Origin of the sequence: Mesorhizobium sp. M0938 (assembly GCF_040319125.1) — a bacterium.
GTDB classification, from domain to species: domain Bacteria; phylum Pseudomonadota; class Alphaproteobacteria; order Rhizobiales; family Rhizobiaceae; genus Mesorhizobium; species Mesorhizobium robiniae.
The window spans coordinates 229216-453228 of the sequence record NZ_JAMYNS010000001.1 but is presented as its reverse complement, the minus strand read 5'-3'; the positions used below and the strand labels follow the sequence as shown (position 1 = coordinate 453228).

The window sequence follows — 224013 nt, the reverse complement described above, 5'->3', positions numbered from 1 at the left end:
CCAGATAGGCACTACCATGCCGCCTGTATCGCCGTTCGCTTAGGGGCAAATGTTTTTTCTCGGTAAAGAACATCATTTCTGCCGTCAAGCCCGAACGCGTCTCGTCCGAGACCGCGCTAAAGGCGACCGTTCAGTCGCCGTAGGGCACCCAGACGTTCTTGATCTCCACGGCGCGGCGCAGGAAGGCATTGCCGGCGGCCTCGACCGACGTCCAGTCGAGGCTGCGGCCGTGACCGGTCCAGACGCGCTTGAGATTGCCGATCGAGTCAGCTTCGGCCTTGGCGCAGGTCTCGGCATCGGCGAACACCCAGAGCCCGTCGACATCGTCATGTTTGGCCAGCACGCTGGCAAGCTCGGCGCTGCGGCCGGTGACGATGTTGATGGCGCCGGCCGGAACGTCGGAATATTCGATGACCTGATAGAGATCCGTGGCAAGCAGCGGATATTTTTCGGAAGGCACCGCGACCACGGTGTTGCCCATGGCAAGCGCCGGCGCCAGCAGCGAGATCAGGCCGAGCAGGGGCGCACTGTCGGATGCCACGATGCCGACGACGCCGACCGGCTCGTGTAGCGCTAACGTGACGGCGCGGGCCGGCGGCTGATGCACGCGGCCCTCGAACTTGTCGGCTAGGCCGGCATAGAGAAACAGCCGCTCGATCGACAGCTCGACCTCTTCGCGCGCTGCCTTGGCGGTGGCGCCGGTCAGCTCTGTGATGCGCGCGGCAAACCCGTCGGCACGGCCTGACAGATTTTCGGCCAGATAATAAAGCACCTGGCTGCGGTTGTAGGCGGTCGCCTCCGGCCAGCCCTTGCAGGCGCGTGCAGCCGAGACGGCGTCGCGGATATCCTTGCGGCTGCCGAGACCGACCTCGCCGGCAAGCTTGCCCTTGGCGGTGGCCACAGCGATCGAATAATTGCCGTCCGGCCTGACCTGCTTGCCGCCAATGAACAGCTTTGCCGTGCGGTCGATGGCGTCGCTTTCAGTCTGCTCGATCGGCTGGACTGAGGCCATTGCCGCCTTGATGACGGGGCCGAACGGCAGTTTTGCCGAGAGATATTCGAACATGCCCTCGCGCCCGCCTTCGCGGCCAAAACCGCTTTCGCGGTAGCCACCAAAGCCGCAGGCGGCATCGAACATGTTGGTGCCGTTGATCCAGACCACGCCGGCCTTCAATTGCGGTGCGACGTGCAGCGCAAGATTGACGTTCTCGCTCCACACCGAGGCGGCCAGCCCGTAGCGCGTGTTGTTGGCGAGCTCGACCGCTTCCTCGGTGTTGCGGAAGGTCATGGTCGCCAGCACCGGCCCGAACACCTCCTCCTGCGCCAAGATATTAGCCGGCGAAACGCCTGTCGCCAGCGTCGGCAAATGGTAATAGCCGGAAGACGGCAGCGCCACATCAGGTTGCCAGCAGACGGCGCCCTGCTTGGCGCCTTCGGCGACCAGACCCTTGACCCGATCGAGCTGGGTCGAGTCGACCAGCGGCCCGATATCGGTGTTCTTGTCGAGTGGACTACCGACGCGCAACCGGCTCATCCGCGTCTTGACCTTGGCGATGAAGGCGTCGGCGATGCCTTCCTGCACCAAAAGGCGCGAGCCGGCACAGCAGACCTGGCCCTGGTTGAACCAGATGCCGTCGACCAGTCCTTCGACGGCGCTGTCGAGATCGGCGTCCTCGAACACGACGAAGGCCGACTTGCCGCCAAGTTCCAGCGATAGTTTTTTGCCCGATCCGGCAGTGGCCTTGCGGATGATCTTGCCGACTTCCGAAGAGCCGGTGAAGGCGATCTTCTGGATGTCGGGATGATTGACGATTGCCGCGCCGGCCTCCGGCCCGCCCTGGACGATGTTGACGACGCCCTTCGGCACGCCCGATCGTTCGCAGATCCCGGCGAACAGGATAGCGGTGAGCGGCGTGAACTCGGCCGGTTTCAGCACTACGGTGCAGCCCGCGGCGAGCGCCGGCGCGATCTTCCAGGCCAGCATCAGCAGCGGGAAGTTCCACGGGATGATCTGGCCGACGACGCCGACGCCCTTTTGGCCGGGGAAATCCCTGTCCAGCGCCTGCGCCCAGCCGGCATGGTGGATGAAATGGCGGATGGCCAGCGGCACGTCGATGTCGCGGCTTTCGCGGATCGGCTTGCCGTTGTCGATTGTCTCAAGCACCGCGAACAGGCGCTGGTGGCGCTGCATGGCACGGCCGATGGCGTAGAGCACTTTGGCTCGGCTGTAACCTGATCTGGCGCTCCATTTCGGCAACGCCTTGGTGGCGGCCGAAACCGCCGCGTCGATATCCGCAGCACTCGCATCCGAGACCTTGGCCAGCAATTTTCCCGAAGACGGGTCGCTGGTGTCGAAAGTCTTGCCGCCTGCTGCTGCCTTCCAGTCGCCGCCGATGAACAACGCTTTGCCGAAATCGCGTCCTGCGAGCCACACATCGGCCTCGTTGCGGGCCTCCGGCGCTGCGCCGTATTCCATGGCGTGATAGCGTTCGAGAATGTTCATGGAGCACTCCTCTTCAGCGAGGCAGGCGATCCTTCGCGCCCCCCTCTGTCCTGCCGGACATCTCCCCCACGAGGGGGGAGATCGGCCTTCACCTCTGTCAGCTGCCATTCTGCGATGTCGGCGATTGGCGAAATCGCCGATGACAGCCAATCTCCCCACAAGTGGGGGAGATGTCCGGCAGGACAGAGGGGGGCGCGAAGGAACTCCACGTTCAAGGCCTCACGCGCCTCAAGCCATCGCGTGGCGATGATTGGCGGAATAGTGGCCCGTGAGATGATGTTCGAGCTGGCGCTCGATGTCGGTCAGCAGGCTCGACGCGCCGAAACGGAACAAATCCGGCTCCAGCCATGGCCGCCCAAGCTCTTCCTTCATCAGCACCAGCCAGTCGAGCGAAGCCTTGGCGGTCGAAATGCCACCGGCCGGCTTGAAGCCGATGAGATAGCCGGTCTCCTCGAAATAGGCGCGGATGGCGCGCACCATGGCAAGGCCGACGGGCAATGTCGCGTTGACGCTTTCCTTGCCCGTCGAGGTCTTGATGAAGTCCGCGCCGGCCATCATAGCCACCATCGACGCCAGCATGACGTTGCGCAGCGTGGCGAGATCGCCGGTGCCGAGGATGACCTTGAGATGCGCCTCGCCGCAGGCGGCGCGCATCGAAACGATCTCGTTATAGAGTTCCTGCCATCTCGCTGCTAATACCAGGCCGCGCGGAATGACGACGTCGATCTCGTCGGCGCCGTCGCTCACCGAGGCTTCGATCTCCTGCAGACGCGTCGAAAGCGGGGTGAGGCCATGCGGGAAAGCGGTGGATACGGCGGCGACATGGATGCCGGTGCCGCGCAGCGCATCGACGGCAGTGGCAACGAAGGGGTGATAGACGCAGACCGCCGCCGGGCGGATCTTTTCACCAGTAATGCCGAGCCCTTCGGCGATGTCGCGGCGGAACGGATTGACCGCCTTGGCGCAGAGTCGGCGCACGCGCTCTTCAGTGTCGTTCGAGTTCAGTGTGGTCAGGTCCATGCAGGCGACGGCGCGCAGCAGCCAGGCTGCCTGGTTATCGGCCTTGATCGAGCGTCGCTTGGTCAGGCTGGCGACACGCCGCTCCAGCGCCGAACGGTTGACGCTGCGCATCGATTCCATGAAGCCGAGATCGAGCTTCATGCCGGGATTGCGGGCAATACCGTGCGCATGCGGCGCCGCCGCGTTGGCGGCGGTGCGCGCCGGCAGCGGCGTGATCTTGGAAGGTCCGAGATCGGCTTCGCGGATTGTGCTGCTCATCTCCTGCCCTTTCATTCGACGACTTGTGCCGAAGATAGACCGTGAAGCAGTGCTTCACGAGTCCTTCAGGCGGTCATAGCGGAAAAAGGCTGCGAAAGCAGCTGATTTTGACCGCATGGTCAAAATCATGATTTGAATGCGGCGAACGCTGACTGCGGGCGCCTAGCCGACGAAGGCGCGCTCGACGACGAAACTCGACGGATGGCTCAGCGAGCCTTCGTGGAAGCCGAGGCTTTCGGCCAGTTCCTTGACGTCCTTGAGCATATGCATCGAGCCGCAGATCATGATGCGGTCGGTCTCCGGGTCGAGCTTGTCGATGCCGAGATCAGTATAGAATTTGCCCGAGCCGATCAGGGCGGTGATGCGGCCCATGCGCTCGGAGGTTTCGCGCGTCGTCGAATTGTAGAGGGTGACGCGTCCACCGGTCAGCTCGCCGATCAGCGGATCGTTCTCCAGCGCCGCCACCAGCTCCTGGCCGTAGGTGAGTTCGGCAATGTCGCGGCAGGTGTGGGTCAGGATCACCTGCTCGAACTTCTCATAGGTATCGGGATCGCGCAGCAGGCTGGCGAAGGGCGCGATGCCGGTGCCGGTCGAGATCATGAACAGGCGCTTGGCCGGGGTCAGCGCGTCGACCACCAGCGTGCCGGTCGACTTCTGCCGCATGATGACGGTGTCGCCGATCTGGATTTTCTGCAGCTGCGAGGTCAGCGGGCCGTCAGGCACCTTGATCGAGAAGAATTCCAACTCGTCGTCCCAAGCAGGGCTGGCGATCGAATAGGCGCGGTACACCGGCTTCTCGGCGTTGGGCAGGCCGATCATGACGAACTCGCCGGAGCGGAAACGTAGCGACTGCGGCCGGGTGATGCGGAACGAGAACAGCCGGTCGGTATAGTGCTTCACCGAGACGACGGTCTCGGCATAGACATTGGCCGGTATAGGAAACTGCAGCGGCCGGGCACCGGCGGTGTTGAGCGCGGATGTGGTGTTCATCAAACCTAACCTTCTGGCCCAACCCGAAGTGCTGACGCCAAACCTTCTCCTGCGCGCCCGAACCGATCAGGTTCCGGCGTGCCGTTTGCACACTGCGAAGCGGTAAGCTCTTGTGTCCGGAATTTATTAGTATACAAATGATATTTGCGTCAAGACGCTGGCGTAAAACGCCTTTCCAAACTGAGACATGTAAGCAGTCCTGGCATTTCGGGTTTCGGCAATGAAAGAGAATTTTTCGGCGCGGGCGCAGGATTCCCTGGGCAGCGTCGTCGCCGGTATCGATGTCGGCGGAACCTTTACCGACCTGCTTCTGATCGACGGCCGAGACGGTGGCCGGGTGCATATCGCCAAGACCCCGACCACTATCGACAACCAGGCCTTCGGCGTCGTTTCGGCGCTTGGCGCCACCGGCTTTCCCATCGACGGCATCGACCTCATCGTGCATGGCACGACGACCACCACCAACGCGGTGCTGGAACGCCGGCTGGCCAAAACCGGCATGATCACCACGCGCGGCTTTCGCGATGTCATCGAGCTTGGCCGGCGGACACGGCCGCAAGCCTATGGCATGACGGGCAGCTTCGCCCCGATCATTCCACGCAATTTGCGGCTCGAAGTATCGGAGCGCGTCGAAGCCTCGGGCGCGGTGCGCATTCCACTCGACGAAGCCGAGATGCGCGCGGCGGTTTCGCAGTTGATCGCCGCCGGCTGTGAATCCCTCGTCATCCATTTCCTGCATTCCTACGCCAATCCGGGGCATGAGCGGCGCGCCGCCGAAATCGCTGCCGAGCTTTGGCCGAACGGCTACATCACGACGGGCCACGCGCTGCTGTCGGAAGCGCGCGAGTTCGAGCGCGGCGTCACCGCCTCGGTCAACGCCTCGGTGCAGCCGATCCTCGAACGCTATGTCGAGCGGCTGCGCAAGGAACTGGCGGCCAAGGGTTACGCCCGCGACTTCCTGATCATGAACGGCAATGGCGGCATGATCTCGGCGCGCTTCGTCACACGTGAGTCGGCCAAGACCGTCATGTCCGGTCCCGCCTCCGGCGTCATCGCCGCGGCCTATACGGGAAAACGCGCCGGCTTCGAAAACCTGGTCACCTACGACATGGGCGGCACCTCGACCGACGTGGCGCTGATCCGCAATGCCGAGCCGGCCGTGTCGAACGAAATCGAGATCGAATATGCGATGCCGATCCATGTACCGATGGTGGCGGTGCATACGGTCGGCGCCGGCGGTGGCTCGATCGCCCGCGTCGATGCGGCGGGCCTGATCCAGATCGGCCCGGAAAGCGCCGGCGCCATTCCCGGCCCGATCTGCTACGGGCGCGGCGGCGGCGAGCCGACCATCACCGATGCCAATCTGGTGCTCGGCCGGCTGGCGCCGAAAAAGCTGCTCGCAGTCGAAAATCCGGTCACCGTAGAACACGTCACCCGAATATTTGAGGACAGGATCGGCCGCCCCACTGGCCTGTCCGGCGTCGAGGCGGCGGGCGCCGTGCTGCGGCTGGGCAATATGAAGATGGCCGGCGCCATCCGCATGGTCTCGGTGTCGCGCGGCCACGACCCGCGCGATTTCGCGCTGTTCGCCTTCGGCGGCGCCGGGCCGCTGCATGCGACGGCACTGGCACGCGAACTCGGCCTGCCAAAAGTACTGGTGCCGGCGCGGCCCGGCATCACCAATGCGCTCGGCTGCGTCGTCGCCGATCTCAGGCACGATTTCGTCAACACGGTCAATCAGCCGGTGGCGGGTCTCGATGAAGCCCAGCTACACGCCGTATTGGAACGGCACCGAAACGAAGGCGAGGAGTTGATCGGCAAGGAAGCGGTGAAGCCGGAGACGATCCGCGTCACCCATTCCGCCGACATGCAGTTCGTCGGCCAAACCCACATCATCAACGTCCCGCTGCCGGCCTCTTCTGTTACACGTGAAATGCTGCAGCAGCTGTTCGAAAAGGCCTACTTTGCCCGCTTCAAGGTCGAGCTGCCGGAAATCCGCGCCAATCTGGTCAACCTCAACACCTCTGTGACCGGCGTGCGGCCGGCGATCGATCTGTCCCGGCTGATCGACCCGGCTGGCCGCGCCAAGACGCTCGATGAGGCACGGCGCGAGATCCGGCCAGTGTGGTACGCCGGTACGTGGCACGACACGCCGGTCTACATCAGGGAAAAACTGCCGCTCGATGCCATCATCGAAGGCCCGGCGATCCTCGAACAGATGGATGCCACCACGGTACTCGAGCCCGGCGATCGGGCGCGCTCGGACGCCGACGGCAACATCATCATCGACATCGGTGAGGCCTGAGATGGCAAAGCTCGACGCCATCACGCTCTCGGTCATCCAGGCGGCGCTGCAGCAGGTCTGCGACGAGATGGACCTGACCTTTTCACGTGCTGCCTTCTCGCCTGTCATTGCCGAGGCCAACGACCGCTCCGACGGCATCTATTCGGCTGTCGACGGATCGCTGATCGCACAAGGTAGCCAGGGCCTGCCGGTGTTCGTCGGCGTCATGCAGTATTCGACCAGGACGGTGATCGAGTTGATCGCCGACGGTCGCTGCCTGCCGCCGGAGCCCGGTGACATCTACGTCGTCAACGATCCCTATCTCGGCGGCACCCATCTGATGGACGTGCGCTTCGCCATGCCGGTCTACCGGGACGGAAAGATCTTCTGCTGGCTGTCGAACACCGGCCACTGGCCCGACATCGGCGGCTCGGTGCCGGGCGGTTTTTCCGCGTCGGCAACGGCAGTCGAGCAGGAAGGCTTGCGGCTACCGCCGGTCAAATTGTTCAAGAAGGGCGTGCTCGATCGCGAGATCTACGCCATCATTTGCTCGAACATCAGGGTTGCCGACCAGCGCATCGGCGATATCAGGGCGCAGGCGGCAGCACTGCTGATCGGGCAGGACCGGCTCGACGGAATCCTGGATCGTTACGGTGACGAAACGGTTGTCGAAGCGATCGCCGAGCTGCGCCGTCGCGCCGCCGAACAGATGCGCGCAAACATCGCGGCCATCCCCGATGACGTCTACCGCTCCAAGGCCTTCGTCGATTCCGACGGGGTGGTGAACGAGCCGCTGACAATCGCGCTTGCTGTGGAGAAACAGGGCGACACGCTGAGCTTCGATTTCTCAGGTTCGTCAAAGCCTTGCGCCGGGCCGATGAACAGCGTGCTGGCGACGACCTTGTCCTCGGTCTATCTCGCCATGCGCCATATTTTTCCCGACGTGCCGATCAGCGCCGGCGCCTTCGAGCCGCTTCACGTAAAGCGGCCGGAAGGGACCTTCCTCGACGCAAAATATCCGCGACCGGTGTCGGGCTGCGCGGCCGAGGTTTCACAGCGCATCGCCGAGGCGGTGTTCGCGGCCATGGTGCAGGCGCTGCCGGACAAGGTGACGGCGGCTCCGGCCGGCTCCAGCGGCAATTTCGCGCTCGGCGGCAACGATCCGGCCCGCGGCCGCGACTACGTCATGTACCAGATCTCCGGCGGCGGCTATGGCGGCAATGCCGATCACGACGGCCTGACCAATGGCTGCTCGACCATCGGCATCTCCAAGTCGCCGCCGGTCGAGATCATGGAGCAGGCCTTCCCGGTGCTCTACCGGCATTATGCCTTGCGCGAAGGCTCGGGCGGCGCCGGCAAGCATCGCGGCGGCTTTGGCCTCGCCTATGAGGTCGAGATCCTGCGCGGCGATGCCCGCGCCTCCTTCGTCATGGATCATGGCCGCTTCGGCCCGCAAGGCGCACTCGGCGGCAAGGACGGCGCAGTCAACACGGTGACCGTGTTCCGCGACGGCGAGGAACATGTGCCTGCGCATCTCTCCAAGGAGCAGGACATCGCGCTGAAGGCCGGCGACCGTGTGCGCGTCGGCACGCCGGGTGGCGGCGGCTATGGCGATCCCTTACAGCGCGACCCGGAACTGGTCGCTCAGGACGTCAGGCTAGGGTACTATACAGCCGAGCAAGCCAGGGACATGTTCGGTGAACGCACTTGATGCAAAAGACAAATTCAAATGCCGTGTCTGCGGCCTCGATCAATCCCCTGATATGCCGTGGGGCGAGAACGGCAGAGAGCCCAGTCACGACATATGTTCCTGCTGTGGGGTAGAGTTCGGCTACGAAGACGACGGCCTCGAAAACTGTCTGTCGGTTCGCCGAAACTGGATAGAAGTTCGGCGATGCAAATGGTTCTCACCGAAGGACCGGCCACTCGATTGGGATATGCCCGCCCAGATCAGAGGCATTCCGCTCGCCTATAAAGGCGCAGAGGACGAGCAACTGATCCAACGATATCTGCAAGCTGAAGAGCTGCCTCTGCAAGGCTTGGCGGCCCTGATCGCGGTGGAGAAGCCGAGCAGCTAGCACTCCTTAGCGCCGTGATCGCCGCAGGGCATGTCGTTTCCGTCTCCGCCGGGGTGCACAAAGATGCGTGCTGGCCAAACTGACTTCTGCATTTCGTCGTGCTTGCGTCGGCCTGGCGAATTGCCTGTGACACCCGCGGGCCCAGGGAACCGTTCTGATGGAGCGCAGCAGGGGACATTCGCACCTCGGAATCGAGGCGTCTCGGTCGATAGAAGGCGAGCAATGGGCCCAATAACTGCAGTCATTCACACAAAGCTTCCGTAGGAGCCCGCATTTATTGCGGTCCCCGATTGCAAAAGACGTCAGTTTGCCGTAGCTATTGAACACACACCTTGCAGTGGACCGCAGCTTGTATCGAAAGCTGTCAAACCCACCAGATGTAGCCCTCGGCGACGACAACAGATACGCAAGCGGTTTTTTTAGGCGCAGTTATCGATGAATCCGACAGCAGTTGCGCGATCTCTCGAACACTCGATCGCCAAGCCGATTGCGGCTGTGATCACTATATGCACCCGTCGAAAAATGGCGCAAGCGCCCCTCGCGGCGACGGCAGTTTCTTTGCCCGTGGGTTCACAAGAGGTAATTCAAACTGCCTGGAACGCGAAGCTGCGGGCACTGCCAATCGCGGCCTCCGCAGGCGCTCTCTACGCTGGTCGAGGGTTTGGACTCGCGACCCAAGCCGCAACGATGGCCGAGGCCAAGCTTTACGTCCTTTCTGCCGGGTTGGGCCTAGTGGATACGAACCGGCAGGTCCCACTCTATGGGCTCACTGTGTCCGGAGGGCAGGCTGAATCCGTCGCGGCCCGGGTATCAAATGAGTTCGATGCCGCCGCCTGGTTTTCCAGCCTGATGTCAGGTGCGTATTCGGATCAATGGATCGATGTGTTCGGCCAAGGTTCTGAGCGAGTGCTCATCGCGCTTACCCGTCCGTATGCCGAGATGGTAGGCAAGAGCTTGAGTGAACTCGGACCTCAAACATTGGCGCGGCTGCGAATCTTCGGCGCATCTCTTGCATCGGCCTTGCCAGCTACACTCCACCCATCGGTTGCTCCCTACGACAGTCGTTTGGACACTATCTTCCCGGGTACCCGGACCGACTTTTCTCAACGGGCCCTGCTCCACTTTGTTCGTTTGGTGGCGACCAAACGCGACGCATACGACCGAGATGCCGACTACGCAGCCGTAGAGGCTGCCATCGGAGGAGTGGCGGCACCCGACCGCCCACGCCGTCCACGCCGCAATGACTTGGAAATTGTCCAGCTAATTCTGGCGCGCCTTCAGACGGAATCAGGCATTGCGCGAATCCTCCGCGCACTTCGCGATGAAGAGGGTGTTGCATGCGAGCAAGCGCGGTTTAGCCGTCTTTACCGCCTCGCCATCGAGCAAAGGGAAGTCGCATGACGCGTCCGCGAAAGGCCAAGGAAGCAATGCTCGCTGTTCGTGCCGTCCGCACCGAACAGGCCGACAAAGCGGTCTATGCTTTCTTTGTTGCTGGTGCCGACCTCCTCAAGTTTGCTGAGATTAGCCGCGTTCACCGGGACGGCGAAGGGTCTTTGCAGGGATTTCAGCGCAAAGGCATTAAGAGCCACGTCCAGGCGATCACGGAGTTTCTTGATCAGGGGCCTGTGCTCTTCCCGAACGCGATTATTCTCGCGCTCTCGCCGCACGCGCGTTTTACCCAGGCTAGGGGCGAAAAGCCCAGCGGCGACGTAAGATCCTGCGAGGCGGGAACATTGCGCATCCCGCTTCCAAGCGACGGCCCAAAGGCGGCTTGGATTGTCGATGGCCAACAGCGTTCGATTGCCCTATCTCAGGCTCGGAACAAGAGCTTTCCTGTTCCCGTCGTCGCCTTTGTGTCGGAGGAGTTATCCGTCCATCGCGAACAGTTCATCTTGGTCAACAAGGCAAAACCGCTCGACCCGCGGCTGATCAACGAATTGCTTCCAGAGGTAGACACCGCTTTTCCGCGGGATTTATCGTCTCGGAAAATCCCGAGCGAACTCGTCAATCTCCTCCAAACTTCATCCGATTCTCCATTCCAAGGCCTTATCAAGCGGGTCTCTGAAGATTCCACGACCGCCGTTGTTACTGACTCGGCGTTGATCAAGGCCATCCGCAACAGCATCAATAGCGCTCTTGGCTCTCTCGCTCCGTATAAGGCGACAGCAGAGTGTCCCGCCGACGTCGATGCAATGTACCGCATACTTGTGGCCTACTGGACGGCCGTGCGTCACGTCTTTCCCGAGGCGTGGGGTCGCCCACCGACCGAAAGCCGGCTTATGCACTCAGCCGGCATCGAGGCGATGAGTCTTTTGATGGATCGCATGATGTCGCGTGCTGCTCCTGGTACGGACCTGCTGCTCCACGCGACCGAGTCGCTGTCGCGTGTCGCTCCATATTGTAGGTGGACCTACGGCAGGTGGGCCGAGTTGCAGCGCGATTGGAATGAGATTCAGAATGTCGGGCGCGACATCAAACTCTTGTCGGGGCATTTAGCCCGCCTGGATCACATGCACGCCTTCGCCAAGGTGGCGTGATGCGGTTCGTTTTCGCAGATAGCGTCGATACGATCGACCCCGAGTATGACTTCGTCGCGGATCGCAATGGCGCCGGCCGATCAGTTCATCGCGACGACCAGTACCCTCACGAATTCCTCGAGCATGCACCGTACGACGGAATCTTGGTTTCCCGCGGCATCGTGGGCGACGCGCGGCAGCCAGGCAAATATTCGGAAGCACAGTTGATGCGCTTTCGTCGCGAGGGCGCACGACGCTTTCTCCGCTATCCGCTCGATCGATTTCCGGGAAGCCTGATGATGGGCGACTGCGGCGCCTTCACCTACCGGAATCTCTCGGAGCCACCTTATAGCGCCGACGACACAGCAGAATTCTATGCCGATGGCGGCTTCACACACGGCTGTTCGCCCGATCACCTTATCTTTGACTTTGACGACCCGGGTTTGAAGCGAACCTTGGAGGACGTGCCAGAGGATGTGCGTCGTCGCTACGAAATCACTCTTCAGAATGCGACCGAGTTCTACAAATCCGCCGCAAGCGTAGGCTCGGGCTTCACTCCGATGGGCGTAATCCAGGGATGGTCGGCTGAGAGTATGGCGCAGGCCGCAGGCCGCCTAGCCAGCATGGGATACGACTATTTAGCCATCGGCGGCACTGTGCCGTTGAGGATCGACCAGATTCGCCGGGTCCTAGAAGCGCTGCGTGAGACTCTCCCTGATCGAGTTCGGCTGCATCTTCTCGGATTCGGGAAAATCGAAGAGCTTGCTGTACTGGAGCAATACCGCGTAACCAGTTTCGACACGACGTCACCGCTCTTGCGCGCCTTCAAGGATGCCCGGAAGAATTACTGGGTGCGGACGCCTGACGGCGATCTTTCTTACTACACCGCAATTCGTATTCCGCAGGCCACTCAGAACAACAAACTCAAGCATAAAGCGCTCGAAGGCAGCCTCAACCAGGAAGATGCAAGGCGCCTCGAGGACGCCGCGCTTCTCGGCGTGCGCGCCTATGCCGAGGGAGGCGCGACCCTGGACCAAAGCCTTGATGCCGTGATGGAGTATTGGGCCGCCTTGAACTGGCACGATGAGGCGTCACCAAGTCGTCGTGCCGATGCCGCAAACCGACAGCGCAAGGTCTACGCCCACACCCTTGGGGACCGTCCCTGGGAGCGATGTAGCTGCCGAGTTTGTCGGGAGAGCGGCGTGGAGGCTGTGATCTTCCGTACGTCAAATCGCAACAAGCGACGCGGCATCCATAACCTCCATGTCTTTCACACCCACCTCAGCGAATTTCGGCAGGAGAGCCTATGAGCAACAACCATATTCTTCGGTTTGACGCGCTCGCGCCGGTTCAAAGCCAAAAGCTGACGGTTTTTACGTTTATTGCAAATGCCACTGAAGTGGCGCGCATCGCTCGAATCGAGCGGGCGGGGCGCGATGACGGCGGGGCGCTCCAGGGTTTCCAGAGGCCACAAATCGCAGGCCATATTCGCGAAATCCGAGATTATCTTGAAAAGCCGAACTCGATTTTACCCAACGCCATCGTGGTGGCGTTCATGGGTCACGCTCGGCTAGAGCCAGCAGCAAACCCGGAAAGTCGACTCTGCCAACTAGTGATCGATACGTCCAACGGACCGCCGGGTTGGATCGTCGACGGGCAACAACGCTTTACGGCACTTTCGGAACTGCGAAGCCGTGACTTTGAGGTGCTCGTGTCGGGTTTTCTCTGCGAGACCGAGGAGGAACTGCAAAAGCAGTTCATCCTCGTGAATAACACGCGCCCGCTACCGAAGGCCTTGGTCTACGAACTGCTCCCCAAGGTAGGAGATCTGCCGCACCGCATGTCGAGCCGGTCGCAAGCGGCTCTTGCCACCGAGGCTCTTAACTATCGCAAGGGCTCGTCGCTGAGGGGACTAATCAAGCAGCAAACCAATCCAAAGGGGGTCATCCGGGACACAGTGCTGCAGCGCGTTATTATGAACTCGTTGAGTGACGGAGCGCTGCGGCTTTACGCCGGCGAAGACAAGCTCTTGCTTGATCATGGCGTCACAATGATGAGCGAGTTCTATCATGCAGTTCAACACGTCTTCACAGAAGACTGGGCCGGCAAGACGCCCAAAACCTCCCGGTTGGTTCATGGCACAGGCATTGTCGCTCTCGGATATGTCATGGACTTTCTCAACAGCGTTACAGGTGCCTCTACGCGTGACGAATTCGCCAGTGGCTTGCGACTGCTGAAGGGAAAGACCGCTTGGAGCGAGGGCGAGTGGGAGTTCGGAGCCGAGCGCCGACGTTGGAACGGGCTCCAGAACGTTCCAACCGATGTCCGCCAACTATCGTTTCACCTAGTCCAGGTTATCAAGCGGCGCCTGGCCGAATCCGCAAGGGCAGCCTGAAAGCAATGAGTTACGCAGTAAAAGAAATGTTCTATTCGCTGCAGGGCGAAGGTCGTCACACTGGGCGGCCGGCCGTTTTCTGCCGTTTTGCGGGTTGTAACCTATGGAGTGGCCGGGAGCGCGACCGAGCGAAAGCCGCCTGCAATTTTTGTGACACCGATTTTGTTGGCGTCAATGGCATTGGCGGTGGACGGTTCAACGATGCGTCTTCTTTGGCAATCGGAATTGAGAATATGTGGGGCGGTGGAGCGTCCAGACGATTCGTCGTTCTCACAGGCGGTGAACCGCTTCTGCAGGTGGGGGATGAGCTTGTGTCGGCACTCCATGATCGCGGGTTCGAAATTGCCTTAGAGACTAATGGCACGCTGGCGGCCCCCAACAAGATTGATTGGATTACCGTTAGCCCCAAGGGGGCGACAACCTTGGCGCAAACTTCGGGGAATGAGCTGAAACTGGTGTTTCCGCAAGCCGGTCTAGATCCCGAGGCCTTTGAGAAACTCGCGTTTGACCACTTCCTCCTGCAGCCACTCGACGGCCCCCAACTCGAGGCAAATACAGCGGCGGCGATAGCTTATTGTCTGCAACATCCACACTGGCGTCTGTCTCTGCAGACCCATAAATTCATGGGGATTCGATAATGTACGAACTCAGCAAGGAGTTTCGGTTCGATGCAGCGCACACACTTCACCGCACCATCGACGTCGAGCCGAGCCGTAGGATTCATGGCCATTCCTACCGCGCAGAAGTAGTAGTTCGCGGTCGCCCTGACCCAGAGAGCGGCATGGTCATCGATCTAGGGCTGCTCGATCAAGCCCTCGAAGAGGCTCGCGACGGTCTCGATCACCGTTTCCTAGATGAGATAAATGATCTTGGACCCGCCACGATGGAAAACCTTTCGTCGTGGATCTGGCGGAAAGTTGCGCCAATCTGTCCGAACTTATGGCGCGTAACCGTAAGACGCGATAGCGACACCGGGGCTTGTAGTTTCTATGGCACGGACGCTCAATGATGTCCGATTCTACCGCACTCGTACTCTTTTCGGGCGGTCAAGATTCCGCAACATGTCTGGCTTGGGCCCTAGATCGGTTCGAGCGCGTGGAGACTATTGGTTTTGATTATCGGCAGCGCCATCGCGCCGAGTTGGACGCTCGCGGCGCTTTCCGAGCTGGCTTGGAGCGTGATTTTCCGAAATGGGCCGCCAAGCTCGGGGAGGATCGGGTGCTGGATCTATCCGTGCTGGGCGAGATCAGCGAAACTGCTTTGACCCGTGAAGTTGAAATCGCAACGACCGAATCCGGGTTGCCGAACACGTTCGTGCCCGGGCGGAACATTATCTTCCTCACGTTTGCGGCTGCTGTCGCCTACCGTCGAGGTCTCAAGCATGTTGTGACCGGCGTTTGTGAAACAGACTTTTCTGGCTATCCGGACTGCCGTGATGACACAGTGAAAGCACTCCAGGTCGCACTCAACCTTGGCATGGAGCGCCGTTTCGTTCTTGAGACGCCGCTCATGTGGATAGACAAGGCACAGACATGGGCACTTGCCGAGCGACTGGGGGGAGCGGCTCTCGTTGATTTGATCCGGGAGCGCACTTTGACTTGCTATCAGGGGGACATCGAGACAACCCACGAATGGGGTCGCGGATGCGGAGTCTGCCCAGCTTGCGAACTTCGAGCGAACGGTTTCACACGCTGGAAGACGCCGTAAGAGTTCTCCCAGTTCCCATCGGCAACATGTTGTGCATCTTTCCCGGCGAAGGTAGCATTCCAGTTGCTTAGTGTTTAACGTCCCCAGCGTTCTTTGGATCAACTTGCTGATTCACTTGAACGCCCTTTTCGGAGCCAATTAAGCCTCTCGCGCTCGAGGCTCCCCCGCTTGTACCGGGACCCGGAGTGGGCCTAGGTGAGGTACGAGGGGCTTTTGTGTCGGATTCGAAGTTATCGCCTGGTATGTTTGTCAGCCTTCCGGGACGGCGGGGTACCGGCAGGCTGCTTGCCATCGAGGGAGAACAGTGCCGAGTCGCCCTGTTCCACTCCATTGACGAGATCGAAGAGTGCTGTTTCGACAGGTCCGATTTAGGCCGCGCCTATTTGGGACCGCAGACCCGTGTCTATGTGCAAACTCCCAAGGGCTGGGCAATCGGCAGGGTAGTCGACTACGATCCCTCCGGTATGCCGTGGGTGGAGTACACGGTTCGCTTTCCGAATAATCACCTTGGTGACTTCAAGGAAAATCGCCTTCAGGTACGGGTGTTCGAACCACACGCCGACCCTAGCGACGTGCTCGCCCGCGGTGGCGGCGAGAGTCAGTTTCTGCATGATCGACGTTGGGCCGCTTTGGAGAGTTCGGTGGCTTTGAGGGGGGCTAGCAAAGGTCTCACGGCCTTCTTATCCAGCAGAATTGAACTGGTCCCGCACCAATTTGCAGCCGTCCGTCGCGTGCTCACCGATTCCGTCCAGCGCTATCTGTTGGCCGACGAGGTCGGTATGGGAAAGACGATCGAAGCGGGGGTTATCGCTCGCCAATGCCTAATCGATGATCCCGATCGATGCATTCGCGTGCTCGCACCATCGCCCCTGGTCAGCCAGTGGCGAACTGAACTAGAGGATCGCTGTGGCCTCGGCGAGTTCCCCGGACGCGTCGAGTACCTTGCCTTCAGCCAACTCGATGAGGCCAGGCTGCCCGCAGACCTCTTGATCGTGGATGAAGCTCACAGCCTCTTGGCGGATGAAGCGCTGAATCGGGCGTTGCGCCGCCAAGCCCACGCCACGCCGCGGCTGCTCCTTCTGACAGCGACCCCTGTCCTTGGCGATCCAATGCGACTCCTCGACCTTCTTCACCTCCTCGATCCAGAGACCTACGGACCCGAGGACGTATCCAAGCTGGAGATGCGACTGCAGATCGGCCGCGATCTTGGGCGGCTGCTCATGAGCCTGTCCGATGACGCCCCGGTGCTGATGGTAAGGCGCGCGGCCATCGAAATCGGGAGCCGCATCCCTGAGGACGAACTTGTTGGAGGGCTGAAGGACTTGATTGTGGCGGGTGGGGAAGAGGCTACCGCGGCCACCGCGGATTTACGCCAGCATCTGGCTGACACGTATCGCGTGCACCAACGTCTAGTGCGCGCCCGACGCAGCGATGCGGTACTCTATTTTCGCCCGCGCGGACAACTGGTGGATGGCCGACGGGAACACGTCCTAGAAGAGGTAGACGAAGACCTTCGCTGGCCTGACATATTGGCAGCGATCGAAGACTGGCGGGAGGACGTCGGTGCCGAACTGGATCCCGACAACTGTGCCGCTGGGCGCGCTGAAGCGGCCAGACATCTCTTCAAGCAAGTGGAGGCTATCGGTTTCAATCTGGACGCGGCTGCTGCTGACGTAACGTTGCCAGCCGCCGTGGCGGCCATCGCGGGTCGGTATCCTGGGACCCGCAATGCGGCGGCGGTAGCTTCGGATAGTCTGGTGACCTTGCGCCGGCGCCTGCACAGCCAAGGCGAACGCCATCCCAAGATTGTCGCCTTCGCGTCGCGTCCGGAGACCGTGGCCGCGTTCGCTTTTGCTTTGGCTGAACGGGGCGAGAGTGCACTAACCTTCACGGAGGCCTCCACCAATTCCGACATAGACGCAGCCATCGCGCGCTTCCGCACGGACTCAAACATCTCGGTACTGATTTGCGATCGCGCCGGAGAGGAAGGTCTCAATCTCAACTTCGCCGACGCCCTGCTGCATTTGGATCTTCCCTTCTCGGTGATCCGAATGGAGCAGCGGATTGGCCGGTTGGATCGATTCGGCCGCACTAAACCAATGGTTCGGCAGAGAATCCTTCTTCCCAGCGATGACGATGCAAGCCCATGGGCGGCGTGGCAGGAACTATTGACCAAAGGGTTCGGGATCTACGAGCGGTCCACGAGCGACGTTCAATTTATCCTGGACGGACTTGAGACGGAAATTGCGCAAGCTTTCCTCGAAGGCGGCGCAACCGGCCTTCGCGAAATGATCGAGCCGGTTCGGAACAGGTTGCAGGAAGCGCGGCAGCTTGCAGATGAACAGTACGCCTTGGATGCGGTGGCGCTGGCGGATGACGCTGGGAAAGTGATTGAGGCCATCGAGGACGCGGAGGCCGATGAGAAGATGCTCGAACTCGCGGCGGAGGGGTGGCTGTTGAAGGGATTGCAATTGAAGCGGTTGCGTCTGGAGAATGAGGCGGATCCGTTCCGGTACGACTGGGTGAAAGAGACCCTTCTGCCTAGGGAACCGTGGGAGCGCGAGTTCGGGCTCGAGCGGGAGCGCCCGCTCACTTGGCGGCGGCGTGTCGCCTCCCGGCGAGGTGCGGCTCTTTTAAGGCCGGGGGCTCGCGTTATCGACGCCATGGAACGGGCTCTCAGGTGGGATGATCGCGGTTCAGCGTTTGCTACATGGCGCGTCGATCCCAGTCTGGAAGGCAGCGACATCGCCTGGAGTGGCTTCCGCCTTTGCTTTGTTGTCGAGGCCCAAATCAGCAAGGATCTTGAGGTATTCCGTTCTGCTGACGTGGACGGACTTTCCCGCCGAGCACAGTCGTTCCTCTCGCCATGGACGATGCAATTCCACCTCGATCCGAAAGGGCTGGCAGCCCCACCGCATTTGCTGGATATCCTCAAACGCCCCTATGTGCGGGAGCAGGCGTCAAACGGGACGCGCGACATCAACCTGTCGAGCCGCTCCGACATTTTTGCCCGTATCGTTGAGCCCTCTGTATTTGCCGCCACCTGTGTCGAGATTCGCGAATACGCCGACGCTATATTGCGGAAGCAGGCCGACTATCTGGCCCAAACCTCTGAGGCAGTGCGTCTTGCAGAGCAGGATTTTCGGCGCCGGGCCCGTCGCCAGGACAGCCAAGGGATCGCGGAAGCGAGGGCGGTTGTCGAGGCGGTTCGTGCTCCTAGGGTGCGCCTGGATTCGATCGGTTTCTTTGTGCTTTCAAGCCGAACTCCGTCACGGGCTGGGCTGGCATGACCCTAAGGGGAGCACGGGCTTTTGCCGCCCTAGGACGCCTGCTCAGCGGGGAAGCGCAAGAGCCGTGGGTGTCACCCGACAACCCATCCTTTGATCGTCTGCGGCGAGCCATGCTGCATCCTGCAGGCCGCTCCCCTCTCGACCTCGCGCTGCTCCTGCGGCAGGCGCTGAGCCACGAGACGGCCCAACGCGAAGGACCATCCGCGAGTTGCACCCTAGGAGAAGAATCTCCTCTGCTCGACTTTACGGACTGGAATGTCGTCGGTCTTCGCGCTCATCCTTTGCCGCGAGGTCTACAAATAAACCTCACGCCCTGGCGCCCCGCTTGGCTAGGATCTACGCCGACCGAGGGGGTTGATCGCTATGCGGCGGCCGAGCAGCCAAAGAATTTCGGTGAAGACGCTCGGACGGAGGGAGATCCGTTTCTTGCGGCTCTCGGCCACGATACCTACCAAAGCGTGGGGCAACGCGCAGCCGTCCGCGCGGCGCTCTCGACCCCTCCGGGTGCTACTTTGGCTGTGGGTTTGGCCACGGGCGAGGGTAAGAGCTTAATCTTTCAGCTGGCTGAGCGAATTGGCTTCACTGGGCAACAAGACCAGCGCGAGCCGGGGCTTGTCCTTGTCGTCACACCAACAGTGGCATTGGCCATTGATCAGGAGAATTCCGCAGTTGAAAGGGGCTTTGTCGCTCCTATTGCCTATCGCGGGGGCGAGGCTTTGAGCAATGCGATCCTAGTCGCCCGCATAGATGAGGATAGTCAAGGCCTTTGCGTCGCCTCGCCGGAAGCGGTCTGCGGTCCCTTGCGGCGATCGCTGCATCGTGCTGCCGAGCGTGGCAGGCTTCGCGCCATCGTCATCGATGAAGCCCACCTGGTAGATGGATGGGGCACTGGCTTCCGAACAGAATTTCAAACTCTTGGTGGAATTCGTCAGGAGCTCGTCGACGCCTCTCCGCCGAAAAATAGGGCTAGGACGATTCTGCTATCGGCCACCCTGACACCGGCAACGATCGCAATGCTGAAAACGTTGTTCGCTGGCGCGAGCCCATTTGCGGAGGTCGCAGCGATCCGACTGCGGTCGGAGCCTGATTACTGGGTGGCTCAGTCAACGACCGATCTTGATCGGCAGTCCCGCGTCCTCGAAGCCCTGCACCATGTTCCTCGCCCAGCGATTCTGTACGCCACACGTGTGGTCGATGCAAAGGCATGGTTCACGCTGCTGCATGCGGCAGGCTTCCGTAGCCTTAGGATGGTGCATGGCGAGACCCCAAACCGAGAGCGCGAGAAGATTCTGGGCGATTGGCGTGAAGGGAAAGTTGACTTGGTGGTAGCGACCTCCGCCTTTGGGCTTGGGATCGACTACCGCCATGTTCGGTCTGTGTTGCACGCCTGCGTGCCAGAGACGCTGGACCGCTTTTATCAAGAAGTGGGTCGGGGTGGGCGTGATGGACGAACATGTTTGTCCCTCGTCATGCCCGCCTACGGGGACGGTGCGATCGCCGAACACATCAACCAGAAACTCGTAATCGGATTGCCCCGCGGGCGGCAGCGCTGGCGATCCATGTTTGAGCAAAGCCGCACGGCAGATGGGGTGGATGAATACGTCGTCCCCTTGGACGTCGCCCCGAGTAACGAGCCTGATGACATCGATATGCGCGGCGAGCGAAACAGTGACTGGAACGCCCGCGTACTCACCCTAATGGCGCGTTCGAACCTCATCCAATTGATGGGCTCTGACGAACCTCCAGAAGGAAAGAAGGGTTCCTATGAACGGATCCGTATTCTTGAGTTTGATCATTTGCGTGAAGACGCCTGGGTGGATCGCGTCGAACCCGTCCGTCGCGATCTCGCCGCTGCCAGCCAGACCAGCCTTTCACTAATGCATCAGTTTCTGACTGACGCTGCATGTCCCGCAACCTTGTTTCGACGTCTCTACGAGGCAGGTCCAGAAGCGCATTCCTGTAGCCGCTGCCGGCTTTGCCGGGTAGACAAGAGCTGGCAGGCGCCCGAACGTCCTCGGCTGGAACCAGCATCCCCATGGCCTTCAAGAGGCCTCGGTTCTGGCCGGCTAGCCAGCCTGCTCGACCAAGCTAATAGGCTGCTTGTCTTCTATGATTCTCAGGCAATAAACCTTAGGTTTCGTAGACGCTTTGGTGAAATTCTGGAGAGCTTGGTCGCAGAGGGGGTACATAACCTAGTGATCGTCGGAAAAATCCCCCTTCTGGCCAAAGAAGCGCAGGATGTTTGCCGCGACCGGCCGGTGTTTGTAGCGCACGTCGAGCGCATAACTCAGCGCCGACTTCCGACGGGTCCTGAGCTTGTGCTGCTTGCCGAGGGAGCGCAGTTGGAAGCGCTCGATCTCGCGCCATGCCGGGTCGGGGCGGAGCGGATCGTCGTAGCACCTCTCACGCTTACAGATCCGAGCCGATCTGGCGTACCGCTTCAAGCCACTAACGCGGGTCGGTCGCTTGCTTATGACGTTTTCCATGCGAGGCTAAGAGCGTGAGTATCATCGGTAGCATGGAAGCGACGCCGAGCAGGGTCCGCCTCTTGGTGTCCGTACTGAGCGAGCGAACCTCAGGTGAAACGCCAGAACGATTGCTGGCCTTTTGTTCACCCAAGCCACTCTGGCGCAACGTTGCTGAACCAACGGTCATCTTTCGACAGACGCTGAAGGCTGCAAAGGACTTGCGCCTGATTGAAGAAGACGGAGACAAGCTGCGCCTAACCTCCTCTCTGTCGTCTCGTCGCGAGTTTACAGAAGCCACATTCCTGGCGTCCTTAGAGGCCGTTCTGCTTTCAGTTTCGGCTCCTGACGACGACGGCGAGGCGGCGTTCGCGAGAGCTATAGCTTGGTTCCTGATGCAATCAGTAAAGCTTCCTCTGCAATTCGGCGTCACTAAGAAGGATGACATCCAGAAACAGTTAGGTGACGAGGGGGATGTCTATGACCTAACGAATAAGGATCGTTGGAATGCGTTTACCTATTGGTGCCGCTACCTCGGGTTTGGAGAGGCCCTGGCGGCGCGCTCCATGGTCCCAGATCCCACCGTAGCGCTGCGCCGGTTGCTCCCAAGAGTCTTCTCCAAGGGGCAGGAGGCGCCGATCGGAACCTTCCTGCAATCTTTGGCTAGCGTGTCGCCGGTCTTCGAGGAAGGCAGGGTCCGCAGCGAAGTCGAAGGCCGCTGTCGTCCCGCGTTCGCCCGCCAACCCCAACGGCTGTCGCAATCCACGAGTTTCGCGCTCATAAGGCTTGAGCAACTGGGTCTGATCCACCTAGACGCTCGTGCTGACGCGCAGGCCATGGTGATGGATTTCGGCGCAGATGCACCGCGTCGGCTCAGTCGGGTGATTTATAAGGGCGAGCGCGCGTGAAGAATTATCTCTGTTGGAGCCCGACGGGTGTCACCGCGGTCGTTAACACCGAGGCCGAAGCAGTGTCGCCCGCGACATTCCGCGCTGTACACAGCGATTGTACATTGCAGGTTTCGCCCCCCATGGGAACAGCGTTCCAGGACCTCGCCCCAAGCCATTTTACCGGGATGTCTCAAGAGGATCTGCTGCGCGAATTCCTTCGACCGGAGGTCAACTATTCGAGACTTGCCGTATATGGCCGTAGTGGATCGGGAAAGTCCCACCTGATCCACTGGTTGAAACTGAACATTCCGAAGTCAGAAGACCGCCTCGTCTTGGTGATCCCAAAGGCCGGTACCAGCCTGCGTTCGATAATTGAGATGATCATCGAGCAACTCGTCCCCGAAAGGCAGACCAGCTTTCGGGAGGTGCTGGAAAGAACTGGTGATGCGACCGCGACACGTGCGGGCCAAAAGGAAAGACTTTTAAACGAGATCGCGTACGCAATTGGTGAAAAGGTACCCTTGCCCGCTTCGCCCGACCTCGATCTAGAACGGGAGCTTATCAAGGTACTTCCGTATCTCTTTCAGGATGTTTATTTTCGCCAGAAGCATTTCTTGCAGGATGGGAATATCATTTCTGAGTTGGTCGATCACGTCTTCGCCGCGCCGACCGCATACCGTCCCGTCGACGAACGGCGTCGGTTCACCGCTGACGATCTTCCGGTCGATCCACGAGACTTTGGTCAGGCGGCCAAACTCGCTCAGCAAGCCCTTCACTACCTCTACGGAGTGCCAGAAGCCCTGCAGATGGCTGTGGCTATCATCAATGACTGCCTCAATTCGGCAATCATGCGGACTCTCAGTTTCTCTGGCGACCGCCTGATAGGACTGATGGCCGATCTGCGCCGGCAACTCTTCGTCGAGGGCCGCGAACTAGTTCTCCTGATCGAGGATTTTGCAAGGCTCCAAGGTCTCGATCGTGCGCTGCTACAGGCGATGATCGAACAGGGGGATTCCGAAAACAGACTTTGCCGGCTTCGGTGGGCGATTGCGGTAACGACGGGCTTTTTCGAACAAGTTGTCGAGACCGTGTATACGCGAATGAGCTTCTTGGTCGATATGGACAAATCCGTTGGCCGGCAGACGTCCGGCCGGATGGATCGTTCCTCTCTTGCGGCGTTCGCGGGCCCGTATCTCAACGCCGTTCGCCTTGGTTTAGGGCGCCTAGAGGAATGGGACTCGTTTGGATCGGCGAGCCCGCTTCCAAACGCCTGCGAGGAGTGCTCATTTATGTCGTCCTGCCATGATGCCTTCGGCGCCACGACGATCGGCCATGGCCTCTATCCCTTCACATCCACAGCGCTGTGGAACATGACTGAGCGAGCTGATGAGCGGATGCAGGAGGCTTTCAATCCGCGCGCCCTGCAAACCAATGTGCTGGTTAAAGTGCTCGACAATCACGGGCCATCCCTTGCAAGCGGCCACTTCCCACCCAGTGCGCTGTTGGACGAACTGGGGGGGTTTCGAGGTCTTTCGGCGACGACGCGAGATACGCTCCGAAGGCGAATGCCCGGTGAAGAAGGGCGTCTTGGCGCTTTGTTGGAGCTTTGGGACGGATCAGGAGCGATTCTGAATCTTCCGCCAGGTATTCGGGACGCCTTCAGCGCTCCTGAAATCCCTGATGCGGCAGAGAGAGAAGAGCAGAGGGAAACTGCGGAGGAGCCGGGACCTCAGAAGGACCAACCGGCTCCCGACATGCGTACACGAGACGAGCGTGAGATCGAAGCGTGGGCAACCGGGGACACGCTGAAGAACGCTGCTGATAAGTTGCGACCGCTCTTGTTCGACGCAATCGCCGACTCTATCGATTGGGATGGGCTTGGACTAGAGCGCAGCACCTTCTGTGGCGCCGACAGCCCTCGCCCATTCCGACGGCGGTCGGTCGTTTTCACGCGCCAAAGTACAGCCGCGATAAACTCCCTGGTCTCGGTCGAAATTCCGGGCGCGAATGCAAGCGCGGCCGAATTCGACCGCACAGCACTTGCACTGCAAGGCCTGCTGCGAGCCCAGAGAGACGGCACTTGGGATTTTCAAGGCGGATCGCAGGCACTCGCGGCCTTCCTTCAATGTCTGTCCACATGGCGCGATGATGTCGTTGGCCAAGTCCGTAATTTGACTGCTGCTACGGCCGATTGGTCCCATGCGATGGCCGCAGCAGAATTGCTTGCAGTCGCTGCGGCATTGAACGGCAAAATCAAGGCGGACGCCGAGCTGACGTCGGACGTCGCTGCACTCTTCACGGCCGAGTGGCCGGAGGAAATTCAGGCCGTGAGTGATGATTTGCGACGAGTCTACGGCACCCTTTACACCGGCCGCACCGGGCTCATTGAGGTTCTGCGGGCCTTTTGTTCCGGGAGCAAGGGTGGCGAAGTAGGCACTCTTGTGGATCCCGCTGTTCCTATCGCAGCGCTCAAGCGGGTGCGGGCTGAGGGATGGCGCCTCACGCTCAAGCCGCCCTCGGACATAAACTTCGACCTCCTTCGCAAGGCGGCAGATCTCTACCGGAAGACTGCAGCGGCGTTGGAACCGGCGGCGAACGTCGAGCAAGCCGACCGATTGTCCTGGCTCAGCGAGGTGGAGGCCGCCTTTGGGCCGGAAACAAAGAAACTAACGATTGTGACGACTCTCGCAGATGTTAGGACGAGCTTAGTTGGAACGGGTTTGGCCGGTCGATCGGCAGGCAAGTTGGAGGAGGCCCTCGGGCGGTTCGACAGCGTTCAGTTTGATGATGCTGTGTCAGCTTCGCGCATGCTGCGGGACGCTCCGGACGCAGTTGGAATGATTTGCGCGTTTGCCCGCGGGCGGCGTGGTGCGGTCATTGCCGCGAGAGAACTGATCGCAGCCACGCAGGCGTTTTTGGATCAATCCGAAACCATCCTACGGGAGCAGGCGGACCAACAGTCGGCCCAAGAGCAGGCCGTGGCGACGGACATTCAGAGGATCGAAACGTCCCTAGACGCGATCAGCAACCAACTGCGCATGTTCGAGGTCGAGCATGCTACTTGATCGCGCTCTTGCCCTGAAAGCTGCGTTGGCCGAGCACCAAGATTTGAAAGCGGCGAGCAATCAAGCGCAGGTTTTCGCGACCCGCGCTGCGCAGTTGTCGGCCCCTGCGACGGCGCTTTCGAATGCATGTGCATCCCGGGCGGGCCTCAAAGCCCAGAACGTCGTTGTCCATGCCCACCTTCCTCTACCAGGCCTCCGACGTCGCGCAGAGGAACTCCTGGCGACCTTCCGCGCAGATCGGGCGGCTTTGGGCAATGCGGACGAGAGTATCCGGTTTGAATTCCTGCCGGCTGTGAAGAAGGTGGCCGAGGAGATCGACCGCCTAGCGCTCTCTGCTTGGACGGAGACAGTCGATGAACAAGCAGATCTTCCAAGCGAAGACGTCCTTCGCGCACTTGAAGCCATCCCCAACTATCACGGCCACGTCCAGCGTATTCGAACCGTGGCCGAGCGTGTGAACATCCTGCGCAGTCGCGTCCCGGATCCAGAACAGGTGGCCGGCAAACTCGCGGAGTTGACGGCCGCACGCTCAGCAAAAGACGCTGAACTCGGAACCATGACGGGCGACGGTCTGCCTGCGAAAGTGCTTCGCTTTCTGCGCGCCGCCGGACAACAAGGGGCGGCCCTCTCCGACTTCACAGAGGAGGTGGCAACCTGGCTTGAGGACCGCAAGCTGAGCGATGCCTTCCGCATCGTATCCAGAAGGACCACCTGAGCATGGAGGACGAAATCCTTGAGGCGTTCGAGAGCTTCGAACTGCGCTCGCTTCGTTGGGGATTCGCAGACGGGTCGTTCTCGGAAACCGAAGCGCTCGAGATCATAACCAATACGCTTCAGACGCGAGCCGATCCTGAGGTAACGCTTGATGCCCTAGTCCGCGGCCGGTTGTTGGTCGAGGTCTGGGCGCCCGGGGACCAACGGCGCTTAAGGTCCCGCTTTGCAGAAACGGTCCGCCTCCTCAGCCGCCTGCGCCAAATTTTTCCGAGCACGCCGTGGACCAATGCGCCCCGGCTTGTGTCTGACTTTCGCGTCGACATCCGACGACGCAGTTATCCAAGTCGCGACTTGCCTGCAAGTGAAGTCTTTTGGCGGATCGCCGGCAACACGGCTACGCCTCTTCGAACACAGATCTGGAAAGCTCTTAGCGGAGCAGACTTGTTGCTGGCCGATTTTCAAGAGGAAGCGGCGCAGCGCCTGCTGCATAGTTCCGGAGATCTCGGCCTGATTGTTACAGCCGGCACCGGGTCTGGCAAAACAATGGCCTTCTACCTTCCTGCCCTCACGCGAATCGCTGAATTGGTGCGGGTCAATGAGAACTGGACCAAAGCTCTAGCGGTTTATCCGCGCACCGAACTACTTAAGGACCAATTTGCCGAGACGTACCGGACGGCTCGACGGCTTGATGGTGTCCAGGTCGCGCCGAGACGTCCGATCAGGATCGGCGCCTATTTTAGTTCCACACCCGGCTATCCGGATCCGGCCGACGTGAAGAGCCGGGGCTGGACGCGCCGTGGTGGGTCTTTCGTTTGCCCGTGGCTGCCATGCACGGTCTGTGGGGGAGATCTGATCTGGGCCGAAGCCGATCTTGCGGCCCGACGCGAGCGGTTGACGTGCGTAAATCCACGGTGCGCCAGCGAGATCGATGAAAACAAAATAGTGCTCACCCGGCAGCGGTTGCGACGAGAACCGCCCGATCTCCTCTTCACGACTACGGAGATGTTGAACCAGCGGCTATCTGACCTGGATGCCCGTCGGATGTTCGGCGTCGGCCAACCCAGCGACCGACGGCCGTTGTTTGCTCTGTTGGATGAAGTCCACACTTACACTGGAACGGCCGGAGCCCAGGCGGCTCTCACACTCAGGCGATGGCGCCATGCCGTCAACGCGCCCGTCACCTTCGTAGGCCTCTCAGCGACGCTGCGCCAGGCGACGCAGTTTTTCGCCGATCTCGTTGGTCTTGATCCAAGTCTCGTGGAGGAGGCTTCGCCAACGACCTTCGTTAAGGAAGGGGCAGAATACCAAGTATTGCTGCGCAGCGATCCGGCGTCGCGAAGTTCCGTACTCTCCACCTCGATCCAGTCGGCCATGCTCCTGTCACGCATGCTAGACCCGCTTGAGAACGGCCGCTCAGGCGGCCGCTTCGGCAGCCGCCTGTTTGCGTTCACAGACAACCTCGACGTGATCAACCGATTGTTTGACAATCTCCGGGACGCCGAAGGTCTGGATATATTCGGTAGACCGCGGGGTGGCACGCAACCCCTAGCGGCGCTAAGGCGGCCCTTACCGGGTGAGGCGGACTTCGCACGACGCGAGTTAGATGGACAAAACTGGCGGGTAAGCGAGGACATCGGTCGGAGGCTGGATCAACCGTTGCTGGTGGGTCGAACGACGTCCGAAGATGCAGGCGTGCTCGGAAATGCCGATGTTGTGGTGGCCACGGCGTCTTTGGAGGTCGGGTACAATGATGCGCGAGTGGGCGCAGTGCTGCAACATAAGGCGCCGAAGGACGCGGCGTCCTTCCTCCAGCGCCGCGGTCGCGCTGGGCGAAGTAGAGGTATGCGCCCATTAACCGTCACGGTGCTGAGCGATTACGGACGGGATCGGGTCGCGTTTCAAGCCTACGAACATCTTTTTGATCCCGTCCTTCCCGCCCAACCACTGCCCGTTCAGAACGAATATGTGCTTCGGATGCAGGCAACCTATGCGCTATTCGATTGGATAGCGGATCAGGCCGGTCAACAGGGACGCGGCTGGGCATGGGATGTCCTGAGCCGGCCGCAGGGTGACAGAGCGAGCGCAAGCGATGCCTTGCGCGAAGTCGCCAAACAAAAACTTCTCGACCTCAGTCGTGGCGAGCCCACGGCAATCGCTAGCCTAACGCAACACCTTCGCCGCGCTCTGAAGATTGACCAACCCACGGTCGAGACTCTCCTATGGCAGCCGCCCCGATCACTGCTGCTAGATGCCATCCCTACTCTGTCCCGGCGGCTCCATCGAAACTGGCGGCTCGCACACCCGCCACGCGACGGGATGCTCGATCTCCATACGGAGTGGCATCCGCTGCCCGATTTCGTGGCCCGCAACCTATTTAGCGATCTTAACCTCCCAGAAGTAACAGTCGTACTGCCCCCGGCCACGGTACAGTTAGACGAAAAGCAGCGGGGGATGCCCATTGCCGCTGCCCTCGCCCAGTTGGCGCCGGGCCGCGTGACCCGCCGCTTCGCCGTTGAACGGGGCGGGCTCCACCATTGGTCGCCCCTTGATCCGGACATCGACGACCAGGCCCTTTTAATCAGTCAGTATGCGGAACTCTCCGAATATATTGGGGACTTTGTGACCCCGGAGGGGGCGTTTCACGTGTACCGTCCGTGGCGGGTTCGGCTGCAAGCGCCAGCCCGGCATATAGCGGGGCCGACGTCCAACGGTTCGTTTGTTTGGCGTTCTGAATTTGTGCCGCAGGGCGACCCACTCTGCATCGAGCTAGGCCCGCGCAGTCCTTGGCGGAGGCACGTTTCCAAAATCTCTTTCTACCTGCACCGACACCGGAGCAATATCGGCGTTCGTCGCTTTGCCCCGGGCGGTGAAGCCATCCTACGCAGACAGAGCGGCGACCGACGCATTAGGTATCGCTTTGTCGACGACGAGGGCGCGACCGCGGCGATCGGCTTTGAAATTGAGGTCGACGCGCTCAGCCTTCAGCTGAACCTTGATCTGGTTCTACAAAAGGCGGCCTTGACACTGCCGACGGACACACTCGCCGGTTGCCGGTCCGCCTATTTCCGGCACCTGATCCTGCACGACCCGGAAATGCCCAGCGACGTGGACCCGTTTCAGCGCGAATGGCTGCATCAAATCCTGCTCTCTGCTGCACTTGTGGACTCGGTAGATCAGAACGTCGGCCTCTCCGCTGCTGCGGTATCCATCTTGGACCAACCTGACGCGGTGGACCGCCTGCGCTTGGCTATGGCCGTTATCTTCCAGAATCAGGCCGTCAGTGATCTTGACGGCGAAGATGGCGGCCCGGACGACGCTCCCACTACCCATGCTGACGGCCACCTCAGCGGCCAAGAACAGGCGTTGACCGACGTCATGAACCGGGACGAGGTCCTGCAGCGCCTTCGAACTCTCTCCGAGCAGGCGAGCGAACCCGAGCCCCGCGCCTTTCGGGCTTGGATGGTCGACACGGTGGTCGCGACGCTGACGGAAGCTGTCCTCCAAGCGTGCGCTGCTATGGCACCGCGACACATTTCCGCCGACTCGCTTGTAGCGGACACCGAACATGCTACGTCGCCGACGATCTGGATCAGTGAAACCACGCTAGGTGGCGCGGGTGTGCTGCAGGCCATAGCCGAGCGAGCCGCTGAAGAGCCGCGGCTGCTTGCTCGAGCAATGGAAGGGGCGCTAGCCCCGACCGACCTCGAAGTCGCCGCGAACGGCCTCGAAGCCTTCGTGGAACTGGTGCACACCGATCGAGACGTGCGTGCAGCGGTCGCGCTGCTTCGTAGTGCTTCCGGCCACACCGAGAGGGAAGGATTGCGCGCCCGCCTCTACCAGTTGCTCGCTACGCGCGGGCTTGACGTTGGCCATGCCCTCAGTGTTTCGCTGAATGCACGACTTCTGACGCCCATGAATGGACCGGAACTTGATGGCTTGCTACATGGCCTGTTGGCGCGCTGGAGGGATCTTGAGACGCGGATCGGCGTCGCGGTGGGCGTTCGCGAGATTGCCCATGTCTTTGGCGTGGATCCGAATGTCCGGGCGCGGTTGCGCATTGTGGTCGGGTCTGCCCACGAACTGGATCACGCCGAGGCAACGCAACTTCTCGCAAACGTGCTCTGGCCACGCGGTGTGGAGACCAGCCAACGGGCGCTTCAGTCCTACAGTCCATACGCCGCGCGACGACACGCTGACCCCCGACTTGCGCGAGCGCTCCTTGAGCGGTCCGGGCGGCGAGTATCCCTGGTCGATGTGGAATGGCGAGCCCGTCTCGGAGAGGCGCTAGCTGAGGAAGGGTCGGCGGAACTGTTCGCACCGGCGGCGGCCGCCGCTGCTTTCCGAACCGCGCTCCTGGAGGTACTTCTGGACCCTGTCGACGTCGGGTTTCTGCAATTTTTCCCTCGGGTGGAACGTGTCGAAAGCCATCCCGCCGGATGGGTCGCCACCCTGGTCGTGCAGGAGCAGGTATGACCGCTTCAAGGGATCTCACAGGCCCAGGTCAGACGCGGGCTATCCGAGACCTTCTCCAGTCTCTGTTCGCCATCGAATTGTTGTCACCTAGCCGCAGACTTTGGCTCGGTTTCGGCTGGATCACAGACATCGATATCCTCGACAATGAAGCTCGACAATTCTCCGCGCTGCAGCCGGATTGGCCCGCTGCTGCCATTCGCTTGTCGGCTGTGATCGAGGCCCTGGCCAACAAAGGCTGCGAGGTGATCGTGCTCACCCGGGATCATCCGCACAACGTGAGCTTTGTGGACAAGATGCGAGCGCTAGGAAGCGCCAATGGCGGCGCTGTGCGGGTTCTCGTCACGCCCGATTTTCACGAGAAGGGCATACTGGGCGACGGCTATGTCTTGTCTGGATCCATGAATCTTACATGGAGCGGCATCACCGTAAACGACGAGCACGTTCTGCTTCGGCGGGATCCCGCCGCAGTGGCCGAGCGGCGGATCCAGCTTGAGGAGAAGTGGGGGCACGGCCGATGATTGGCGCTGCCGCATCCGAGGCCGAAAGCGTCTTAGCGGCATTTCGGGCTTTTGCTCCAAGCCCGCTTTCCGATCGGCACACAGCTTTGGAGGCTACGGCTAAGGATGCAGCGTTTCCCGGCGCCATACTCGCTTGGCCTCGTGGGAACAAGGTCACGATCTACTACGCCGTCGCTAACACGGCAGCGGAGTGGAGGCGTCTGCGTCCGCTTCTTCTGTCGTTCGTGGGGCCAACGCTTACCAACTTTGGGGGTCTCCCTTACCACCCAGAGGTTTACCAGCCTCACGAGAGGATTCTTGTGGATGCGGGCCTCGCAGCCGTTGCTAGGCTGGTGCCGTCGCCGGAAACGGCGGACAGCGCCGAGCGTGCGCTTGGCCGTCTCGTCGCGATGGTCGCGCGGACACCACCGAGTAACGAGCCCATTCCGGAACCTACCAGCCGACTGCTGGCGAGAATCCGAGACCACCTCAATGCGCTTGCAATCGACGACGCCTTCGCTGTTCTTCAGAGGTGCCGTTCGGAGCACCGTCTCGACGCGCTCAATCTGCGCTTTTTGGAAATTGAGATCCGGGCGGCCGCGCGCGATTGGTCCGCCATAGCCGGCATGCCAGCGTTTGAGTCCCTTGTACAGGCACGGCGTCCGGCGGCTGTGACCGCTGCCCTGTTGGAAAGCCTTTATTGGACGACATTTCGCGACCAAGCCTATGACATCGGTATTTATGCTGCTGCTGTACGACCGATGGCCCGCGATCTCATTCGTCTGCCGGCTTCGCCATTACTCGAGGAGGGCGCTTGGCGGCTCTACGCTATGGAGGCCTTGGCCACCGATCCCTCTGGCCTCCTCGCACAGGCCGCATTGGCTTCCGGCGCGGACCTTGGCGAGTTGGCGACCGTGCTGGTGCCCGGGTTGGTGGAGTCAACCGTCGTCCATGTGCACACCGAGAACGCTGAGCCGGCTGTTTTGGCCGCGCAGGCGGTTGCCGAAGCTGACCTCACCGGCAGTCTTTCGGCGTACGACCAAGCGAATGCGCTGCTGCAGGCGCTGCCAGAACCTGACCGCGAGAGCCTTCTTCGTTCCTACGTTGTTCGCCATGCGCTGTCTAACCTAGATCAGGAATTCGGCCAGGATGATCTGCCGACAAATTGGCCACATTGGCTCAGCGCGATTGCGCGACCCGCATTCACAAGCGCCGCAACCATCGCTCGCCGAGGTTCCGAAGAGTGGAGCACGGTTGACGAGTTGGGGGATCCAGCAACGGCATCTGGTTTGGCGGACTGCCTTCGGGGCGCATCGGACGAGCCTCCTGCGCTCGATCGCCTCCTGGAAGCGCTGCCGCATTTTGTGGCCTGGCTTCAGAAAGATCCGGAGTTCCCCCGCGTCTCTGGCCATGTCGTCTATGAAGCAGCCCTGGAGCGTATCATGTTGAGCGGGCGATTTGCCCCGTTGATGCTGGACTCTGCCGGGGTTCTGGCTCGAGCGCTACTATCGGGGGGCCTCCTGGCGACCGACTATCGTCGCCTCCTTCTTGACCTACTTGAGTATTCGGGAGAGAGCGCCGGACTTCGCTCAACCTACTGGCTGATCGATCTTGTCGAAGAGACGATCGCCGCCCCCGCGCCGGATCAAGCCGCGAGAGAGCAATTCTGGCAAGGAGCTGTCTCGCGGCTAATCCCGATTGCCCATCAACTTTCGCCCCTCCAGAGACGCAGTCTAATTGGGGTGGCCAATGCGCTGGGCTGGCCCGCGACCCTCCCCACAGAGTTGGTCAATGCCAGTGCGGACGCTGCGAATGAGACGAAACTCGCAGCCAGCCTAGCAGGCAAGTTGATCGGGATTTACACGCTCACCGAGTCTGCCGGCGCCCAATCCGCGGCAATTCTCATGGAACTTGAGGCCACCCTACAAGTCCGGGTTAACAGCGAGCACGGTGGCAGCCCCAGCTTGCGCGCCCTCGCGGAGAACGCCGACCTCTTTGTCATCGTCGCGGGTTCTGCGACCCATGCCGCAACAGATTTCATTCGCGCTAGGCGAGGGGGGCGGCCCGTCGTCTACGCTGCCGGGCGCGGAGCCGCGAGCATTCTGCGCGCTGTTGAGGAGTGGGTGCGGGAAGTCGGATAGCGGCAGACACGCACCGCCTCCCGGAAGGCCGGCCCGCCATAGCTGCGATTATTGCGGTGGTAGCCGGCTCGACACCGGCGGCTGCTGTCGTCGCCAGGATAGCGGGTGTGGTAACCACAAGGTAGCGCGGACGTCGTGCAACATGAGCCACGTGCTAAGCCTGAGGGCGAAGATGGCCAGCAGTAGTCCGGCCTGTGACCACCGGCCCGCTACAGTAGGGACGCCATGACGTGCCAGCCCATAAATCAGCCTTCGTTGCAGGCGTCTTGGTATTTCCCAAAGGCTGGAATCATGCCTCACCGTGCGGAAAGCACCACACCTCCATTGGAAGAGTTACGCTTGAGCGAGGTTAGACTGAAGTAACGATAATTACTCCGGGACCTGCGGCCCGGGCCTGCATCCCACCGAGAGACATGCCGCCCAGCAAGGCCAGGGCGAGACCAATCACCTGCATCGTTTTCATTTGCGATCTCCTTCGATCGTTGGTTCGAACACTTTGAAGGCCGGCCAGAAGGCGCGCTCGTGGTATGCTTTGGCAACCGGCCCCAATTCAATCGCCCACTGCGCGGTGTGGTAACGAGCGCTCCAAAGCCCCAGCTCGACCATGCTAGGCACCCAATAGTCGCGCAAATCCTGATTCTTTGCATAGCCGAACCGTTTGGCTACTTTGGCAAGCGGTTCAGGCGCGCGGTTCGCCACCGACAGTCCGTACTGCTCGAAATAGATACCCATCGCCTTATAGCTCAGGGCCTTGTCGAGAAAGTTCTCCCGGCAAAGGAGCGCAGCGTCATTTCTCAGCCGCTCCAGATTATTGCGGAGACCGTTCTCGAAGCCGCGCGCAATCAGCTGAAAAAGTCGGGAAATGCGGTGGCCATTCGGGCCGAGAGGTCCGAGCGCATCATGTGGCCACCACTGTCCGGCCTCAAGGCTATTATCTGCATCGTAACGGTGGTCGTTACGCAGCAGCCAATCCCTGGTGGCGTCCGCATGGAACACGACCTTCTTGCGAATTTCCCGTTTCTTGAAATGCTTGGTGGCCGCTTCAACCCGTCGCAGAATTTCCGCCAAGGGAGGTGGGCCCTTGCGCCCGCCGGCTGCGCCGCCCTGATCCGAGTCTTTTAGCACGGGACTTTTCTCCCAAAGATTCTCCTGAACGATGTAAGCAGCCTGACTCCTGAGCGCCAGTGGGTGAGGGGAAGACAGGTACCCTCAGGGGACCCCCCGTTGCACAGCCCGGGTAGGGGGCCGATGACCACGCCGTGTTGAAACGGGGCTGCCTTCAAACGTCTCCAGTGCAACACCGCAATGCGCTTCCATTGGCATGCCCGCGATGGTCGCGGCGCCGAGTGCCCGTTGCGGCAAGGAGAAGAATGTTATGACCAAGTATCTCGCACTTTTGATGGCGGCCTCCACAGCGCTCACCGCCATCTCCCAGCCAGCCTCGGCTAACTGGTTCGAGAAGGCCTTGCACGATGCGGGCAACGCCGTCGAGAAAGGCCTGCACGACACCGGCAACGCCGTCGAGAAGGGCCTGCACGACACCGGCAATGCGGTCGAGAAAGGCCTGCACGACACCGGTCACGCCCTGGAAAAGGCGGGACAGGATGTCGGTAAGTTCGTGGAGGAACATCCATGGGAGACTGTGGCCGTCATCACCTTCGTCGTCGGTGGCGGGTATCTCCTCGTCTACCAAGGCTATACCCTCAATATCGCCGTCGGCGAACAGGTTGTCGCTACCCTGACCAGCACCGAGCTCGGCTTGGGCTCGGTTGCCACGGGGGTGGGAACTGCCGTCGTCACCGCCAGCCAGCCGCCGTCCGCCGTCGAAGATGCGGGCGCGGACAGCGGGCAGCAGGCACCGAAGATCGATACCCCGGCCGGCAACAACGACGTGCGTTCTGTGGTCGAATTGCCGTCTCTCAACACGCCCCCTCCGGCATTGCCTAAAAACGCCTCGGATATCCGCAAACTCAACTTCGCCAGGGAAGTGGTGCTCTGGACACGGGACAGCCAGCCGATCGAGCTTTTCAACCCGGACGACTATGGCAACAGTATTTCGCCGATGGAGAAGGCCCTCCTCGAGGCACATATTAGTCTTGAGACTGTGCCCGACTCCGCCGCCGACGCCGCCGCCAAACAGCAGGCCGAAGACCGCCGCAACTTCATTCGCGACAAGGCGAAAGAGGTTGGGGTCGATCTGATGACGGGCAAGGTCCCGGACCCGAAGGACATTGCTAAGGACGTGCTGTTAGAGGTCCTGACACCAACCACCCTCGGGGACGGCCAGAGTGCCGCGCGGGAGTATTTGAAGCTGAAGGTCGATGACGAACTGCGCAAGTACGCTGAAAAGCGTGACCCCTGCATGAGGAAAGCCTTTGCGCCCGAATGCATCAAGCTTCCTGCCGGCGACGGCCCGGTCATTCACGCGGCGCCCTAAATCCACATTTTCGTGGGGCCCGGACCGTTTGTTCGGGTCCCTTTCTGTTTGGCCCAACCTCCACGATAATTTGCTCCGACAAATCGTTAGTGTAGCGGGGTAGCGAGCTGGATAAGGTCCTGGGAGATGATGGTGGCACCATCCCACGTTCGACCCTTCTTCGCCGGCGCTTGCACTTAGCAAAGAGGCGATTCCTCGCACGTCCGCGGCGCGGCCAGTTTGAGAGCCTCGTCGATATGAAGATAGCCTTGAGTGACGCCCCTTGCAGCGTGGCCGTACGTCGCGCCAGATTGATGAAGCGTGCCCGCAACGACGAACGCCGCCGCTCTAACGAAGAACGGCGTATAAACCGCAGTCCTGCGCGCGTCCGCAACAGCGGACGATCGTCGCGCGCCGGATGAAGGAAATTCGCCCCCACCGCGGGCGGTAAGCGGGACAGCCGTAGGAGCGTCAGCATAGCGCCGGCCGTAGGACGGGACGCGGGACCGACTGTCCCCGTCCGCGATGGTCCGCATGCCCCGTCAGGGGATGGAAACCGCCCAGCCGAGACCGCCTGCGGGCTCGGTGTTACGACAGTCCGACCGGGCCGCTAGGTCGGGATGCCGACGGAGACGTGGTCTTGAGCGAACGGTCGGCGAAGCTCCATCTCAGCAGACCTGGGTGCGGCGGGTTCAGGATACTGGCAACGCAAAGACTCGAGCGCGAGACGGCAAGCTGTGGCAGTTCGGCTTTCCTTCATCCAGTTCGACGTCTGGCATCTGTCCGCCGATCAGAGGACATCATGGTCTGTGGCATCGTCTGTGGCATCGCGAAAAATCATCCTATCGCCGCCGAATCCGACCGAAAGTGCGCTTGTTTTCGGTGAGTTTTTGGTGAGTCTTTTGAATACGCACATCCTATAAATCCGCCTAAGCGATTGATTTTATTGGCGCACCCGACAGGATTCGAACCTGTGACCTCTGCCTTCGGAGGGCAGCGCTCTATCCAGCTGAGCTACGGGTGCTTTCAGGATCGGTGATCCGGAAAACGAACCAGCCGGTGAACCGGCCAGCCACGGCTTCTTAGCGGAAGCAGGCGCGGGCTTCAACGGGCAAGTGGCCGGCGGCAGGGCTGCGAACTCGGAATAACGCACTTTTCGGATTCCACGGAGGTCCACGATCTGGAGCCTGACCCTCGAAGGTGCGAGAAGGCGGCAAACCTGCGGTTTTATCGGACCGGTGAAGAATGGCGGCGAAGCCTGAAACGAAAAACCCGCCTCGGCGGGTGATTGGCGCAAATCAGCACCATGAATTAATTCCTAGCATAACTGCCGTCACCTGTCAAGTTGAAACCAACCGCGCCGTTCACGAGTTCGCCCTCCCATCACCCCCGAACCACCCTCACTGCTCCTGCGCATACAGCAGCCTTGTCGTCATGTTCGACGCCGGCGACAGGTTGCGCTGGATCAGTGCTTCGACGTGGTCGTTGCGCTGGCGCGCGCTGTCGGCGCCCATCACCACGAGAATCAGCCGGCGGCCGTCGGCATCGTAGGAAGTGACGATGTTGAAGCCTGAGGCTCTGATATAGCCCGTTTTGATGCCGTTGACGCCGCGGACGCGGCCGAGCATGTCGTTGTGGCCGCGCACCAGCCTGCCCCGGAACATGAAGTCGGTTTCGGAGAAATAGTGGAAATGCTGCGGGAAGCGGGCGCGCAGCGCCATGCCGAGCACCGCCATGTCGCGCGCCGTCGTCTGCTGGACGCCGTCCGGCAGACCCGACGCGTTGCGGAAGACGGTGCTGCGCATGCCGATCTGGCGCGCTTTGGCGGTCATCATCGCGGCGAACGCGTCTTCGCTGCCGCCGAGATATTCGGCGACGGCGACCGCCACGTCATTGGCCGATTTGACGGTGATCGCCCGGATCGCAGATTCGACATCGATCGCCTCGCCGCGCCTAAAGCGCAGCTTGGTTGGCGGCTGCCTGGCGGCATTGTCCGAGACCGGGATCAGCGTCGTCTTGTTGACGCGGCCGGAATCCAGCGCCTCGAACAGAAGGTAGAGCGTCATCATCTTGGTCAGCGACGCGGGATAGCGCGGCGCCGTCGAGTTCACCTCGAACAGCGTCTTGCCGCTGCTGCCGTCGATGACGATCGCCGCATATTTCTGCGGCGCCGCAGGCACCGCCAGCATGGCCTCCGGCGGCGTCGTCGCGCAGCCGGCGACGAGCACCAGCAGCGCAAACGCCGCGACAAATCTTTGGATGAGCGGAAAGAGGCGCGGTTTGGACAAGATGGGTCTGTTCTGAAAGTAGACTGTTGCTGAAACGAGTGGGAAACTAGCGTAACTGAAAAGCGCCGTCCATTTGGTTAATGCCGGTCTTCAAGGTAATCGCTTCAGGGTTGAGTTCCCCCTGCTCCGGGCGTTTGCGCTGCCCCTCACCTGCCTGCCGGCTTCCTCTCCCCGTATAGTGACGGGGAGAGGGGCGCTGTCATCGACGGTTTCGCCAATCACCAGCGTTCGCAAGAGGGCGCGGCATTGCGGCCAGCCTCCTTCTCCCCGTCACTATACGGGGAGAAGTGCCCGGCAGGGCGATGAGGGGCGGTGCCAGCTTCGACAATTGGTCGTCTCCATCACGGGTTGCGCGCTATCATTTTCCTGAAGCGATTGCCCTGTGTCGGTCTTGCCAGGATTGTCGCATGACCGCCTGCGGGCGCGTAATCGCCCGTTTCCTGTCCTGATCTTCCCCCTGGGTCGCGCTCCGGCTAGAAAGGGCGCGGCATTGGGGTATTGGGGGGATTGCATGGCGGGCGGTATCGGCATGGGCGGCGCTGCGCCGTCGCTTATCAGGGCATCTCTTGGCCGCACCGGCAGATGGGCCACCGGGGTGGCCTTTGTCGGCGGCTTCATTTCCGACATCCTCACGCCGCTGGCGCCGTTCGCCGCGTATATCGCGCTGGTCGCCGCGATCGCCGCGGTTATCGTCGCCATCGCGATCGTGCTGCGGCTGGTGCTGGCGGCCAAGGCGCTGCCGGCGCTGGTCTTCGCAAGCACCGCGGCGGCGGTCGCCGGCGGCGTCTTTGCCGTTCAAAAGCAGACGAATTCCCAGAACGGGCTGGTCGCCGGCCTGGTGCCGGCGGTGGCCGAGCTGCAGCGCTCGATGGGCATCGTCTCGGCCAAGGTGGCGAAGATCGAGCAGACCGTCACCGAGACGCAGAAGACGGTCGAGACGGTCAAGCAATCGACCGATAAGGTTTTGCAAAAGACCGACGAGATCGCCTCGGTCCAGCAACAGCAGATCGAGCAGGGGGCTCAGACGCAAAAGACCGTCGAAGCGGTCAAGCAGACAACCGACACGCTGGCCGACACCGTGGCCGCCGGGCAGCAACAGCAGCAGGCTCAGGCCGAAAAGCTGCAGGCGACGACCGAGCAGATCGCCGTCTCGATCGACACCATCGCCAAGGGCTTTGCCGCACTTGCCGCACAGGGTGGGGCGATCGCCGAGCCCAAGCGGCCGGACGAGTTTTATCACAATGCCCGCGTCTACGAACTGTCGGGCGACATGCTCAATGCCCGGCGCTCCTACCTCGCCTTCGCCGGCTTCGATGTCGACGCCATCGATCCCTACACGCGCTTCGCCACGCTGCTCCGGGTGCAGGACGGCAAGGCGGGTGCCCGCGAGGTGTTCGGCGCACTGGCCGACAAGGGCAAGGCGCTGTCGATCAAGCTTGTCCATGCCTTGCAGTTCGAAGATGCCCAGCGTCTCGAAAAGCTCAAAGCGTTTATCTCAGCCAATGCCGATTTCGCGCCGGCCTATTTCCTGTTGTCGCAGGAGTTTTCGGAAGATCGTCTCGGCTTTCAGGCGCTGTCCGACAAGCGCAGCGAGGCGACGGCGCTGACCAAATTCATGTCCTATGAGAAGGATGGCGGGCTGCTCAAATATTTCGTCGACCAGACCCAACTCGCCGATTGGCTGGACCGCAGCCGCAGCCGGCTGGCAGCGGTTGGCGACGTGCTCGATGCCAAGCGCTTTGCCCCGACGCTGACGCCGATGCGCTCGAACCAGGGCTGGTCGATGACCATTTCCATTCCCGAACCGGCGACCGGCATTTCATGGCGCATGGGCGACAGCGGTCCGTTCACCGAGACCGGCTTCCTGGCGCTCAACGATCAGACCACCGGCAAGCCGATGCCCAATCCGAGCTTCGAACTGCCCGACAGCACCGCGGCCGGCAGCATCGCGATCAAATATCTCGATGTCAGCGGCCGCGAGACCGGCCCGTTCGACATCCGCTTCGATCCCGAGGCGGCACTTCAGCAAGGCAACAAGCAGGTCCTCGACCAGTTCTGGACATCGTGGATCGCCTTCGACGCCAGCGGCAACCGCGGCCTGGTCTATTTCACCCAAATGCTGTCCTACCGCTGCGCCATCAAAGCGGTGCATTACGGCCTGAACGGTGCTGCGCTCGACAAAGCGATCGAGATGCCGCCCTGCGACCCCAAGGACCCCTACGCCATCCCTTACGAGTACCAGCCCTATTTCAAGGTCGCCGACAGCGTGAAGTCGATGTCGGTCCAGGTTACCTACACCGACGGCACCCAGTCGCCGGTGCGGGAGTACATCAGGCAGTAAGGCGATCTGCTGCGCCGATGCCAGTGCTGCCTGATGTGAAATGCCGGCCACGCGGCTTGCGCAACCGGCACATGCAGGTTTTGCTGGCGCCGACAGAATCACGAGGTGCGCCATGGAAACGCTCACGATCAAGGCAAAAGGCATTTCGGTGACGGTCGATCTCACCGTCGGCCATCTCGCCGACATGGCAGTCGATGTCGACGGGCGCCGGCTAAAACCGCTGCATCGCGCGCCGTGGATCGACGAGCCGCGCGAGACGCTGCCACAGGACCTGCCCGCCGGCACCGTTCGCCTGTCCGGCGATTTCCTCTGCGCGCCGTTTTCGCGCAGCGATGTCGAGGAAGCACCCCTGCATGGCTGGCCGGCCAACAGCCCGTGGGACGTCATCGCCTCCGAGGCCACTGCTGATGGCTGGCGCGCTGTTTTCAGGTTGCGGCACTTGGTCATGGGCGCGACGGTCGACAAGATACTCACTCTGCGCGACGACCATCCCTTTCTCTACCAGGAGCATGTTTTTTCCGGCGGTTCCGGCGCGATTTCGGTCGCCCATCATCCGATGACGGTGATGAAGGACGGCGGCAGGCTCGCCTTTTCGCCGAAGCGGTTTGCTGCCACGCCGGACGACTCGCTCGAGCCCGATCCGGCCCGCGGCCGTTCTCTCCTGGCCTATCCCTCGCGTTCCGCCGACCTGACGCGCTTTCCCACCGCCGGTGGCGGCACGCTCGATTTGACCGACTATCGCATGGACCAGAGCCGGGAGGATTTCGTCACGCTGGTCGAGGCCGACCATGACGGGCCGGGCTGGACCGCGCTGGCGCGACAGGCCGAAGCCGATCTCGTTCTGGTGCTGAAGAACCCGGCCGAACTGCCTGTCACCATGCTGTGGGTCAGCAATGGCGGACGCGACTACGCGCCGTGGAGCGGCCGCCATCGCGGCGTGCTCGGCATCGAGGACGGCCGCACGGCGCTCGGCCATGCCGCCTCGCTGGGCGACAACTGGCTGAAGCGGGAAGGCGTGGCGACCGCCTTTGCCCTCGCCGAAGGCCGCAGCGTCTCGTTCCGCCATGCTATCGGCGCCCTGCCCCTATCCAGCGGTGAGCCGCCGCGCGACGTTGCGACCGCGCAGGGACGGATGCGCCTTACGGCTGCCGATGGTTCGGCGCGGGAAGTCGCCTTCGACAGCGATTTCCTGCGGATTGGGCAAGCCGTGCCTGTCTGATTGGTTTGCCCTGGGCGATCGCTCATTGCCAGCGTTTGCGCTGCCCCTCACCTGCCTGCCGGCATCCTCTCCCCGTATAGTGACGGGGAGAGGGGCGCTCTCATTGATGGTTTCGCCAATCACCAGTGTTGCAGGAAGGGCGCCACCGTAGCGGCCAGCTCTTTCTCCCCGTCACTATACGGGGAGAAATGCCCGGCAGGGCAATGAGGGGCGGCGCCGACCTCGACAATTGGTCGGTCTTCTACACAAGTAGCAAGCGATTACTGCTGAAGCGGCTACCCTGGACAACGCCAATCCGGGGTTTGAAATTTCCGCGAACTATCGCCAAGATGCGGTCGACCAGCCAGAAAGCCACCGATGTCCGAGACCGCTCATCTCGCCGCTACCATCTTCAAGCGCGCCGGCAAGGCGCAGCGTTTCGTCGTTGCCATCGCCGGTCCTCCGGGCGCCGGCAAGTCGACGCTTTCGGCCCGCTTGCATGAACTGCTGCCGGAGGGCGCGGCCGAGGTGGTGCCGATGGACGGCTTCCATTACGACGATGTCGTGCTCGAGCGGCGCGGCCTGCGCGCGCGAAAGGGCGCTCCGGAAACCTTTGACTTTGCCGGCTTCGAAACCCTGCTGAAGCGCATCCGCGCGGGCGAGCCCGACATCGCCATTCCGGTGTTCGACCGCAGCATGGAATTGTCGCGCGCCGCCGCCTCGATCATCGCCGCCGATACCAAGTTCATCCTGGTCGAAGGCAATTATCTCCTGCTCGACGAGGAACCCTGGTCGCGACTGGCGCCGCTGTTCGATTTCTCGATCTTCATCGGCGTGACGCGCGCCGAACTCGAGCGCCGGCTGCTTGAGCGATGGCACGAGCATGGCCGCTCCGACGAGGACGCCCGCGCCTGGATTGCCTCCAACGATATGCCGAATATCGACCGCGTGCTTGCCCGCCGGCGCCCCGCCGATCTGGTGATCGGCGATCAAGCCTGATCCGGGCAGGGCGGCCCCGCCGGAACCTTAGGACTTTCCGGTCGTTGTCTCAGATACGGCAATGATGCTGACATGAGGGAAACGTTCAATGGCTACCATGGCAAGAAAGCCTACGCCCGCCAAGGGCAGGGCGACTCGATCAAAGGCAACTCAATCAAAGACGGGCGCTGGCCCGGCGGTCGCCGCTCGCTCCAAGGATGCGGCAAAGCCTACTTTTGGCAAGGCGACACCGAAGAAAGTGAGCCAGGCCACAGCCAAGTCAACGGCAAAACCCGCCAAGCCGAGGAAATCGGCAAGCGGCGGCAGCTCGATGGCAGACAGCGCCATGCGCACGGTCAAAACGACGGCCAATGTGGCGGCCGGTGCGGTTGTCGCCACCGCCAGGGGCGCCGCATCGCTGGCCGCTTCCGTCATGGGCAAGAGCGGCTCGAAACCCAAACCCAAGGCGAAATAAACCGCCGCTTTGTGCGGCTCGACCGGTTACCGCCAGTCAGCCCCGCGCGGGAATGTCGAGGCCCCTTTGCACCGCCGGCCGGGCAAGGCCGCGTTCCAACCATGGCGCGACATTGGGAAAATCGTCGAAGCCGACAAGGTCCCGCGCCTCGTAGAAGCCGATCAAATTGCGCACCCAGCCCAGCATCGAGATGTCGGCGATGGTGTAGTCGTCGTCCATGATCCAGCTGCGGCCCTTCAGCCGCGTCTCGAGCACGCCGATCAGCCGCCGCGATTCGTCGCGATAGCGCTCCAGCGGCCGCTTGTCGGCGATCTCGCGCCCGGCGAATTTGTGGAAGAAGCCGACCTGGCCGAACATCGGGCCGATCGCCGCCATCTGGAAGAACACCCACTGGATCGTTTCGTAACGCCGCACCGGGTCGGCCGGGATCAGCTTGCCGGTCTTGTCGCTGAGATAGAGCAGTATGGCGCCGGATTCGAACAGCCCGATCGGCCTGCCGCCCGGACCGTTCGGATCGATCATCGCCGGTATCTTGCCGTTGGGGTTCAGTGACAGGAATTCCGGCGTCCAGCTTTCGTTCTTGCCGATGTTCACCGCATGCGCCTCGTATGGCAGGCCGAGTTCCTCCAGCGCGATCGACACCTTCACGCCGTTCGGCGTTGGATACGAATAGAGCTGGATGCGGTCGGGATGGCTGGCCGGCCAGCGCGTGGCGATCGGAAAGGCGGACAGGTCGGTCATCGAAAACTCCTTGGCGGGGATTTTTTGCGCGCAAGCGGGAGGGGCGGATCGCTGAGAATTAAGCGCGACGGATGGCCCGATCAATATGACGGGTGAAAAGTCTCGCCGTGCCCGGGCAACCAGCCGTGAACCACCTGCGGTCAGATCGCCTTGACCGCCAGCACCGCATTGGTGCCGCCGAAGGCGAAGCTGTTGCTCATCGCAACGCGTACGTTGCGCTCGCGCGCCTCGTTCGGCGTGATGTCGAGATCGCAATCGGCATCGGCCTCGCGAAAATTGGCCGTCGGCGGCACGATGCCGTCGCGGATCGCCATGATGCAGGCGATCAACTCCAGGGCGCCCGACGCGCCGAGACAGTGGGCGTGCATCGATTTGGTCGACGAGATGGAAAGCCTGTGGGCATGATCGCCGAAGACGCGCTTGATCGCCGCCGTCTCGATCTGATCGTTGGCCTTGGTGCCGGTGCCATGCGCATTGAGATAATCGATGTCTTCCGGATTGAGGCCGCCGTCGACGAGGCAGAAGCGCATCGCCGCTTCCGGCCCTTCGATGGTCGGCGCGACGATGTCGGAGGCATCGCCGGAAACGCCGACCCCGGCGATTTCAGCGAGAATTGTGGCGCCGCGCGCCACCGCATGCTCATAGGTTTCCAAAACCGCCATGCCGGCGCCTTCGCCGAGCACCAGACCCTGGCGATCGGCCGAAAACGGCCGGCACGTGTCGGGTGCCAGCACCCGCAGCGCCTCCCAGCCTTTCAGGATGCCCCAGACCAGCGGCGCATCGGTGCCGCCGGCGATCATGATATCGGCGCGGCCGAGCCTGATCTGGTCGACCGCCGAGGCGATCGCGTGATTGGACGAAGAGCAGGCCGAGGTGATACCGAAAACCGGTCCACGCAGGCCGAGATTCATGCTGACATGGCCGGCCGCCGCCCCAGGCATGACTTTCGGCACGGTGAAGATGCCGGCGCGGTTCTTGCCTTCGAGCAGGATGGCGCGATAGCTCTCTTCGATTGCTTCCCAGCCGCAGACGCCGACGCCCACGATGGTCCCCATCCTGTAGGTGTTGGCTGCGTGCGAGGTCAGCCCGGCTTGTTGCGCGGCCTCCCGTGCGGCGATCGTCGCCAAAAGGCTGAAGCGGTCCATCGACACGACCTGCTTGCGGTCGATGCCGTGATTGGGAAGCACCTTGATTTCGCAGCCGACCCTGACTTTCAAGTCATACAGTTCCGAATTGACGATCGGACCGATGGCCGAACGGCCGGCGCGCATCTCGCCCCAGATCTCAGGTGCATTCGCGCCGAGCCCGCATATGCCGCCGATGCCGGTAATGACGACGCGCTTGTGCATTCAGTCAGGCTTTTTCGCGATCAGCGCGCGAACCGCCTCGACCATGTCGCCGACGTTCTTCAGGTTGCTCCAGGCATCGACCGTGTTCATCTCGATCTCGATGCCGTACTGTTCCTCGAGGTCGAAGATGATCTCCGTCAGTTCCAGCGAATGGATGCCAAGCGAGGTCAGTTCGGTATTGGTGGTGATTTCTTCGCCACCGGGCTCGGCATGAGCCTTGATCTTCGCGATGATGTCTGTTGCCAGCTGGTCAGCCATTCGGTTCCTTCCCCAACCTTGTCGTTTCTCGACGCCGACTGATCAGCGCCCCTTTTTCCGGATTCAAATCGTCATCGTCGCCTTCTACCCCGTCAGGCGCTGCGTGACAGTACCAAGGTGGCTCCCTCTATAGAAACCGAAACGTTGTCAAGCAACAAGCTATATATCGACAAAGCCGCCGCTGTGCTTAACGTTGGCGCTGTGGATATGATCGAACATGGCCTGACCTCGGCGCTGCCGGCCCAGCGCGTCGCCGGAATGGCGCAGCTTGCCTGCGACAGGACCGACGGCCGCACGCGTCTTCGGCGCCTTTATCAGGATGGTTCCGCCAAGATCCGCATGCCGGCCGTCTCCGCCGATCCGCTCGAAGCCGTCTTGATCAACACGGCCGGCGGGCTGACCGGCGGCGACCGCCTCGGCTGGGAAGTCGATGTCGGCGCCGGCGCCTCCGCCTCCATCACGACCCAGGCCTGCGAGAAGGTCTACCGCGCCGCGTCCGATCGCGCCGAGGTGCGGGTGAAGCTGACTGTCGGCGCGGACGGCCGAATCGCCTGGCTGCCGCAGGAAACGATCGTCTTTGATCGATCGGCCTTTGCTCGCAGGCTCGACCTGGAGCTTGCCGCCGGCGCCGAGGCGCTGGTCCTCGAGGCAACCGTCTTCGGCCGCCTCGCCATGGGCGAACGCGCCGCGCAGGGCAGTTTCCACGACCGCTGGCGCGTCAGCCAGGACGGAGCGCTCGTTCATGCCGAGGATTTCCGCATCGGGCCCGGTATTGCGGCCACTTTGGGCCGCTCAGCGGTGGCCGGCGGCGCCATCGCCCTGGCGACGGTGCTGATGATCTCGCCGCGGGTGGAGGCTTTGCTCGATCCGGCCCGGCACATCATCGGCGACCAGGGCGACGCCAGCGTCTGGAACGTGAAGAAATCTGGCAAGCTTCTTGCGAGGCTGTTCGCCGAGGACGGCTACCAGCTCCGTAAGCGGCTGGTTCCGCTTGTCGAATTGCTTAACGGACGGGCGGGTCTGCCCAAATTATGGTCACTCTGATTCCGGTTACGCCAATCTTGTTTACGCCACCCAAAGGAAACGCATGAATCTGACGCCAAGGGAAAAGGACAAGCTGCTGATCGCCATGGCGGCGATTGTGGCGCGCAAGCGGCTCGAACGCGGCGTCAAGCTCAACCACCCGGAAGCGATCGCGCTGATCAGCGACTTCGTCGTCGAGGGCGCCCGCGACGGCCGCCCGGTCGCCGAGCTGATGGAGGCCGGCGCCCACGTCGTCACCCGCGCGCAGGTGATGGAGGGCATCGCCGAGATGATCCATGACGTGCAGGTCGAAGCGACGTTTCCCGACGGCACCAAGCTGGTGACCGTGCACGAGCCGATAAGGTGAGGCCGATAAGGTGAGGAGAGGAAAATGCTTGAGCTGCGCCCCAATTGCGAATGCTGCGACAAGGACCTGCCGCCCGAGACGACGGATGCACTGATCTGCACCTTCGAATGCACCTTCTGCGCCGATTGCGCGGACAAGGTGCTGGGCGGCGTCTGCCCGAATTGCGGCGGCAATTTCTCGGTGCGGCCGATCCGGCCGGCAGCGATGCTGAAGAAATATCCCGCCTCGACAAAGCGCGTCCTCAAGGCCGAAGGCTGCGGCCCGGCCCGCAATGCCGCGTGACGGCTCGATCCTGACAACGGAAGGCATACAGATGATCCCCGCAACCATCAAACGCACGTCTCTCCCAGCGATCCTGCTTCTCGCCGCCGCAATGCCCGCTTATGCCCATGTCGGCATCGGCACGACCTCGTCCTTGTCAGCCGGCTTCATGCATCCGCTTTCCGGCCTCGACCACATGGCGGTGATGATCGCGGTCGGGTTGTGGGCGGCGCTCAAGGGCGGCAAGGCGGTTGTTGCCTGGCCGCTCGCCTTCGTCGGCGTTATGCTGGCGGGCGGCACGCTCGGCATGCTGCAGGTGCCAGTGCCGTTCGTCGAACCGGGCATATTGGCGTCGGTCGTGGCGTTGGGGCTGCTGGTCGCGCTCGCGGTCGATCTTCCGGTTTCGGCCGGCGTCGCCATCCTCGGCCTGTTCGCGCTGTTCCACGGTCACGCCCATGGCACCGAGGTGCCTGAAAACGCCGGCGGGCTCGAATACATGGCCGGCTTTGCCGCCGCCACCGCGCTGCTCCATGCCGCCGGCCTCGCTGCCGGGCTTGGGCTTGGCGAGCGGTTCCGCGGTCTTGCCCGCGTCGCTGGCGGCGCCTGTGCCGCCGTCGGTGCCGGCCTCGTCTTCGGCGTACTGTGAGGCCGGCGATGATCCCGGGCGAAATCATCACAGCAGGCGGCGAGATCGAACTGAACAAGGGCCAGCCGACCGTCACCATGAAAGTGGCCAACAGCGGTGACCGGCCGATCCAGGTCGGCAGCCACTACCACTTCTTCGAGACCAATGAGGGGCTAAAATTCGATCGCGACAAGGCCCGGGGCATGCGCCTCGACATCGCTGCCGGCACGGCGATGCGCTTCGAGCCCGGCCAGGAGCGCGACGTCACATTGGTACCGCTCGGCGGCAAGCGCGAGGTCTACGGGTTTCAGCAGAAGATCATGGGCGCGCTGTGATATCCACGAGGTCAAGCAGTTTCGGCTCAGCCGGGCGGCTTGGCCGCCGCGTAGATGACGACCTTTCCGGGATCGTCGAATTCCACGGCAAGGACGTCTTCAGTCAGCACGCGTCGAGAGTCGATGGCGTTGAACAGCAATGCGTTCGCCTCGATCTCCTTGCGCAGTTCCGCAATGTCTTCCTGATGTTCCTTGACCTTGGTCTCGATCTCCGGCGGCGGACCGCCTTCCGTGCGCGCGGCATCGGTGAGGAACACGATATCGACCTTGTCGAGCTTGGATGTCTTGCGCACCGCGCCGATGTTTTCACGCGTCCGATCTATCGCCGTGGCGACTTTGCCGGCTTCCACGGTCGTGTTGGTCTCTTCCTGGCCGACCTCCGAGCCGATGATCCTGTTGACGGTATCAGGGCCATCAGGGCCTTCAAGCCCCTGCGCATTCAGCGCGGCATGAGGAACACTCGCCGCGAGAAAGGCAGTTGCGGCAATCATATGCAGCCATCTGGTATCGGGGAAGGTGGTGATCGCCATCGCTCGCTCTCAGAGCCTCTTTCGAGACTCGTTTCTAGGCCAAAAAGTCGAAACGTATTCCGTCCTGCGAAGGTTCCCTCCCCGATGCGGCAGGCCGGCCTTGTGCCGGCCCGCCATAGCGCATCGTCAGCTCGCTTTCTTGGTGATCAAGGTCAGCGCGCCATTCGTGTCCATGCTGGCGGCGATCACTTGCGCCGAGGTCAAACCCTTGGCTTCGAGCGCGGACTTGACCTGGGGCGTCGCGTCAATCGAGCTGCGCAACTTCTGCAGGCCGTCCTCGCCGCGCTTGGCAATCACGTCGTTGACCTTCGTCTGCGTTTCCTTGGGCAGTTCTTCGATGTCGACGACGTTGACGGTCTGAATCGCCGGCGCTTGCGTTTGAGCGCCGGGCGCCGCGGGAGCGGGCGAAGCCGGCGGCTCACTGGGTTGCGGCGCAGGCTGTGGCTGGGCGCTGGCAGCGGTGGCGAGCAGGAGGGTGGCGGCGGCTGCGAGACTTATCGTTTTGCGCATGGATCTTCCTTTCCATCGAGTGGCAAACGGTCGTTTTGGGGTGACCCGGCCACCTCAAACGCTAAATGGGATCGGAAAGTGTCGCCCAGCGGGTCATTGCGTGACCATAGGATGGCGACAATGTGGGGCCGGGCTTCGATAGGCTGTATTTTGGGTCGTATTTCAGGAGCAATTGCCGATGGCTAGAATCACCCGCGCCGCCTATGCCCAGATGTACGGCCCGACCGTCGGCGACAAGGTGCGGCTTGCCGACACCGAGCTGTTCATCGAGGTCGAAAAGGATTTCACCCACCATGGCGAAGAGGTGAAATTCGGCGGCGGCAAGGTCATCCGCGACGGCATGGGCCAAAGCCAGGTGTCCCGCGCCCAGGGCGCAGTCGACACCGTCATCACCAATGCGCTGGTTGTCGATGCGTCAGGCGGCATCTTCAAGGCCGATATCGGCCTCAAGGACGGCCGCATCGCCGCGATCGGCAAGGCCGGCAATCCGGATATGCAAAACGGCGTCACCATCATCATCGGCCCCGGCACCGAGATCATCGCCGGCGAAGGCAAGATCCTCACCGCCGGCGGCTTCGACGCGCATATCCACTTCATTTGCCCGCAGCAGATCGAGGAAGCGTTGATGTCCGGCATCACCACCATGCTCGGCGGCGGCACCGGGCCGGCGCATGGCACGCTGGCGACCACCTGCACGCCGGGGCCGTGGCACATGGCGCGCATGATCCAGTCCTTCGACGCCTTCCCGATGAACATCGGCCTGTCGGGCAAGGGCAACGCGTCCTTGCCGGCTGCGCTTGAAGAAATGGTGCTGGGCGGTGCCTGCTCGCTCAAACTGCACGAGGATTGGGGCACGACGCCTGCGGCGATCGACTGCTGCCTGTCGGTCGCCGACGATTACGACGTGCAGGTGATGATCCACACCGATACGCTGAACGAGTCCGGCTTTGTCGAGAACACGGTCGCGGCGATCAAGGGCCGCACCATCCATGCCTTCCACACCGAAGGTGCCGGCGGCGGCCATGCGCCTGATATCATCAAGGTTTGCGGCCTGCCCAATGTCATTCCGTCCTCCACCAATCCGACTCGGCCCTACACCGTCAACACGCTGGCCGAGCATCTCGACATGCTGATGGTCTGCCATCATCTGTCGCCGTCGATCCCCGAAGACATCGCCTTTGCCGAAAGCCGCATCCGCAAGGAAACCATCGCCGCCGAGGATATTTTGCACGACATTGGCGCCTTCTCGATCATCTCGTCGGACAGCCAGGCCATGGGCCGTGTCGGCGAGGTGGCGATCCGCACCTGGCAGACCGCCGACAAGATGAAGCGCCAGCGCGGTTCGCTGCCGCAGGAAACCGGCGACAACGACAATTTCCGCGTCCGCCGCTACATCGCCAAATACACGATCAACCCGGCCATCGCGCATGGCCTGTCGAACGAGATCGGCTCGGTGGCGGTCGGCAAGCGCGCCGACCTGGTGCTGTGGAACCCGGCCTTCTTCGGCGTCAAGCCCGACATGGTGCTGATCGGTGGCATGATCGCCGCCGCCCCGATGGGCGACCCCAACGCCTCGATCCCGACGCCGCAGCCGATGCACTACCGGCCGATGTTCGGCGCCTATGGCAAGGCGATGACCAATTCGTCGGTAACCTTCGTTTCCAAGGCGGCGCTCGATGCCGGCCTGCGCGGCAGGCTCGGCGTCGACAAGCAGATGGTCGCGGTCGAGAACACCCGCGGCGGCATCGGCAAGCATTCGATGGTGCTCAATGACGCCACCCCGCATGTCGAGGTCGACCCTGAAACCTATGAGGTTCGCGCCGACGGCGAACTACTCACCTGCGAGCCGGCCACGGTGCTGCCGATGGCGCAGAGGTACTTTCTATTCTAACCAATCAACTTCGCCAAAGTTCATGAATTTGGTCAAATGTCTCTGACGGCAAGGTGCGCGCGTTCTGTCGACTGCTCGCCACAAAACTGTGCACGGATTGTCAACCGTCGCGCTGAAAACGTTTCGGAGGATCGGCTGATCGGCTCCATCTTTTGCTTCCAGCTTGGAAATCTGGACCCTTTGGAGCAATATACGCTGGATGAACAAGATTTTTCGAAAACAGCAATTGACGCCCTATGAGGCCGACTATGCTCAGTGGTGCTCCGAACAAGGCGCACTGCTGCGCGAAGGTCGTCTGTCCGACCTCGATCGAGAAAATCTGGCGGAGGAGATCGAGAGTTTGGGGCGTAGTGACAAAAGAGAAATCAGAAGCAGGCTGGGCACCTTGCTACTGCACCTCCTCAAATGGCAATTTCAACCCGAGAAGCGTAAGGCCGGATGGTTGATGACAATCCGCGAGCAGCGATTTCAGATCGAAAACCTGCTCGACGAAAGCCCAAGCCTGAAAGCCTGTCCTGGGCAACAGCTCGGACGAGAATTCAGGATGGCGAGGCTAAAGACGGCGGACGAGACGGGTCTGAACGAGCGTGATTTTCCTGTCGACTGCCCGTATTCGATCAGAGACATTCTCCACCACGATTTTTTCCCGGGCGCTCCATGGTCGTCGGATCAACTTATCCGCGATTAAGCCTTTAGACCGCGACGCTTTGAACAGCCCTATCGCACCGAAGCCTCCTTGGGCGGTTATGAACCAGCAACTCCCCTACGCCCACGACATCTTCCCTCACATCCGCATCATCTTGGGCATGGTGATCGGGCTTGGCGTCACGCGGCTGTTGTCCGGGCTGGCCCGCATTGTCCAGCATCCCGGCCAATACCGGCTCTATCCCGTGCATCTGGCCTGGGTTCTGTCGGTGCTTTTGATGCTGGTGCATTTCTGGTGGTGGGAGTTCGGCCTGTTCCAGATCGAAACCTGGACCTTCGGCAAGTACCTGTTCATCATCTTCTACGCGGTCACGCTGTTTTTGCTCTGTGCGCTGCTGTTTCCGGACTCGATGCTGGACTACACCAGCTACGAGGATTTTTTCTACTCGCGCCGCGCCTGGTTCTTCGGCCTGCTGGCGGCGACTTATCTGCTCGACGTGATCGATACGCTGCTGAAAGGGCCCGAGCATTTCGCTCGCTTCGGCGTGGAATATTTGTTCCGCACTCCGGTGTTCGTTGCGCTTTGCGTCATCGCGATCCTCGTCAGCGACCGTCGCTTCCACATGGCCTTTGTCGCCGCTGCGCTGGTCTATCAGATATCGTTTATCCTGCGGCTCTTCGACACGATCGTTTGACTACAGCGCCGCGCGTCCTTCCGGACGCGCAAAGGACGCTGTAGAAACTTGATTTGGCACATGATCCTTCCCGAAATCGAATTCGATTTCGGAGTCATGCGCTGGTATTGGGTCGATGCCTGGAATGGACTAAGCTTTTACGAGGCAGGTTTTACATGAAGCTCGATATCCGCACCGACTTCACCAAATTCCCGCGTGCCGTCTCGGTGCTCGCCGCCGGCGAAGCGGGAGCGGTCACGCCATATGATCGCGCCGTGCTTGCCCATGACGAGCGGCACCTGCGCCGCCGTGCCATCGAGGTTTCAGGCGGCGACAAGATACTGGTCGACCTGCCCGAGCCGGTTGCTTTGGGCGATCGCGACCGGCTGGTGCTTGAGGATGGCCGCCATGTCGAGATCATCGCCGCGGAGGAGCCGCTCTACGACATCCGCGCCTTGAGCCCGGTTCATCTGACCGAACTCGCCTGGCATATCGGCAATCGCCATCTGGCGGCGGCCATCGAAACGGACCGTGTCCTCATCCTGCGCGACCATGTCATCAAGGCGATGCTGGAAGGGCTGGGCGCCACCGTGCGCGACGTCTCCGAACCGTTCAAGCCGGTGCGCGGCGCCTATTCTGGGCACAGTCACGGTCATGTCCATGCCGAAGCGCATGCACACAGTCACGCTGAGGCGCATTCCCATACACATAGCGAGTCTCATTCCCACAGCCACTCGCACGACCATAACCATGACTGACCAGCCTTCTAACATCGCCTTGTTGCGGCTGATGGCGTGGCTGTCGCCTTCTTTCCCGGTCGGCGGCTTTTCCTACAGCCATGGTCTCGAACAAGCCGTGCATGCCGGGCTGGTCGCTAACAGCAAAGATCTCCCCGCATGGCTGGAGACGCTGGTCGAGCTAGGCTCGGGCTGGAACGACGCGGTGCTGTTCGCCGAGAGCTGGCGGCGCGCCCGCGAGGGCGGCGATCTCGATGAGATCGCCGCCCTCGCCGAGGCATTGGCCGGCTCACGCGAGCGCCACACTGAAACCATCCTGCAAGGGGCGGCCTTCCTGAAGGCGGCCTCGGCCTGGCCTTGCCAGGTGCTGGAACGCCTGCCGGCCGAATGCGCCTATTGCGTCGCCGTCGGCGCGGTGGCCGGCGGCAACGGCATCGCGCTGCAGGACGCGCTTTCTGCCTTCTTGCAGACCTTCTTCTCCAATCTCGTCCAAGCCGCAATCAGGCTCGGCGTCGTCGGCCAGACCGGAGCGACCGCGCTGCTCGCCGGCTTCGAGCCACTGGCCCTGGAAACTGCCGCTCGCGCTTCCCGCTCGACGCTTGACGATCTCGGCGGCTGCGCGTTCGTCTCGGATGTCATGGCGATGAAGCACGAAACCCAGTATTCGCGATTGTTCCGCTCATGATCATTCTCGCCTTCGCGCTCTCGCTCGTCCTGCTGCTGATCACCACGCTGCATGTCTATTGGGGCATTGGCGGCATCTGGCCGGGCAGGGACACTGTCTCCTGCGCCCACGCGGTGGTCGGCTTTCGCGGCGTCGACGAGATGCCGGCGCCCTTCGCCTGTTTTGCCGTTGCCGCTTGCCTCGGCTTGGCAACACTGTGGCCGATGGCGCTCGAGGGTGTTTTTGCCACGCCCTTTCCCAAGGCCGGGCTCGCCGCCACGGCGCTGCTCATCGCGCTGATCTTCCTGGCGCGCGGCGTTGTCGGTTTCACGCCTTGGTGGCGCCGGCTGACGCCGGAACAGCCTTTCGCGCGGCTCGATATCAGCTATTATTCGCCGCTCTGCTTGGTTGTAGGGTTCGGCTTCGCCATTCTTGCCATCACGGAGTTCCCTGCATGACCCAAGCCAACGGTCCTCTTCGCATCGGCATCGGCGGCCCCGTCGGGTCGGGCAAGACGACGCTCACCGAAAAGCTCTGCAAGGCGCTGCGCGAGGAATTCTCGATCGCCGTCGTCACCAACGATATCTACACCAAGGAAGACGCCATGATGCTGGCCAGGCTTCAGGCGCTGCCCGAGGATCGCATTGTCGGTGTCGAAACCGGCGGTTGCCCGCATACGGCCATCCGCGAGGATGCCTCGATCAATCTGCAGGCGATCGCCGAGATGAACAAAAAGTTTCCGGATCTCGACATGATCTTCATCGAATCCGGCGGCGACAATCTCGCCGCTACCTTCTCGCCTGATCTCGCCGATCTGACGCTCTATGTCATCTCGGTGTGCCAGGGCGAGGAGATTCCGCGCAAGGGAGGACCGGCGATCACCCGGTCCGACTTCCTGGTCATCAACAAGAGCGATCTCGCGCCCTATGTGAACGTCAATCTCGATGTCATGGAGGCAGATGCCGCCCGCATGCGCGGCAAGCGGCCGTTCGGCTTCACCGATCTGTCGCGCGGCAAAGGCCTGCAGGAGGTGATCGATTTTATCGTCGAGCATGGCGGGCTCAGGGTCGACGCCGCCAGAAGCACTGCGGCGTAAGCCAACGGCGCTCGCCTGCACCAAACGAAACTGGTTGCGCGCATCTGCGTCGCGCGGCATCCTTGCGTCTTTCACGGAGGTTTTCGATGAGCATCGCCCGCCTGCAGAAAGAACCGCTGACCAACCTGCCCTTCTACGAAGAGCGCGTCGATCTGGCTTGCGCCTTTCGCTGGACGGCGCGGCTCAACATGCACGAGGCGGTGGCCAATCATTTCTCGCTGGCCGTCAACGACGACGGCTCGCAATTCCTGATGAATCCCAACCAGGTGCATTTCTCGCGCATCAAGGCGAGCGATCTGCTGCTGATCGACGCCAACGATCCCGATACGCTCTCCGGCCCAAATGCGCCCGACCCGACGGCGTGGGGCTTGCATGGAGCCATCCATCGTAATGTGCGTCATGCGCGCTGCGTCATGCATGTGCACTCGATCCATGCCACCGTGCTCGCTTCGCTCGCCGATTCGACGCTGCCGCCGATCGACCAGAACTCGGCGGTCTTCTTCAACCGCCACGTCGTCGACGGCCATTATGGTGGGCTCGCCTTCGAGGAGGAGGGCGAACGCTGCTCGCAATTGCTCACCGATCCCAAGGTCAAGGTGATGGTCATGGGCAACCATGGCGTTCTGGTCATCGGCGATACCGTCGCCGACACCTTCAACCGCATGTTCTATTTCGAACGCGCCGCCGAAACCTACATCAAGGCGCTGTGGACAGGCCGGCCGCTGCGGGTCCTTTCGGACGAAATCGCGGAGAAGGCGGCAAAGGAACAGGAAGACTATCCCGGCCAGGCCGAACGGCACCTGTCCGAATTGAAGGCGATCCTCGACGAGCAGGAGCCCGTTTACCGGAACTGACAGTCCCTTCTCCCCGTATAGCGGCAGGGGAACGACGTTCTCATCCCGGCTCGCCAATCATCAGCGTTGCAGGAAGAGCGTCCGGAGTTGCCAGCTCAGAGCCCCAATTCAGCCCGCAATTCGTCTGCGCTGTTGATGTTTATCGCGCCCAGCGGTCCTTCCATGGGCGCTTCCGGCCAGAACATCGTTCTCATTCCCGCCGCCAGCCCTGCCGTGGCGCCGGTCACGCTGTCGTCGACGGCCACGGCATCGGCCGGATCGACCCCGGCCAGCCAGGCGGCACGCAGGAACGGTTCGGCATGTGGCTTGCCTTCGCGCACGTCGTTGCGGCTGACCGTCTTCATGCCGGGATAGAAGAGACCGACCATGCGCAGATTGGCATCGACGATCAGCCGGTCGGAATTGGACACCACCGCTTGCGCCACGCCAAGCGCGCGCAGTTCGTTGTAGATCTCGATCGCGCCGGGACGTGGCTTCAGCGTCTCGGCCATCGGCAGGTAATGGTCGTATTTGCGCACGATCCAGTCGTCGAAAGGCAGGTCGAGGCCGAACTCGTCGCGCAGCATCTCGTAAACCGGCCATGCGGCAATGCCGAGCACGCGCTCATGCAGATTGGCCGGCGCCGCGATGCCGACGCTGTGCAGCGCCGCCACCAGCGCAGCCTCGTGCAACGGCTCGCTGTCGACCAGCGTACCGTCCATGTCCCAGAAAACTGCTTTCGGCGTCATGCAAGAATCCTTTCTCGATCCCCATACGGCGTTTGTGTTCCGAGATAAACCTTCGGGTCGCGGTCAGCGATGCCGGCACGGGTCGAATCGTCTCTCGTCTTGTCAGAAACATGCAAGCAATTGCTCTGATGATAGGCAATTGCGCGCAACCGCGTTCCCTGCAAGACTATACAATCCGTTTCAAACGGTCGACGGGCTGGGAGGCGAGACGTGAATTCCCGACAGGACAGCGGCAGCAACAGGCTGGACGACGCAGCGCGCGCCGGCTGGCTCTATTATGTTGCCGGCAACACGCAGGACCAGATCGCCTCGACGCTCGGCATCTCGCGGCAGACGGCGCAGCGGCTGGTGTCGCTGGCCGTGTCGGAAGGGCTGATCAAGGTGCGTGTCGACCATCCGATCGCCAATTGCCTCGACCTCGCCGCACGGCTGAAATTGCGCTTCGCGCTCGACCTGGTCGAGGTGGCGCCGAGCGACCCAGCTTCCCCTTCCACCATCATCGGCGTCGCCGAAGCGGCGGCCGGGGAGATCGAGCGGCGGCTGCGGTCGCCGACGCCGATCGTCATGGCGATCGGCACCGGCCGCACGCTGAAGGCGGCGATCGAGCAACTGCCGCCGATGGAATGTCCGCAGCACAGGGTCGTGTCGCTGACCGGCAACATCTCGCCGGACGGTTCGGCCGCTTTCTACAACGTCATCTTCACCATGGCCGACAGGGTCAAGGCGCGGTCCTTCCCGATGCCGCTGCCGGTCATCGCCTCCTCGCCGGAGGAGCGCGAGATGCTGCTCAGCCAACCGATGATCCAACCGACGCTGGCACTTGCCGCGGAGGCCGACGTCACCTTCGTCGGCATCGGCGATCTCGGCCCGAAGGCGCCGCTTTATGAGGACGGCTTCATTTCGGAAAGTGAACTAAAAGCGCTGCAGAAGGCGGGCGGCGTCGCCGAAATCGTTGGCTGGGTGTTCGATCGCGAAGGCCGGATGATCGAGGGCATCACCAATGACAGGGTGTCTTCGGCATCGTTGCCATCGCGCGAAAAGTCGCTGGTGATCGCGCTCGCCATGGGCGAGCGGAAACTGCCCGGCATCCTTGCGGCGGTGAATCGGCGGCTGGTCAATGGCCTCATCACCGACGAGCGGACCGCCGCCGCCTTGCTGGCCGGCGCATGACCTCGAACCCTTGGTTCGGATAGGATCATGCGCGAGAGTAGAAATGCAGCGTCCTTAAGGACGCGCGGCGCTGCATCTGATTTTGCGATAAGTCCAGCAAGGCTATTTGCGTCGGCCGTTAGGATCGTTGCCGTCGAGAAAACCCATGTCGCGTTGCAGATGCGGCGGCAGTTCCCTGACGTCGAGATAGGCCCGTTTCCTGGCCGCGTGCTGTGCAAATCCATGTGCCAGCCGTGAAAACCAGCCATAGGCTGGAGTAAGGAACAACTTTTCCTGTACCGTGGTCATGATCGTCAGCCTTCGTTATGTCTAGACGAGAGTGATCGTCGACCTCAAATATCGGCCGTATCGGCCCGTGCTGCCAATCAAACGTCGATCACGGCCCATAAGGAGGGCTTATGCCTGAACTCAAGTCTCGGCAGGTCTCCCAACTCCCTCCGCTTCAGGCGATCCGGGTGTTCGAGGCGGTGGCGCGGCATCTTTCCTTCACCAAGGCCGCCGGCGAGCTCGGCATGACGCAGGCGGCGGCGAGCTACCAGATCAAGCTCCTGGAGGAGCGCGTCGGCGCGCCTTTGTTCCTGCGCCGTCCCAAGCAGATCGTGCTGACCGAGGCGGGACAACGCATGGCGCCCGCGGTCAGCGAGGCGTTCGCCCTGTTGGGTGGAGCCTATGCCGCCGCCCGCAGCGGCGCCGACGGAGTACTTTGCGTCTCGACGCTGCTGACTTTTGCTTCCAACTGGCTGGCGCAGCGCCTCGGCTCGTTCCAGGTCGCGCATCCGTCGCTGGCGGTGCGTCTCGACACATCGAACCGCGTGGTCGATTTCGCCCGCGAGGATATCGATATCGCCATCCGTTCGGGCGGCGGAAACTGGCCGGGCGTGGAGGTCCACAAGCTTTTCAATGCGAACTTCACGCCGATGCTGAGCCCGAAACTCGCCGCGACCATCGGCGGGGTGAAGGAGCCGGCCGATCTGTTGCGCCTGCCGATCCTCGACCCCGGCGACATCTGGTGGCGGGACTGGTTTATCGCTGCCGGCCTGCCGGTCGAGGAACTCGCCAAACGCCCTGGCTCCAGCATGGGTGCCCAGGCTTATGAGGCGAACGCCGCGATTGCCGGGCAGGGCGTGGCGATCGTGACGGCCGCTCTTTTCAAAGCCGAGCTTGCCGACGGCCGGCTGATTCAGCCTTTCGATCTGGTCGGTGACGACGGCCAGGCCTATTGGCTGGTCTATCCCCAGGCGCGGCGCAACGTGCCGAAGATCCGCGCCTTCCGCGATTGGATCCTGGCCGAGATTGCCGGCCAATAGGTCGACAATCCATCCGATCAAGCGGGCGTTGAAATCCGACACTTCGCGCGCGCCGGGCGCCATCCCAACCGTCCTCAAACACTTCCGCAAGCCTCCGGAACCGGATGCCGCAGGAGCCAGCGTGCTGCGCTGCAGCAACGAATCCGGCTTGACATAATTCACGGAGAGTGAGTAATTGCCCATAGCCAAGGCAAATGCTCAGCTTGGTCTATGGGAGGAATTGATGAAATTTCGTACGCTCACCCTGGGTCTGTTGTCGGCCAGCGCATTTGCGTTCGCCGCGCATGCCGAATCCATCACCATCGCCACCGTCAACAATGGCGACATGGTCCGCATGCAGACGCTGACCGACGACTTCACCGCCAAGAACCCCGATATCCAGCTCCAGTGGGTCACGCTCGAGGAGAACGTGCTGCGCGAGCGCGTCACCACCGACATCGCCACCAAGGGTGGCCAGTATGACGTGATGACCATCGGCACCTACGAGGTTCCGATCTGGGCCAAGCAGAGCTGGCTGCTGCCGCTCGACAAGCTCGGCGACGACTATGACGTCAAGGACATTATCCCGGCGATATCAGGCGGCCTGTCGGTCGACGGCAAACTTTATGCCGCACCGTTCTACGGCGAAAGCTCCTTCGTCATGTACCGCAAGGACCTGATGGAGAAGGCCGGGCTGACCATGCCCGACGCGCCGACCTGGGACTTCATCAAGCAAGCCGCCGACAAGATGACCGATCGCGCCAACGGCGTGAACGGCGTCTGCCTGCGCGGCAAGGCCGGCTGGGGCGAGAACATGGCCTTCCTGACCGCCATGTCGAACTCCTTCGGCGCACGCTGGTTCGATGAGAACTGGAAGCCGCAGTTCGACCAGCCCGAATGGAAGAACACGTTGCAGTTCTATGTCGACCTGATGAAGGCCAATGGGCCGGAAGGCGCTTCTTCCAACGGCTTCAACGAAAACCTGGCGCTGTTCCAGCAGGGCAAGTGCGGCATGTGGATCGATGCCACCGTCGCTGCCTCCTTCGTCTCCGACCCGAAGAACTCGACGGTCGCCGACAAGGTCGGCTATGCGCTGGCGCCCGACAATGGCTTGGGCAAGCGCGGCAACTGGCTGTGGGCCTGGTCGCTGGCCATTCCCGCCGGCACGCAGAAGGCTGATGCCGCTCAGAAATTCGTCTCCTGGGCAACCAGCAAGGCCTATGCCGAGCTCGTCGCTTCGAAGGAAGGCTGGGCCAATGTTCCGCCCGGAACGCGCTCTTCGCTCTACGCCAACCCCGAGTACCAGAAGGCGGCGCCCTTCGCCAAGATGACGCTGGACTCGATCAACGCCGCCGATCCGACGCATCCGACCGTCAAGCCGGTGCCCTATGTCGGCGTTCAGTTCGTCGCCATTCCCGAGTTCCAGGGCCTTGGCACCACCGTCGGCCAGCTCTTCTCGGCCGCACTCGCCGGCCAGACGAGCGTCGACGACGCCTTGAAGCAGGCGCAGGACGCTGCCACGGCGACGATGACCGAGGGCGGTTACATCCAGTAAGGCTCCTCCCGGTGCCGGTTGCCCATCATGGCCGGCAGCAGGGCCGCCCGAATCCCAGTTCGGGCGGCCACTTTCACACTCTTGAAAATTGGCTGACCTTTGAAGGGTGACCGTCATGGCTACTCAGCAGACCCGTTCGCTTGCCCGCTTTATGATGGCGCCATCCGTGGTGCTGCTGTTCGTCTGGATGATCGTACCGCTGGCATTCACCCTGTGGTTCTCCTTCCAGCAGTACAACCCGCTCAACCCGATCCGCGACGGGTTCGTCGGCTTCTCGAATTACGCGCTTTTCTATTCAAACCCGGCATTCCTGCAGTCGATCCTCAACACGCTTATCCTCGTGGTCAGCGTGCTTTTGATCACGGTGATCGGCGGCATCCTGCTGGCTCTCCTGCTCGATCAGCCGATATGGGGACAGGGCATCGTCCGCATCCTCGTCATCTCGCCGTTCTTCGTCATGCCGCCGGTGGCCGCACTGGTCTGGAAGAACATGATCATGCATCCGCAATACGGCGTCTTTGCCGATATTGCGCGCTTCTTCGGCGGGCAGCCGATCGACTGGTTCGGGCAGTATCCCATGCTGGCGATCATCATCATCGTCGCCTGGCAGTGGCTGCCGTTTGCGACATTGATCCTTTTGACCTCGCTGCAGTCGCTCGACGGCGAGCAGAAGGAAGCCGCCGAGATGGATGGCGCCGGCTTCATCAGCCGCTTCATCTATCTGACGCTGCCGCACATGTCGCGCGCCATCACGGTCGTCATACTGATCCAGACGATCTTCCTTTTGTCGGTCTATGCCGAGATCCTCGTCACCACCAATGGCGGCCCGGGTTACGCCTCCACCAACCTGCCCTTCCTCGTCTACCAGAAGGCGCTGCTGGAGTTCAAAATCGGCCAGGCATCCGCCGGCGGCATCATCGCCGTCATTCTCGCCAACATCGTCGCCTTCTTCGCCATGCGCGCGGTCGGCAAGAACCTGGACAAATAAGGGAGGAAACAATGGCACGTGCAGTCAGCACCCAGCACAAGACGATCGCGACCGCGGCCGCCTGGATCGTCGCCCTGCTGATCTTCTTCCCAATCCTCTATACGATCATCACGTCATTCAAATCGGAGCAGGAAGCCATCCAGGGCTTCAACCTGTTCCCGTCGGGAACCACCGAGAGCTATACCGCGGTCGAAGCGCAGAACGGCTACTTCAAGTTCTTCCTCAATTCGGTGTTCCTGGCGGTCGGTTCGACCATCCTGGCTTTGCTTGTCGCCATACCGGCGGCATGGTCGATGGCTTTCTCGCCGAGCAAGTGGACCAAGGACATCCTGATGTGGATGCTTTCCACCAAGATGATGCCGGCGGTTGCCGTGCTGTTCCCGATTTACCTGATCTTCCGCGATACCGGATTGCTCGACAGCCGCATCGGACTGATGATCATGCTGATGCTGATCAACCTGCCGATCGTGGTATGGATGCTCTACACCTACTTCCGCGAGATCCCGGGCGAGATCCTGGAGGCGGCGCGCATGGACGGCGCATCGCTCTGGAACGAGATCGTCTACGTGCTGACGCCGATGGCGGTGCCGGGCATCGCCTCGACGATGCTGCTCAACATCATCTTGGCATGGAACGAGGCGTTCTGGACGATCCGGCTGACCACCACCGAGGCAGCGCCCCTAACCGCCTTCATCAGTTCCTTCTCCAGCCCGCAAGGCCTGTTCTGGGCCAAGCTGTCGGCGGCCTCGACGCTGGCGATCGCGCCGATCCTGATCATGGGCTGGTTCAGCCAGAAGCAGCTGGTGCGCGGCCTGACATTTGGCGCCGTGAAGTAGGGACGTTGCTCGAAGCATCTGTCGAAAAACAACCCCTCGGGGAGGAAACCATGGGAAACATCACGCTCAAGAACGTCTCCAAGTCCTTCGGGGCGACGACCATCATCCCGAACATCGACCTGGTGATCGAAGATGGCGAGTTCGTCGTCTTCGTCGGCCCGTCGGGCTGCGGCAAGTCCACCCTGCTGCGGCTGATCGCCGGACTGGAGGATACCAGCGGCGGCACCATCAACATCGATGGCCGTGACGTCACCGGCGAGGCGCCGGCCAAGCGCAAGCTGGCCATGGTGTTCCAGTCCTATGCGCTCTACCCGCATATGACGGTGGCCAAGAATATCGCCTTCCCGCTGAAGATGGCCGGCGAAGATCAGGCGACGATCGACAGGAAGGTGAAGGACGCGGCGCGCGTCTTGAACCTCACCAACTATCTCGAGCGCCGTCCAGGCCAGCTCTCCGGCGGCCAGCGCCAGCGCGTCGCCATCGGCCGCGCCATCGTGCGCCAGCCTTCGGCCTTCCTGTTCGACGAACCTTTGTCCAACCTCGACGCGGCGCTGCGCGGCACCATGCGGCTGGAAATCAGCGAGCTGCATCATCAGCTCAAGACGACGATGGTTTACGTCACCCATGATCAGGTCGAGGCGATGACTATGGCCGACAAGATCGTCGTGCTCAATGCCGGCAATGTCGAGCAGGTCGGCTCGCCGATGGAGCTCTACAAGACGCCGAAGAACCTGTTCGTCGCCGGCTTCATCGGCTCGCCGAAGATGAACCTGATCGAAGGCGCGCCGGCAGCCAAGTACGGCGCCAGGACCGTTGGTATCCGTCCGGAGCACATGAACATCTCGAAGACATCAGGCGACTGGAAGGCCACCGTCGGCGTCGCCGAGCACCTTGGCTCCGACACGTTCTTGCACGTGCAGGCCGACAGCGTCGGCCCGCTGACGGTGCGTGCCGACGGCGAACTGGCCGCCGATCACGGCGACACGATCTATCTGACCCCCGACAAGGCGAAGCTGCACCGTTTCGGCGCCGACGGAAAGGCAATGATGCAATGAGGCTTGAGGGTAAATCGGCGCTGATCACCGGGTCGGCGCGCGGTATCGGCAGGGCGTTCGCTGAAGCCTATGTGCGCGAGGGCGCCACGGTGGCGATTGCCGACATCAACCTCGAAGCGGCCGAAAAGACGGCTTCGGAAATCGGCAGCGCGGCTTATGCCGTGAAACTCGATGTCACCGACCTCGCTTCGATCGAGGCGGCGGTCAAGGCGGTAGAGACAAGGACCGGCGGATTGGACATTTTGATCAACAACGCCGCTCTGTTCGACCTGGCGCCGATCGTCGAGATCACCAAAGCGAGCTACGACCGTCTGTTTTCCGTCAATGTGGCCGGCACGCTGTTCATGCTGCAGGCAGCAAGCCGCTCGATGATCGCGCGCGGCAAGGGTGGCAAGATCATCAACATGGCGAGCCAGGCCGGGCGCCGCGGCGAGGCGCTGGTTGGCGTCTATTGCGCCACCAAGGCCGCCGTCATCTCGCTCACTCAGTCGGCTGGGCTCGACCTGATCAAGCACCGCATCAACGTCAACGCCATTGCGCCGGGCGTCGTCGACGGCGAGCATTGGGATCACGTCGATTCACTGTTCGCCAAATATGAAAACCGGCCGAAGTGCGAGAAGAAGAAGCTGGTCGGCCAAGCGGTCCCCTATGGCCGCATGGGCACCGCGCAAGACCTCACCGGCATGGCGGTGTTCCTGGCCAGCGAAGACGCCGAATATATCGTCGCCCAGACCTACAATGTCGATGGCGGCCAGTGGATGAGTTGAGGGGGCGAAGGCGCTCTTCTCCCCGTTTCCTCCACGGGGAGAAGAGGCACCCCACCCAAGGATAAAAAGCAGATGACCGTGAAACTCTCGTCTTCGATCCTCGCCAAGCTTCCGCCCAAGGTTGCCGGCCCGAAATATGATCGCGCCGCGCTCAAAGCCGGCATCGTGCATTTCGGCGTCGGCAATTTCCACCGCTCGCACCAGGCAGTCTATCTCGACGATCTGTTCAATTCGGGCGTCGGCCACGTGTGGGCGATCGTCGGCGCCGGCGTCTTCGAGGGCGAAAAGCTCGGCCGCGGCAAGCTGCAGGAACAGGACTGGCTGACCACCGTGGTCGAGCAGGACAGCGGCCACATGAGCGCCCGCGTCACCGGTGTCATGATCGACTTCCTGATGCCGGGCGATGCGGCAGCGATCATCGAGCGCATGGCCGATCCTGCTATAAAGATCGTCTCGCTGACCATCACCGAAGGTGGCTACTTCATCGATCCGGCGTCGGGGCTGTTTAATCCGACCCATCCCGACATCGTCGCCGATGCGCAGCCGGGAGCTACGCCGAAAACCGTTTTCGGCATCATCCTGGCTGGGCTGTTGCGCCGACGCGAAGACGGCATCGTGCCGTTCACGATCATGTCCTGCGACAACATCCCCCACAACGGCCATGTCACCGCCGATGGCGTCATTGGTCTCGCCCGCCTGATCGACGAGGATCTGGCAAACTGGGTGAGCGAGGAAGTCGCCTTTCCCAACGGCATGGTCGACCGCATCACGCCGGCCACCACCGACCGTGAGCGCGGCATTCTGTCGAGCGAGTTCGGCCTCGACGACAATTGGCCGGTGTTCTGCGAACCGTTCAAGCAATGGGTCCTGGAAGATCGATTCACCGACGGCCGCCCGCCGCTGGAAAAGGTCGGCGTGCAGTTCGTCAGCGATGTCGCGCCCTACGAACTGATGAAGATCCGCATCCTCAACGGCGGCCATGCGACTATCGCGTATCCGGCCGGGTTGATGGACATCCATTTCGTCCACGAGGCGATGCAGGAGCCGCTGGTGCGCGGCTTTCTCGACAGGCTGGAGCATGACGAGATCATCCCGACCGTGCCGCCGGTGCCCGACACCGTGCTGGAAGATTATTATCAGCTCATCGAGCACCGCTTCTCCAATCCGAAGATCGGCGACACGATTCGCAGGCTCTGTCTCGATGGCTCCAACCGGCAGCCGAAATTCATCATCCCGACCATCGCCGACCGGCTGAAAGCCGGCAAGGGCGTCGCCGGCCTGGCGCTGGAATCGGCGCTCTGGTGCCGCTACTGCTTCGGCACGACCGATAGCGGCGCCGTCATCGAACCCAACGATCCGAGCTGGGACCGGCTGCAGACGACTGCCAAAGCGGCAAAGGACGCGCCTGCCGCCTGGCTTGCCATGGAAGACATCTATGGCGATGTCGGCCGCTCGGCGGCGTTCGCCGAAGCCTTTGCCAATGCGCTCAAGGCACTCTGGGCGGATGGCGCGCGTACGACGCTGACGCGCTACCTCGCCGGCCAGCTCTGAATGGCGCCTGAGCTGGTCATTTTCGACTGCGACGGCGTGCTGGTCGACAGCGAGACGCTGTCTGTCGCGGCGCTGCTTGGAATGATCACGATTGCCGGCGGCACGATCAGCGAGGAGATCGCTTATGAGCATTTCCTCGGCAAGAGCATGAAAAGCGTTCGCGAAATTCTTCTTCGCGACTTCGAGCTTGACATCACCGACCGGCATCTGAGCGAGATGCGTGTTGACCTGATGCGCAAGTTTAGCAAGGAGCTGAAGCCGATCCCCGGCGTCGGGCAGGTTCTGCCGAGCCTTGGCGTGCCATGCTGCGTTGCCTCGTCCGGCACGCTTGAGCGCATCCGCCATGCGCTCGAGGTCACCGGGCTGCTCGGACTGCTCGAGCCGCATCTGTTCAGCGCCGCCATGGTGGCGCGGGGCAAGCCGGCGCCGGACCTCTTTCTCCACGCCGCCGCCGAAATGGGAGCGATCCCGCAGAATTGTCTCGTGGTCGAGGACAGCCCGGCCGGCGTCGAGGCGGCACGGGCCGCGGGCATGCGCGTGCTTGCCTTCACTGGCGGCTCGCATGCCGGCAACCCGGCATTGAAAGCGCGGCTTGCGTCGAGTGAACCGGACTTTATATTCGCCGACATGCTGCAATTGCCCGATCTGATTGCAGGCCTGGGAGCGAGAGCAAGAACACCTTGACGAACAATTTCGTTTGCGCGGTCGATGTCGGTACCGGGAGCGCCCGTGCGGGCATTCTCGACACCGGAGGCACCTTGCTCGGCCGCGCCGAGCATCCGATCGCCATGAACCGGCCGAAGGCCGATCACGCCGAACACGATTCGCAGGATATCTGGTCAGCGGTCTGCATTGCGGTGCAGGCAGCCCGCGAAAAAGCCGGCGTGGCAGTTGAGGACATCGTCGGCATCTCCTTCGACGCCACCTGCTCGCTGGTGGTGCGGAACAGGAATGGCGGCCAGCTCAGCGTCTCGGTGTCAGGTGAAACGCGTTGGGACACCGTCGTTTGGCTCGACCACCGCGCCATTGCCGAGGCCGATGAATGCACCCAAAGCGGCCACGCCGTGCTCGACTATATCGGCGGCGTCATGTCGCCGGAAATGGCGACGCCGAAGCTGATGTGGCTGAAGCGCAACCTGCCCGGAACATGGAATGAAGCCGGCTTTCTATTCGACCTTACTGACTTCCTCACCTGGAAGGCGACCGGGTCGCTCGCCCGTTCGCAATGCACGCTGACCGCCAAATGGACCTATCTGGCGCATAAGGAAACCGGCTGGCAGCGCAGCTTCTTCGAAACGGTAGGCCTTGCCGACCTGTTCGAGCATGGCAATCTGCCGGCCAAGGCCAGCCCGGTCGGGACCGACATCGGCCGGTTGAGCGTGCAAGCGGCGGCCGAGCTTGGCCTTACCGAAAAATGCCGGGTCGGCGCCGGCGTCATCGATGCCTATGCCGGCGCTCTTGGCGTGCTCGGCGGCTTTGCCGGCGACGAAACCAACATCGGCCGGCATCTGGCCCTGATCGCCGGCACGTCGAGCTGCGTCATGGCGATGTCGCCCGATCCGCAGCCCTTTGCCGGCGTCTGGGGTCCCTATTATGGCGCGGCCCTTCCCAGGCTTTGGCTGTCGGAAGGCGGTCAATCGGCCACCGGCGCGCTGCTCGATCACATCATCCGCTGGCATGGTGCAGGTGGAGATCCGGATGCCGCCATGCACGCCAGGATCGCCCGCCGCGTCGCCGAACTGCGCGCCATAGAGGGCGAGAACCTCGCGGCAAGGCTGCATGTGCTGCCGGATTTCCACGGTAACCGCTCGCCGCTTGCCGATCCGCATGCCGTCGGCGTCATCAGCGGGCTGACGCTGGATTCCTCCTTCGACAGCCTGTGCAAGCTCTATTGGCGCACCGCCGTCGCCATCGCGCTTGGCGTGCGCCATGTGCTGGAGGCGCTGAACGAGAACGGCTACCTGATCGACACGCTGCATGTCACCGGCGGCCACACCAAGAACCCGCTGCTGATGGAGCTTTATGCCGACGCCACGGGCTGTACGGTGGTCGAGCCATTGGCCGACGAGGCGGTGCTGCTCGGCACCGGCATGATTGCCGCGACCGCCGCCGGGCTCTTTCCCAATCTCAACACGGCCTGCATCGCCATGCAGCAGGGCGGCAAGACACGAGCGTCGAATCCGGCGGCCGGCCGCTTCGATCGCGATTACCGCGTGTTCTTGGAGATGCACCGGCAGAGGCAGGCGCTGGACGCGATCAGGTAGGCTCGAACAACCTGTAATGCTACCTCTGGTTCCAGCGCCGGATAATAGGTTCGCCGAGGTCGTGCTCATAGCCGAGCACGCTTATGCTGGCGGTGTCCAGAACGAAGAGGGCGCCATCCTGCGGCGGCAGGCCGAGCCAGCGCGCGGCCAGCACCCGCAGGAAATGAGCGCTGGAGAACGCCAGGACATTGCCGTTGACACCACGCAGCTCGTTGACGATCCGGTCCGCCCTTGCGCCGACATCCTCTGCCGCCTCGCCGTCAGGGCAGCCGTCGCGAAAAAGCTGCCAGCCGGGACGCTCGATGAGGATCTGCTTCGTGGTCAGGCCCTCGTAGGCGCCGTAATCCCATTCGGCCAGGTCGGCCTTCTTTACGCCGGCCGAGCCGAAGCCGGCCAGCATACAAGTCTTGAAGGCACGCTGCGACGGGCTCGACCAGACGGCCTGGAACGAAAGCCCCTGCAGCCGCTCGGTGATCCGTCCGGCGGCCGCCTCGCCGGCAGGCGTCAGCGGTATATCGGTCAGGCCGGTATGCTTGCCGGAAGCGCTCCATTCCGTCTCGCCATGCCGAACCAGGTAGATTTCGGGAAACGCGCTCATCTGCATGCCTTTCGATGGAATCTGTACGCCGCCCCCTTGTTGGGATTGGCCACGGCGCAAACCATAGCGGCTTCCATGCTCTCTCCAAATAGGCGGGATTGAGACAACTCGGCCTTTGCTGGCTTAATCCTTGGCTGCGTCAGCCTCTTGCCATCCCTACCAATTTCGTAGACAAGCCGTGCCGTTGATGCGGAATCCGGGCCAACCGGCCACTTTCCGCGTTGAGACGCGGCTTCCGGTGTTTGCCGACGCGCCGCAATCGGATAGGCGAAAAAATGTCTGCGATCGAAGCCGGCGCTCGTGCGCCGGAAAATCTTTGGCGTCAGGAAATCAGGGCGACGCTGGCGCTCGCCTGGCCGATGGTGCTCACCAATCTCGGCCAGACCGCGATGACCGCCACCGATGTCATGATGATGGGGCGGCTGGGTCCGGACACACTGGCCAGCGGCGCGCTCGGCGCCAACCTCTATTTCATGCCGCTGATTTTCGGGCTTGGCCTGATGCTGGCGACCTCGCCGATGATCGCCACGGAACTCGGCCGCCGCCGCCACTCGGTGCGCGACCTGCGCCGCACCGTGCGGCAGGGCCTTTGGCTGGCGATCCTCATCTGCATTCCAATCTGGATCTTTCTCTGGCACGGCGAGGCCGTGTTGCTGGCCATGGGCCAGGAGCCGGCGCTCGCGCACCAGGCCGGCATCTACCTGCGCTGGCTCGAATGGGCGGTCCTGCCCTTCTACGGCTATATCGTCCTGCGCTCGTTCATCTCGGCGCTGGAGCGGCCGGGCTGGGCGCTGGTCATCGTCTTCGTCGCCGTCGCCTGCAATGTCTTCTTCAACTGGGTGCTCATGTTCGGCAATCTCGGCGCCCCTGCGATGGGTATTGCTGGCTCCGGCCTCGCCACGACGCTGTCCAGCACGCTGATGTTCGTCGGCATGGCGGCTGTGGTGATGCTTGAGCCGAAATTTCGCCGCTACCGCCTGTTCGGGCGCTTCTGGCGAGCCGACTGGCCACGCTTCAAGGGGTTGCTGCGGCTCGGCCTGCCGATCGCCGGCCTCCTCGCCTTCGAGGTGACGATCTTCAACGCGGCAGCCCTTCTCATGGGCCTGATCGATGCGGCCTCGCTCGCGGCGCATGCCATCGCCATCCAGATCGCCTCGATCTCCTTCATGGTGCCGCTCGGCCTCAATCAGGCAGCGACGGTTCGCGTCGGGCTCGCCCATGGCGCCGGCAATGCGGAAGGGGTTTCCCGCGCCGGCTGGACCGCCTTTGTCATTGGCGTCTCGTTCATGGCGCTGATGGGGTTGGTGATGATCCTGTGGCCGCAACTGCTGATCAGCGCCTTTATCGACCTTGGCGATCCGGCCAATGCCAGGGTGATCGGGCTTGCCGTGTCGTTCCTTGCCTTTGCCGCGCTGTTCCAGATTTTCGACGGCGCGCAGGCCGTGGCCGCAGGAATGCTGCGCGGCCTGCACGACACCACGGTGCCGATGATCTATGCGGCGATCGGTTATTGGGGCATCGGCCTGCCGCTCGGCGTGCTTCTCGCCTTCTATTCCGGGCTCGACGGCGTCGGCATCTGGATCGGCCTGTCGCTGGGTCTGGCGGTGGTGGCGGTGCTGCTTCTGGCGCGCTGGCTGCGGCGGGACAGGATCGCGCCACCGCTCTCCTTTGCGCATTGATGAAAGCGGCTGCCGGTTCGTCCGACGGCTGTCCAACTTTGTGTGTGCCGACCCTCACGCTTTCGTCGCGAAGGACGGCGTGACGTCTACGGATATTTCGTCTGATTTGCACTTGCGGCCGTTGGATCGCTCTGCAACTCCTCTGGCAATGGCAGACTTGAGCACCGCAAGTGCACCTCGCGGGCGAACAATTTTCGCTGCTTCTGCTGGTGCTCCTTGATGGCTGCTGCGAGCCCTAATCCGTACGGGCCGAGAAAGACGCCGGTCCCCCAACCCGGCTGCTTCTTTTCGCGTACGTCGTAGTCCATAGCCTCCATGCGGGCTTGCTGGCATTCCGGTGACGCCCATTTCTGGTCCTGCTTCGAAAGCGACGCTCCATAGTCGACCGGAGAGGTCGCGCATCCAGCCACTGTCGCCGCCAACGCGACAAACATTGCAATTCTCATCCCGAGCCTTCCCTAGAGCATTGTGGAGAGTACACAGAACTCTTCTTACCGGATCGCTCCGACGAGGCAGCCGGAAACACGGTTATCGCTATCGATCGTTTTCCACAGCGCAGAACCGGCATCCTAGTTTGTAGCCGCACGTCGTTCAAGCGAACGTGCGTATTGCGTCAGCGGGAAGCACATGATGAAGAAAATCAAAGCGACTAGCCCATAGACAGTAAACGGCTCGAAGGTCGCATTGTTGATGGCGTTGGATGTCCTGACCAGTTCCTCGAAACCGATGATTGAGGTCAGCGCGGTCGACTTGACCAGCTGCACCAGGAAACCGACGGTCGGCGCGCGGGTGATCGAAAACGCCTGCGGCAGGATGATCAGCCTGAGTTCCTGCAGATAATGAAGGCCGAGGCTGGCCCCGGCGTCCGATTGGCCGCGCGGCAGCGCATCGACGCCGCTGCGCCAGATTTCGGCGAGATAGGCACTGGCGAAGAAGGTGAGTCCAAGTGCGGCGGCGGTCCACGGTTCGATACGCAAGCCCAGCATCGGCAGGCCAAAGAACATCAGGAAGAGCTGCATGAGCAGCGGCGTTCCCTGGAAAAGCGCGATGTAGCCCGAAGCAATTCGCCGGCTCCACTTGTTCTTGGCGATCCTGAAGAACAGAACGACCATGCCGACCACGCTGCCGCCGACAAAGGCGGCCAGTGACAGAAGCACCGTCCAGCGCGCGGCGAGCAGAAGGTTGCGCACAATATCCCAGAAGGTGAATTCGATCATGACACCCCGGCTCCCAGAGCGCGGCGGCCGCCGCTGACCAGCAGCCGGCGCAGCCCCATCGACAGGACGAGATAGACCATCGTCACCACGAAATAGGTCTCGAAAGCGCGGAAGGTCCGCGCCTGCAGCATGTCGGCCTCGTAGGTCAACTCTCGCACTGCGATCTGCGACACGACGGCGGACTCCAGCATCATAATGACGATCTGGCTGGTCAGCGCCGGAAAGATCACCTTGAGCGCCTGCGGCAGCACAACCTTGACGAAGACCTGGCGCGGCCTGAGCCCGAGCGCCAGTGCTGCTTCCGTCTGCCCGCGCGGCACGGCGTCGAGCCCGGCGCCGACGATCTCGATCGTGTAGGCCGCCATGTTGAGCGTCATCGCCAGCATGGCGGCCAGCACCGGATCGAGCCTTATGCCGATGCTGGGCAGCCCGAAGAAGATGAAGAACAGCTGCACCAGGAACGGTGTATTGCGCATGACCTCGACATAGACGCCGATCGCCCGCTTGAGCAGGACAGGGCCGTTTCGCCGCCCTGCCGCGCCGAGGATGCTGAGGAACGTGCCCGCCAGCGTGGTCACAACGATCAAGAGGATCGTCGTGGCCGCCCCTCGCGCGATCGCGCCTGTTGCATCGGCAAGCCAGCCGAAGTCGAGGCTGTAGCCCACGCGATGTCAATCCTTGAGATTGTCGGGATTGAGCGGCGTCTTGAGCCAGGCCTTCGAGCTTTCGTCCAGCTTGCCGTCGGCCAGCATCTTGGCGACCGCGTCGTTGACGGCCTGCTTCAGGCGGTCCTCGTTCTTGTTGAGGCCGATATGCGAGGGTGAGGTGAGGAGCTGGAACTTCTGCTCCGGCTTCAGCGCCTCCTGGCGCGCGAGCACCTGGGCGCCGACGTCGTTGCCGACGACCATCAGCTGGGTCTGACCCGAGATGAAGGCCTGGATGACGGAATTATAATTGTCGAAACGGCGGATATCGGCCGAGGCGGGTGCCGCCTCGGTAAGCGACGTATCTTCCAGCGTGCCGCGGTTGACGGCGATCGACTTGTCGGCGAGGTCGTCCTTGCCTTCGACCTTGAGCGCAGCCGGGCCGATCACGGCGATATAGTAGGGCGCGTAGGCGGCGGCGAAATCGATCACCTGCTCACGCTCCTTGGAATAGCCGACGCTCATCAGAATATCGACGCGCTTGTCGGTAAGATACGGGATGCGGTTCTGGCCGGTCACGCTGACCAAATTGAGCTTGACCTTGAGCTGGTCGGCGATGAACTGCGCCACGTCGATGTCATAGCCTTTGATGCTCATATCGGCACTGGCCGAGGAGAAGGGCGGAAAGTCGGAGAAAATGCCGACATTGATGGCGCCGGCCTTAGTGATGTCGTCGACCGCGTCGGCATTGGCGGCCTGGGTGGCGATACCAAAACCGGCGAGCATCAGCGCGGCGGCGATGGATGATCTGAGCTTCATGTGAAATGTCATTGTCGTTCCCCTGCTGGAAGCTTGTTTTGTTTAATGCGGCCGCCGGCTCCAGCGCAGCGGTCGCCTTGGATTTGCTGTCGGCTATCTCAGGCTCCCTTGCCTGTTATCGCCGGGCTGAACACCATCAGGCTGAGAATCTCGAACAGCACCTGCGCGCCGGCATGGGCGGTGTTGGTGGTCGCGTCATATTGCGGCGCCACCTCGACGACGTCGCCGCCGACGATGTTGAGGCCCTTCAGGCCGCGCAGCAGTTCAAGCACTTCCCGCGTTGTCAGCCCGCCGACCTCAGGCGTGCCGGTGCCTGGCGCGAAGGCCGGATCGACGCTGTCGATGTCGAAGGACACATAGGTCGGGCCGTCGCCGACTATGCTGCGCGCCTTCTCGATAATGGCAGGGATACCGAGGCCGGTCACCTCTTCTGCATGGACGACGGTCATGCCGGATTCGTAGGTGAACTCCCATAGATATTCGGCCGAGCCGCGGATGCCGATCTGGATTGTGCGGGTCGGGTCGAGCACGCCGTCCAGCACCGCGTTGCGGAACGGCCCGCCGTGATGGAACTTGGTCATGTCGAACAGGCCGCTGGTGTCGCAATGGGCGTCGATATGGATCATGCCGACCCGCGCCCTTTTGCCGACAGCTTTTAGGATCGGATGGCTGATCGAATGATCGCCGCCGACCGAAAGCGGAATGACGCCGGCGTCGACGATCTGGTTGGTACGGCGCTCGATGTCGTCATGGCTGGTTTCCAGCCGGTAGCGGCTCTGGAACGGCACGTCGCCGATGTCGGCGACCTTCAGCTCATGTGTCGGCGCGCATTCCAGCACATGGTTGTAGGGGCCGATGCGTTCGATAGCGCGCAGTGCCCTTGGCCCGAAACGGGAACCCGGCCGGTTGGTGACGCCGAGGTCCATCGGCACACCGATCATCGCCACCTGCAGATCGCCGAAATCCGGATTGTCGGCGGCAATTTCCCGGTACGGCGCGGCGAGGAAGGTCGGGATGCCGGAATAGGGCGCCAGCCGCGTGCCGCTCTTGGAAAAGATCTTGTCGGCGACCTTTCGGAATTTCGGGTCGAACATTTCCCCGCCATGGCTTTCGCCGTATTTGCGGCGCAACGCTTCGAGCTTGCTGCTGTTATAACCCACGTCGGTCCTCCATGGCTGGTGCATTGCGGCCATCAATGACGGTCGCCATCCCGCCGGCTGCTTGCGGATTCAGGTCTTGATACTGTTCCCGGGCAAAGTGTCTTGTAGCCGCATTGAAAAATCAATTGATATTGTTAGGGTCTTCGTTGTGAGGAAATCTCACAGGTTTGAGGCTCTGATGGCCAAGCGTCTGCCACCTTTGAATCCACTGCGGGCCTTCGAGGCGACGGCGCGTCACGCCTCGCTGACCAAGGCGGCGGCTGAGCTGAACGTCACTCATGGCGCCATCAGCCACCAGATCAAGGCGCTCGAACAGTCGCTTGGCGTCAAGCTGTTCGAGCGCGCCGGCCAGCGGGTGAAGCTGACGCCGCACGGCGCCGAATTGCTGCCGGCGGTGTCGACCGCCTTCGACGGCATAGCTGCCGCCACGCAGCGCATGACCCGGCCGGCCAGCACCGGCGCACTCTCAGTGTCCTGCGTGCCGGCGCTGCTTTTGCTGTGGATGATCCCGCGGCTCGGCAGCTTCACCTCGCAATACCCTGATATCAGGCTGACGCTGATCCCGTCCAACGACGCCAAGGACATCCGGGCACCGCATATCGACATCTGCGTGCACTATGGCGACGGCAGCTGGACCGATTGCTGGATGCGCAAATGGTCGGGTCTCGAACTGTTCCCGGTGGTCAGTCCGACGCTGATCAACAACCGTCCGATCCGCACCGTGCGCGATCTCGCCGATCATGTCTTCCTGCATGGCGACGACGGTCGTGAATGGCACACCTGGCTGGCCGCCGCCGACGCGCTGGACCTGGAGCGCGGCCGCCGCCATCATCTCGGCGACGCCCGCATGGCGAGCGAAGCTGCGGTTCATGGCCACGGCGTGGCGCTTGGCGATACGGTGACCGCAAGCGGGCTGCTCGCCAGGGGGCTGCTGGTCGCGCCGTTCAGCCTGTCGGTGCCGGCAGTCGACGATTTCTACGTCGTCTGTCGCAACGAGATGAGGTCGGCGCCGATCGTGCAGCTGTTCATCGACTGGCTGTTTGCCGAAAAGGAGCAGGCCGACGGCCGCGCCGATGCGCCGGTGGCGGGCCGCATCGGTATCCGCAGGAAGCGCCCGGCGCTGCGGGTGGTCGGCACTAAGACCGCATCCTGAGGCTGCAATTGCCGGAGCCGCATACATGCCGCAGGGTTCTCTTTTTGTCGGGCCAGCCCGCAAAGCGGCAGCACTTTCCAAAATTCAATGCTAAGAGGCATTCCGCAGGGAGCAGCGAAGGCGGCATTGAGACATGACTAAGACCGATATAGCGCGGCGCGTCTACAACCACACCTGGAAGCTCGACCCGATCGTCCGCAGCCTGCTCGACACCGATTTCTACAAGCTTTTGATGCTGCAGATGATCTGGGGCATGTATCCCAAGGTCGACACCACCTTCTCGCTGATCAACCGCACCACTTCGGTCTGTCTCGCCGAAGAGATCGACGAGGCGGAACTGCGTGATCAACTCGACCATGCGCGCACTTTGCGTTTCTCCAAGAAGGAGATGATCTGGCTCGGCGGCAATACCTTCTATGGCCGCAAGCAGATTTTCGAACCTGAATTCCTCGCCTGGCTCGAAAATTTCCGACTGCCCGAATACGAGCTTTCCAAGCGCAATGGCCAATACGAGCTGACTTTCAGCGGTCCGTGGATGTACACGACGTTGTGGGAGATCCCGGCGCTCGCCATCATCAACGAGCTGCGCTCGCGCGCGGCCATGCGGGCGTTCGGACCGTTTGCGCTCGACGTGCTCTATGCCCGCGCCAAGGCCAAGATGTGGGCCAAGACCGAGCGGTTGAAAGCGCTGCCCGGTATCCGCATTTCGGATTTCGGCACGCGTCGCCGCCATTCCTTCCTGTGGCAGCGTTGGTGCGTCGAGGCGCTCAAGGAGGGCGTCGGCGAGGCTTTTACCGGCACCTCCAACGTGCTGCTCGCCATGGATAACGACCTCGAAGCGCTCGGCACCAATGCGCATGAATTGCCGATGGTGCTTGCCGCACTCGCCAATTCGGAAAAGGAATTGAAGCAGTCCCCCTATAAGGTGCTGCAGGATTGGCAGCGCTACTATGGCGGCAATCTGCTGATCGTGCTGCCCGATGCTTTCGGCACCGCTTCGTTCCTGCGAGACGCGCCGGACTGGGTCGCCGACTGGACCGGCTTCCGTCCCGACAGCGCCCCGCCGATCGAGGGCGGCGAGAAGATCCTTTCCTGGTGGCGTGAAAAGGGCAAGGACCCGAAGCAGAAGCTGCTCATCTTCTCCGACGGGCTCGAGGTCGAGACCATCGAGGAAACCTACCGCCACTTCCGCGGCAAGGTGCGCATGTCCTTCGGCTGGGGCACCAACCTGACCAATGATTTCGAAGGTTGCGCGCCGACCGAAACCAACCGCCTCGACGCCATCTCGCTGGTCTGCAAGGTCACCGAAGCCAATGGCCGCCCGGCGGTCAAGCTCTCCGACAATCCGGCCAAGGCGACCGGCGACGAGAAAGAGATCGCGCGCTACATCAGGATCTTCGGCGAAAAAGACCGCGTGGAGCAACTGGTCAAGGTGTGAGGGTGAGGGAACTCTTGCACAGTATGAGTTCCTTCGCGCCCCCCTCTGTCCTGCCGGACATCTCCCCCACGAGGGGGGAGATTGGCAGTTCCGCCGCCGGCTCTCCCTCTGCAACTTTGGCGATTGGCGAAAGCGGCAATGACGGCGCAATCTCCCCCCAAGTGGGGGAGATGTCCGGCAGGACAGAGGGGGGCGCCGTAGAGCGCTGCCGCTTGGCGACAGCAATGCTCTTTGCGGCTTCGTTGATCCTCCTGTCATCCACCCCCGCTTTCGCCCATGCCTCCGATCGCGGCCACGTCCTGCTCCTTCCCACCGGCTACTACGTCGCCGGCGGCGCACTGGCCGTCACCGCCAGCTTCCTCGTGCTCGCACTGCTGCCGTCAGACTTTCTCGACCGCTTTTGGCGGCGGCGCCTTCCGCTTTTCGCATTCGGCGACGGCGCACGAACAGTCGTCAGCCTGATATCATTTGCCGGCTTTGCAATTCTCGTTGCGGCCGGCCTGTTCGGCAGCCGCGATCCGCTTTCCAACCCGCTGCCGCTGACGATCTGGACGTTGCTCTGGGTTGGGCTGGTTTTGCTGCAGGGGCTGTTCGGCAATCTCTGGTCATGGCTGAACCCCTGGTACGGGCCTCGGCATGTCATTTCCAGCCTGTTCGGCAAGCGACAGACATGGCGCCCGCCCCCGTGGCTCGGCTGCTGGCCGGCTTTCGTGCTGTTCTTCGTCTTCGCCTGGTTCGAGCTGATCGACCCGGCGCCCGACGATCCGGCGCGGCTCGCCTGGGCCGCCGGCCTCTATTGGTTGTTGAGTTTTGCCGCCATGCTGGTGTTCGGCCATCGCGACTGGAGCCGCAACGGCGAGTTCCTGACCGTGTTCTTCGCCATGATTGCGCGCTTCGCCCTCCTTGAGCGGAACGAAGACGGCCGGCTCAGTCTCTGCTGGCCGGGCGCCAAGCTCAGCAATGTCGCGCCGCTGTCGTCCAGCGGCATTGCTTTCCTGCTGCTTGCGCTGTCATCGGTCTCCTTCGACGGCCTGTCGAAAACCTTCTTCTGGCTCGGCCTGTTCGGCATCAATCCGCTGGAGTTTCCGGGCCGCACGACAGTGACCGGCATCGGCACCTTCGGGCTGGTGCTGACGTTCGTCCTGCTTGCAGCCGCGTTCATCCTTGCAATTGTCCTTGGCCAGCGCCTTGCCGGTAGCCCGCATTCCCTCAGTCAGGCTGCGGGGCTGCTGGTCTGGTCGATCGTGCCGATCGCGCTTGCCTATCATGTCGCACACTATCTGACGGCGCTGCTCGTCGACGGCCAATACGCCATTGCCGCGCTGTCCGACCCGTTTGCTTTGGGCTGGAACCTGTTCGGCACCGCCGACATGCAGATCGAAGCAGGCGTCGTCGCCGGGGCCGGCTCGGCATGGTGGCTGTGGAACGTCCAGGCCGGCGTCATCATCGCCGGCCACATGCTCGCCGTGCTCGTCGCCCATGGCTTCGCCTGGCGACTGCATCCGGTTCCCGCCCGCGCCGCGCTGAGCCAATTTCCACTAACCGTGCTGATGATCGCCTATACGATCTTTGGGCTCTGGTTGCTTGCCACGCCGGCGGCCGGATGACACAAAAGCCCGGCTCGATGCTGTCGATCGATCCTTGGGGAAGCTCGCTTGCCACATCAGGGCTTTGATGATTTAGTTTGTACACATGCAATTTCGGCGCTCTCATCGGGAGCGGCCTGCCTCGCTACAGCCGTTGGTCAAAACTCAAAAAACAAGGGGAACTGCCGTGACTGACAAGAATGGGTTTTTCGATCTCTCCAAGACCGGTTTCAGCCGCCGCACGGCGCTGAAGGGATTGGCCGCGGGCGCCGGACTTGCCGTCGCCCCTGGGTTCGTGCGCTACAGCCAGGCACAAAGCTCGGCGCCGATAAAGATCGGCTTCCAGTCCCACCGCACCGGCATCGGCGCCGCCTATGGCCGCTGGTATGAAAAGACCACCGCCGCGGCGGTCAAGGCGATCAACGATGCCGGCGGCATCAACGGCCGGCCGGTCGAGGTGATCATCGAGGATGACGGCACCGATCCCGGCCGCGGCGCCGAAGTGGTCGGCAAGTTCGCCACCCAGCACAAGACCGACATCGTCTTCGGCACGCTGTTTTCACATGTCGTCATCGGCTCGGCGCCTGCCGCCGGCGAAGCCAAGATGCCGTATTTTGTCGTCAGCGAAGGCCATCACGTCGCCTCGACCAAGCTCAACCGCTACGTCTTCCAGCCCGGCATCACCGACGTGAAGAGCCAGATCCAGTCTATGGCGCCTTGGATCGCGGCGAACGCCGGCAAGAAGGTGACGCAGATCTTTCCCGATTTCGCCTTCGGCTACGACCACCGCGACTACCTGCCGCCGGCACTGAAGGCGCAAGGTGCTGAGGTCATCGCCCAGATCGCCATCCCGCCGACGGAATCGTCCTTCACCAAATATTTTCCGCAGATCCCGGCCGAAACCGAGGTGATCTACCACGTCATGGTCGGCCCTGCGGTGCTCACCTTCGTCAAGGAACTCGGCGAATTCTACGGCTCCAACCGGCCGCAGCTGTTCGGCTTCATCGATTCGCTCGAAGCCACCGACATCAACAGCCCAGGCCTCGAATTCCTCGACGGCAGCCATTTCTGGGAAGGCTCGCCGCGCTACGCGCAGCCTGACGATTCCGCCGCGCAGAAGGCCTATCGCGCCGCTGTCGGCATCGACGACAATGGCGCCGCCGTCGGCGATCCCAAGGACGTCTCCACCGCCGCGCACATGTTCGGCTGCTGGGAAACGCTCTATGTCGTCAAGAAGGCGATGGAGGATGCCGGCTACAAGGGCCCGCAAGACCGCACCAAGCTGGTCGAGGCAACCGAGGCCTTGACTGAGTTCGCCGAGGGCCCCGAGCATCCGCAGGGACCAAAAACCTTCAACGGCAAGATCCATCAGTGTTTTGGTATCCAGAACATCTCCAAGGTCGAAGGTGGCCGGCTGAATGTCGTCCACAAGACCAAGATCGAGGACGGCCTCTACGAGCCGGAAGGGGATTACACGACGCAGGCGCTGTGAGCTTGGTTCTGTAAGCAAGTGCCCTACGGCCTACCCCCCTCTGGCCTGCCGGCCATCTCCCCCTCAAGGGGGGAGATCGGCTGTTGCAACCGCCTTCGCCAATTGTGGAGGTCGGTAGGTGGGCGCTTTCGTAGGAACTGCCAATCTCCCCCCTTGAGGGGGAGATGCCAAGTTTTGACAAAGAGGGCAGGACAGAGGGGGGTGCTTCGCGCATCCGCTGGTGCTTAGCCGATGCATTTCGGACCTCATCTCCTCCTCGCCGCCCTCGAAGGCCTTGTCACCTCCGCCGTGCTGGCGCTGACGGCGCTTGGCCTTTCGCTGGTGTTCGGCGTCATGCGCGTCGTCAATGTCGCCCATGGCGAGTTCTTCATGCTGGGCGCGGTGCTTGCCTGGGCGATCTCTACGGCCATATCAGGCCATCCGGCGCTCGGCTTCGTGACCGCGCTGGTGCTGGCGCCGCTGACCGTCGGCCTGATCGCACTCGTCGCCGAACGGCTGGTGCTGCGCCGGCTGAATTACAATCCGGAAGCCACCATCGTCGCCACCATCGGCATGCTCTACATCATCCAGCAACTGGCGCTGACCTTCTATGGTCCGGAGGCACGGCCGGTGGAGCCGCCCTTCAGCTACCGCATCCTTCTGCCGTGGTTCGGCTATTCCGGCTACAAGCTTTCGATCATCGCCGCATCGGCGCTTTTGCTAGTCGCGACGTGGTTCGTGCTGACACGCACGAAAATCGGCCTCGTCATGCGCGCCACGCAATATGACAGCGAGACGGCGCAGGCCTTCGGCATCCCGGTCGACCGCGTCTATGCCGGCGTCTTCGCGCTCGGCGCCATGCTGGCGGCGGTGGCCGCGGTGCTGATCGTGCCGATCAGCCAGGCGCATTATCTGATGGGGCAGGACCCGCTGCTCCTGTCCTTCATCGTCGTCATCATCGGCGGGCTCGGCTCGCTCCGCGGCACGGTCGTCGCGGCCGTGCTGATCGGCCTGTCGGACGGCATCATCTCGGTGTTCTTCTCGCCGACGCTAGCCAAGATCATCGCCACGCTGCTGGTTGCCATGGTGCTGGTGTTCCGACCGCAAGGCCTGTTCGGGATGGCATCGCGATGAAGGAGGCTTCACCGGCAAAAGCCTACGCGCTGCATCTGGGCGTCATCGTCCTGCTGTTCGCCCTAAGCTTCGTCCTCCCCGAGTATCACCACGGACTGCTCGCCCGCATCATGGTGCTGGCGGTCTTCGCCATGGGCTACAACATGCTGTTCGGTTATGTCGGGCTGCTCAGCCTCGGCCACGCCATGTTCTTTTCGGCCGGGCTCTATGGTGCAGGCCTTGCCGTCATCCATCTCGGCTGGAACGTGCCGGCCGCCTTCGCCGCCGGCCTTGTCTGCGGCGCGGCTCTTGCGCTCATCATCGGTGTGCTGGCGCTGCGCACTTCTGGCGTCGCCTTCATGATCGTCACCATGATGTTCGCGCAGGTGTTCTACCTCATAATCCTCTATCTCGCAGCCTGGACCGGCGGCGATCAGGGCCTGGTGGTGCCGCAGTCGGCGCGTGTGCTTGTCTTGGGCGACACGTCGCTCGGCCTCACCAATCCAACCGTGCGCTATATGAGCGCGCTGGTCCTGTTCTCGATCGTGCTGCTGGTGACGCTCGTTGTCGTCCGCTCGAGGTATGGCCGTGTGCTGGTCGCCATCCGCGAGAACGAGGAGCGGACCAAAATGCTCGGCTACGACACGTTTTCCAACAAGCTCGTCGCGGTTGTCGTCTCCGGCACAATCTGTGCGGCTTCGGGTGCCGCCTACGCGCTGCTGTTCGGTTATGTCGGCTCGACTTTCGCCTCGGTGCAGTATTCCATTCTGCCTCTGCTCTGGGTCCTGCTTGGCGGTGCTGCGACCACGCTCGGTCCGCTGATCGGCACGCTGTTCATGTACTATGTCGTCGACATCACCAGTGGCTATACCTCCGCCTATCTGCTGATCGTCGGCATTGCCCTCATCCTGCTGGTGCTGTTTTTCCCCAAAGGTATTCTCGGCACCATTCGCCAGCGCTGGCTCGGATGGCTGCCATGACGCCGTTGCTGACGACCAAGGGCCTGTCCCGCAATTTCGGCGGCCTGCGCGCCGTCGACGGTGTCGACTTCGCCCTCATGCCGGGCGAGATCCGCGCCGTCATCGGCCCCAACGGCGCCGGCAAGACCACCTTCGTCAGCCTGGTCAGCGGCCGCATCCAGCCGTCCTCGGGCATGATCGTCTTCGACGGCGCCGATATCACCAATCTGCCAGCCTACGCCAGGGTCCGCCTTGGCATCGCCTACACCTTCCAGATCACCAGCGTCTTTGCCAATCTCTCCGCCTATGACAACGTCGCGCTGCCGGTGCAGCGCACGCTGACCGATGGCCGCTCGAAAGGCGCCGTTCATGCCGGCGTCATGGCGGCGCTGGAGCGCACCGGTCTTGCCGACCGCGCCCACATGCCGGCCGGGCAATTGTCCTATGGCCATCAGCGCCTGCTCGAAGTGGCGATGGGGCTGGCGCTGAAACCGCGCCTGCTGATCCTCGACGAGCCGACGCAGGGGCTGGCCGATAGCGAGATCGACAATTTCATCGGGCTGGTGCGCGAGATCGCCAAAAGCGCAACCGTGCTTCTGATCGAACACAACATGCCTGTTGTCATGCAGCTGGCCGACCGCATCACCGTCTTCAATGCCGGCAAGATCCTGGCTGAAGACACGCCCGAGCAGGTCCGCGCCAATGCCGAGGTGCAGGACGCCTATTTGGGGACGACCCATGGCTGAAACACGGTCTGAAGCACTGACCATCTCCGGGCTCGACTGCTTCTACGGCGAGGTCCAGGTGCTCTATGGCCTCGACCTCGTGCTGAACAAGGGCGAGGTGCTTTGCCTGTTCGGCCGCAACGGCGCCGGCAAGACGACGACGCTGAAGGCGATCATGGGCCTCGTTCCCTCACGCGCCGGCTCGATCAGGCTCGAAGGGCGGGAATTGACCGGCCTGCCGGCGCACGACGTGCCGAAGGCCGGCGTCGCCTATGTGCCGCAGGGCCGGCGGCTGTTCGCCGAGATGACGGTGGCGGAAAACATCGAGATCGGCCTGATGGCGCGCGGCAAGGGCAAGACGACGCGCGAAAACGTGCTCGACCTCTTCCCGCTGCTGCGCCAGCGGCTGAGACAACGCTCCGGCACGCTGTCGGGCGGCGAGCAGCAGATGCTGGCCATGGCGCGTGCACTGTGCCTCGAACCGCAGGTGCTGCTGCTCGACGAGCCGACCGAAGGGTTGATGCCGTCGATGATCGCAAAAATCCGCGATACGGTGTCGAAGCTGCGCGACCTTGGTGTCTCGACGATCCTGGTCGAGCAGCGGGTCGATGCCGTGCTGTCCGTCGCCGACCGGGTCTCGTTCATCGAGAACGGCCGCAACCGCGAGACCGTCGATGTCGAGGAATTGCGCGCCGACCCATCGGCGGCGCGCCGTTATGTCGGAGTAGGGTAATCACCCGAAGAACAAAAAGCCGGCAAGCAAAAATATTGGAATCAGCACCGCGCCCGACCACGCCATGTAGCCGAAGAAGCCCGGCATCTTGACGCCGCGATGTCTGGCAATGGCGTAAACCATGAAGTTCGGTGCGTTGCCGATATAGGTGTTGGCGCCCATGAACACCGCGCCGGCCGAGATCGCCGCCAGCGTCGATGCGAAGGTGGTCATCAGATGCTGCGGGTCGCCGCCGGCGAGCTCGAAGAACACCAGATATGTCGGCGCATTGTCGAGGAAGGATGACAGCGCTCCGGTCATCCAGAAATAGGCAAGGTCGTTAGGCTCGCCCGTGGGCGAGCTGACAAGCGAGACCAGCGGCGCCAGCGCGCCGTCGGGGCCGGCCCTGAGAATGGCGATGACCGGCACGATGCAGATGAAGATGCCGGCGAACAGTTTCGCCACTTCGGCGATTGGCTCCCAGTGGAAGTTGTTCGCCTGCCTGTGGCTCTTGTGCGAGACGCCGAGCGAAAGGAAGGCAAGCGCCAGGATGATGGCGTCGCGCACGAGGTTCTGCAATTCAAGGCTCACGCCCTGGACCGAGAAAGCCACGCCCGGCTTCCAGGTCGCGGAAAGCAGGATCGCGCCGATCACCCCGGCCAGCAGCGGGACGTTGGCCAGGCCTCGGATGCGCACCTTCGCATCAGGTGTCGGATCCTTGATCTTCGGCGCACCAGCCTCGCGGCGATGCAGGATGACGTCCAAAGCCAGGAAGACAGCCAGCACCAGGCCGCCGACGAACAGTGTCTCCTGATAGAGATTGGTGGTGGTCCAGAAGAAATCGACGCCGCGCAGGAAGCCGACGAACAGCGGCGGATCGCCGAGCGGCGTCAGCGAGCCGCCAATGTTGGACACCAGGAAAATGAAAAAGATGACGACATGGGCGTTGAACGGCCGGTTATCGTTGGCGCGCAGGATCGGCCGGATCAGGATCATCGAAGCGCCGGTCGTCCCGATGACCGAGGCGAGCATCGCCCCGACCAGCAGCAGTCCGGCATTCACCAGCGGCGTGCCATGGATGTTACCGGCAACGAGGATGCCGCCCGAAATGGTGAACAGCGCGAACAGAAGAACGATGAACGACATGTATTCGGTGAGCAGCGCATGCAGCACCGCCTCCGTGGCCGAAGACATGCCGAACGCCATCGCCAGCGGCGCGACCGCAAGCGCCGCCCAGAAGATGGTGATCTTGCCGTAGTGATGCTCCCAGACGTGGGGGAAGAGCAATGGTCCGGTGGCGATCGACAGGAGCAGGCCGGCAAAGGGCAGCGCCCACCATAGCGACATTGTTTCGCCCGGCAGCTCGTGGGCCTCGGCTGCCAGCGCCAGTCCCGGAAACAGGGTTGCGACTGCCACCACGGCGCCCGCCGTCAAAGCCGCCGCAAAACGCATAAAGCCCCCTCTGGAATTGTGTCGGGTGCGATTGTTCAAGCCAGCGTCACGCCGGCATCGCGCATCCGGTTCAGCATCGTCTCGACGGAGCCGTTGAGATCGATGCCGCGGCAGGCGTCGAGTCGCACTGTTGTGTGGAAGCCCTGCTTGACCGCATCCAGAGCCGAAAAGGCGACACAGAAATCGGTCGCGAGACCAACCAGGGTCAGCGTGTCGATGCCGCGCTCCCTGAGATGGCCGGCAAGACCGGTCGGCGTCGTATGGTCGTTCTCGAAGAAGGCCGAATAGCTGTCGATCTCTGGACGAAAGCCCTTGCGGATCACCAGTTCGGCCTTGGTCCAGGCAAGACCCGAATGGAAATCAGAACCCAGGCTGCCCTGGATGCAGTGGTCGGGCCACAGCGTCTGCGGGCCGTAAGGCATGTCTATCGTTTCGAACGGCTGCTTGCCGGGATGACTGGAGGCAAAGCTCGAATGGCCGGCGGGATGCCAGTCCTGCGTTAGCACGACATGTTCGGTCCGCCGGATCAGGTCGTTGACCAGCGGCACGATTTCGTCGCCGCCGGCCACCGCCAGCGCGCCGCCTGGGCAGAAATCATTCTGCAGATCGATGATAACAAGCGCTTCGTCGGCCATGGAGCCTCCCTCTTGTCTGTCCCGGAGGCATGACCCGAACCGGAAGTCTGCCGAGACGTGGAATCCGTGTTCGAACCCAGGCTCCACCGAAAAATGCCGCTGACGCGGCCGGATGCAGAAACTTGACCAGATGGCTGGCTGCGTCAACCTCTACAGCGCTGCGCGTCTTTTGGACGCGCAAAGGACGCTGTAGCATTTTGAGTTTGCGCATGATCCTTTCTGAAAATCGGTTCCGATTTTCAGGGTCATGCGCGGGCATAACAAATACGTGCCGCCCGCGCCGATGCGGATAGCGGCTTGAAACTCTGGCTTTGACAATTCCTGCCGGCTTGATATCATTTGCATACGAATGAATTTTGACCGGTCCGGATGCCGGTAGGATCCGTCGGGAGCCCCTTTCAGGAGGTCCCTTTTTGGAAGGCAAAGCGTGATCCGTTACGCGAAACCCACCACGGTCGACGAAGCGCTCGCTTTGCTGGGCGAGGCGCCGTGGCGCATCCTTGCCGGCGGCACCGATTTCTACCCGGCACAAAGAGCTAGGCCTTTCCGCGAAAATGTCCTCGACATCAACGGTCTGGCGACGCTGCGCGGTATCGCCCAGAACGAGGAACATTGGGTTATCGGTGCGCGCACGACCTGGACCGATCTTGTTCGTCATCCGCTGCCGGCGGCTTTCGACGCGCTGAAGCAGGCGGCGCGGGAAGTCGGCTCCGTGCAGATACAGAACGTCGCCTCCATCGCCGGCAATCTCTGCAACGCCTCCCCGGCCGCCGACGGCGTGCCGGCACTGCTCGTTCTCGACGCCGAGGTCGAACTGCGCTCGGCAGCGATGGCCCGCCATCTGCCGCTGGAAGAATTCATCGTGGGAAACCGCCGCACGGAGTTGCAGCCGGGCGAAATGGTCACCGCCATCCGCGTGCCGAAAGACGCGGCCACCGGCACGTCGGCTTTCGTAAAACTCGGCGCACGTCGCTATCTCGTCATTTCCATCGCCATGGCCGCGGCCCGCCTGACCATTGAGGACGGCATCGTCGGCAATGCTGCCGTCGCCGTCGGCTCCTGTTCGGCGGTCGCCAAACGTCTCCAGGGCGTCGAAGCAGCCTTGCGCGGCCTCCCGCTCGGCCATTCTCTCGCCGCCGCGATCCAGTCCGCACCGATGGACGAGTTGTCGCCGATCGGCGATGTGCGCGGCAGTGCCGAATACCGGCTGGACGCCGCGCGCGAGATCGTCGCCCGCGCCGTGCTCGGCGCCACGGGTCACACGTCGGACAACGAGGTGGTGGCGGCATGAGCAAAGCTCAGCCTGGCATGACCGAAGCTCGGCCTGGCATGAGCATGGAGCGCGCCGACATCGCCTTCGAGGTCAACGGCGCCGCCGTTTCCGTCTGCGTGCCGCCGGTTCGCCGCCTCTCCTCGGTGCTGCGCGACGAATTGCGCCTGACCGGCACCAAGATCGGCTGCGACGCCGGCGACTGCGGCGCCTGCACGGTGCTTGTCGACGGCGAACCCGTCTGCGCCTGCCTCATGTCTGTGGCGTCTGCCGCTGGCGCTGTGGTGACCACCGTCGAAGGGCTCTGCAACGGCAGATTGTCGGCGCTGCAGGCCTCGTTCCTCGACCATGGGGCGGCGCAATGCGGCATCTGCACACCCGGCCTGCTAATCGCGGCAACCGCGCTGCTGGACCGCAAACCCTGTCCAACCGAGGCTGAAACGCAGGATGCGCTGGGCGGCATCCTCTGCCGCTGCACGGGCTACCGGAAGATCGTCGCGGCGGTGATGGATGCGTCGCGCCATGCCGACGGCCTCGACCATCGCATGCCGCAGTCCGGCCACGCCGTCGGTTCGTCCCCGATCAGGCTCGACGGCCTGCCGAAAGTCACCGGCGGCGAAAAATTCGGCGGGGATTCCTTTCCGGACGACGCGCTGGCGGTGCTGGTGGTCCGCTCGCCGCATTATCACGCTCGCTTCGTCTTCGGCGATCTCGACGCCTGGGTGAAAATCCATCCCGGCATTGTCGGCGTCTTCACCGCTGAGGACATCCCGGGAAAGAACAACTTCGGCGTCATTGCACCTTTCGCCGACCAGCCGGCGTTGGCCGAAGGTTTTTCGCGCTTTCGCGGCGAGGCGGTGGCGCTGGTTGCCGGCGAGCGCGAGGCGATCCTCGACCTCGATCTTTCGGATTTCCCTGTTCGTTGGACCGAGTTGCCGCACCTTTTGCAGTCCTGCGAGGCGCAGGCCAATGGCGCGCAGCTGATCCACGAGAACCGGCCGGCAAACCTGCTCACCCAAGGCTTTGTCGAGCGCGGTGACCCCGACGCCGCCCTTACCGGGGCTGCCTTCACTGTTTCCGGCGCCATAGACACTTCCTATGTCGAGCACGCCTATATCGAACCGGAAGCCGGCTATGCTTACATGGATGGCGACACGCTCGTCGTCGTCGCCTGCACGCAGGCGCCCTACATGGATCGCGACGACGTGGCAAAGGTGCTTGGCCTTGCCGTCGACAAGGTGCGTATCGTGCCGACCGCCACCGGCGGCGGCTTCGGCTCCAAGCTCGACGTTTCGTTGCAGCCGCTGATCGGTCTGGTCGCGATGAAAACCGGGCGGCCGGCGGCACTCGCCTATACCCGCAATGAATCGATGATCTCGACCACCAAGCGTCATCCCGCCGAGATGAAGGCGACGATCGGCGCCGATGCCGATGGCCGCGTCACCGGTATGGTCTTTGCAGGCGATTTCAACACCGGCGCTTACGCAAGCTGGGGACCGACCGTCGCCAACCGCGTGCCGGTGCACGCCTCCGGTCCCTATGCCACGCCGAATTATCGTGCGGAGGGCCGCGCGATCCACACAAATGGGCCGATCTCCGGCGCCTTCCGCGGTTTCGGCGTACCGCAGGCGACGATCATGCAGGAAACACTCTATGACGAGCTGGCGGAAAAGCTTGGGCGGGACAGGCTCGATTTTCGGTTGAAAAACTGTCTTCGTAACGGGTCCGAAACGGTTACTGGTCAGAGATTGGAAGCGGGTGTCGGCATCGCCGACTGTCTCGAAGCATTGCGGCCGCATTGGACGCGCGCGCTTGTCGATGCGGATGTCTTCAATACTGCCAATGACAGCAGGAAACGCGGCGTCGGGGTCGCCTCCTGCTGGTACGGCTGCGGCAACACCTCGCTGCCAAATCCGTCGACCATCAGGGTTGGCATCTCCGGCTCTGGCGATGTCGTCCTGCATCAGGGCGCCGTCGATATCGGGCAGGGCTCGAACACGGTCATTGCCCAGATCTGCGCCGACGCGCTTGGCCTGCCGCTCGAAAAATTCACGCTGAAAAGCGCCGACACCGCGATCACGCCCGATGCCGGCAAGACGTCCGCTTCGCGCCAGACCTTCGTCACCGGCAAGGCCGCCGAAAAGGCCGGCCGAGCCTTGCGCGAAGCAATCTTGCGCTTTGCCAATGTGTCGGAGAAGGCGGCGATCGCTCTGGATGGCACAAGCCTGATCATCCGCGAGGGCGAAGCGACACGGCATATCAATCTGTCCACACCGAAGGCCGACGCCGACGGTTTCGTCTTCCGCGCCGAAGAGAGCTACGACCCGCCGACGCTGCCACTGGACGCCAAGGGCCAAGGCAAGCCCTATGCCGTTTATGGCTACGGCGCGCAGATCGCTGAACTGGAAGTCGACCTCAAGCTCGGCACGGTGAAGCTGATCAAGATCACCGCCGCGCACGATGTCGGCAAGGCGATCAATCCTCTGCTCGCCGAAGGTCAGATCGAGGGCGGCATCGCGCAAGGCATCGGCATGGCGCTGATGGAAGAGTACATCCCCGGCCGCACCGAAAACCTGCACGACTATTTGATCCCGACGATCGGCGACGTGCCGCCGATCGAGACCATCCTGATCGAAGTTCCGGATCCGGAAGGACCCTTTGGCGCCAAGGGTCTGGGCGAGCATGTGCTGATCCCGACTGCGCCAGCGATCCTCAATGCCATCCGCCATGCCACCGGCGTCCTGGTCACCAAAATTCCGGCGACGCCGAGCCGCATCCGTGCCGCGATCCGCGACAAGGAGGCACGCCGATGAGCGAACTCGCCGAACGCTTCGAGACGCATGATCCCGGCGAGAAGCAGGTGGCGGAAAAGATCCGCTGCGATGCCTGCCCGGTCATGTGCTACATATCAGACGGCCGCACCGGCGCCTGCGACCGCTACGGCAATGTCGGCGGCAGGATCGTGCGGATGGACCCGCTCACCATCCTCGACCATGCGGCCGAGACCGGCGCTGCGGTCGTGCCTTTTGTCGCCGAGGGTGAGGCCTGGGACGGCGAATTGGTCAACACCGGCCGCCGCTTCGTCACCGCGATCGGCGCCGGCACCACCTATCCCGACTACAAGCCGGCGCCATTCATCGTCAGCCAGCAGGTCGAAGGCGTCGATCTCGTCACCGTCGTCACCGAGGGCATCTTCTCTTACTGCGGCGTCAAGGTGAAGATCGACACAGACCGTCATATCGGCCCCGAAACGGCAACGGTCCGCGCCGCGGGCGAAGCGATCGGCCATGTGACGACAGGCGAATATGGCTCGCAGATGCTGTCGCTAGGCGGCGTGCACCATTTGACCGGCGGCTCCAAGGCGGAGGGCCGCGCCACCTGCGACGCGCTGCTTGATCTGTGCAACCGCAAGCCGGTCGAACTCACCATCGATGGCGGCGCTGTCGTCATCGTCGAAGCCGGCAAGCCGCCGGTCATCGACGGCAAGCTCGAACATCGCATGCGCGTCGGCTGCGGCTCTGCCACTATCGGCATGTTCGCCACCCAGTGGCGCGGCCTGGTCGACGAGGTAGTGGTGGTCGACGACCACATCACCGGCGTCGTCTCCGAGCATCAGGCCGGCAAGGTGCTGGGCTGGCAGGACACCGGCATAAAAATCGTTGGCCGCCGTTCGACGCCAGGCCGTTATTTCAAAGTGTCGGAGCCCGGCCTCGGCTGGGGCGGCACCAGCATTTCCGATCCGCTGTCGATCCTTGGCGAATGGAACGCGAAAAAGGGCGCGCGGCCTGGCCTGTCGCTGCTTATGGTCTCGACCACCGGCGAGCAGTTCGCCTATTACGAGCTCGACGACGAGTTGAAGCCGGTGCAAAAACCGTTCCCGGAGCGGCTGCAGAAATCCGTCGGTCTGATCGAGGACAATTGCGAGCCGGCGCTGTGCACTGTGCTGTTCGTCGGCGGTGCCGGCGGCTCGCTGCGCGCCGGTGTCACGGAGAACCCGGTCAATCTGACCCGCTCGGTGCAGGGCTTGACGACGTATGTCACAGTGGGCGGCGCGCCGGTCTATGTCTGGCCGGGCGGCGGCATCACGCTGATGGTCGATGTTATCAGCGTGCCGGAAGGTGCCTTCGGCTATGTGCCGACGCCGGCGCTGGTGGCGCCGATCGAGTTCACCCTGCGCCGCGACGACTATGTCAGGCTCGGCGGCTACGAAGCCGAGATCCGCAGCGTCGAGGATGTTCTCGCCAAGGGCGGCGAATATCTCAACCCGCGCCGCGGCACGGGCGCTCCGGCCAGCAATCCGTGGCCGCCGCTGGCGCAGTTGCGGCGTGCAGCGGGCAACGGAGCCGGGTGATGAACGGCCCGCAGGCACATTGGCTTGAGGACGGCAGGCGGCTGCATCTCAATCATGGCCCGATCGACCTGATCCTCGAGGCATTTGGCGATGCGGACGAGTGCCGCGCCGCCTACGGCCAGGCGGTGGCGCGGTTTCAAACGATCCTGCCGGAACTCGTCGACGAACTGCCGGAACTGCGCCGTCCGGCCTGCTTGCGGCCACGTGCTTTTACTGGTCGGACGGCACGCCGCATGGAAGCGGTGGTCGTTCCGCTGGCGGAACAATTCATCACGCCGATGGCTGCCGTCGCCGGTTCGGTAGCCGACGAAATGCTTGATGCGCTGCTGCCCGGGCGCCGGCTCGATCGCGCCTATGTCAATAATGGCGGCGACAGTGCGATCCATCTCGGGGGCGGCCAGTTTATGACCCTCGCCATTGCCGGGACAGGTCACGGGCTGGCGGACCGCATCACGATCCGCGCCGACGACGGGATCCGCGGCGTCGCAACCAGCGGCTGGCGCGGCCGGTCCTTTTCGCTTGGCATCGCCGACGCCGTCACCGTGCTGGCGCGAACGGGTGCTGAAGCCGACGCTGCCGCGACCCTGATCGCCAACGCCATCGACTTGCCCGGTCATCCCGCCATCGAGCGCGTGCCGGCGCGTGCCTTGGCACCCGATAGCGATCTAGGCGATCGTCTGGTCACAATTGCCGTTGGCCCGCTTTCACCTGCTGAAATCGCCACTGCACTGGACAGCGGGCTTGCTGTCGCCGATGGTTTTCGCCGAAATGGCCTGATTGCCGCCGCCGCGCTTTTCCTGGCCGGGCAAAGCCGCGTCAGCGGTTCCATGGCGCTCGTTGCGCCCAATAAAATCCTAGGGAAGGAAGTTGCCTATGCCTGAGGTTTCCGTCGGCGCAAAAGGCGTCAAGGCTTGGGACGAGCTGCTGTGAGCGAGGAAAACCTGCTCAAGCTGGTCGAGGCCGAGGAGCCTGAGGAGAACGACTATCATTTGCAGGAGCAGGTCGGCTTCATCCTGCGCAAGGCGCACCAGCGCCATGTCTCGATCTTCGCCGCGCACATCGCCGACCTGACGCCGCCGCAATTCGCCGCCCTGGCCAAGTTGCACGACGTCGGCGAGACCTCACAGAACCAGCTTGGCAGCCTGATCGCCATGGATGCGGCGACGGTGAAAGGCGTCATCGACCGGCTCAAGGCGCGAGGCCTGGTCGAGCTTTCCAAGCATGAGGTCGACAAGAGGCGCCTGCTGGTCAATCTGACCGCTGAGGGCCGCGATGCGATCGAACGCCTGATCCCGATCGCTCGCGCCATCACGCAGGAGACGCTGGCGCCGCTTTCCGCCAAGGAAGCCGCCATTTTCATGAGGCTTTTGGCCAAGCTGGCCTGAGCGGTGCCGCTTGCCTGTCGAGACGTGAATTTTCCCTGCCGGGCGATGCCCGCCCGGCAGGGAGTTTTAACTCAGAGCCCGTTGTCCTTCAGGATCTGGGCCGCATTCTCCTTGGTGATCTTCTCCGTCGGCAAGGTGATGGTCTTTTCGACCTTCTCGCCGTTCAGGAACTTGATCGCCTGCCGCAGCCCTTCTGCACCCGGCGTCACATAGGTGAAGGTCGCCGTCAGTTCGCCATTGTTGACCAGCGTCACGCCTTCATTGGGCAGGCCGTCGATGCCGATGAACTTGATGTCCTTCTCGCGCCCGACATCCTTGGCGGCAAGATAGGCGCCGTACGCCATCGGGTCGTTGTGACCATAGACGAGGTCGATCTTCTCGTTGTTGCGCAGTGCGGTGGCCATGATGTTGTAGGCCTGGTCCTGTTTCCAGTCGCCCGACTGCTGGTCGAGCAGGTACTTGATGCCCGGCTCCTTGTCGGTGAATTCATGGAAGCCGTCATGGCGGTCATGCGCCGGCTGGGTGCCCATGCCGCCCCAGATCTCGACGACATTGCCTGATGCCTTGCCCTTGCCGCCCAGAAGCTCGACGGCATATTCACCGGCAGCCCGGCCGATCAGCTTGTTGTCGCCGCCGACGAACTGTGTGTAGTCCTGGGTCTCGACATTGCGATCGAGCACGAAGACCGGGATCTTGGCGTCGACCGCCTGCTGCACGACGCCGGTCAATCCGGCTGATTCCTTCGGGGACACCAGCAGCGCATCGACCTCCTGACGGATCAGGTTCTCGACATCGGCGACCTGCTTTTCGGTCTTGTCCTCGCCGTCGGTGACGATGAGCTCGACTTCCGGATGCTTGGCGGCCTCAGCCAGAATGTCCTTGTTGAACTGGGCGCGCCAGGGCTCGATCGTCGTCACCTGCGAGAAACCGATCTTCCACTTCTTGTCCTGCGCGTAGGCGTTGCCGCTGGTCAAAAGGGCGGTCGTGGTCAGCAGCGCCGCGGTGACGGCGGCAAGCTTCAACATGTCACGTCGTTTCATTTCTTGTTTCCTCCAAGATTTAGAGACGGGGTCTCTTGTGACGGCCGCTTTGCTGCGGTCGTTTCCTTGTGCGCCGCTTTTCCACTGGGCAGACGCAGATAGAAGAGAAGATCAAAGGCATTGCGCTCCTGCACGAGCACCGTGCCGATGATGATCATCCCCTTCAGCACGAGCTGAAGGTTCGAATTGATGTTGTGCAATTGCAGGATGTTCGAGAGCAGTCCGAAGATCAGCACGCCGCAGAATGTGCCGATAAGGCTGCCGCGTCCGCCCATCAGGCTGGTGCCGCCGATGACCACTGCGGCGATGGCATCGAGCTCAAGTCCGGCGCCGGCATCCGGCTTGCCTTGCCTGTATTGCGCAACGTAAAGCACTGCCGCCACGCCGGCCAGCAGCCCTGACACCGCGTAGGTGGCGATCTTGACACGGCCGGCGGCGATGCCGGACAGCCGTGCCGCCTCTTCATTCCCGCCGATGGCGTAGACATAACGGCCGAACGGCGTGAAGCGCAGCACGGCGCCGTAGATCAGGATCGCTCCGAGAAAGAACAGGCCCGGCATCGGGATCACGCCGAACACCAGCGAGCGCAGGATCTCGAAATCGGCGGTGGCGTTCGAGCCGGTGTAGACCGGCAGCACCGCATTGTTCTGACCGGCCGTCAGCCGGGCGATGCCGAGCGCCGTCACCATCATCGCTAGCGTCACGATGAAGGGCTGCAGCCGCCCGGCAACGATGATGAAGCCGTTGAGTGCGCCGAACAGCAAGCCGACGCAAGGCGCCACCAGCAACACGCCGAGTACGCCGAATTTCGAGCCTACCTGCGGCAGCAGGAACCACAGCACGAGACTGCAGAGGATCACCCCGACAATGCCTGGTGTGACCAACCCACGAAGGCTATCCAGCCTGATATCGTGCGTGGCCTGCGCGCCGGCGCGGGATTTTTCGATGTTCAGGAAGATGAAACGGGTGACCAGGATGCCGAGGCAAAGGGCGACCACGGCAACGGTCGGCACCCCCAGCACCACCGCCGGCGTGACGCCCGGAACCGTCAGCAGCATGGCGCAGACCACGGTGCAGATCGCCATCAGCGAGCCGACGGAAAGGTCGATGCCGCCGGTGATGATTACAGCCGTCATGCCGGTGGCGATCAGGCCGGTGGTCGATACCTGGCGCAGGACGTCGAGCAGATTGCCGTAGGACAGGAAGATGTTGTTGCCCTTGGAGCTGATCGGCGAGCCCAGCACGCCGATCAGAAAGATGGCGATCAGGCCCCAATAGAGTTTCGTCCGGGACAGGATGTTCAAGATGCTCATGCTGCGGGTCTCGTTATGGTCCGGCGCGGCGCCGCAAGCCGCATGATGGCCTCCTCGCTGGCTTGCGCGCGCGAGAGGATCCCCGTCTGGCGACCATCCGCCATGACCAGGATGCGGTCGGAAAGATGCAGCAGCTCCGGCAATTCCGAGCTGATGACGGCGATAGCTAGGCCGTCTCGCGCCAGCTTGAAGATGAGATCGTATATCTCGCGCTTGGCGCCGACATCGATGCCGCGCGTCGGCTCGTCCAGCAACAGCACCCGCGGTCGCGTCGCCAGCCACTTGCCGATGACGACCTTCTGTTGGTTGCCGCCGGACAGCGTACCAGCCGGCTGCTCGATGGTGCCGCAGCGAATGCCGAGCGCCTTGACGGCGTGCCGCGCCAGGCCTTGCTCGCCGGCCAGCGAACGAAGGCCGAACCGCGCCAGCGCGCCGACCAGGGGCAGCGCGACATTGTCTGATATCGAGGCCTGAAGATGCAGGCCTTGCGTCTTGCGATCCTCTGTCACCAGGGCGATGCCGAGCCGGCGGGCGTCGCGCGGCGAACGGATTTCCACCGGCTCACCGTCGAGCCGGATTTCGCCGCCGGCGCGTCCGCCGCTGGACCCGAAGATGGTTTCCAGGATTTCGGTGCGTCCCGAGCCCAGCAGCCCGCCTATCCCGAGAATTTCGCCTTCGGCAAGATCGAAGCCGACGCCGTCGAGTGCGGTGCGCCAGCCGTGGCGGTCGGGTTTGGACAGCGACAAGCCGCTTACGGAGAGGACGACCTTGCCGCTGGGGCCGCGCTCCTCCTGGGAAGAGGCGAGCAGGCTTCGCCCGACCATCGCCGAAATGATGGTGTCTTCGTCGAGCTTTGCCATCGCCTCGGTCAGCACGTGGCGTCCATCGCGAAACACGGTGACCCGGCTGGCCAAATGCATGACCTCGTCGATGCGGTGCGAGATGTAGACGATCGCCACGCCGCTGTCGGCGAGCTGGCGGATGATCCGGAACAGCCTTTGGCATTCGGCCGGCGAAAGCGCTGATGTCGGCTCGTCCATGATCAGGATGCGCGCCGACATCGACAGCGCCTTGGCGATCTCGACCAGCTGCTGCTCGCCGACGCGCAAGCTGCCGACCCGCGCTTCCGGATTGAGCTCGATGCCGAGCCTCTGCAGCAGCGCACCGGCGGCCTGGCTGCTTGCCTTGCGATCGACCACAAGCCCGGCGATCAGCTTTTCGCGCCCGAGGAAGATGTTATCGGCAACGCTGAGCTCAGGGACGAGATTGAGTTCCTGGTGGATGATGGCGATGCCGGCGCGCTCGGCGTCGCGGACGCCGGCGAAACGGACCGGATTGGCATCGACGTTCACCGTTCCATCGTAATCCGTATAGACGCCGGAAAGAATCTTCATCAGCGTCGATTTGCCGGCGCCGTTTTCCCCCATCAGCGCATGGACCTCGCCGCGCCGCAGATCGAAGCCGACATCGACAAGGGCGGCGATGCCACCAAACATCTTGGAGATGTGCTCGGCGCTCAGAACCACAGCCGAGCGGTCGGCCTTAGCCGTGTCATCTCCGGACGTGATGGAATTGCCATGCTCCATGACAGAACGGCCTCCCTTCCGTCGTTGTCTAACGTCTCAAACGCTAATCTAAACGTTTCGATCATGTCAAGCTGATATCTGGTGAGGTCGGTGAACGAATTTCAATTCTTGCGCAGAACAGCAAGATTCCGTAGGTATTGCAGCTAGAAGGCGGTGAAACGTTTCGAAAATGATGGCGTCAGGGCGAAAAAAGCAGCGGAAGTCCACGGCGCCGACCATGCTGCACGTGGCTCAAGTGGCACGTGTTTCCGTCGCCACCGTCTCAGCGCTGATCAATGGCACCGCGACTGTCAGCCCCGAACTCAGCCAGCGCATCGAACAGGCGATCCGCGACATCGGCTACAAGCGCAACGCGATCGCCCGCAGTCTGAAAATGGGCACGACCCGCACCATCGGGCTTACCGTTCCCCACATTACCAATCCGTTCTTCACCGATGTCGTGTCGGTCATCCAGCAGGCATTCGATCGCGCCGGCTACGCGGTCATGCTGTGCTGCACGGACGAGGATCTGAACACGCAGGACGACCAGATCAGGCTGCTACTCGACCGGATGGTCGACGGGCTGATCGTCGCGCGCGTCGGCGACGGCGCGATCCTCAAGGGAATTGTCGATGCCGCCAACGTGCCGGTGGTGCTGCTCGACCGGGTCTGCGAAGGCGTCGACACCGACACCGTCGTTCTCGACAACCAGCGAGCGGTGTTCGACGCCATCACCTATCTGATTGATCTCGGCCACCGACGGATCGGCTACATCTCCGGATCGTTCGACATCTCGCCAATGCATGACCGCATGGAAGGGTATCGCGAGGCGCTGAAGGCCGCCGGCCTGCCGGTCGAGAACGAGCTCGTTCGCTACGGCAACTTCCACGAAGTCGACGGCTACAACGCGACGATGCAACTGCTTTCGCTGCACGACCGTCCGAGCGCCATCTTCTCGGCCAACAACCCGATGGTGATCGGCACAATGAAGGCGATCCGCGACATCGGGCTGTCCTGCCCCGAGGATATTTCGATTGCCTGCTTCGATGATTTTCCGTGGTCGGACGTGTTCCAGCCGCAACTGACCACGGTCGCCCAGCCGGTGCAGGCAATCGGCGAGCAGGCCGCCAATCTCCTGCTCGACCGGCTCGCAGGAAACAGGGACGCGCCACCACGCAAGCTGGCACTCAAGGGACGCCTGATGATCCGCAATTCATGCCGGCCACTGGGGGCGCCCTTGGGGGCGATCGCACAAAGCGTCAGCGCGTAACGCGCCTTCGCAGCCTCATGAAAGACCTCAGGCTGCTTCCAACAGGGATTTATGGACGTCGGCCAGAATCTCGAAGGATCGCACCCGCGCTGCGTGATCGTAAATCTGTGCCGTGACCATCAGCTCGTCGGCGCCGGTGCGTTGCACAAACGCATCGATGCCTTGCCGGACCGTTTCCGGGGCGCCGACGACGGCGCAGGACAGCGCCTGGCTAAGCATGGTTTTGGCCATCGGGTCGAGATCGCGCTCATATCCCTCGACCGGCGGCGGCAATCGGCCGGCCCGGCCGGTTCGCAGATTGACGAAGGCCTGCTGCAGCGAAGTGAACAACAGCCGCGCCTCGGCGTCGGAGGGTGCCGCAAAGACATTGAGACCGAGCATGACATAAGGTTTGTCGAGCTGTTCCGACGGCTGGAAGCGTGAGCGGTATATCTCCAGCGCGTGGTCGAGTTCGGCCGGTGCGAAATGCGAAGCGAAGGCGTAGGGCAGGCCAAGCATGGCTGCGAGCTGCGCGCCATAGAGGCTTGAGCCGAGAATCCAGATCGGCACCTTTTCGCCCTCGCCGGGCACGGCGCGGATGCGCTGACCATCTTCGGCCGGTTGGAAATAGCCCATCAGCTCGACGACATCCTGCGGGAAACTGTCGGCGCCGGCGTCGAGGTTGCGGCGCAGCGCGCGCGCCGTGCCCATGTCCGTGCCCGGCGCCCGGCCGAGGCCGAGATCGATGCGGCCTGGATGTAACGCGTTAAGCGTGCCGAACTGCTCGGCGATGACCAGCGGCGAATGGTTGGGCAGCATGATGCCGCCGGCGCCGACGCGTATCGTCCTGGTGCCGCCGGCGACATGGGCAATGACGACCGAGGTGGCGGCGCTGGCGATGCCTGGCATGTTGTGATGTTCGGCGAGCCAGTAGCGCTTATAGCCCAGCCGCTCGGCATGGCGGGCGAGATCGAGCGAATTAGCGAGTGATTGCGAAGCGTTGCTGCCTTCGACGATCGGCGACAGGTCGAGAACGGAAAGAGCGGTCATGGGCGGGATCCTGTGGACGGGAGGGATGTAGGAAGCGACCGTCACCGCCGCAAATTCAAAAAATTGAACAGGCGCCGCACGTCCAGGAGGACACGATAGGACGCTGTCCCATTTGGATCCGCGGTCCCTTCAGGACCTATTCCGGTTTCCCGATCACGCGCCCGCCGCTTTCTCGGCATCGGAAATCTCTTCGTCCTCAACCGCCGTATGCTGCGCCGCAAGGAAATTGCCGACATGGCTGAGGCCATCGAAATGATCGCAGAACACCTTGATGACGACCAGCAGCGGCACCGCCAGCAGGGCGCCGACGAAACCCCACAGCCAAGACCAGAAGGCGATGGCGATGAGGATCGCCACCGCGTTGATCTCGAGGCGGCGGCCGACCACGGTTGGCGTCACGAACTGACCTTCGATGACGTCGCACAAAATGACGAAGGCTGGCGCCAGCAGCGCGTAGGAGATCGTCTCGAAGCTGATCAGCGCGATGATCGTAACCAACGTGATCGTGATCAGCGCCCCGATATAGGGCAGGAAGTTGAGCAGAGCCGCTGCCGCGCCCCAGACCTGCGGGTTGGGCACGCCGAGGGCCCAGAGGCCGAGCCCGATGACCAATCCTAGGCATGTATTGATGACGGCGACAGTAAGCAAATAGTGCGAGATTTCACGTTCGACGTCATAGACGACGCGCAGTGCCCGCTTCTTTTCGCTGAGGCTGGGAAAGGACTGGACGATCTTCTCATAGAACATCGTGCCGGAGGCGAGCAGGAACAGCGAAAGGACGAAGACGATGGCAATGCTGGTGCCCGCCGACAGAAGATTGCCGGCGGCTTGCGATAGAATGCCGGATCGCGCCATGGCAACCCTCTGAACGCCCGGCTCCTGGGATGTCTCCGCCAGCCCCTCTATCCGACGCGAAATCTCCAGGATCCTCTCGAAAGGACGCCGCAGTTGCGCGAGTCGTTCGGTAAGTTGCTGGCCAATCGACGAGGTGTTGTTGATGAGGTCGATGACCGGGCCGCTGAGCAGATACCCTGCGATGGCGACGACGCAGAACGACAGCAGCACCAGCAATGTCGCCGACATGACATTGGGCATGCCATGCTTGTGTAGGAAGCGGACGATCGGCGTCAGCGTCAGCGCCAGCAGGAAAGCCAGAATGACCGGCATGAAGAAAGCACGGGCGAAGTAGAGCGCGTAGATCGCCATAAGGATGAAGATGCCGATGAGCAGCGAACGCATCAGATGGGTATCGGCGCGCGCCTCGGCACGCGGATCCGGGCTTTCGGCAACGCCCAAAGCGGCGGGTTCGGCTTTCATTCTGACCCTCGGGGGCACACCGCAATGGTGTAGGCCGTCGGGCAAAAACGCCTTTGTCGCTTCAAAGTTCCGTTAGCCGGCGTCGGCGCATTGACGGCAGGCGGTTACGGCCATGCCAGTGAATCAGGTGACTGGAATCAGGCAATTGGGAATCAGGCGGCTGGCGCGGCTACTGCGGGAATGGCCTTCGCCGTTTCCTTGCGCACGATCGGTGCCACCTTGGTGCCGTAGAGTTCGATGGCCTTCATGATCTTGGCGTGAGGCATGGTGCCGATCGCCATTTGCAGCAGGAAGCGATCGTTGCCGAATATCCTGTGCTGGGCAACGATCTTCTCGGCCACCTGTTCGGGATTGCCGACGAACAGCGCACCGTTCGGGCCGCGCGACTGGTCGAAATGCGCTCTCGACGTCGGACCCCAGCCGCGCTCGCGGCCTATGCGGTTCATCACCTCGGCCTGCGGTCCATAAAAATCGTCGGCCGCCTGGTCGGTGGTCTCGGCGATGAACCCGTGGACATTGAGGCTGGTGGCGAGGCTTGCCGGACCGTTGCCTGCCCGCTTGGCCGCCTCCCTGTAAATATCGAACAGCGGCGCGAACCGCGCCGGCTCGCCGCCGATGATGGCCAGCGCCAGCGGCAAGCCGAGTGCGCCGGCCCGCGCGGCGGATTGCGGCGTACCACCGATCGCGAGCCAGATCGGCAATCTGTCCTGGAAGGGGCGAGGATAGACGCCGCGATCGTTGATCGGAGCGCGCAGCCTGCCCGACCAGGTCACCTTGAGATGATCGCGAATGGCAAGCAACAGGTCGAGCTTTTCGGCAAAGAGCTCGTCATAGTCTTCGAGATCGTAGCCGAACAGCGGAAACGATTCGATGAACGAGCCGCGCCCGGCCATGATCTCGGCCCGGCCGCCGGACAAAAGGTCGAGTGTCGCAAACTGCTGGAAAACGCGAACCGGATCGTCGGAGGAAAGCACTGTGACCGCGCTGGTCAGCTTTATGCGCCTGGTGCGTTCGGCCGCCGCGGCCAGGGCGACGACCGGCGCTGAAGCGGCATAATCGGGACGGTGATGCTCGCCCAGCCCAAACACGTCGAGGCCGACCTGGTCGGCCAGCTCGATCTCCTCGATCAAATTGCGCAGCCGCTCATGCGCACCGATGGCGCCGGGACCCGGTTCCGGGCTGACGTCGGCGAAGGTGTAGAGACCGAGTTCCATCATGTGTCATCCCCGTGTTTTGTTTTTCGCGCTACAGGTAGCGACCAGTCCGCCGCGCCGCCAGAGGGCCGGATGGTGAACAGTGCATGTCCGTTTCAGCCGAATTCAGCCGAAAAGGCGTCTCCCGACTGCAACAGCTCAGAATTTCATGGCTGGCATACCGTTTTGGCGCTTGAACTCTCGGCTTTCACGCGTATGTAAGCCTCGCAAATTGACTTCAGGGAAGTGGACTTGGCTATCTACAGGGAAAAAGACATTTTCGAGCGGCGCAATGCCGCGAACGAGGCAAAGAAGGCGCTTCTGGAGCGCTTCAAGTCAAAACCGGCAGCAGACGATCCAGCGGTGTTGGCACGACAGGCCGAACGCAAGGCGATCCTCGAGGCTCGTGCGATACGCGAGACCGAAAAGGCGAGGCTGAAGCAGGAAAAGCTGGCGCGCGAAGCGGCCGAAAAGGCCGAGCGCGAAGCCGCTGCCGAAGCAGCGCGTATCGCTGCCGAAGAAGCTGCACAGGCGGAAGCGAAGATCCGGGAAGCCGAAGAGAACGAGCGCATCGCTCGTTTGCTCGCCGACGAGGCCGAGCGCAAAGCTAAGCGCGACGCACGCTATGCGGCGCGCAAGCAGCGCACCGGCAGGACGCCTCCGGGCTTTTCCGCGCGCTAGCGCTCCTATAGCGCGATTTCACGAATCAAATTCAGGGCCGCCTTGCAGCGGCCCTGAAGGCGTTTGTGCTGCGGCCTTGCAGCAAAACTAGGCCGCTAGCTTCAGCCCAATGATGCCGCAGACGATGAGCGCGATGCAGCCCAGCCTGATCGCGGTCGCCGGCTCGCCGAGCAGCCAGATGCCAAGCAGCGCTGTGCCGACGGTGCCGATACCGGTCCACACTGCATAGGCGGTGCCGACCGGCAGCGTCTTCAGCGCCAGTCCGAGCAAGGCGAGACTGACGATCATCGAGACAACCGTCAGGACCGTCGGCAACGGCTTCGAAAAGCCGTCAGTGTATTTGAGGCCGATTGCCCAGCCGATCTCGAACAGGCCAGCGAAGAAGAGAAGAATCCACGACATCGGAACGCTCCATCGAATTGCGGGTCATCCCGGCCGATTTCGGGGAAAGCGCGAAGTCGTCTTCGCTGCATTGATATAGAAATTTTCGGACGCCCAATCAACAGCGACACCAGCAACGTTTCAGGACCAATCGCTGAACGGCGATCGGGCCTGAAATGCCGCGGGTCTCACCTTGAACAGAACGCCGAGGCTCACCTGTCCTTGAGTTTGGTCGCCTTGACGGGCGGCGCTTTCAGGGCCGGGGCAGCGGCGGGTTTTTTCGCGTCCTTCTTCGGTTTGCGGGCCTCTTTGCCCGCCTTCATCGCACCTTTAGCCATGATTCGTTTTCCTCCGGTTGTGGCAAGCGAAATGAACCAAGAGAAACGCCGAACCGCAAGAGGCATAATCTGGCGCCGGTGCCGGCCGGCGGCCATCAACCGGCTTCTAATTCGCTCGTAAACAGCGTTGGTCCGTGCAATTATCTTTTTGCACTGCAGCAACAGCCCGCGCCTTCGCCGGGTGATGATCCGGCAGGCCGGTCAGGACGACAATGCGAATCCACATCGGCTGCGAGATGAGCTTCGACTTTCCGCAGGAAACGCCGCTGATCGCGATGCTTAACGTCCACTATTCTCGCGCTTCCGATCTCGAGCGGCCGGATTTCCTGACCTCGAACCCACCGGTGCCGATCGAGAGCTACCGCGACAGTTTCGGCAATTGGTGCAACCGTCTTGTTGCCCCGCCGGGTCGCTTCACCTTCGGCACGGACGCGGTGATCCGCGATCCGGGAACTTTCGAAATGGGCGAGCTGGTGGCGTGGCAGCACGAGGTGCGCGACCTGCCGTCGGAAACATTGCTGTTCCTGCTGCCGAGCCGCTATTGCGAGAGCGACGTCCTGGCGAACGAGGCATGGCGGCTGTTCGGCCACACATCGCTCGGCATCCCACGCGTGCAGGCGGTCTGCGACTTCGTCCACAACCACATCATCTTCAATTACGGCAATGCGCGGCCGACGCGCACGGCAGCCGAGGCCTATCGTGAGCAAAGCGGCGTCTGCCGCGATTTTGCCCATCTCGCCGTCGCCTTCTGCCGCGCGCTGAACATTCCGACGCGCTACTGCACCGGCTACATCAGCGACATCGGCCTGCCGAAACCATGGTCGGACATGGATTTCGCTGCCTGGATGGAGGTCTATCTAGGCGGTCGCTGGCATGCTTTCGATCCGCGCAACAATGAGCCGCGCATAGGTCGCATCCTGATCGCCTCCGGCCGCGATGCAGCCGATGTGCCGCTGACCCATATTTTCGGGCCGGGCACGCTGGCCGGTTTCAAGGTCTGGACGGAAGAGATCATCGGATAGCGTCGGCGAATCCTTTGAACGACCGGATGGTTCGCGCGTTGTGAATGCTTATGGAGCTTCGGCAGGTGCGCCGTTAAGCTGCGAACATCGAACGGGGCAGCACACCATGGCGGCGCATGGCGGATCGAAAAGGGTCATCTACGCGGCGCTCGCCGGCAATCTCGCGATCGCGCTGACCAAGTTCGCGGCCGCCTTCTTCACCGGCAGTTCGGCGATGCTGTCGGAGGGCGTGCACTCGCTGGTCGACACCGGCAATGGCGGCCTGCTGCTCTTCGGCCTGCACCGCGCCGCCCGCCCGCCCGATCGCACACATCCGCTCGGCCACGGACGCGAGCTCTATTTCTGGAGCTTCATTGTCGCTCTTCTCGTCTTTGCGCTCGGCGCCGGCGTGTCGTTCTACGAGGGCGTGATGCACATCATGGCGCCGGAGCCGGTCGTCAATGCCAAGGTGAACTACATCGTCCTCGGCCTGTCTTTCCTTTTCGAAGGCAGTTCCTGGTGGGTGGCGCTGAGGGAGTTCCGCCGAGAGAAAGGCGGGCTCGGCTGGATCGAGGCGGTGCAGCTCAGCAAGGATCCCAGCGTTTACACTGTACTGTTTGAGGACAGCGCCGCCCTTCTCGGCCTGATCGTCGCTTTCGCCGGTATATTGGCGGCGGAGGTGCTGGAGATGCCGCAACTCGACGGAGCGGCGTCGATCGGCATTGCGCTGATTCTGGCAGGGACGGCGATCTTCCTGGCGCGCGAAAGCAAGAGCCTGCTGATGGGCGAACCGGCCTCGCTCGAGACGCAGAAGCAAGTGCTGACGATCGCCCAGGAGGATCCGGCGGTGCAGCGGGCCAACGGCGTGCTGACCATCCATATGGGTCCTCGGGAGATCGTCGCCGGCTTGAGCATCGAGTTCGAGGACCATTTGTCGGCGCCCGCGATCGAGGCTTGCGTCGAACGCATTGAGGCGCGGCTGAAAGCAGAGGTGCCGGAGATCAAGCGGCTGTTCGTCAAGCCGCAGACGACCGGGATGTGGGAGCAGCGGCGCAAGGTGATCGAAGCAGCGTCTAAAGATGCGCCGGACTAGCCGGCTTGGCGTTCGCCTGGCGCACTTGCCATGCCACCGCATCGGCCCGAAAAATCGGAATTTTCGGAAAGCGCGATGCGTGGATTCTAAGTGTTGGAGTGTACTATGTGCGTCCAAATGCACGGCGATCTGAGATGCTGAACGGATTTCGGGAGGAACAAAGATGAAAATCGACGGTGGGTGCCATTGCGGCGCCATCACTTACGAGGCCGAGGTCGATCCGGAAAAGACCAGTATCTGTCACTGCACCGATTGCCAGAAACTGACCGGAACGGCATTTCGAGTGACCGTGCCGGCGCCGGAGGATCACTACCGGATCACCAAGGGCACGCCGAAGATCTACATCAAGACCGCACCGAGCGGCGCCAGGCGCGCCCAGGGTTTTTGCGGCGAGTGCGGTTCGCATCTCTACGCCACGTCGGTCGGCGACGGGCCGAAAGTCTACGGCATCAGGGTTGGCACGGCGCGGCAGCGCGATGAACTGATCCCGAGAAAACAGATCTGGCACCGCTCGGCGCTGCGCTGGCTGCCGGAATTCGAAGGCACGACGATCGTCGAGGAGCAGTAGCCTTTCAGTCGTCGCCTTCGACGACCCTTAGCCTCAGCTGGCCGGTCTTGGAGTCGGCGACGCGCCCACCCGCTTCGGCCTTCGCGCCGGCCCCATGGGTCGTCGCGGCTGGTCCGGCCTCGCCCTCCGCCGGCTGCGCGCCGAACTCCAGCGCTTCGATCTTCTGGCCGCGCTTGGTCACCTTCGACGTCGAGACGAGGATCTCGTCGATATCCTTGGCAGACTGGCCGAAATGACTCTGCAGCTTGCGCACCCGCTCGTCGAGACGCGAAACATCCTCCATCAGCCGGATGACTTCGCCCTGGATCAGATGCGCCTGTTCGCGCATGCGTGCGTCCTTCAGGATCGCCTGGATGACCTGGATAGACAGCATCAGCAGCGACGGCGAGACGATAACGATGCGGGCCCGGTGCGCCTTGTGGACGATCCCCTCGAAATTCTCATGGATTTCGGCGAACACCGATTCCGACGGCACGAACATGAAGGCGGTGTCCTGCGTCTCGCCCTGGATCAGGTATTTTTCCGATATATCGCGGACATGCACCTCGATGTCGCGCCGAAACGCTTGCGCTGCGGCCTTCTGCAAATCGACGCCTTCGGCGGCACGGATGGCGTTCCAGGCTTCCAGCGGAAACTTGGCGTCGACGGCAAGCGCCGGCGCGCCGTTCGGCATCTTCACCAAGCAGTCGGGCCGGCTGCCGTTCGACAAGGTCGCCTGGAATTCATAGGCACCGTGCGGCAGGCCGTCGGCGACGATCGCTTCCATGCGCGACTGGCCAAAGGCACCGCGCGTCTGCTTGTTGGAGAGGATCGCCTGAAGCTGAACGACCTGGACGGCCAGCGACTGGATGTTGCCCTGCGCCGTATCGATGACCGCCAGCCGTTCCTGCAATTTGGCGAGGCTTTCATGCGTCGATTTCGTCTGCTCGGTCATGGTCTGGCCGAGACGGCCGGTCATCGCGTCGAGACGTTGGCCGATCGACTGTGTGAGTTCGGCCTGCCGCGCCCCGAACACTTCGGCGATGGCGCCCATGCGGCCCTGCATCTCGGCCTGGCTTTGCAGGATGCCAGCCATCCGCGCCTCGGCGTCGCGGGCATGGTCGGCGGCTTCGGCGGCAGCCACCGCACGCGCCTTGGCCGACCGCCACAGCGCGACGACCAGCGCCACGAACAGGCCCAGGAGCAGGATCGCGCCGAATGCCAGTGCGTGGCCGAGCGTGATCGTGGTGGCGCCGAGCCGAGCGATCGGTTCGGATAGGATGGTGGTCAACTCGTTCATATGGGTAGCATAGATGATTCGGCCTGATGGCACAGATCAAAACGTGAACGGCGCTTCAAACGCCCCGGTTGACGCTTTCCGTGCGACGTCTTAGGTGAGACGCCATGTCGATCAAGCCTCTCATCATCCTTCCCGATCCCGTCCTGCGCCAGGTTTCGAAACCGGTCGAGCGCGTCGACGGTGCTTTGCGCAAACTCGCCGACGACATGCTGGAGACAATGTATGATGCGCCCGGCATCGGTCTGGCGGCGATCCAGGTCGGCGAACCGCTGCGCATGCTGGTGATCGACCTCGCCAAGGAGGACGAGACGCCGGCGCCGCATGTCTTCATCAATCCCGAGATCCTCGACAGCGCCGATCAGCGCTCGGTCTATGAGGAGGGTTGCCTGTCGATCCCGGATTACTATGCCGAGGTCGAGCGCCCCGCCGCCGTGCGCGTGAAATATCTCGACCGCGACGGTAAGCTGCAAGAGATCGAGGCCGAAGGCCTGATGGCGACCTGCCTGCAGCATGAGATCGACCATCTCAACGGCGTTCTGTTCATCGACCACATTTCGAAGCTGAAGCGCGACATGGTGGTGAAGAAGTTCAAGAAGCTCGCCAGGGACAAGACGTCGGGCAACAAGGCGCCAGGCAAGCTGGTGGGATAGGGCTCAAAAATGCCCCTGCGCGTCATCTTCATGGGTACGCCTGAATTCTCGGTGCCGACGCTGCGGGCGATCGCGGAAGCCGGGCATGAGATAGAAGCCGTCTACACCCAGCCGCCGCGCGCCGCCGGTCGCCGAGGGCTGGAACTGACGCCGTCGCCGGTGCAGCGCGAGGCGGAGCGGTTGGGCATCGAGGTGCGGACGCCGGTGTCGCTGAAAAGCGAAGCCGAGCAGCAGGCGTTCCGCGCCTTGCGGGCAGACGTCGCCGTGGTCGTCGCCTATGGATTGCTGTTGCCCAAACCCATTCTCGAAGCGCCGCGGCTCGGCTGCCTCAATGGCCACGCATCGCTGTTGCCGCGCTGGCGCGGCGCTGCCCCCATCCAGCGCGCCGTCATGGCTGGCGATACGGAAACCGGCATGATGGTGATGCGTATGGAAGAAGGCCTCGACACCGGCCCGGTGGCCATGGTTGAAAAATGCGCCATCGACCCCGATATGACGGCCGGCGATCTGCACGATCGATTGATGTTCATTGGTGCTGCGCTGATGACGGAAGCGTTGGCACGGCTGGAAAGGGATGCCCTGACATTTACCACGCAAGCGACGGTGGGGGTGACCTATGCCAAAAAGATCGATAAAGCGGAGACGCGCGTGGACTGGACGCGGCCTGCCGGCGAAGTCCACGATCATATTCGCGGTCTGTCGCCCTTTCCTGGCGCATGGTGCGAGATCGAAATCGGCGGCCGGCTGGAACGGCTGAAACTCATTCGCTCGACGCTTTCGCAAGGCGCCGGCGAGCCGGGAGGAATTCTCGACGACCGGCTGACGGTCGCCTGCGGGTCAGGCGCGATCAGGCTGGTCGAAGTTCAACGTGCGGGCGGCAGGCCCATTGCCGCGCAGGAGTTTTTGCGCGGGGCCAAGCTCGAAAAAGGAATGAAATTCTCATGAGCATGATGTCGATACGCGCGGCGACGCCGCGGGACCGTGAGGCGATCCGCCTCGTCGAAGAACATGCATTCGGCCAGCAGGCGGAGGCCGGATTGGTCGACGCGCTGGTCACCGGCGGCGATGCCGTCGTCGAACTGGTGGCGGACGAAGATGGACAGGTGGTCGGCCACATCCTGTTTTCCAGGCTTTTCGTCCAGAAAGGCGGCAAGAGCTTTCCGGCGGTGGCGCTGGCGCCTTTGGCGGTCGAGCCGTCATTCCATGGCACCGGCATTGGCGGCGCGCTGGTCCGCGAGGCACATATCCGTCTGAAGGACGCCGGCGAACTGCTGGCGGTGGTGCTTGGCGATCCCGCCTATTACAGCCGTTTCGGCTACAGCCACGCACGCGCTGAAAAATTCGAAAGCGAATACCAGGGCGACGCATTGCAGGCACTTGCCTGGGGCGAGGCGCCTGAGACCGGCAAGCTGGTCTACGCTTCGGCCTTCGGCTCTGCGCTCGCCGCCTAACCTTATCCTGCTTTAGGAATGCCGCGTTTTCGCCTCGACATCGAATATGACGGCAGTCTCTATGCCGGTTGGCAGCGTCAGGCCGACCAGCCTTCGGTGCAGCAGGCGATCGAGCAGGCGATCGAGAAATTCTGCGGCGAAGAGGTCTCGCTGCGCGGCGCCGGCCGCACCGATGCCGGAGTCCATGCCTCCGGCCAGGTGGCGCATGTCGATCTCGTCAAGGCGTGGCCGGACGACAAGGTGCGTGACGCCGTCAACGCCCATCTGCAAGTGGCCAAGGCGCGCATCGCCATCCTCAAGGCCGCTGTCGTGCCCGATAGCTTCGATGCGCGTTTCTCGGCGATCGGGCGCCACTATCTCTATCGCATCGTCAACCGTCGCGCGCCGGCCGCGCTCGACAAGGGCAAGATCTGGTGGGTGCCGAAGCGGCTCGACGCCGAGGCTATGCACGAGGCGGCAAAGGTGCTGCTGGGGCGGCATGATTTCACCACTTTCCGCTCGACCCAATGCCAGGCCGACAGCCCGATCCGAACGCTCGACCGGCTGGACGTCAGCCGGCTGGGTGACGTGATCGAAGTGCGAGCCTCGGCGCGCTCGTTCCTCCACAATCAGGTGCGCTCGATGGTAGGCTCGCTGAAGCGCGTCGGCGAAGGCGGCTGGACAATTGTCGACCTGAAGGCGGCGCTCGATGCGCGCGACCGTGCAGCCTGTGGCCAGGTCGCGCCGCCCGACGGCCTTTTTCTCGTTGGGGTGGACTATCCGAAGGTCGACTAATGCATCTCGCCTAAAAGCATGCCCTCGGGCCTGACCCGAGGGTGCGCAGTGGTTTTGGGCTAACGACATGCATAGAAACAAAGGCCTTAAAGCGCGGTGCATGATTGGTTCAAGCGCGACGCTTTAAGCCGGCGCACCGATGCCGAGCAGCGTCTCCATGCCGAACCAAACCACCAGCGACGCCGCGAACATGCCGGCGAAGACAGCGGTGCCGACAGCCGCGCCCCTGCCGATGGCGACGTTTGTCATCCGCCAGGTCAGGACCATCGACAGCGCAAACAAAAGCAGCGATGCCAGCACGACGAACTCGTTGGTGGACGGCAGGAAAAGCCTGATCAACGCCGCCGGCAGCATCATCCAGGCTGTGATTGCCGACGCCCAGTTGCTGGCGACGACATAGTGGACGAAGCGCCCGCCAATGCCGGCGCGCGGAGCGACCAAGGCAAGGCCGGCAAGCGGCAACACCCACGCGCCGATGTCGACCGTCGCCAGGCGGATCAGCATGCTGAAGCGCCCTGCGAATGCATTGGGATCGCCGATCTCGTTGGCAAGGCCGACCCAACCGACGATCAGCGCCGGTACCGCTACGACGATGGCGAAGAAGGAATTCCAGAAACCGTCGACCGAAAGATCGAGCAGGCGCAGCCCGTCGGCCTTGCCGAGCATCAGTCGCCAGGCGCCGTTCAGCGAAGCGTAGGTTTCATCCGACGAAAGCATGATTACGATACGCCTCGCTCGAACCAGTCTTCGATGAAGCGCTGATAGATCTGCGTCAGCGTCTCCAGGTCGGCAAGCGCGACGCGTTCATCGACCATGTGCATGGTCTTGCCGACAAGCCCGAATTCGACCACCGGACAATAGTCCTTGATGAAGCGCGCGTCGGAAGTGCCGCCGGAGGTGGAAAGCATCGGCCTCCTGCCGATCACCGTTTCGACCGAACCGCTGAGCGTTTCGATCAGCCGGTCGTCACGGGTGAGGAAGACGTGGCTCGGTCTGTCGCGCCAGACGAGCTCGTAATCGACCGGCGCCGTCTTGCCGGCCCGGTACTTCTTGCGCTTCGCCCCCTGGTCGAGACGGTTGTGGATTTCCGCCTGGATAGTCTCGGCGGTCCAAGTGTCGTTGAAACGGATGTTGAAGTTGGCGGTCGCCTTCGCCGCAATGACATTGGTGGCCGGATTGCCGACGTCGATCGAGGTCACCTCCAGATTGGTCGGCTGGAAGTCCTTTGTGCCCTGGTCGAAGACGGGATGCAGCAAGGCATCGACCAGCGTCATCAGACCGCGCACCGGGTTGTCGGCAAGCTGCGGATAGGCGGCGTGGCCCTGCCTGCCATTGACGACGATGCTGCCCGACAAAGAGCCGCGGCGGCCGATCTTGATCATGTCGCCCAGCGCGTCGGGATTGGTCGGCTCGCCGACGATGGACGCGTCCCATTTCTCGCCCTTGGCGGCCGCCCATTCAAGCAGCTTTGTCGTGCCGTTGATGGCCGGTCCTTCTTCGTCGCCGGTGATCAGCAGCGAGACCGAGCCCTTCAGACCACCTTTCGTTTCGAGATGGCGCGCCACCGCCGCGATAAAACAGGCGATGCCGCCCTTCATGTCGACGGCACCGCGGCCGAACATCTCGCCGTTGGCGATCTCGGCCGCGAAAGGCGGATGCGTCCATGAAGCCTCGTCGCCGACCGGAACCACGTCGGTATGTCCGGCGAACATCAGATGCGGGCCGTTGCCGGAGCGTCGGGCATAGAGGTTCTCGATATCGGGCGTGCCGTCTTCCGAAAACACCGGGCGCTCGACGGAAAAGCCGAGCGGTTTCAGCATTGTTTCCAGCGTGCTCAATGCCCCGCCCTCAGCGGGCGTCACCGAGGCGCAGCGGATGAGGGCGGCGAGATTTCTGGCGGGATCGGTCGGCAGCGTCATGGGCAAAAGCGATAGTCGAAAGCGTAGGGCCTGTCACGGCCAGACATAAGGGCCAGTCATCCCGCCGACATTATGGTTTTCATGTCGTATAGTCGCAGGCACCATCGGATGGCCACGAGAGCAAAACGATCGTCATTGCCGGCGCCGGCAGCATCGGCTGCTATGCCGGCGGCTGCCTGGCACTCGCCGGGCGGCAGGTGATTCTGCTGGCACGGCCACGCATTGCAGAGGCCTTGCGCAAGCGCGGCTTGCGGGTCACCGACCTTGATGGCCGCGACCGCTCCATCAAGCCGGAGGGGCTTTCGGCCACCGCCGATCCGGCGGCCGCTTTGCGCAGTGCCGAAATCATTCTTGTGACGGTCAAGAGCGGCGCGACTGAAAACATAGCGGCGCTCATTGCCGCCCACGCCCGCCCGGACGCGGTGGTGGTCAGCCTTCAGAACGGCGTCGACAATGCCGACAGGCTGCGGGCTACAGCGCCGCGCGTCCTCTTGGACGCGCAAAGGACGCTGTAGCACTTTGATTTTTGCGCATGATCCTTTCCGAAAATCGATTCCGATTTTCGGGGTCATGCGCTAGCTCGCCGGGCGGCGTGTGCTCGCAGGCATGGTGCCGTTCAACGTGGTCCAGTCACCGGATGGCGAATTGCCGCTTCGCGTGCATCGCGCCAGCGAGGGCAAGGTGATGATCGAAGAAGGGGTCGCCGGCCTCGATGAAATGCTCGACGTCGATGGGTTCGCAGTCGCCGCGCATGGCGACATGACCGCGGTGCTGTGGGGCAAGCTGCTGCTTAATTTGAATAACGCGCTGGTGGCGCTTTGCGGCCTGCCGCTGGCAACGCAATTGGCCGACCGCCGCTGGCGGCTGATCCTGACCGGCCAGATCGACGAGGCGTTGGCGGCAATGCGGGCGTCGAGCATCGAGCCGGCGCGGATCGCCGGCCTGCGCCCGGCGCTGCTGCCAAAACTGCTCCGTCTGCCCGACTGGCTGTTCAAGGTCCTGGCGAGGCGCATGCTTGCGATCGATCCCGAGGCACGCTCGTCGATGTGGGACGATTTGCAGCGCGGCCGGCCGACCGAGATCGGCGAGCTGCAATGCGCGATTCTGCGCCTGGCTGACAGAGCAGGCACGCCGGCGCCGCTGATAAAGCGTGTCACGGCACTGGTTCGCAAGGCAGAGCAGGAAAATCGTGGATCGCCCGGCCTGACACCGGAAGCGATCAGTGCCGGCCTTCGATCAGCGTGATCTTCTGCCAGATCTTTCGCGACAGGTTGGAGGCGAGGGTCTCGATGTCGTTGACACCATCGACGACCACATTGTCGTTGATCGACTGGGCGAACAGCGCGGCGATCTTGCCGGTGATCGACAGCATTTCTGAGCAGTAGTCGAGGTAGCGGGCGAGGTCGGCACGGTCGGTTATGCGCGCCGGCGAATGCGACGCCGGTTTGAAATCGGTTGAAAGCACAGCCGGGTCCTTGGTCAGCTGGTGCATGTCGATGACGTGGATCAACGATCGCAAGCCGTGAAGCTTACGAAACACCTGCTTGCGCTTGATGCGTTCCTCGGTTCGGATCAAGGCCAGGAAGCCAAGCGCCGCGAGAATGACCACATTGATCAAGGATTCGATGCCTTGCACCGACTGGATAGCATCGCGGCTTTCCGAGATACGGCCGAGCGGCAGGATGGTGCCGACGAACAGGAACGTCAGCGCACCGGCGGCAATGGCGGCGATGACGATGCCGCGCAGCCACCAGATCGGCGCTTCCAGCGCCTTCGCCGCCTCCGCCAGATCACGCGACAGCGACACAAGTTCAATGGCGACGCCACGCAGGCCTGCATCGGGAAAACGGTCCGCGACGCGTTTTTCCAGTTGCTCGGCGGTTTGGATGATCAGTTTCGAATCAAGCGTGCGGTACCGCATGGTAAGAGGCCCGATCGACGTTCAGGATTCGGCCGGTGCATTGGTGTGTTTGCCGTAGCGATTGGGCCCGGGATCGCTTTTGAAAAAGGCCAGAATGACAAGGAGAATGGCGCCGATGACGAGAGAGATCAATGCATAGTAGGTAGGCTTGCCGAAATCATGGAACCGCTTCGCCGTCAGCGCAAAGGTCGACCATGTCGAGACGACCACGGCGATCCACCAGGCGAGCGCCCAATACTGACTTGCGACAGTGCCGAGCGGCGTTCGCGAGAACTGGTAGAGCAAAAAAAGCTGAACGAGGAGCGGCAAAAGACCGGCCAAAACGTAGGCACTGGGGTTCACTCGCCCGGAAAGGCTGAAGAAAAGCCATAGAAATCGAGGTCTGTCGAGCAATCGGGTCAGTCCGTCTTTTTGCGAAGGATCAATCGCGAAGCAGTTCGTTGATCGAGGTTTTGGAACGGGTCCTGTCATCGACCCGCTTCACGATGACAGCGCAGTAGAGGCTCGGACCGGGCTCGCCGCTGGGCAACGGCTTGCCGGGCAACGAGCCGGCGACGACGACGGAATTGGCCGGCACTTCGCCGTAGAAGACCTCACCGGTGGCGCGGTCGACGATCTTGGTCGACTGGCCGATGAAGACGCCCATGCCGAGCACCGAGCCTTCGCGCACGATGCAGCCTTCGACCACCTCGGAGCGTGCGCCGATGAAGCAATTGTCCTCGATGATGGTGGGACCGGCCTGCATCGGCTCCAGCACGCCGCCGATGCCGACGCCGCCCGACAGATGCACATTCTTGCCGATCTGGGCGCAGGAGCCGACCGAGGCCCATGTGTCGACCATGGTGCCGCTGTCGACATAGGCGCCGACATTGACGAAGGACGGCATCAGCACCGCGCCCGGCGCGACATAGGCCGAGCGCCGCACGATCGACGACGGCACGGCGCGGAAGCCCGCCTTCTCGAAATCGATGGCGCTCCAGCCGTCGAATTTCGACGGCACCTTGTCCCACCACACGGCCTGGCCGGGACCACCCTTGATGATCTCCATCGGGTTGAGCCGGAACGATAGCAGCACCGCTTTCTTGAGCCACTGGTTGACATGCCATTTGCCGTCGGCCTGGCGTTCGGCGACGCGGACGATACCGCGGTCGAGCAGGTCGAGCGCCGACTGGATGGCGTCGCGCGTCACGCCGCGGGTCGCCGTCGAAATCGTGTCGCGTTCTTCGAAAGCTTCTTCGACGGTCTTTTCGAGGCTCGCCAGATCGGGCTTCGACATGAATTCGCTCCATTACCAAGCTGTTAAGGGGCCGCACCTTAACCTGTTTCGAAAGTCGCCGGACCCTATGTGAAGGCTTGGTGAGGGTCAATCGCGGCTGTGTCACGGGACGGCGCCAGTGAATAATTGGGCAAGTGAATAATTGGACGGGTAGGTAACATGACTCCTATGGAAAAGGCGGGGTGGACGCCGCTGCCGCATTCGGATGAGGATCTGGAGCGGTCGAAAAGCGTGCCGGACACGCCGCAGACGCGCGCCGAGACCTACCGGCTGGCCTGGAACGATCCCGATTTCATGACACGGCGCGAATTGCGTGCCGTGCGGCTGCAACTCGAACTGTTGAAGCCGGAAATGATCCTGGCCGAGCGTGGCATCCGTTCGACCGTCATCCTGTTCGGTGGCGCACGCATCCCCGAGCCAGGCGGTGAAGCCTGGGCGGCCAAGAACGAGACGCAGAAGAAGAACCTTGAGGAAAACAGCAAATATTACGAGGAAGCGCGAAAATTCGCCCGCCTCTGCTCGCAGCAGTCGGCCACCTCCTATTATCGCGAGTTCGTCGTGGTGACAGGCGGCGGACCCGGCGTCATGGAGGCCGGCAACCGCGGCGCCGACGATGTCGGTGCGCCGTCGATCGGCCTCAACATCGTGTTGCCGCATGAACAGGCGCCGAATGCCTATGTGACCCCGGAGCTCTGTTTCAACTTCCACTATTTCGCGGTCCGCAAGATGCATTTCGTCATGCGCGCCAAGGCAGTCGCGGTGTTTCCGGGCGGCTTTGGCACGATGGACGAATTCTTCGAGACCCTGACCCTGATCCAGACCGGCCGCATGGAGCGCGTGCCGGTGATCCTGTTTGGCAAGGCGTTCTGGAAAAGGGCGATCGACCTCGATTTCCTCGCCGAGCAAGGCACGATCACCCCGGGCGACCAGGACATCATCGATTTCGTCGACACCGCCGACGAGGCCTGGGGAATTATCAGCCGCTTTTACAAGCTGTGACGGCGCAGGCTTGATTGGAATTTAGCTCGTTTCGGTCGGAGATTGGCGGAAACGCCTCTTTCTTCGCCTTGGGATGACGCCGCCGCGTCTACGCCGTGACCTCGACGATCGCCGTCAGAAAAGTTGCAAGATCGTCGGTGACGAAATCCACATCGTCCTCGTTGGCCGGGTCACGTTCCCAGATTTCAGAGAAGGTCGGCTCGAAGTTGCGCGGCACGACGAGCACCGTGGTCATGCCCAGCGATTTCGGCACGGACAGGTTGCGGGCCAGATCCTCGAACATCACCGCATTGTGGCCGGTGACCGCGTGGAGTTCCGCAAACTTCTCGTAAGTCTGGCGCGCCGGCTTGGGGTTCAGTCCGGCGGCGACGATATCGAAAATGTCGTCGAAATGGTCGAGGATGCCGAGTTGGCGCGCGGTGCGTTCGGCATGCCTGCGGTCGCCATTGGTGAAGATGAATTTGCGGCCGGGAAGCTGGCGGATGGCGGTGCCGAGAACGGGATCGGGAACCAGCCAGGAATAGTCGATGTCATGGACCTTCTCGAGAAAGTCGTCGGGATCGATGCCGTGGCGCGCCATCAGACCGTTCAGCGTCGTGCCGTATTCCCGGTAGAGCTCCTTCTGCAGCTTGCGGGCATCGTCGCGCGGCAGCGTCAGCAGTTCTCCGACATAGGCAGTCATCTTCACGTCGATCTGCGAGAACAGGTTCGAATGGTGCGGATAGAGCGTGTTGTCGAGGTCGAATACCCAGTCGGTAACATGGGCGAAGCGGGCGGGATCCGGGAGCGTGGTCATGCAATCCTTATGGCACGAAACAATGCTTTTGGCAGAGGCTTTATCCACAACTTATGCGGGTTTCGAGTGACGAAAATGACTTCATGATTCAAATTTTAGGCATCGCAGAAAGGTGGCATTCAGGGCTTGCTGGCACACAGACGGTCCAGGGGGGAGCCAGCGATGAGCCGCATATTTCTGAAGTCTGCCGCCGTCGCTTTCGCCTCCCTCGCGGTCTCGCTTTTGCTGACGCTGATCGTCGTTCCGGCAATGGGCTTTCCGTTCAACCGCACGATGTGGCTGACATCGACAGTGTGCCCGCTCGCCCTTGCCTGGGTCGCCAGTGCCTATACTTTCTGGCAGGGCGAGAGGTTGAAAAGCGCCCATCGCGACCTCGCCCGCGCTCATGCGCAGCTCGCCGCCGCGCATCGGCGCCTGTCGGAAAAGGCGAGCCGCGACGACATGACCGGCATGCTCAACCGCGAGAGCTTCTTTGCTACGCTCGACGCCTCCCGGCGTAAATCCGATCGCGGTGCATTGCTGGTCGTCGATGCCGATCATTTCAAGGTCATCAATGACAGCTACGGCCATCTGGCTGGCGACGACGCGCTACTCCTCATTGCAAACGCGATCGAGCGCGGCGTGCGCAGCGGCGACGTGATCGGCCGCATCGGCGGCGAGGAATTCGGTGCGTTCCTGGTCGGCGCCACCGAGCAGGAAGCCAAACGCGTTGCCGAGCGCATCCGCCGTGAAGTCGAGCTGATCCGCTTCCGTCCAGTCGACGAGCGGACCATATCCCTCACCGTCAGCATCGGCGGCGTCACCTGCGGCGAGGATGCCACCGTATCCGACCTGATGCGGACCGCCGACCAGCGCCTTTACCAGGCCAAGCACCGCGGCCGCAATCTTACCATCCTGGATACCGATATTTCCGAAGCGGCTTGAGCGGTCCCGCTCGCTAAGAAAAGCGTAAGCCTCTTTTCACTGAGCCGGCCGTTTACACGGTTTAAGCAAATGTGCGGCTAGGTTTGTCACGGAATTGGCTTCTCTTGGCGAGCAAGTGCCGTTCTGGGAACGCCATGCATGGATCGAAGCCCCATCGAGAGACGTGTCATGAGGTTCTTCAGCAGGAAAATGTCGCGCCGCACGATCATGCAGGCGCTGATTGCGTTGCCGGCCTTGTCGCTGTTCCGCAAGCTGCCCGATGCCGATCCGGACGCGATCGTCGAGATCAATGGTTGGGTCCTCAAAAGGAGCGACCTGGCTTGATCTTCGACAGCTACGAGGCATTTCGGGCGGCGAATTTCACCGCCAAGGTCTGCATTCTCGGCTCTGGGCCAGCCGGAACCACGATCGCCAGAAAGCTCGGCGCGGCCGGCATTCCGGTTGTGGTGCTGGAGGCCGGCTCCCGTGAGTTCAGCGATGATTCGCAGGATTTCTACCGCGGCGCCACGGTCGGCGATCCCTATTTCGATCTCGACGTCACCCGGCTGCGCTTCATGGGCGGCAGCTCCAATCACTGGGCCGGCTGGTGCCGCGTGCTCGACAGCCAAGATTTCGAGCCCAAGGCCTGGGCGCCGGATACCGGCTGGCCAATCAGCCGCGCCGATATCGAGCCCTATCTGCCTGAAGTCCACGATATCCTCGAACTTGCCGATTTCCGGCCGGACATATCGATCTCGAACGACATTCGCTGGGTGCAACTGATCAAAAGCCCGGCCGTGCGCTTCGGCGAAAAATTCGCCGACGAGCTCGACAAGAGCCGGAACGTCGCCGTGGTGCTCAACACCTATGCCACTGAGCTTACCGGCAATGGCAGACGAGTGACCGGCGCTAAATTGTGGGCGAACGGCCAGGATGCCGGCTCCTTCACCGCTGACTATTTCATCGTCTGTACTGGCGGCTTGGAGAACTCGCGGCTGCTTCTGTGGTCGAACCAGCGCTCGAATGGCGGCGTGGTGCCGAAGGCTACGGCACTCGGACGCTACTGGATGGAGCATCCGACCTTCGAGGGCGGCAATGCCATCCTTGCCGACTATAGCGCGTTCGAGGTCGACGCCACCAACGAGGCCTTTTTCTCGCCGACGCTTGCCGCGATGGAACGCCTTGAGATCATGAATTTCGGCATCAGGCTGATCGAGACCCCGTACCCCGGCGTCAAACGCATCATCGCCGACCTCGCCTGCACGGTGCCCGAGATGGCCGAATGGGTGTCCTACCAGCTCAGCCAGGACCTGCGCTGCGCCGCCCAGCTCTATGTCACCTGGGAACAGGCGCCGCTGGCCTCGAACCGGGTTCAGTTATCGAAGGCCGATGTCGACCATGCCGGCGTGCCGCGCATCGAGCTGCATTGGAAAAAGTCGGAGCTGGAGCGTCGCACGCTCCTCGAGGGCTTGAGGCTGTTCGGGACGACGCTCGTCCGGAAGGATCTCGGCCGGGTGCGCATCGCCGACTGGCTTACCAATGGCGAGGACTATCCGACGAACGAGGAACTGGCCGGCCACCACCATATGGGCGGCACGCGTATGGGCACGGATGTGACCAAGAGCGTTGTCGACGCCAACTCAAAGGTGCATGGCATGGACAATCTCTATGTCGGCGGCTCTTCGGTGTTCTGCACGTCCGGCGAATGCAACCCGACGACGACGATCGTCGCATTGGCCTGCCGGCTGGGCGATCACCTCGGCAAGGTCATCGGCGTATAGACGGCCGGCTCAGCCGGCCGGCCAGGGGATCGTCGTCCGCCACAACGCCCGCGCCGGCTGCGAGCCTCCCCTGCGTTTAAAGTTTCGCCGGGTCGAGCGCCGGCTTGCCCTTGTGGCGTCCGACGATCGCTGCCATCTCGGCGACGTTCTGGAATCCATCGCGCAAAACGTCGAAGGACGGCAGCACGAAATAGGCGCGCTGGAACTTGTCGATCTCGTAGCTCGTGCGCATCACCGTTTCCAGATCGAAGGGGACGTGGTGTGCGTCCTTGCTTTCAATCGCGAATTGAAGTTCCGCAAAGGACGACATCAGCCCGGCCCCAAAAGCCTTCAGCGGTTGGCCGGCTTCCTGTATCAACCCGTATTCGACGGTGTACCAGTAGAGGCGGCTGATCATCTCGTCGCCACCAAGCGCGATCAGGTCCTCGGCCTTCTCGCCATACATCTGCATGAAATCGGCAAAGACCGGCTGCGTCAGCGCCGGCACGTGGCCGAAGAAGTCGTGGAACATGTCCGGCTCGACGATGTAGTCGAGCTCTTGTTTCGTCCGCAGCCAGTTGGTCACCGGGAAGCGCCGGTTGGCGAGGTGGACGAAGAAGGCTGGTCCCGGAATGAGCCCCGGCACGGCGACGATTTCCCAACCGGTAAGCTTGCGCAATTTTTCGCTGACCACCCCGAAATCCGGAATCTTGTCGAGCAGGCCCAGCGTGGCGACGCCATCGAGATAGGACCGGTGCGCCAGCCTTTTGGTCAGCTTCGTCTGGCGGTCGCACAGTGTACGCCACACCGCCTGCTCGTCAGCGGTGTAGTTGTAGCTCTGCTCCACGGTGAAATCGGAACGGCAGACCGAATAGTCGCCGCGAAGGCCTTGCGCCGCGCATTCGCGGGCGTAGTCGGCAACGTTGATCGTCATGGCTGTTCTCCCTGGAAATCACGACTAACCTCATCATAAAAATCTAGCCGGATCCGGTGAGGTAAATCCGCTTTGATGATGGCTCGAACACGTGATTTGAGGTAAAAGCCACCACAGCTAAGCTGTAGGAGAGTGAAAGTGCCTCAGTTTGACGATTTCGAGATCAAGATGCTCGACATCTTACAACGTGACGGACGCAAGCCTGTGTCCGAACTGGCCCAGGAGATCGGCCTGTCGACGACGCCGTGCGCGCGCCGCTTCGAAGCCCTCCAGGGCGCCGGCATCATCAAGGGCTTTGCCGCTGTGCTCAGCCGGCGGGCCGTCGGCTTGATGGTCGAAGTGTTCATTCAAGTGCGCCTCGTAACCCACAGCGACGGTTCGCCCGAAGCGTTTATCGCTGCGGTGCAGCGCATGGATGAGGTGTCGTCGTGCTGGACGATGACCGGCGACTACGACTTCCTGCTGCATGTGATGGTGCCATCGGTCGACGAGCTCAATGCCTTCGTCATGCACCGGCTGATGCGGCTCGACGGCGTGCGCGACGTCCACACGCAGCTCGTGCTGCAAAACATCAAGGGGCCGGGCCATGTGCCGCTCGGGCATCTCCGGCGATGAATATGCCCCGGTGGGGTGGACCTTGCGTTTTCGGCCGATAAGCGCCCGTCAGCCGCCGACGTTCACGGCACGATCAGCGTGCCGGCGCCGTGTTCGGTGAACAGTTCGAGCAGTACCGAATGCGGCGTCTTGCCGTTGAGGATGACGACGCCCTCGACGCCGCGCTCGATCGCCTCGATGCAGGTCTCGACCTTGGGGATCATGCCGCCCGACACCGTGCCGTCCTTGATCAGGGCTTTCGCCTCGGCGACTGTCAGTTCGTCGATCAGCTTCTTGTTCTTGTCGAGCACGCCGGGCACGTCGGTGAGGAACAGAAGGCGTGTCGCCTGGCAGGCGCCGGCGATAGCGCCGGCAAAGGTATCGGCATTGATGTTGTAGGTGTGGCCGTCGCGGCCGGGCGCCACCGGCGCCAGCACCGGGATCATTTCGGAGCGCGCCAGAAGGTCGAGCAGCGTGCGGTCGACCTCGACCGGCTCGCCGACGAAGCCGAGATCGAGCACGCGCTCTATGTTGGAGTCCGGGTCGATCATGGTTTTGCGCGCCTTTTCGGCGAAAACCATGTTGCCGTCCTTGCCGCACAGGCCGATCGCCCATTCGCCCTCGGCATTGATCAGCGCGACGATCTCCTTGTTGATCGAGCCGGCCAGCACCATCTCGACGATCTCGACCGTCTTCTGGTCGGTGACGCGCAGGCCGCCCTCGAATTTCGATTCGATGCCCATCTTGCTCAGCATGGCGCCGATCTGCGGCCCGCCGCCATGAACGACGATCGGATTGACGCCGGATTGTTTGAGCAGCGCGATGTCGCGAGCGAACGCCTTGCCGAGCGCAATATCGCCCATGGCGTGGCCGCCATATTTCACCACCACCGTCTTGTTCTCGTAGCGCTGCATGTAAGGCAGCGCCCTCGAAAGCAGCGCGGCCTGCATTTCGGCGGTGGCGGCGATGTCCGTCATCGGCATGGTTCCCAGCTTGAAAGGATCGGCGGCGTCTTAGCGGGAATTGCGGCTGGCCGCAAACGGCTTTGCTGTCATGATTGATCAAACTCTACGCCGGCACCTGCAGCGGCGCCCGCCGCGCCTGCCACCCTGAAATCTTCTCCATCTGCGCGGCCAGCGACAAAAGCGTCTCTTCGTCGCCAGGCCGGCCGGCGGCCTGGATGCCGAGCGGCAGGCCGGCATCGGTGACATAGACAGGTAGCGTGATCGACGGCTGGCCGCTGACGTTCTGGATCGCCGGCCAGTGGGTGAACCAAAGGCTCTTGTCCATCAATTGGCCGAACAGCGGCTTGAATTTCAGCAGACGGGCGAGGCGCAGCCTGTCGAGGATGTCCTCCATGAAAGCGTCGGCGCCTTTCGGGTCCATGGCGCCGCAGGCGAGCGGCGGATGGGCGATAACAGGCATCAGCACGGTATCGTATTGCGCGGTCTCGGTGATCAGCCGGCGCGACGTGGCGTGCAGTCGCTGCAGGCCGGCATAAATCTCGCCGGCCGAGACGATCTCGCCGAAGCGGCTCATCAGGCGTGTGGCGCGCTCGACGTCGCCCGAGACGGAGCGTCCGACGCGTAAGGCTTCAGCGCGCATCGTACCGGCCACCGCCGCGGCGACGCTCTTGCAGAAATCGGCCATGAAATCGCGATCGATACAAGGCAGGTCGATCTCTTCGACCGTGTGTCCGCCGTCGCGCGCCAGCGCCACGGCCGTATCCAGCGCTGTCAGTGTCTCAGCCGATATCGGCAGGCCGAGCGGCGATTTCCGGTAGACGGCAAGTTTCAGCTTGCCGGGGTCGCGCGCTGCTGCGGCGGCAAAGCTGCCTTTGGGCGGCGGCGCCGCATAAGGCGACAGCGGATCGGGTCCATGGGTCAGGTCGAGCAGCAAGGCCGAATCCCGGACCGAGCGGGCAACGGCGTGGTCGACGACCAGACCGTACCAGCTTTCGGTGACGAGCGGCGACAGCGGCACACGGCCGCGCGAGGTTTTCAGCCCGACTAGCCCGGTGCAGGCGGCGGGAACGCGGATCGAGCCGCCGCCGTCCGAAGCATGCGCCACCGGCACGACGCCGGCCGCGACCAGCGCCGCCGCACCTCCAGACGAGCCGCCGCTGGTATGCGCCGTGTTCCACGGATTGCGGGTGATGCCGAAAGCGGCGGATTCGGTCATCAGCCTCAGCCCATGTTCGGGCGAGGTGCTGGTGGCGATCGGAACAAGGCCGGCGGCCAGATGGCGTTCGGTCATCACCGAATCGAAATCGGCAACGAAAGCCGGAATGCGGCTGCCGCCGTGAGATAGCACGCCTTTCATGGCGATGCCGAGATCCTTCAGTGCGAAGGGCACGCCGGCCAGCGGCAGCTTGCGGTCGATGGTTTTAGCCCGCGTCCGCGCCGCCTCGTAAAGCGGCTCGGCGATGGCGTTGATATCAGGGCGGGTGGCCTCGGCCCGCGCGATCGCCGCATCTACAAGCTCCTGCGGTGCGATCTCGCCCTTGCGCACCAAGCTGGCAAGCCCGGTTGCGTCGTGCTCCCACAAGACCCGTTCCACCGACATTGCCGCTCTCCCCGCTATGAGAAGGCTAGCGGCTGCGGGTTTTCTTGGCAATCGAAGCGATGATGCTCTCGGTGACACAAGATCGCTTCCGCCGTTGCAAATACATTGCAATTGCCTAATTTGGCAGCCGATGACGCCGCAGGACATCAGCAACCTGATCGTCCGGACTTCGATGAAGGACCGGGCTGCGTTCGATCTGCTCTACCGGCAGACCAGCGCGAAACTTTTCGGCGTCTGCCTTCGTGTATTGAAGGACCGGGGAGAGGCAGAAGAGGCGCTGCAGGAGGTCTTCGTCAAGATATGGACGAAGGCGGACCGTTTCGCCGTTTCGGATCTAAGCCCGATTTCCTGGCTGGTGGCCATCGCGCGCAATCATGCGATCGATCGCATCAGGGCGCGGCGAGAGCCTGCCGCCTATATCGATGCTGCGCTCGAGGTGGCCGATCCGGCGCCGGGACCAGAGGCTGCGGCTGTTGCGGGCGGTGAATCCGAGCGCATCTATCGTTGTCTCGACGAATTGGAAAAGGACCGGGCGGCGGCCGTCCGGGGCGCCTATCTGGACGGCGAAAGCTATGCCGAACTGGCGGCACGCCATGACGTGCCGCTGAACACGATGCGGACCTGGCTGCGGCGCAGCCTGCTGAAGCTCAGAGAGTGTCTGGAAAGATGACGCCGGTAGACGATAACGGACCGGAACCTGGGGGCGACGACCTGTTCGCCGCCGAATATGTTCTTGGTGTCCTAGACGCGGACGAGCGCGAGATCGCGTCACGTCGTATCGACGCGGACGCCGCTTTCGCGCGCCTTGTCGATGCATGGGAGGCGCATCTTTCGCCGATGGCAGGCGCCTATCCGGAGACAGAGCCTCCGATCAGGGTCAAGGAGGCGATAGATCGCCGGCTGTTCGTCGCAGAGCCTCGCGCCGGTCTCTGGTCGAGCCTTGCCTTCTGGCGCGGTCTTGCCGCAGCTTCTGTCGCGGCACTGGCGATCACCATCGCCGTGCCTTACCTCAACCCGCCGGTCGAACAGCCGCGGCTTGTCGCCTCGCTGGCCGCCGACGGCAGCGACGTCAGATATCTTGCCGTCTATGACGCCGCCCATCGCGAGGTCGGCCTGTCGCATGTCTCGGGCGAGCGTGCCGCCGGCAAGGACTTCGAACTGTGGATGATCGAGGGCAAGAACCCGCCGGTCTCGATGGGTGTCATCCCAGCCGGTCAGACCGCGCATATGACCCTCTCACCGGCCGTTCAGGAAAAGCTTGCGCAGGGCGCCGTGCTTGCGGTCAGCCTCGAGCCGGCCGGCGGTTCGCCGACCGGTCAGCCGACCGGCCCCGTGGTCGCTGCGGGCGATTTGAAGAGCATCTGATCGCCCCTGTCGTCTCGCCTTCTCGAGAATGGTTAAATCAATCTCCGTGGTGGCATTAGATTAGGGAGCGTGAGCTCGAGAAGTCCATGCTTTGAATAATCGCCATGAAAATTAAAATTTTTCCATGATTGGAGAAACTCACGCACTGGTCCCGCCGTATCTCCTTGCGCCCCCAAAGAGGGGAAAGATAAACTGAGGAGATTGAGATAATGCGTAAATTCGCCACCCTTTTGCTTGCCGGAACGATCGCCGTCTCAGCGCTCGCCACCGCCGCCTATGCCGAAAATCCGATGGTCGGCGGCGCCGCCATGTATGCCACCAAGAATATCGTCGAGAACGCCGTCAACTCGAAGGATCACACGACACTGGTCGCGGCCGTCAAGGCCGGTGGTCTCGTCGACACGCTGCAGAGCGACGGCCCCTTCACCGTGTTCGCGCCGACCAACGAGGCCTTTGCAGCGCTCCCGGCCGGCACCGTCGACACGCTGCTCAAGCCGGAAAACAAGGACAAGCTGGTCAAGGTCCTGACCTGCCATGTCATCGGGGCCAAGGCGCTGGCTGCCGACGTCACCAAGATGGTCATGGACGATGGTGGCGCGCACAAGGCCAAGACAGCAGGTGGTTGCGAGCTGACGCTCAAGGCCGATGGCGGCAAGGTCACGGTGACCGACGAGAACGGCAATGTTGCCAACGTGACGATCGCCGATGTCGAGCAGTCGAACGGCGTCATCCACGTCATCGACAAGGTTCTCCTACCGAAGATGTAACGAACGGCCTGCTGCCAGCGAAGATATGGCTGTGGCTCCATGCCGATGGCGCGGGTTTCCGCTCGCGTGACCCGCGCTATCGGCAAGCGTATACTCCGCGCCATCCTCGCCCTCCAAGCGGGGGGTCGGTGCGGAGTCTCCGTTTTCAGGAGCTAGCCGTCACCGGCTTTTGATTTCCGTATGGCGGTCGAATTTGGCAAACGGATAACAGGAGGAATGGTCATGAACCGTCGCGATCTTTTTTTGAGCGGTGCGGCTGTCATTGGGGTGGCTGCAGGTGCCGCAGCGCTGTTGCGCATGGGCCGGCCGCAGGATGCACGCGCGGCCGAAACCTTCGAGGTCACCAAGACCGAGGCCGAGTGGCGCGCTATCCTGTCCGACGCGTCCTTCAAGGTGCTGCGCAAGGAAGGCACCGAATATCCCGGCACCAGCCCATTGCTCAACGAACATCGCAAGGGCATTTTTGCCTGCGCCGGTTGCGACCTGCCGCTCTATTCCTCCGAAACCAAGTTCGATTCCGGTACCGGCTGGCCGAGCTTCTGGCAGGAGATCCCCAACGCCGTCGGCGAGACCGTGGACCGGTCTATGGGCATGACCCGAACCGAGGTCCACTGCCGCCGCTGCGGCGGTCATCTCGGCCATGTCTTCGACGACGGTCCGCCGCCGACCGGCTTGCGTCATTGCATCAACGGCGTGGCCTTGACCTTCAAGCCGGCCACGGCCTGAGATGGAAACAAAGAGATAGAGGGGCGGAGGGTCCGCCGCTCCCAGACATCCTAACAGTTGATTTGCGCATGACCCCGAAAATCGCCTTTCGGGGTCATGCGCGAGGGCGCCAGGCGGGGGATCCGGCGCTCCTCAGTGTCCGCCACCGCCGCCGCCCTGTGCGGCTGGCTTGCGGATCACCAGGGTGAAGAGCCCAAGCGTCGCGAACAGCACCGTCAGCATGACAAACACATCCATGAAGGACAGCAGCGACGCCTGCTGCTGGACCATGCCTGACAGTTTAGAGATCGCCGCCTTGGAAGCGTCGAGCCCGGCAGTTTGCTCGAAGTTGAGCGTCATGTTCTGCAGCTTCTCCTGCGCGGCCGCACTGCCCCATTGCACATGTTCGGAGAGCCTGGCGTAGTGGAAGGCATTGCGGTCGATCAGCACCGTGTTGATGACGGCCAGGCCAACAGCGCCGCCAAGATTGCGGGTCAGGTTGAACAGGCCCGACGCGTTCTTCAACCGCTCGGGCGGCAAGGTTCCGAGTGCAATGTTGTTGATCGGCACCATGCACAGCATCATCGAGCAGCCGCGCAGGATCTGCGGGATCAGCAGTTCATAGAAATCCCAGTCGGCGGTGAGATGCGTCATCCACCAGGTACCCGTGGCGAAGCCGAAGAAGCCGATCATCATCATCAGACGCGGGTCCATCTTGTTCGACAGGATGCCGGAAATGGGGGCGGTGAAGAACATAGCCAGGCCGCTGACGAACAGCGCCTCGCCGATCATCAGGGAATCGTAGCCGCGGATGCGCCCGAGGAACACCGGATAGAGATAGGTCAGGCCGTAGAGGCCGATACCGACGACGAAGGAGAACAGCGAGCCGAAAGCGAAGTTGACGTTGGTGAAGGCCTTCAGGTCGACAATCGGCTCCTCGGCTGTGAAAGCGCGCCAGAAGAACAGCACCGCGCCGACGGTCATGATGGTGGCGCAGATGAACACCGCCTGATCCTGCAGCCAGTCGTTGTTCGGACCTTCCTCCAGCACATATTCCATGCAGCCCAGGAAGGCCGCCATGCCGGCAAGGCCCCACCAGTCGAACTTGCTGAACAGCTTGAGATTGGGCTTGTCGAAGTCGATCAGCGACCATGCCGCAGCGGTGACCAGGATGCCGGGCACGACATTGATCAGGAACAGCCAGTGCCAGGACATGGCATGGCTGATATAGCCGCCGACGGTCGGGCCAATGGTCGGCGCCAGCGTCGCCACCAGACCGATCATCGGCGACACCATGGCGCGGCGCGACGGCGGGAAGATGGTGAAGGCGGCAGCGAACACGCTCGGAATCATGCCGCCGCCGATGAAGCCCTGGATGGCCCGGTAGACGATCATCTGGTCGATATTTGTGGCGGTCGCCGCCAGCGCACTCGCGGCGGTGAAGCCAGCCGCGGAGACGGTGAACAACACGCGCGTCGACAGCATCCGGCTGAGAAAACCCGACAGCGGGATCATGATGACTTCGGCGATCAGATAGGCGGTCTGCACCCACGGGATCTCGTCGGAGCTGGCGCTCAAGCCCGCCTGGATCTCGGCCAGCGAGGCCGAGACGATCTGGATGTCGAGGATCGCCATGAACATCCCGAACACCATGGCCAGGAAAGCTATGACACGCCGCGTGGAAATGGTGTCAGGCGTAGCCGGGCTCGCCGGCGGCGATCCTGCCGTCACGGTTGCGGTTGCCATGGCATTGCTCCCAAGCGGCCGCTCAGTTCGACGCGGCCGGCGCCGTGCGGCTGTCGACGGCGACGACGACGCTTAAGCCCGCGCGCAGCTTGCCTGTCTTCAGCACATCCGCCGGCACGTCGATACGAACCGGCACGCGCTGCACGACCTTGGTGAAGTTGCCGGTGGCGTTTTCCGGCGGCAGCAGCGAGAACACCGCGCCGGATGCCGGCGCCAGCGACGAGACGGTGCCCTCGAAATCCTCACCGTCGATCGCGTCGACCGAAATCCTGACCTTTTCGCCAGGCACCAGCCGCGCGAGCTGGGTCTCCTTAAAGTTGGCGACGATATAGAGCTTGTCCATCGGCACGATGACGGCGAGCTTCTGTCCCGGGCTGATCAGGTCGCCCTGCTCGACGGAGCGGTTGCCGACGACGCCGTCATAGGGCGCGCGCAGCACGGTGAAGGACAGGTCCCGCGCGGCCTTGTCACGGGCAAGCTGCAGCGACGCCAGCGTGCTTGCCGTCTCCGCACGCTGCGCTTGGAGCACACCGATATTGGCCCGCGCCGCCGCGATCTGGGCATCGGCGCCTACAAGGGCGGCATTGGCCTGCTCGACCGCGGTCTGGGCATCATCCAACTGGGCCTGGGTCCCGACATGTGTCTTGAGCAATTGGGCGGCGCGCGCTTGAACTCGCGCCGCATTGTCGGCAGCGGCCTGGTCGGCGGTCTTCTGCGCCTGCGCTTGCTCGAGCGACGCCCGCGCCGCCTCGGTCTGGGCGTCGATACGGTCGAGCGTCTTGGTCAAGGTGGCGATCTGCGCCTCGGCCTGGGCGACCGCTATTTTGTAGTCGCCATTGTCAACGACCAGCAGCGGATCGCCGGCCTTGACCTGCTGGTTCTCGGTCACCTTGACCTGATCGACATAGCCGGAAATTTTCGGCGAGATGAACGCCATGTCGGCCTGCACATAGGCGTCGTCGGTTGAGATCATGAAGCGCCCGTCGGTCCAGTAATCATAGCCATACCAGGCGCCTGCGCCGAGCAAGCCAAGCGCGATGATCGGCAATAGAAGGGAGCGCGCCGAACGTTTCTTTTTGGCCGGCGTCTCGGCCGGAGGACTTATTGCGGGCTCAGTCGGTGCGTTCGGCGCCTCGATTGCTGGCGCGACCTTGGCGTTGGGGAATGGGCGGACGTCCGCGGTGGGGGTTGCGTTCGAGGACATGGAATCTCTCTTGGCATTTCTCTGGAAACGAGCCATCTCTCTGGAAAGTCAGTCAGACTGAACCGTTCGGTTCGATGCAGACGTTGACTTAGCGCAGGGAGAGGGCCATATCAAGGGTGATCGAACCGATCGGTTCGAATATTTTCGAGGTGTGACGTTATGACCGATCCCGACAAGGATCAGTGCGATCTGCTGGATGGCCTGCGTCGCGGCCGCCCCGCGGCGGGACAGGACCCGGTCAAGCGCAGCCAGATCATCGACGGCGCCCGTCGTGTCTTCATCGACAAGGGCTTTGAGGCGGCGTCGATGAACGACATCACCCGCGAGGCCGGCGTCTCCAAGGGCACGATCTATGTCTATTTCGCCAACAAGGAAGAGCTGTTCGAGGCGCTGATCGAGGAAGAGCGCGGCACGATCTTCAAGAACATGTACGATATGCTCGACCGAGCCGACGACCTTCGCGAGACGCTGGTGAAGTTCGGCAAGGTCCTATCGCTCAAGATCACCTCGGCCAAAGTCATCCAGGCACAGCGCACCGTGATCGGCGCGTCCGACAGGATACCCGACATGGGCGCGCGGTTTTACGAACGCGGCCCCAAACGCGGCCATGACAAGGTCGTGGAATTTCTCAATGCCGCCATCGAGCGCGGCCTGCTGCAGATCGAAGATGTCGATCTTGCCGCCTATCAGTTCACCGAACTGTGCCTGGCTGGCCTTTTCCGCCAGTGCATATTCGCCTATCGCACCAAGGCCCCGAGCCAGGACGAAATCGACCACATCGTCAGGTCAGGCGTCGGCATGTTCCTGAAGGCCTACGGCACCGAAAGGCTTGCGACGGAAGAAAGCCACCAGATGATTGCGCTGGAGGCCAAGCGCTAGAGCAATCGCTTGGCGCCGCCCAAAAACCTCACATCTAGCCGCCATTGGCTGCCAGCACGATCGCCGCGCGCAATTCCTCGAGGCCTTCGTTTTTTTCCGACGACGTGGCGAGAACGAACGGAAACGCGGCCGGCCGCTTCTTGATCTTCTGCAGTGTTTCTTCGATCAATCGCGGCACGCCGGCCGCTTTGATCTTGTCGGTCTTGGTCAGCACGACCTGATAGGACACCGCCGCTTTGTCGAGCAGCGACAGCACCTCGTCGTCCTTGGCCTTGATGCCATGGCGAGCGTCGATCAGCACGTAGACGCGCTTCAGCGTGACGCGGCCCTTGAGATAGTCGAAGACGAGTTTCGTCCAGTCGTCGACCTTTTCCTTGGGCGCGGTGGCATAGCCATAGCCAGGCATGTCGACCAGCGCCATCGGCGGCAGGTCGGCGCCTTCGCCGGAAAATCCTCCCGGAACGAAATAGTTGAGTTCCTGCGTCCGCCCCGGCGTGTTGGACGTGCGCGCCAGCCCCTTCTGATTGACCAGCGCGTTGATCAGCGACGATTTGCCGACGTTCGAGCGGCCGGCAAAGGCAATCTCCGGCGGTCCTTCCGGCGGCAGGAATTTCATTGCCGGCACGCCGCGGATGAAGATCCACGACCGCGTGAACAGCTCGGTGCCGATCACGGTCTTGTTCAACGCGTTCAAACCGCTGCCTCCAGAAGAGAAATATCGGCGCCTCTGATGGCATTTAGGTTGCGGCTGATCTTTTCCACCGGCCAATCCCACCACGCCGTTGCCAAAAGCCGCCGGATGGTCCTGTCGTCGAAGCGCATCTTCACTACCTTGGCCGCATTGCCGGCGACGATCGCATAGGGTGGCACGTCATGCGTCACCACCGATTTTGCCGCAACGATGGCGCCGTGGCCGACCGTCACGCCGGGCAGGATCACCGCCTCCATGCCGATCCATACATCATTGCCGACCACTGTGTCGCCTCGATATTCCTTCGACCAGGTGGCTGGGTCGAAACCCTCTTCCCAGCCATGACCGAAGATGTTGAACGGATAGGTCGAAAAGCCGGACATGGCATGGTTGGCGCCGTTCATGATAAAGCGGGCACCCTCGGCGATGGCGCAGAATTTGCCGATGATCAGCCGGTCGCCGATGAACGGATAATGATGCAGCACGCATCGCTCGGCGAATTTGTCGGGCCCGTCCGGATCGTCATAATAGGTGAAGTCGCCGATCTCGATGTTCGGCGCCGTGACCAATCCCTTCAGGAAACCGACGCGCGTATGCAATGGGATCGGGTGCTTGATGTTGGGGTTGGGTCCGATCATGGTCTGGCTCCATCGGCGAAAAAACAGACAAGGTCAAAATAGCGCGATCCGCCCGGCAGCACCAACTGCATGCGCGCAGGATCATCCTTACCTGTTCATCGACGGAACGCTCCTGAAACGAGAGCGAGCTTATAGGGGTGTGTCGCGGCGACGTCTACCGCCCGGCGGATTCGTTTCGCCGTCCGGCGGCGGCTCGGTTGTGCGAAAAAAGCCCCGGTCTGTGAAGTGACCGGGGCTTTTCTGAATCCGCAAATGGGGCGCCGGCTATTCCGCCGGCGACGGTTTCTTCCGGAAAAGCGCGACCAGATTGTCCCACAACTCGATCTTGGCGCCCTGGCGCTTCATGATCACGCCTTGCTGGATGATCGAAAGCAGATTGTTCCAGGCCCAGTAGATGACCAGGCCGGCCGGAAAACCCGCCATCATGAACGTGAAGACCACCGGCATCCAGGTGAAGATCATGGCCTGCGTCGGATCCGGCGGCGTCGGGTTCATGCGCATCTGCAGGAACATGGTCACGCCCATGATCAGCGGCCAAACGCCGATCATCAACATATGCGGCAGTTCGATCGGAATGAGGCCGAACAGGTTGAAGATCGAGGTCGGGTCGGGCGCTGCCAGATCCTGGATCCAGCCGAAGAACGGTGCGTGCCGCATCTCGATGGTGATGTAGAGCACCTTGTAGAGCGCGAAGAAGACCGGGATCTGCAGCGCCACCGGCCAGCAGCCGGCGAGCGGGTTGATCTTCTCGGTCTTGTAGAGCTCCATCATCGCCTGCTGCTGCTTCATCTTGTCGTCCGCGTATTTCTCGCGGATCTCAAGCATCTTCGGCTGCACCTTCTTCATGTTCGCCATCGACGCGTAGGATTTGTTGGCAAGCGGGTAGAAAACGGCTTTGACCACGACTGTGGTGGCCAGAATGGCCAGACCGAAATTGCCGAAGAATTTGTACATCGTGTCGATCAGGTAGAACATCGGCTTGGTGATCCAGATGAACCATCCCCAGTCGATCAAACGGTCGAACAACCTGATATGGCGATCTTGCGCATAGGCGTTGACCTTGGCGACTTCCTTGGCGCCGGCGAAGATTTCGGTCTCTACCGTCGCCGATTGGCCGGCATCAACATTGATTGGGTCGGTGAGGAAGTCGGCCTGGTAGCGCGGGCGGCCATCATCGAAATAGGCGTAGCGCGGCTGGAACGGCTGCTTCTCGGTCGGCACCAGCGTCACCGCCCAGTATTTGTCGGTGATGCCCAGCCAGCCATCGGTCGACTTGCCCGGCGTGAACTGCTTGTCCTCCTCGACGGAAGCGTATTTGTGTTCTTGGAGGCCCTCCGTGCCGGTGACGCCGATCAGCCCTTCATGCAGCACATAGATGCTGGCGACGGCAGGCTTGTCGAAGCGGGTGACACGGCCGTAGTTCGACAGGGTAACTGCGGTCGAACCGGAATTCTGCACCGTGTCCGAGACCGTGAACATATAGTCGCTGTCGACGGAGAAGGTGCGCTTGAAAGTCAGGCCCTTGTCGTTGGTGAAGGTCAGCGCGACCGGTGTCGCCGGGGTCAGTGTTGCATTGCCGTCGACGGTCCACACCGTTTCCGGCCCCGGCACCGCGCCGGTCTTGTCGCTGCCGACAAAGCCGATCTCGGCATAGTAGCCGGTAGGCAGCGCCGCCGGGTTGAGCAACTCGATCTCGGGCGAGTTCTTGTCGACCGTCGTCGTGTAGTGCTTGAGCCTGAGATCGTCGAGCCGTGCGCCGGTGAGATTGATCGAGCCCTCCAGGCTCGGCGTGTCTATCTTGACGCGCTGGGTCGACGCCAGCGCCTGCTCGCGGCCGGCCGGCGTCGCGCCGTCGGTTCCGGATGCGTTGGGGCCCGCTGAGTTGGGAATGGCACCTTGCTGCGGCACCGGCGTTTCGCTACCGCCCGGACTGGTGCTTGGGGCCGCCTTCTTCTGCTCCGCTACCCGCTGTTCTTCGAGGCGGGCCTTCTCGCGCTGTGCCTCGCTCTGCGGCAGCACGTAAAAATACTGCCAAAGCGACAGGATCAGCACCGACAGTGCGATGGTGATGAAGAAGTTCCGGTTGTTTTCCATCGAAAGCCTTGGCCTATCGTGTTCCGCGCAATCGGCGGGAGAGTTCGGCCTTCAATTGGCCGAACGGAGTGGTAAGCACGTCTTCGCGCCCGACGATGACATAGTCATTGCCAGGCGCCATGTCACCCGCGGCATGGGTGCGCACGGCTTCTCTCAGCCGCCGCCGGATGCGGTTGCGCACGACTGCATTGCCGACCTTCTTGGTGACCGTGTAGCCGACGCGAGGCGCCTCTGTGTCGCTGCGGTCCAGAACCTCGACGAGAAAAAGCCGCCCGCGGCGCTTCTCGCCACGCCGGACGGCCAGGAAGTCCGCGCGCTTCAGAAGCCGCTTGGGATGTGCTCCCGCTGGCTTGCCGGTTGCGGACAACGATCTCGTCTTCCGGTCAGGCGCTGAGCCGCTTGCGACCGCGGTTACGGCGGGCTGCGACGACGCCACGACCACCCTTGGTGGCCATGCGGGCACGGAAACCGTGCCGGCGTTTGCGGACGAGTTTGGACGGTTGGTATGTACGCTTCATTTGTTTTAATACCGCGGGGTGCGGCCCTTCTTGATTCTGTCACTCTGTAACAGGAGCTTTGCCGGGTCGGTTTTGGCGCGATCGAAACCGCGCCGGGACGAATGGCCCGAGCGTGAGCGGGCTTATAGAAAGAAGGGTTTTGGAAGTCAATCCGGCGCCGACATCAGGCGCCGTCAGGCTGATGGCCGAAGTGATCGCCGAACCTGGGCAGTCTCATCCCGTACTGGGACGAAGGACGAAATTGGCAAAAAAGCCGCAATGGCCTAATCTTGGCCGATCAAGTGATCGTGAAGAAAAGCAGCATGAGTGAAATCCCATCCGCGGATGACAGGACCGATCGGGCGGCGACCGCCGCCCGGACGGTGCCCCGTACCGTGCCCTTGTCGCGTGGATTGTCGACAAAGCTCCTGCTGCTCACCATCGTCTTCGTGCTCCTGGCCGAGGTCCTTATCTTTCTGCCCTGGATCGCCAGCTACCGGCTGAGTTGGCTGAAGGAGAGGCTGAACACCGCCGCCGCCGTTTCGATCGTGCTGGTGCAGGGAGAGCCCGCCTCGCTGTCCCGCGCTGCCCAGAACGACGTGCTCACGGCGATCGGCGCCAAGGCGATCGCCGTGCGCGACGGCGGCATCTCGCGCCTTTTGGTGGTGGCTGAAATGCCGCCGCAGGTCGACGAGCATATCGACATCGCCAATGTCGGCCTGGTCGAGGGCATGACCAGTGCTTTGGACACGCTATTTTTCGGCGGCGAGCGGATGCTGCGCGTTTTCGGGCCTGTCGGCGACAGCGACAAGGAATTCGAGCTGATCATGCCCGACTACAGCTTGCGCAATGCCATGCTTATCTATTCGCGCAACGTCGCCTTTGTCTCGCTGCTGATCTCGCTGTTCACCGCCATGCTGGTTTATGCCGCCATAGACCTGATCATGATCGGGCCGATCCGGACAATGACGCGTTCGATGCTGGCCTTCTCCGAGGCGCCGGACGACCCTGGGCGGATCATCCACCCAGCCGCCCGCGCCGACGAGATCGGCGTTGCAGAGCGCGAGCTCTCGCAGATGCAGGAGCGGCTGCAAAAGATGCTTGCCGAGCAGAAGCACCTCGCCGACCTTGGCCTCGCCGTGTCGAAGATCAACCACGACATGCGCAACATCCTGGCGTCGGCACAGCTGATGTCGGACCGTCTGCGCCAGGTCAAGGACCCGACCGTGCAGGCCTTTGCGCCGAAACTGCTGCGCGCGCTCGATCGCGCCGTATCCTATTCGGAAGGCGTGCTCGCCTATGGCCGCACCCAGGAGCCGCCGCCGTCGCGCCGCAGGCTCAGGCTGCGCCAACTGGTCGACGACGTCCACGGCCTGCTCGACACCGAAGGCGGCATCGAATTCGTCAACGCTGTCGATCTGGCTTTCGAGGTGGATGCCGATTCCGATCAGCTCTTTCGCGTGCTCACCAATCTTTGCCGCAACGCCGTGCAGGCAATGGCGGCGGACGCGGAAAGCGCGGTGGTGCGCCGGTTGGCGGTGTCGGCAGAGCGCGTCGGCAGCGTCAGCCGTATTACCGTCACCGACACCGGCCCCGGCCTGCCGCCGAAGGCACGAGAGAACCTGTTCGCGGCGTTCCGCGGCTCGGCCCGCAGCGGCGGCACCGGCCTTGGCCTGGCGATCGCCCATGAATTGATCCGCGCCCATGGCGGCACGGTGGAGCTTGTCGAAAGCAGAGGCGGTCGCACCACATTCGCGGTCACCATTCCCGACGAGCCGGTCCGGCTCGACCAGGCCCGCAATGGCCTGCGCCGCCCGGCCTGATCCGGGGCAATTCCCTGATACGCAGCAATTGCAGGAAAAGTGTGTAGCGGTTTTCCGTCCAGAATTGCTCAGAACAACGAGCCGGCCAGCGCGAACAACAAAACTTTTGCCGGATCGGCTTGCTTTTCGGAAATTCAGTCGCTAGGGAACACGTCACATCGCGGCCGGTCGCCAGGATCGGATCGCGGGGCTGTGCAAAGCATAGCCTGTTGCGCGCCCGTAGCTCAGCTGGATAGAGCACCAGACTACGAATCTGGGGGTCAGGAGTTCGAATCTCTTCGGGCGCGCCAATCTTTTCAAAGACCTATCGGTCGGTTGCCCCTCGGTGTTCTGGGTTTCAAATGGGTGACAATCGGTTAGCCGGTGTCAAAAAGTACCCACGTTCGATCTACGACTGCGGATGATCGACCCACCGCCCCGCCACAGCGCAAATGCGGGGGCGGCCTTCATGCATCTCAGACAAACCTCTGCAAAGGGTGATCAAAATTTTGCTACAGAAAATTGGCGACCCCACTCGCTGGTCGGCACCCGACGGACGGCTTCTGACCAAAGGACCAGAAAGCGGATACTTAACTCAGCACCGCTATCGACGTCTTCCGACCAAAGCAGACATTGATGGCCTTTCTTACAGTGAGAGTTTCGTCCGCTGGCCAAGCCCCAAGTCAGCCACAGTCTTTTATGGCTCAGGTCGATAAGTCCAAGTGGATTACTCCATCTAATTCGATCAGCGTAGGGACGCTATTTTTCTGGACATAGCGGTGTGCCGGCGGCGTGAGCGAGCCGCAGCCGTCTTGGAAGGACTCCCTTGATGGTAACCACCACCTACGACACTAGACTTGTCCGTGACCGCGCCGCATGGGGCGCGGTGCTCTCGATGGCGCTTTGCGTCGCCGTGCTGATCGCGTCGGAGTTCGTGCCTGTCAGCCTGCTGACTCCGATCGCGGCCGATCTCGGCATCACCGAGGGCCGGACCGGCCAAGCCATCTCGATCTCCGGCGCCTTTGCCGTGATCACCAGCCTGCTGGTCGCCAGCCTCACGCGCCGGATCGACCGCAAGCTTGTCGTGATCGGCTTCACAATGCTCCTGATCGTGGCCGGGCTCGCTGTCGCCTTCGCGCCGAATTACGCATTCCTCATGGTCGGTCGCGCACTGCTCGGCGTCGCGATCGGCGGCTTCTGGTCAATGTCGACGTCAATCGTCATGCGCCTGATGTCCGAAGACCTTGTCCCCAAGGGGCTCGCCATGCTGAACGCGGGCAACGCGATCGCGGCGACAATCGCCGCACCGCTCGGCAGCTTCCTCGGCGCCTATGTCGGCTGGCGCGGCGCCTTTTTCCTCGTCGTGCCGCTTGGCCTTCTGGCGCTGGTCTGGCAGTGGATCAGCCTGCCGCCGCTTCCGCCGCGTGGCAGGCGGGCGTCCGGCAACGTGCTGTTGCTGCTTCGCCGCCGCCCGGTCGCCCTCGGCATGGCTTCCATCCTGATGCTCTTCATGGGGCAGTTCGCGCTCTTCACCTATCTGCGCCCGTTCCTGGAGAACGTTACGGGTCTCGCCATTCCAGCGCTCTCGGCCATGCTGCTGGTCATGGGTCTGGCGGGTGTTGCCGGCACATGGTGGATCGGCCGGCTGCTGCAAACCCGCCTTTTCGGCATTCTGATCGCCATCCCGCTCGTCATGTCGGTTCTTGCCGTCGCGCTGATTGCGTTCGGAACTATACCTGTGCCGGTTTCCTTGCTCCTGGTCGCCTGGGGCTTCTTCGGCACCGCCGCGCCCGTCGGGTGGGGTACCTGGCTGAGCCGTACGCTTCCCAACGACGCGGAGGCCGGCGGCGGACTGCAGGTCGCCATCATTCAGTTGGCGATTACGAGCGGTGCGGCGATCGGCGGTATGCTCTTCGATGCGATCGGCTGGTGGAGCGCTTTCGCGTTCGGTGCGGCGCTTCTCTGCGGATCATCGCTCTTCGCAGTCGCCGCACGGCGCGAAGCTCGGAGTTCTCTTCCGTGATCATCAAGCAGCCAGCCCTGGACCGTCGGACGTTGCTCGCTGCCGCACTCGCAACGGCGGTCCTGCCGCATCTCGCCCACGCCCAGCAAGACAGGGACCGAGCCAGCCAGGAGCCTACCAACATGCGGATCAGCATGACGTTCGACGGTCGGACCATGACCGCCACGCTTTACGACAACCCCTCTGCCCGAGATTTTTTCTCCATGCTGCCGCTCGATCTGACGATCGAGGATTTCAGCAACAACGAGAAGATCGCCCATCTGCCGCGCAAGCTCACCGAAGAGGGCAGCGGCCCCTTCGGGAACGAGCGGCCCTACGACCTCTGCTACTTCATGCCCTGGGGCAATCTAGCGATGTTCTACGCCGACTACCGTCATCCGGGGCTGGTCAGGCTCGGCCGCTTCAACGAAGGCTATGAGGCTTTGCACGTGCGTGGCGAGTTTCCGCTGCGCATCGAAGCCATCTGCTGACGCAACGAAAAGAAAGGTGCACTCCCATGCTTGCAACAGTTCTTCACAAGCCGGGCGACATCCGCTGCGAAGAGATTGCCGATCCCAAGATCCTCAAGCCGTCCGATGCCATCATCAAGCTTTCGGCGAGCTGCATCTGCGGGTCGGATCTGTGGCCCTATCGCGGGTTGCAGCCGGTGGATCGTCCGCTGCATATGGGCCACGAATATTGCGGCATCGTCGTCGAGGTCGGCAGCGAGGTCCGCACAGTCCGGCCCGGCCAGTTCGTCGTCGGCTCGTTCTGCATCTCGGATAACACCTGCCCGCACTGCCGGTTCGGCTTCCAGTCGTCCTGCGTGCAACGCGAGTTCATGAGCGGGGCGCAGGCGCCTTACGCCCGTGTGCCGTTGGCGGACGGCACGCTGGTAGCCACGGCGGAAGTTCCTTCCGCCGACCAGGTGCCGGATCTGCTCGCGGTGTCCGATGTGCTCGGCACAGGCTGGTATGCGGCGGACGCGGCAGAAGTCAGGGAAGGTTCGACCGTCGTCGTGGTTGGTGATGGCGCTGTCGGTCTGATGGGTGTGCTTGCCGCCAGGGAGATGGGCGCTGAGCGCATCATCGCCATGAGCCGGCACGAGACCCGACAGAAGCTAGCCGGCGAGTTCGGCGCAACCGACATCGTGGCCGAGCGCGGCGACGAAGGCGTGGCCCGCATCAAGGACCTCACCAATGGCGTAGGCGCAGATTCGGTGCTGGAATGCGTCGGCACAGCGGAGTCGTTCGATCAGGCGCTGGCGTGCTCGCGCCCCGGCGGCACCATCGGCTATGTCGGCGTTCCGCACGGTGTCAACTTCGACGGCCAGCGGCTCTTCTTCGGCCAGAAGCGCATGCTCGGCGGCCCGGCTCCAGTCCGCCGCTTCCTGCCCGACCTCATGGACCGCGTGCTGAACGGCAAGATTAAGCCCGGCAAGGTCTTCGATCTCCAACTGCCGCTGGCGGAAGTCGCCGACGGATACCGCGCCATGGACGAGCGACGCGCGATCAAAGTGCTGCTTCGGGTCTGATCCTGGCGCGGCGACATCTGAGCGCCCCCCTGGCTGTGCGGCTGTTCCTTGCATGCCCCATGAACGGAGAAAGACTATGACCAAAACCCTGTCGTTGAGCGCCGCCTCGCTGGCGCTGCTCGCCTGCGTATCCGCCCAGGCCCAGACAATGCAGGTCTCGCCCAACGGGTCGCGGGCTTCAATTCCGGGTCCGGCCGAAACCTTCACGGGCGTCGTCACGGTCACGCCGCTGTTCGCGGCCAGCGAGCACAGCAATGCCGGCGGCGGCCTGGTCGAGTTCACACCGGGCGCTCGCTCTCACTGGCACACGCATCCGGCAGGCCAGACGCTGATCGTTACGGCCGGCACGGGTTGGGTCCAGGAAGAAGGCGGAGAGAAGATCGCCATCAAACCCGGCGACGTCATTTCAACCTCGCCAGGGGTTAAGCACTGGCACGGCGCCGCCGCCGACAGTTCCATGAGTCATATCGCGATAACGCCATCGCGTGACGGCAACGTCGTCGAATGGCTCGAGGCCGTCACCGACGAAGAATATCGTTAGTAGCAAACTCGACACGAAGGAGAAGATCATGAAATCCATCGCAGCTCTCGCGCTGGCAATGACCTTTGCACCTGTCACAAGCAAGGCGGCTTCAGGTGTCGAAGAAGATATCTCGTCTGTCGCTCCGGCTCTGCAGAAGTATGAGGAGACCCTCGACAACGGGCTTTGGACAAGGCCTGGTCTGTCCGCTCGTGACCGCAGTGTCGTGACGGTCGCGGCCGTCGTCACCCGCAACCAGGCGGGCCTCATGCCCGAGCAAATCCGCCGCGCGCTCGACAACGGGGTCAAACCCGCCGAGCTCTCGGAACTCATCACGCATCTGGCCTTCTACGCGGGGTGGGGCAACGCCATGGCGGCGGTCGATGCGGCCGGACCAATCTTTGCGGAGCGTGGCATCGGCGCAGACCAGCTTCCCGCGGCCAACCCAACGCTGCTTCCGCTCGATAAAGAACAGGAGGCCCGACGTGCCGCGAGCGTCGAGCAGACCACCAACCCCGCCTCTCCGGGCCTTGTGCGGGACACGACGGAAGTGCTGTTCGGCGACCTGTGGCTGCGTCCGGACCTTGCACCGCGCGACCGAAGCCTGGTCACGGTCAGCGCCCTGATTTCTGCTGGCCAGGTAGCCCAGATGCCCTTCCATCTGAACCGCGCGATGGATAACGGTCTGAGTCGCGAGGAGGCCTCCGAGGTCATCAATCATCTCGCCTACTACGCAGGTTGGCCGAACGCATTTTCGGCGGCGCCAGTCGCGCGCGAGGTGTTCGAGAAACGTGCAAACCCGTGATAGCCGCGAGACACGGGTCCTGCCGGCACCTCACACCTCCCCTTGCCGCAGCGCATCGACGATCACCTTGAAGGCGGGCAGGCCCTGCCGGCGGCTTGGATAGTAGATGTAGTAACCCGGGAATTTCAGGCACCAGTCGTCCAGCGTCTGGACGAGCTCGCCGGACGCGACCTGCCGTTCCACAAGGCTCTCGGGGACGAAGGCAATGCCGTAGCCTTTCAGAGCCGCATCCACCATGGGGTAGTTCGTGTTGAAGGTGATCTGCCCGTCCACCCGGACGCGAAGTTCTTGACCGTCCTTCTCGAACTCCCAGGCGTAGAGTCCACCGCCCCGTGTCTGGCGCATGTTCATGCAGTTGTGGCCGATCAGCTCCTGCGGATGCCGGGGCGCAGGATGCATGGCGAAATAGGCGGGCGAGGCGACGGCGACCATCCGCCAGTCCGGACCGATGCGAACCGCGATCATGTCCTTCTCGACACTTTCCCCTAACCGGACGCCGGCGTCGAAACCGTCCTCGACGATGTTGCGAAGCCCGTTGTCGATGCTGAACTCCAGCCTGATGTCCGGATAGTCGGCGAGCACCGGCGCGAGCTTCGGCCAGACGACGCTTTCGAATGCATGATCCGAAACCGTCAGCCTGATGGTGCCGGCGGGCTTGTCGCGGAATTCCATCAGCGCGGCGATCTCCGCCTCGATCTCCGCGACACGCGGCGCGAGAGACTGCCGCAGGCGTTCGCCCGCCTCGGTAGTCGCCACGCTTCGCGTCGTGCGCATGAGCAGCCTGATGCCCATCGCCGTTTCCAGGCGCTTGATCGTGTGGCTGAGCGTGGACTGCGTGATACCGAGCTTCGCTGCCGCGCGCGTGAAGCTTTTTTCCTCGGCCACAGCCAAGAACCATAACAGGTCGTTGAAGTCTTCCTTGGCCATGCCGCTGTCCGCTGATCAGAGTGAAGATTTATGCCTCTGGTCGATAGACGCAAGCGAATTACGCGGTCTAGTCGAGATGATCCGGGACACCTACTCTTCGGGTTCGACGAGCCAACAGCCAGTCGCGCTGGCTTTCTGCGAACACGAGGAGAACGCCATGGAACTGACCGTCAACGGCTCGACGCATCGGGTCGAAGTCGAACCAGATACCCCGCTGCTCTGGGTGTTGCGTGACTCGCTTGGCATGACCGGCACGAAATATGGCTGCGGCGTGGCCCAGTGCGGCGCATGCACGGTGCTGATTGACGGACAGGCGACGCGCTCCTGCGTCACTCCAGTTGATAGCGTGGTTGGCATGGCGATCACGACCATCGAGGCCATCGAGCAGGATGCCGAGGGCAGGAAAGTGGTCGAGGCGTGGGTCGCCCATCAGGTGCCGCAATGCGGCTACTGCCAATCGGGCCAGGTTATGGCCGCCACCGCGCTCCTCAAGCAGACCCCGCAGCCGACTGAGGACGACATCGCGGCGGCGATGGTGAATCTCTGCCGCTGCGGCACCTACAACGCGATCTCGGCTGCCGTCCGGCAGGCCGCGCAGGCTTGAGGAGAGTTCCATGAACGACATGACCCCCATCCGGGACGGCCGGTCTACGCGCGGCGAAGACGGTCCGCTCAATGTCTCGCGTCGCGGCTTCCTCGGCGGCGCCGCGGCGCTGGTGCTGTCAGTGACCGTGCCGGTTGGGCGGGCTCGCGCGCAGACCGCGGCTGCTGTGGCGCCCGGCACGCGCGTCAACGCCTTTTTGGAAGTCCGCCCCGACAGCACCGCTCTGTTCCGGAGCGCCTTCATCGAAGGCGGGCAGGGTATCTTCACCGCCATGGCTCAGATCGTCGGTGAGGAACTCGATGTCGATCCCGCGCAGTTCGTGGTGGAAGGAGCACCTCCTGGACCCGACTACCTTTTGACCGGCGGCGGCCGCTTCACCGGCGGCAGCATGTCGGTCCGCATGAGCTACGAGACTATGCGCAAGCTCGGTGCCTCGGCGCGCCAGATGCTGATGCAGGCCGCGGCCGAACGGCTCGGTGTGCCGGTTTCTGAACTGTCGACGGAACCGGGCCGCGTGGTGCATGCGGCATCCGGGCGGACGATCCCTTACGGGGACATCGCCGGCGACGCTGCCGAACTGCCGGTCCCGGCCGACGTCGTGCTGCGCGACCCTGCCGACTTCCGCTGGATCGGCAAGCCCGTTCCGCGGCTCGACGCGCGAGACAAGTCCACAGGTCGCGCGCACTACGCAATCGACCTCAAAGTGGACGGCATGCTTCATGCTGCCGTCCAGCACAGCCCACGTCTTGGTGGCGAACCGGGCGCGCTGGCGAATGAGAGCGAAGTCCAGACGATGCCCGGCGTGGGTTCCATCCACCGGCTGCCCGGCGCGGTGGCGGTCCTGGCCGACGGCTGGTGGCGGGCGCGCCGCGCCGTGGAAGCTCTTCAGGTGACCTGGACCGAGCCAGCGGCTGGAACGGCTCACGCGATGCCGGCCGACTTCTCTTCGGACGCGCACAAGGAAATGCTGAAGGCGACCCCGGGCGACGGCATTGCCTTCGAGCAGGAAGGCGATGTCGCGAGTGCTCTTGGAGGGGCAGTGCGCGTTGTCGAGGCCACCTATGACGCGCCCTATCTTGTCCACGGGCAACTCGAGCCGCCGTCGGCGATCGCGCGCTGGAACGAGGACGGCACGCTGGAGCTGTGGATTCCCAACCAGGCGCCGGAGATGTTCCAGGCCGATGCTGCCGAGGTCGCAGGCATCGAGCAGGACAAGGTCATCATTCACTCCCCCATACTCGGCGGCTTCTTCGGCCGGCACTTCCTCTACCAGACGGCCAACCCGTTCCCGCAGGCCATCCTGCTCGCCAAGGCTGTTGGCCGACCTGTCAAGCTGATTTGGAGCCGCGAGGAAGAGTTCCTGCGCGACACGCTGCGGCCGATGGGCGCCGTGCGCTTCCGCGCGGGCCTGGACGCCGCCGGTCTTCCGGTTGCGCTTGATGCTGTGGCGGTAGGCGAAGGCCCAACCGGTCGCTGGTTCGGCCGCCAGCCGGACAAGGTCGACAGTTCGGCGGTCGAGGGCATTGCCGGGAAGGTCTATGCGATCAACAACAGACGTGTCGCGCAGATCCACGTGGACGACCCGGCGATCATCGGCTTCTGGCGCTCGGTCGGACATTCGATGAACGACTTCTTCTACGAGACGTTCTTTGACGAGATGGCCGATGCAGGCCAGCAGGATCCTTACGAGTTGCGCCTGCGGCTCGTGGCGGACAGCCCGCGGCACAGCAATCTCCTTGAGGCAGTCGCCGTCCTCTCCGGCGGGTGGAAGCGCGGTCCATTCACCGCGGAAGACGGCACACGGCGCGCCCGCGGCGTCGCAATGGCCTCGCCCTTCGGTAGCGAGGTCGCGACGATCGCCGAAGTGTCGCTCAGGGATGGTGGGGTCGTGGTCCACGACGTCTGGGTGGCAATCGATCCAGGCAGCATCGTCAATCCGGCAATCATCGAGGCGCAGGTCAACTCGGCAGTCGCACTCGGCCTGTCCTCGGCTCTGCTTGAGGAAGTTGTCTATGTCGACGGCCTGCCGCAGGCGCGCAATTTTGATGGGTATCCGATCCTGCCGCCCGACCGCATGCCGCGCGTGCATGTTCGCATTGTCGAGAGCGGAGCGCCGATGGGCGGTATCGGCGAACCAGGTCTCCCGGGCGTGCCGCCTGCCGTGGTCAACGCCGCCTCGGTGCTCGCCGGCCAGCGCATCCGCACCCTACCGCTTTCGAGGCTCGACTTGAAGGGAGTCGAAGGATGAGGAATGCCGTCCTCGCCGCGACGGCGCTAGTCGCAGTGTCCTGGGCGACGCACGCGTCTGTTGCCCAGGATGCAAGTGCCGCTACAGCAGAGCGCCTGTTCCGGCAGCGCTGCGGCGCTTGCCACCAGATCGCGACAACCCGCAACGGCGTCGGCCCGCATCTGCAGGCCGTGATCGGCCGTGCCGCCGGCAGCCTCGAAGGGTTCAACTACTCGTCGGCCCTGCGCGACTCTGGCATCACCTGGACACCCGAAACGCTGGAAAGCTACCTTGCGAACCCGACCGCCATGGTGCGCGGCACGAAGATGGTCCAGCGCTTCAACAACGCAGACGAGCGGCGCAGCATCAAAGAATTCCTAGGTATCAAGTGACGCGGCGGCGAAGTCTCCGTCGGATACGCGGCGACCCGACCCCACGACGCTTCAACGCAGGCCGTCGAGCCATAATGGCCAAGGCAAAATTCCTGGTCCAGAAGGTTCGCCGCATAGTGAACCCGGGACCGTCAGCCGGGCTGACGGCGTATAGGGATGTCGGCGAGGGGGTAGCGCAGGAGGAACTGAAGGGCCTGTCCTACATGTTTTGGGGCCGCCTTGCTGCGCTTGCTATCCTTGCGATCTGGACTCTCACGCTGCCGTTCGAACGTTCGTTCGGATATCTCTCCGCCATTGCGGCCTTTGCGCTGCTTGGCGCTGAAAAAACGTGCAAATTTATGCCGTTTTGAACAGTCTGCAACGTTATGAGTACCTGAAGCATCTGACTACGAATCTGGGGGTCAGGAGTTCGAATCTCTTCGGGCGCGCCAATTGAAATGTACATCCAGACCTAGTTGGCACAGACCAAATTGCGATGAAGGGCGAAGCAGCGCTGAACTGGTTTGTTGGCCCTGCAGTGCTGTCATCGCCCGCGGAGCGCTCCGATCAGGAGAGTGAACGGGGGGAATTCTGGCGGCGGCTTGGATAATAGAGATGATAGCCCTGGAAAGGGCGGGCCAGTCCTCCAGCCCCTGCTGAAGCCGTCATTCAGCAAGGACGGGGTGCGGCGCGTGGTCGGGCAGGCAGGCAAGGCCCAGGCCGTTCAACGCGGCGTCGCCCTCCGCCAGTGCGGCGACGGACGGCTCCGGACGAAGCAGATCACGGCTGACGAAGGTCAGAACGGTGTAGGCCACAATCGTCACGCATTTGTGAGCTGTGTATAAGTCTTTCCGGGATTATGGGTCTAATCTTGGGCCGTGCGTCGCCTTAAGTATCAGTAACGATAGTCCGCGCATGGCCCGCCGCTCAGGAATAATGCTGATGGAACGCAAGCTCGCGGCAATCATGGCCGCCGATATCGTCGGCTACAGCCTGCTGATGGCTGAAAACGAGGCTTCCACCTACGCGAAGCTGCGCGCTGTTTTCGATGAGCTCATTGACCCGACCATAGCCCGCCATGGCGGGCGCATCGTCAAGACAGCGGGAGACGGCTTTCTCGCTATGTTTCCCAGCGTCAACGAAGCGGTTGATGCGGCGCTGGCCATACAGGAAGGCTTCGACAAGGGCCCGTTCGAGCTGCGCATCGGCATCAATCTTGGCGATGTCATCGAAGATGACGGCGACGTATACGGCGATGGCGTCAATGTGGCCGCCCGTCTTGAGGCCATGTGCGATCCGGGGCAGATATTCGTCAGCGGCGCCGTGGTGATGGCGGCCGACCGCAACAGCGCGGACAGGTACGTCCGCATCGGCCGCAGGCGGGCCAAGAACATTCCCGAACTTCTCAACGTCTACCGCGTAAGGCGCGCGGGCTCTCCGTGGTCGCTCTGGCGGCAGGTGCCGCAGGTGCTGCGCAGCACCGCTGCCCGCTGGTCTTATGGCGCGGCCGCCATAGGCCTCATCCTCATCGGCACCCAAATCCAGCCGCTCTCCCTGGCAGCTATGGTCAGCCGCATCCCGTCGGTCTTGTCGATGGACCAGAGCCGCGCCGACCCCCGGCCGTCAGTGGCGGTCATGCCTTTTGCCGCGATGAGCGGCAGCGGCGAGCAATCGTATTTCGCCGACGGACTGACCGAAGATGTGACGACAGCCCTTGCCCGCAATTCAGAGCTGCAGGTAATCGCGCGCGATTCCACCTACGCCGTTCACGGGCAGGACACGGACGTGCGCAAGCTCGGGGCGAAGCTCGGCGTCGATTATGTGGTTGAAGGCAGCGCCCGCCGTGAAGGCGACCAGCTTCGCGTGTCGGCGCAGCTGATCGATGTAAAGACAGGCGCGCATCTGTGGTCGCGCAGTTTCGACCGGCAGGTCGCCGACGTGTTCACCGTCCAGAGCGAACTGACCACTGAAATCGTCGCGCAGATCGCGCCCTATATCGGCAGGACCGAGGCGGCGGCGGCAGCGGAGCGCCCGACCGACAACCTGCAGGCCTATGACCTCGTGCTGCAGGCCCGCAACCGCTACCGGCACGGCACCAATGACACGCAGGACATTCTGGAAGCGCGGGGCCTCTATCAGCGCGCCCTTGAAATGGACCCGTCCTATGCGGCCGCCCGCGCAGGCCTCGCGCTCACCTTTATCGCCAGCGTGGCGCAGAGCGGTGACGGCCGGGCAAACGCCCAGGAGCTCCATCTTGGGCTTAGTGAAGCCCGGCAGGCGGTCCGTCTCGATCCCAATCTTGGGCTTGGCTATCAGGTCATCAGCTTCGGGCTTGCCCTTCAGGGCGACTATTCAGGCGGCTTGCAGGCCGCACGGCGCGCTGTGGAGCTCAACCCGAACGATCCCGACAGCATGATGGCGCTTGCAAAGGCGCAGGTTCGCTTCGGGGAATATGATGATGCCGTCACCAACGCAGAGCGGGCCCGCCGCCTTCATCCTATGGCGCCCGAGTACTATGCCTATGTGCACGGGCAGGCGCTCTACGCGGCTGACCGCCGCGATGAGGCTTCCGCCGTCATAGGGGAATGCCTGATCCGGGCGCCGCGCGATGCAAACTGCCTTCTGATTCAGGCCGCTTTGCAGGCCGGGGGCGGAGAGGTCGAGGCAGCCCAGCAGACGATGGCAAAGCTGGTCGAGGCGCATCCGGCATTCTCGCTGGAAGCAGAGCGCGCTTACCGCCGGTTCGGTGACAGGCCGCTGATGGAAGAGTTCCTGCAGGACCTCGCAAAGGCCAAGGCCCCTGAATCCGCCTGAAATTTTTGCCATTTCCACGACGCCAGCAGCGAAAATTGCCGCCAATTGCCGCTGGACTACGTCCGCCGCTTACGGTGGTAGGAGTCGGTCGGAGCCGGTACGTTGGCGGGTGGAGGAAGTTACGCGCAGCCTATGACCGACGCAGCACGTCCTGCCATTCGACATGACGGTCGATCTGCGCTTTTGCGAACGGACAAAGCGGAATGATGGCGACCCCTTCGCGCCGGGCATCCTCGACCGCCTGGCGTACCAGTCGCTCGCCGACCTTGCGGCCACGCAACGCCGCTGGAACTTCGGTATGGTCGATGATGATCAAACCTTCGCCGGCCCGGCTATAGGTCATCTCAGCTTCGACGCCGTCGACGAGCATCCGGTAGCGTCCCTTCGATGCGGTATCCTCCCGTTCGACCTTTTCGACGGTCAATGGAGAGGCAGGGCCCGGCTGCTCGGCGTCATGCGGCCGCGCCTGACCCCGCCGCCCTGGCACGCAGTCCAGTAGGTCGCGGTCCCATCTTCCGAGATCGGCCGCGGCGTCGTAGGTCGAGACGAGAAACTCCATAAGCGCCGCGTCGGGATTTGCGGCCGACTGAACGGCATCGTACGGCAGGATGAATTCCGATAGGCCCTCATGCCAGAACGCGCCCTCGGGCCGGACCGACGCGCCCCTGAAGCCACTCGGCGCCGGATAGGCGTAGGCATAGAACGCCGGGTAATCGATGCCGCCACCGCCGGGCCAGAAACCTGCTGAGGAGACCTCGCGGTCGTAGGCTTCCTGTGCCACATCGTTGGGCAATGAAGGAATACCGCCGGGATGGAGAGGCGCGCGCCGCCCGGAAAAGCGGGTGACGGCCAGGTCAAAACTGCCCCAGAACAGGTGAACGGGACTGGACTTGCCAAGAAACGAGGTCCGGAACCGATTGAATACCCTGTCGACCGCCACCGATGCGTGATGGAAGCGCTGAACGGCTTCCCGGTCATAGGGCCGGTCGCGATGATCTTCGGTGAACGGCACGGGGTTGGGCACCTCGTTCGGTTTGCCGTTAAAGGTCGGCGTGCCTCCAAGTTCGGAAATCAACTGCACGAAATTGGCGTGGAACGCCGCGACTGTGGATGGCCCGAGCGCAAACGATGCTTCGCGACCATTGCCGCTTGTGCCGACAACCATATGGTCCCGAAGGTCGAAGAGGATCTCAATGCCTGGGCCGTCGGGGATCGGCGAGGAGGTCAGGCCGAGCGGCGTGACATAGAAGGTCGCGTTCCAGGAATGGTTGAGCCACGGGGTATGAGCAAGGCGATATTTCCCGGCGATCTGCAAATAGAGATGCAGGGCTGAACACGTCTCGCGCCAGCCGAGGTAGTCCAGGTGGGGCCACTTGTTGCTCATTCTGCTTTCTCCATTCAGAACACACCCGGCACGCGACGCGTCATCTCGTCTGAACCGGCCGGGTCCGTGACACCCTTCTTGGCGCCGGCCAGTCTTAGCACCGGCCAGTCCGGTAGGGGAATGTGCTCATCTCGGTCATCGATCGGGAGATCGAAACGTCCCTTGCCCCAGTCCTCGGCGCGTTAGTCGGCCTTCGCTTCTTCGATGCGGTCCTTCGAGGAGCCGCGAAAGAGGTACGTGACAGTGCCAAGATCGATATACGGATGCGGCCAGACGTCGACGCCCTGCCCGGTCAGCAGTTCGGCCGGGCCGGCCTGATCGAAGAAAATGAACGGTCCGACCATCTGCCGCTTCGGCGCCGGCAACGCGCGCCGAACCTTGAAGCCGCCCAGGTCTCGAGCGCGCGGGACGATGAGCGTTTCGATCGCGTCGATGCCCACCGCATCAGGGCAGCCGGGGTCGATTGCCGGGTTCCAACTCATGAGCGTCATCCTCTCTTGGGCTTACGGGAGCCTCGCCCTTGCCGATACGAATGCCCGATCGCGATTAATCCGGACCGCGCGAGCGGGAAGAGCGCTTTCGGCCCGAGGAATGCCTAAACTGGCGAGCGACCGTCTGCCCAACTAGTCCTGTGATACGTCAAGCTGTGTCGCGGTAAGTGGAACGTGCGGGCAATGTCGTCGGGCTCAGCGGCTCGCAGTAGAGCAACCGTCGAACGCAATTCTTCATAAGGCTTCGCCCCCGTTCGTGTTTTAACGGTCGAGACCCCAAACGTTCGGATTTCGTGCGAAGTACTCGATCAGCATCTCGGTGAGGACCCGGACTTTCCGTGTGGGGTGCTTACCCGGCGGTCGGACGACATACGCGCCTGCCGAAGGTGGGGGATAGCGTGTCATAATTGGAACGAGTGCTCCGGAGGTCACATAGTCATACGTGATGCAATCGGGGAGCCAAGCAATGCCGAGCCCTGCCACTGCGGCGGCGGCAAGCGCAGTAGCGTTATCGGCCTTGAACCTGCCCTGCGGCTGAACCGTGACGATCTTGTCGCCATCCATGAACTGCCAGGCTTCCGTCCCCTGCATGAGGGCCTGATGGGTGACGAGTTCATCTGGCGTCTGAGGTGAACCGCTTGCTTTGATATAATCCGGACTTGCGACGAGCTTTCCATAGATCGGTCCGATGCGCTTCGCAATCAGGTTCGAGTCCTGAAGGTACCCGACCCGGATCGCGCAGTCGAAACCGTCTGCGATGAGATCAACGAAGCGATCGCTGTATGAGGCATGGATATGGAGCTTCGGGTGCTGGTGCGCCATTTCCGCAAGCACGGGGGCGAAGTGCGTCGGGCCGAAGGAAAGCGGCATCGCGACCCTCAGGCGGCCGCGCAGATCACCAGTTGGGAAGATCGCTTCCCTGGCCGTGTCGATTTCGGCGCTGGCTCGGGCCGCATGGTCCCTGAACGTGATTCCCGCTTCTGTGAGCGCGGCGCCGCGGGTCGTTCTTGCAAGAAGCTGGACGCCAAGCTCCGCTTCAACCCGAAAGAGCCGCCGACTGACGATTGACTTGGAGACGCCGAGCCGGCGCGCGGCGGCCGACACGCCCCCCGCATCGGCCACTGCGACGAATGTCTGTAGATCTTCGATATCCAATTCGGCGTTCCTCGTTTCGCGACACAGATTGCCTGACTATGGCACTACCGCATCGCCAAAGGGAACGGTAAATTGCGTCCAGGCAACGTCGCCGCTGGCGTATGTCTCCCGTGAACCCATCGCCGTCCATAGCGGCAGAGAAAGGAAGTCTTGATGACCCCTCGTAACGGCCTCGATTCGCTTCTTCGTCCTGAAGACTCGGTCCTCGTTCTGATCGATCACCAACCTTATCAGCTCGCAAGCCTGAACAGCCACGATCCGCATATGGTGGTCAACAACACGACCGCGCTGGCGAAGCTAGCAAAAGCCTTCAATGTTCCGACCATTCTCACCAGCGTGATCGCGGCGCGCGGTGGACTTCTCTTTAAGCAGATCACCGACGTATTTCCGGACCAGGAAGTCATCGATCGCACCTGGGTGAACACCTGGCAGGACGAGAATGTGGTGAACGTCGTCAAGGCGACCGGCCGCAAGCAGCTGATCATCGCCGGCCTGTGGACCGAGGTCTGCGTCGCAATGCCTGTGATCCAGGCCGCCGGCGAAGGCTGGGACGTGACCGTGATCACCGACGCGTCGGGCGGGATTTCGACGGAGTCTCACGAAGTTGCCATCCAGCGAATGATCGCGGCCGGCGCGAACGTGATGACCGTGATGGCGCTCGCTGGCGAATGGCAACGCGATTGGGCGCGCACCGAGCATGTCGAGGAGCTGACCGAGGTTCTCATCCAGCACTTCGGCGGCAGCGGCATCGCGTATCTTTGGGAGCAGCAGCTTCTCAACACGCCGGTGCCAAGCGCCGCGGGCTGATCTGGGCGGGGGTGACGAAAGTCCTGAGCGATCAGCGCCAACACGCTGACTGCTTATCGAGCTCAGTCATCCCCGCTCCACAAGCCGCCCGCCCATGCCTGAATGCAGGGCGGCCTGCATGATCAACGGCCACTACCTCCAGCCATTACCCGCGACTGATGACCGCCGGACGTATTTAGACTTACATCTCTTTTTCCCACCAGCCGCGGGTGTTCACATTAGCGGCGTCAGCGAGAGCTTCCAGCTCTGCAATGTCGTCGCTGGAGAGCGTCATATCGGTGGCCCGGACCAGACCATCGATGTAGTTGGGCTTGGTGACGCCGATGATCGGCGTCGTGCCCTTGGCGATGGCCCACGCCGTCGCGACATCGGGCGCTGCTGCACCCTGCTTCTGGCCGATCGAGGCGAGTTTGTCCGTCAGCGCCTTCAGCGGAGGCAGCATGCCATTGTAAGTCTCCGCCCGGCTGCTGCCTTCCGGCAGCGGGTTCTCCGGACTGTACTTGCCGGTCAGGGCGCCCTGTTCAAGCACCATATAGGCGAAGAACGGGATGTCATGCTTGCGGCAGTAGTCCAAGATGCCAGCATCCTCAGAGCTGCGGTAGAGGAGGCTATAGTGATTCTGGATGGCTTCGACCCGAAGCCCGGCTTCTCCGAGGATCTGGTTGGCGAGCTCGATTTCGCTCAGGTTGTGATTCGAGACGCCGACATGTCTGACCTTCCCGCTCTTCAGCAACGGGATCAGGTACGGCGTCCACCGCGCTACATCTGCTGGATTGTGAATCCAGTAGAGGTCGATGTAGTCGGTACCGAGGCGTGCCAGGCTCTGCTCCAGCATGTCCGCAACCGGATCGTCCCTGGTCTCCGCGGCCTGTGGAGTGAACTTCGTGGAGAGCTGGTAGTCGCTGCGGGCGTAGCGCTTCAATAGTTCTCCGAGTACGGTCTCAGAACGGCCCATGCCGTACACAACGGCGGTGTCCCAGAGGGTAAATCCGGCCGCATGCGCCTTGTCCACGACCTCTTCCAGACCAGCCTGAGTGAGGCTGCTGCCGAAATATCCGTTGCCAGTCTCGCCGCTGTCGCCCCAAGCCCAGGTGCCCAGTGCGACCGTGGGTGTCTTCAGTTTATCGCTTGTCATGTTTGCTCCATACTTGTTCCGCGGCCAGGTTGCTGCAACCGAGGCGCCGCTGACACTGTGATGCGCGGCGACCTCGAACCGTTAGCCTGATGCGCCGGAATTACTGCCCAATCCTCCAGAAGCCGCGGGTTCGCATTGCCGCCCTTGCGCGCGCGTGCGATGGTCAGATTCATGGAAACATTGACCGAAATCGCGGCCGTGATTGCCCGGCACGTCTCGAAGGATGGCTTTCACGCCACCCCCATCGAGCGTGTGACGCTTGTTCGATCCTCCACGGTGACGATGCCGATGCCGAATGTTTACAGGCCGCAACTGTGCCTTGTCGCGCAGGGGCGCAAAGAGGTTACGCTGGGCGACCGCATGTTCAGATATGCACCGGGGCGCTATGGGGTCGTGACCTACGACCTGCCAGTTATAGGCCATGTGGTCGAGGCGACGCCCGACAAGCCCTATCTCTGCCTGTACCTCGATTTCGATCCGGTCATGCTGGGGGAGTTGGCGTTGCGCGTGCCGCCGCCACCGGGAGCACCACCCCCGCCCATAGGCAAGACCGTCTCCGACGCCGGCGCGGGTCTGCTTGACGCGGCTCTACGCCTGCTGCGCCTGCTCGACGATCCGGCAGCGCTGCCCATGCTCGGGCCGCTTGCCGAGCAGGAAATTCTCTATCGCCTGCTCGCCGGCCCGGATGGCGCCAGGATGCGCCACATCAGCTCCAGCCAGGGTCGGGTGGCCCAGGTCGGCCGCGCCATCGCCTGGATCGGGAAGAACTTCCGGGAACGGTTCAGTATCGAGCGGCTTGCCGCGGAAGTAGGAATGAGTCCGTCGAGCCTGCACGAGCATTTCCGCGCCGTGACGGCGATGACGCCGCTGCAGTTTCAGAAGCAACTCAGGCTGCAGGACGCGCGCAGCCTGATGCTGGTCCAGGACATCGACGTCGCGACTGCCGCCTTCCGCGTCGGTTACGAAAGCCCGTCGCAGTTCAGCCGTGAATATCGCCGCCACTTTGGAGATCCGCCGGCGCGCGACATCGCCCGTTTGCGCGCTTCGCCGGGCTTGGCAGTGGTCGCTTGAGTTCAGCTCAGCCCGCCGCCCGCTGCCTCTCGGGCTGCGGCCTAGTCCTGATCATCTCGACCAGGCTGGCCTGGTCGGCATCGCCATAGCCCGATGCGACGGCTTTTTTTAAGAGCTGGAACATCGGCGCGATCAGCTCGGTGCTGACACCCTGGCCCTCGCTGGCCGCGATAAAGTTGTCGAAGGCCGCCGCCTGCATCTCGAGATTCGAGACGACATCGCTGCGGTAGTCGCCGCTGTCGATCCGCTGTGCCATGTCGGGCAGCCATGTCATGACCGCCCCGAGCCAGTTGGTCAGCATCGGCAGGAATTTTTCCGCCGGCACCTTTTCCGATCCGGTCAGCGCGAAGGCATGCGTAACGCCTGAGAACAGGCCATACATGGCGGTGAGCAGGGCAATGTCGTGCAACGGTGCCAGCCCGGCGTCGTCGCCGAGATATTTCGCCGCCCCCAGCGCGCCGAGCGCTTTCCCATGGGCCTCGAACGCCGCGTGCGCACCGCTGTAGAGGATCAGCGCCTCGGCTTGGCCGATCATCGGCGGAACCGCCATAATGCCGCCGTCGAGGTAGTCGGCGCCCTGGGTGGCTGCCCATTGCGCCATCTCGCGCGCCTGCGCTGGCGTGCCGTTGGTGAGGTTGACCAGCGTGCGGCCGGCAAGTGCATCCTTCGCCGGCTCGAGCGCCTCATACACGGTATCGTAGACCAGCAGGCAGGCGACCACGAGTCTGCTCGCCTCGACGGCATCCTTGACGCCTGCGGCGGCGACAGCGCCTTTGGCCACGAGGGCCTCGGCCTTGGCCGGCGAGCGGTTCCATACGGTCACGCTGAGGCCGCTTTTCAGGAGCGCCTCGGCTAAGGCCGAGCCCATGTCGCCAAGGCCGATGACGGATACGTCGGACATCTGTTTTCCTTTCTTTTTGGGTTCGATTGTGAAGTTACGCAGCGAGCTCTGCTGCGGCGTTCCTATTCACCCCATGGCCGGCGACAAGTCCTGGCCGAGGCCGCCGTCGACCTTGATCCGCTCGCCGGTGGTGAAGGTGGCGTCGAAGGCGAGGAACAAAACGGCGCGCGCCACTTCCTCCGGCGTGCCGTGGCGCTTCATCGGCGTCACCTCATCGCCGATCTTCATGAAGGCGGCGCGCTCTTCCGCCGAGGCGCCGGCCACACCCATGGTCGGCGTGTCGATGAAGCCGGGGCTCACCACGTTGACGCGGATTTTTCGCGGCAGGAGTTCCGATGCCAGCACCTTGCCGAAGGCGCGCAGCGCCGCCTTGCTGGCGGAATACACCGCCATGCCGGCGATGCCGGAATCCTCGGCGATCGACGAGGTAAAGACGATTGCGCCGCCCTCCTTGATCAGGGGAATGAGGCGCTGGGTGGTGAAAAAGGCGCCCCTGGTGTTGATGTCGAACTGGCGGTCGTAGGACGCTTCAGTGACCTGGTCGAACGGTTCCAGCTCCGACACGCCGGCGTTCACGTGCAGGAAATCGATCTCGCCAAGCTTCTGCTCCACTTCCGCGTTGAGCATTGCGATGTCGCCCATGCTGGCGACATCGGACCGGACCGCATGGACGCTGTCGCCAAGCGCCTGACGGGCGTCCGCGAGGTTCTTTTCACTGCGCCCCGTGATCAGGACCTCGGCGTCGCCGTCGATCAACGCCTGCGCCACCGCCAGTCCCATTCCATGCGTGCCGCCGATGACGACGGCCTTCTTGCCCTGAAATCTGCTCATGATTCGTCCTTATGCCGGCGCGAAGGGCGCCGCGGTCTGTCGGTTTGAAACTATCGGGAGCGGCCACTTTTTGCCGCGCGAAACTATCCCAGTGGAAGCCTTGCCGCTGGCCTTCTGCCCGCATGCTCCGCATCCTTAACCGAAGCTAGGCGGGTGCTTTCGATTGCACAAGTACAGACAAAAAAGTAAGGTACTTACCAAATCCTCAGAATTGGAGACTTCCTTGGCAAAAAAACAAAGAGAACTGCCGGACAGTTGCGGGTTGGGTCCCGCGCTCGCGGTGATCGGCGGCAAGTGGAAGGCACTTTTGCTCTGGCAGATCCACCAGGCGCAGCCCTGCCGCTTCGGCGAACTGAAAAGGCTGCAGCCGGACATTAGCGAGAAGATGCTGATCCAGCACCTGCGCGAGATGGAGGCGGACGGCATCATCCACCGCGAGGTGTTTCACCAGGTGCCGCCGCGCGTGGAATATTCGGCCACGCCGGAAGGCGCCGAGCTCGACCTGGCGCTCGCTCCGCTGGCGGAATGGGGCAAAAAGCACCAGGAGCGGACGGAGAAGGCGAAGGTCGGAGCGGTGAGGGCAGTCCGAACCGCGACGGAAGCAGCCGCGCCAGGGTAGCGCCGGATGTGGATAAAATTTCCGCTCGCCGGATGAAAGCGAGCGGATTATGTCGCCGTTTAAACGAGTTGAGGCTCGATCGGCAAATTCGGATGCGCGGTCTTTGCAGGACCGCCGTGGTGCAATCGAGTGAACGATCGTCGTGGTTTTGGGTAGGCTCCGGATAGGACGTGTTGCAGAGCGAGGTGCCGATAACGGCAGGCGTTGCGGATCTCTCGATGTTCGATCCCGAGGAAGGAGGCACCGCGCTTCGAACGCTCTGAAATCACCGCGCGACCTTTAACTCGTCCAGCCACTCTGTAACTCGTTCTATGGTCTGCCGCTCCTGGGGAGCCTGCATGGAAAATCCTTCGACAAGATTGGCCCGTCGCGCCTTGCTGGCGACAACACTCAAGCTATCGCCCAGCCCGTAGCCGCCATGTGTGATGAGGGAGATGATGGTTTTGCCCGAAAGATCGTGGGCGGCGAGGAATGATCGGACCACGGGCGGCGCTGTCATTCCCCAGATCGGAAAGGCAAGAAATACCGTTCTGTATTGGGCGATGTCGGCGAGGTTCGTCTTCAACGGCGGTTCGTAGCCGCGGGCTGTTTCCTGTTTCGCCTGCTCGACCGTCTCGAAATAGTCGTCAGGATAAGGCCGCTCCGGCTCGATCTCGAACAGGTCGGCTCGCAAGGCGCGACTTACCTGACCGGCCACGACGCGCGTGTTTCCGCTTCGCGAAAAATACGCAACGAGTGTCTTGCCTGCCGGGAGCTGCGCCGCTGTGGCCGGCGCTGCTCCCGCTGCCGTAAGAGATAGGAGCAGCGAGGTCATGAGGAGCTCCCTTCGCGTTGGATTTTCAGTCATGGCCTTTCTCCGAAAGCCGATCAAAGGCCGGTCATCTCGAGCACCGCTTCGGGCAGGCGCTCGCCTTGAATCTCGATCTTCGAAAGCGCTGTCGCGATCTCTTCCAGATCTTCAGCGGTCAGTGTCACGTCGACCGCGCCGAGGTTTTCTTCCAAACGATGGAGCTTGGTGGTGCCGGGGATCGGCACGATCCACGGCTTCTGCGCCAACAGCCATGCGAGGGCGACCTGTGCAGGCGTCGCACCTTTGCGCTCAGCGACAGCCTTTACGATGGCGACCAGCGCCATATTGGCTTTGCGGGCCTCGGGAGAGAAGCGCGGCACGCTGTTGCGGAAGTCCGTGGGGTCGAATCGGGTGTTCTCATCGATCTTGCCGGTGAGGAAACCCGCGCCGAGCGGACTGAACGGCACCAAGCCGATGCCAAGTTCCTCCAGTGTCGGCAGAAGCTCGGCTTCGGGTCCGCGCCAGAACAGGGAATATTCACTTTGCACCGCTGTCACCGGCTGCACCGCATGAGCGCGACGGATCGTCTGAATGCCTGCTTCGGAGAGGCCGAAATGCTTGACCTTGCCCTCCGCGATCAATTCCTTGACCGCACCCGCAACATCCTCGATCGGCACGTCGGGATCGACGCGATGCTGATAGAAAATGTCGATGCGATCGGTATTCAGCCTCTTGAGGCAGGCGTCGGCCACCGCCCAGATATGTTCGGGCCGGCTGTTGGTGCCGCCGCTGCGCGAGCCGGTATCAAGGTCGATATCGAAGCCAAATTTCGTGGCGATGACAACGTCGTTGCGGATCGGCGCAAGCGCCTCGCCGACCAATTCCTCGTTCACAAAGGGGCCATAGGCTTCGGCCGTGTCGAACAGGGTGACGCCGCGATCATGAGCAGCACGAATGAGTTTGATCATCTCCAGCTTGTCGGCAGCCGGACCATAAGCCGAACTCATGCTCATGCAGCCAAGGCCAAGGGCGGAAACGTTCAGGGTTCCAAGTTTTCGGGTTTGCATTGCGAACTCCAATCGACTGCTCGGAGGCACTTCACGCACGCGGGCTGGTCAGCTTCCAAGGGCCACGGCACTAAATTTAGCGCCTGCCGCAGCTTGCGATAAGATGCTATAATCTGCATGAGCCTTTTAGATGAGCTAACAAATCCAAATGGAAAACTTCAACGAGCTTGCTGGGATTGCGCCTCCTGACCCGCACCACGCGCAGCGTTGCCTCGACCGACGCCGGCGAACGCCTGCTGCGCACGATTGCGCCGCGTTTCGAGGAGATCGAAGCTGAACTTGCTGCATTGAGCGAACTTCGAGACAAACCGGCCGGGACGGTCCGTATTACGGCCGGTGAGCATGCTGCCATCTCGGTTCTACAACCCGCGCTCAAGCAGTTCCTGCCGGATTATCCGGATATTCAGGTTGAGATCATCGTCGATTACGGTCTGACCGACATCGTTGCCGAGGGATACGACGCGGGAGTTCGTATGGGCGAGCAGCTTGCGAAAGACATGATCGCCGTGCGTATTGGACCAGAATTGCGAATGGCAGTGGTCGCATCGCCAGCCTATTTTGAACGGTATCCGCCGCCCCAGACGCCACAAGAGCTTGCAGCGCACAAGTGCATCAATTCACGGCTGCCAACCTATGGCGGATTGTTCGCCTGGGGCCTTGAAAAGGATGGGCGCGAAGTTAAGGTACGCGGCGAAGGACAACTCGTCTTCAATAGTCTCAGCATGCGCCTCAGTTCAGCACTCGATGGCTTGGGGATTGCCTACCTGCCCGAAGACCATGCGATGTCCTATGTCGCGGATGGCCGGCTGGTTCGGGTTCTGGAGGATTGGTGCCCCTCCTTTCCTGGCTATCACCTCTACTATCCGAGCCGGCGGCAGCAATCGCCGGCGCTTGCCTTGTTAGTGGACGTTCTCCGGTATCGCGGCAACTGACCTGTGCCTTCTCGCCTGCAGCCATTTCATCGCGTAGTAGGGGAGAAACATATAGAGACCGGCTATCGCGATGTAGTGGACGAAGAAGCCTACGACGGATTCCTCAAAGTTCCACCAGTCGAGCGTCATCTGCATGGAAAGCTTTGTACCGACAGCCAGTTCGAACGACTCCACACGCCATGAATCGCGACCGCGACAGCCATTACCCGAAGCAAGAGCGTCCGGATGGCGTTGGGCTGTGAAATGCCTGTCAGCTTGCGTGCCACGCCCATGAGCATCGGCCAGCGCAGGCCGAGATGAACGGACACGATCAAGAGAACCCAATAGGCCGCTAGGGTGTGAATCTGCCGCACCGTGAAGCCGCCATACGCCGACATGACGCCGGACAGGGCATTGGAAATGGACACGCTGGTGACGAGCAGGGCCAACATCGCCAGCATCAGTAAAAACGTCACCACGATGTTGAACAGGCCGCGCGCCTCGCGGCGGGCTTTTGGAATCGTGCCGTACCAGCGGCGATTGAACAAATTATGCACGATGAGCAGCAGGAACATTGCGGTACCGGCCAGCTCATGCGCGACATAGGCCGCGATGCGAGCGGGCTGCGATGGATTGAGAGGGTTGGAGGTCAGCGCCGGTATTGCTCGTCTGAAACCTTTTCCATCCAGGTGACGCCGTTGCCGTTTAGCGATTCCGATATGGCGATATGGCTCATCGCTACGGTCGGGCTCGCGCCATGCCAATGTTTCACGCCTGGCGGAATCCAGACGGTGTCGCCCGGCCTGATCTCCTGTACGGGACCGTCCCAATGCTGGACGCGGCCGACGCCCGCGGTGACAATCAGTGTCTGACCGAGAGGGTGGGTATGCCAGGCTGTTCGTGCCCCCGGCTCGAAGGTGACAATAGCACCGCCGACCCGAGCAGGATCAGTTCCCTTGAAGCGGGAATCGACACGAACGGATCCTGTGAAATTCTCGGCAGGGCCGACGGCGGATGGCGTTGAGCCGACACGCGTAACGACGACCTCTGAGTTTGCATGGGCTGGAACGGTCATTGCGAATACGGCTGCTGCGACAACAATAGATTTCATCATGGCCTCAACGGTCGAAGGGCGGGCGTTTTCCGGCACTCACTTCTTCCTATTTTCTTCGAACACTTCCCTTGCGACACCCACAGCTGACACCCCGTTTGGCCAGCCCGAATAGAATGAGAGATGGGTGATCGCCTCAACGATCTCCTCTTCCGTCACTCCATTCTGGAGTGCCCGGTTCATATGGGAGCGAAGCTGGTCAGGGCGGTTGAGTGCGATAAGCGCTGAGATTGTAACAAGGCTGCGGTCGCGTTTGGAGAGCTGCGGGCGCTCCCAGACGTCACCGAAGAGCACGCCGTCAGTCAGTTCTGCCAATTTCGGGGCAATGTCGCCCATCAGCTGCTGCGCACGCGACTGCTGCTGGGCTGGAGCCGCATCGGAAGTCGCGGGGGTCTGGCTTTGGGCGTTAGCCAAGGTGGAAATTCCTCCAGATAGAAGCAGGCTGGTTGCGACAAGCAGATTTCGGGTGAACTTCTTCAATGTGTGACTCCTCGGGGTTTTGGTGGGAGGACGGACATAGCGCCCAGGACATAAATCCGAGCGCCATGCTGCTATCGGCGGTTATGAGCGGTCGGAAGCAAGGGTTCGGGCGAAGAACGGCGTCAGCTTACCCAACGCGGCTTCGACATAGTCGGGAACCCAATAGGTCTCGACATGGGTCGCGCCCTCGATCTTGAACAGTTCCTTGTCCTTCGTTCCGGTGGCTTTGGGGAAGGCGTCCTCGGTCATGTACAGGCTGTCGGCCTTGCTGCCCGCGATCATCAGCAGCGGCTGGTCGATCAGTTCCAGTTCGTCGGCAGCATCCCAGCGCATCAGGTCCAACAAGCTGCTCATCGTGTACTTGAAAGTCGAGTTGGGGTGCGCGTGCGTCTTCCAGTAGTATTCGTATCCCTGCCGGTACATTTCAAACGGCAGCGCGGCGATCTGCTCGTCCGTCAGATTGGCGTCGCCCGCGTAGAGGATTTCTCCGCCGGCCATTTCCTGGGCGCGGGCTGCCGTAACCTGCCGCAGGCGCTCCTGAATGGTGTCAAGTTGTGAATCCGCGAAGCCATTGCGACGTACCCGCCCGGAATTGAACATGCTGAGCGTCGCAACCGACTTGAATCGCTTGTCGGCTTTCGCCGCAGACAACGAGTATCCGCCGCCGCCGCAGATGCCGAGCAGGCCAAGTCGTTCGGCATCTACGCCTGCGTAGCGGGTGATGAAATCCGCTGCGCCGTGAATGTCCTCGATGCGGAATTGGGGTTTGTCGACGCTGCGCGGTTCGCCGCCGCTTCCGCCCTGATACGCGGCGTCCATCGTAATCGTGATGTAGCCCCGTTCAGCGAGGCGCTGGGCATACAAGCCCGCAACCTGCTCCTTGATGCCGCCGTTCGGGTGCGCCACGACGATGGCGGGATACTTCTGGCTCTCATCGTAGTTCGCTGGGGTGTAAACGTTGGCGACGACGTCCAGGCCATGAAGCGCGTATTTGACCGGGTGAATATTGACCTTGCCCGGCTCGTTCATTGTGATCGCGCCGCGATAGACCAAGCCAAACGGGTTCTGCTTGTAATCGGCTGCGGTAGCGGTTGTGGTCGTCATTGCCGGAACTCCTAGTATTGCACCCGAGAGAACAAACGCGGAGGCTCCGAGGAACTCGCGCCTTCTCTTGTCGATAACGTCGTTGGTCATTTCGAACTCCAATCTTTGATCCGCGGGGACACCTTGTTGCGCGCAGCGCCAAGCATCTGCGCAGGCGGATCAGTCCAGTTTCTTCTCGGCGAGGAACTGCGAGACCTGATCGGCGATCTGGAGGTTGTTCAGGTCGGACATCAGGAAGTGCGTGTTGCCCCGGATTCCGATCTCCGGAAGATGCACGAGCCGGGCGTCACCGCCGTGCTTGTTGACGGCGTCAACCCAGAGCTTCGCCATCGCAAGACGCACACGCCAATTATCCTGCCCGCGCTCCGTGGTCGGCTCGGTCGGGAAGTTGTCGCCGTAATAAATGATGATCGGAATGCGGGTAAGCTTCTCGAAATCCGCCAGCGGCACGGCCTCGGGCTTCAGCGTGCCGGCCGCGCTCGGCATCGCCTCGGGAAGTTCGCCTTCGGGGAAGATGAAGCCGCTACCCGGCTCGAAAGCGACGATGCCGCGAACCTTGTCGTTCTTGATCGCCGTCAGCCAGCCAGGCCCGCCGCCTTGCGAATGAGTGAACAGGATTGCCGGGCCGGTCTTCGTAAACAGCGCGGACATGGCATCCGAGATCACGCCAGCATCATACGGCCCGGTGTTCGGGGTGACGGACCGAAAAAACTGGTCGAGCGTCTCGGGCTTGCGATCGAACTGGACGTTATCAAAGAATTTCGGCCACTTGCCGAGCCGGAACTGATCGAAGAAGAGCTGGTCGTATGGCGTGGGCTCGACCGTCATGGCCATAGTGCTGTTGCCGGCGCGACCACGACGCGGCTGATCGACCAGATAAACCGGAAAGCCGAGGCGCAGGAAAATGTTCTGAAAGCCCTCGCGACCGTCAGACGTGGTCTCCCAACTCCTTCCCGACTGGTAGGCGCCATGCAGCATGACGATGGGCAGCGCCTTGGGATTCTCCGGAATCTGATAGAAGGCGTAGAGATGGTCGCCATGGAAGGTCTGCCCTTCGGCAGCCGGCGCGTTGTTGTTGTAGGTGCCGGGGGTGTTCAGAACCGACCCGCCGACCGCGAAGCTCCCTTGCTCTTGGATCGTCAGCGGCTCTCGTGTTGCCTTTTGATCGGCCGTTGCGCTGGCAGGGGCGATCATGATCACCGCCGCCAACAAGAACGCAACGTATCGGTGCAGTGAGTTCATGGCCTTCCCTTCGTCTCAACTAGCCGTCGTTGAAGAACGTAGGGTGGTCTCGATTGCTTGATTAGTCGCTAATATCGAAATGCGTCTTTAAGGCCTGCTTCACAATCTTGCTTGCTTCATTTCTGAATGAGGTTTGATGCCGGCCAGCAGTCAACACCATCAATCAGCGGCGATCGGCGGAACTCATGGGACGCGCCAGCACATTTCCATGTCTGCCATGACCCTATTTCGCCGTCGCAACGCCTGGTAATTGTCTGATGGAATCCACCATTTGCTCAACTCATCCGCAAAGCGAGCTTGCCGACGTAGTGCGTGGTAAGCGCTCGGTGCGCATCAGCAACCTGGTCGAACGGGAATGTACGGGCGACATGGACGTCGAACGGGCCAGAGTCGATCAGGCGGTTAAGCTTGTCGGTCGCGTCCTGGCTGCGGGCGCCGTTGTAGCGAATGAGCTGCACGCCGGGCCGGACATTTGGCTCGGGCATCACGCCGTGGGGGCAGGCGATCCGACCGCCGTCGCGCACTGAGGTCAGCGCGTGGTCGGCCGCCCCACCGCCGACGGTAACAAGGGCAGCGTCGAGGCCGCCGGCGGCGAATTCACGAGCGGCCGCCACCACGTCGTCCTTGCGCCCGTTGACGATGGCGTCGGCGCCCAGCCGCTGCGACAGCGCCACGCCGTCATCGCCCGAAGCCACCGCCAAGACGCGGGCGCCCAATCGTTTTTGCGAGTTGGATGGCCATGTGCCCGATACCGCCGCTGGCGCCGAAGATCATTATTGTATCGCCTTGCTTTATGCCGATCTCTTCCAGGCCGCTGAGCGCGGTCAACGCATCCCAGCCCATGACGCCGGCTTGCTCGATCGTGAGCTTGGCGGGGATGAGCGCCACGTTGTCCGCATCCGTTACTGCGTAGGCGGCGTAGGTTCCACCCTTGGGAAGTGGCATGGATGCGGCGTACACCCGGTCGCCTTCCTTGAAGCGGTTGACTTGGCCGCCAACGGCGACAACTGCGCCCGCGCAGTCCCAGCCGAGCACATAGGGGAATGTCAACGGCATTCCGAAAGCCCCGTCGTAGCGACCCTCACGCTCGACCGCGTCCCACGAGGCCACGCCCGCCACTTCGACCCGGATCAGGACTTCGCTCGGCCCGACCTTGGGCACTGACACGGCTCGCACAGTAATCAGATCGGCTCCGCCGAACCGGTCGATGGCGGCGGCCTGCATTGTATCCGTTTGTGCATTCGTCATGCTTTTTCTCCTAAGAATACGGTTGGTCATGAAACCCGCTTGTAGCGGCCGTGAATCGAGCCTCGCCGACGAGCGCGCCGATCCCATACTGTCCAGGCACTGATTGCAGGCATCATTCCGACACCCCATTTGATTGGCGCAACGCTCGGCTCGCTTGTCGTTCGAGGGAGAGTTATGATTTGGGAAGCGCGACACCAATACGCACGGAAGCGTAAGTGGTTACCTGCCGGTAAGGAGGGCAAGTGAACAAACCCACCGAGAATGGTTTTGCAACCGCGATAAAGATGGTCTCCGGCAAGTGGAAGCTAGACATCATCTGCGAACTCGGCGCGACACCACGCAGGTTCGGCCGGCTGCGGCAGTCAATTCCGACGATCAGCGAAAAGATGCTGACGCAGCAGCTGCGAGATCTTGAGGCAGACGGGCTTGTGAACCGAAAATTCCATCCGGGCTCTCCGGCGAAGGTCGTCTATTCGTTGACGGAAAACGGATCGACGCTCTGTGCTGAGGCAGAGGGCTTATGCCGCTGGGGCGAACAGCTCCGTTGCTCGGGTCAGCCGGAATGATCGCGCGCGATGCCCAGCTTGTTGACGCCGAGATTGCTGCGTGAGTGTGCAGGCTGCCTGCGACCACGCTTTGGATCGTATCACGCTGCCCTGATTGCGAATTCGGCTTTGCCATCCAGCGGTATATCGGATTGCGTCACGCTCATTTTGCCTCATCGAGCCCTTCAGACGCTTCTCCCGATCGCTCTCCGGACTGCCGAACGCCTTGTGCAAGCGGCAGTGAGTAGACTGCGTTACACCGCTATGACCGGTGGTCTGCGGATCCTATATGGCCTTGGTCGATGGGAAGTCCTGAGCTGGAGAGCTCCACCCGCCAAGTTTACATGCGACCGATATAGGGATATTTGATATCCATAATATGTGCTGATTTTCTCCATCTCGGAACGGATCAATGATTTTAAAGAGCCAAATCGAGTGGGTGCTGCATTGCTGCGCCATTCTCGCTGGCCTGCCCGATGGGCGCTATCTGTCGACCAAGGCGCTGGCGGAATTGCACGGGCTTCCGAAGGAATACCTGTCCAAGGCACTGCAGAGCCTGTCTCAGGCAGGGCTCGTTCATTCGACCCTCGGCCCATCCGGTGGCTATCGCCTCGCAAGACCGCCGGCTGAATTGACCTTTCTCGATATCGTGGAGGCTGTGGAAGGCAAAGCGCGGACCTTTGTCTGCGCCGATATCCGCGCCAACAACCCTTGCCGCCCGAAGGGTTATTGTGACAGCAGCCCCTGCGCCGTGGCTCGCATCATGTGGGAAGCCGACGAAGCCTGGCGCCAGAAACTGCGCAGCGTCACGCTGGCGGATCTTGGAGAGATACTGTCGCGGGAAACGCCTCCAGCCATCTGGAACGATACTTTCGAGTGGGTCCTAAAGCGCGCGGGATGAGCGCGCTTCAGGACTCGGAGCGAACTCGCCGCTGGTTGTCACCGGCACATAAACGAGGCTAGCGGCAGGCATAGCCAGCGAAAGACCGCTTGCCCCGCATTGATCATGGATGAGGTCGATGATCTCGTTCCTGGCTGAGATCACCATGGCGAGACTGGGGACGCGGAACTGCAACTCCACTTCGATTGCAATCGCGTCGATGGTCTTCAGGGCGACGGCCGGTGGCGGATCCTTGACGATCCGGCTGCTGGCTTGCAGCACGGACCGCATGGCTTCCTCGACGAAGCATGGCCTTTGCCCAGCCGCAAAGCGCGCGGTCAACACGATCTGATGCGTCTCGTCGGGGCGGCTGAGGCTGGTCAGGCCTTGCCTCGCCAGCATACTGTTTGGCAGCACGACGATGTTGTTCGCGACGGTCAGCAAGTTGGTGGAGCGCCAGTTGGTCTCGGTGACACGACCCGCGGTGCCGTCGTTCAATTGCACCCAGTCGCCAATGGCATAGGCCTTGCCGAGCGTCAGTGCGATGCCGGAAAAGACGTCGCCGAGCGTATTCTGTAAAGCCAGGCCCAGGATGACGGCAACGACGCCCGAGGTCGTCACCAGGGTGGCGATCGGCATGCGGAAGACGAAACCCATGACCGACAGCGCCACGCCGAGATAAATGACGGCTACAGCCATATCCAAGATGAGGTGGGCTTCCCGCGGCTTACGATTGAGTCTGACATAGATATGGAGGAAGCCGATGATCGTCCACGCGAGATGGGTCCACCAGAGAATTCTGGCCGATTTGGAGAGCAGCGCGGCAAAACCCTCCGTGTAGACGTCATCGGGCCGATGCGGAGCGATGCCCCCCATGTAGAGTACGAGGCTCATGCCGGTGAAGAACAGGATCTGGACGATCAGGCGGTCTGTCAGACGGTTCCTGCCTTGGACGTGCCATACGACGATACCGGCAATCCCCAGGATGTTGATCAGAAGGAGCGGCAAGAAGTTGTCATCGCCAAACATAGCCAGGAATCACCGATAACGGTTGATCGCGTCGAAGAACGGCCGTGCACCGGATCGGGCGCCCGGCCTGTTCATCTATTTCTTGATCGGAAACGTCAGTTCCTGCTGGGCGGTATCGACCACGAAGACCGCGAGCAGCTTCGCGGGCTCGGTCTTACTTGCATTCTCGCTGACGCCGTGGCGATCGCCCGGCAACTCCGAAAAGCTCTCGCCGGCCTCGTAGACCTTCACAGGACCGTCATTGACCTGACTGCGTATCGCTCCTTCGAGGACTGTCGCGTAGATGAAGGCGGACGATGGGTGTGTGTGGCCGTCTGAGAAACCGCCCGGACCGTATTCGACCAAAACACCTTTCATGCTTTTGCCGGGAACGTTCGGCAGCTCGTGCTCGTAGACAAGCGTGACCTTGGCATCCTTTTCGCCGGCGTCACGGGCAGCGGCCGTCGCGGACAAGAGAGCAGTCATGGCAAGGGCGAGAATTGGCTTGATCATGTCGAAATTCCTTTTCTTGAGGGTTGGACAGTGCGGAGCATGTGGCGGCGCACCGATATCGATCATTTGCGGGCAGAGGTTGCGAACCACTGCTCGAACGTGATGTGGCCAAGGCGCGGATTGTTGTCGGAAACGAGTGAGCCGTCCTCCAGCCTGGCGCCGAAATATCGCGCCTCCGCATCTGCCTCGACTTTGCGTCCATCGCCCACCGCTTTCAGGTAACGGGCAACGAGTTCATTGAGCCGGATACGTTCCGGACCGGAGATCTCGACGACGCCGTTGATCGGCGCTGCAGTCGCAACGGCGGCCATATTGGCGGCGACATCGTCAGAGGCGATCGGCTGCACATAGGCCGGCGATAGACGCACGGTGTTTCCGGTCGTGCCGGACTGGGCGATACCGCCGAGGAATTCCATGAATTGCGTCGAATGAACGATTGTATAGGGAATACCGGCCCCCCGGATGATCTTTTCCTGGGCGACCTTGGCGCGCATATAGCCGCTCTCGGGCAGGCGATCGACGCCGATGATGGAAAGGGCGATATGGTGTTTCACGCCGGCCGCCTTTTCGGCAGCTATCAGGTTGCGACCCGATGTCTCAAAGAATTCGAGGACGGCCTTATCTTCGAAGGACGGTGAGTTTGCGAGGTCGATGACGACAGAGGCGCCGGCGAGTGCTTCGGCGAGACCCTCGCCGGTAATCGTATTGACGCCAGTGCTCGGAGCGGCGGCAATGACTTCATGGCCTTGCTTACGCAGGCGGTCGGCTGTCTTTGAACCGATGAGGCCGGTGCCGCCGATGATGACAATTTTCATGAATTTCTCCATTTGCGAGCGCCCAACGCGTCGCATTGTTCATTCTTTTTCAGAGGGTGGTTGTGGGTCAGGCCTGTCTTATGAACCCGTGGATTTTGCCGGCCAAGCCGGCGTGGTTATGAAGGCTGCACGCCCGGCGCAGCCTTGATCCGACAAGCCATCAGTAGTCCCAGAAGACCGGGACCCAACGGAAGTGGTCGCCGTCGACCGCCACCCGGCCGACGGACGGGAACGGCAGGTGAGTGGCAACAAGCTGTTCGCCGGTCGCCGCGAGCTCCGTCAGGAGACGGACCCGAACGCGGGCCGCTTCCTCAGGGTCGTGTTCGAAGCCGTTGTACCAGTCGGGGTGTTCGAATCCGACGGTGAACACGGCGTCCCCGGCGAAGGTCAGCCGGTCGCCCCCGGATGCAAGGCGGACCACACTGTGCCCGGGAGTATGGCCGCCGGTGCGAGAGACGACCACACCCGGCGCGACCTCGTGCTCGTCGTCAAACAGCCACAGGTGATCTCGGTACTCGTTCGCGAACCGCTTGGCAGTCGACCGAAGCGCGTCCGGGAACCCCTGCGGCATGTCGACGTGGGTGAAATCCGGCGACTCCCAGAATTTGACCTCAGCCGCCGCCACGTGGATCCGCAGGTCCGGACGCAGCTGGTCTTTCACACCGTCGATGAGCAGCCCGCCAATGTGGTCCATGTGCATGTGGGTCAGCACCACGTCGGTCACAGACGCGAGATCGATGCCGGCGCCCTCCAGTCGCTTGATCAATTGGCCGGCCCGCGGCAGATTCAGGTCCGGGTCCAACCCTAGCCCGGCGTCAACGAGTATAGTCTGTTCGCCGCTACGGACCACGACCACGTTCAGCGACCAGTCGAAAGCGTCCTGGGGCAAGAACATGTCGTTCAGCCAGGCCATCCGCACGGCCGGGTCGGCGTTGTGTCCCAACATCCTGGTTGGGAGCGGCAGCACTCCGTCGCTGATCACCAGGACCTCGATCTCGCCGACCCTCACTGCATAGCGCGAGGGAACCAACTCTTCGGAGCCTGATCTGCCGGGGATTGGGGTGTTGTTCAGGTTCATGTCTGTCTCCTGTTTCACAAAATGCCTTTATTCGCGTCCGCCGTTGCGGCGTGCGCCGTTCGATGGGTCGTCAGGGGGAAGGGCCTAGCTGAGACCGGCTTGGCTGAGACCGGCCTAGTTAAGACCGGCCTTGTCGAGGCCATAGAGCTTGTCGGCCGAGCCAGGCACGGTCTTGAAGGCGATACTGGCGCGGTTCCAGGCGTTGATGACCATGATCGAAAAGGTCAGGTCTGAGATTTCCTTTTCGGAGAACTGGCCACGCACGCGCTCGTAGAGCTCATCCGGAATGCCGCCTTCCGGCAGTTTCGTCACCGCTTCGGTCCAGGCGAGGGCCGCGCGTTCACGCGGGATGAAAAGGTTCGATTCACGCCAGATGGCGACGTGGTAGAGCCTGAGTTCGGTCTCGCCATGGATCTTGGCTTCCTTGACATGCATGTCTAGGCAGAAGGCGCAGCCGTTGATCTGCGATGCGCGGATTTGCACGAGATCTTCGATCTTCTGTTCGATGGCGCTGTCCTTCAGGGCCATGCTGAGGTCCGAAAGCTTCTTCAGGAGCTCCGGCGATTTCTGGGCATAGTTCAGGCGCTGGGTCATGGTTTTCCTCTAATTAAGGATATTTGACATCCTTGAGGACAAATAATATCTGTAATTTATGAGACGTAAAGACCTTTCGACCCAAGTGGCGAACATAAGGCTTATGTCGAGAACGAAGGGGACGGTTATGGACATCGTTTGCGCGTTGCGGGCATTCCTGCGGGTTGCCGAGGCGGGCTCGTTTTCAGCTGCTGCCATCGATCTCAAGCTGACGCAGCCTGCGGTTTCCCGACAGGTTTCGGCGCTGGAGGCCCAACTCGACACGCGTCTTCTGCATCGCTCGACCACGGCATTGGCGCTCACGTCCGAAGGCGAACGGATGATCCCGATGGCGCTCAGGGTTATCGAAGCGGTGGAAGCACTCGGCGAGTCTGCCGGTCCGGTGGGAACTGCATCTGGCAAGGTCCGCCTCTCCCTGCCTGCACCGTTGGGGCTTTATATAAGCGACCGGTTCGCAGCCTTTCTCGACCGCCATCCGGAACTTTCCGTTGAACTGTTGTTTCGCGAAGAGCCGTCCGATCTGATTGGAGAAGGCATCGACCTCGAAGTGCGCCTTGGCCCTGTTGCCGACTCCAGCCTGATATGCCGCAGGATCGGCTGGACGACGGCCTTTCTCGTCGCATCCCCGAGCTATCTGGAAAAACCAAGCATGCCGAGAACCCTTGAGGATCTGAACCGCCATGACTGTATCTGCTATAACCGCGGCGGCGGCGGTCGTTCCTGGAAGTTTTCCAACGGGGCTGATGAAGTCGCGGTGCGGATCGCTCCGCGACTCGTCGTGGACAATGCCGTTGCTGTTCACCGCGCCGTGCTTGCCGGGGCCGGCATCGCGATCCTCACCCATATCCTGGCGGCACCCGATATTGGCGCCGGGCGATTGATCAATCTCGTGCCCGACTTCCCGCCGGCCCGCCTGCCGATCAACCTGGTCTACTCTTCTCGGCGCAACATGCCGCTTCGCGTAAGAACCATCATCGACTATCTCGTTGCGGCGATGCGGGAAGATCCGTTCATGGCTTCATCCGCTTCGGGACCAGATGAATCCCGCCTTGCGGGGAAAGCATAAGACGCCGACGATCGAGCGGATCGGCGGTGCATCACGCTGCGTTGCGACGGCGGTTCGCCAAAACAACAGGGCTAGCTTATGCCCTTTCCACCGGGCCGCTCATTGGGTGGTACGATTTGAGCAGGTGCGCGTGCTCAGAATGCTCCTGCGCGTCCATCCAGTGTGGATAACTTACGTAAACGGCCTCGGTATCGTCTTCGGCCGCTTCGTAGGCGAGCGCGGTACCTTTTGTGAGAAAGATGATTTCACCCGCCTTGGCGGTCTTTGCATCGTCGGCGGTCCGGATCGTAAGGGCACCCTTGGTGACGATGAGGACTTCGTCATACGTGACGACCCACTCATTCTTTTCCCCTTTCCTCTTGTTGCGATAGTAACCCGCGCTCATGTGGCCGCTGTTGGATTGATCGAGGACGTCGCCTACGAAAATCTCTTTGTCGAGGTACTGGAAAAATTTGGCGTCTTCGTTCGTGTAGTGGCTGACAGTCATTTCTCTGCTCCTAAGCCATGGATTCTCGAAACGAGGGCGACGCTCACCCTGAATAGCCTTGCGGCTTTGGCCAAAAGGATTCGCCGCGCCATGGTGCCGCCGTTCCCAAGGCTGCGGCTAGCACATCGGCCAAGCCGCGACCGGCGCTGCCGTCTTCGTCAAGGCGCGGATTGTAGATCGTGACCTCGAGGCCGACCGCTTTTCCGCTCGCGAGGGCGATGCGGAGCGCAGCCTCGAGCTCGTCCCACGACAGGCCGCCCGGCACACGGAAATCGACTGCCGGCATGATGGCGTCGTCGAGACAATCGGCGTCGAGGTGGATGAAAAAGCCGTCCAGTTCCGCTCGCACCAGGTGGTCAAGTGCGGCGCGGGCGGCGCTTTCCACACCCATGCTGCGTATAGCGTGGAGATCATAGGCGCGGAGCTCAGGGGGAAGGGGCTGGCTGCCGAATTTGGCTTGGTCTTCGTGATCGCGAAAGGCGAACGCCACGGCATCCTCGGGTCGCACCAGCGGAGAACGGCATTCGATATTGGTCAGCAGCGCCGGCCCGTATCCGGTGAGGAAGGCAAGGTCCATGGACGCGCCCTCGCCGTTGGGCTCCGCCTCGGGCTGGAAGAAGTCAGCATTGCCGTCGATGAAGAGCAGGCCATAGCGGCCGCGCCGCTTGAGGGCGAGCATCGAGCCCAGCACGATCGTGCAGTCGCCGCCCAGCACCACTGGAAATTCGCCCGCATCCAACACCGCTTCTACAGCATTCGCCAGCTTGGGAGACCAATCCGCGATGGCTTTGGCGTTCAGCGTCCGCGTGTCGGGATCGGGCGTTGGATTCTTCTGCGGGACCTGAAGCCGGCCGGCGCGCCGCGCGCCGATGCGCTCGGCCAGGCCGAATCCAAGAAGCCTGTCGGGGAGGCCTTCGACACCGTCGGTCGCCAGACCCAGCGTGGAAGGTGCCTCGATGATGGCATAAGGATGCGTGGACATCGAATCCTCCTTTTTCTCATCCCATCAGGACCGGTGCCTGACAGTTGCGGCATCGATCGTCGGGTCTTGTTACAACAGCTGAATGCCCAGACCCTCAGGCAGGTTCCCTTGAATATGTATTCCGAACGAATATAATTGAGAAATGACACGTGACATAACGCCCAACCTGCTCGGCGCCTTCGCGCTATCTCTCACCGACGAAATCCTGGCCGCCGGCAGAAAAGCCTCGGGGCTCAGTCCCAGCGGATGCGCGGCCGTTATGACGCTTGGCCCTTATCCCGGCACAACCATCAAACTGCTGGCCCGCGCCCTCGGACTGACGCATTCGGTCGCCGTTCGCCTCGTCGAGGATCTCGTCTCGGACGGGCTGGTCAAGCGCAAGCCGGGCAAGGACCGCCGGGAAGTCGAGCTGCGGCTCACGGCCAAAGGCCGCGCCTTGCGTGCGAGGATCGTCACGGCACGCGAGCAGGTGCTGGCCGACGCGTTGGCCGCAATCGATACTCGTTCGACGCAAGTGCTGGGTAAAGTCCTGGCAACAATGCTGACCCGGCTGACACGGAGCCGCGCCCGCGCCGACCACATCTGCAGGCTTTGCGACGAAGACATCTGTGCGTCCGACATCTGCCCCGTGGAACGCGAAGCTGTGCGCCTGACCGAGGAGGCGTCATGAATGACAAGGCTTCCAAACGACGCCCCGCGTGGCGCCCGAAATTCTGGCAGGCGATCATGGCGATGGTTCTGTCCGCCGCCTGCTGGGGGCTGGCGACCGTCATGACCAAGGGCGCTCTGTCGGTCGTGCCGCCGTTTCTGATGCTGACCATGCAGCTTAGCGCGAGCATCGCATTTCTATGGCTTGCCGTCGGTGTCACGCGGCAGACGGTCCATCTCGACAAAGGCGCGACGAGGCTCGCGCTCTCCGGCGTGCTGGAACCGGGCCTTTCCTATGGCGTCGGCGTACCAGGGCTTGCGCTCACCAGTGCCGCGGCCGCCTCGGTCATCGGCGCGACGGAAACCGCGCTGGTCACGCTGTTTGCCTGGTTGATGCTCAAGGAGCGGCTAAAAATCCATCTTCTCGTCATGATCGCCGTGGCGATGGGCGGCGTGGTGCTGATCACGGCAAGCGCTGCAGAAGGCGAGGGTGGAGGAAGCGCCGCCGGCAACCTGCTCGTCCTGCTCGGCACGGTTTTTGCGGCCCTCTATGTCATCAACTCGCGTGTGCTGATTGCGGACGTCGCACCGCTGCCGCTTGCCGCCATGCAGCAGAGCGTCGGCTTCGTCTTCGCTCTGCTGCTGCTGATAGGCAGTTGGCTGTTTGGGCTGGAGCATTTGCCGGAATCGATTCCGGCATGGCTGATTTTCCTCGCGCTTGCCTCGGGCGTCGTCCAATACGCGCTTGCCTTCTGGTTCTATCTGATAGGACTTCAAGTGCTGCCGGCGGGAACGGCCGCTGCGATCCTGACCTTGATTCCGGTCTTCGGCGTTGGCGGTGCGATGGTTTTCCTCGGCGAGGAGCTGACGCCGCCGCAGTGGCTGGGCTGCACGATTGTCATCGCCGCAACGGCAGCCATGACCTTGCTGGTCAAGAAAGAGAAAGACGAAGGCGCAGCGGAATGTGACATGCATGATCGATCCCGAGTCGGGCGCCAAATACTGCCGTAAGCCGCCGCTTTTTCAGCTCCGCTTCTTTCGGCCGGAGCCGACAATAAGTAGAGTGGCGCCGGGTCGCTCCCGCGGCGGACGCCAGTTCATGTCACAAGGACGCGCCCCCCGCGCCGACGTCCGGGGTTCTTCCATCGCTGTTTTGGGTACGGGATCAGCCCTGCGGCTTCCAGTCAGCCGACGGAATGACGTTGACCATCCACGGGACGCCGAACCTGTCGATCAGGGAGCCGAAGCCGGGCGACCAGAAAGTCTCGCCGAACGGCATGATCGCCTTGCCGCCTTCGGACAGTTGGTCGAACCAGCGCTGGGCCTCGGCCTTGTCTTCGGTGTGCAGGGTAACGTCGAAGCCGTTCTTGGGCTTGTCGATGTTGGGAGCCCATTCCACGTCCATGTCGGCGCCCATCAGCGCTTGGTTGCCGACATCCAGCCAGCAATGCATCAGCCAGGTCTTGTGCTTCTCATCGGAGATCGGCATGCCCGGAGGCGCGTCGCCGTAGGGCATGGCAGCGGTGATCTTCCCGCCAAGGACTTTGGCATAGAACTCGAAAGCCTCGCGGCACTGGCCCCGAAAGCTCAAGCTGGTCACGATTTTCATTGTCGTCTCCTTTCTGATCGAGCGTTTGACACTCAGGCGAGATTGAGCTGCCAGGACACGCCGAAGCGGTCGGCGACCCAGGCGAAGCGCTGGCTGAAACCGTAATCGTCCAACGGCATCAGCACCTTGCCGCCCTCCGACAATTCGGCGCAGAGCCGTTCCTGCTCCTCGCCCGACGTGCATTCGATGAAAAAGGACCAGGACGGGGTGAAGTCGAACGCGTGCTTTACCGGGCTGTCGCTGGCCAGCACGCTCTGCCCGGCAACCCTAAAGCGGGCCAGCTTGATGCTGCCCTCAGCGCCTTGCTCGCCCTTCTGCCAGCGCGTGACATCGAGAACCTCGCCATCGTCGAACAGCGAGACATAAAGGTCCATAGCCGTTTCGGCATGGCCGCCCTGGAACATGAGGAATGGTTGCATCGTGGACATGGTCGCTTCCTGTGTCAGATCCTCAAGGAGAGCGTCGTCGGCGCCGATTGACGCTTCCTCATCTACGTTGATCTCAACGTAGGAAGTCCGTGGATGTCAATCTTTCCAAATGCACACTCCTGCCAACCTTGGCTTCGAAACCACGCTTCTGGTGCGTGACACATGCCTGTGCCTGCATGCGCAACACAGAAATCCTCTTCGGGCTTTATCCAGACGTCGTAGCTGGCGACCGCAGCGATTATTCGGCAGGATAACTTGGTCCGTCATGACAGGAATCAGGAAAATGCTTCGCCGATCTGTCCTCGCAGGTGTCGCTTCCCTACTGCTGCTGGCGGCCACTCTCATTGCGACAGGAGAAACCATGAGCGAAACTTCATTGCATGCAGCGGCCGGAAAAAACGATGCCGCCACGATCGCCAGGCTTCTGGCCAAAGGTGCGGAAATTGACGCGCGCGACGATGCCGGCGCCACCGCGCTGCTGGTCGACACGCACGCCAACCGGATCGACGATCGAGGCCGGCGCAGACGTCAACGCCAAGGACACGATCCAGGACAGTCCCTACCTCTATGCCGGTGCCCACGGGCATCTTGAAATCCTCAAGATGATGCTGATGCACGGGGCCGACCTGAAAAGCGTCAACCGCTATGGCGGCACGGCCCTCATACCTGCCTCAGAGCGAGGCCACGTCGAGACGGTGCGCACGCTGATCGAGGCCGGCGTCGCCGTCGATCATATCAATAAGCTCGGCTGGACCGCGCTTCTGGAGGCGATCATCCTCGGCGCTGGCGGCGAGCGGCACCAACAGATCGTCGACCTGCTGGTTAAAGCCGGCGCCGACGTCAACCTCACCGACGGCAAGGGGATGACGCCGCTCCAGCACGCCCGCGCGGGCGGCTATAAGGAGATCGAGGCAACCCTCTTGGCAGCCGGCGCGTCTGAAGGTCCGGCACATCGATGAAGGGAAGGCAATCGACGAAACCCGCGTTCTCGACGAAGCCATCGAACTCGCCCGCGCCAGCATAGGCAAGGGCGGCTGTCCCTTTGGCGCGGTGCTGGTGCGGGACGGCGCGGTGGTCGCCACCGGCGTCAACGAGATCCTCGCTACCGCCCATCGTTGCGTCATGAGGCGGGTCGCGCCGGCAGCTCTTTCGCCGGTGCGGCGTCTTCCGGACTGAGGGCGCCCGGCCGGAGCTTGAACAGGATCAGCAGCGGGCCGGCGACGAAGATGGAGGAATAGGTCCCGGCGAGGATGCCGAAGATCATCGCGATCGTGAAGGACTGGATGACCTCGCCGCCCCAGATCGAAAGCGCCGCCAGCGCAAACAGCGTGGTCACGCCGGTCAGGACCGTTCGCGCCAGCGTCTGGTTCATCGACAGGTCGAGCAACTCGGCGATCGGCATCTTCTTATAGCGGCGCAGGTTTTCGCGGATCCGATCATAGACAACAACCGTATCGTTGATCGAATAGCCAACGATAGTGAGGATCGCGGCTATCGAGGTCAAATTGAACTCTATGCCCGCGACGACGTAGAAGCCGACCATCAGGATCACGTCGTGGAACGTCGAAATGATGGCGCCGAGCCCGAACTGCCACTCGAACCTGACCCAGATGTAGACGAGCATTGCCAGCAGCGAGGCGAGCACGCCCATTGTGCCGTTGAACGCGAGTTCCGAGGATACAGTCGGACCGACGACTTCGATGCGGCGGAACTCGTAGTCGGCTTCGAGCGCGCTTCTCACTTTCTGAACGGCGGACTGTTCGGCAACGTCGCCGCCCCCCTGGGTGCCGATGCGTATCAGCACATCCCGGGTCGACCCGAACTCCTGCACCTGGACTTCGCCCAGTTCGAGACCCGTCAGCCGCTCGCGGATGTCGCCGATGTCGGCCTGCTGACCCTTCGCCTGCACCTCGATGCTCGACCCGCCGCGGAAGTCGATGCCGTAGTTCATGCCGACAGTGAAGAACGCCGCAACCGAAGCGATCGACAATAGCAGGGACAGTGCGAAGGCGTACTTTCGGAATGCCATGAAAGGCACGCGCGTATCGTCGGGCACCAGGCGCATGACGCCGCTGGGCATGGCTTTCGGGCGCTGCCGGCGAAGCCAGAACGCGACCAGCCAACGCGTCAGCGTGAACGCCGTGAACACGGTGGTGACGATGCCGATGGCGAGGGTGACGGCAAACCCCTTGATCGGTCCTGAGCCGAGAAAGAACAGGATGACGGCGGCGATCAGCGTCGTCACATTGGCGTCGACGACGGTCGCCAGCGCCTGTTTGAACCCGGAATCCATCGACTGCACGATCGAGCGCCCTTGGCGGCTCTCTTCGCGGACGCGCTCGAAGATGATGACGTTGGAATCGACCGCCATGCCCATCGTCAGCACGATGCCGGCGATGCCAGGCAACGTCAGCGTCGCGCCGAGAATGGACAGGACGGCGATGATCAATGCGACGTTGGCCAGGAGCGCGATGTTGGCGATCAGGCCCAGTCGTCCATAGGCGAACAACATGAAGCCGACGACCAGGAACCCGGCGACGATTGCCGCGAACTGTCCCGCGTCGATCGAATCGCTACCGAGGCTGGGGCCAACGGTACGTTCCTCGACGATGGTGAGGTCGGCAGGCAGCGCGCCGGCGCGCAGCAGGACCGCAAGGTCGTTCGCGCCTTCCACCGTGAAACTGCCGGATATCTGCCCGGTGCCGCCCAGGATCGGTTCGCGGATCTGCGGCGCGGAGATCACCTCATTGTCGAGAATGATCGCGAACAGGCGCCCGACATTGGTCTGAGTAGCCTGACCGAAGCGGCCGGCGCCGCGGCTGTCGAAGCGAAACGAGACCACCGGCTCGTTGGTGCGCTGGTCGAAGGTTGCCTGCGCGTCGACGAGGTTTTCGCCGGAGACGATGATCCGGTTCTCGATCAGATGGGGGACCCGCGGCTCGTCCGTCGAATACATGACCGTCGAGCCCGCCGGTGGCCGGCCGGAGATCGCCTCCTCGACCGGAATCGAGTGGTCGACCATCTGGAAAGTCAGCTTCGCGGTCTGTCCTAGGATATCTTTCAGCCGCTGCGGATCCTGCAGGCCCGGCACCTGGACCATGATGCGGTCCGATCCCTGGCGCTGGATGATCGGCTCGGTCGTGCCGAGCTCGTTCACGCGCCGGCCCACCACCTCGATCGATTGAGTCAGCGCCGCGGCGATCCGGTAGTCGATCCCGGCTTCGGTCAGCGTAAAACGCAGCAGGCCCGGCTCCGGCTCGGTCATCTCCATCTCGGTCACGGAGCCGCTCATGAAAAGTCCGGTCGAGATCGGCTGCGTCAACTTTTCAAGCGTGCTCTTCGCAGCTTCGATCTGAGCTTGGTCGCGAATGCGGACCTGGATCGAACTGGCGGTGCCGGTAAGCCCGGTATAGCCGATCTGGGCGTCGCGCAACGATGTGCGGACCTCGTCGCGGGCCGATTCGAGGCGTTCATTGGCGAGATCCTGCCGATCGATCTGGAGCAGGATATGCGAGCCGCCCTGCAGGTCGAGCCCCAGCGTCAGCCGCTGCTTTGGCAGCCAATTCGGCAGCGATGCCAGAGTGGAGGCGGGAACCAAATTGGGCGCTGCGTAGAGGATACCGGCCAGGACCGTCAGCCAGATGAGAATGGTCTTCCAGCGCGAAAAATGCAGCATATTTTTATCCGTTCAGCCCATATCGGGCGGAAACCGCCTCCGACAAGTGCTTTGGCGTTCCGATCGGCGAGCAACCCGATGAGAGCCCGAACGGAACGCGATGTGAAAGTTTTGGAAGTCGGGGCCGCGGTCGCGCGGCCAAGGTCATGCCGTGAGAAGCGGAGGCGCGCGCGCATCGAAGGCGCGGATCGGCGACAGGTTCGGCCCGTCTTCAGGCCGTACAGCAAACGGTGCGGCTGACGCGGTTTCGAGCGGCAGGTGCAGATCCGGGATAATGCAAAAGGGCTTGCCGTTTCCCGCAATGGCAGGCGTTCCCGTCTTGAAACGGGAAGTCTCGGCAGCAACACGGCGCGCAATGTCGCGGACAAGGAAAGTCGGGTGTGTGGCGGGCTCGGTTGCGCCGAGCCGCATCTGCTCCTTGGCAAGGTGCTGTCCGACGTGGTCGGCCGTTGCCGCAGGGATGGTCCAGATCAAAAAGAGCAATGAAGCGAGCAGCCGCAGACCAGCACCCATGCTGAGCAGAATGCCGGGCCTTAAGCTACCCTGTCTTCGACCGCTTCGTCTCATCTCACCGGTACGGTTCGTCATACACTGCGGCAAAATACGCTTTCGCCGTCGTTGCCTCGGTAAGCGGCAAGCCGCCCTCATGGTCTAACTATAGCACTTGCATCGCGAATTGAAGCGCACCTTTCACGTGCTCAAAGAGGCCGTCCTCCTGGCATCGTCAGATGCGCATCCTGTTACGGCCGCTCACAGGAGAAGACCGCCCCAAAACACCCCCTTTTCTCGGATAGGTATTGAACGGACAGATCAAAGTTCGTATACCGGTATACGAATAACCATTCTGTATAACTTTCGCCACCTCGTCAGGGAACATTCAGGCTGAGCGCCAAGACGCGGGCCCAACGTGCCCACTGACGGAATCCCCCTGCCAGACCATTTGGAGATGCCCATGGCCGACACCTCGAACAGGCTGCGTATTGCAGTCCTCTTTGGCGGACGCTCCGCCGAACATGACGTTTCGGTTCTGTCGGCAACCAATATCATGCGTGCGCTGGAACCCGCGAAATACGAAGCCGTTCCCATCTTCGTCACCCGCCAAGGACAATGGCTGCTGAGCAGCTTCGCGCACGGCACGCTGGCGAAACCTTCGAGCGGTACGGAAGTCTGTCTGGTGCCGGGCGGGCAAGGACGGGTGTTGGCGATCCCGACGAATAGTGCGCCCCACGAACTGCCTGCCATCGACATCCTGTTTCCCGCCCTGCACGGCCTCCATGGCGAGGACGGCTCCGTGCAAGGGCTCGCGGAGGTGGCGCGCGTTCCGCTCGCCGGCTGCGGCATTCTCGGTTCGGCCACAGCCCTCGACAAGGACATTGCCAAGCGGCTGCTGAACGAGGCGGGCTTGCCCACCGCGCGGTCCATGACAATCGAACGCGACGCCTCACCGGCCTTTGCGGAACTGCAGAGCGCGCTTGGGCTTCCGCTTTTCATCAAACCGGCCCGGCAGGGCTCCTCTGTCGGCGTCAGTAAGGTTTCGGCTGAAAAAGACTACGGGGCAGCGCTGACGGAAGGTTTTAGGCACGACCGCAAGCTGTTGGCCGAAGAATTCATTCGAGGCCGTGAGATCGAGTGCAGCGTGCTGGAGGATACGCAAGGCGGGCTCTTCGTTTCCCGTCCCGGCGAGATCGTGCCGGCACAGAGCCACGGTTTCTACAGCTACGACGCCAAATATATCGACGCGGACGGCGCGGCGCTGAAAGTCCCTGCCGAACTGCCGCAGGAGATCGAAGGCAATATCCGCGAGACAGCGGCAAAGGCCTTCCGTGCGGTCGGCTGCGACGGCATGGCCCGCGTCGATTTCTTCGTGACGCCGGACATGCGCATCCTCATCAACGAGCTCAACACCATTCCCGGCTTCACCGATATCAGCATGTATTCCAAGGCGATGGCGGCAAGCGGCGTCAGCTACCCCGAGATCATCGATCGGCTGGTGGCGCACGGGCTGGCACGCGCTGGTCGATCAGCGTGATGGCGAAGGCCCGGTCGCAAAACTCCTAAGTTCTGTTTCGCACTATTAATCGCAGGAGAGCACTAAAGGCGTGGTTCTTGACGATCTCACGCGAATTTTGCATTTTGAAAATAGCGCTACGTAGGGTGCACCGGCTTTGGGCCGACTGGGCAATGCCCGCCTGCGAACTTCAAAGGTAGCGCCTATGCCGAACCTCGAAAACCTTAAGAAGCAAGCCAAGCAGTATTTGCGGTGGCATCGCGAGCGGTATTATCCGGTCGCGGCCCAGATCCGGGCTGCTTTGCCACGATTTCAGCACCTGGACGATACCCAGATACTGGAATCCAGCTTCAAGCTAAATGACGCGCAAGAACTTGTCGCGCGTCAATTGGGATTCGAGGGATGGCAGGCGCTCAAGTCAGGAGCCCATGCCATGACCACTCAAACCAGACAGAACACCCCCCGCCCCATTCTGAGTTCCGCCTCTGCGCAACTGTTCGTCTCCAACATCAAAGCGTCGTGTGACTTTTTCGCGGACAAACTCGGCTTTGCAATCGACTTCGTTTACGGGGACCCACCGTTCTACGGGCAGGTTATACGTGACAAAGCGCAGCTCGCACTGCGGCTGGTCTGCGAGCCTGTATTTGTTGACGATATACGACAACGCGAACATCTGCTCTCCGCCTCAATCACGGTCGATACGGCAAGCGAGATCAAGCGCCTCTTTCTGGATTTCCAAGCTGCCGGAGTGGATTTTCACCAGACGCTCAAGAAAGAGCCGTGGGGTGCTCGAAATTTCATTATTCTGGACCCGGACGGAAATCTCATACTGTTTGCTGGTCCGGCCGACTGAACATATCCTCGAATCTCCGGGCACCGCCTGGATCGTCGCGACGATTTTGCGACCGGGACAAGATGCGGTAGCCGCTCGGTCTCTTAAGAGGATTGCCGAAGATGATCGATCGGGTTGAATAACTTGCTGTGGCCTATGACGCCGAAGACCTTACCAACGGCCCAAAAAAGCCGATGATACGCGTTATCCGCTTCTGGCTGGAATCGAGGAAGGCGATGTCCAAACCCTCAGGGAAGAACGATCCATCAGGCATCACAAACTTCCACGCAAAGCGAGCGATCCCGTGATGAACATCCACGTCACTTGTCCGTAAGATGCGGGCACCGGGATGCTTGGCTAGAACTCCTGCGATATGCGCGAGCAATTCTTCCACGCCAGCCGCATGGACCGTAGGGTCCGTGTACGTTGCGCCCTCGCTCCAGATCGGCAACAGCAACGCCCGCCGCTGCTGGGCGTTCTCATCCGACCAGGCAGCACAATACGAATCGATGAGAAGCGTCAAAGGCATCCTATTTTCCCCTAATGCAGACCGCGCCTGGCGGTTGCGATCCGCATGTTCAGGTCAGCGAAGAGATCGGGCTCGAAAGCCGGCGCGGACAGTGAGCGGAATCAAATCCACTGTATCCTTGAGTACAAGATTTCGCCACAACCAGACTGCGCCGCAACCAGAGTGCGGCAATCATATCAGTGCGGCGTTTTTGCATTTGCCCGAAGTCTGGAGGTCCTCAGCCGGCTGCCGGACCGTGCTAGCGCGCAGGCGCCACAGCACCGACCGATTCCCGTTCGACCAGCGGGCATTCGAGTTTGGTGATCGGGTGCCGGCCGCGGCCGGGCGGTGCGGGAAGCTCAAGCTGCTCGATCGCCCATTGCCCCATCGCCATATGCGGCAGGATCGACGTCGTCAAAGGCGGGAACAGATGGCGGGCGATTTCCTCGTCGTCATAGCCGACGACCGAGATATCCCGGGAGATGTGCAGGCCGGCTTCCTTGAGCGCCTCGTAGCAGCCGATCGCGGTGCGGTCGTTCTGGCAGAAGATGGCGGTCGGGCGATCCTTGAGCGCGAGCAGCTTGACTGTCGCGGCGTAGCCGGCGCTCGCCGACCAGTCGCCCTCGACCACCAGCTCCGCATCGAACGGGATGTCGGCAGTCGCCAGCGCCCGGCGGTAGCCCTTCAGCCGGTCCTGCGCCGCCTGCATCCAGGGCTCGCCGGTGATGGTGGCGATGCGGCGGTGGCCATGGCTGATCAGGTGGCGGGTGGAGCTCTGCCCGCCGGCGATTTCGCTCGGCACCACCGCAGGGAAGGCGTAGTCGGCGGTATAGCAGTTGAGCAGGATGACCGGGATGTCGAGACCATAGAGGTAATCGGGCGCGACGATCTCGCGCGTGAAGATCGTCATATAGATCAGCGCCGAAATGCCTCGCTTCGTCAGTGCCGCAATGGCGCGCGGCTCCATGACGGAATCACCCAAAGTTTGGGCGACCAGCACGACATTGCCGGCGTTCCACGAGGCCTGGCGCGCACCTTCGATGGCGACGACCGCTTCGGGGCTGGTCGCCAGTTGGTCGACCGCGAAGCCGATCACCCCATCCAGCCCCTCGAACGAGGCGACAGGACCGCGAAGAGCAGAGAAGGCAGGTGGCGCATAGCCGAGACCCCGCGCGGCCTCGATCACCCGATCGCGGGTCTGCTGCGAGAGCCTGATGCCCGGCGTGTTGTTGAGGACGAACGAAACCGTCGCCTGCGAGCAGCCGGCGGCCCTTGCGATATCGGTCATGGTGACGCGGCCCTTGGGTTTCTTGCCCGATGGCTTTCGGCGCCTGGAGGCTTCAAGAGGTGGATCGCGCAGATCCGTCGGGTCGCTCATGGCATTGTGTTCCAAATTTCCGGCTTGCTAACCCAGAGGCCGTCCTAGGCGTCGTTAAAGGCCGAAGGACGGCACGCCGCGTTTATAAGAAAAGCAATTGATTAATCATTATTACCATCCTGGCAGTCGAATGACTATCAGCGCGAAGAGAACAATATGAGACAAGGTGCGGTCTCGAAAGGCGGGTTTCCTCCCTCTCGCATCCCTGCGGCAGCAGCCAATGGGCAAACGGCAGCAACGTTCGCCCAGAAGACTAATACTATTTACTAATAGCCGTAAGCGTTCTAAAGTCAATTTGTCATGCCGGCCCGGGATCGAAAGGGCGATGACAGGAAGCAGGTGTGTGGCGCGGCATTCGCGGCTCTTGGGCCGGCAAACGCAACGCCACGCAACTACGAAATGTCGGACAAATCGGACTATACGAACAGCCAATGAGTCTCTAGAGTTCAGATCGCGGCTGGAATGGCGCCGTTCTTTCGCTGCCAGCACCCCTTGAGGAGGAGGGCGTCCAAGCCGCATTCGACAATTCAGATCAGCGAAAATGACTGAATCAAACGGGAGGTTGAACATGAAATCTGCGATACGAAGTGCGTCCGTCGCCGCCGTGGCCTTGGCTCTTGGCCTGTCCATCACGGCAATTGCCCGCGCCCAGGACAAACCGACGCTGGCCTTCGTCGTCAACGGCGCTTCCGACTTCTGGAAGGCGGCCGAAGCCGGCGTCAAGAAGGCGCAGGGCGAATTGCCCGATTACAATCTGGAGCTCAAATATCCGGAGCAGTCGTCGGTCGCCATCCAGCAGCGGCTGATGGACGATCTGGTGACGGCCGGCGTCAAGGCAATCATGGTTTCGGCCGTCGATCCCAAGACCTCGACCGACGGACTGAACAAGATCGCTTCGGAGACGGCACTGTTTACCACCGACAGCGACGCGCCGCAGACCAAGCGGGTCGCCTATATCGGCTCGTCCAATATAGACGCCGGCAAGCAAGCGGCCGAGATCGCCAAGAAGGCGATGCCTGACGGCGGCAAATGCCTCGGCTTCGTCGGCCTGCTCGGCGCCGACAATGCCAAGGAGCGCATCGAGGGCATGAAGGAAGGGCTCGCCGGCACCAAGATCGAGCTGATCGACGTTCGTGGCGACGACATCGACCAGGCCCGCGCTAAGAAGAACGTCGAGGACGCGCTGGTCGCCAGCCCCGACGTCACCTGCATGGTCGGCTTCTATTCCTACAACACGCCGCGCATCTATGAAGCGCTGCGCGACGCCGGCAAGCTCGGCTCGGTCACCGTCGTCGGCTTCGACGACGATCCGATCACGCTGGGCGGCGTCAAGGAAGGTACCATCGCCGGCACGGTCGTGCAGCAGCCCTTCGAATGGGCCTATCAGGGCATGAAGCTGATGGCCGCCTATCTCAAGGGCGACAAGTCAGGCGTTCCCGCCGATGGGCTGATCATCGTGCCGACCAAGATCATCGGCAAGGACGACGTCGACGCCTATGCCGCCAGTCTGAAGGCGATGTCCGGCAATTAAGACGAAGGCAGTTGCGCCGGCTCGAGGTTCGCCCCGGGCCGGCGGCTCGCATTGACGAACCCTGCGAGGATCGTCAGTCTGCAGATGTGGCCAGAACGGCCCACCGGCTGCTGTCAGGCATGATGAATTATTCCGACACATCCATCGGCGCATCCACGATTGCCCCGTTCCTCAGTCTCGAGGGCGTGCGCAAGACCTACCCCGGCGTGGTCGCGCTGGACGGGTTTTCGATGGAGGTCAGGCCCGGCGAGGTCATCGGTCTCGTCGGCGAAAACGGCGCCGGCAAGTCGACTCTGATGAAGATACTCGGCGGCGTGACCACCCCCGACACCGGCACGATTATCGTCGACGGCGTCTCCCATGACGGGCTGACGGTCGAAGCCAGCATCGGTTCCGGCATCGCCTTCGTCCACCAGGAACTCAACCTGTTCGAAAACCTTGACGTCGCCGCCAACATCTTCTTCGGCCGCGAGCCGCTGCGTGCTGGCCCGCTTAGGCTTGTCGACCGCGCCAGGCTGCGCGCGCTGGCGGCGCCGCTGCTCAAACGTGTGGGTGCCAATTTCTCCGCCGACATGCCGGTATCGGCGCTGTCGCTTGCCCAGCAGCAGATGGTCGAAATCGCCAAGGCGCTGTCGATCGAGGCGCGGCTGGTCATCCTCGACGAGCCAACATCGAGCCTGCCCCTTGCCGAAACCGACAAGCTGCTCGATGTCATCAAGGCGCTGAAGACGGAGGGCATCAGCGTCATCTTCATCTCGCACCGCCTTCACGAGGTCGAGCGGGTCGCCGATCGCGTTGTCGTGCTGAGGGACGGCATGCTCGCCGGCACGCTGCCGAAGAACGCCATCAATCACGACCAGATGGTCAAGCTGATGATCGGCCGCATGCTGAAGGAGAGGGAGAAGGCCGCGGAATCGGCGCGCCCGCCCGGCGCCGTGGCCCTATCGGCCAAGGCCGTTCGCACGAGTGCCTATCCCGACCGGCCGGTCGATCTCGGCGTCAGGCATGGCGAAATCCTCGGCCTGGCGGGTCTTGTCGGCTCCGGCCGCACCGAACTGGCGCGCGTGCTTTTCGGCATCGAAAAGAGCCTCGGCGGTGCGCTCCAGCTTGATGGAAAAGACCTGGTTCTCGGTGCGGCCGCGGACGCGGTGGCCAGCGGGATCTTCCTCGTCCCGGAAGACCGCAAGCTCACCGGCATCCTGCTCGACCTGTCGATTGCCCAGAATATTTCGCTCCCCAACCTGCCGGCGCATGCCCGGCGGTTCCTGGTTTCTGCCGGCGCCGAAGCCGTTACCGCCGAGAAGCAGAAACGCAATCTCGGCATCAAGGCGCCCTCGGTGGCGACGCGCACCGGCACGCTGTCAGGCGGCAACCAGCAAAAGGTGGTGCTGGCCAAGTGGCTGGCCATGAACCCGAAGGTGATGATCCTCGATGAACCGACACGCGGCATCGACATCGGCGCCAAGGCCGAAATCTACGGCCTAATGCGGGCGCTGGCCGATGCCGGCGTCGCCGTGCTGATGATTTCGAGCGACATGGAGGAGGTGATCGGCGTCTCCGACCGCATCGCCGTCATGCATGAGGGCCAGATCTCAGGCATTCTCGACAAGGAACAGTTCAGCCAGGAAAACGTGTTGCTGCTGGCGGTTGGCAAACAGCCGAAATAGTTCGCAGGCAACGGGGAGAACACGATGAGCAAGAAAGATCTCGGCCTGCTGATCCTGATCCTTGTGGTGGGGGCAGTGGTGGCGATCATCAATCCGCGCTTCCTACTGCCGATCAACCTCGCCAACACATCGAACCTGATCGGGTTGTTCGGCATCCTGGCGATCGGCCAGGCCTTCGTCATCATCACCGGCGGCATCGAACTGTCGGTCGGCTCGGTGGTCGCGCTGCTCGGCGTCCTGTTCGTCGATTTCATCGCCACGCGCGGTATGGCATGGCCGGTGGCGCTGCCGCTGATCCTCGTGCTCGGCGGCCTCATCGGGCTGGCGCATGGCTGGCTGATCACGCGGCTCAAATTGCAGCCTTTCGTGGTGACGCTATGCGGCCTTTTGATCTATCGCGGCGTCGCGCGTTTCTACACTGCCGACGGCACGGCGGGCTTCGCCTTCGGACAGAACTTTCCGGAGCTCGAATTCCTGACCGCGGGACGATCCTGGGGCGTGCCGAACAGCTTCATCGCGCTGATCGTCATCGCCATCGTGATGTGGGTGGTGCTGCACCGTTCGGTGTTCGGCCGCTATCTCTACGCCATCGGCAAGAATGAGGAGGCGGCGAAATATTCCGGCATCCGCACCGGGCGCGTCGTCATAGCGGCTTATGTTATCTGCGGTGTGCTGACGGCGCTGTCGGCGATCTATTTCGCCATGTACACGCGCTCGATCTCGCCGGCGAGCCACGGCCAGTTCTACGAACTCTATGCCATTGCCGCAGCCGTGCTCGGCGGCTTCTCGCTGCGCGGCGGTGAAGGCTCGCTGATCGGCGTCATCCTCGGAACGGTTCTCCTGCAGGAGCTGCAAAACCTCGTCAACCTGCTCGGCATCCCGTCCTCGCTCAACTTCGCGGTGATGGGCGGGGTGATCCTCATCGGCGTGCTGGTCGACCAGCAATGGGGCGTGTTCCGGGAGCGGCGGCTGATGCTGGGGGCAGCCCGCAAGAGCGCGGCTGGTGCGGCGGCGGAATAGTGGCTCCGCCTCTCCCTTCTCCTCTTGTGGGAGAAGGTAAGGGGCAGCCTAGATCAGGCCCGAGATATCCGAGAACGCCATCGCCTTGCGAAGCACATCGGCGAAGCGCTCGCCGGCTGCCTCGCGCGCGCCGCTATTGTCGATCGAGGTGACGCCTGGCCCGGACAACGCCAGATTGGCGCTGCGCGAAAGCCGCGCCAGCACTTCGCCGCGCGACTCGCGGCCGCGCATGGCCAGCCGTTCGGCCAGGATTTCCGGTGAAGCGGTGATCTCGACGATGGCCAGATTGGCGTAACGCTCGCGTAGAACCGGGATGATGGCGCGGGAGACGTTGGCAATGGCGACGCGGCCATTGGCGACCGACCAGTCGACGTCAGCCGGGATGCCGTAGCGCAAGCCATGCGCCTCCCAGGAGATGGCGAAGGCGCCGTCCGCTTCGGCCTCGGTAAAGGCTGCGTCGGCCAGCGTGTCGTGATCTTCGCTTGCCGTGTCGCTCGGCCGGGTGATGACCCGGCGGACGAACTCCAGCCGGCTCTCGTCGGCAAACAGGGTGCGGGCATAGCCGATCACCGTGTCCTTGCCGGCGCCGCTCGGCCCGACCACGGCGACGAAGACGCCGTCGCGGATCGGAAACGCCTCGGCCGACAATTCACGCTCGATCAACCCCGACGCCATCATGCGACCCGTCGTCCCTGCCGCCAGACCGTGCGGACCACCGGGACATGGTCGTCGAGACGTACACGAACCAGATCGGCGCGCCGGCCCTGCTCGATAACGCCGCGATCGGTGAGGCCGACCGCCTCGGCCGGATTCTTCGAAACCATCGCCACCGCCTGAGGCAGGGAAATTCCGTCGACCACTTCGCCGAGGAAAAACGCCGACTGGATAAGGCTGAACGGAATGTAGTCGGACGACAGTATGTCGAGCAGGCCTTCGCCGGCAAGCGTGCGGGCCGAGACATTGCCCGAATGCGAGGCGCCGCGCATGACGTTGGGCGCGCCCATCAGCACGCCGAGGCCCGCCTCTTTCGAGGCCCTGGCGGCTTCTTCCGTAGTTGGGAACTCGGCGACGCGGACACCTTGTTCGGTCGCTTCGTCGACATGGGCCAATGTCGCGTCGTCATGGCTGGCCAGCACGATGCCGCGCTGATGGCAGGCGGCGGCGATGAAGGCGCGGTTCGGTCCAGAATTCGTCGCCGACTCCGCCATCCGCTTCTCGCAAAATTGCTGGAATTCGCGATCCGTCAGCTTCAGCTTGCGCTGGTAGTAATAGGCATAGGTTTCCAAGTCGACAAACTGGCGCTGCCCCGGCGCATGGTCCATCAGCGACGCCAGCTTGATCCTCTCATCGCCGTCGAAATGGGTGAAGCCTGCGAGGCAGTCCGGCGCCGAAACCTCGCAGCGCAGATGGATGAAATGATCGGCCCGCAGTCGGTCCTGCTGGACGCTGTCCTCGATCGCGTCGGCCAGCTTGCGCATATCGGCCGAATTCATGTCGGCATCGTCGTCCATGCCGACGCGCAAGGCATCGAGCACGGTGGTGATGCCGGCGGTCGCCACTTGCGCATCATGGGCGAGCACGGCGGCGATCGGGTTCCAGCGTACTTTCGGCCGTGGGGCGTAATGGCCTTCGAGATGGTCGGTATGAAGCTCGACCAGCCCGGGAATGATGAAATCCCCGCCCATATCTTCGCCACTCCGGCCGGCACCGGCATCGATCCCGGCGATCAAGCCGTCGCGCAGCACGATCGATCCTTCGACGATCTCGTCGGCAAGCACGATGCGGGCATTGTTGAGAACGGTCTCGGCGGTCATTTCAGGGCAGTCCTTGGAGCATCTTGCAGCCAGTTGGGATCAATTGGCGTCGGACAAATACGGTTAAAACGAACGGTCATTTCAGGCAGTTTTTCTGGCCGGGCGGCGTCCGAGCGCGTGATGGGACAGCACCATGAACGGGGCGCCAGGTTCGGTTTCGACAAACAGGGTCAGCGCGTCCACCGGCACCGGTTTTTGCAGGACCTGCGCAAACAGGCTGTCGATTGCTAAGCGAAGACGTGGGCTTTCCTGTGGCGAGGCACGGCCGGACAGCGTCATATGGAACCGAAAGGTCTCGAACACATAGGGGTAGCCCCACTGGCAGAGATTGCGGAATTCGGCCGGCTTCAGCGAATCGGGGCTGCGCCGTTCAATTTCTGCCTCGCTCAGCGGTGCACGAAAACGGTCGAAGTCTCGCACGACGTCGTCGGCGAAGCGGTTGAGCGTCGGCAGCGGTCCTTCCGGCACTAGCGCGAAGAAGCCATCGATCTGGCTGACGACCAGACGCGGGATCATCACCACCGGCGTCGTCTCGGCAAAATCGTCGAGGGCCGCGCGAAGCGAGGCCTCCGTCTCGTTCGAGGCCAGCCGGAAGGGCGCCTTCAGCGTCGCATGGAAGCCGTAGCGGCGCGCCGAAGCGGTATGAAAGGCCACCTCCGCCGCCGACAGCTCGCCCACGGCCTCGACCGGCCTTGTGGCGGCGCCGAATGGGTCGCGGCCGAGCCAATTGGCGGCGATCCGCGCCAGCGGTTCGTCCTGCCGGGGGGTGAAATAGATAGCGTAGCGCATCGAAAGTCCTCGTCAACTCCCGCTGCCATAGGCGATTTGCATGACGAAATGACGAAGCTGATGATCGCTCCTGATAACAAAGTTGTTCAGGCGGGTCATTAGCCGACGATTTTTTCGCTTTGGGCCAGTTTGCCGACCCGGAAGAGCCGCGCGATCAGCTCTTCATCAGCCATTCGTGCTCGGGCGCGTTGTGGAATTTCCACGTCCGCTTCGGCCCGGCCATGACGTTGAGATAGTAGAGGTCATAGCCATGGCAGGCGGCACAAGGGTGATAGCCCTTTGGCACCAGCACGACGTCGCCGTCCTCGATCGCCATCGTCTCATCGAGCGAACGAGCGCCATTCCTGTCGGCATCGGTATAGACGCGCTGAAAGGCAAAACCCTGCGGCGGGTTGAGCCGGTGATAGTAGGTCTCCTCGAGATAGGACTCATCAGGCAGATTGTCCTGGTCATGCTTGTGCGGCGGGTAGCTCGACGTATGGCCTCCCGGCGTGATGACCTCGACCACCAGCAAGGAATCGGCCGGCTTGCCCTCGGGCAGGATGTTGGTGACGTAGCGCGTGTTGGTGCCCTTGCCGCGAACCTCCTGGCCGAGATCCTTCGGCCCGATGATGCGGACCGGCAGTCCGCCGCCAAGCCCAGGCGCCGAGCAGACCGCGAGTTCGAGATCGGTGTCGGCAGTCACTGACCAGCCAGAGCCCTGCGGCACATAGACGGACCACGGCTTGCCCTCGAAGGGCGACATGCGTTCGCCCAGCAGGCCGAGATCCTTGCCGCCGGCCGCGGCCTTGCCCTTGCCGGTGACGAACACCAGGCAGACTTCGCGATCCGCAGTTTGCCCCGAGACCGTCTCGCCTGGCCGCAATCGATGCAGATCGAAGCCGACATAGGTCCAGCCGGCGCTTTGCGGCGTCACATGGGCGACGCGGCCATGGCCCTTATCGGCTTTGACGAGCAGTTCTGACATTGTCGCTCTCCTATTCCTCGACACTCGATTGGCGCAGCCAAGATTTCGATGGATTGTCGCGAAACCTTGGAGAGATTGGCCGAGGCCTTCCAACTTCGTCATCCTAGGGCGAAGCAGGAGCGAAGCTCCGTCGCGAAGACCCTAGGATCCATGCCGTAACCTTGGCCGAAGGGCACAGCGGAGCAGAATTCTGCACCGTCATAACACTTCGAAGTCATGGCATGGATCCTAGGGTCTTCGCCGCGTCGCTGCGCTCCTTGCTCCGCCCTAGGATGACGAAGCGAGGGGTGTTCCGGCCAATCGCCGACGCATGCGATCTATCAGTCACGCGGTATCGATCCACAAAAACTTCAGCGCCATGGACTGCTTTATTCCTTCGGTTCGGTGTCGGCCGAAGCCTTGTCCCCAGCGGCCGGCTTGTAGAGATAGAAGAACTGCCACACGGCATAGCCGGCGAAGCCGAGCGCGATCGTGCCCCAGAATGGCGCGCCGGTGGCAAACTCGACCACGGCCCAGACCAGGCAGACCGCGACGATGGCAACGCGCCGCCACAGAGGCCGGAAGAACGGATGCTCAGAGTCCTTCATCGGATCAGCCCTCGCATCGGATCAGCCCGCGCTCGGGAACACTGCATTCAAGCATTAGGGAAGCCCTGTGTTTCAACCGCGTAGCCTGCCGCCGTCATCACCCGCATCAACTCCTTGTAGCCGACTTGCGCCATCTTGAGCGGCGGATTCTCTTTGGGATCCTGCTCGGCTTCGACCACGAACCAGCCTTCATAGCCATAGTTCGCCAACCTTTCCACAATGGCGCCAAAATCCAGCGAACCATCTCCCGGCACCGTGAAGGCGCCAAGTGCCACGGCATCGAGGAAGGATTGTCTTTGGCGGTCGAGTTTTTCGATCACCCCCATGCGCACGTCCTTCACATGCACGTGGTTGATGCGTTTGTGATGGTTGTCGATGGCACGCAGAACATCGCCGCCGGCAAAAACCAGATGGCCTGCATCGAGCAGCAGCGGAATGCCTTCTCCCGAGTAGCGCATGAATGCGTCGAGTTCGGGCTCGGTCTCGACGACCGCCGCCATATGATGGTGATAGGACAGCGGCATGCCCTGCTCGGCGCACCATTCGCCGAATTGCGTCAGGCGCCTCGCATAGGCTTTCATCTCGTCGTCCGAAAGCCTCGGCTTGGTGGCGAGCGGCTTCGAGCGATCACCCTGGATGGAGCGGCCGACCTCGCCATAGACGATGCAAGGCGCGTTCACCGCCTTGAACAGATCGATCATCGGCTGGATGCGGTCCTTATTCCTGGCCATGTCTTCGTCGACCAGCGTGCCGGAGAACCAGCCGCCGCAAAGCGTGACGTCGGCCTCTTTCAGGATCGGCAGCATGATATCAGGGTCACTGGGAAAACGGCGGCCCATTTCCATGCCGGTGAAGCCCGCCGACCGCGACTGCGCCAGGCATTCCTCCAGCGACACGTCATCGCTGAGTTCCGCAAGATCGTCGTTCCACCACGCAATCGGGGACATGCCCAGTTTGGCTTTCAAGTCGTTACTCCAATGTCAAACATTCAAAACAGCCTTCGTGAGCGGCTAACGCGCCCGCCCACTCAGTGCTTCCTCGTATTTCTTGCGCGCCGCATTCACTTGCGGCCGTGCCGAGACTTCAGGCACGGCAACGTCCCACCAGCTTCCACCAACTTCGGTCGAGACCAGCGGATCGGTTTCTATGACCAGCACAGTGGTCCTGGTATTCTTCTTCGCTTGCGCCAGCGCCGTTTCCAGCCCGGCGATCGACGAGACTTTCTCGGCAATCGCTCCAAGGCTCGCGGCATGCGCGGCGAAGTCGATATCGGGCAGAACCTCGTGGCGTGCGTCCTTCAAGAGATTGTTGAAGTTGGCGCCGCCGGTCGCCATCTGCAGCCGGTTGATGCAGCCATAGCCTCTGTTATCAAGCAGCACGACGGTCAGCTTGAGGCCAAGCATGACCGACGTTGCGATCTCGGAATTGAGCATCAGATAGGAGCCGTCGCCGATCATCACGACGACTTCCTCGTCGGGTTTGGCCATCTTGACGCCGAGCCCGCCTGCGATCTCGTAGCCCATGGTCGAGAAGCCGTATTCGGCGTGGTAGGAGCCGGGTGCGCCCGCCTGCCAGAGCTTGTGCAACTCGCCGGGCAGGCCACCGGCGGCATGAAGCAATATCACGTCGGACCCCATGGCGCGCTGCACGGCGCCGATCACCTGCGCGTCGGAGGGATAGGCGGCATTGGTCGACGCCGTCACCTTGCCGGCATCGGCCTGCCAGTCCTTCTTGCCCTTGGCCGCATTGTCGGCCCAGGCAGGAGGCGCCTTCCAGCCCTTCAGCGCTGCCCCGAGTTCGGCGAGCCCTTCCGCCGCATCGGCGACCAACGGCAGCGCCTGGTGCTTTCCCGCGTCGAAAGGCTGGACGTTGAGGCCGATGATGGTTTTGCCGGAATTCTTGAACAGTGCCCAGGAGCCGGTGGTGAAATCCTGCAACCTGGTTCCGACGGCAAGCACGACATCGGCTTCTTCGGCCAGACGGTTGGCCGCCGAAGTGCCGGTGACGCCGACCGCCGCCATGTTAAGCGGATGATCGTCCGGCAGCGAGGATTTGCCGCCTTGCGTCTCGCAGACCGGAATGTCGGCGTCCTGCACCAGCTTCGCCAATTCGTCGGAAGCCTGGGAATAAAGCACGCCGCCGCCGGCAATCACCAATGGTTTTTTCGCGCCCGTCAGCGCCGCCACCGCGGCCGCCAACTCGCTACGGTCGGGACGCGGACGGCGCTGATGCCAGACCCGTTCGGCAAAGAAACTCTCGGGGTAGTCATAGGCCTCGGCCTGCACGTCCTGGCAGAGCGACAGCGTCACCGGTCCGCATTCGGCCGGATCGGTCAGCACCTGCATGGCGCGATTGAGCGCCGGGATGATCTGCTCCGGCCTGGTGATGCGGTCGAAATAGCGCGACACCGGCCGGAAGCAGTCATTGACCGTCGCCGTGCCGTCGGAAAAATCCTCTGCCTGCTGCAGGACAGGGTCGGGGATGCGATTGCCGAAGACATCGCCGGGGAGAAACAGGACGGGCAACCTGTTTACATGCGCCAATGCCGCCGCCGTCACCATGTTGAGCGCGCCGGGGCCGATCGAGCTGGTCGCCGCCATGAACCTGCGCCGGAAATTGGCTTTGGCATAAGCGATCGCCGCATGCGCCATCGCCTGCTCATTGTGGGCGCGGAAGGTCGGCAATTCGTCGCGCACCTGATAAAGCGCTTCGCCGACGCCGGCGACATTGCCATGGCCGAAGATCGCCCAGACGCCGCCGAAGATCGGCATTTTCCTGCCGTCGATCTCGGTCATCTGGCAGGCAAGAAAGCGGGTCAGCCCCTGCGCCATCGTCAGGCGGATCGTCTTGGTCATTTTGTTTTCCTCCGCAGTCCTTATGCCGCGCCTTCTTATGCTGCTTTGCGGCCACGCGCGGCAAGCCACGCCTCGGTCAGTTTCTCGAAGCGAGACGCCATGTCGGCCACTGCCTCCTCGTCCGACATCTTGCCGGCAAGCCACTGTTCGGCGGCGTTGATGAAGATGGTGCGGCCGACGGCAAAACCCTTGACGATGGGCGCGTTGGCAGTGGCAGCGAAGGCCGCTTCCAGTTCGTCCTGCGGCGCCTCCAGGCCGAGCAGCACAATCCCGCGGCACCATGGGTCGTTCTTCAGGATCACCGCCTCGATCTTTGCCCAGGCGCCGGCTGAAGCCTGCGGTTCGAGTTTCCACCAGTCGGGCTTGATGCCAAGCGCATAGAGTTCCTCCAGCGCGCGCGGAATGGTGGTGTCGTCGAGCTCGCCATGCTTGCCGGCGATGATCTCGATAAGCAGTTCGCGACCGACCTTGCGCGCGGCCTCGAACAGGCCTTTGAGCTTCTGCTGCTGCTCGGTCTTCAGCGGCTCCGGGTCGTCAGGGTGATAGAAGCACAGGCATTTGATGCAATGGTCGACCGGCCACTCGATCAATTGCGAACCGATGTCCTGCGAGAATTCGAAACGAAGCGGCCGAGATCCCGGCAGTTCGACCGGCCGGCCAAGCCAGGCGAAGGAATGGCGGGCAAATTCGAACATCGCCTCGCGGCCGTATTTCTCGTCGAGCAGCATGCCATAACCAGCGCGGCCGGCGGCAACTTTCGCCGCAGCCTTGACAGTCAGCACCTTGAAATCATGGATGCGCGACGGGTCGGCACCGGCCTTCGCGGCGACATCGTCAAGCTGGATACGATGGTCGCAGGCCAGCGCCATCAGCGAGGGAATGTCGCGCCTGCGCGTCGTCGCCCAATGGATATGGTTGATCGCCTCGTCCTTGCGCAACGCCAGGTGCCTGCTGCCGTTCTTGAGGAAAAACTGCAATTCCTCAAAGGTCGGGTATTCCGGCGCGCAGAGCAGCCGCGACACGGCGAAAGCGCCGCAGGCATTGGCCCAGGTCGCCGCCGTCTCCAGGCTTTCGCCGCCGAGCCAGCCGCGCAGGAAGCCCGACATGAATGCGTCGCCGGCACCGAGCACATTGTAGATCTCGATCGGAAAGCCCTTGCCGACAATGCCGTCCTCGAGATCGTCGCTGATCGGCCCGTCATAGACGATGCAGCCCATGGCGCCGCGCTTCAAGACGATGGTGGCCTTGGACAGCGAGCGGATCGTCTTCAGCGCGCTCAGGCAATCGTCGGCGCCCGACGCGATCATGATCTCCTCTTCGGTGCCGACAATCAGATCGCAGTCGGGCAGCACCGTCTTCAACTGGGCGGAGACCCGGTCTGATTTCACGTAGCGCTCGAACCCTTCGGCGTGGCCGGCGAGCCCCCAGAGATTGGGGCGATAGTCGATGTCGAACACCACCTTGCCGCCCTTGGCCTTGATAGCGCGGATCGCCTTGCGCTGCGCGGCATCGCTGTTGGGCCGCGAAAAATGCGTGCCGGTGACGACGATCGCACGCGCCGAGGCAATGAACGCTTCGTCGATATCGTCTTCCGAAAGTGCCATGTCGGCGCAGTCGGAGCGGTAGAAGATCATCGGCGAGATACCCTCGTCCTCGACCGACAGCAGCACCAGCGCCGTCAGCCGGTCCGGGTCGGTCCTGAGGCCGCCAACCGACACGCTTTCCCGGATCAGCTGTTCGCGGATGAAGCGGCCCATCTGCTCGTCGCCGACGCGGGTGAGCAGAGCCGAGCGCAGGCCGAGCCTCGCCGTGCCTACCGAAATATTGGCCGGGCAGCCGCCGACCGACTTGGCAAAGGAGGTGATGTCCTCAAGGCGCGAGCCGATCTGCTGGCCATAGAGGTCGACGGAGGCGCGGCCGATGGTGATAACATCGAGCGGCGCATGTTTCGCGTCCACGGCTTCGCCCATTCGAACCTCCCATCGGCCTTGTTGTCTTGGGGTACACGCGCGAGCGGCAGCGTGGCGCCGGCAATATGAAATAATAATTCCAATCCATAGTCAATATGGAACGCGCATTCCTTTGCTGAAAAGTGGCCCCTAGGTCTTGCGTTTGCGACCGGCATCGCGCCGCTTCTCGCCAACCGCAACGGTCAGCGCCATGGCCAGCGCCATCGTCGCCGACAGCGAGCGGAAGCCGGCGAAATCGGCCTCGGCGACCTCGAACCAGACCTTGGCGAACTGGGCGAGCGGCGAAAACGAGCTGTCGGTGATCGCCACGATCGGCACGCCTTGCTCCGAGATGACGCGCGCTTCCTCGATGGCCGCTGGGGCATAGGGTGAGAAACTGATGGCGATGACGGCATCCCTGGGCGAGGCAAAGCCGATCATCTCGGCGTTGAGGCCGGCGGCCGATTCGATCAGCTGATTGCGGATCTTGAGCTTGCCCAGCGCATAGGCGATGTAGGAGGCGACCGGATAGGAGCGGCGCTTGGCCAGCACATAGATGGTTTCCGCCTTTGTCAGCAAGGCGATCGCATCTTCGAAATGGTCTTCGTTCAACCTGCCTGAAATATCGTTGAGCGACGTGCTGGCCGCGGCGACGAAGCCGTCGAAGATCGCCCGGTGACCGGCGCCTTCCTCGGCCTTGGCGCGCAAGGCCGCCAGCCTTTCATCATAGGACGAATTGCGCTCGCGCAGCCGCTCGCGAAACACCAGCTGCAGGCTGGTGAAGCCGTCGAAACCGAGCTGCTGGGCGAAGCGGATCAGGGTCGAAGGCTGGACGCCGGCTGAGGCGGCGATGCTGGCGGCGGTGCCGAAGGCAATATCGTCGGGATTGTCGAGCGCATAGGCGGCGATCTGCGCGATACGCTTGGGCAGGCTCTGCCGCCGGTCCAGGATCGTCCTACGCAGCGTCTCGAAATCGCGGGGCACCCGTTCGTCCATCGTCGCTCCGCCCAACCCCTCAGTCGATGCTGTGTGCCCCATCATAGCGGGCCTGTGCAAGAAGGCCATAAAAAATGAGGCATGCGTTCCATTTCTGAACAAAATGGACTAATTCATCCACACAAATCTTGCTGACAGCGGAGACAAGGGAAATGGTCGGAGTAGGCCTCATCGGCACAGGCTTCATGGGCAAGTGTCACGCCATCGCCTGGAACGCGGTCGGCACCGTCTTCCCCGACGTGGCCAAACCAAGGCTGGTCCATCTCGGCGAGGTCGATGAGGAGCTTGCCAAACGCCGTGCCACCGAATTCGGCTTCGCCAAGGCTTCCGGCGACTGGCGCGCTGTCGTCAACGATCCGGACGTCGATATCGTCTCGTTGACCACGCCAAACCAGTTCCATCCGGAAATGGCCATCGCCATCCTCGAAGCCGGCAAGCATCTATGGTGCGAAAAGCCGATGGCGCCGAGCTTTGCGGAGGCGCAAGCGATGGCGGCTGCGGCTCAAAAGTCCGGCAAAGTGGCTGCTCTCGGCTACAACTACATCCAGAATCCCGCGATCCGCCATATCGGTGCGCTGCTCGGCGAGAAGATCATCGGCGAGGTCAATCACCTGCGCATCGAGATGGACGAGGATTTCATGGCCGACCCGGAGGCGCCGTTCTTCTGGAAGCACGAGGCGGCGTCCGGATACGGCGCGCTCGACGATTTCGCCGTGCATCCGCTGTCGCTGGTCGCCGTGCTGTTCGGCCGCGTCGCCCGCGTCATGTGCGACATGGCCAAGCCCTACGCCGACCGCAAACTCGTGTCCGGCGGACGCCGCGCGGTCGAGACCTACGACATCGCCAGCGTGCTGATGCATCTCGAAAACGGCATTGCCGGCACGCTGCTGGTCAACCGTTCGGCCTGGGGCCGCAAGGGCCGGATCGCAATCCAGATCTTCGGCTCGAAGGGTTCGATCCTGTATGACCAGGAACGAATGAACGAATTTCAGCTCTATCTTACTGCCGACCGCCCGACCGAGCAGGGCTACCGAACCATCCTGGTGGCGCCGCACCATAATCCCTACGATGCCTTCTTGCCGGCGCCCGGCCACGGGCTTGGCTTCAACGACCTCAAGATCATCGAATGCCGGGAACTGCTGACCAGGCTGGCCGGCAGGCCGGCGCGGATCATCGATTTCGACGAGGGGCTGGAGATCGAGCGCACCGTGCATGCGATGGCGCGCTCGTTCGAGGAAAAGCGCTGGGTGGCGGTGAGGTAAACCTCCGCCTCAGGCCGCTCCCGGACGGCTGGCGATCATGGCGCGCCGCGCCGACCGGCGTCGCTCGACCGCGTCGGCAAGGCCGTGCAATACCGTCTCGGTGGTCGCCCAGTCGATACAGCCATCGGTGATGCTCTGGCCATAGACGAGCGGCTTGCCGGGCACGACGTCCTGGCGGCCGGCGACGAGGTTGCTCTCGATCATGACGCCGATGATGCGCTCGTCGCCTGCCGCAACCTGGCCGGCCACGTCAGCCGCTACCTTCGGCTGATTCTCAGGCTTCTTGTTGCTGTTGGCGTGGCTGACATCGATCATCAGCCGAGGTTCTACGGCGATCCTGGCGAGGTCCGCACTGGCCGCCGCGACGCTTGCCGCGTCATAATTGGGCTGAATGCCGCCGCGCAGGATGACGTGGCAGTCCTCGTTGCCGGTAGTCGTCGCGATAGCGCTGCGCCCGCCCTTCGTAACCGCCATGAAATGATGCGGCTGCGCGGCGGATTTCACCGCCTCGGCGGCGATCCGCAAATTGCCGTCGGTGCCGTTCTTGAAGCCGACCGGGCAGGATAGGCCGGATGCGAGCTCCCGATGGATCTGGCTCTCGGTTGTGCGCGCGCCGATCGCGCCCCAGGCGACGAGGTCGGCAATGTATTGCGGGGTGGCCATGTCGAGGAATTCGGTCGCCGCCGGCAGGCCGAGATTGTTGACGGCGGAGAGCACGTTACGGGCCAGCCTCAATCCTTTGTCGATGTTGAAGCTGCCGTCGAGGTCAGGATCGTTGATTAGGCCCTTCCAGCCGACCGTCGTGCGCGGCTTCTCGAAATAGACGCGCATCACGATCTCCAGCCGGTCCGACAGGCTCTCGCGCAGCGTCGCCAGGCGGCTGGCATAGTCCACGGCAGCGGCCGGGTCGTGGATCGAACAGGGGCCGACGACGACGATCAGCCGATCGTCAGTGCCGGTCAGCACGGCGTGGATGGCGTTGCGTGATGCGGTAACGGTGCGCGTCGCGGTCAGCGTGCGCGGTATCTCCCGCATCACCTGGTCCGGCGTACTCAGTTCTCGGATCTCCTTGACCCGAAGATCATCTGTGGTGGTCAACACGGCTTTCTGCTCCTGATTGGGAGACCTGCCGGCTGAAACAAAAAAGCCGCCAGGTCTGGCGGCTGTTCGGATTTTGATGCTGCAATCTTCAGATCGAGCGCAATCCTCCCGCCGCCAGCGAGCTCCTAAAGTACCAATACGTGGCGGTCAGGTTGATCATGAGGCTCATATAGTCGAAGCGAAGGCGCTTGTCACGTCTCTGATATAGGGAACGCCTCAGCTTGAAATCTGACGGCCTGCCTCTCGCGATCCAGCCCAAGCTTCGATACGTTTAGGGGTAATGGACCCAAATCCTGAAGAACCGGTCGATGTTTATGCGCTGCTGCGAGCGGCGGCAGAGGCGCGCCTAAGAACAGCCAAAGCCATGCTGAGCGCTTACGAGGCCAACGCCTTCGGGACGCCAGCTACGCCGGAGGATCTCGCCTACTGGAAACAAGAGTTGGCCGACGTTCAGGTTGAGTTGGCGGGGTTGCACGATGCACACAGGACCTAATCCTCCGCCGACGTTTCAAACTGACGCTGCCTGAAGCTACTCCGGCGAGGCCCCTGCGATGCTCTGGTCGTAGTCGACCAGCGACCCGGTCATGACGCCCGACTGCGGGCTGACCATATAGCTGATCAGCCGGGCAAGCTGGTCCGGCTTCACCAATTGGCCCATCGGCTGCGCCGCCTCGGCCTTTTCCAGCCAGTCGTCAGGCGCGTCGTGCCATTTCTTCTGCACGATCGCCTCGCCTTCGGTGTCCATCCAGCCGGGCAGCACCGCGTTGCAGCGGATGCGGTTGCTGCGGTACGCATTGGCGACATTCTTGGTCAGCGTCGCCAGCGCGCCCTTGCTCGAAGAATAGGGTGCCAGGAACGACTGGCCGCAATGCGCGGACATCGACAGGACATTGACGATGGAGCCAGGCGCCTTGCGGGCGAGCAGCTGCGCCACCACGCCCTGCATCAGGAAAAAGGGGCCGCGCACATTAGTCTGGAAAATCTGGTCGAAAAGCTCTTCACTCGTCTCGACCAGTGAGCCGCGCGCCGAGGTGGCGGCGGCGTTGACCAGCGCGTTGATGGCGCCGAAATGAGCGATCGCCGTTTCGACGGCCCGCTTGCAGTCGGCCACTTTGGAAACATCGGCGCTGATGAAGATGGCGTCGACGCCCGACTTGTTGAGGGTGGCGACGGCCTTGTCGCCCTTCCCCTGCGAGCGGCCGACCAGCGCTAACGCCCGGCAGCCCTCGTCGGCCAACGCCTCGGCGACGGCGAAGCCGATACCTTGCGCGCCGCCGGTGACGATGGCGCGTGTTTCGGAATTGCGACCGGTGGAACCGTTCATCGCCTTGCTCCCGTGATTGGTGTTGCTCAGATGGTCTTGTCGAGGCGAACGGTCTTGCCTTCCCTCGCCGATTTCAGCGCCGCGTCCGCCAGCCTCAGCGCGACGAGCCCGTCCTTGCCGCTCGGCGCCGCCTTGTTGCCTGATGTCGCCGCAGCGATGAAGGCGGCGATCTCGTTGGCATAGGCGTCGAGGTAGCGGGTCATGAAGAAGTCGTGCAGCGGCGGGCGCGTATAGCCTTTCTCGTTGGCCAGTTCGATCGACACCGGCCGCTGGTTCTCAGCCGCAACCATGCCTTTCGAGCCATGCACCTCGATGCGCTGGTCGTAGCCATAGGTGGCTCGCCGCGAATTGGAGATGATGCACTGCTTGCCGGAAGCGGTTTCAAGGATGACGCTGACGCTGTCGAAGTCGCCGGCTTCGCCAATCTTCTTGTCGACCAGCACCGAGGCATGGGCGCTGACCGCCACCGGCTCCTCGCCGAGCAGGAAGCGCGCCATGTCGAAATCGTGGATGGTCATGTCGCGGAAGATGCCGCCCGAGCGGCTGATATAATCGAGCGGCGGCGGGCCGGGATCGCGCGACGTGATGGTGACCATCTCCACCGTGCCGATGGCGCCATCGTCGATCGCCTTACGCACAGCGGCAAAATGCGGATCGAAGCGGCGATTGAAGCCGACCATCAAAGTGGCGCCGGCCTTGTCGACCACTTCAAGGCATTGTTCCACTCTGCCGGCGTCGAGGTCGATCGGCTTCTCGCAGAAGATCGCCTTGCCGGCCTTGGCGAACCGCTCGATCAGATCGGCATGGGTGTCGGTCGGCGTGCAGATGATAACTGCGTCGATATCCCCGGCTTTTTCGATGGCCTCGGTGGTGCGCACTTCGGCGCCAAAGGCCGAAGCCAGATCCGTCGCCGCCTTGTCGAACGCATCGGCCACCGCGACCAGCCTGGCCTGCGGATTGGAGCCGACGGCGCGGGCGTGAACCTTGCCGATACGACCGGCACCGAGAAGAGCGAAGCGGAGAGGCATGGGAATTCCTTTGAGGATGGTTCGAAATGGAGTGCATCTTTACCGCACCGTTCAGAGGAGGCGCAGTGGATTTCTTATTGCGACAGCGACCGGCCGATGGCTCGCCGCGCCGGCGCCGCGCTAGGCCGCCAGTTCCGCCTCCCCCGTCTTGGCGCCGGTGATGTATGAGACGATATCGTTGCCGTCGGTGTCCTGTTTGCGCAGATTGGCGACGATGCGGCCGCGCCGGAAGACGACGATGCGGTCGCAAAGGTCGAACACCTGGCGCATGTTGTGACTGATCAGGATCAGCGGCTCGCCATTGGCTTTCAACGTGCGGATGATGTTTTCGACCTGCATCGTTTCCTGCACACCGAGGGCTGCCGTCGGCTCGTCCATGATGATGAGCTTGGAAGCAAAGGTCGCCGTTCTGGCGATCGCCACGCATTGGCGCTGGCCGCCCGACATGTGGCGGATGGTGTTGTTGAGGTTGGGAATCTTGACCGCCGTGCGGATCAACGCCGCCTCGGTCGCCTTGCGCATGAACTTGCGATCGAGGATCGAGAAAGGCCCAAGATTGAAAAGCACCTTTTCGCGACCGAGAAACAGGTTCGACGGCACGTCGAGATCGTCGGCAAGCGCCAGGTTCTGGAACACCGTTTCGATGCCCGCCTCGCGCGCCGCGATCGGGCCGGCGAAGTTCACTTCCTTGCCGTCGAACCAGACTTTGCCGCTGGTGCGTTGTTCGACGGCCGTGATCTGACGCACGAAGGTCGATTTGCCGGCGCCGTTGTCACCCATGATGGCGACATGCTCGCCCTTGCGCAGTTCGAAATTCGCGCTTTCGAGCGCATGCACGCCGCCATAATATTTGGTCAGGTTTTCGGTCTTCAGGACGATGTCCGACATGATCAAGCCCTCATTGCCCGCAGGCGCTGGCGCCACTGGTCGAGAACGACTGCGCCGATGATGATCACGCCCTTGACCATCTCCTGGTAATAGGCGTCGAGGCGCAGGAAGGTGAAGCCGGAGATGATGACGCCGAAGATCAGCGCACCGATCACCGTTCCGATGATCGAGCCGCGACCGCCCGACAGCGAGACGCCGCCGATGACCGCCATGGCGATTGCGTCCAGCTCGTACATCACGCCCATGCCGGCCTGAGCGGTGAGGTTCTTGGAGCTCAGCACCACGGCGGCGAGCGAGGCGAGGATGCCGGCAATGACGAAGACGAGGATCTTATGGTTCTGGACATTTATGCCGGACATGCGCGCGGCGTCCTCGTTGGAGCCGATGGCATAACAGTGCTTGCCGTACCTGGTGTATGATAGGATCAGCTGGAACAGAATCGCCAGCGATATGAAGATGATGACCGGCATCAGCCCCTTGCCGATCGCGGCGAAACTCTCGGTCGGGAACGAGATCGGCTGGCCCTTGGACCACCATTTGGCGACGCCGCGTGCGGTGACCATCATGCCGAGCGTGGCGATGAACGGCGGAATGCGGGTGTAGGCGATCAGCGTGCCGTTGATCAGGCCCGCCAAGAGGCCGCAGCCGATTGCGACGAGCACCGGCACGATCACCGGCAGGTCGGTCCAGCCCTGCTCGATGAACACCGCCTTGGGGTTAGGGTTGCCGTTGACCGTCGCCACCTGGGCGAAGCTCATGGCGATCATCGCCGTGGCGCCGACGATCGAACCCGAGGAAAGATCGATGCCGCCGGAAATGATCACCTGCGTCACGCCGATGGCGATGATGCCGACGATCGACACCTGCAGGATGATGATCTGCAGGCGCGCCTCGTTGAAGATCGTATCGACATTGGCGCGGGTGTTGAACAGGAAGCTGTCGCCAAGAAAGACCCGGCCTATCAGCTCGAAGGCGCCGACAAGGATGATGAGCGCCAGGAAAACGTTGAACTCGGCAGGCCATGTGCGCTTCTTCGCATCATAGCTGAGCCCGCCGACGCCATGGGTTGTCTGTGCCAAATCTTGCTTCCTCCGTCAGCAGTCGCCCTCCCGCCGCCTGTCTACGGCGATGAGGGAAGAGGAGCGGCGCCGTCCCTTTGATTGAGCATCGGATATTCTCGAGATCGCTCCGATGCTCTGACGCGCCGCTCCCTATCGAAAAACGGTCCGCTGCCTCAGTTCTTCTGCAGGAACTTGTCGATGTTTGCCGGCGTGACTAGCTGGAAGGGGATGTAGACCTTCTGTTCAACCGCCTCGCCCTTGGAAAGCTTGAGCGCCGCGTCCAGCGCCCCGGCACCCTGGCCGGCCGCATCCTGGAACACGGTCACGTCGAGGTCGCCCGCCTGCATCGCGGAAAGCGCGTCCTGAGTGGCGTCCACGCCGCCGACGACAACCGACTTCATGTCGACATTGGCGGCCTTCATGGCCTGGATGGCGCCGATGGCGCTTTCGTCATTGTTGGCGATCACGCCATCGAACGGCGTGCCGGTCGACAGCCAGTTGGTCATCAGGTTCTGCGCTTCCTCGCGTTTCCAGTTCGACGTCTGCTTGTCGATGATCTTGATGAAGCTGCATTCCGGAGTGGCGATCACATCGTCAATGTCCTTGGTGCGCTGCACTGCGGCCTGGTTCGACAGCTCGCCCATGATCACATAGACATTGGCCTCGGTCTTGCCAGCCTCCTTGAACAGGCGGCAGACTTCCTGGGTTTCGAGAGTGCCTGACTCAACCTCGTTCGAGGCGACGAAGGCCTGGTTGTCCGGCAGCGTGTCGACATTGACCGGCTCGCGGTTGACGTAGACCAGCGGAACCTTGGCCGCAGCGGCGGCGTCCGACATTGCCTGGGTGGCCGAGGTGTCGACCGGATTGACGATGATCGCGTCGACGCCCGAGGCGACGAAATTCTTGATCTGGTCGAGCTGCTTGGCGACGTCGTTCTGCGCGTCCTCGACCTGCAGTTCCACGCCTTCCATGCCCTTGGCCTGCTCGATCATGCCGTTGCGCAGCACGGTGAGAAAATTATCGTCGAACAGTGCCATCGACACGCCGATCTTGGCAGCGAGAGCGGACGAACTCATCAGCGCCGAAAACACGACGCCCAAAAGCAGTTTTTTCATTTTATTTTCTCCTCCACAGAATTGGTGTCCGGCTGCACCGATCTACCCGGAATCCCCGATCTACAGGGGAATCTCTCCCGATTACCATCTCCGTTCCCGATGGCGATTTCTGCGTCAACTGGAACGCCAGCCCTCTGCTTGAAACAGATGTTCCGGAACGAAAGAACCAAAATGCCTATCCAGTGAAATATTTATTCCATTCCGCCTGCGGGCGTCAAGGAGATTCCGAAATCGGATGACGGATTTTCGGATAACGCGGCTGAGGGCCGGCAAATCTTCTGCAAGAATCTATCAGGCTGATGGTTCACATCATTGCCGGCGCATCGTGGCGCCCGATCTGAACCTGGATGAATTGTCTGAGCCCCAGGTTTGCCCGAACCTAGATGTTTTCCGGCAGATAGATGTCGAAGGGCAGGAAAGTCTGGCCCGGCGCATTGGCCGCGCCTGCCTCGATGGCATGCGCCATCAGATCGACAAGCTCGCGGCATAGTGCTGCCAGCGGCGTCGAAATCACCATGGTCAGGATGTTGTCGGCGAGCGCCGCGCGCGATTCGGCGTTGATCTCGTTGCAGACGACCACCGGCATGTTTGCCGGCCTCGCCGTCCGTAGCGCGGAAACCGCGCCTTCCATGCCGCCGCCGGCCACGTAGCAGCCGGCAAGATCCGGGTACCGCGCCAGAAGATCGATCATCGCATCATGGGTCACCTGGTTGGCCTCCAGATTGACCAATGTCTCCAGCAACGTGAATTCCGGCGCATGCTCGCGGAAGAATGATCTGAAGCCGATCTCGCGCAATTCATGGCCATGGAAGCGATGGCTGCCGACAAAAAGCGCGACCTTGCCGGGCTTCCTCGCCGCCCTGGCAATCATCCAGGCCGCGGTGCGGCCGACCTTGCGGTTGTCGAGGCCGACATAACCTTCGCGGATGCCGGCGGCAAAGTCGGACAGCAGCGAGAAGACCGGTTGCCCTCTCGCCTTCAGCGCCTCGACGGCTGCCGTCAGCGTCGGATGGTCGGGGCCGACAAGGGCGACGGCCCTGGATTTCGCCGCCAGCTTGCGCATCTGGGCAGCGATCTCGCCGGGAGCCAGCGAAGTGGCGAAGTCGATGGTTGCGACGCCGCGGAAGCGCTGCGATTGCGACACCGCCAGTTCAAGCTCCCGCGCGAAATCGCCGTAGAAAACATCATTGCCCCTCAACAGCAGAAAGCCGAGCCGGTATTCTGGCAGGTCCTGGCGCATGCGCTGCTTGATCAGCCCGGCGGCATGGTAGCCGATGCTGGTGGCGGCCTCATAGACGCGGCGCGCGGTCTCCTCGCGCACCGGCAGGCGGTTGTTGAGCACCCGGTCGACGGTGGCGACGCTGACCCCTGAAATACGCGCCAGATCGGTTATGGTTGGTCGCTTGGCCATGGCTCTCTCCGCTTGCCAGCCAATTTACATCATTCTGATAGAAAATGATAGAAACTATCTTCATGACATTGAGCCTATCATGGCTTGGGGTTATTTCTAGACTACGAGATCTGCGGCCGCGGCCTGGTCACTGGCCGGGTAGATTGCAGGATGCTGGTGGAGGCACTTCTCATGGACGCAACCTTGGACGTAGCACCGTCCCGGCGCGACTACAGCCTGATTGGCCGCGACGCCAAGCTCGCCGTCGACAACGGGCTGGCGGCGGCCGAATGGTATCATACCGACGTGCCCCGCAAGCAGATGAAGGCGCTGATGCAGCGCTCCGATGGCCCGGCGATCCGCGACACCATCATCTGGCTCGGCGCCCTGATCCTGAGCGGAGCAGGCGGCGCCTGGTTCTGGGGCACCTGGTGGTGCGTGCCGTTCTTCTTCGTCTATGGCGTCCTTTACGGCTCTTCCACCGATTCACGCTGGCACGAATGCGGTCACGGCACCGCGTTCAGGACGCAGTGGATGAATGACGTGATCTATCAGCTCGCCTGCTTCATGATCATGCGCAACCCGGTGACCTGGCGGTGGAGCCACACGCGGCACCATACCGACACGATCATCGTCGGCCGCGACCCGGAGATCGCGGTGATGCGCCCGCCGGATCTGTTGCGCGTCGTGCTCAATTTCTTCGGCATTCTCGATGCCTGGCATGCCATGAGCGACATGCTGCGCAATGCGGCCGGCATCATCAGCCCGGCGGAAAAGACCTTCATTCCCGAGCAGGAGCAACCGAAGGCAATCCGCATTGCCCGCATCTGGACCGCGATCTATGCCGGGACCATCGCGCTGGCACTTTATAGCGGCTCGTTCCTGCCCTTGATGCTGGTCGGGCTGCCCAGGCTTTACGGCGCCTGGCATCATGTCATGACCGGCCTGCTGCAGCATGGCGGCCTCGCCGAAAATGTCATCGACCATCGCCTCAACAGCCGCACGGTCTACATGAACCCGATCAGCCGCTTCATTTACTGGAACATGAACTACCACGTCGAGCATCACATGTTCCCGATGGTGCCCTATCATGCGCTGCCCAGGCTGCATGAGCTGATCAAGCACGACCTGCCGGCGCCGACACCGTCGATCCTGGCCGGCTATCGCGAGATGGTGCCTGCCTTCCTGCGCCAGCTGCGCAATGAAGACTATTTCCTCAGGCGCGAACTGCCGCCGACCGCGAAGCCCTATCGCGAGGAATTCCACAACGATAACGATGCTGTCGCGGCAGCAGCGGAATGATATGCGCCCATGCCAGGCAACATGCCGGGCAAGTTGACCAAGCAAAAAACCGTCGGGAGGATTGATGAGCGACTGGGTCGAGGCCTGTGATGCCGAAGACATCGACGAAGAGGACGTGATGCGGTTCGACCATGGCGGCCGCACCTTCGCCATCTATCGCAGCCCCGACGATGAGTATTTCGCGACGGACGGTCTCTGCACGCATGAGAAGGTGCATCTGGCCGACGGACTGGTGATGGACGACATCATCGAATGCCCGAAGCACAATGGCCGCTTTAACTACAAGACCGGTGCGGCCAGGGGTGCGCCGGTCTGCGTCAATCTGAAGACATATCCGGTTAGGGTCGACGCCGGCAAAGTCCTGGTCCAGATCGGGTGACGGTGATGGCGAAAGGAATGGTCATCATCGGTGCCGGCGAATGCGGCGGGCGGGCTGCCTTGGCGCTGCGCGATCTCGGCTATGACGGGCCGGTGACGCTGGTCGGCGACGAGCCGCATCTGCCCTATGAGCGGCCGCCGCTGTCGAAAGACGCGATGGCCAGCGATGCGCCCGCGATCAAGGCGATCGCCAGCGATGAGATCCTGGCCGAGAGATCGATCCGGCATATCCATTCGGTTCAGGCGGTGGCGATCGAACGCGCCGCGCATCTCGTGCGCCTGTCGGACGGCTCGGTCCTGCCTTACGACAAGCTTTTGCTGGCGACCGGTTCTGTGCCGCGCAAGCTGCCAATGCCCGGTCTTGGCGCGCGCTGCGTCTATCTCCGGACCTTCAACGACGCGCTCGCCATTCGCGTCCATCTCAGCGCCGGAAACCGCATCGCCATCGTTGGCGGCGGCTTCATCGGCCTCGAACTCGCCGCCGCGGCGCGACGGCTGGGGGCCGCCGTCACCGTCATCGAGGCGCAGCCGCGCATCCTGATGCGCGGCGTGCCGGCCGAGATCGCCCAGATCATCCACGAGGAGCATGAAGCTCAAGGTGTGAAAATCCTGTGCGGCGACGGCATCGCCGCGATCGCCGACGACGGCGCCGAGGTGCGTATCGCGCTTGCCGGCGGGCAGGATATCGTCGCCGATCTCGCAGTGATCGGCATCGGCGCCGTGCCGGTGACCGGACTTGCCGCGGAAGCGGGGCTGACGATCGATAACGGCATAGCAGTCGATGCCGAGCTTCGCACCGACGATCCGGACATCTTCGCCGCCGGCGATTGCTGCTCGTTTCCGCTTGCCGTCTATGGCGGCCGACGTGTGCGGCTGGAAGCTTGGCGCAACGCGCAGGAGCAGGGTGCGCTTGCTGCCAGGAACATGCTGGGCGCCGGCGAGGCGCACGCGGCCGTGCCGTGGTTCTGGTCGGATCAATACGGCCTGACCTTGCAGATATCAGGGCTTTCCGATGAAGGCAGCAAGGTCGTGCGCCGCGACCTCGACGACGGCGCCTTCATCCTGTTCCACCTCGCCGACGACGGCAGGCTGGTCGCGGCAAGCGGCATCGGCCCAGGCAATTCGGTCGCCCGCGACATCCGTTTAGCCGAGATGCTGATCGCCAGGCGGGCAAAGCCGGCGCCTGAGGCGCTCGGTTCGCAAACGGTCAAGCTGAAGTCGCTGCTGGCGGCGTGACGACAACCACCGCAACCTCAACACGTGCCTAAAACAGCGCCTTCAGCTCCGGCAATTTATCGTTGACCAGCCAGCCATAGTAATTTTCCTCGGGCAGCTTCTCCGGTTCGCCTGCGGCGCGGCGCTTGTCGTTTTCGGCCTTCAGCGCATAGGCGCGCTGTTCCGGGCTGCCGACATTGTAGAGCGTCGCTGTGATGCCGGGATTGGCCGAAATGTCGAAGCCGGCAATGCTTTCGTAGGCATCGATCGATTTCCGGATCGTCGCCGCGACATAGGACAAGGTCAGGTCCGGATCCATGATGGTCTTGTAGACCCCGTTCGGATCGCCAACGTCGAGCTTCGGCAGGCCGGAGACCTGGTGCACGAGATCGCTCATCTGCAACGCGGTCAGCGGATTGAGCTGGCCGAGGCCGAAGGTCTGGCCGGCATAATAGGGCTGAAAGAAGGTGGCGCCGAAGCGGTCGTTGGGAAAACTTGTCCCCCCGACATTCCTGCCGCGAAAGGACTGGTTCCAGACCTGCTCGCGGCACGCCCAAAGCGCGTAGCTGTCCGATTCGCCGGCGCATTTGGCAAATTGCGGCCGTTGCACGAAATCGGTGATGTCCTCGCCTTCATAGGCGAAGGACAGCTTGCTCGACAGATAGGAGATCGCCTTGACGTAGTAGGTCTGCAGCCGGTCGTAGGCGTCGACATTGTAGGTGTGCTCGCCGACGATGGCGCCGACGATGTGCATCGGATCGATGCCATAGGTAGCCGCCGCTTGGCTGATCTTGCCGCGAAGGCCAGCGTCGTGCTGCAGCAGCGAATAGACCTTGCGGTATTTCGCTTGGAAGGTGGTGCTGGTTGCCTGCGTGCGCCGGCTCGAGGCGCCAGGTATGTTGGGCTGCTCGGCATGGCGGTTGCCCGGCGGCACCATCGTCGCCGCTTGCGCGGCGAACATGGCTGTCGCCAGCGTCAGCCCGAGAATGCCGAGAAAAAGTTTTTTCATGCGCCCGCCGCCTGTGACAGCGCATGACCCCGAAAACCGGAACCGATTTTCGGGGTCATGCGCCAAATCAAGTGCTACAGGTCCGCTGCGTGTACAGGACGCGCGGCGCTGTAGTCGCCGGGCAAACTAGGTAAAGCTCCAGTTCGAGTCGAGAGCCCTTCGACAACTGAGACAAAAGGTGGCCAGATGCTTCCATTTGGCCACACACTGCAGAGTGTCCGGAAATCTTCCCGCCGCCCGGTCCCGTCTTACAGGATGAATCGCGACAAATCCGTGTTTCTGGACAGGTCGCCGACATGCTTTTGCACATAGGCGGCGTCGATGCTGACCGACGTTCCGTGGCGGTCCGGGGCGTCATAGGAGATCTCGTCCAGCACCCGCTCCATCACCGTCTGCAGCCGCCTGGCGCCGATGTTCTCGACGCTGGCGTTGAGATCGACGGCGATGCCGGCCAGCGAATCGATGGCGTCGTCGGTGAAGACCAGGTCGACGCCCTCCGTTTTCATCAGCGCGATGTACTGCTTGATCAGGCTGGCCTCGGTCTCGGTCAGGATGCGCACGAAATCGTCCTTTTCCAGCGCCCGCAGCTCGACGCGGATCGGCAGACGGCCCTGCAATTCCGGCAACAGGTCCGACGGCTTGGCAACGTGGAACGCGCCCGATGCGATGAACAGGATGTGGTCGGTCTTCACCGGTCCGTATTTGGTCGCCACCGTGGTGCCTTCGACAAGCGGCAACAGGTCGCGCTGCACGCCTTCTCGGGAAACACCGGCGCCCATGCCGCCCTCGCGCGAGGCGATCTTGTCGATCTCGTCGAGGAAGACGATGCCGTCGTTTTCGGTCGATTCGAGCGCTCTGCGCACCACCTCATCCTGGTCGAGCAGCTTGTCGGACTCGTCGCCGACCAGCAGCGCGTAGGATTCCTTCACCGTCGTCTTGCGCGTCTTCGTCTTCTGGCCGCCCATCGCTTTCGACAGCATGTCGTTGATGTTCAACACGCCGATATTGGCGCCCGGCATGCCGGGGATCTCGAAGCCGGGCATGCCGCCGGTGCCGGTGTCGCTCACTTCGATTTCGATCTCCTTGTCGTCGAGCTCGCCGTCGCGCAGCTTCTTGCGGAAGGAGTCGCGCGTGGCCGGGCTCGCCGTTTTGCCGACGAGCGCTTCCAGCACACGCTCCTCGGCATTGATATGGGCGCGCGCCTTGACATCCTCGCGCATCTTCTCGCGCACCAGCCCGATGGCGATCTCGACCAGGTCGCGGATGATCTGTTCGACGTCGCGGCCGACATAGCCGACCTCGGTGAACTTGGTCGCTTCGACCTTGACGAACGGCGCACCGGCAAGGCGTGCCAGGCGGCGCGAGATCTCGGTCTTGCCGACGCCGGTCGGGCCGATCATCAGGATGTTCTTCGGCATCACCTCTTCACGCATCTGGCCTTCGAGCTGCTGGCGGCGCCAGCGGTTGCGCAAGGCGATGGCCACGGCGCGCTTGGCGTCCTTCTGGCCGATGATGAAGCGATCGAGTTCCGAAACGATTTCGCGGGGAGAGAAGGTGGTCATGTCCCTAAATTCCACTTTGCCACTGCCGGATGGACTCGAACGGATGCAGCAGCATGATCACGTTGAGTGTCAGATTGTCCCTGATGATGTAGCCGACACCGAATTCGAAGATGACAGCCAGGGTCACGATCACCCATATAGGAAGCCTCCGCGCCATCACAAATCCCAGCACCATCGCCAGCGTGTCCGCCGCCGAATTGATGATGCTGTCGCCGTAGTAATCGAGCGAGATCGTGCCGGCGCGATAGCGCTCGATAATCAAAGGGCTGTTCTCGAGAAGTTCCCAGCCGCCCTCTATGGCGACGGCAAATGCCAGCCTGAGCCCGATCGGCGAGCGCGGGAACAGAAACCATGCCAACGCATAGAACAGGAAGCCATGGATGATGTGCGAGAATGTGTACCAGTCGGAAATATGCTGGGAATTCTCCGAGCTCTGCACGATGCCGTGCCACAGCTTGACATAGCCGCATGTGCAGATCGGCGTTCGGCCCATGCCGTAAAGGGCTCCAGCCTGGAATATGATCAGTCCGAGGACGAGCAGAAGCCCCATCCGCCAGCTGTCTTCATAGGCCGAGACGGGTTTGTCGGCGCCGGTTGTGCTCATGCTGTTACTGCCCCTCTTCGGCGTCAATTGCCATCAGCACGGCGTCGCCATATTCCGATTGCCTGCGATCGATAGCTCTGAAACCGGCCTTTTCATAGGCGCGGATCGCTCGTCCGTTGGCCGGATCCGGGTCGATGATGACACGCGGCGCCCCTTCCTCGAACAGCTGTTCCACGAACTGCCGGACAATTGCCGAGCCGTGGCCGCGTCCGACAAGCTCAGGCCTGCCGATCGACAGATCGATGCCGAGCGTGCCGAACGGCTGGTCGCGATAGGGGTGGCCGTCCTCCAGATGGGGGTCGTAGCTCTGCATATAGCCGATCGGCTCGCCGTCGAGCTCGATGATCAGCGGCTCGACGGAAATCGAGTCGATGTGTTCGCGAATCTGGGCGATCTCCGTCTCTGGATCATCCCACCACGCCCCGACATGCGGCTCGGCGAGCCATGCCGCGATCATCGGCAGGTCCGCCTCCGTCACCGGCCGAAAATCATATCTATTCTCTTGTTTGGCCATGATCTCCCCCCGAACCGGAGGTCAGCGAAGCAAAAACCGGTTTCCACTTTTCGGGATCATGGCCTAGGGCCGGGTCAGCCCGCATCGAGCGTTTCGATGACGAAATTGTTGTTGGTATAGACGCAAATGTCGGATGCGATCTGCATCGCCTTGCGGGCGATCTCCTCGGCATCCTTGTCGGTGTCCATCAGCGCGCGCGCCGCAGCCAGCGCGTAATTGCCGCCCGAACCGATCGCCATGACGCCATGTTCCGGTTCGAGCACGTCGCCAGTGCCGGTCAACGCCAGCGAGACCGACTTGTCGGCGACCAGCATCATCGCTTCCAGCCGGCGCAGATAGCGGTCGGTGCGCCAGTCCTTGGCAAGTTCGACGCAGGCCCGCGTCAGTTGCTCCGGATATTGTTCGAGCTTGGCCTCGAGCCGCTCCAGAAGGGTAAAGGCGTCGGCGGTGGCGCCGGCGAAACCGGCGATGACGTTGCCGCCCTTGCCGATGCGGCGCACCTTCTTGGCATTGCCCTTCATGATGGTCTGGCCAAGACTGACCTGGCCGTCGCCGGCGATGACCACCTTGCTGCCCTTGCGCACCGTCACGATGGTCGTGGCGTGCATGGTCAGATTATCAGACATTTTCTGCTCCGATCAGCACCGATCCTGCGAAGGCGATTGGCGCATTACGAGTGACTTGATCGGCCATATGTATGCATAGGTCCGATGATTGCAAACCGGCCATCCGCCACCCTCGATACCGCCTGCCATGGCAACTGGCAATCGCCGGATCATGCTGCTAGAAGGCTCTCGTTTTTCAAGCAAGTGATCGCTTGGACTGAACTCTGGACAAGGATGAGGTCATGCCGCCCCGTTCCGCCAACGCAAGCCGCAAGACTGGGGAAACCGACATAACCGTGTCGGTCCAGGTCGACGGCTCGGGAAAATCCGATATTTCGACGGGCGTCGGCTTCTTCGATCATATGCTGGACCAGCTTTCGCGCCATTCGCTGATCGACATGACGGTCAAGGCCAAGGGCGATCTGCACATAGACGACCACCACACGGTCGAGGATACCGGCATCGCGCTCGGGCAGGCACTGGCCAAGGCGCTGGGCGAGCGGCGCGGCATCATGCGCTATGCCTCGATCGATCTCGCCATGGACGAGACGCTGACGCGGGCGGCGATCGATGTTTCCGGCCGTCCATTCCTTGTCTGGAACGTTGCGTTCTCATCCCCGAAGATAGGCACGTTCGACACCGAACTGGTGCGCGAATTCTTCCAGGCCCTGGCGCAGAATGCCGGCATCACGTTGCATGTCACCAACCACTACGGCGCCAACAACCACCACATTGCCGAAACCTGCTTCAAGGCCGTGGCGCGTGCGCTGCGTTTCGCGCTTGAAAGCGACCCGCGCCAGCCGGACGCGGTTCCTTCCACCAAGGGATCTCTGAAGGGATAGGTCATGGCCATCTATGTCGTGATGGAACCGCCCGGCCGCGCCGAAAAGTCTGATATGACGGCCTTTATCCGGGATGGGTTTTCCTGGCTCGGCTTCCTCGTTCCGCCGCTGTGGCTGCTCTGGCACCGGTTATGGATCGAGGCAGCCTTGGCCTTCGTCGCCATGGCTCTCCTTTCGGTGCTTGCCGAAGCATTGAGCCTTGGACTGGCCGGCCCGCTGCTGTCGCTGCTCGTATCGCTCTATGTCGGGCTGGAAGGGCAGGCCTTGCGGATTGCCGCACTGCGCCGTCGTGGCTGGCATGAATGGGGCGTGGTCGAGGCCGACAGGCTCGACGATGCCGATACGCGCTATGTGCTGGAAGCCGAAACGCATCCGGACGAGCAAGCGCCCGCGCCACGCATCGTCCCGGATGCCGCCCATGCGCGGCCAGCGCAGATGGGCATCGCGCTAGGGCTGAACCACACGCCGGGAAGACCCTGACATGCGGGTCGCGATCATCGACTATGGTTCGGGCAATCTGCGCTCGGCCACCAAGGCCTTCGAGCGCGCCGCGCACGAAGCCGGCATCGCCGCCGCCATCGATCTGACTGCCGATGCCGAGCGTGTCAGAACCGCCGACCGCATCGTCCTGCCCGGCGTTGGCGCCTACGCCGATTGCGCGGCCGGGCTGCGCGCTGTGCCTGGCATGTGGGAAGCGGTGGAGGAGGTCGCGATCGTCAAGCGGCGGCCGTTCCTCGGCATCTGCGTCGGCATGCAGCTGATGTCGGAGCGAGGTCTGGAAAAGACCGTTACGAAAGGCTTTGGCTGGATTGCCGGCGACGTCAGGGAGATCACCCCGGCCGATCCTGCGCTTAAGATCCCGCAGATCGGCTGGAACACGATCGAGCTCACGCGCAAGCATCCGCTGTTTTCCGGCATTCCGACCGGCGCCAAGGGATTGCATGCCTATTTCGTCCACTCCTATCATCTCGACGCCAGGAAACCCGACGATGTGCTGGCGATTGCCGACTATGGTGGCCCGGTGACGGCCGCTGTCAGCAGTGACAATCTCGCCGGCACGCAGTTCCATCCCGAAAAGAGCCAGGCGCTTGGCCTGGCGCTGATCACCAATTTCCTGCGCTGGAAGCCCTGAAGGGGAAAATCATGAGCAAGAAGGGCTACTGGATGGCCATGGTCGATGTCCGCGACCCTGAGATCTACAAGCAGTATATCGAGGCGAACGCGGCGGCTTTTGCGAAATACGGCGCAAAATTTGCCGTGCGGGCCGGGCGCCATGCGAACCCGGAAGGGCCGACAGGCAATCGCCACGTGCTGGTGGAGTTCGAGTCCTACGATAAAGCGATAGAATGCTACGAATCGCCTGAATACCAGGAAGCCTTGAAATTCAGGCTTGCCGCCTCAACCGGCCACTTCGTCATCGTCGAAGGCGCCTGAACGGTGATCCTGTTCCCGGCCATCGATCTCAAGGACGGCAAGTGCGTGCGCCTGAAGCACGGCGATATGGCGACCGCGACGATCTACAATGACGATCCGGCCGCGCAGGCCAGAGCCTTCGAAGAACAAGGCTTCGAGTGGCTGCATGTCGTCGACCTCAACGGCGCGTTCAAAGGCCAAAGCGTCAACGGCGCAGCGGTCGGCGCCATCCTCAAGGCGACGAAGAACCCGGTGCAGCTCGGCGGCGGGATCCGCACGCTGGCGCAGATTGAGGACTGGCTCGACCGCGGACTGGCCCGCATCATTCTCGGCACTGTGGCCGTGCGCGACCCCGATCTGGTCAGGCAGGCCTGCAAGGCGTTCCCGGGCAAGATCGCCGTCGGTATCGACGCCAAGGGCGGCAAGGTGGCGGTCGAGGGCTGGGCCGAGGCCTCGAGCCTCGGCGTCATCGAACTGGCGAAGAAATTCGAGGGTGCCGGCGTCTCCGCCATCATTTACACCGACATCGACCGCGACGGCGTGCTGACCGGCATCAACTGGGACGCCACAATCGGTCTCGCCGAAGCGGTGTCGATCCCGGTCATCGCCTCGGGAGGTCTGGCCTCGATCGCCGACATCGTGCGCATGACCATGCCCGATGCGCAAAAACTCGAAGGCGCGATCTCGGGCCGCGCGCTTTACGACGGGCGTATCGACCCGGCCGAGGCACTGGCGATCCTGGCGGCCGGATCTGGGAAGGCGAGGGCGCGATGAAACTCTCGATCATCCTCGCCCCCTATGACAGCGGCCTTTACCATTCCGGTTTTGGCCAGGGTCCCGACGCCATCATTGCCGGCGGCCTTGTCGATGAGCTTGCCTTGCGCGGCCACGATGTCGTCGTCGAGGACATCGGCGAGGTCGGCGATGCCCAGAGACGCGAAATCGCGACGGGCTTCGCGGTTTGCCGGGCAGTCGCCACCAGGGTCGATCTGGCGCGCGACGATGAGCGTTTCCCCATCGTGCTCACTGGAAATTGCCTGACCGCCGCCGGTGCGGTGGCCGGCGACGCAGCGGATTCGATCATCTGGATCGATCAGCATGGCGACCTCAACACACCCGAGACCTCCGCCTACGGCTTCCTCGACGGCATGGCGCTGGCGACGACGCTGGGTCTCTGCTGGCGCCCGATGGCAGCCACGATTCCCGGCTTCCGGGCGATAGATCCGTCCCGGTGCATGCTGGTCGATGCGCGCGACCTCGATCCCGACGAAAAGCGCCTGCTGGACACATTGCCTGTCATTCGCACCCAATGCGCCGATGCGCTCGACAGTGTCGGAAGGCTGAAAGCAGCCGGCGCCGTTCAGGCACATCTGCATCTGGATCTGGACGTCCACGACCCGGATTTGCTGCAAGTGAACCGCTATGCGCAGCCGGGAGGCCCAAGCCCGGATCAACTGCGGCAACTCGTTTGCGGGCTGGCCAGGTCGATCCCGATTGCCGGCGTCACCCTGTCCGCCTACGACCCGGCATTTGACGCCAAGGGCGAGGTTCCGCCTGTCGTCGGTCAATTGCTTGGCGATTTTCTTGCCGCACGTGAGAGGATCTGATGCTGAAAGCCCGCGTCATCCCCTGCCTCGACGTCAAGAACGGCCGCGTCGTCAAAGGCGTCAACTTCGTCGACCTGATCGATGCCGGCGATCCGGTCGAGGCGGCAAAGGCCTATGACGCCGCTGGCGCCGACGAGCTCTGCTTCCTCGACATCACCGCGTCATCCGACAACCGCGAGACCATCTTCGACATCGTCGCCCGCACCGCAGAACAATGTTTCATGCCGCTGACCGTCGGCGGCGGCGTGCGCCAGGTCGCCGACATAAGAAAGCTGCTTTTGGCCGGCGCCGACAAGGTGTCGATCAACACGGCGGCAGTGAGGAATCCCGATTTCGTCGCCGAGGCGGCCGACAAGTTCGGCAACCAGTGCATCGTCGTCGCCATCGACGCCAAGAAAGTATCCGGTGAAGGCGAGGCCGGCCGCTGGGAGATTTTCACCCATGGCGGCCGCGAGAAGACCGGCATCGACGCGGTCGAATTCGCTCGGCAGATGGTCGATCGCGGCGCCGGCGAGATCCTGCTGACGTCGATGGACCGCGACGGCACCAAGGCCGGCTACGACATTGCGCTGACCCGCGCGATCGCCGACGCCGTGCGTGCGCCGGTCATCGCCTCCGGCGGCGTCGGCACGCTCGATCACCTGGTCGAGGGCATTCGCGACGGCCATGCCGGCGCGGTGCTGGCGGCATCGATCTTCCATTTCGGCACGTACAGCATTGCCGAAGCCAAGGCGCATATGGCCGGCGCCGGCCTGCCGGTGCGGCTGGACTCATCGGGCGATCGGCTCTAAAGCATGAAAAGTGGGACCCGGTTATCGAAAAGATCATGCTTAAACAAGAAGATAGATGGCGCCATGGCTGAATTTTCGCTCTCCGATCTGGAGACAATCATCAGGGAACGCGCGCATTCCGGCGATGCTGATTCGTGGACGGCGAAGCTGTTCGCGCGAGGCATCGACAAGGCGGCACAGAAGCTCGGCGAAGAGGCGGTCGAAACGGTGATCGCAGCCGTTGGCGGGGACAGGCGGGCCCTCGTTTCGGAAAGCGCCGATCTCATCTATCATTGGCTGGTCGTTCTGGGTGTCGCCGGCATTCCGCTTGCCGATGTCCTGACCGAACTCGAGCGCCGCACCAGTCGTTCGGGCATCGCCGAAAAGGCGTCTCGGCTGGACCGGGGCTGATCGCTGCGGAGGCTAGGAAACTCGATGGACCAACTCGCCCCCACCGAGAAGTATTCGCCCTTTCGTTTTTTCTCGGCGGAGCAATGGTCGCAGTTCCGCGCCGACACGCCGATGACGCTGGGCGAGGACGAGATCCATCGCCTGCGCTCGCTCAACGATCCGGTCGACCTCGAAGAGGTCAAGCGCATCTATCTTTCGCTGTCGCGGCTCTTGTCGGCCCATGTCGAGGCCAGCCAACTGCTGTTCAGGCAGCGCCAGGCCTTCTTCAACGCGGTGGATATCGTCAAAACGCCCTTCATCATCGGCATTGCCGGCTCTGTCGCGGTCGGCAAATCGACCACCGCGCGCGTGCTCAAGGAATTGCTGGCGCGCTGGCCGTCGAGTCCCAAGGTCGATCTGATCACCACCGACGGCTTCCTGCTTCCCAACGAAATCCTGCGCCGCAACAATCTGATGGAACGCAAGGGCTTTCCCGACAGCTATGATGTCGGCGCCCTGCTGCGTTTCCTTTCGGGCATAAAATCGGCGCAGCGCAATGTCCGCGCGCCTGTTTATTCGCATCTGACCTACGACGTCATTCCCGGCGAGTTCCAGACCATCGACCGGCCGGACATATTGATCTTCGAAGGCATCAATGTCCTTCAGCCCGGCAAGCTGCCGAAGGACGGCAAGATCGTGCCTTTCCTGTCGGATTTCTTCGACTTCGCCATCTATATCGATGCCGAAGAGGCCCTGATCCATCACTGGTACATCGCCCGCTTCATGCGGCTGCGCGAAACCGCCTTCCGCGACCCGGCCTCCTTCTTCCACCGCTATTCGCAGCTTTCCGAGGACTCGGCCCGCGCCATTGCCGAGGGCCTATGGGCCAACATCAATCTGAAGAACTTGCGCGAGAACATCCTGCCGACCAGGGCCCGGGCCGATCTCATCCTGCGCAAGGGCGCCAATCATCTGGTCGAGGAGGTGGCGCTCAGGAAGCTGTAACGAAGCGGTTAACGGCGCCTTAGGCAGTATCCGCTATCGTTCGGTTGCCAATCCCAGAGCATTGTCGGGAGCGGCCGGTGATCATCATGCCTGCATTGCGCCTGCCCGACATTTCCGCCTGGTGCAGCACACTCGCCCCGCGCCGGCTTCTCAAATTCGCCTCGGTGGGGCTTGCGGCCACAGTCCTCTATGCGCTTTGTGCCGGCCTTTTCGCCAGCGCCGGGTCAAGATACGTGTCACCGGCCCTGGCCTCCGTCGCCGCCTACGCGATTGCGGCCACATTCTCCTATCTCGGCCACAAGTTCTTCACGTTCATGTCGGCCGGCTCGCATCAATTCGAAGCGCCGCGCTTCGCTGTGCTGACCGGATTCGGTCTTGCCGCCGCCTATCTCCTTCCAATGCTCCTCGTCGGACAACTCGGCCTGCCTGTCGCAATTCCTATACTGCTCACCTGCATCCTCATTCCCGTCGTCAACTTTGTCGTTCTCGACCGCTGGATCTTTTCCGGCCGTTCAGCGGCGGGCCTCGACCGGTGACCCAAAAACGGATGCCGGTTTGGCAAAATCCGATGTTTAACCAAAGGCTTGAAGGTCCGCCTCCTGGCCAGGATATGTCACCCGCCGCAGCGTCAGATTGATTCGCCCGCCGCTCCTGAGCAACGCCGATGTCGACGGATAGATGCGGTCGACCCCGTGGAAACAGAGGCGGCCTTCGCCCCCGAGCACGACGACGTCGCCGCTTTTCAGCCTGAACGATTTTGTGCCGCCGTCGCGCGTGCTTTGGCCGACCCTGAACAGACAATCGTCGCCCAGTGAGACGGAGACGACCGGCGCGGAGAAATCCTCCTCGTCGCGGTCCTGATGAAGGCCCATCTTCGCGTCCGGCGAATAGAAATTGACCAGGCATGCTTCCGGGGGATGCGGATAGGCAGACACGTCCCGCCACAGCTCAAGCAGCACGTCGGGGATCGACGGCCAGGGCATTCCGGTGATCGGGTGCGTCGGCTGGTAGCGATAGCCGTGCTGCGTGTCGGTGACCCAACCGAGCGAACCGCAGTTGGTCATGCGCACGCTCATTTCCTTGCCGGTGCGCGGCATGGTCGGCACGAACAACGGCGCCTCCTGCACGACCCGTCTCACCTCCTCGACCAGCGCCTCCTGCACCGCGCGGGACAGATAGCCGGGCATGTGGCGGACGCCTTTGGGCAGAACGAGCATGGTCGCTTGGTCCGTTGGTCTGAAACAACCAGAATGCCACCATCAAATGAAAACGGCGACCCGAAAGCCGCCGTTGTCGGTTTGGCAGTCGCCGATCTGGTCAGGCCTGCCCCGATCTGATCAGGCCTGATCGAGATCCGGTATGCGCAGGACCTGCCCAGGATAGATCTTGTCCGGGTGAGTCAGCATCGGCTTGTTGGCCTCGAAAATGATCGAGTTCTTTGCACCCTTGCCCTTGCCGTAGCTCTTTTCGGCGATCTTCCAGAGGTTGTCGCCCTTCTTGACCGTATAAAAGGTCGGTTCCTTGGCCGCGGTTGCGGGCGCGCCGGATTCAGGTGTGGCGACCTGCAACTCGTCCGCTTGCACCTTGGAGACGCCGAGCGTGTTGCCGACGGCGACGACCGCCTTTTCGAAGATCGATTGATCCTTGACCACGCCTTTCAGGACGGCCGTATCGCCCTTGACGACGACTTCCACATTGTCGGTGCCGAGCGCGTGCGAATCGAGCTCCTTCTTGAGCGTATCGGCGGTCGGCTCCGGCTCATCGTCGCCGATGCCGAGCTTCTTGCCGACACCCTTGACGAAATCGAATATGCCCATCTGTGGTCTCCCTTGCTGTGACGAATAGCGAACTTGCCATTTGCAACCTTGAATTGGAAGCCGTCTCGACCGCTGGATCGATGTCGCGCCTGCCGCATCGTGGACGCACGTCGCTCTAGTCGTCGTCCACCCGGCCGCGCAGCTTCTTGATTGTGCCGCGCCCAGCCTTGGTCTTCAGCCGCCTTTCTACCGCGCCTTTCGACGGCCGCGTCTTCTTGCGCGGCGGTGGTGGTGGTTCGGCGGCCTTGGCGACCAGTGCCGTAAGCCGCGCCCGCGCATCCGCCCGGTTCTGCTCTTGGGTGCGGAAACGTCCGGCCTCGATGACGATGACGCCGTCCTTGGTGGCGCGCTGGCCGGCCAGCTTTATGGTTCGCTCGCGCACGCGTTCAGACAGGCCCGGCGCATTCGCCGCATCAAAGCGCAATTGCACCGCCGTCGCCACCTTGTTGACGTTCTGGCCGCCAGGGCCGGACGAGCGGATGAAGTCCTCATGCAGGTCATCCGGATGAATCACCGCACCGTCGGCAATGATGATCTTGTCGTCAGCGTTCATGCCCCAGTCATGGCGCGGTGGACGAAAAAAGGAAAGGCCCGATCCCCCTGGGTCGGGCCTTTCACGATCCCCGATCGGGCCTTGAGATGCAAGGTATTAAACCCGCGATTATTCCGCGGCTTCGCGCATGCGCGGCGCGGCGCCGAGTACGACGGCGTCGACATGAGGTTCGAATTTTTCGAAGTTGACGGCGAACATGCCGACCAGCCTCGCCGCCTGCAGGTCATAGGCTGATGTGTCGGCCCAGGTCGATCTCGGATCGAGAATGGCGCGGTCGATGCCCGCAACCGCCACCGGCACATCGAAGCCAAAATTGGCGTCGGTCCGGAAATCGGCGCCTTTCAGCGAGCCGTCGAGCGCCGCCGCAAGCAGCGCCCGCGTCGCCTTGATCGGCATCCGCTTGCCGGTGCCGTATGCGCCGCCGGTCCAGCCGGTGTTGACCAGCCAGCAATCGACGCCGTGATGGTCGATCAGCTCGCGCAGCAGATTGCCGTATTCCGACGGATGGCGCGGCATGAACGGCGCGCCGAAACAGGTCGAAAACGTCGCTTCGGGGTCCGTGACGCCCTTTTCCGTCCCTGCTACCTTGGCGGTGTAGCCGGAGAGGAAATGATACATCGCCTGTGCCGGGGTGAGCCGTGCGATCGGCGGCATCACGCCGAATGCGTCGGCGGTCAGCATGATGATGTTTTTCGGGTGACCGGCGCGGCCCGTTTTGCTGGCGTTGGGGATGAAATGGAGCGGATAGGCGCAGCGCGTGTTTTCAGTGAGGCTGCCGTCGTCGAAGTCCGGTACGCGGCCGGCGTCGAGCACCACATTCTCCAGCACCGTGCCGAAGCGTTGGGTGGTGGCGAAGATCTCCGGCTCGGCTTCGGCCGAAAGCTTGATCGTCTTGGCATAGCAGCCGCCTTCGAAATTGAAGATGCCTTGCGGACCCCAGCCGTGCTCGTCGTCGCCGACCAGGGTGCGCGACGGATCGGCCGACAGCGTCGTCTTGCCGGTTCCCGAGAGACCGAAGAAGATCGCCGTATCGCCGCCGGCGCTCTCATTGGCCGAGCAATGCATCGGCATCACGCCCTTCGCCGGCAACAGATAGTTGAGTACGGTGAACACCGACTTCTTCATTTCGCCGGCATAGGAGGTGCCGCCGATCAGCACGATCATGCGCGAGAGATCGACGGCGATCACCGTTTCGGTGCGGGTGCCGTGGCGGACCGGATCGGCGCGGAACGACGGCAGGTCGATGATCGTCATGTCGGGCACGAAATGCTCGAGCTCGGCGGCTTCCGGACGAATGAGCAGATTGCGGATGAACAAGGAGTGCCAGGCAAGCTCCGTGACGACCCTGGTCGTCAGCCTCAAATCGTCATCGGCGCCGCCGACCAGATCCTGCACATAGAGGTCCTTGTCAGCCGCATGGGCGCGAAAATCGGCGAGCAGCGCGTCGAACTGGGTCGGCGAAATCGCCTTGTTGTTGTCCCACCACACATGCGGCCCGGTGGTCTCGTCGCGCACGACGAACTTGTCCTTGGGCGAGCGGCCGGTGTGCTGTCCGGTCTCGGCGACGAGCGCGCCATGCGCGGTGAGCCGGGCCTCGCCGCGGCGGATCGCTTCTTCGTAAAGGACGGCCTCGCCGAAATTATAGCGCACCGCGCCTGTGGTCTTCAGGCCGATCCGATCGATCGCCCATGCGGGATTGCATTTGCCGGCTTCCGACATGAGGGTTCCTTCTTGATTGCAGCATTCTGGCCGGCGAATTTCCGGAGCCCCACGAGGAGACTGTAAGCGTCAGAACCAGAAAAGCCAAATGATATCAAACAATTAATCGATTTAAATATTTTGAAAGTTGTTTAAATCGTTTATATGTGCAAAAAAACAGGCGGTTGCCCAAAGGATTGGCGGTCTTTATCAGTCCAATCGATATCGAGGTGAGATTGTGGCCGCCGGCATGCCGCTCGTGACAGCGGACGAAGCCTATGCCACATTTTGTACCTAATTTGTCCTGCAAAAGCCCCTTCTCGACCAAAGAAGGGACAGCTCATGAGGGAGCCACTTGAAATGGCAACAATCGCGCTTGTCGATGACGATCGCAACATTCTGACTTCGGTGTCGATCGCCCTTGAATCGGAGGGGTATCGCGTCGAAACCTACACGGATGGGGCATCGGCGCTGGAAGGCCTGGCGGCTCGCCCGCCGAATCTCGCCATCCTCGACATCAAGATGCCGCGCATGGACGGCATGGAACTGCTGCGCCGGATGCGGCAGAAATCCGATCTGCCGGTGATCTTCCTGACGTCCAAGGACGACGAGATCGACGAGCTTTTCGGCCTCAAGATGGGCGCCGACGATTTCATCCGCAAACCCTTCTCGCAGCGTCTTCTGGTCGAGCGGGTCCGTGCGGTGCTGCGCCGTGCCAGTTCCCGCGAGGCGTCGGCCAAGACGCCAAACCAGCAGGCCCGTTCGCTTGAGCGCGGCCAGCTTGTCATGGACCAGGAGCGCCACACCTGCACCTGGAAGGGCGAGCCGGTAACGCTTACCGTCACCGAGTTCCTGATCCTGCATTCTCTGGCCCAGCGTCCCGGTGTGGTAAAAAGCCGTGATGCGCTTATGGATTCGGCCTATGATGAGCAGGTCTATGTCGATGACCGCACCATCGACAGTCACATCAAGCGGCTTCGCAAGAAGTTCAAGGCCGTCGATGATGACTTCGAGATGATCGAAACCCTTTACGGAGTCGGATACCGGTTCCGCGAAGCGTGAGACAGTGAAT

At 62.3% G+C, this 224013-nt stretch carries 220 protein-coding genes, 2 tRNA genes and 3 pseudogenes; 122 read left to right on the top strand and 103 right to left on the bottom strand.

What is annotated here, in order from left to right; translation table 11 throughout:
- Positions 1–130: 130 nt before the first annotated feature.
- The 3 genes from NKH73_RS02155 to NKH73_RS02145 all read right to left on the bottom strand — a co-directional run bounded on the left by NKH73_RS02155 (position 131) and on the right by NKH73_RS02145 (position 4771).
- Entirely contained in the window at positions 131–2503 is a 2373-nt protein-coding gene (locus NKH73_RS02155; protein WP_352927373.1) for an aldehyde dehydrogenase family protein, read from the bottom strand.
- Positions 2504–2731: 228 nt separating this feature from the next.
- Positions 2732–3781, bottom strand: coding sequence for a deoxyribose-phosphate aldolase (gene deoC / locus NKH73_RS02150; RefSeq protein ID WP_352927370.1), 1050 nt, complete (start codon positions 3779–3781; stop codon positions 2732–2734).
- Positions 3782–3943: 162 nt separating this feature from the next.
- Positions 3944–4771 (bottom strand): ferredoxin--NADP reductase, encoded by an 828-nt coding sequence (locus tag NKH73_RS02145; RefSeq protein WP_352927368.1) that lies wholly within the window; start codon positions 4769–4771, stop codon positions 3944–3946.
- Positions 4772–4991: 220 nt separating this feature from the next.
- Here NKH73_RS02145 and NKH73_RS02140 point away from each other — a divergent pair, with 220 nt between their 5' ends.
- The 18 genes from NKH73_RS02140 to dpdD all read left to right on the top strand — a co-directional run bounded on the left by NKH73_RS02140 (position 4992) and on the right by dpdD (position 33286).
- Positions 4992–7076 carry a hydantoinase/oxoprolinase family protein gene (locus tag NKH73_RS02140; RefSeq protein ID WP_352927365.1) on the top strand — a complete coding sequence of 695 codons (2085 nt, stop codon included), beginning with the start codon at positions 4992–4994 and terminating at the stop codon, positions 7074–7076.
- A 1-nt stretch (position 7077) separates the two neighbouring features.
- On the top strand, positions 7078–8766 hold the full coding sequence (locus tag NKH73_RS02135) for a hydantoinase B/oxoprolinase family protein (protein ID WP_352927363.1): 1689 nt from the start codon (positions 7078–7080) through the stop codon (positions 8764–8766).
- Positions 8753–9133, top strand: coding sequence for a hypothetical protein (locus NKH73_RS02130; protein WP_352927360.1), 381 nt, complete (start codon positions 8753–8755; stop codon positions 9131–9133). Before NKH73_RS02135 ends, NKH73_RS02130 begins: the two co-directional genes overlap by 14 nt.
- Positions 9134–9568: 435 nt before the next feature.
- Complete coding sequence (locus tag NKH73_RS02125) at positions 9569–10534, top strand: hypothetical protein (RefSeq protein WP_352927357.1); 966 nt, start codon at positions 9569–9571, stop codon at positions 10532–10534.
- The gene (gene dbpB / locus NKH73_RS02120; RefSeq protein ID WP_352927354.1) at positions 10531–11670 is read left to right on the top strand and encodes a DGQHR domain-containing protein DpdB; all 1140 of its coding nucleotides are present in this window, start codon (positions 10531–10533) and stop codon (positions 11668–11670) included. The genes NKH73_RS02125 and dbpB (NKH73_RS02120) overlap by 4 nt, the downstream gene beginning before the upstream one ends.
- The gene (dpdA, locus tag NKH73_RS02115) at positions 11670–12959 is read left to right on the top strand and encodes a tRNA-guanine transglycosylase DpdA (protein WP_352927351.1); all 1290 of its coding nucleotides are present in this window, start codon (positions 11670–11672) and stop codon (positions 12957–12959) included. The genes dbpB (NKH73_RS02120) and dpdA overlap by 1 nt, the downstream gene beginning before the upstream one ends.
- A complete protein-coding gene (gene dbpB / locus NKH73_RS02110) occupies positions 12956–14044 on the top strand; it encodes a DGQHR domain-containing protein DpdB (RefSeq protein ID WP_352927349.1) in 1089 nt (362 codons plus the stop codon). The genes dpdA and dbpB (NKH73_RS02110) overlap by 4 nt, the downstream gene beginning before the upstream one ends.
- A gap of 5 nt (positions 14045–14049) precedes the next feature.
- Positions 14050–14682, top strand: coding sequence for a 7-carboxy-7-deazaguanine synthase (gene queE / locus NKH73_RS02105; RefSeq protein ID WP_352927346.1), 633 nt, complete (start codon positions 14050–14052; stop codon positions 14680–14682).
- Positions 14682–15053: a 6-pyruvoyl trahydropterin synthase family protein gene (locus NKH73_RS02100; RefSeq protein ID WP_136616166.1), complete on the top strand. Its 372-nt coding sequence runs from the start codon at positions 14682–14684 to the stop codon at positions 15051–15053. The genes queE and NKH73_RS02100 overlap by 1 nt, the downstream gene beginning before the upstream one ends.
- Complete coding sequence (queC, locus tag NKH73_RS02095) at positions 15050–15751, top strand: 7-cyano-7-deazaguanine synthase QueC (protein ID WP_292254688.1); 702 nt, start codon at positions 15050–15052, stop codon at positions 15749–15751. The genes NKH73_RS02100 and queC overlap by 4 nt, the downstream gene beginning before the upstream one ends.
- A 242-nt stretch (positions 15752–15993) precedes the next feature.
- Entirely contained in the window at positions 15994–19041 is a 3048-nt protein-coding gene (gene dpdE / locus NKH73_RS02090; protein WP_352927340.1) for a protein DpdE, read from the top strand.
- The gene (gene dpdF / locus NKH73_RS02085; protein WP_352927337.1) at positions 19038–21545 is read left to right on the top strand and encodes a protein DpdF; all 2508 of its coding nucleotides are present in this window, start codon (positions 19038–19040) and stop codon (positions 21543–21545) included. The genes dpdE and dpdF overlap by 4 nt, the downstream gene beginning before the upstream one ends.
- Positions 21542–22414 (top strand): protein DpdG, encoded by an 873-nt coding sequence (gene dpdG / locus NKH73_RS02080; protein ID WP_352927335.1) that lies wholly within the window; start codon positions 21542–21544, stop codon positions 22412–22414. The genes dpdF and dpdG overlap by 4 nt, the downstream gene beginning before the upstream one ends.
- Complete coding sequence (gene dpdH / locus NKH73_RS02075; RefSeq protein ID WP_352927332.1) at positions 22411–25461, top strand: protein DpdH; 3051 nt, start codon at positions 22411–22413, stop codon at positions 25459–25461. Before dpdG ends, dpdH begins: the two co-directional genes overlap by 4 nt.
- Entirely contained in the window at positions 25451–26176 is a 726-nt protein-coding gene (locus tag NKH73_RS02070) for a hypothetical protein (RefSeq protein ID WP_352927329.1), read from the top strand. Before dpdH ends, NKH73_RS02070 begins: the two co-directional genes overlap by 11 nt.
- A gap of 2 nt (positions 26177–26178) precedes the next feature.
- Positions 26179–30648, top strand: a complete 4470-nt coding sequence (gene dpdJ, locus NKH73_RS02065) for a protein DpdJ (protein WP_352927326.1) — start codon at positions 26179–26181, stop codon at positions 30646–30648.
- Positions 30645–31166: a phospholipase D-like domain-containing protein DpdK gene (dpdK, locus tag NKH73_RS02060; RefSeq protein ID WP_168991723.1), complete on the top strand. Its 522-nt coding sequence runs from the start codon at positions 30645–30647 to the stop codon at positions 31164–31166. The genes dpdJ and dpdK overlap by 4 nt, the downstream gene beginning before the upstream one ends.
- Positions 31163–33286, top strand: a complete 2124-nt coding sequence (gene dpdD, locus NKH73_RS02055; protein WP_352927322.1) for a protein DpdD — start codon at positions 31163–31165, stop codon at positions 33284–33286. The genes dpdK and dpdD overlap by 4 nt, the downstream gene beginning before the upstream one ends.
- A gap of 459 nt (positions 33287–33745) precedes the next feature.
- Here dpdD and NKH73_RS02050 read toward each other — a convergent pair whose 3' ends face one another.
- Positions 33746–34411, bottom strand: coding sequence for a hypothetical protein (locus NKH73_RS02050; RefSeq protein WP_352864426.1), 666 nt, complete (start codon positions 34409–34411; stop codon positions 33746–33748).
- A 250-nt stretch (positions 34412–34661) separates the two neighbouring features.
- Here NKH73_RS02050 and NKH73_RS02045 point away from each other — a divergent pair, with 250 nt between their 5' ends.
- Positions 34662–35723: a hypothetical protein gene (locus NKH73_RS02045; RefSeq protein ID WP_352927319.1), complete on the top strand. Its 1062-nt coding sequence runs from the start codon at positions 34662–34664 to the stop codon at positions 35721–35723.
- 926 nt (positions 35724–36649) lie between these two features.
- On the opposite strand, the gene NKH73_RS02040 is transcribed toward NKH73_RS02045, so the two are convergent.
- Both NKH73_RS02040 and NKH73_RS02035 read right to left on the bottom strand, forming a co-directional pair.
- Positions 36650–36726 (bottom strand) — tRNA-Arg (locus tag NKH73_RS02040).
- A gap of 376 nt (positions 36727–37102) precedes the next feature.
- Positions 37103–37990 carry a D-alanyl-D-alanine carboxypeptidase family protein gene (locus tag NKH73_RS02035; protein WP_352927316.1) on the bottom strand — a complete coding sequence of 296 codons (888 nt, stop codon included), beginning with the start codon at positions 37988–37990 and terminating at the stop codon, positions 37103–37105.
- A 511-nt stretch (positions 37991–38501) separates the two neighbouring features.
- Between NKH73_RS02035 and NKH73_RS02030 the strand changes: the two genes are divergently transcribed.
- From NKH73_RS02030 to NKH73_RS02020, 3 genes are all read left to right on the top strand, one after another.
- Positions 38502–40331: a methyl-accepting chemotaxis protein gene (locus tag NKH73_RS02030; RefSeq protein ID WP_352927313.1), complete on the top strand. Its 1830-nt coding sequence runs from the start codon at positions 38502–38504 to the stop codon at positions 40329–40331.
- A gap of 112 nt (positions 40332–40443) precedes the next feature.
- Positions 40444–41550: a hypothetical protein gene (locus NKH73_RS02025; protein WP_352927310.1), complete on the top strand. Its 1107-nt coding sequence runs from the start codon at positions 40444–40446 to the stop codon at positions 41548–41550.
- Between the two features lie 357 nt (positions 41551–41907).
- Positions 41908–42528, top strand: a complete 621-nt coding sequence (locus NKH73_RS02020) for a nucleoside triphosphate hydrolase (RefSeq protein ID WP_352927308.1) — start codon at positions 41908–41910, stop codon at positions 42526–42528.
- A 150-nt stretch (positions 42529–42678) separates the two neighbouring features.
- Here NKH73_RS02020 and NKH73_RS02015 read toward each other — a convergent pair whose 3' ends face one another.
- A complete protein-coding gene (locus NKH73_RS02015; protein WP_352927306.1) occupies positions 42679–42855 on the bottom strand; it encodes a hypothetical protein in 177 nt (58 codons plus the stop codon).
- Here NKH73_RS02015 and NKH73_RS02010 point away from each other — a divergent pair.
- Positions 42854–42982, top strand: a complete 129-nt coding sequence (locus NKH73_RS02010; RefSeq protein WP_352927304.1) for a hypothetical protein — start codon at positions 42854–42856, stop codon at positions 42980–42982. The two genes, NKH73_RS02015 and NKH73_RS02010, sit on opposite strands and share 2 nt — an antisense overlap.
- A 36-nt stretch (positions 42983–43018) precedes the next feature.
- On the opposite strand, the gene NKH73_RS02005 is transcribed toward NKH73_RS02010, so the two are convergent.
- The 3 genes from NKH73_RS02005 to NKH73_RS01995 all read right to left on the bottom strand — a co-directional run bounded on the left by NKH73_RS02005 (position 43019) and on the right by NKH73_RS01995 (position 45330).
- Positions 43019–43723, bottom strand: coding sequence for a glutathione S-transferase family protein (locus NKH73_RS02005; RefSeq protein WP_352927302.1), 705 nt, complete (start codon positions 43721–43723; stop codon positions 43019–43021).
- A gap of 140 nt (positions 43724–43863) precedes the next feature.
- Complete coding sequence (locus NKH73_RS02000) at positions 43864–45072, bottom strand: beta-ketoacyl-[acyl-carrier-protein] synthase family protein (protein ID WP_352927299.1); 1209 nt, start codon at positions 45070–45072, stop codon at positions 43864–43866.
- On the bottom strand, positions 45073–45330 hold the full coding sequence (locus tag NKH73_RS01995; RefSeq protein WP_352927295.1) for an acyl carrier protein: 258 nt from the start codon (positions 45328–45330) through the stop codon (positions 45073–45075). It lies immediately after the preceding gene.
- Positions 45331–45531: 201 nt separating this feature from the next.
- Between NKH73_RS01995 and NKH73_RS01990 the strand changes: the two genes are divergently transcribed.
- The 5 genes from NKH73_RS01990 to NKH73_RS01970 are packed head-to-tail and all read left to right on the top strand — an operon-like array spanning position 45532 to position 47941.
- Positions 45532–46374 (top strand): urease accessory protein UreD, encoded by an 843-nt coding sequence (locus NKH73_RS01990; RefSeq protein WP_502893907.1) that lies wholly within the window; start codon positions 45532–45534, stop codon positions 46372–46374.
- 43 nt (positions 46375–46417) lie between these two features.
- Complete coding sequence (locus NKH73_RS01985; protein ID WP_006325996.1) at positions 46418–46720, top strand: urease subunit gamma; 303 nt, start codon at positions 46418–46420, stop codon at positions 46718–46720.
- Between the two features lie 24 nt (positions 46721–46744).
- Entirely contained in the window at positions 46745–47002 is a 258-nt protein-coding gene (locus NKH73_RS01980) for a DUF1272 domain-containing protein (RefSeq protein WP_292627250.1), read from the top strand.
- A gap of 31 nt (positions 47003–47033) precedes the next feature.
- Positions 47034–47627, top strand: coding sequence for a HupE/UreJ family protein (locus NKH73_RS01975; protein WP_352927288.1), 594 nt, complete (start codon positions 47034–47036; stop codon positions 47625–47627).
- Positions 47628–47635: 8 nt separating this feature from the next.
- A complete protein-coding gene (locus NKH73_RS01970) occupies positions 47636–47941 on the top strand; it encodes an urease subunit beta (protein ID WP_065011660.1) in 306 nt (101 codons plus the stop codon).
- 26 nt (positions 47942–47967) lie between these two features.
- Here NKH73_RS01970 and NKH73_RS01965 read toward each other — a convergent pair whose 3' ends face one another.
- Both NKH73_RS01965 and NKH73_RS01960 read right to left on the bottom strand, forming a co-directional pair.
- Positions 47968–48471, bottom strand: coding sequence for a hypothetical protein (locus NKH73_RS01965; protein ID WP_352927284.1), 504 nt, complete (start codon positions 48469–48471; stop codon positions 47968–47970).
- Between the two features lie 126 nt (positions 48472–48597).
- Positions 48598–48981 (bottom strand): hypothetical protein, encoded by a 384-nt coding sequence (locus tag NKH73_RS01960; protein ID WP_352927282.1) that lies wholly within the window; start codon positions 48979–48981, stop codon positions 48598–48600.
- Between the two features lie 178 nt (positions 48982–49159).
- Between NKH73_RS01960 and ureC the strand changes: the two genes are divergently transcribed.
- The 8 genes from ureC to NKH73_RS01920 all read left to right on the top strand — a co-directional run bounded on the left by ureC (position 49160) and on the right by NKH73_RS01920 (position 55542).
- Positions 49160–50872, top strand: coding sequence for an urease subunit alpha (ureC, locus tag NKH73_RS01955; RefSeq protein ID WP_352927279.1), 1713 nt, complete (start codon positions 49160–49162; stop codon positions 50870–50872).
- Between the two features lie 199 nt (positions 50873–51071).
- Complete coding sequence (locus NKH73_RS01950) at positions 51072–51560, top strand: DUF29 domain-containing protein (RefSeq protein WP_352927277.1); 489 nt, start codon at positions 51072–51074, stop codon at positions 51558–51560.
- 58 nt (positions 51561–51618) lie between these two features.
- Positions 51619–52212 carry a hypothetical protein gene (locus NKH73_RS01945; protein WP_352927275.1) on the top strand — a complete coding sequence of 198 codons (594 nt, stop codon included), beginning with the start codon at positions 51619–51621 and terminating at the stop codon, positions 52210–52212.
- 155 nt (positions 52213–52367) lie between these two features.
- Positions 52368–52949 (top strand): urease accessory protein UreE, encoded by a 582-nt coding sequence (locus NKH73_RS01940; protein WP_352927273.1) that lies wholly within the window; start codon positions 52368–52370, stop codon positions 52947–52949.
- The gene (locus NKH73_RS01935) at positions 52942–53613 is read left to right on the top strand and encodes an urease accessory protein UreF (protein ID WP_352927270.1); all 672 of its coding nucleotides are present in this window, start codon (positions 52942–52944) and stop codon (positions 53611–53613) included. The genes NKH73_RS01940 and NKH73_RS01935 overlap by 8 nt, the downstream gene beginning before the upstream one ends.
- Complete coding sequence (locus tag NKH73_RS01930) at positions 53610–54050, top strand: DUF3995 domain-containing protein (protein WP_352927268.1); 441 nt, start codon at positions 53610–53612, stop codon at positions 54048–54050. The genes NKH73_RS01935 and NKH73_RS01930 overlap by 4 nt, the downstream gene beginning before the upstream one ends.
- On the top strand, positions 54047–54688 hold the full coding sequence (gene ureG, locus NKH73_RS01925; protein ID WP_352927266.1) for an urease accessory protein UreG: 642 nt from the start codon (positions 54047–54049) through the stop codon (positions 54686–54688). The genes NKH73_RS01930 and ureG overlap by 4 nt, the downstream gene beginning before the upstream one ends.
- Positions 54689–54774: 86 nt before the next feature.
- The gene (locus NKH73_RS01920; RefSeq protein WP_352927263.1) at positions 54775–55542 is read left to right on the top strand and encodes a class II aldolase and adducin N-terminal domain-containing protein; all 768 of its coding nucleotides are present in this window, start codon (positions 54775–54777) and stop codon (positions 55540–55542) included.
- A gap of 95 nt (positions 55543–55637) precedes the next feature.
- On the opposite strand, the gene NKH73_RS01915 is transcribed toward NKH73_RS01920, so the two are convergent.
- Positions 55638–56270, bottom strand: a complete 633-nt coding sequence (locus NKH73_RS01915) for an HAD family hydrolase (protein WP_352927260.1) — start codon at positions 56268–56270, stop codon at positions 55638–55640.
- Positions 56271–56480: 210 nt separating this feature from the next.
- Here NKH73_RS01915 and NKH73_RS01910 point away from each other — a divergent pair, with 210 nt between their 5' ends.
- Positions 56481–57440, top strand: coding sequence for a sugar-binding transcriptional regulator (locus tag NKH73_RS01910; protein WP_352927257.1), 960 nt, complete (start codon positions 56481–56483; stop codon positions 57438–57440).
- 102 nt (positions 57441–57542) lie between these two features.
- Here NKH73_RS01910 and NKH73_RS01905 read toward each other — a convergent pair whose 3' ends face one another.
- Positions 57543–57728 (bottom strand): hypothetical protein, encoded by a 186-nt coding sequence (locus NKH73_RS01905; protein WP_352927254.1) that lies wholly within the window; start codon positions 57726–57728, stop codon positions 57543–57545.
- A 110-nt stretch (positions 57729–57838) separates the two neighbouring features.
- On the opposite strand from NKH73_RS01905, the gene gcvA (NKH73_RS01900) reads away from it, so the two are divergent.
- From gcvA (NKH73_RS01900) to NKH73_RS01860, 9 genes are all read left to right on the top strand, one after another.
- Positions 57839–58747, top strand: coding sequence for a transcriptional regulator GcvA (gene gcvA / locus NKH73_RS01900; protein ID WP_352927251.1), 909 nt, complete (start codon positions 57839–57841; stop codon positions 58745–58747).
- 223 nt (positions 58748–58970) lie between these two features.
- On the top strand, positions 58971–60281 hold the full coding sequence (locus tag NKH73_RS01895; protein WP_352927248.1) for an ABC transporter substrate-binding protein: 1311 nt from the start codon (positions 58971–58973) through the stop codon (positions 60279–60281).
- A 115-nt stretch (positions 60282–60396) separates the two neighbouring features.
- Positions 60397–61269: a carbohydrate ABC transporter permease gene (locus NKH73_RS01890; RefSeq protein WP_352927246.1), complete on the top strand. Its 873-nt coding sequence runs from the start codon at positions 60397–60399 to the stop codon at positions 61267–61269.
- An 11-nt stretch (positions 61270–61280) separates the two neighbouring features.
- Positions 61281–62105, top strand: a complete 825-nt coding sequence (locus NKH73_RS01885) for a carbohydrate ABC transporter permease (RefSeq protein ID WP_352927243.1) — start codon at positions 61281–61283, stop codon at positions 62103–62105.
- Positions 62106–62155: 50 nt separating this feature from the next.
- Positions 62156–63160, top strand: a complete 1005-nt coding sequence (locus NKH73_RS01880; protein WP_352927240.1) for an ABC transporter ATP-binding protein — start codon at positions 62156–62158, stop codon at positions 63158–63160.
- Positions 63157–63927: an L-iditol 2-dehydrogenase gene (locus tag NKH73_RS01875; protein ID WP_352927237.1), complete on the top strand. Its 771-nt coding sequence runs from the start codon at positions 63157–63159 to the stop codon at positions 63925–63927. Before NKH73_RS01880 ends, NKH73_RS01875 begins: the two co-directional genes overlap by 4 nt.
- Positions 63928–63999: 72 nt before the next feature.
- The gene (locus NKH73_RS01870) at positions 64000–65478 is read left to right on the top strand and encodes a mannitol dehydrogenase family protein (protein ID WP_352927234.1); all 1479 of its coding nucleotides are present in this window, start codon (positions 64000–64002) and stop codon (positions 65476–65478) included.
- Positions 65479–66162, top strand: coding sequence for an HAD family hydrolase (locus NKH73_RS01865; RefSeq protein ID WP_352927231.1), 684 nt, complete (start codon positions 65479–65481; stop codon positions 66160–66162).
- Entirely contained in the window at positions 66159–67742 is a 1584-nt protein-coding gene (locus NKH73_RS01860; RefSeq protein ID WP_352927228.1) for an FGGY-family carbohydrate kinase, read from the top strand. Before NKH73_RS01865 ends, NKH73_RS01860 begins: the two co-directional genes overlap by 4 nt.
- 19 nt (positions 67743–67761) lie before the next feature.
- On the opposite strand, the gene NKH73_RS01855 is transcribed toward NKH73_RS01860, so the two are convergent.
- Entirely contained in the window at positions 67762–68340 is a 579-nt protein-coding gene (locus NKH73_RS01855) for a histidine phosphatase family protein (RefSeq protein WP_352927225.1), read from the bottom strand.
- A 275-nt stretch (positions 68341–68615) separates the two neighbouring features.
- On the opposite strand from NKH73_RS01855, the gene NKH73_RS01850 reads away from it, so the two are divergent.
- A complete protein-coding gene (locus NKH73_RS01850; RefSeq protein WP_352927222.1) occupies positions 68616–70019 on the top strand; it encodes an MATE family efflux transporter in 1404 nt (467 codons plus the stop codon).
- A gap of 86 nt (positions 70020–70105) precedes the next feature.
- On the opposite strand, the gene NKH73_RS01845 is transcribed toward NKH73_RS01850, so the two are convergent.
- The 5 genes from NKH73_RS01845 to speB all read right to left on the bottom strand — a co-directional run bounded on the left by NKH73_RS01845 (position 70106) and on the right by speB (position 73883).
- Positions 70106–70465 (bottom strand): hypothetical protein, encoded by a 360-nt coding sequence (locus NKH73_RS01845; RefSeq protein ID WP_352927219.1) that lies wholly within the window; start codon positions 70463–70465, stop codon positions 70106–70108.
- 123 nt (positions 70466–70588) lie between these two features.
- Positions 70589–71236 (bottom strand): amino acid ABC transporter permease, encoded by a 648-nt coding sequence (locus NKH73_RS01840; protein ID WP_352927216.1) that lies wholly within the window; start codon positions 71234–71236, stop codon positions 70589–70591.
- Positions 71233–71901: an amino acid ABC transporter permease gene (locus NKH73_RS01835; protein ID WP_352927213.1), complete on the bottom strand. Its 669-nt coding sequence runs from the start codon at positions 71899–71901 to the stop codon at positions 71233–71235. The genes NKH73_RS01840 and NKH73_RS01835 overlap by 4 nt, the downstream gene beginning before the upstream one ends.
- A gap of 6 nt (positions 71902–71907) precedes the next feature.
- On the bottom strand, positions 71908–72711 hold the full coding sequence (locus NKH73_RS01830; protein WP_352927210.1) for a transporter substrate-binding domain-containing protein: 804 nt from the start codon (positions 72709–72711) through the stop codon (positions 71908–71910).
- Positions 72712–72797: 86 nt separating this feature from the next.
- Positions 72798–73883 (bottom strand): agmatinase, encoded by a 1086-nt coding sequence (speB, locus tag NKH73_RS01825; protein ID WP_502893906.1) that lies wholly within the window; start codon positions 73881–73883, stop codon positions 72798–72800.
- A 154-nt stretch (positions 73884–74037) separates the two neighbouring features.
- On the opposite strand from speB, the gene gcvA (NKH73_RS01820) reads away from it, so the two are divergent.
- The 8 genes from gcvA (NKH73_RS01820) (at position 74038) to NKH73_RS01785 (ending at position 83037) form a co-directional block, all read left to right on the top strand.
- Complete coding sequence (gene gcvA / locus NKH73_RS01820; protein WP_292397631.1) at positions 74038–75012, top strand: transcriptional regulator GcvA; 975 nt, start codon at positions 74038–74040, stop codon at positions 75010–75012.
- Positions 75013–75145: 133 nt separating this feature from the next.
- Positions 75146–76450: a nicotinate phosphoribosyltransferase gene (gene pncB / locus NKH73_RS01815; protein WP_352927203.1), complete on the top strand. Its 1305-nt coding sequence runs from the start codon at positions 75146–75148 to the stop codon at positions 76448–76450.
- Positions 76451–76674: 224 nt separating this feature from the next.
- On the top strand, positions 76675–78057 hold the full coding sequence (locus tag NKH73_RS01810; RefSeq protein ID WP_352927200.1) for a hypothetical protein: 1383 nt from the start codon (positions 76675–76677) through the stop codon (positions 78055–78057).
- A gap of 166 nt (positions 78058–78223) precedes the next feature.
- A complete protein-coding gene (locus NKH73_RS01805; RefSeq protein WP_352927197.1) occupies positions 78224–79528 on the top strand; it encodes an ABC transporter substrate-binding protein in 1305 nt (434 codons plus the stop codon).
- Between the two features lie 231 nt (positions 79529–79759).
- Positions 79760–80641 (top strand): branched-chain amino acid ABC transporter permease, encoded by an 882-nt coding sequence (locus NKH73_RS01800; RefSeq protein ID WP_352927194.1) that lies wholly within the window; start codon positions 79760–79762, stop codon positions 80639–80641.
- A complete protein-coding gene (locus NKH73_RS01795) occupies positions 80638–81600 on the top strand; it encodes a branched-chain amino acid ABC transporter permease (protein ID WP_352927191.1) in 963 nt (320 codons plus the stop codon). Before NKH73_RS01800 ends, NKH73_RS01795 begins: the two co-directional genes overlap by 4 nt.
- Positions 81597–82325: an ABC transporter ATP-binding protein gene (locus NKH73_RS01790; protein WP_352927187.1), complete on the top strand. Its 729-nt coding sequence runs from the start codon at positions 81597–81599 to the stop codon at positions 82323–82325. Before NKH73_RS01795 ends, NKH73_RS01790 begins: the two co-directional genes overlap by 4 nt.
- A complete protein-coding gene (locus tag NKH73_RS01785; protein ID WP_352927184.1) occupies positions 82318–83037 on the top strand; it encodes an ABC transporter ATP-binding protein in 720 nt (239 codons plus the stop codon). Before NKH73_RS01790 ends, NKH73_RS01785 begins: the two co-directional genes overlap by 8 nt.
- Here NKH73_RS01785 and NKH73_RS01780 read toward each other — a convergent pair whose 3' ends face one another.
- Together NKH73_RS01780 and pncA are read right to left on the bottom strand one after the other, a co-directional pair.
- Complete coding sequence (locus NKH73_RS01780) at positions 83038–84468, bottom strand: sodium:proton antiporter (RefSeq protein WP_352927181.1); 1431 nt, start codon at positions 84466–84468, stop codon at positions 83038–83040.
- A gap of 35 nt (positions 84469–84503) precedes the next feature.
- Positions 84504–85103, bottom strand: coding sequence for a bifunctional nicotinamidase/pyrazinamidase (gene pncA, locus NKH73_RS01775; RefSeq protein ID WP_352927178.1), 600 nt, complete (start codon positions 85101–85103; stop codon positions 84504–84506).
- Between the two features lie 427 nt (positions 85104–85530).
- On the opposite strand from pncA, the gene NKH73_RS01770 reads away from it, so the two are divergent.
- The 5 genes from NKH73_RS01770 to NKH73_RS01750 are packed head-to-tail and all read left to right on the top strand — an operon-like array spanning position 85531 to position 92109.
- The gene (locus tag NKH73_RS01770; protein ID WP_352927175.1) at positions 85531–86394 is read left to right on the top strand and encodes an FAD binding domain-containing protein; all 864 of its coding nucleotides are present in this window, start codon (positions 85531–85533) and stop codon (positions 86392–86394) included.
- Positions 86391–89186 carry a molybdopterin-dependent oxidoreductase gene (locus NKH73_RS01765; protein ID WP_352927172.1) on the top strand — a complete coding sequence of 932 codons (2796 nt, stop codon included), beginning with the start codon at positions 86391–86393 and terminating at the stop codon, positions 89184–89186. Before NKH73_RS01770 ends, NKH73_RS01765 begins: the two co-directional genes overlap by 4 nt.
- On the top strand, positions 89183–90724 hold the full coding sequence (locus NKH73_RS01760; RefSeq protein ID WP_352927169.1) for a 6-hydroxynicotinate reductase: 1542 nt from the start codon (positions 89183–89185) through the stop codon (positions 90722–90724). Before NKH73_RS01765 ends, NKH73_RS01760 begins: the two co-directional genes overlap by 4 nt.
- Positions 90724–91605, top strand: a complete 882-nt coding sequence (locus tag NKH73_RS01755) for a UPF0280 family protein (protein ID WP_352927166.1) — start codon at positions 90724–90726, stop codon at positions 91603–91605. Before NKH73_RS01760 ends, NKH73_RS01755 begins: the two co-directional genes overlap by 1 nt.
- Before the next feature lie 45 nt (positions 91606–91650).
- Positions 91651–92109, top strand: a complete 459-nt coding sequence (locus NKH73_RS01750) for a MarR family winged helix-turn-helix transcriptional regulator (RefSeq protein WP_352927163.1) — start codon at positions 91651–91653, stop codon at positions 92107–92109.
- 71 nt (positions 92110–92180) lie between these two features.
- On the opposite strand, the gene NKH73_RS01745 is transcribed toward NKH73_RS01750, so the two are convergent.
- The 3 genes from NKH73_RS01745 to NKH73_RS01735 are packed head-to-tail and all read right to left on the bottom strand — an operon-like array spanning position 92181 to position 95958.
- Entirely contained in the window at positions 92181–93149 is a 969-nt protein-coding gene (locus NKH73_RS01745) for a substrate-binding domain-containing protein (protein WP_352927160.1), read from the bottom strand.
- Positions 93146–94462, bottom strand: a complete 1317-nt coding sequence (locus tag NKH73_RS01740; RefSeq protein WP_352927157.1) for an ABC transporter permease — start codon at positions 94460–94462, stop codon at positions 93146–93148. The genes NKH73_RS01745 and NKH73_RS01740 overlap by 4 nt, the downstream gene beginning before the upstream one ends.
- Positions 94459–95958 carry a sugar ABC transporter ATP-binding protein gene (locus NKH73_RS01735; protein WP_502893905.1) on the bottom strand — a complete coding sequence of 500 codons (1500 nt, stop codon included), beginning with the start codon at positions 95956–95958 and terminating at the stop codon, positions 94459–94461. The genes NKH73_RS01740 and NKH73_RS01735 overlap by 4 nt, the downstream gene beginning before the upstream one ends.
- A 307-nt stretch (positions 95959–96265) precedes the next feature.
- Here NKH73_RS01735 and NKH73_RS01730 point away from each other — a divergent pair, with 307 nt between their 5' ends.
- Positions 96266–97297: a LacI family DNA-binding transcriptional regulator gene (locus NKH73_RS01730; RefSeq protein WP_352927151.1), complete on the top strand. Its 1032-nt coding sequence runs from the start codon at positions 96266–96268 to the stop codon at positions 97295–97297.
- Positions 97298–97324: 27 nt separating this feature from the next.
- Here the strand turns inward: NKH73_RS01730 and NKH73_RS01725 are convergent, their stop codons facing one another.
- From NKH73_RS01725 to NKH73_RS01715, 3 genes are all read right to left on the bottom strand, one after another.
- The gene (locus tag NKH73_RS01725; protein WP_352927148.1) at positions 97325–98326 is read right to left on the bottom strand and encodes an LLM class flavin-dependent oxidoreductase; all 1002 of its coding nucleotides are present in this window, start codon (positions 98324–98326) and stop codon (positions 97325–97327) included.
- A 153-nt stretch (positions 98327–98479) separates the two neighbouring features.
- Positions 98480–99643, bottom strand: a complete 1164-nt coding sequence (locus NKH73_RS01720; protein ID WP_352927145.1) for an AI-2E family transporter — start codon at positions 99641–99643, stop codon at positions 98480–98482.
- 152 nt (positions 99644–99795) lie between these two features.
- Positions 99796–100857 carry an LLM class flavin-dependent oxidoreductase gene (locus tag NKH73_RS01715; RefSeq protein WP_352927670.1) on the bottom strand — a complete coding sequence of 354 codons (1062 nt, stop codon included), beginning with the start codon at positions 100855–100857 and terminating at the stop codon, positions 99796–99798.
- Between the two features lie 231 nt (positions 100858–101088).
- Here NKH73_RS01715 and NKH73_RS01710 point away from each other — a divergent pair, with 231 nt between their 5' ends.
- Positions 101089–101517: a DUF6481 family protein gene (locus NKH73_RS01710; RefSeq protein WP_352927141.1), complete on the top strand. Its 429-nt coding sequence runs from the start codon at positions 101089–101091 to the stop codon at positions 101515–101517.
- An 87-nt stretch (positions 101518–101604) separates the two neighbouring features.
- On the opposite strand, the gene sugE is transcribed toward NKH73_RS01710, so the two are convergent.
- Both sugE and NKH73_RS01700 read right to left on the bottom strand, forming a co-directional pair.
- Positions 101605–101919: a quaternary ammonium compound efflux SMR transporter SugE gene (gene sugE, locus NKH73_RS01705; protein WP_352927139.1), complete on the bottom strand. Its 315-nt coding sequence runs from the start codon at positions 101917–101919 to the stop codon at positions 101605–101607.
- A 191-nt stretch (positions 101920–102110) separates the two neighbouring features.
- Positions 102111–102236, bottom strand: a complete 126-nt coding sequence (locus NKH73_RS01700; protein WP_352927136.1) for a hypothetical protein — start codon at positions 102234–102236, stop codon at positions 102111–102113.
- Between the two features lie 212 nt (positions 102237–102448).
- Here NKH73_RS01700 and NKH73_RS01695 point away from each other — a divergent pair, with 212 nt between their 5' ends.
- The 3 genes from NKH73_RS01695 (at position 102449) to NKH73_RS01685 (ending at position 104898) form a co-directional block, all read left to right on the top strand.
- On the top strand, positions 102449–103258 hold the full coding sequence (locus NKH73_RS01695) for a transglutaminase-like domain-containing protein (protein ID WP_352927133.1): 810 nt from the start codon (positions 102449–102451) through the stop codon (positions 103256–103258).
- Between the two features lie 106 nt (positions 103259–103364).
- A complete protein-coding gene (locus tag NKH73_RS01690; protein WP_352927130.1) occupies positions 103365–104330 on the top strand; it encodes a cation diffusion facilitator family transporter in 966 nt (321 codons plus the stop codon).
- A 163-nt stretch (positions 104331–104493) separates the two neighbouring features.
- Positions 104494–104898, top strand: a complete 405-nt coding sequence (locus NKH73_RS01685; RefSeq protein WP_352927127.1) for a GFA family protein — start codon at positions 104494–104496, stop codon at positions 104896–104898.
- 4 nt (positions 104899–104902) lie between these two features.
- Here the strand turns inward: NKH73_RS01685 and NKH73_RS01680 are convergent, their stop codons facing one another.
- A complete protein-coding gene (locus NKH73_RS01680) occupies positions 104903–106177 on the bottom strand; it encodes a DNA recombination protein RmuC (protein WP_352927124.1) in 1275 nt (424 codons plus the stop codon).
- A gap of 104 nt (positions 106178–106281) precedes the next feature.
- Between NKH73_RS01680 and def the strand changes: the two genes are divergently transcribed.
- Genes def through truA form a run of 4 tightly spaced genes read left to right on the top strand, consistent with a single transcriptional unit; the run spans position 106282 to position 109052 of the window.
- Positions 106282–106827 (top strand): peptide deformylase, encoded by a 546-nt coding sequence (gene def, locus NKH73_RS01675; protein ID WP_352927122.1) that lies wholly within the window; start codon positions 106282–106284, stop codon positions 106825–106827.
- A gap of 9 nt (positions 106828–106836) precedes the next feature.
- Positions 106837–107772, top strand: coding sequence for a methionyl-tRNA formyltransferase (gene fmt / locus NKH73_RS01670; RefSeq protein WP_352927119.1), 936 nt, complete (start codon positions 106837–106839; stop codon positions 107770–107772).
- Positions 107769–108278 (top strand): GNAT family N-acetyltransferase, encoded by a 510-nt coding sequence (locus NKH73_RS01665; RefSeq protein WP_352927116.1) that lies wholly within the window; start codon positions 107769–107771, stop codon positions 108276–108278. The genes fmt and NKH73_RS01665 overlap by 4 nt, the downstream gene beginning before the upstream one ends.
- Before the next feature lie 18 nt (positions 108279–108296).
- Positions 108297–109052 (top strand): tRNA pseudouridine(38-40) synthase TruA, encoded by a 756-nt coding sequence (gene truA / locus NKH73_RS01660; protein ID WP_352927113.1) that lies wholly within the window; start codon positions 108297–108299, stop codon positions 109050–109052.
- 123 nt (positions 109053–109175) lie between these two features.
- Here truA and NKH73_RS01655 read toward each other — a convergent pair whose 3' ends face one another.
- Both NKH73_RS01655 and dapE read right to left on the bottom strand, forming a co-directional pair.
- On the bottom strand, positions 109176–109769 hold the full coding sequence (locus tag NKH73_RS01655) for a transporter (protein ID WP_352927110.1): 594 nt from the start codon (positions 109767–109769) through the stop codon (positions 109176–109178).
- Positions 109770–109771: 2 nt separating this feature from the next.
- Positions 109772–110971 (bottom strand): succinyl-diaminopimelate desuccinylase, encoded by a 1200-nt coding sequence (dapE, locus tag NKH73_RS01650; protein WP_352927107.1) that lies wholly within the window; start codon positions 110969–110971, stop codon positions 109772–109774.
- Positions 110972–111079: 108 nt separating this feature from the next.
- Here dapE and NKH73_RS32560 point away from each other — a divergent pair.
- Positions 111080–112216: pseudogene (locus NKH73_RS32560) on the top strand (2-dehydropantoate 2-reductase N-terminal domain-containing protein); the annotation flags it as partial.
- On the opposite strand, the gene NKH73_RS01635 reads toward NKH73_RS32560, so the two are convergent.
- The 3 genes from NKH73_RS01635 to dapD are packed head-to-tail and all read right to left on the bottom strand — an operon-like array spanning position 112191 to position 114168.
- Positions 112191–112892, bottom strand: coding sequence for a hypothetical protein (locus NKH73_RS01635; protein WP_352927104.1), 702 nt, complete (start codon positions 112890–112892; stop codon positions 112191–112193). The pseudogene NKH73_RS32560 and the gene NKH73_RS01635 sit on opposite strands and share 26 nt — an antisense overlap.
- Positions 112893–112913: 21 nt before the next feature.
- Entirely contained in the window at positions 112914–113363 is a 450-nt protein-coding gene (locus NKH73_RS01630; RefSeq protein ID WP_352927101.1) for a DUF805 domain-containing protein, read from the bottom strand.
- Positions 113314–114168, bottom strand: coding sequence for a 2,3,4,5-tetrahydropyridine-2,6-dicarboxylate N-succinyltransferase (gene dapD / locus NKH73_RS01625; RefSeq protein WP_352927098.1), 855 nt, complete (start codon positions 114166–114168; stop codon positions 113314–113316). The genes NKH73_RS01630 and dapD overlap by 50 nt, the downstream gene beginning before the upstream one ends.
- Before the next feature lie 159 nt (positions 114169–114327).
- Here dapD and NKH73_RS01620 point away from each other — a divergent pair, with 159 nt between their 5' ends.
- A complete protein-coding gene (locus tag NKH73_RS01620; RefSeq protein WP_352927095.1) occupies positions 114328–115167 on the top strand; it encodes an LOG family protein in 840 nt (279 codons plus the stop codon).
- 88 nt (positions 115168–115255) lie between these two features.
- Here NKH73_RS01620 and NKH73_RS01615 read toward each other — a convergent pair whose 3' ends face one another.
- Positions 115256–115963, bottom strand: a complete 708-nt coding sequence (locus tag NKH73_RS01615; protein WP_352927092.1) for a pyrimidine 5'-nucleotidase — start codon at positions 115961–115963, stop codon at positions 115256–115258.
- A 162-nt stretch (positions 115964–116125) separates the two neighbouring features.
- On the opposite strand from NKH73_RS01615, the gene NKH73_RS01610 reads away from it, so the two are divergent.
- From NKH73_RS01610 to NKH73_RS01600, 3 genes are all read left to right on the top strand, one after another.
- A complete protein-coding gene (locus NKH73_RS01610; RefSeq protein WP_352927089.1) occupies positions 116126–116887 on the top strand; it encodes a GGDEF domain-containing protein in 762 nt (253 codons plus the stop codon).
- A gap of 168 nt (positions 116888–117055) precedes the next feature.
- Positions 117056–117211, top strand: coding sequence for a hypothetical protein (locus tag NKH73_RS01605; RefSeq protein ID WP_352927086.1), 156 nt, complete (start codon positions 117056–117058; stop codon positions 117209–117211).
- Positions 117208–118647: a GMC oxidoreductase gene (locus NKH73_RS01600; RefSeq protein ID WP_352927083.1), complete on the top strand. Its 1440-nt coding sequence runs from the start codon at positions 117208–117210 to the stop codon at positions 118645–118647. Before NKH73_RS01605 ends, NKH73_RS01600 begins: the two co-directional genes overlap by 4 nt.
- 76 nt (positions 118648–118723) lie before the next feature.
- Here NKH73_RS01600 and phhA read toward each other — a convergent pair whose 3' ends face one another.
- Positions 118724–119560, bottom strand: coding sequence for a phenylalanine 4-monooxygenase (phhA, locus tag NKH73_RS01595; protein ID WP_352927079.1), 837 nt, complete (start codon positions 119558–119560; stop codon positions 118724–118726).
- Between the two features lie 138 nt (positions 119561–119698).
- Here phhA and NKH73_RS01590 point away from each other — a divergent pair, with 138 nt between their 5' ends.
- Positions 119699–120175 (top strand): Lrp/AsnC family transcriptional regulator, encoded by a 477-nt coding sequence (locus NKH73_RS01590; RefSeq protein WP_352927076.1) that lies wholly within the window; start codon positions 119699–119701, stop codon positions 120173–120175.
- A gap of 62 nt (positions 120176–120237) precedes the next feature.
- Here NKH73_RS01590 and argB read toward each other — a convergent pair whose 3' ends face one another.
- A complete protein-coding gene (gene argB, locus NKH73_RS01585; RefSeq protein ID WP_352927074.1) occupies positions 120238–121131 on the bottom strand; it encodes an acetylglutamate kinase in 894 nt (297 codons plus the stop codon).
- Positions 121132–121222: 91 nt separating this feature from the next.
- Entirely contained in the window at positions 121223–122719 is a 1497-nt protein-coding gene (locus tag NKH73_RS01580; protein ID WP_352927071.1) for an amidase, read from the bottom strand.
- Between the two features lie 130 nt (positions 122720–122849).
- Between NKH73_RS01580 and NKH73_RS01575 the strand changes: the two genes are divergently transcribed.
- From NKH73_RS01575 to msrB, 4 genes are all read left to right on the top strand, one after another.
- On the top strand, positions 122850–123389 hold the full coding sequence (locus NKH73_RS01575; protein WP_127291227.1) for a sigma-70 family RNA polymerase sigma factor: 540 nt from the start codon (positions 122850–122852) through the stop codon (positions 123387–123389).
- Positions 123386–124084, top strand: a complete 699-nt coding sequence (locus NKH73_RS01570) for an anti-sigma factor (RefSeq protein WP_352927067.1) — start codon at positions 123386–123388, stop codon at positions 124082–124084. The genes NKH73_RS01575 and NKH73_RS01570 overlap by 4 nt, the downstream gene beginning before the upstream one ends.
- Positions 124085–124293: 209 nt before the next feature.
- A complete protein-coding gene (locus tag NKH73_RS01565; protein ID WP_352927064.1) occupies positions 124294–124851 on the top strand; it encodes a fasciclin domain-containing protein in 558 nt (185 codons plus the stop codon).
- Positions 124852–125073: 222 nt separating this feature from the next.
- Entirely contained in the window at positions 125074–125577 is a 504-nt protein-coding gene (gene msrB, locus NKH73_RS01560) for a peptide-methionine (R)-S-oxide reductase MsrB (protein WP_352927061.1), read from the top strand.
- Between the two features lie 132 nt (positions 125578–125709).
- Here the strand turns inward: msrB and NKH73_RS01555 are convergent, their stop codons facing one another.
- Together NKH73_RS01555 and NKH73_RS01550 are read right to left on the bottom strand one after the other, a co-directional pair.
- Positions 125710–127302 carry a DHA2 family efflux MFS transporter permease subunit gene (locus NKH73_RS01555; RefSeq protein ID WP_352927058.1) on the bottom strand — a complete coding sequence of 531 codons (1593 nt, stop codon included), beginning with the start codon at positions 127300–127302 and terminating at the stop codon, positions 125710–125712.
- 22 nt (positions 127303–127324) lie between these two features.
- Positions 127325–128506, bottom strand: a complete 1182-nt coding sequence (locus NKH73_RS01550) for an HlyD family secretion protein (RefSeq protein WP_352927055.1) — start codon at positions 128504–128506, stop codon at positions 127325–127327.
- A gap of 159 nt (positions 128507–128665) precedes the next feature.
- On the opposite strand from NKH73_RS01550, the gene NKH73_RS01545 reads away from it, so the two are divergent.
- Positions 128666–129385: a TetR/AcrR family transcriptional regulator gene (locus NKH73_RS01545; RefSeq protein ID WP_352927052.1), complete on the top strand. Its 720-nt coding sequence runs from the start codon at positions 128666–128668 to the stop codon at positions 129383–129385.
- 34 nt (positions 129386–129419) lie between these two features.
- Here NKH73_RS01545 and yihA read toward each other — a convergent pair whose 3' ends face one another.
- The 5 genes from yihA to rpmH form a co-directional block, all read right to left on the bottom strand.
- Positions 129420–130079, bottom strand: coding sequence for a ribosome biogenesis GTP-binding protein YihA/YsxC (yihA, locus tag NKH73_RS01540; protein WP_352927050.1), 660 nt, complete (start codon positions 130077–130079; stop codon positions 129420–129422).
- Complete coding sequence (locus NKH73_RS01535) at positions 130076–130714, bottom strand: CatB-related O-acetyltransferase (RefSeq protein ID WP_352927048.1); 639 nt, start codon at positions 130712–130714, stop codon at positions 130076–130078. The genes yihA and NKH73_RS01535 overlap by 4 nt, the downstream gene beginning before the upstream one ends.
- 264 nt (positions 130715–130978) lie before the next feature.
- The gene (gene yidC / locus NKH73_RS01530; protein ID WP_352927045.1) at positions 130979–132808 is read right to left on the bottom strand and encodes a membrane protein insertase YidC; all 1830 of its coding nucleotides are present in this window, start codon (positions 132806–132808) and stop codon (positions 130979–130981) included.
- 13 nt (positions 132809–132821) lie between these two features.
- Positions 132822–133175 carry a ribonuclease P protein component gene (rnpA, locus tag NKH73_RS01525; protein ID WP_352927042.1) on the bottom strand — a complete coding sequence of 118 codons (354 nt, stop codon included), beginning with the start codon at positions 133173–133175 and terminating at the stop codon, positions 132822–132824.
- A gap of 16 nt (positions 133176–133191) precedes the next feature.
- Positions 133192–133326 (bottom strand): 50S ribosomal protein L34, encoded by a 135-nt coding sequence (gene rpmH / locus NKH73_RS01520; protein ID WP_008833937.1) that lies wholly within the window; start codon positions 133324–133326, stop codon positions 133192–133194.
- A gap of 302 nt (positions 133327–133628) precedes the next feature.
- Here rpmH and NKH73_RS01515 point away from each other — a divergent pair, with 302 nt between their 5' ends.
- From NKH73_RS01515 to NKH73_RS01485, 7 genes are all read left to right on the top strand, one after another.
- Positions 133629–135128, top strand: coding sequence for an ATP-binding protein (locus NKH73_RS01515; protein WP_352927038.1), 1500 nt, complete (start codon positions 133629–133631; stop codon positions 135126–135128).
- Between the two features lie 213 nt (positions 135129–135341).
- Positions 135342–135418: transfer RNA gene (locus tag NKH73_RS01510), tRNA-Arg, on the top strand.
- 518 nt (positions 135419–135936) lie between these two features.
- Positions 135937–137130, top strand: a complete 1194-nt coding sequence (locus NKH73_RS01505; RefSeq protein ID WP_352927035.1) for an MFS transporter — start codon at positions 135937–135939, stop codon at positions 137128–137130.
- Entirely contained in the window at positions 137127–137600 is a 474-nt protein-coding gene (locus NKH73_RS01500) for a cyclophilin-like fold protein (protein ID WP_502893903.1), read from the top strand. The genes NKH73_RS01505 and NKH73_RS01500 overlap by 4 nt, the downstream gene beginning before the upstream one ends.
- A 26-nt stretch (positions 137601–137626) precedes the next feature.
- Positions 137627–138643: a zinc-dependent alcohol dehydrogenase family protein gene (locus NKH73_RS01495; protein ID WP_352927032.1), complete on the top strand. Its 1017-nt coding sequence runs from the start codon at positions 137627–137629 to the stop codon at positions 138641–138643.
- A gap of 148 nt (positions 138644–138791) precedes the next feature.
- Positions 138792–139184 (top strand): (R)-mandelonitrile lyase, encoded by a 393-nt coding sequence (locus tag NKH73_RS01490; RefSeq protein ID WP_352927664.1) that lies wholly within the window; start codon positions 138792–138794, stop codon positions 139182–139184.
- A gap of 25 nt (positions 139185–139209) precedes the next feature.
- Entirely contained in the window at positions 139210–139968 is a 759-nt protein-coding gene (locus NKH73_RS01485) for a carboxymuconolactone decarboxylase family protein (RefSeq protein WP_502893904.1), read from the top strand.
- Positions 139969–139998: 30 nt separating this feature from the next.
- On the opposite strand, the gene NKH73_RS01480 is transcribed toward NKH73_RS01485, so the two are convergent.
- On the bottom strand, positions 139999–140895 hold the full coding sequence (locus NKH73_RS01480) for a LysR family transcriptional regulator (protein WP_352927028.1): 897 nt from the start codon (positions 140893–140895) through the stop codon (positions 139999–140001).
- Positions 140896–141052: 157 nt separating this feature from the next.
- Between NKH73_RS01480 and NKH73_RS01475 the strand changes: the two genes are divergently transcribed.
- The 4 genes from NKH73_RS01475 (at position 141053) to NKH73_RS01460 (ending at position 144468) form a co-directional block, all read left to right on the top strand.
- Complete coding sequence (locus tag NKH73_RS01475; RefSeq protein ID WP_352927025.1) at positions 141053–141499, top strand: (2Fe-2S)-binding protein; 447 nt, start codon at positions 141053–141055, stop codon at positions 141497–141499.
- Positions 141500–141509: 10 nt separating this feature from the next.
- On the top strand, positions 141510–143747 hold the full coding sequence (locus NKH73_RS01470; RefSeq protein ID WP_352927023.1) for a xanthine dehydrogenase family protein molybdopterin-binding subunit: 2238 nt from the start codon (positions 141510–141512) through the stop codon (positions 143745–143747).
- Positions 143744–144118, top strand: coding sequence for a c-type cytochrome (locus NKH73_RS01465; RefSeq protein ID WP_352927019.1), 375 nt, complete (start codon positions 143744–143746; stop codon positions 144116–144118). Before NKH73_RS01470 ends, NKH73_RS01465 begins: the two co-directional genes overlap by 4 nt.
- A gap of 74 nt (positions 144119–144192) precedes the next feature.
- Entirely contained in the window at positions 144193–144468 is a 276-nt protein-coding gene (locus NKH73_RS01460; RefSeq protein ID WP_352927016.1) for a hypothetical protein, read from the top strand.
- A 294-nt stretch (positions 144469–144762) separates the two neighbouring features.
- Here the strand turns inward: NKH73_RS01460 and NKH73_RS01455 are convergent, their stop codons facing one another.
- The gene (locus NKH73_RS01455; protein WP_352927013.1) at positions 144763–144912 is read right to left on the bottom strand and encodes a hypothetical protein; all 150 of its coding nucleotides are present in this window, start codon (positions 144910–144912) and stop codon (positions 144763–144765) included.
- Between the two features lie 127 nt (positions 144913–145039).
- Here NKH73_RS01455 and NKH73_RS01450 point away from each other — a divergent pair, with 127 nt between their 5' ends.
- Positions 145040–146911 carry an adenylate/guanylate cyclase domain-containing protein gene (locus NKH73_RS01450; RefSeq protein WP_352927010.1) on the top strand — a complete coding sequence of 624 codons (1872 nt, stop codon included), beginning with the start codon at positions 145040–145042 and terminating at the stop codon, positions 146909–146911.
- A gap of 130 nt (positions 146912–147041) precedes the next feature.
- On the opposite strand, the gene NKH73_RS01445 is transcribed toward NKH73_RS01450, so the two are convergent.
- From NKH73_RS01445 to NKH73_RS01435, 3 genes and pseudogenes are all read right to left on the bottom strand, one after another.
- Positions 147042–148295, bottom strand: coding sequence for a DUF5996 family protein (locus tag NKH73_RS01445; RefSeq protein WP_352927008.1), 1254 nt, complete (start codon positions 148293–148295; stop codon positions 147042–147044).
- A gap of 206 nt (positions 148296–148501) precedes the next feature.
- Positions 148502–148777, bottom strand: a pseudogene (locus NKH73_RS01440) (pirin family protein); the annotation flags it as partial.
- A gap of 270 nt (positions 148778–149047) precedes the next feature.
- The gene (locus NKH73_RS01435) at positions 149048–149941 is read right to left on the bottom strand and encodes a LysR family transcriptional regulator (RefSeq protein ID WP_352927006.1); all 894 of its coding nucleotides are present in this window, start codon (positions 149939–149941) and stop codon (positions 149048–149050) included.
- Between the two features lie 153 nt (positions 149942–150094).
- Between NKH73_RS01435 and NKH73_RS01430 the strand changes: the two genes are divergently transcribed.
- Positions 150095–150748: a hydrolase gene (locus tag NKH73_RS01430; RefSeq protein ID WP_352927003.1), complete on the top strand. Its 654-nt coding sequence runs from the start codon at positions 150095–150097 to the stop codon at positions 150746–150748.
- Positions 150749–150929: 181 nt separating this feature from the next.
- Here the strand turns inward: NKH73_RS01430 and NKH73_RS01425 are convergent, their stop codons facing one another.
- Positions 150930–151883 carry an aldo/keto reductase gene (locus tag NKH73_RS01425; RefSeq protein WP_352927000.1) on the bottom strand — a complete coding sequence of 318 codons (954 nt, stop codon included), beginning with the start codon at positions 151881–151883 and terminating at the stop codon, positions 150930–150932.
- Between the two features lie 171 nt (positions 151884–152054).
- Between NKH73_RS01425 and NKH73_RS01420 the strand changes: the two genes are divergently transcribed.
- Positions 152055–152954 carry an AraC family transcriptional regulator gene (locus NKH73_RS01420; RefSeq protein WP_352926998.1) on the top strand — a complete coding sequence of 300 codons (900 nt, stop codon included), beginning with the start codon at positions 152055–152057 and terminating at the stop codon, positions 152952–152954.
- A gap of 7 nt (positions 152955–152961) precedes the next feature.
- Here NKH73_RS01420 and NKH73_RS01415 read toward each other — a convergent pair whose 3' ends face one another.
- Together NKH73_RS01415 and NKH73_RS01410 are read right to left on the bottom strand one after the other, a co-directional pair.
- Positions 152962–153855 carry an NAD(P)-dependent oxidoreductase gene (locus NKH73_RS01415; RefSeq protein WP_352926996.1) on the bottom strand — a complete coding sequence of 298 codons (894 nt, stop codon included), beginning with the start codon at positions 153853–153855 and terminating at the stop codon, positions 152962–152964.
- A 66-nt stretch (positions 153856–153921) separates the two neighbouring features.
- Positions 153922–154686: an SDR family oxidoreductase gene (locus NKH73_RS01410; RefSeq protein WP_352926993.1), complete on the bottom strand. Its 765-nt coding sequence runs from the start codon at positions 154684–154686 to the stop codon at positions 153922–153924.
- Between the two features lie 223 nt (positions 154687–154909).
- Between NKH73_RS01410 and NKH73_RS01405 the strand changes: the two genes are divergently transcribed.
- Positions 154910–155305 (top strand): winged helix-turn-helix transcriptional regulator, encoded by a 396-nt coding sequence (locus NKH73_RS01405; RefSeq protein WP_352926991.1) that lies wholly within the window; start codon positions 154910–154912, stop codon positions 155303–155305.
- A gap of 265 nt (positions 155306–155570) precedes the next feature.
- On the opposite strand, the gene NKH73_RS01400 is transcribed toward NKH73_RS01405, so the two are convergent.
- Complete coding sequence (locus NKH73_RS01400; protein WP_352926988.1) at positions 155571–156119, bottom strand: flavodoxin; 549 nt, start codon at positions 156117–156119, stop codon at positions 155571–155573.
- Positions 156120–156172: 53 nt separating this feature from the next.
- Positions 156173–157162 (bottom strand): aldo/keto reductase, encoded by a 990-nt coding sequence (locus tag NKH73_RS01395; protein ID WP_352926986.1) that lies wholly within the window; start codon positions 157160–157162, stop codon positions 156173–156175.
- A 167-nt stretch (positions 157163–157329) separates the two neighbouring features.
- Between NKH73_RS01395 and NKH73_RS01390 the strand changes: the two genes are divergently transcribed.
- The gene (locus tag NKH73_RS01390) at positions 157330–158094 is read left to right on the top strand and encodes a LysR substrate-binding domain-containing protein (protein WP_352926983.1); all 765 of its coding nucleotides are present in this window, start codon (positions 157330–157332) and stop codon (positions 158092–158094) included.
- Here NKH73_RS01390 and NKH73_RS01385 read toward each other — a convergent pair.
- From NKH73_RS01385 to NKH73_RS01350, 8 genes are all read right to left on the bottom strand, one after another.
- On the bottom strand, positions 158062–158229 hold the full coding sequence (locus NKH73_RS01385) for a hypothetical protein (RefSeq protein WP_352926980.1): 168 nt from the start codon (positions 158227–158229) through the stop codon (positions 158062–158064). The genes NKH73_RS01390 and NKH73_RS01385 overlap by 33 nt on opposite strands.
- Positions 158220–158648 (bottom strand): DUF4405 domain-containing protein, encoded by a 429-nt coding sequence (locus NKH73_RS01380; RefSeq protein WP_352926978.1) that lies wholly within the window; start codon positions 158646–158648, stop codon positions 158220–158222. The genes NKH73_RS01385 and NKH73_RS01380 overlap by 10 nt, the downstream gene beginning before the upstream one ends.
- A gap of 74 nt (positions 158649–158722) precedes the next feature.
- Positions 158723–159148 (bottom strand): (R)-mandelonitrile lyase, encoded by a 426-nt coding sequence (locus NKH73_RS01375; protein WP_352927659.1) that lies wholly within the window; start codon positions 159146–159148, stop codon positions 158723–158725.
- A 75-nt stretch (positions 159149–159223) separates the two neighbouring features.
- Positions 159224–159664: a carboxymuconolactone decarboxylase family protein gene (locus NKH73_RS01370; RefSeq protein WP_352926975.1), complete on the bottom strand. Its 441-nt coding sequence runs from the start codon at positions 159662–159664 to the stop codon at positions 159224–159226.
- Between the two features lie 81 nt (positions 159665–159745).
- A complete protein-coding gene (locus NKH73_RS01365; RefSeq protein ID WP_352927656.1) occupies positions 159746–160768 on the bottom strand; it encodes an alpha/beta hydrolase in 1023 nt (340 codons plus the stop codon).
- A gap of 159 nt (positions 160769–160927) precedes the next feature.
- Complete coding sequence (locus NKH73_RS01360; RefSeq protein WP_352927653.1) at positions 160928–161962, bottom strand: alpha/beta hydrolase; 1035 nt, start codon at positions 161960–161962, stop codon at positions 160928–160930.
- 323 nt (positions 161963–162285) lie between these two features.
- Positions 162286–162705, bottom strand: coding sequence for a zinc-binding dehydrogenase (locus tag NKH73_RS01355; RefSeq protein ID WP_352926972.1), 420 nt, complete (start codon positions 162703–162705; stop codon positions 162286–162288).
- The gene (locus NKH73_RS01350) at positions 162689–163288 is read right to left on the bottom strand and encodes an alcohol dehydrogenase catalytic domain-containing protein (RefSeq protein ID WP_352926969.1); all 600 of its coding nucleotides are present in this window, start codon (positions 163286–163288) and stop codon (positions 162689–162691) included. The genes NKH73_RS01355 and NKH73_RS01350 overlap by 17 nt, the downstream gene beginning before the upstream one ends.
- A 212-nt stretch (positions 163289–163500) precedes the next feature.
- Between NKH73_RS01350 and NKH73_RS01345 the strand changes: the two genes are divergently transcribed.
- Together NKH73_RS01345 and NKH73_RS01340 are read left to right on the top strand one after the other, a co-directional pair.
- Entirely contained in the window at positions 163501–163824 is a 324-nt protein-coding gene (locus NKH73_RS01345) for a winged helix-turn-helix transcriptional regulator (protein ID WP_352926966.1), read from the top strand.
- 391 nt (positions 163825–164215) lie between these two features.
- Positions 164216–164704 (top strand): RrF2 family transcriptional regulator, encoded by a 489-nt coding sequence (locus tag NKH73_RS01340; protein ID WP_352926963.1) that lies wholly within the window; start codon positions 164216–164218, stop codon positions 164702–164704.
- Here the strand turns inward: NKH73_RS01340 and NKH73_RS01335 are convergent.
- The 5 genes from NKH73_RS01335 to NKH73_RS01315 all read right to left on the bottom strand — a co-directional run bounded on the left by NKH73_RS01335 (position 164687) and on the right by NKH73_RS01315 (position 168691).
- Positions 164687–165712: a mechanosensitive ion channel family protein gene (locus NKH73_RS01335; RefSeq protein WP_352926960.1), complete on the bottom strand. Its 1026-nt coding sequence runs from the start codon at positions 165710–165712 to the stop codon at positions 164687–164689. The genes NKH73_RS01340 and NKH73_RS01335 overlap by 18 nt on opposite strands.
- A gap of 75 nt (positions 165713–165787) precedes the next feature.
- Entirely contained in the window at positions 165788–166204 is a 417-nt protein-coding gene (locus NKH73_RS01330) for a cupin domain-containing protein (RefSeq protein ID WP_352926957.1), read from the bottom strand.
- A 62-nt stretch (positions 166205–166266) separates the two neighbouring features.
- Positions 166267–167019 (bottom strand): SDR family oxidoreductase, encoded by a 753-nt coding sequence (locus tag NKH73_RS01325; protein WP_352926955.1) that lies wholly within the window; start codon positions 167017–167019, stop codon positions 166267–166269.
- Between the two features lie 160 nt (positions 167020–167179).
- On the bottom strand, positions 167180–168115 hold the full coding sequence (locus NKH73_RS01320; RefSeq protein ID WP_352926952.1) for an MBL fold metallo-hydrolase: 936 nt from the start codon (positions 168113–168115) through the stop codon (positions 167180–167182).
- A 96-nt stretch (positions 168116–168211) separates the two neighbouring features.
- On the bottom strand, positions 168212–168691 hold the full coding sequence (locus NKH73_RS01315; protein ID WP_352926949.1) for a carboxymuconolactone decarboxylase family protein: 480 nt from the start codon (positions 168689–168691) through the stop codon (positions 168212–168214).
- Between the two features lie 127 nt (positions 168692–168818).
- Here NKH73_RS01315 and NKH73_RS01310 point away from each other — a divergent pair, with 127 nt between their 5' ends.
- On the top strand, positions 168819–169757 hold the full coding sequence (locus tag NKH73_RS01310) for a LysR family transcriptional regulator (RefSeq protein ID WP_352926946.1): 939 nt from the start codon (positions 168819–168821) through the stop codon (positions 169755–169757).
- A 76-nt stretch (positions 169758–169833) separates the two neighbouring features.
- Here the strand turns inward: NKH73_RS01310 and NKH73_RS01305 are convergent, their stop codons facing one another.
- Both NKH73_RS01305 and NKH73_RS01300 read right to left on the bottom strand, forming a co-directional pair.
- The gene (locus tag NKH73_RS01305; protein WP_352926943.1) at positions 169834–170244 is read right to left on the bottom strand and encodes a EutQ-related cupin domain-containing protein; all 411 of its coding nucleotides are present in this window, start codon (positions 170242–170244) and stop codon (positions 169834–169836) included.
- A gap of 43 nt (positions 170245–170287) precedes the next feature.
- Positions 170288–171226 carry an arginase family protein gene (locus NKH73_RS01300; protein WP_352926940.1) on the bottom strand — a complete coding sequence of 313 codons (939 nt, stop codon included), beginning with the start codon at positions 171224–171226 and terminating at the stop codon, positions 170288–170290.
- A gap of 142 nt (positions 171227–171368) precedes the next feature.
- Between NKH73_RS01300 and NKH73_RS01295 the strand changes: the two genes are divergently transcribed.
- Complete coding sequence (locus NKH73_RS01295; protein ID WP_352926937.1) at positions 171369–171896, top strand: MarR family winged helix-turn-helix transcriptional regulator; 528 nt, start codon at positions 171369–171371, stop codon at positions 171894–171896.
- Positions 171893–172885, top strand: a complete 993-nt coding sequence (locus NKH73_RS01290) for a DMT family transporter (protein WP_352926934.1) — start codon at positions 171893–171895, stop codon at positions 172883–172885. Before NKH73_RS01295 ends, NKH73_RS01290 begins: the two co-directional genes overlap by 4 nt.
- 154 nt (positions 172886–173039) lie before the next feature.
- Here the strand turns inward: NKH73_RS01290 and NKH73_RS01285 are convergent, their stop codons facing one another.
- The gene (locus tag NKH73_RS01285) at positions 173040–173483 is read right to left on the bottom strand and encodes a VOC family protein (protein ID WP_352926932.1); all 444 of its coding nucleotides are present in this window, start codon (positions 173481–173483) and stop codon (positions 173040–173042) included.
- A 32-nt stretch (positions 173484–173515) separates the two neighbouring features.
- Positions 173516–173911 carry a VOC family protein gene (locus NKH73_RS01280; protein ID WP_352926929.1) on the bottom strand — a complete coding sequence of 132 codons (396 nt, stop codon included), beginning with the start codon at positions 173909–173911 and terminating at the stop codon, positions 173516–173518.
- A gap of 361 nt (positions 173912–174272) precedes the next feature.
- Between NKH73_RS01280 and NKH73_RS01270 the strand changes: the two are divergent.
- Positions 174273–174870, top strand: a pseudogene (locus NKH73_RS01270) (ankyrin repeat domain-containing protein).
- 161 nt (positions 174871–175031) lie between these two features.
- Here NKH73_RS01270 and secDF read toward each other — a convergent pair.
- Complete coding sequence (gene secDF, locus NKH73_RS01260; protein ID WP_352926926.1) at positions 175032–177587, bottom strand: protein translocase subunit SecDF; 2556 nt, start codon at positions 177585–177587, stop codon at positions 175032–175034.
- A 144-nt stretch (positions 177588–177731) separates the two neighbouring features.
- On the bottom strand, positions 177732–178100 hold the full coding sequence (locus tag NKH73_RS01255) for a hypothetical protein (RefSeq protein ID WP_352926923.1): 369 nt from the start codon (positions 178098–178100) through the stop codon (positions 177732–177734).
- A 439-nt stretch (positions 178101–178539) separates the two neighbouring features.
- On the opposite strand from NKH73_RS01255, the gene NKH73_RS01250 reads away from it, so the two are divergent.
- Complete coding sequence (locus tag NKH73_RS01250; protein ID WP_352926921.1) at positions 178540–179616, top strand: D-alanine--D-alanine ligase family protein; 1077 nt, start codon at positions 178540–178542, stop codon at positions 179614–179616.
- Positions 179617–179800: 184 nt separating this feature from the next.
- Positions 179801–180448, top strand: a complete 648-nt coding sequence (locus tag NKH73_RS01245; protein WP_352926918.1) for a VOC family protein — start codon at positions 179801–179803, stop codon at positions 180446–180448.
- 133 nt (positions 180449–180581) lie between these two features.
- On the opposite strand, the gene NKH73_RS01240 is transcribed toward NKH73_RS01245, so the two are convergent.
- Both NKH73_RS01240 and NKH73_RS01235 read right to left on the bottom strand, forming a co-directional pair.
- Positions 180582–180956, bottom strand: a complete 375-nt coding sequence (locus tag NKH73_RS01240) for a hypothetical protein (RefSeq protein ID WP_352926915.1) — start codon at positions 180954–180956, stop codon at positions 180582–180584.
- A 238-nt stretch (positions 180957–181194) separates the two neighbouring features.
- Positions 181195–182313 (bottom strand): LacI family DNA-binding transcriptional regulator, encoded by a 1119-nt coding sequence (locus tag NKH73_RS01235; RefSeq protein WP_352926912.1) that lies wholly within the window; start codon positions 182311–182313, stop codon positions 181195–181197.
- 568 nt (positions 182314–182881) lie between these two features.
- Between NKH73_RS01235 and NKH73_RS01230 the strand changes: the two genes are divergently transcribed.
- From NKH73_RS01230 to NKH73_RS01220, 3 genes are all read left to right on the top strand, one after another.
- Positions 182882–183844, top strand: a complete 963-nt coding sequence (locus tag NKH73_RS01230) for a sugar-binding protein (protein WP_352926909.1) — start codon at positions 182882–182884, stop codon at positions 183842–183844.
- Positions 183845–183966: 122 nt separating this feature from the next.
- Positions 183967–185511 (top strand): sugar ABC transporter ATP-binding protein, encoded by a 1545-nt coding sequence (locus NKH73_RS01225; RefSeq protein ID WP_352927650.1) that lies wholly within the window; start codon positions 183967–183969, stop codon positions 185509–185511.
- Positions 185512–185535: 24 nt separating this feature from the next.
- A complete protein-coding gene (locus NKH73_RS01220) occupies positions 185536–186531 on the top strand; it encodes an ABC transporter permease (protein WP_352926906.1) in 996 nt (331 codons plus the stop codon).
- Between the two features lie 48 nt (positions 186532–186579).
- Here NKH73_RS01220 and phnN read toward each other — a convergent pair whose 3' ends face one another.
- The 9 genes from phnN to NKH73_RS01175 form a co-directional block, all read right to left on the bottom strand.
- Positions 186580–187209 carry a phosphonate metabolism protein/1,5-bisphosphokinase (PRPP-forming) PhnN gene (gene phnN, locus NKH73_RS01215; RefSeq protein ID WP_352926903.1) on the bottom strand — a complete coding sequence of 210 codons (630 nt, stop codon included), beginning with the start codon at positions 187207–187209 and terminating at the stop codon, positions 186580–186582.
- Positions 187206–188345 (bottom strand): alpha-D-ribose 1-methylphosphonate 5-triphosphate diphosphatase, encoded by a 1140-nt coding sequence (locus tag NKH73_RS01210; protein ID WP_352926900.1) that lies wholly within the window; start codon positions 188343–188345, stop codon positions 187206–187208. Before NKH73_RS01210 ends, phnN begins: the two co-directional genes overlap by 4 nt.
- 81 nt (positions 188346–188426) lie before the next feature.
- Positions 188427–189134 carry a DUF1045 domain-containing protein gene (locus tag NKH73_RS01205; protein WP_352926897.1) on the bottom strand — a complete coding sequence of 236 codons (708 nt, stop codon included), beginning with the start codon at positions 189132–189134 and terminating at the stop codon, positions 188427–188429.
- Between the two features lie 154 nt (positions 189135–189288).
- Positions 189289–190101, bottom strand: a complete 813-nt coding sequence (iolB, locus tag NKH73_RS01200) for a 5-deoxy-glucuronate isomerase (RefSeq protein WP_352926895.1) — start codon at positions 190099–190101, stop codon at positions 189289–189291.
- A gap of 368 nt (positions 190102–190469) precedes the next feature.
- Positions 190470–190688, bottom strand: coding sequence for a DUF3329 domain-containing protein (locus tag NKH73_RS01195; RefSeq protein WP_352926893.1), 219 nt, complete (start codon positions 190686–190688; stop codon positions 190470–190472).
- A 47-nt stretch (positions 190689–190735) separates the two neighbouring features.
- On the bottom strand, positions 190736–191653 hold the full coding sequence (gene iolE, locus NKH73_RS01190; protein ID WP_352926890.1) for a myo-inosose-2 dehydratase: 918 nt from the start codon (positions 191651–191653) through the stop codon (positions 190736–190738).
- Positions 191654–191698: 45 nt separating this feature from the next.
- Positions 191699–193543: a 3D-(3,5/4)-trihydroxycyclohexane-1,2-dione acylhydrolase (decyclizing) gene (gene iolD, locus NKH73_RS01185; RefSeq protein WP_352926888.1), complete on the bottom strand. Its 1845-nt coding sequence runs from the start codon at positions 193541–193543 to the stop codon at positions 191699–191701.
- A 35-nt stretch (positions 193544–193578) separates the two neighbouring features.
- A complete protein-coding gene (locus tag NKH73_RS01180; protein WP_352926886.1) occupies positions 193579–195513 on the bottom strand; it encodes a bifunctional 5-dehydro-2-deoxygluconokinase/5-dehydro-2-deoxyphosphogluconate aldolase in 1935 nt (644 codons plus the stop codon).
- 129 nt (positions 195514–195642) lie between these two features.
- Positions 195643–196488: a MurR/RpiR family transcriptional regulator gene (locus NKH73_RS01175; protein WP_352926884.1), complete on the bottom strand. Its 846-nt coding sequence runs from the start codon at positions 196486–196488 to the stop codon at positions 195643–195645.
- Between the two features lie 152 nt (positions 196489–196640).
- Between NKH73_RS01175 and NKH73_RS01170 the strand changes: the two genes are divergently transcribed.
- Positions 196641–197750 carry a Gfo/Idh/MocA family protein gene (locus tag NKH73_RS01170; RefSeq protein ID WP_352926882.1) on the top strand — a complete coding sequence of 370 codons (1110 nt, stop codon included), beginning with the start codon at positions 196641–196643 and terminating at the stop codon, positions 197748–197750.
- Between the two features lie 9 nt (positions 197751–197759).
- On the opposite strand, the gene NKH73_RS01165 is transcribed toward NKH73_RS01170, so the two are convergent.
- The 7 genes from NKH73_RS01165 to NKH73_RS01135 form a co-directional block, all read right to left on the bottom strand.
- Positions 197760–198851, bottom strand: coding sequence for a 3-deoxy-7-phosphoheptulonate synthase (locus NKH73_RS01165; RefSeq protein ID WP_352926880.1), 1092 nt, complete (start codon positions 198849–198851; stop codon positions 197760–197762).
- 529 nt (positions 198852–199380) lie between these two features.
- Entirely contained in the window at positions 199381–200175 is a 795-nt protein-coding gene (locus tag NKH73_RS01160; protein WP_352926878.1) for an SDR family oxidoreductase, read from the bottom strand.
- 26 nt (positions 200176–200201) lie between these two features.
- Positions 200202–201203: an inositol 2-dehydrogenase gene (gene iolG, locus NKH73_RS01155; protein WP_352926875.1), complete on the bottom strand. Its 1002-nt coding sequence runs from the start codon at positions 201201–201203 to the stop codon at positions 200202–200204.
- A 120-nt stretch (positions 201204–201323) separates the two neighbouring features.
- Entirely contained in the window at positions 201324–202091 is a 768-nt protein-coding gene (locus NKH73_RS01150; protein ID WP_095484497.1) for an ATP-binding cassette domain-containing protein, read from the bottom strand.
- A gap of 2 nt (positions 202092–202093) precedes the next feature.
- The gene (locus NKH73_RS01145) at positions 202094–203170 is read right to left on the bottom strand and encodes an ABC transporter permease (RefSeq protein WP_352926871.1); all 1077 of its coding nucleotides are present in this window, start codon (positions 203168–203170) and stop codon (positions 202094–202096) included.
- A 155-nt stretch (positions 203171–203325) separates the two neighbouring features.
- Entirely contained in the window at positions 203326–204267 is a 942-nt protein-coding gene (locus NKH73_RS01140) for a sugar ABC transporter substrate-binding protein (protein ID WP_352926868.1), read from the bottom strand.
- 379 nt (positions 204268–204646) lie between these two features.
- Positions 204647–205678 (bottom strand): LacI family DNA-binding transcriptional regulator, encoded by a 1032-nt coding sequence (locus NKH73_RS01135; RefSeq protein WP_352926866.1) that lies wholly within the window; start codon positions 205676–205678, stop codon positions 204647–204649.
- Positions 205679–205849: 171 nt separating this feature from the next.
- Here NKH73_RS01135 and NKH73_RS01130 point away from each other — a divergent pair, with 171 nt between their 5' ends.
- The 3 genes from NKH73_RS01130 to NKH73_RS01120 all read left to right on the top strand — a co-directional run bounded on the left by NKH73_RS01130 (position 205850) and on the right by NKH73_RS01120 (position 208573).
- On the top strand, positions 205850–206959 hold the full coding sequence (locus tag NKH73_RS01130) for a fatty acid desaturase family protein (RefSeq protein ID WP_352926864.1): 1110 nt from the start codon (positions 205850–205852) through the stop codon (positions 206957–206959).
- A gap of 64 nt (positions 206960–207023) precedes the next feature.
- Entirely contained in the window at positions 207024–207338 is a 315-nt protein-coding gene (locus NKH73_RS01125; RefSeq protein ID WP_352926861.1) for a Rieske (2Fe-2S) protein, read from the top strand.
- A gap of 5 nt (positions 207339–207343) precedes the next feature.
- Entirely contained in the window at positions 207344–208573 is a 1230-nt protein-coding gene (locus NKH73_RS01120; protein WP_352926858.1) for an NAD(P)/FAD-dependent oxidoreductase, read from the top strand.
- Between the two features lie 28 nt (positions 208574–208601).
- On the opposite strand, the gene NKH73_RS01115 is transcribed toward NKH73_RS01120, so the two are convergent.
- From NKH73_RS01115 to hslV, 5 genes are all read right to left on the bottom strand, one after another.
- Entirely contained in the window at positions 208602–209561 is a 960-nt protein-coding gene (locus tag NKH73_RS01115; protein ID WP_352926856.1) for a DUF1402 family protein, read from the bottom strand.
- Positions 209562–209809: 248 nt separating this feature from the next.
- Positions 209810–211123 carry an ATP-dependent protease ATPase subunit HslU gene (gene hslU, locus NKH73_RS01110; protein ID WP_352926853.1) on the bottom strand — a complete coding sequence of 438 codons (1314 nt, stop codon included), beginning with the start codon at positions 211121–211123 and terminating at the stop codon, positions 209810–209812.
- Between the two features lie 4 nt (positions 211124–211127).
- Entirely contained in the window at positions 211128–211727 is a 600-nt protein-coding gene (locus tag NKH73_RS01105) for a DUF2585 domain-containing protein (RefSeq protein ID WP_352926850.1), read from the bottom strand.
- A 4-nt stretch (positions 211728–211731) separates the two neighbouring features.
- Positions 211732–212241, bottom strand: a complete 510-nt coding sequence (locus tag NKH73_RS01100) for a GNAT family N-acetyltransferase (protein ID WP_352926847.1) — start codon at positions 212239–212241, stop codon at positions 211732–211734.
- A 74-nt stretch (positions 212242–212315) separates the two neighbouring features.
- On the bottom strand, positions 212316–212867 hold the full coding sequence (gene hslV / locus NKH73_RS01095; protein ID WP_352926845.1) for an ATP-dependent protease subunit HslV: 552 nt from the start codon (positions 212865–212867) through the stop codon (positions 212316–212318).
- 221 nt (positions 212868–213088) lie between these two features.
- On the opposite strand from hslV, the gene hisB reads away from it, so the two are divergent.
- The 10 genes from hisB (at position 213089) to NKH73_RS01045 (ending at position 219409) form a co-directional block, all read left to right on the top strand.
- Positions 213089–213688: an imidazoleglycerol-phosphate dehydratase HisB gene (hisB, locus tag NKH73_RS01090; RefSeq protein ID WP_352926842.1), complete on the top strand. Its 600-nt coding sequence runs from the start codon at positions 213089–213091 to the stop codon at positions 213686–213688.
- Between the two features lie 3 nt (positions 213689–213691).
- The gene (locus NKH73_RS01085) at positions 213692–214168 is read left to right on the top strand and encodes a DUF2628 domain-containing protein (protein ID WP_292505698.1); all 477 of its coding nucleotides are present in this window, start codon (positions 213692–213694) and stop codon (positions 214166–214168) included.
- A gap of 1 nt (position 214169) precedes the next feature.
- Complete coding sequence (gene hisH / locus NKH73_RS01080) at positions 214170–214820, top strand: imidazole glycerol phosphate synthase subunit HisH (protein WP_352926838.1); 651 nt, start codon at positions 214170–214172, stop codon at positions 214818–214820.
- Between the two features lie 11 nt (positions 214821–214831).
- Positions 214832–215122 carry a DUF1330 domain-containing protein gene (locus tag NKH73_RS01075; protein ID WP_352926836.1) on the top strand — a complete coding sequence of 97 codons (291 nt, stop codon included), beginning with the start codon at positions 214832–214834 and terminating at the stop codon, positions 215120–215122.
- 3 nt (positions 215123–215125) lie between these two features.
- Positions 215126–215875 (top strand): 1-(5-phosphoribosyl)-5-[(5-phosphoribosylamino)methylideneamino]imidazole-4-carboxamide isomerase, encoded by a 750-nt coding sequence (hisA, locus tag NKH73_RS01070; protein WP_352926833.1) that lies wholly within the window; start codon positions 215126–215128, stop codon positions 215873–215875.
- Complete coding sequence (locus NKH73_RS01065; protein WP_352926830.1) at positions 215872–216708, top strand: arginase family protein; 837 nt, start codon at positions 215872–215874, stop codon at positions 216706–216708. The genes hisA and NKH73_RS01065 overlap by 4 nt, the downstream gene beginning before the upstream one ends.
- The gene (hisF, locus tag NKH73_RS01060) at positions 216705–217499 is read left to right on the top strand and encodes an imidazole glycerol phosphate synthase subunit HisF (RefSeq protein ID WP_352927646.1); all 795 of its coding nucleotides are present in this window, start codon (positions 216705–216707) and stop codon (positions 217497–217499) included. The genes NKH73_RS01065 and hisF overlap by 4 nt, the downstream gene beginning before the upstream one ends.
- Positions 217500–217562: 63 nt before the next feature.
- Positions 217563–217889 carry a phosphoribosyl-ATP diphosphatase gene (locus NKH73_RS01055; RefSeq protein WP_352926826.1) on the top strand — a complete coding sequence of 109 codons (327 nt, stop codon included), beginning with the start codon at positions 217563–217565 and terminating at the stop codon, positions 217887–217889.
- Between the two features lie 24 nt (positions 217890–217913).
- The gene (gene coaA / locus NKH73_RS01050) at positions 217914–218873 is read left to right on the top strand and encodes a type I pantothenate kinase (protein ID WP_352926823.1); all 960 of its coding nucleotides are present in this window, start codon (positions 217914–217916) and stop codon (positions 218871–218873) included.
- Positions 218874–218959: 86 nt separating this feature from the next.
- The gene (locus tag NKH73_RS01045) at positions 218960–219409 is read left to right on the top strand and encodes a GtrA family protein (RefSeq protein ID WP_352926820.1); all 450 of its coding nucleotides are present in this window, start codon (positions 218960–218962) and stop codon (positions 219407–219409) included.
- 36 nt (positions 219410–219445) lie between these two features.
- On the opposite strand, the gene NKH73_RS01040 is transcribed toward NKH73_RS01045, so the two are convergent.
- The 4 genes from NKH73_RS01040 to NKH73_RS01025 all read right to left on the bottom strand — a co-directional run bounded on the left by NKH73_RS01040 (position 219446) and on the right by NKH73_RS01025 (position 222962).
- Positions 219446–220090 (bottom strand): alpha-ketoglutarate-dependent dioxygenase AlkB family protein, encoded by a 645-nt coding sequence (locus NKH73_RS01040; protein WP_352926818.1) that lies wholly within the window; start codon positions 220088–220090, stop codon positions 219446–219448.
- Between the two features lie 120 nt (positions 220091–220210).
- The gene (gene lysM, locus NKH73_RS01035; RefSeq protein ID WP_352926815.1) at positions 220211–220690 is read right to left on the bottom strand and encodes a peptidoglycan-binding protein LysM; all 480 of its coding nucleotides are present in this window, start codon (positions 220688–220690) and stop codon (positions 220211–220213) included.
- A gap of 115 nt (positions 220691–220805) precedes the next feature.
- Complete coding sequence (arfB, locus tag NKH73_RS01030) at positions 220806–221243, bottom strand: alternative ribosome rescue aminoacyl-tRNA hydrolase ArfB (RefSeq protein ID WP_352926812.1); 438 nt, start codon at positions 221241–221243, stop codon at positions 220806–220808.
- A 108-nt stretch (positions 221244–221351) separates the two neighbouring features.
- Positions 221352–222962 (bottom strand): phosphoenolpyruvate carboxykinase, encoded by a 1611-nt coding sequence (locus NKH73_RS01025; protein WP_352926811.1) that lies wholly within the window; start codon positions 222960–222962, stop codon positions 221352–221354.
- Between the two features lie 339 nt (positions 222963–223301).
- Here NKH73_RS01025 and NKH73_RS01020 point away from each other — a divergent pair, with 339 nt between their 5' ends.
- Positions 223302–224003, top strand: a complete 702-nt coding sequence (locus tag NKH73_RS01020; RefSeq protein WP_352926808.1) for a response regulator transcription factor — start codon at positions 223302–223304, stop codon at positions 224001–224003.
- Positions 224004–224013: the final 10 nt, after the last annotated feature.

What these genes read in the sequence shown, in the direction of transcription:
- NKH73_RS01400 (WP_352926988.1), bottom strand. Translation starts at nt 156,119, where the DNA reads ATGACCTCGCTGCTCCTATCTCTTACGGCAGCGGGAGCAGCGCCGGCC.
- NKH73_RS01315 (WP_352926949.1), bottom strand. Translation starts at nt 168,691, where the DNA reads ATGACCCAGCGCCTGAACTATGCCCAGAAATCGCCGGAGCTCCTGAAG.
- NKH73_RS01630 (WP_352927101.1), bottom strand. Translation starts at nt 113,363, where the DNA reads ATGACAGGACCCGTTCCAAAACCTCGATCAACGAACTGCTTCGCGATT.
- NKH73_RS01495 (WP_352927032.1), top strand. Translation starts at nt 137,627, where the DNA reads ATGCTTGCAACAGTTCTTCACAAGCCGGGCGACATCCGCTGCGAAGAG.
- NKH73_RS01025 (WP_352926811.1), bottom strand. Translation starts at nt 222,962, where the DNA reads ATGTCGGAAGCCGGCAAATGCAATCCCGCATGGGCGATCGATCGGATC.
- NKH73_RS01150 (WP_095484497.1), bottom strand. Translation starts at nt 202,091, where the DNA reads ATGTCGGACATCGTCCTGAAGACCGAAAACCTGACCAAATATTATGGC.
- NKH73_RS01375 (WP_352927659.1), bottom strand. Translation starts at nt 159,148, where the DNA reads ATGACCGTTCCAGCCCATGCAAACTCAGAGGTCGTCGTTACGCGTGTC.
- NKH73_RS01490 (WP_352927664.1), top strand. Translation starts at nt 138,792, where the DNA reads ATGCAGGTCTCGCCCAACGGGTCGCGGGCTTCAATTCCGGGTCCGGCC.
- NKH73_RS01865 (WP_352927231.1), top strand. Translation starts at nt 65,479, where the DNA reads ATGGCGCCTGAGCTGGTCATTTTCGACTGCGACGGCGTGCTGGTCGAC.
- gcvA (WP_352927251.1), top strand. Translation starts at nt 57,839, where the DNA reads ATGCCTGAACTCAAGTCTCGGCAGGTCTCCCAACTCCCTCCGCTTCAG.
- dapE (WP_352927107.1), bottom strand. Translation starts at nt 110,971, where the DNA reads ATGACGCTGCCGACCGATCCCGCCAGAAATCTCGCCGCCCTCATCCGC.
- NKH73_RS01325 (WP_352926955.1), bottom strand. Translation starts at nt 167,019, where the DNA reads ATGAAAATTGTCATCATCGGCGGCACCGGCCTCATCGGTTCAAAGACA.
- NKH73_RS01845 (WP_352927219.1), bottom strand. Translation starts at nt 70,465, where the DNA reads ATGAGAATTGCAATGTTTGTCGCGTTGGCGGCGACAGTGGCTGGATGC.
- arfB (WP_352926812.1), bottom strand. Translation starts at nt 221,243, where the DNA reads ATGAACGCTGACGACAAGATCATCATTGCCGACGGTGCGGTGATTCAT.
- NKH73_RS01465 (WP_352927019.1), top strand. Translation starts at nt 143,744, where the DNA reads ATGAGGAATGCCGTCCTCGCCGCGACGGCGCTAGTCGCAGTGTCCTGG.
- dpdF (WP_352927337.1), top strand. Translation starts at nt 19,038, where the DNA reads ATGACCCTAAGGGGAGCACGGGCTTTTGCCGCCCTAGGACGCCTGCTC.
- deoC (WP_352927370.1), bottom strand. Translation starts at nt 3,781, where the DNA reads ATGAGCAGCACAATCCGCGAAGCCGATCTCGGACCTTCCAAGATCACG.
- NKH73_RS01210 (WP_352926900.1), bottom strand. Translation starts at nt 188,345, where the DNA reads ATGACCGCCGAGACCGTTCTCAACAATGCCCGCATCGTGCTTGCCGAC.
- NKH73_RS02000 (WP_352927299.1), bottom strand. Translation starts at nt 45,072, where the DNA reads ATGCACAAGCGCGTCGTCATTACCGGCATCGGCGGCATATGCGGGCTC.
- iolB (WP_352926895.1), bottom strand. Translation starts at nt 190,101, where the DNA reads ATGTCAGAACTGCTCGTCAAAGCCGATAAGGGCCATGGCCGCGTCGCC.
- NKH73_RS01115 (WP_352926856.1), bottom strand. Translation starts at nt 209,561, where the DNA reads ATGAAAAAACTTTTTCTCGGCATTCTCGGGCTGACGCTGGCGACAGCC.
- NKH73_RS01575 (WP_127291227.1), top strand. Translation starts at nt 122,850, where the DNA reads ATGACGCCGCAGGACATCAGCAACCTGATCGTCCGGACTTCGATGAAG.
- NKH73_RS01225 (WP_352927650.1), top strand. Translation starts at nt 183,967, where the DNA reads ATGAATTATTCCGACACATCCATCGGCGCATCCACGATTGCCCCGTTC.
- NKH73_RS01420 (WP_352926998.1), top strand. Translation starts at nt 152,055, where the DNA reads ATGGAAACATTGACCGAAATCGCGGCCGTGATTGCCCGGCACGTCTCG.
- NKH73_RS01385 (WP_352926980.1), bottom strand. Translation starts at nt 158,229, where the DNA reads ATGCAGATGACGCTCGACTGGTGGAACTTTGAGGAATCCGTCGTAGGC.
- NKH73_RS02045 (WP_352927319.1), top strand. Translation starts at nt 34,662, where the DNA reads ATGACCAAGTATCTCGCACTTTTGATGGCGGCCTCCACAGCGCTCACC.
- NKH73_RS01740 (WP_352927157.1), bottom strand. Translation starts at nt 94,462, where the DNA reads ATGAGCATCTTGAACATCCTGTCCCGGACGAAACTCTATTGGGGCCTG.
- NKH73_RS01045 (WP_352926820.1), top strand. Translation starts at nt 218,960, where the DNA reads ATGCCTGCATTGCGCCTGCCCGACATTTCCGCCTGGTGCAGCACACTC.
- dbpB (WP_352927354.1), top strand. Translation starts at nt 10,531, where the DNA reads ATGACGCGTCCGCGAAAGGCCAAGGAAGCAATGCTCGCTGTTCGTGCC.
- NKH73_RS01840 (WP_352927216.1), bottom strand. Translation starts at nt 71,236, where the DNA reads ATGATCGAATTCACCTTCTGGGATATTGTGCGCAACCTTCTGCTCGCC.
- NKH73_RS01065 (WP_352926830.1), top strand. Translation starts at nt 215,872, where the DNA reads ATGAAACTCTCGATCATCCTCGCCCCCTATGACAGCGGCCTTTACCAT.
- NKH73_RS02070 (WP_352927329.1), top strand. Translation starts at nt 25,451, where the DNA reads ATGCTACTTGATCGCGCTCTTGCCCTGAAAGCTGCGTTGGCCGAGCAC.
- NKH73_RS01365 (WP_352927656.1), bottom strand. Translation starts at nt 160,768, where the DNA reads ATGACGACCACAACCGCTACCGCAGCCGATTACAAGCAGAACCCGTTT.
- NKH73_RS02135 (WP_352927363.1), top strand. Translation starts at nt 7,078, where the DNA reads ATGGCAAAGCTCGACGCCATCACGCTCTCGGTCATCCAGGCGGCGCTG.
- NKH73_RS01020 (WP_352926808.1), top strand. Translation starts at nt 223,302, where the DNA reads ATGGCAACAATCGCGCTTGTCGATGACGATCGCAACATTCTGACTTCG.
- NKH73_RS01980 (WP_292627250.1), top strand. Translation starts at nt 46,745, where the DNA reads ATGCTTGAGCTGCGCCCCAATTGCGAATGCTGCGACAAGGACCTGCCG.
- NKH73_RS02025 (WP_352927310.1), top strand. Translation starts at nt 40,444, where the DNA reads ATGGAAACGCTCACGATCAAGGCAAAAGGCATTTCGGTGACGGTCGAT.
- NKH73_RS01915 (WP_352927260.1), bottom strand. Translation starts at nt 56,270, where the DNA reads ATGACGCCGAAAGCAGTTTTCTGGGACATGGACGGTACGCTGGTCGAC.
- NKH73_RS01605 (WP_352927086.1), top strand. Translation starts at nt 117,056, where the DNA reads ATGAGGTTCTTCAGCAGGAAAATGTCGCGCCGCACGATCATGCAGGCG.
- coaA (WP_352926823.1), top strand. Translation starts at nt 217,914, where the DNA reads ATGGACCAACTCGCCCCCACCGAGAAGTATTCGCCCTTTCGTTTTTTC.
- NKH73_RS01700 (WP_352927136.1), bottom strand. Translation starts at nt 102,236, where the DNA reads ATGGCTAAAGGTGCGATGAAGGCGGGCAAAGAGGCCCGCAAACCGAAG.
- NKH73_RS01105 (WP_352926850.1), bottom strand. Translation starts at nt 211,727, where the DNA reads ATGAGCACAACCGGCGCCGACAAACCCGTCTCGGCCTATGAAGACAGC.
- truA (WP_352927113.1), top strand. Translation starts at nt 108,297, where the DNA reads ATGCCGCGTTTTCGCCTCGACATCGAATATGACGGCAGTCTCTATGCC.
- NKH73_RS01295 (WP_352926937.1), top strand. Translation starts at nt 171,369, where the DNA reads ATGACACGTGACATAACGCCCAACCTGCTCGGCGCCTTCGCGCTATCT.
- dapD (WP_352927098.1), bottom strand. Translation starts at nt 114,168, where the DNA reads ATGTCGAAGCCCGATCTGGCGAGCCTCGAAAAGACCGTCGAAGAAGCT.
- NKH73_RS01855 (WP_352927225.1), bottom strand. Translation starts at nt 68,340, where the DNA reads ATGAGCGCGTTTCCCGAAATCTACCTGGTTCGGCATGGCGAGACGGAA.
- NKH73_RS01795 (WP_352927191.1), top strand. Translation starts at nt 80,638, where the DNA reads ATGAAGGAGGCTTCACCGGCAAAAGCCTACGCGCTGCATCTGGGCGTC.
- NKH73_RS01950 (WP_352927277.1), top strand. Translation starts at nt 51,072, where the DNA reads ATGAACAAGATTTTTCGAAAACAGCAATTGACGCCCTATGAGGCCGAC.
- hisB (WP_352926842.1), top strand. Translation starts at nt 213,089, where the DNA reads ATGCCGCCCCGTTCCGCCAACGCAAGCCGCAAGACTGGGGAAACCGAC.
- NKH73_RS01310 (WP_352926946.1), top strand. Translation starts at nt 168,819, where the DNA reads ATGGACATCGTTTGCGCGTTGCGGGCATTCCTGCGGGTTGCCGAGGCG.
- queE (WP_352927346.1), top strand. Translation starts at nt 14,050, where the DNA reads ATGAGTTACGCAGTAAAAGAAATGTTCTATTCGCTGCAGGGCGAAGGT.
- NKH73_RS01720 (WP_352927145.1), bottom strand. Translation starts at nt 99,643, where the DNA reads ATGAAAGCCGAACCCGCCGCTTTGGGCGTTGCCGAAAGCCCGGATCCG.
- NKH73_RS01195 (WP_352926893.1), bottom strand. Translation starts at nt 190,688, where the DNA reads ATGAAGGACTCTGAGCATCCGTTCTTCCGGCCTCTGTGGCGGCGCGTT.
- NKH73_RS02020 (WP_352927308.1), top strand. Translation starts at nt 41,908, where the DNA reads ATGTCCGAGACCGCTCATCTCGCCGCTACCATCTTCAAGCGCGCCGGC.
- NKH73_RS01130 (WP_352926864.1), top strand. Translation starts at nt 205,850, where the DNA reads ATGGACGCAACCTTGGACGTAGCACCGTCCCGGCGCGACTACAGCCTG.
- NKH73_RS01790 (WP_352927187.1), top strand. Translation starts at nt 81,597, where the DNA reads ATGACGCCGTTGCTGACGACCAAGGGCCTGTCCCGCAATTTCGGCGGC.
- fmt (WP_352927119.1), top strand. Translation starts at nt 106,837, where the DNA reads ATGCCCCTGCGCGTCATCTTCATGGGTACGCCTGAATTCTCGGTGCCG.
- NKH73_RS01755 (WP_352927166.1), top strand. Translation starts at nt 90,724, where the DNA reads ATGAACGGCCCGCAGGCACATTGGCTTGAGGACGGCAGGCGGCTGCAT.
- NKH73_RS01615 (WP_352927092.1), bottom strand. Translation starts at nt 115,963, where the DNA reads ATGACCACGCTCCCGGATCCCGCCCGCTTCGCCCATGTTACCGACTGG.
- NKH73_RS01160 (WP_352926878.1), bottom strand. Translation starts at nt 200,175, where the DNA reads ATGAACGGTTCCACCGGTCGCAATTCCGAAACACGCGCCATCGTCACC.
- NKH73_RS01240 (WP_352926915.1), bottom strand. Translation starts at nt 180,956, where the DNA reads ATGCCTTTGACGCTTCTCATCGATTCGTATTGTGCTGCCTGGTCGGAT.
- NKH73_RS01945 (WP_352927275.1), top strand. Translation starts at nt 51,619, where the DNA reads ATGAACCAGCAACTCCCCTACGCCCACGACATCTTCCCTCACATCCGC.
- NKH73_RS01730 (WP_352927151.1), top strand. Translation starts at nt 96,266, where the DNA reads ATGCTGCACGTGGCTCAAGTGGCACGTGTTTCCGTCGCCACCGTCTCA.
- ureG (WP_352927266.1), top strand. Translation starts at nt 54,047, where the DNA reads ATGACCCAAGCCAACGGTCCTCTTCGCATCGGCATCGGCGGCCCCGTC.
- msrB (WP_352927061.1), top strand. Translation starts at nt 125,074, where the DNA reads ATGAACCGTCGCGATCTTTTTTTGAGCGGTGCGGCTGTCATTGGGGTG.
- NKH73_RS01180 (WP_352926886.1), bottom strand. Translation starts at nt 195,513, where the DNA reads ATGGGCGAAGCCGTGGACGCGAAACATGCGCCGCTCGATGTTATCACC.
- NKH73_RS01735 (WP_502893905.1), bottom strand. Translation starts at nt 95,958, where the DNA reads ATGTTTGGTGGCATCGCCGCCCTTGTCGATGTCGGCTTCGATCTGCGG.
- NKH73_RS01450 (WP_352927010.1), top strand. Translation starts at nt 145,040, where the DNA reads ATGGAACGCAAGCTCGCGGCAATCATGGCCGCCGATATCGTCGGCTAC.
- NKH73_RS01175 (WP_352926884.1), bottom strand. Translation starts at nt 196,488, where the DNA reads ATGGACGAACGGGTGCCCCGCGATTTCGAGACGCTGCGTAGGACGATC.
- NKH73_RS01885 (WP_352927243.1), top strand. Translation starts at nt 61,281, where the DNA reads ATGGCACGTGCAGTCAGCACCCAGCACAAGACGATCGCGACCGCGGCC.
- NKH73_RS01415 (WP_352926996.1), bottom strand. Translation starts at nt 153,855, where the DNA reads ATGTCCGACGTATCCGTCATCGGCCTTGGCGACATGGGCTCGGCCTTA.
- NKH73_RS01460 (WP_352927016.1), top strand. Translation starts at nt 144,193, where the DNA reads ATGGCCAAGGCAAAATTCCTGGTCCAGAAGGTTCGCCGCATAGTGAAC.
- NKH73_RS01250 (WP_352926921.1), top strand. Translation starts at nt 178,540, where the DNA reads ATGGCCGACACCTCGAACAGGCTGCGTATTGCAGTCCTCTTTGGCGGA.
- NKH73_RS02030 (WP_352927313.1), top strand. Translation starts at nt 38,502, where the DNA reads ATGGCGGGCGGTATCGGCATGGGCGGCGCTGCGCCGTCGCTTATCAGG.
- NKH73_RS01995 (WP_352927295.1), bottom strand. Translation starts at nt 45,330, where the DNA reads ATGGCTGACCAGCTGGCAACAGACATCATCGCGAAGATCAAGGCTCAT.
- NKH73_RS01715 (WP_352927670.1), bottom strand. Translation starts at nt 100,857, where the DNA reads ATGGAACTCGGTCTCTACACCTTCGCCGACGTCAGCCCGGAACCGGGT.
- NKH73_RS01635 (WP_352927104.1), bottom strand. Translation starts at nt 112,892, where the DNA reads ATGCGGTACCGCACGCTTGATTCGAAACTGATCATCCAAACCGCCGAG.
- NKH73_RS01545 (WP_352927052.1), top strand. Translation starts at nt 128,666, where the DNA reads ATGACCGATCCCGACAAGGATCAGTGCGATCTGCTGGATGGCCTGCGT.
- NKH73_RS01810 (WP_352927200.1), top strand. Translation starts at nt 76,675, where the DNA reads ATGCTCTTTGCGGCTTCGTTGATCCTCCTGTCATCCACCCCCGCTTTC.
- NKH73_RS01360 (WP_352927653.1), bottom strand. Translation starts at nt 161,962, where the DNA reads ATGATCGCCCCTGCCAGCGCAACGGCCGATCAAAAGGCAACACGAGAG.
- NKH73_RS01245 (WP_352926918.1), top strand. Translation starts at nt 179,801, where the DNA reads ATGCCGAACCTCGAAAACCTTAAGAAGCAAGCCAAGCAGTATTTGCGG.
- NKH73_RS01335 (WP_352926960.1), bottom strand. Translation starts at nt 165,712, where the DNA reads ATGTTTGGCGATGACAACTTCTTGCCGCTCCTTCTGATCAACATCCTG.
- sugE (WP_352927139.1), bottom strand. Translation starts at nt 101,919, where the DNA reads ATGTCGTGGATTCTTCTCTTCTTCGCTGGCCTGTTCGAGATCGGCTGG.
- NKH73_RS02145 (WP_352927368.1), bottom strand. Translation starts at nt 4,771, where the DNA reads ATGAACACCACATCCGCGCTCAACACCGCCGGTGCCCGGCCGCTGCAG.
- NKH73_RS01100 (WP_352926847.1), bottom strand. Translation starts at nt 212,241, where the DNA reads ATGGCCAAACAAGAGAATAGATATGATTTTCGGCCGGTGACGGAGGCG.
- NKH73_RS01895 (WP_352927248.1), top strand. Translation starts at nt 58,971, where the DNA reads ATGAAATTTCGTACGCTCACCCTGGGTCTGTTGTCGGCCAGCGCATTT.
- NKH73_RS01290 (WP_352926934.1), top strand. Translation starts at nt 171,893, where the DNA reads ATGAATGACAAGGCTTCCAAACGACGCCCCGCGTGGCGCCCGAAATTC.
- pncA (WP_352927178.1), bottom strand. Translation starts at nt 85,103, where the DNA reads ATGGCCGACGAAGCGCTTGTTATCATCGATCTGCAGAATGATTTCTGC.
- NKH73_RS01515 (WP_352927038.1), top strand. Translation starts at nt 133,629, where the DNA reads ATGAGTGAAATCCCATCCGCGGATGACAGGACCGATCGGGCGGCGACC.
- NKH73_RS01960 (WP_352927282.1), bottom strand. Translation starts at nt 48,981, where the DNA reads ATGCGCAAAACGATAAGTCTCGCAGCCGCCGCCACCCTCCTGCTCGCC.
- NKH73_RS01410 (WP_352926993.1), bottom strand. Translation starts at nt 154,686, where the DNA reads ATGAGCAGATTTCAGGGCAAGAAGGCCGTCGTCATCGGCGGCACGCAT.
- dbpB (WP_352927349.1), top strand. Translation starts at nt 12,956, where the DNA reads ATGAGCAACAACCATATTCTTCGGTTTGACGCGCTCGCGCCGGTTCAA.
- NKH73_RS01170 (WP_352926882.1), top strand. Translation starts at nt 196,641, where the DNA reads ATGGTCGGAGTAGGCCTCATCGGCACAGGCTTCATGGGCAAGTGTCAC.
- NKH73_RS01220 (WP_352926906.1), top strand. Translation starts at nt 185,536, where the DNA reads ATGAGCAAGAAAGATCTCGGCCTGCTGATCCTGATCCTTGTGGTGGGG.
- NKH73_RS01620 (WP_352927095.1), top strand. Translation starts at nt 114,328, where the DNA reads ATGACTCCTATGGAAAAGGCGGGGTGGACGCCGCTGCCGCATTCGGAT.
- NKH73_RS01135 (WP_352926866.1), bottom strand. Translation starts at nt 205,678, where the DNA reads ATGGCCAAGCGACCAACCATAACCGATCTGGCGCGTATTTCAGGGGTC.
- NKH73_RS01760 (WP_352927169.1), top strand. Translation starts at nt 89,183, where the DNA reads ATGAGCGAACTCGCCGAACGCTTCGAGACGCATGATCCCGGCGAGAAG.
- NKH73_RS01480 (WP_352927028.1), bottom strand. Translation starts at nt 140,895, where the DNA reads ATGGCCAAGGAAGACTTCAACGACCTGTTATGGTTCTTGGCTGTGGCC.
- NKH73_RS01430 (WP_352927003.1), top strand. Translation starts at nt 150,095, where the DNA reads ATGACCCCTCGTAACGGCCTCGATTCGCTTCTTCGTCCTGAAGACTCG.
- NKH73_RS02125 (WP_352927357.1), top strand. Translation starts at nt 9,569, where the DNA reads ATGAATCCGACAGCAGTTGCGCGATCTCTCGAACACTCGATCGCCAAG.
- NKH73_RS01535 (WP_352927048.1), bottom strand. Translation starts at nt 130,714, where the DNA reads ATGATCGGACCCAACCCCAACATCAAGCACCCGATCCCATTGCATACG.
- speB (WP_502893906.1), bottom strand. Translation starts at nt 73,883, where the DNA reads ATGCACCAGCCATGGAGGACCGACGTGGGTTATAACAGCAGCAAGCTC.
- NKH73_RS02100 (WP_136616166.1), top strand. Translation starts at nt 14,682, where the DNA reads ATGTACGAACTCAGCAAGGAGTTTCGGTTCGATGCAGCGCACACACTT.
- gcvA (WP_292397631.1), top strand. Translation starts at nt 74,038, where the DNA reads ATGGCCAAGCGTCTGCCACCTTTGAATCCACTGCGGGCCTTCGAGGCG.
- iolG (WP_352926875.1), bottom strand. Translation starts at nt 201,203, where the DNA reads ATGCCTCTCCGCTTCGCTCTTCTCGGTGCCGGTCGTATCGGCAAGGTT.
- NKH73_RS01745 (WP_352927160.1), bottom strand. Translation starts at nt 93,149, where the DNA reads ATGAAACGACGTGACATGTTGAAGCTTGCCGCCGTCACCGCGGCGCTG.
- secDF (WP_352926926.1), bottom strand. Translation starts at nt 177,587, where the DNA reads ATGCTGCATTTTTCGCGCTGGAAGACCATTCTCATCTGGCTGACGGTC.
- NKH73_RS01570 (WP_352927067.1), top strand. Translation starts at nt 123,386, where the DNA reads ATGACGCCGGTAGACGATAACGGACCGGAACCTGGGGGCGACGACCTG.
- NKH73_RS01610 (WP_352927089.1), top strand. Translation starts at nt 116,126, where the DNA reads ATGAGCCGCATATTTCTGAAGTCTGCCGCCGTCGCTTTCGCCTCCCTC.
- NKH73_RS01075 (WP_352926836.1), top strand. Translation starts at nt 214,832, where the DNA reads ATGAGCAAGAAGGGCTACTGGATGGCCATGGTCGATGTCCGCGACCCT.
- NKH73_RS01445 (WP_352927008.1), bottom strand. Translation starts at nt 148,295, where the DNA reads ATGAGCAACAAGTGGCCCCACCTGGACTACCTCGGCTGGCGCGAGACG.
- NKH73_RS02155 (WP_352927373.1), bottom strand. Translation starts at nt 2,503, where the DNA reads ATGAACATTCTCGAACGCTATCACGCCATGGAATACGGCGCAGCGCCG.
- NKH73_RS01550 (WP_352927055.1), bottom strand. Translation starts at nt 128,506, where the DNA reads ATGTCCTCGAACGCAACCCCCACCGCGGACGTCCGCCCATTCCCCAAC.
- NKH73_RS01330 (WP_352926957.1), bottom strand. Translation starts at nt 166,204, where the DNA reads ATGATCAAGCCAATTCTCGCCCTTGCCATGACTGCTCTCTTGTCCGCG.
- queC (WP_292254688.1), top strand. Translation starts at nt 15,050, where the DNA reads ATGATGTCCGATTCTACCGCACTCGTACTCTTTTCGGGCGGTCAAGAT.
- NKH73_RS01580 (WP_352927071.1), bottom strand. Translation starts at nt 122,719, where the DNA reads ATGTCGGTGGAACGGGTCTTGTGGGAGCACGACGCAACCGGGCTTGCC.
- NKH73_RS01880 (WP_352927240.1), top strand. Translation starts at nt 62,156, where the DNA reads ATGGGAAACATCACGCTCAAGAACGTCTCCAAGTCCTTCGGGGCGACG.
- NKH73_RS01425 (WP_352927000.1), bottom strand. Translation starts at nt 151,883, where the DNA reads ATGACAAGCGATAAACTGAAGACACCCACGGTCGCACTGGGCACCTGG.
- NKH73_RS01890 (WP_352927246.1), top strand. Translation starts at nt 60,397, where the DNA reads ATGGCTACTCAGCAGACCCGTTCGCTTGCCCGCTTTATGATGGCGCCA.
- NKH73_RS01475 (WP_352927025.1), top strand. Translation starts at nt 141,053, where the DNA reads ATGGAACTGACCGTCAACGGCTCGACGCATCGGGTCGAAGTCGAACCA.
- NKH73_RS02005 (WP_352927302.1), bottom strand. Translation starts at nt 43,723, where the DNA reads ATGACCGACCTGTCCGCCTTTCCGATCGCCACGCGCTGGCCGGCCAGC.
- NKH73_RS01870 (WP_352927234.1), top strand. Translation starts at nt 64,000, where the DNA reads ATGACCGTGAAACTCTCGTCTTCGATCCTCGCCAAGCTTCCGCCCAAG.
- NKH73_RS01935 (WP_352927270.1), top strand. Translation starts at nt 52,942, where the DNA reads ATGACTGACCAGCCTTCTAACATCGCCTTGTTGCGGCTGATGGCGTGG.
- NKH73_RS01285 (WP_352926932.1), bottom strand. Translation starts at nt 173,483, where the DNA reads ATGAAAATCGTGACCAGCTTGAGCTTTCGGGGCCAGTGCCGCGAGGCT.
- NKH73_RS01120 (WP_352926858.1), top strand. Translation starts at nt 207,344, where the DNA reads ATGGCGAAAGGAATGGTCATCATCGGTGCCGGCGAATGCGGCGGGCGG.
- NKH73_RS01555 (WP_352927058.1), bottom strand. Translation starts at nt 127,302, where the DNA reads ATGGCAACCGCAACCGTGACGGCAGGATCGCCGCCGGCGAGCCCGGCT.
- NKH73_RS01785 (WP_352927184.1), top strand. Translation starts at nt 82,318, where the DNA reads ATGGCTGAAACACGGTCTGAAGCACTGACCATCTCCGGGCTCGACTGC.
- NKH73_RS01975 (WP_352927288.1), top strand. Translation starts at nt 47,034, where the DNA reads ATGATCCCCGCAACCATCAAACGCACGTCTCTCCCAGCGATCCTGCTT.
- NKH73_RS01140 (WP_352926868.1), bottom strand. Translation starts at nt 204,267, where the DNA reads ATGAAAAAACTGCTTTTGGGCGTCGTGTTTTCGGCGCTGATGAGTTCG.
- dpdD (WP_352927322.1), top strand. Translation starts at nt 31,163, where the DNA reads ATGATTGGCGCTGCCGCATCCGAGGCCGAAAGCGTCTTAGCGGCATTT.
- NKH73_RS01395 (WP_352926986.1), bottom strand. Translation starts at nt 157,162, where the DNA reads ATGCAAACCCGAAAACTTGGAACCCTGAACGTTTCCGCCCTTGGCCTT.
- lysM (WP_352926815.1), bottom strand. Translation starts at nt 220,690, where the DNA reads ATGGGCATATTCGATTTCGTCAAGGGTGTCGGCAAGAAGCTCGGCATC.
- dpdK (WP_168991723.1), top strand. Translation starts at nt 30,645, where the DNA reads ATGACCGCTTCAAGGGATCTCACAGGCCCAGGTCAGACGCGGGCTATC.
- NKH73_RS01965 (WP_352927284.1), bottom strand. Translation starts at nt 48,471, where the DNA reads ATGGCGATCACCACCTTCCCCGATACCAGATGGCTGCATATGATTGCC.
- NKH73_RS02140 (WP_352927365.1), top strand. Translation starts at nt 4,992, where the DNA reads ATGAAAGAGAATTTTTCGGCGCGGGCGCAGGATTCCCTGGGCAGCGTC.
- NKH73_RS01685 (WP_352927127.1), top strand. Translation starts at nt 104,494, where the DNA reads ATGAAAATCGACGGTGGGTGCCATTGCGGCGCCATCACTTACGAGGCC.
- NKH73_RS01305 (WP_352926943.1), bottom strand. Translation starts at nt 170,244, where the DNA reads ATGACTGTCAGCCACTACACGAACGAAGACGCCAAATTTTTCCAGTAC.
- rpmH (WP_008833937.1), bottom strand. Translation starts at nt 133,326, where the DNA reads ATGAAGCGTACATACCAACCGTCCAAACTCGTCCGCAAACGCCGGCAC.
- NKH73_RS01505 (WP_352927035.1), top strand. Translation starts at nt 135,937, where the DNA reads ATGGTAACCACCACCTACGACACTAGACTTGTCCGTGACCGCGCCGCA.
- NKH73_RS01235 (WP_352926912.1), bottom strand. Translation starts at nt 182,313, where the DNA reads ATGAGCGACCCGACGGATCTGCGCGATCCACCTCTTGAAGCCTCCAGG.
- NKH73_RS01940 (WP_352927273.1), top strand. Translation starts at nt 52,368, where the DNA reads ATGAAGCTCGATATCCGCACCGACTTCACCAAATTCCCGCGTGCCGTC.
- NKH73_RS01230 (WP_352926909.1), top strand. Translation starts at nt 182,882, where the DNA reads ATGAAATCTGCGATACGAAGTGCGTCCGTCGCCGCCGTGGCCTTGGCT.
- NKH73_RS01850 (WP_352927222.1), top strand. Translation starts at nt 68,616, where the DNA reads ATGTCTGCGATCGAAGCCGGCGCTCGTGCGCCGGAAAATCTTTGGCGT.
- NKH73_RS01800 (WP_352927194.1), top strand. Translation starts at nt 79,760, where the DNA reads ATGCATTTCGGACCTCATCTCCTCCTCGCCGCCCTCGAAGGCCTTGTC.
- NKH73_RS01040 (WP_352926818.1), bottom strand. Translation starts at nt 220,090, where the DNA reads ATGCTCGTTCTGCCCAAAGGCGTCCGCCACATGCCCGGCTATCTGTCC.
- NKH73_RS01690 (WP_352927130.1), top strand. Translation starts at nt 103,365, where the DNA reads ATGGCGGCGCATGGCGGATCGAAAAGGGTCATCTACGCGGCGCTCGCC.
- NKH73_RS02010 (WP_352927304.1), top strand. Translation starts at nt 42,854, where the DNA reads ATGCGCACGGTCAAAACGACGGCCAATGTGGCGGCCGGTGCGGTTGTC.
- dpdE (WP_352927340.1), top strand. Translation starts at nt 15,994, where the DNA reads ATGTTTGTCAGCCTTCCGGGACGGCGGGGTACCGGCAGGCTGCTTGCC.
- dpdA (WP_352927351.1), top strand. Translation starts at nt 11,670, where the DNA reads ATGCGGTTCGTTTTCGCAGATAGCGTCGATACGATCGACCCCGAGTAT.
- NKH73_RS02015 (WP_352927306.1), bottom strand. Translation starts at nt 42,855, where the DNA reads ATGGCGCTGTCTGCCATCGAGCTGCCGCCGCTTGCCGATTTCCTCGGC.
- hisH (WP_352926838.1), top strand. Translation starts at nt 214,170, where the DNA reads ATGCGGGTCGCGATCATCGACTATGGTTCGGGCAATCTGCGCTCGGCC.
- NKH73_RS01565 (WP_352927064.1), top strand. Translation starts at nt 124,294, where the DNA reads ATGCGTAAATTCGCCACCCTTTTGCTTGCCGGAACGATCGCCGTCTCA.
- NKH73_RS01340 (WP_352926963.1), top strand. Translation starts at nt 164,216, where the DNA reads ATGATTTTAAAGAGCCAAATCGAGTGGGTGCTGCATTGCTGCGCCATT.
- def (WP_352927122.1), top strand. Translation starts at nt 106,282, where the DNA reads ATGTCGATCAAGCCTCTCATCATCCTTCCCGATCCCGTCCTGCGCCAG.
- NKH73_RS01205 (WP_352926897.1), bottom strand. Translation starts at nt 189,134, where the DNA reads ATGCGCTACGCTATCTATTTCACCCCCCGGCAGGACGAACCGCTGGCG.
- NKH73_RS01920 (WP_352927263.1), top strand. Translation starts at nt 54,775, where the DNA reads ATGAGCATCGCCCGCCTGCAGAAAGAACCGCTGACCAACCTGCCCTTC.
- NKH73_RS01830 (WP_352927210.1), bottom strand. Translation starts at nt 72,711, where the DNA reads ATGACATTTCACATGAAGCTCAGATCATCCATCGCCGCCGCGCTGATG.
- ureC (WP_352927279.1), top strand. Translation starts at nt 49,160, where the DNA reads ATGGCTAGAATCACCCGCGCCGCCTATGCCCAGATGTACGGCCCGACC.
- NKH73_RS01125 (WP_352926861.1), top strand. Translation starts at nt 207,024, where the DNA reads ATGAGCGACTGGGTCGAGGCCTGTGATGCCGAAGACATCGACGAAGAG.
- NKH73_RS01380 (WP_352926978.1), bottom strand. Translation starts at nt 158,648, where the DNA reads ATGTTCCTGCTGCTCATCGTGCATAATTTGTTCAATCGCCGCTGGTAC.
- phhA (WP_352927079.1), bottom strand. Translation starts at nt 119,560, where the DNA reads ATGACGATCAACGTTGCCGACTACGCCCGCGAATGCGCGGCGCAAGGC.
- hslU (WP_352926853.1), bottom strand. Translation starts at nt 211,123, where the DNA reads ATGACCACCTTCTCTCCCCGCGAAATCGTTTCGGAACTCGATCGCTTC.
- NKH73_RS01300 (WP_352926940.1), bottom strand. Translation starts at nt 171,226, where the DNA reads ATGTCCACGCATCCTTATGCCATCATCGAGGCACCTTCCACGCTGGGT.
- NKH73_RS01280 (WP_352926929.1), bottom strand. Translation starts at nt 173,911, where the DNA reads ATGTCCACGATGCAACCATTCCTCATGTTCCAGGGCGGCCATGCCGAA.
- iolD (WP_352926888.1), bottom strand. Translation starts at nt 193,543, where the DNA reads ATGACCAAGACGATCCGCCTGACGATGGCGCAGGGGCTGACCCGCTTT.
- NKH73_RS01780 (WP_352927181.1), bottom strand. Translation starts at nt 84,468, where the DNA reads ATGCGTTTTGCGGCGGCTTTGACGGCGGGCGCCGTGGTGGCAGTCGCA.
- NKH73_RS01875 (WP_352927237.1), top strand. Translation starts at nt 63,157, where the DNA reads ATGAGGCTTGAGGGTAAATCGGCGCTGATCACCGGGTCGGCGCGCGGT.
- dpdJ (WP_352927326.1), top strand. Translation starts at nt 26,179, where the DNA reads ATGGAGGACGAAATCCTTGAGGCGTTCGAGAGCTTCGAACTGCGCTCG.
- NKH73_RS01725 (WP_352927148.1), bottom strand. Translation starts at nt 98,326, where the DNA reads ATGACCGCTCTTTCCGTTCTCGACCTGTCGCCGATCGTCGAAGGCAGC.
- NKH73_RS01695 (WP_352927133.1), top strand. Translation starts at nt 102,449, where the DNA reads ATGCGAATCCACATCGGCTGCGAGATGAGCTTCGACTTTCCGCAGGAA.
- NKH73_RS01085 (WP_292505698.1), top strand. Translation starts at nt 213,692, where the DNA reads ATGGCCATCTATGTCGTGATGGAACCGCCCGGCCGCGCCGAAAAGTCT.
- pncB (WP_352927203.1), top strand. Translation starts at nt 75,146, where the DNA reads ATGACTAAGACCGATATAGCGCGGCGCGTCTACAACCACACCTGGAAG.
- NKH73_RS01985 (WP_006325996.1), top strand. Translation starts at nt 46,418, where the DNA reads ATGAATCTGACGCCAAGGGAAAAGGACAAGCTGCTGATCGCCATGGCG.
- NKH73_RS01930 (WP_352927268.1), top strand. Translation starts at nt 53,610, where the DNA reads ATGATCATTCTCGCCTTCGCGCTCTCGCTCGTCCTGCTGCTGATCACC.
- NKH73_RS01055 (WP_352926826.1), top strand. Translation starts at nt 217,563, where the DNA reads ATGGCTGAATTTTCGCTCTCCGATCTGGAGACAATCATCAGGGAACGC.
- NKH73_RS01765 (WP_352927172.1), top strand. Translation starts at nt 86,391, where the DNA reads ATGAGCAAAGCTCAGCCTGGCATGACCGAAGCTCGGCCTGGCATGAGC.
- NKH73_RS01470 (WP_352927023.1), top strand. Translation starts at nt 141,510, where the DNA reads ATGAACGACATGACCCCCATCCGGGACGGCCGGTCTACGCGCGGCGAA.
- NKH73_RS01655 (WP_352927110.1), bottom strand. Translation starts at nt 109,769, where the DNA reads ATGCTTTCGTCGGATGAAACCTACGCTTCGCTGAACGGCGCCTGGCGA.
- hslV (WP_352926845.1), bottom strand. Translation starts at nt 212,867, where the DNA reads ATGTCTGATAATCTGACCATGCACGCCACGACCATCGTGACGGTGCGC.
- NKH73_RS01970 (WP_065011660.1), top strand. Translation starts at nt 47,636, where the DNA reads ATGATCCCGGGCGAAATCATCACAGCAGGCGGCGAGATCGAACTGAAC.
- NKH73_RS01255 (WP_352926923.1), bottom strand. Translation starts at nt 178,100, where the DNA reads ATGGGTGCTGGTCTGCGGCTGCTCGCTTCATTGCTCTTTTTGATCTGG.
- NKH73_RS01680 (WP_352927124.1), bottom strand. Translation starts at nt 106,177, where the DNA reads ATGAACGAGTTGACCACCATCCTATCCGAACCGATCGCTCGGCTCGGC.
- argB (WP_352927074.1), bottom strand. Translation starts at nt 121,131, where the DNA reads ATGACGGACATCGCCGCCACCGCCGAAATGCAGGCCGCGCTGCTTTCG.
- NKH73_RS01350 (WP_352926969.1), bottom strand. Translation starts at nt 163,288, where the DNA reads ATGACCAACCGTATTCTTAGGAGAAAAAGCATGACGAATGCACAAACG.
- NKH73_RS01665 (WP_352927116.1), top strand. Translation starts at nt 107,769, where the DNA reads ATGAGCATGATGTCGATACGCGCGGCGACGCCGCGGGACCGTGAGGCG.
- phnN (WP_352926903.1), bottom strand. Translation starts at nt 187,209, where the DNA reads ATGATGGCGTCGGGGTTGATCGAGCGTGAATTGTCGGCCGAGGCGTTT.
- NKH73_RS01905 (WP_352927254.1), bottom strand. Translation starts at nt 57,728, where the DNA reads ATGACCACGGTACAGGAAAAGTTGTTCCTTACTCCAGCCTATGGCTGG.
- yidC (WP_352927045.1), bottom strand. Translation starts at nt 132,808, where the DNA reads ATGGAAAACAACCGGAACTTCTTCATCACCATCGCACTGTCGGTGCTG.